Below are 230686 nucleotides of genomic sequence, written 5' to 3'. Positions count from 1 at the left end.
CGGGGCGAGAGGGTGTCCATGGTTCGCCGAAAACGACTGTGGTATAGAGCGGTACGGCGGCTGATCTCGTGCGGTCGCGTGGCCGCGTTGCCCGCAGTGATGGCCGCCGATTTTCGAAGCTGCTGCGCGACAACCTATTTCCGGATGAAGATACCGGCGATATCGGCCCGCTCGATCGGAGTGTCGGCATTGGCCTGGACACTGCACAACGCATTCGCCGCCGCGATGGACAGATCCACGTTCGTACCGGTCGGTTCCGCGCCCTGCTGCTCCTCCAGGAACTTGGTGATGGTGACGCGCTGCGTCTTCTGGTCCTGCTGCACGTATTCGCGGCACGGCGTATCGCCGCCCTTGTTCATCGCCCGCTCGATCTCGGTACAGCCGGCCAGTGCGAGTACGGCGGCCGCGATCATCAGGCTCGCGCGGGCTTTCGTGGCGTTCATCGACAACAATCCTCCTGGTCGGCTCGGGCGGCAGCACGCGAACCCGGGCCCGGTCCACTCTATTCCGGGCATACCCCGTCGCAAGGCCCGGTATCAGGAGGAGGGCGCACCGGCTCAGCGCCCGGTGAGTAGTAGACGTGATTCAACCGACAGCTTTCCGGTCCGGCGACTATATGGTGGTCCGTAGTCGTGGGGGATGGGTCCGGAAGTATCGCCGGCAGCGGATGGGTCACCGGAGCGGGAGGGTGCGCGGTGGCCCGGTCCCGGTATCGAGGAAGCCGGGAATGCCGTCGATAACCGAATCGACCAGGGCCGTCGCTGTGGTGCCGAACAAGCTGCCGCGCTTGTCGAGTTGACCGTCGAGCCACAGTGATGCCAGGCCGTGCCCGAGCGCCCAGAGGGTGAGGGTGGTCGGCTCGGCGCGTTCCGGTGCCAGGTCGCCGGCGGCGACGCAGGCCGCGACCGCGTCGGCCAGTACGCCGAACGCGGCTTCGCCGGCGGCGCGGGTATCGGGATGCTTCTCCGGCTGCGACAGTTCCGGGCGGAACATCAACCGGAAGTAGCCGGGCTGGTCTCTGGCGAAGCGGACGTAGCACTGTTCCAGCGCGACGAGTGCGGTGGTGGGGGAATCGGCCGTGGAACGGGCGGTGGTGAGCTGATCGGTGAGCAGCCGGAAGCCCTGAGTGGCGAGGTCGGCCAGCAGTGCCGCGCGATCGGCGAAGTGGTGGTAGGGGGCGCCGGAGCTCACCCCGGCTTCCCGGGCGACCCGCCGCAGGCTCACCGCCGCGATGCCCTCGGTTTCGATGAGCCGCAGACAGGCGGCCAGCAGGGCCTCGCGGAGGGCGCCGTGGTGGTAGGAGGTCCGGGTCACCTTCTGAGGGTAAGCGCATCGCGTTCGATGTACGGAGGGGGTCTGGACAGCAGATCTATACGGTGCTTAGATTATCTGAGCAGCGTTCAGATGGACGCCGACCGACTTCAGGGCAGGTGGAAATGAGCACACGGGTACTTGTCACCGGCGCGACGGGTTTCGTCGCCGGACATGTCATCGTCGAACTACTCGATCACGGCTACGCGGTACGCGGCACCGTGCGCGATCTCGCCGATACCGGCAAGCGCGCGCATCTGGCCGAGTACGCCGTTCGCGTGGGTGGCGACCTGGAATTCGCCGCGGCCGACCTGGAACTCGACAGCGGCTGGGCCGCGGCGGTCGCAGGCTGTACGCAGGTGCTGCATGTAGCGTCACCCTTCCCGCCGACGCCGCCCGACGACGACAGCGAATTGATCCGCACCGCGGTGGACGGCACGTTGCGAGTGTTGCGGGCCGCGGCCGCCGCGCCCGCGGTACGGCGAGTCGTGCTGACGTCTTCCATCGCCGCGATCGCCCACGGGCACCGTGACGATGCGGTGCGGACCGAGGCGGATTGGACCGTCGTCGAACGCAGTCCCGCCTATCAGCGCAGCAAGACGTTGGCCGAGCGGGCCGCCTGGGAGTTCACCGAGTCGCTGCCCGCGGGGCGCGGTCTCGAGCTGGTCGTGGTGAATCCGGGAATGGTCCTCGGACCGCTGCTGGCGCCGGAGACGAGCACCTCGCACGAACCGGTGCGCCGGCTGCTGGCCGGTGACGTACCGGGGTTGCCGCGGGTCGGGTGGTCGGTGGTGGATGTCCGGGATCTCGCGGTGGCGCACCGGCTGGCGCTGGAGACGGCGCAGGCGGCCGGGAAGCGCTATATCTGCGCCGGTGACCACGTGTGGATGCGGGATATGGCGCGACTGCTGGCCGCGGAATACCGACCGCGCGGATTCCGTATCGCCACCCGCGGCCTGCCCGACCCGCTGGTGCGCCTGGCGGCGGTGTTCGACCGCGGCTTGCGGCTCACGGTTCCCGCGCTGGGAAAGGTCGAGCGGCTGAGTGCCGCTCGGGCCCGGAGCGAACTGGGCTGGACGATGCGGCCGGTGGACGAGACGGTCCGTGATACGGCGGAGAGTCTGCTCCGGGAACGGATCGTGACCCCGCCCCGGCGGTCCGCCTCCGCTCCGGGTGGCCGCCGCGTCCGTGCGGCCGAGGCGTGAGGGGCTCGAGATGCTGATCGCGACAGTGCTGATCACCCTCGGTGCGCTGGGGCGCCGGTTCCGGACCGGTCGACGGCCGCGCGACGGTGAGCCGGGCCGGATGCGCGACCGGTCGGTGGGTGTGGCCGGATGGCGGGGCGTATCGGTGGCGATATCGGCCGCGGTGGTCTCCTTCAGCGGTGTGGCGACCGCGGCGGTCGTCTGCTGCTGAGCACCGGACGGTGGAGTGCCGGGAACCCGGATGCGGCCGGGCGCCGGGCTCCGGCATTCGGCGTTTCACTTCGCCGGGTCGCCCATCGCGCGGTGATCCCGGCGCCGGGAGAATATGTTTTAGATCACATGAAGGTGGGTGAAGCGCGGATTCGGGCGGAGTGAGTGGGTCGTATCGGTTCGGTGGCGGCCGGCCCGGGCGTACCGAGTTTCTGCCTTCCGGACTCCGGCGGAGTGTCCGGCGGCCGGTTCGTGCCGTGTGGGCGCCCTGGGTCCGGGCCGTCCGTCGGGGGATGCCGTCCGGCCGGGCGGCGGGATCCCGGGTGCCGCGTGCAGGGGTCGCACGGCCGTCGAATTATTCTGTACTCTCAGTTACACCTAAATGGTGTGTCTGTCACGATTGGCGACGACCCCGGCACGAGCAGACTAGGAACGCAATGACGCGGCATGTCGACGTACTGATCATCGGAGCCGGGCTGTCCGGTATCGATGTGGCCTGCCACCTGGAGAAGGAGAACACCGGGCGCAGCTACGCGATCCTCGAGCGCCGCACCGCGGTCGGCGGGACCTGGGATCTGTTTCGCTACCCGGGTATCCGCTCCGATTCCGATATGTACTCCTTCGGCTACGGCTTCCGGCCGTGGCGCGGTACCCGCATGCTCGCCGACGGCGCTGGTATCCGCCGCTATATCGGCGAAACCGCCGACGAATACGGCGTGACACCGAATATTCGTTTCGGCCGCAAGGTCGTCTCGGCCAGCTGGTCCAGCCCGGACAACCGATGGACCGTGCGGGTGCTCGAGGAGGCGACCGGCGCCGCGGAGGTCTGGACCAGCACCTTCCTGGTCGGTGCCACCGGCTACTACGACTACGACAACGGTTACCGGCCCTCGTTCCCCGGTGAGGACTCGTTCGCCGGCCGGATCGTGCATCCGCAGCACTGGCCGGAGGATCTGGACTACCGCGACAAGAAGGTGGTCGTGATCGGCAGTGGTGCCACCGCGATCACCCTGGTGCCTTCGATGGTCGGCGAGGCCGCGCATGTGACCATGCTGCAGCGTTCGCCCACCTATATCGCCTCCATCCCCGGTGAGGACCCGGTCGCGCTGGGGATGACGAAGGTCGGCTCACCGGCCGGACTCACCTATCAGGTCGGGCGTGCCCGCAATATCGCGGTGCAGCAGGCCAGCTACCAGTTATCGCGCCGGCAGCCGAAGCTGGCCCGGCAGATGTTCCTGAAATGGGTGCGGATGGCAGTCGGTCCCGGGGTGGACATGCGCCATTTCACCCCCGAATACGCACCGTGGGACCAGCGCCTGTGCGTCGTCCCCGACGGAGATCTCTTCAAGGCGTTGCGCCGGGGCGATGCCTCGGTGGTCACCGACACCGTGGCGACCTTCACCGAGAAGGGGATCCGGGTGTCCTCCGGCGAGGAGATCGAGGCCGATATCGTCGTCACGGCCACCGGACTGACCGTCCAGATCCTGGGCGGTGCCGCCCTCGAGGTCGATGGTGAACCGGTCGTCACCCGGGACCGGGTCATGTACAAAGGCTCGTTGCTCGACGGGATTCCCAACGCGCTGATGGTCCTCGGGTACACCAATGCTTCCTGGACCCTGAAAGCCGATCTGGCTGCCGAGTACTTCAGCCGGGTCCTCAACCGGATGCGCGACAAGGGGTACACGCGGTTCGTGGTCCGTGCCGAGGAGTCCGATCGGTCCGAAGTCTCGGTGATGGGCGGTGCGCTGAGTTCCGGCTATATCCAGCGCGGGGACGCGGTGATGCCGCGGCAGGGCACCGGCGGCCCTTGGAAGGTGGTCAACAGTTACTTCCGCGACCGCGCCTACCTGCGTAAGAGCCCCATCGAAGACGGCATTCTGACCTTCACCGACCGCGCCGGCGCCGAGATCACCGGTGCCGGGCGACGCGCCCGCGGCGCGGTGGGCCGGCTCCCATCGATCGGCGCCCGATCCGCCTGAGGCGTACGGGCCGATCGCGCGCCCGGGGCCGGACGGGACATCGGGCAACCGTTCCGGGCGCGAGGACACGGTGGCGTACTTCCGCTCCCGGGGCGGTGCCGGCGGCGTGCGAACCCGGGCGCGAGTGGCGATCCGGATATGCTGCGGCCCGGGCTGGGTAGTTTGATCTCATGACCGAGCGGTTGGTGATCGTCGGCGGTGACGCGACCGGAATGTCCGCGGCCGCGCAGGCGCGGCGTTTCCGGGAGGCGCCGGATCTGGAGATCGTAGTGTTCGAACGCGGGCACTTCACCTCCTACTCCGCCTGCGGAATCCCGTATTGGGTGGGCGGGCACGTGCGGGAGCGCGATCAGCTGATCGCTCGTACACCCGAGGAGCACCGGGCCCGCGGTATCGATGTCCGCTTGCGCAGCGAGGTGGTCGAACTCGATGTGTCCGGGGGCCGGTTGCGCAGCCGGGACCTGGCCACCGGCGTGGAGACCTGGTCCGGATACGACCATCTCGTCCTCGCGACCGGTGCCCGGCCCATCCGCCCCGGGCTGGCCGGTATCGACGCACCCGGAGTTCACGGCGTGCAGACCCTGGGCGACGGCGAGGCGCTCATCGCCGCGCTCGCCGCCGGTACCGGGCGGCGGGCGGTGGTCGTCGGGGCGGGTTATATCGGCGTCGAGATGGCCGAGGCGCTGATCCGGCGCGGATACGAGGTCACCATCGTGCACAGCGGCGCCCAGCCGATGTCGACGCTGGACCCGGATATGGGTGCGCTGGTGCGCGATGCCCTGCGCGGTATGGGCGTGACGGTGGTCGGCGACAGCGCGGTCACCGAGATCCGCACCGGGGACGACGGCCGTGCCCGTGCGGTGGTCGCCGCGGGACGCGAGTACCCGGCGGATGTGGTGGTCCTCGGGATGGGCGTGGTTCCGGAGACGACGCTCGCCGCCGCGGCCGGACTGCCGCTCGGTGCGCACGGCGGATTGCTCACCGATTCGGCCATGCGCGTGATCGGGCACGAGAACATCTGGGCGGGCGGGGATTGTGTGGAGGTGCTGGACCTGGTGTCGGGGATGCACAGGCATATCGCCCTCGGTACCCACGCGAACAAGCACGGTCAGATCATCGGCGCCAATATCGGCGGCGGATACGCGACTTTCCCCGGCGTGGTCGGTACCGCGGTGAGTAAGGTGTGCGATCTGGAGGTGGCGCGAACCGGGTTGCGGGAGAAGGATGCCCGTGCCGCGGGCCTGCAGTACGTTACCGCCACGATCGAATCCACCAGTCGTGCCGGATATCTTCCGGACGCACCCCTGATGACGGTGAAGATGCTGGCCGAACGGCTCACCGGCCGGCTGCTCGGCGTGCAGATCGTGGGTCGCGAGGGTGCGGGTAAACGTGTCGATATCGCGGCGGTGGCCCTGACCGCGCGAATGACGGTGGTGCAGATGACAACACTCGATCTGGGGTACGCGCCACCCTTCTCGCCGGTATGGGATCCGGTGCTGGTGGCGGCGCGCAAAGCGGTGCGCGCGGTCGGGGAGCGCGGGTGAACTCGCTCGTCGGCGTACCGCGTACTATCTTCCATCGTCAGTACGGAACGGGTCGAACGAAGGGGGACGGTGTGCGGACCCGGGGTATCCGGATCCGCGAACACCGGAAACTACTCATGAATATGGCGGCCGGATGAACCCTGACGCGAACGCCGGAGGCGCCGACCCGGCGGAACTCCTCGACGCGGTGACCGAACCGGTGCCGCGCGTACGGGAAACGATCGATACCCGCCGCCGTGCCGCGGCCGCGGAGGCCACCGTGCCACGGCAATCGCTGGCGTCCGGTATCCATCGCGTCGCGTTGCCCGACGACGAGTTCGCCGAAGTGGTCTGTGTGAACTGCGGGACGCAGAGCCGGGGCCCCCGATGCCCCACCTGCGAACACCCGCATCGTGTCCAGGATCGGTTCGAGGCCGATCTGGGTGTCGCGGGTCTGGTCACCGATCGCGGAATCCTGCACGCGCGTAACGAGGACGCCGTGGCGGCCGCGGTCGTGCCCGACGACAACGGGCAGCCGGAGACCATCGTGCTGGTGGTCTGCGACGGAGTCTCGTCCTCGCCGGACCCGCAGGCCGCCTCGGGCACCGCTGTGCGTTCCGGAGTGGATGCCTGCCTGTCGGCACTGGCCGGCGATCGCACTGCCGAGGAGGCCACTGCCGCGGGGATGGCGGCGGCGTCGGAGGCGGTCCGCAATCTCGTCGGACCCGACGGGGACGCACCGTCGTGCACCTACGTCTCGGCGATCGTGCGGACCGAACCCGGGGGCCGGATCTCGGTCACCGTGTCGAATATCGGCGACAGTCGCGCCTACTGGTTGGCGACCGGCGAATCGGCCGACGAACAGCCGGCCCGGCCCGGTCATCCGGGATTGCTCGCCGGGTCGCAGAAGCTCACCGTGGACGACTCCTGGGCGCAGACGCTGGTCGAGGCCGGCGCCATGGACGAGAAGGCCGCCATGGCCGATCCCCGGGCACATACTCTGATGCGCTGGCTGGGTGCCGACGCCGGTCAGCAACCCTGGTCCGGCGACAGTATCCGGACCTACTACGCGGACACCCCCGGCGTGCTGCTGCTGTGCACCGACGGCCTGTGGAACTATCTTCCCGGTGCGACCGATCTGGCTCGGCGCGCGCTCGGTGTACCGATCACCGAGGGCGCGCGGGCGCTCGTCGATTACGCCGTCGTCTGTGGTGGCAGCGATAACATCACGGTCGCGCTGACGCCGGTTTCCGGCGCCCGATGACTCACTGAACGGTCTCGGCAAATTTCGGGCAACGATCCGGATCCGCCGACCGCCGCCGATGCGATACGGCGTCTCCGCCGGCGGGCACAGCGGACATCGCTGTGTTTGCAAAAGTGCGAAGGCGGGTACAAGACGGGAAAGCCGGTGCGGATACCGAAGGTCGCGCCGGGGAGAGCACGTACGCACCTACCGCAAGGAGGTTCGTCATGAAGGGTGGCCTGTCCGCCGCTCCCGGAACAAGTATGGTCACCGCGAATCACGAGCTCATCCGCCAGTGGGCGCAGCGGCGCGGTGCGAATCCGGCGACGACACCCGGCAGTCAGTACGACGGAGAGGTGGGGGTCCTGCGTCTGGATTTTCCGCACTACGGCGGTGCCGTCCTGCAGCCGGTCAGCTGGGCGGACTGGTTCGCCACCTTCGACGCGCGGAAGCTGGTCTTCCGGTACCAGGAATTGCGCGCCGACGGTACGCCCAGCAATTTCTTCCGCCTGGAGCCTGTCGGCGATATCTGAACGTGAGGCATTTCACTTAGGGGGTTTACCGAGCAAGGCTTCCGGCTATCCGTATAACCGAAAGGTTGCTCGAGTAAGGTGAGTAGCGGGCTGTCGCGTCGGTACGGGGATGCGAAAACCCGCACCGCGGCACGCCACGTGCGTCTGCAAGGGATTGAATATTGAGCGCGAACCTGATGATCGTGGAAGACGACGACCGGGTCCGGGGCGCCCTGCGCCTGGCCATGGAGGACGAGGGCTACGACGTCGCTGAGGCCGAGGAGGCCGAAGCCGCGCTCACTCATCTGCGCACGATCGGGGTGCCCGATGTGATGATCGTCGATCTGATGCTCGGCGGTATGGACGGGTTCACCTGTATCCGCGAGATCCGTCGTGACCACGACGTTCCGATCATCGTGGTGAGCGCCCGCGACGATACCCACGATGTGGTGGCCGCCCTGGAGGCCGGCGCGGACGATTTCGTCACCAAGCCCTTCGAGATCAAAGAGATCACCGCTCGGATGCGAGCGCTGCGTCGGCGAGCTCGGCTGTCGGTGGAGCGGGAGGTGCCCATCGAAGTGGTGCTCGACGCCGATCCCGGCAGTCCACTGATCCTGTCCCCCGACGGGGGCGCGGTGCGCCGCGGCGACGCGGAGATCAATCTCACCATTACCGAGTTCCGGCTGCTGTGCGAACTCGCCGAGGTTCCGGGCCGGGTCCTCAGCCGTGATGTCCTGCTCGAGCGGGTCTGGGACCGCGGATTCTTCGGTGACGAACGAATCGTCGACGTCCATATGCGCCGGTTGCGCACCAAAATCGAGCGGGATCCGTCCGATCCGCAGATCGTGGTCACCGTCCGTGGCCTCGGTTATCGGCTGGACGTGCAGCGCTAAGTCATGGGCAGCGCGATGAGCGCGACTCGCATCGGCCTCGATGCGGGTGGCTGGAGCCTGCGCAGCCGGGTGACGACCGCGTTCGCGGTGTCCTCCGGTCTGATGGCGCTGGCTCTGGTTCTCGGGGTGTTCGCCGTCGCCGGTGACGAGAGCCGTACCTTCAGCGATCGGATCCAGCACCGGCCCGTGCTACTGCTGGGGTGCGGCATGGTCGCGGCACTGGTGGGCGCCGCCGTCGGTGTGTGGGTGAGCCGCCGGATGCTCAAACCGCTGCGCGATGTCGCCGCCGCCGCGGCGCTGATCGCCTCCGGGGAGCTGGACACCCGCCTGCCGCACAGCAACGACCAGGATCTCGCCAGCACGGTGGACTCGTTCAACCGGATGGTCGAATCCTTGCAGCGGCGGATCGACCGGGAACACCGGCTCTTCGGTGATGTCAGTCACGAACTGCGCACCCCGCTGACCACGCTGACCACCGCGGTGGATGTACTGAAGCGGTACCGCGAGGACATGCCGCCGCGTTCGCGTCGCGCACTGGATCTCGTGAGTGCGGAGGTCGACCACCTGCGGCGGCTGCTCGACGATCTGCTGGCGTTGGCCAGGGTGGAGGCCGGTATGCACCATGGTGACGCCGACCCGGTGTCGGTAGGTGACCTGGTCGCGCATACCTTGCACGACAGCCACCGCCCGGTGGAACTGCTCGATATCCGAGAGGACGTGACGGTCCGCGGGCGCAAGCTCGAACTCGAACGTGCCGTGGTGAACCTGCTGAAGAACGCCGATCGGCACGGCGGGGGCGCTGTGGCGGTGACGGTGTGCCGAGACGGTGGTGACGCCGTGGTGCAGGTGGACGATGCGGGCCCCGGGGTCGCGCAGGCGGACCGCGCACGTATCTTCGAACGTTTCGCGACTTCGCGCACGGGTCGCCGATCCGCCACCGGTGGGACCGGTATCGGCTTGGCGCTGGTCGCCGAAACCGTAGCCACGCATCATGGCCGGGTGGAATGCACGGAGCGTCCCGGTGGGGGCGCGCGTTTCATTCTCCGAATTCCGGTTATTCAACGAGAGGGGCCCACTTAACAAGCTCGTAACACGATCGTAAAGAACTCGACCAGGTCAGCTCAAAGTTGATTCGTAAGCCTGGGAAAGTACTGCAAGCAGACATCGGAGTTGTATGTCTTTACAAACTGAGTCCACGCAGAACGCCGGCGCCGCCGGCACCGGTTCGACCACATCGTCCACCGCGACCGATGCGGAGCCCGCCAGTACTGGCGTGGTCCTGCGCGCACCGCGGATCACCGACGCCGCGCGACTGTGGCAGATCGCCGACGAGTCGCAGGTTCTGGATGTCAATTCGAGCTATGCCTACCTGCTGTGGTGTCGCGATTTCGCCGCCACGTCGGTGGTCGTCGAGAGCGAAGGCCGCGTCGTCGGCTTCGTGACCGGCTATTCGAGACCCGAAGCGCCCGGCACCCTGTTCGTATGGCAGGTCGCCGTGGACGCCGACCAGCGTGGTCGCGGCCTGGGGGTCGCCATGCTGGACTGGCTGGTATCCACCGTCACCGCGCCCGGTCATCCGGCCGGCGGCGCCGTCGAGGCGCTGGAGACCACCGTTTCCCCCGACAATCCTGCCTCGATCGCCATGTTCGCCTCGCTGGCTCGCCGCCGCGGTGCCGAGATGGTGCGTAGCGAGCTGTTCGGACCGGATGTTTTCCCGGACAGCCACGCCGCCGAGGACCTATACCATATTTCCCCGATCGCCCGAAAAACCGAAAGGGATCACTCATGATTGCCGCTGAAACGACGATCTTCGACGAAATCGAATCGAATGTCCGCGGCTACTGCCGTTCCTGGCCGACGATCTTCACGACCGCGCAGGGCGCATGGCTGCGCGACGAGGCCGGTAGGGATTTTCTCGATTTCTTCGCCGGTGCGGGCGCGCTGAACTACGGCCACAACAATCCGATCCTGAAATCCGCGCTGATCGACTACATCGCGGGCGACGGAATCACGCACGGCCTGGATATGTCGACGGTTGCCAAACGCAAATTGCTGGAAACCGTCCGCGATACCCTGCTGGCTCCCCGCGGCTTGGACTACAAGGTGCAGTTCCCCGGGCCGACCGGTGCCAACGCGGTCGAGGCGGCGCTCAAGCTGGCTCGTAAGGTGACCGGCCGCCAGACCATCCTCAGCTTCACCAACGCATTCCACGGGATGACGCTGGGCGCACTGTCGGTGACCGGTAACGCCATGAAGCGCGCAGGCGCCGGTGTCCCGCTGAACCACGCCACCCCGATGCCCTACGACGGCTACTTCGACGGCACCACCACCGACTTCCTGTGGATGGAACGGGTGCTCGACGATTCGTCTTCCGGTCTGGACCGGCCGGCCGCCGTCATCGTGGAAACCGTGCAGGGCGAGGGCGGGGTGAACCTGGCCCGCGACGAATGGCTGCGGCATCTGGCCTCGCTGTGCGCGGCCCGCGGCATCCTGCTCATCGTCGACGATGTCCAGATGGGTTGCGGCCGTACCGGCCCGTTCTTCTCCTTCGAATCGGCCGGTATCACCCCCGATATCGTGACCCTGTCCAAGTCGATCGGCGGCTACGGTCTGCCGATGGCTCTGGTGCTGCTCAAGCCCGAACACGACGTGTGGTCACCCGGTGAGCACAACGGCACCTTCCGCGGTAACAATCCGTCTTTTGTGACCGCGCAGGTGGCGCTCGAGCACTATTGGTCCGATGATGTACTGGAGAAGTCCACCCTCGCCAAGGGCAAGCGGGTGGCCACGGCACTCGAGGAGATCGCCGTGGCCGTTCCGGGGGTGTCCACTCGGGGCCGTGGCCTGGTGCACGGGTTGGTCTTCGACGACGCCTCGCAGGCCGGGAAGGTGTGCCAGGTCGCGTTCGAACGTGGACTGCTGACCGAGACTTCGGGCGCGTCCGACGAAGTCGTCAAACTGCTGCCGCCGCTGACCATCGCCGATGACGAACTCGATCAGGGTCTGCACATCCTGAGCGACTCCGTCGAAACCGTCTGCAGCTGAAAGGGAACATCCGAATGATCGTGCGCACCACCGAGGAAATCACCGGCACCTCCCGCGATGTGGGTGCCGAGAGCTGGCGGAGCAAACGGATCGTGCTGGGCGGTGATGGAGTCGGGTTCTCGTTCCACGAGACCACCATCGAGCCCGGCACCACCCACGTCTTCCACTATCAGAACCATGTGGAAGCGGTCTGGCTGGTCGAGGGTGAAGGCACCCTCACCGACCTGACCAACGACCGCACCTACGAACTGGCCCCCGGCACCATGTATCTGCTGAACGGCCACGAGAAGCACGAGGTGCGGACACGGACACGGATGCGGATGCTGTGCGTGTTCAATCCTCCTGTCACGGGGCAGGAGGTGCACGACGAGAACGGCGTTTATCCGTTGATCGCCGTTCCGGCCGACTGAGAGGAAGGACGAACGACGTTGGTAGACAATCGGATCGATCGCTATCCGACCAGAACCGCCGAGCGCCTGCCGCTACAGGAGCGGCACGACGCGACTGTGTGGGGCCGGATCGGCAACGCGGAGCTGGCTGCGTTCGATACCGACGGTTTCGCAATAATGGATCGCTTGCTGGCGCCGGAGGAAGTGGCCGAGTACGCCGCCGAGATCGACCGGCTGGCAAGCGATCCGGACTTGCGGGGTGACGACCGGCTCATCGTGGAGAAATCGTCGCAGCAGGTGCGCTCGGTTTTCGAGGTGCACAAACTGAGTCCGGCGGTGGCGGAGCTGGTGCGGGAGTCCCGGGTCGTGGACCTGGCCCGGCAGGTACTGGGTTCGGATGTGTACATCCACCAGAGCCGGGTCAACTATCTGCCCGGATTCGGCACCGGTTTCTATTGGCACTCCGATTTCGAGACCTGGCACGCCGAAGACGGTATGCCATCGCCTCGGGCGGTGAGCCTGTCCATCGCGTTGACCGACAACTACCCGTACAACGGCAGCCTGATGGTGATGCCGGGGTCGCACTGGACGTACGTGCCCTGTCAGGGCGCGACGCCGGCGGACAATTTCCGGGAGTCGTTGCGTGAGCAGGAGATCGGAGTGCCGAGCAAGGCCGATATCACCGACCTGGCCCATAAGTACGGGATAACCCAGTTCACCGGTGCGGCCGGTTCGGCACTGCTGTTCGACTCGAACATCATGCACGCGTCGGGCAACAACATCACGCCGTTCCCGCGGTCGAATATTTTCTTGGTCTTCAACAGTGTGGAGAACACCCTGGAGAGACCTTTCGCCGCGCCGGGCCGGCGACCGGCCTACATCGCCGATCGCGAATTCACGCCGGTGTAGACGGGACATGTGCCCAGGGCGACGGGGACGAATCCAGTGCGGGTTCGTCCCCGTCGTCGTGTCCGGGTCAGCTTTGCGCTGGTGCGGAACCGGTGCCGGCCTGTTCCGTGTCGTGCAGCCGTCGATAGAGGGTGAGCCAAGCGTCGGGAGACACCAGACCCACGGGAACATCGTTCGCGATTCCGGCTGCCGCGCAGGCCGAGTTCACGTGGCGTGCGGAGTGAGCACGGCGCAGCGAGGCGGCGAGTGAACCGCCGAGTCCGGAGAACCCCAGTTCGACCATTCGCCGGTACCCTGCGCGCGCGGCGACGGGGAGCAGGGGTTCGGGGCGACGCGCGATATGCAGCACCGCGCCGTCCACCCGGGGGACCGGAAAGAACTCCCGGCGGTCGATCCGCGCACCCAACACGAGTGTCGATTCCGGCCAGTGCGTGACGGTGAGTTTGGTCCACCGGCCGTAGTCGCCGCTGTGTTTGCGCGCGAATTCGTACTGGGTGAGCAGAGTGGCCGAGGTCAGCCGCGGCGCGGCCAGGCACCAGCGCAAGATATCGGTACTGACCGCGAACGGGATGTTCGCGACGACGGCGAACGATTCGCGCGGTGCGGTGACGGTGCGGAAATCCTGATTCCGCACCTGGATACGCCGGTCGCCGGAGTAGCGGACGGCGAGCCGTCGGGCGTAGTGCGGATCCTTCTCGTAGGCGACCACGCGTTCGGCCGCGGGCATGAGGTGGCGGGTGAGCATACCGTCGCCGGGACCTATCTCGAGGACGAGATCGTCGCGGCCGATACCGGAGGCCCGCACGATACGGCGGGCGGTCCGGGGGTCGGTGAGAAAATTCTGGGACAGCCGCTTGCGGGTCGCGGATACGCGGGCACGCGGACCCGGGGCAGTGCGGGACATGGGAATCCTCCGAGGAGTGGGCCGAATCGAAAGAGCTGATTCGCCCGGACCCATGCCGGGGCAGAGTGCGGCGCGCGAGGGCGCCGAGTGCCGCAACAGTGCCGGCTCGATCGAACCGGCACCGATTCACGGCCGAACGGTCCCGCGGTGGGGACGGTGCGGCCGGATCAGCGGAGTGTGGGGTGCGCCGGCAGAGTCCGAGCTGCCGTGCGCGGGCGGATGTAATATGCGCCGACCGCGCACACCCCGTTGCACAAAGTTCCCATGCCGGCCCACTCTAGGAGGGCCGCCCGGGCCGGTCCATTGATTTTCCGCGTCGTTCCCCGGCCGGTGATACCGCTTCGTCGCGGCGCGCACCGGCGGCGGTGCCGGGAGCCTATCCCGCGGACTGCGGGCACAACACGGGGCGCGGATCTCCGGTCGCGGCGCCCGGCGCTAGGAGTTCCGAATCCTTCTCGGGCACAGTCTGTTCGATAATCGGCTCACTTCCGGGCTGTGGTCCGGCAGCCGCGCCGCCCTGGCGGAAACTCCGGCTCAAGCGCCGGTAGTAGCTGCTTCCCAGAGCGAAGCCGGTGAACAGCAGACCCAGAATGCCGAGCAGTACGAACACCAGCGCCATACCCCGGGCCTCACCGGTGCCGAACCAGCTGCCGATTCGGCGCGCACCCGCCCCGTCGGTCATGAACGGGATGAAGAAGAACTGGGTCAGCGGGCTGAGCAGGAAGGCGGTGAGCGGCGACGCCGCCTGTTCGACGCTCTGGGCGAATCCGAAGACCCGGCCCTGTCGCTGATAGGGCACGACCTTCTGCAGCACCGTCTGCTCGGCCGCCTCGGCGAACGGCATGAGCACCATGAAGACGGCCATTCCGCCGATCAGCAGCAGTACGGAATCCTGTATCGGGAACACCAGCATCACCGCCCACAGCGCGAGATTGACCAGCAGGATCAACCGCACCGGGTTCGACGAGGTTCCGGTGCGGGCCACCAGCAGGCCGCCGATGATCATCACACCGCTGAGCACGCCCCAGACGACACCCCATGCCTGTACCGACATCATCGACAACGCGTACGGGTCCATCAGCGCCATGAGCCCGCCGAACAACAGATTGTTCAGCGCGGAGAAGACGATGAGCGGGATCATCCCGGGAATCGCGCGGATGACGCGGACGGTTCCGCGCAGGTCGACGCGCTGGGGTTCGCCCGCGGCCGCGGCGTGGGCCAGCGACTCCGGCAGTGTCAGCCCGCGCAGGTGCACCACCGCGACGGCCGGCACGACAACGGCCAGGACCAGCACGCCCAGCATGCCGTTCCACCCCACCAGCAGGGCGCTGGCCACCGAGGTGATCAGATGGGAGACACCGGTCGTCGTCCCGACCAGTCCGTTGGCCCGGTCCCGGACCCGTTCGTCGAACATGGCGGTCACCATGGTGGGTAGCGCGATCGTGCGCAGGCTCCCGGCGATCACGCCGGTCATCGCGAGGACGACGAACATCCACAGGCGCACACTCGCCGGATCGCGCCATACCTCGGCAGGGGTGATCACATAGCAGACCAGCGCGACCGCGTAGATGCCCAGCGAGACCAGCGCGGATACCTGCATAACGCTCTTCTTGCGGTGGTGGTCGACGATACTGCCGAACCACACTCCGGTGCCGGCCATGGCGACCAGGAAGATCCCGGCGATCATCCCGGTGGCGAATACCGAACGGGTCTGCAGGTATACGAAGAACGTGATGCCGAACCAGACGGTGTAGTTGATGAACGACACCAGCAGAACGTTCACCAGTAGGTGCGCGAAGGTCCGGACCGTGCGGTCCGTGAAGTCGAGACGGTCCGCGGGTTCGGCAACTGTTCGCCGGGGGGTTTCCATAGTCATGAACTCAACAACCTCGACATTGGTTCAGGTCAAGGGGTGACCTGCCGGAAGATTCACAACTTGGACCGCCGGGGTCGTCGAAAATGATCGCTGTACCGGAAATCGCCGTATCGATGCTGTTCACAGCCCTGCGGTCGGCACCGGGTACGAATCCGTGGTCTGGGCGGCATTGGCGATCACCTCTTCGGCGACGGCCTGGGTGCGCCACATCCGCGCCTCGGGGACCGCGCCACGCTGCTCCAGCAGATCGGCGAGGCGCGCCATGGCCCGGATCTGCCGACGTCCGGCCGCCACCCGCCACCACCGTTCCGCGGCGTCGAGCTCGTCGTGCCGATAGTAGAGTTCGCCCAGGTCGTAGGTGGCGCCGAGATGGCCGGCGTGGGCGGCTTCGGCCCACAGCCGGGCAGCCTGCTCGTCGTCTCCGCTCGCGCGCCACGCCGCACCGAGACTGTGCAGCCGATCCGGGGTTTCCGGGGCGGGCTCGCTCCCGAGGGCCGGAAACGGGGCGAGCGAACCGTCGGCGACAGTATCGATCACCGAATGGCCACCGGTGGAGGTGGATTCGTCCGCCGGCTCGTATCGTGCGGTGCGCGGCGCGGCGAAATAGACGGCGGGCAATGGAAATACGGACGGACCGCCGCTGGTGAGCGGCGTCCGGGGAGGTTCCGGGCCGTAGTCCGGCAGGTCCTCGTCGCTGATCACCGGGACGAGGCCGGTCTGGTCCGGGGACGAGGCCCAGCCGTGGACCGCGGCGAGCTCCCGGTCCGCGATCTCCCCGAGGGTCCGGGTGTACCACTGGTCGGGGCCGGTGAGCAGGGTCGCCGGGTCGGTGTACTCGAGGTCCGGCAGGTGATCGGGCACCGGGTCGTCGAAGAGGGACGAGTAATCGAGGAATTCGTCGGGGTCGTCCAGGGGCTCGACGAGGAGATCGGCGCCCTCGGTGTGCCGGGTGTGCAGGACCAGGTCCGCGAGACTGCACGGGTAGCCCTCCGGCTCGGCCACATCCGTCCTCGGCTCTCCCGTGACTTCGCCGCGCCGCGCCGCATACTGTTCCGCGTCGGCGACCGGGGCTGTGCGCGTATCCGGAACAGTTGCGCGCGGGATCGTCGCGCGGCCGGTTTCCGGCGGGGTGGCGGGTATCGAAACCGACGGTACGACGCCGGTTCCCGGAGTGAACAGCCGCGGATGCGGATCCACCGGGGTGCTGCGGACCTCCACCACCAGATCGGCGAAATCGGGTGGCCCTTCGCCCATGCTGCACCACAGTACGGTCCGGTCGTTATCGGTGTGTTCGACCACGATTCCGTAGTTCCCCGACCACGATCGCGGTTCACCCGCGGCGTCCGCCCAGACCGGAGTCAGTGCGAAGAGCGCGCCGGGTGCGGTCGCGGACAGGTCGAAGGTGATCCCGCGCTCCAGGGCGTCGTGCCAGATATCGACCCCGGCCAGCCGTCGCCGATCGATACCGATGTACCCGTCGACCATGGACAGGCCGATGCCGACACCGGTCAGTCCGGCCGGCGGTGTGGCCGACAGCAGCGTGACCGTGAGTGCCGCTGCCGCGGTGGGCAACTGTTCGCTGTAGAGCGGGTAGACCGCAGTACCCTCCCAGTCGATCGGTTCGGCGCTGCGGTAGCGGGCCGCCAGGGGTGGATCGTCGGCGTACGGCTCCACCGGAATCTCGGTGGAGGTCGGCTCGCCGAGTGGATCGCTCGTCAGCAACGGCGTGGCATCGAGGCGCAGTCGATGGAGGTACCTCGGTAGTTGTCCGGCACGCGGTGCCGAAGCGGGCATATCAGCCTGCGATGGAACAACTCCGGTCGACGACGATACCGGATCGAACATATCCTGCCCCGCCTTTCCCACCGCTCCCGTTGACCCCGCAGCAATGCGGTGGCTATACCGTACTAGCCGGATCCGTCGCGCGTGGGCCTATTCCGTGGGTGACAACACGTTCGAGTGTCGCGATACCGCGCTGCGGGCTCCGGATGAACCGGCAGACCCCGCCGAAAGCCGATGCGCTGCGTGGTAACCGTCCGCGTGCAGGGACCGGAACCTCCGCCGATTCGCCGGAGGACTGGACCGGATTCGCCGATACGGTTCCTCTTGTCGCGTTCGGTCACCTGCCACGTCCTGGCGCCGACGGCTCGGAAAACCGGTGCGGCACGATCGGGTCCCCGCCCGGCGTGTCAGGAAGTTTCGCACGCACGTTCGATTACGCTTCGGGCTGTGATCGAAGTCGGCGATACGGTGCGAATCGGTGAGTCCGGTGTGTCGCGCTTCGTCGTGCGCGAGGTCGATCCGGGTGAGGGGCGGGCGGTCATCGAAGCCGTCGAGCCTTCGGCGGGCGGGTACTCGTTCTCGATGCCATTGGAAGCCCTGGTCCGGGTCGAGTCCGGGGGCTGAGACCTACCGCGGAGAGCGGGCACGCATGTCCGGCGGGACGGGGCCGCGCGTCGAGACGGACGGTCGGTATGTGACGCGCTGCGGTATTCCGGGCCTGGCCGACCGTGCCGGCGAGGTGTTCGATCGAGGCGCTGGGCCGCTCGATTTATATGTAACCATGGGTTACATATAAATCGGTAACTATCTCGTTCTGTACGGAGAGGTGCCGAGAACCGGCGAATACGGTCACTTTACACCGCCCGGCGTTCGTTTCGCCGCGGCGGTCGCCGTATCCCGGCCGAGCGGATCCGGTCCGGCAACGCTCGTCCGATGGTCATCGGGGCGTCATCCTGGGGCTACGAGGTGGTCAGCCGGGTGCGGGATCCATGGAACATGGACACCACGCGCAGGCGTTTTCTGGCCGGCGGCGCCGCGGCGGCCGTTCTGTTCGCCGGGACCACCGCGGCGGGCAGCGCGCGCTTCCGGGCGCCGCGGCTACTCGGCGATCCGTTCACCTTGGGCGTGGCCTCGGGCGACCCCACGCCGGACGGGGTGGTCCTGTGGACGAGGCTGGTGCCCGACCCCGGCGCACCGGACGGCTCGGGTGGGATGAATCACGAAGCGGTGACCGTCGACTACGAGGTCGCGCACGACGAGCAGTTCCGCCGGGTGGTGCGCCGCGGCTCGGTGGTCGCCGATCGCGCCCTGGGGCATTCGGTGCACCCCGAGGTCGGTGGTCTGGAACCCGCGCGCTGGTATTTCTACCGATTCCGGGCCGGGTCGGCGATCTCGCCGGTCGGCCGGACTCGCACGGCGCCGGCACCCTGGCATCCGTCCCGTCGATTGCGCTTCGCTTTCGCCTCCTGCCAAGCTTGGAACGACGGCCATTACACAGCCTACGACCATATGGCCCGAGAGGACCTCGACCTCGTCGTGCACCTGGGTGACTACCTCTACGAATATCCGATCGCGCGCGGCCGGCGCGGTACCGCGGTCGAGCCGGGATTACGGCACGAACCACGCGACCTGGGCGGATATCGAATGCACTACGCGTGGTACAAATCCGATCCCGCGTTGCGGCGGGCGCACGCCGCTTTCCCGTGGTTGGTCACCATGGACGATCACGAACTCGCCGACGACTGGGCGGGCGACGCCGCGGGGCAATCGGTGGATCGCGATATCGTGGCGCCGGTTTTCCGGGCCCGCCGGGCTGCGGCGTTCCAGGCGATGTACGAGCATCAGCCGTTGCGCCTGGCGCAGTTGCCGTCCGGGCCGCGGATCCGGCTGCATCGCCGCTACCGATTCGGCGAGCTGGCCGAGATCACCATGCTGGACACCCGCCAGTTCCGTCGCGGCGACTCGATCCTCGGTGCGCCCCAGCGGGAGTGGCTGGTCGACGGTTTCGCGAACTCGTCCGCCCGCTGGCAGATCCTCGGTAATCAGGTGGTGCTCGGCCGTACCGATCACGATGCGGGGCCGGGGGCCGTGCTCTCCGGAGACGCCTGGGACGGCTACCCCGCCGAGCGTGCCGCCGTCCTGGCCGCGGCCGCGCGGTCGGCGCGCAACCTGGTGGTGATCACCGGCGACCGGCACGAGAACTATGCCGCCGACCTGCGAGCCGATCCGGCCGATCCGCGTACACCGGTGGTGGCGGCGGAATTCACCGGAACCTCGATCACCAGCGGTGGCGACGGGATCGATATCGGCGGGCGCGGAATCGACCTGCTCGCCGCCAACCCCGACCTGAAATTCTTCAACGCCCAACGCGGCTACGCCCGGGTCGAAGTGGACGAACAGTTGTGGCGCACCGACTTCCGGGTGCTGCCCTATGTGAGCCGCCCGGGCGCGCCGATATCGACCCGTGCGTCGTACGTGGTCGAGGACGCGGTACCGGGAGTGCGACCGGCCCGGGACCATCGGCCGGTAGCCGCCGGCGCCGCGCGGCGGGTCGCGCCCGGTGCGCCGGGTGGTGAGAACCAAGGTGATGTGCGGTGACCGAGGGCTACCCGGCTCAGAGGACGGCCATACTCGGGGTCGGTGGGAAGGTGACCCGGAGTGCGGTGAGGGCACGCCGGAACGGGCCCGGCCGCCAGGCCGGCTCGCCGGGGCCGAATTCCGGGCGCAGGTCCGGTAGGGCGTCCAGAAGCTGGTCGACGGCCTCTTCGGCGAGCAGGTAGGTGATCGATCGGGCCTGTGCCGGGCAGGCGTGCTGTCCCACGCCCCAGGCCAGGTTCGTTCCGTGGTGCGGATCATGTCCGGCGGTCCGCTCGGGATCGTCGTGACAGGCCGCGGGGCTGACGAGTACCGGTTGATCGGCGGGCAGCCACACATCCTCGATCAGCACCGGCAGCGGGGGATAGACGATGCTGTGGTGTGCCAGCGGTGGATCGGTCGCCAGTACTTCCTCCAGCGCCGCCCGGGTCGGCGGTGCGAACCCCACTTGATTGGTCGTGAACCGCGGGTCGGTGAGTATCAGCAATAGGGTATTGGCGATGAGATCGCGGGCCGGTTCGATTCCGGCCTGGTAGACGGCGAGTAGTTGATCGACGAGTTCGTCGTCGGACAATTGCGCCGGGTTCTCGATGAGCCGGGAGGTGATGTTGTCGCCGGATTCGGCGCGTTCGGCCGCGACGAGTTCGGCCAGCGCGGTTTCGGCGGAGGTGACGGCGTCCTCGTCGTTGCGCATATCGAATATGGCGGTGAGGGCCGGGATCAGCCGGTCGGCGAGGGTGCGTGGGCAGCCTGTCAGTTCGCCGAGCACCCGGAACACCAGCGGTGTGATGTACCGCTCGATCAGGTCGGCTTCGCCGTCGGCGCAGAATTCGTTGATCAAGTCGACCGCGGCCCGTGAGATCGCCGAGCGCAACGAGTTCAGATCGACTCCGGCCAGCGCTGCGACCGTTACCGACCGGTAGCGCTCGTGTTCGGAATCGTTGGTACGTAACGTGTTCGGGCGATAGCGCATCATCGCGACGATGGGCAGGCCGACCGGCGCCTTCTGTTGCCAGGCGCGAGGGTCGGCCGGGAAATGCATGGGATCGGAGAGGATGCGGACGGCGGTGCGGTAGCCGAGAACCAGGGTGGCCGGTACGCCCGGCGCGAGATCCACGGGTGCCAACGCGCCGTACCGCGCGCGCATCCGCTGGTAGAAGCCGTGTGGATCGGCGGCGAATTCCGTGGTGTAGATCGGTATCCGGGACCCACTGGAATCGGCGGCGGCATGCCGGCCGCGTCTGTTTGCCTGCTGCAGCCGGATCGGCCCTGTCACTCGGAGTACCCCCTGAGGTCGTGTGCCCGCTGCACGGGCACGTGTGTTCGCCGGCCGTAGCGAATGCCCTGCTCGAAAATGCTCGGCCAGCACGCCTTTCGTGTCTGGCCAGAGATGATACCCAGGCCGACGTGCGCTGTGCGTACGAACCGCCGGGCATTTCGCGACCGGTTGCCGGCCCTGGTGCGAGTGTCCGCGATCAGCTCTCGATCACCGTCACCGGTTCCACCACCCGGCCGAAATCCAGCTTCACGATCCGGTCGGCGCAATCGCTGTAGAGCCGGTCGACGATTTCGGAGGCGCGGCGCTCGCACCGGAATTGTGCCGCCGATTCCGTTGCGGGGCGGCAGTTTCCGGTCCGGCCGCGGCGAGCCTCAGAGTTCGCGGCCGACCGGCCGGGGGGTGGCCCGGAGTTCGATGGCGACCAGCAGTTCCACCAGATCGGTGACGGTGCGGATATTGCGGCCGGTGAGCTGCTGGATCCGCCGGAGCCGGTATTTGGCGGTGTTGTGATGGATACGCAGGGCGTCGGCCGCCTCCCGCAGGTTCATATCGGCGGCGACGAAGGCGCGGATCGTATCCGCGAGAACGGCACCTTTGGCCTGGTCGTCGGTGAGGGTACGGGCGATTCGCGGATCGACGAGGTTGCGTGCGGTCTCGTCGGAACTCAGTAGGAGATACCGGAAGGGGCTCAGCTCCGGCAACGCCATCACACCGCCGCCGTCGGGTAAGAGCCCGAGCGCGGCCCGGGCTTCCTGCCATGCGCGGGGCAGGTATTCGATTCCGGCGCTGACGGTGCTGATACCGAGGGCGGTCGTGATTCCCTCGCCGGTAAGGGAATCACAGGTGTGCCGGAGCCGGGCGCACAGTTCCTCGACGGTCCCGGTGCGGCCGAGCCCGGCGACGGCGACGATCTCGGGGGCGCCCGGGTCGCGCACGACCGCCAGTGTGCGATATCCGTTGACCGCGGTGCGGGCCAGCGCGGCCGAGACCAGATGTGGGGCTTCGGTTTCGGAGGGCTCGCCGGAGCGGTGGTTCCGGCTGCCGCGCACTGTCGCGGTGACGACGACGAGGCGTTCGGGGTTGGTCACCCCGATACCGTGCGCGGACGCCGTCGCCAGGAGGGGCCCGCGGTCGGGCATCGTCCCGCCGAGCAGGCATTCCAGCAGGTCGCGGCCGTCACGTCCGGCCTCGGCCGACTGGTGCTGCTGGTACTCCAGGTAGGCGTGGGTGGCCTGGGTGCTCACCAGGTCGCAGTACCGGGTCAGCGGCAGCACCATCGACAGTGTCGCCTCCCGGGCGGCCGGGGAATCACCGGCATGGGCGACCAACGATTTCCAGAAGGCCTGCTGGCCGAGCCGGAACGCGGTGATGTAGTCGGTCAGCGGTAGCCCCGACTGGGCCCGGCGGACCGCCGCACGTCGCGTGGCGGCGAGATCCGCCGCGGTGACCCGGCGCTTGTCCAGGAGTGCGCCCAGTCCGGTCCGGCACAGTCGCGTGACCTGCTCGTGGACATCGGCGCGGAATTCGCCGTCGCGGCCGGCGTATCCGGGGATCTGCGCGAGTATGGCGGAGCTGCCCAGTTCGGCGACCTCCTCCGTGTGGTCGTAGATGCTGCCGACGATCCGCGTGCGTTCGGCCCGTACCCGTTCGGGAAGTGAATTTCCGACCGTCTGTGATCCGGCTGACATAGTCGGATGGTCCATGGCGATGCGGCGAAAGTCAACACACGCGGCCATTTGTATCAAATTACCCGCTGTTCGCTTGTCCTCGGAGGACAATTGCGATGCCGATAATTGGGACGCAAAGGCTGATGTGTTTCATTCGAGCCGCTCTTACGCTGGCCTGACCCATAGCCGGTCCGGCGGACTGTGCTCTGCCACACAGGAATTCGCCCACGCCCAACCCATGCGGAGGAACCGTGCTCGACATATCCGGTCTGACCATCCGATTCGGTGGCATCACAGCCCTCGACGATGTCGGATTCACTGTGGACACCGGAGAGATGGTGGGCCTGATCGGACCCAACGGAGCCGGCAAGACCACCCTCTTCAATTGCCTCACCAGGAGATGCGTCCCTACATCGGGAACCCTCGACTATCTGGGAACCGATCTGCTGACCGTACGTCCCGACCGCATGGCCCGGCTCGGTATCGCCCGTACCTTCCAGAACCTCGGGCTCTTCACCCGTATGTCCGTGCGGGACAACGTGCTCGTGGGGGCTCACCACCGAGCCCGTGCCGGATTCCTCGGTGCCGGGCTGTTCCTACCGGCGGTCCGATCCGAGGAGCGCCGACTGCGGGCGCAGGTCGACGGCCTGCTCGAGCGCTTGGAGCTGCGGGAGGTCGCCGAACATCCCGCGGCCGGCCTGCCGTTCGGCACGCTCAAGCGCATCGAGCTGGCGCGGGCGCTGGCCGCCGGACCGCGCCTGCTGCTGCTGGACGAACCGGTCAACGGACTCAGCCACGGTGAAGTCGGGGCCTTCGCCGACCTGCTCGCGGGTCTGCGCGTCGACTTCGACCTCACCGTACTGGTGGTCGAACACCATATGGGGTTCGTGATGGGAATCTGTGATCGCGTCGTCTGCCTGGAATTCGGGCGGGTCATCGCCGACGGAGCCCCCGAGGCCGTCCAGCGCGACCCCGCGGTGATCGAGGCGTACCTGGGAACCGCCGCATGAGCGCCGATCCTTTCCTCACCGTCACCGATCTCACCGCCGGATACGGCGCGGCGCAGGTGCTGCACGGTATCGGCCTGTCGGTCGCCGAAGGCGAGGTATGCGCAGTCCTCGGACCGAACGGCGCCGGTAAGACGACCCTGCTCCGCGCGCTGAGCGCGACGATCCCGGTCCGCGGATCGGTGGTCCTCGCGGGTACCGAGGTGGCGGGCCGGGCGCCGGAGAAACTGGCCCGGATGGGGGTGGCGCATGTCCCCGAGGGACGCGGCACCTTCGCACCGCTCACCGTCGAGGAGAACCTGCGCCTGGGCGCCTACTCCCGGCGCGACCGGAGCGGTATCGAGGCCGATCTGCGCCGGGTCTTCGACTACTTCCCGATCCTGCGCGAGAAACTGCGCGAGCCGGCGGGCCGGTTGTCCGGCGGGCAACAGCAGATGCTCGCCCTCGGCCGCGCCCTCATGTCCCGGCCCCGCCTCCTGCTCCTGGACGAACCGTCGCTGGGACTCGCGCCCTTGGTGACCCGGGAACTCTTCCGCATCGTCGGAACCATCAACGAAGAGGAACGCACCACCGTGATCGTCGTCGAGCAGAACGCTCATCTGGCCCTGCGCGCCGCGCATCGGGCCTACGTACTGGAAAGCGGGCGAATCGTCCTGTCCGGCACCGCCGCCGAGATCACCGCGAACGATCGGGTCGCGCAGTCCTACCTCGGATACCGGGTATGACCGTGACCGGATTCGCGCAGCAGATCATCGAAGGCCTCAGCGCCGGCGCCCTCTACGCGGGTATGGCACTCGCCCTCGTCCTCATCTACCGGTTCACCGGAATCGTCAACTTCGCCCAGGGCGAACTGGCCATGTTCTCGGCGTTCCTGGCCTGGCAGCTGGTGGCGAGCGGGATGCCGTTCTGGGCGGCACTACCGGTCACCATCGCCATCTCCTTCGCGGGCGGCATGCTCATCGAGCGGATCGTCATCCGGCCGGTCGAAGGAGCTCCGGAACTCACCCTCGTGATCGTCACCGTCGGCCTCTTCTTCTTCGTGAACGCTGCCGCGGGATGGATCTGGTCGTATCAACTGAAGTCCTTCCCCAACCCGTTCCCGGACGGATCGCTGCGAATGGGCGGTGTCACCGCTGGGTACGGCAGCCTCGGCATCCTCGCCGTCGTCGCGGTCGTGATGACACTGCTGTACCTGCTGTTCCGCTACACCAGGATCGGTCTGGCGATGCGGGCGGTGGCCGCGAACCCGCACTCTGCGCGGCTGGTGGGGATCAGCGTGGGCGCGGTCCTGGCGCTCGGCTGGGGTCTGGCCGCCGCGGTCGGCGCGGTCTCGGGTGTGCTGTCGGCGCCGCTGCTGTTCCTGGAACCCAACATGATGGGCGGGGTTCTCATCTACGCCTTCGCGGCGGCCACGCTCGGCGGGTTCGACAGCCCCGGCGGCGCCGTGGCCGGGGGCTTGATCGTCGGCGTCGCGGAAACCCTGGCCGGCGCCTACCTCGACGTGATCGGTACCGAACTCAAGATCGGCGTACCGCTGGTGATCATCCTCGGCGTGCTGCTGCTGCGACCCCAGGGCCTGTTCGGCGCCGCGGCGGTGGAAAGGGTATGAGCGATATGGGAATCCGGAACTCCGGCATGGCGTCGAACCCCGCGTCCCCCACATCGGATCGGGTCGCCGCGGGCGCCTCCGGGACCCGGCCGAGGAGGATCGGCGCATCGTGGATCGCCGCGGCGGTCCTGCTGGTGGCCGCCTGCTGGGCCCCGTTCGAACTCGCTCCGTTCCACACCTTCCAGCTCTCGCTGGCCATGGTCTACGCGGTCGCGCTGCTCGGTTTGAACCTGCTGGTGGGGCATACCGGGCAGATATCGCTGGGCCACGGCGCGTTCTTCGCGGTCGGCGCCTACACCGCCGCGGTCATGATGGACCGCTGGGACACCCCTTATCCGCTGACCCTGCCGGTCGCGGCGGTGGTGGCGTTCGTTCTCGGTATCGGGCTCGGTATCCCGGCGCTGCGGTTGCGGGGTCTGTACCTGGCCCTGGTCACGCTGGCGATCGCGATTTTCCTGGTGCCGCTGCTCAAACGGTTCGAATCGGTGACCGGGGGATCCATGGGCCTGACCCTGGACAAACCGCGGCCCCCGGCCTGGAGCGGGCTGGCCGAGGACCAGTGGCTGTACTTCCTGGCGCTGGCGGTCACCGTGGTGAGCTATCTGCTGGTCGCCGGTCTGCTGCGGTCCCGGGTCGGGCGGGCGCTGCACGCCGTGCGGGACAACGAGATCGCGGCCGAGGTGACGGGTGTGCGGCCCGCGTTCTACAAAACCCTGGCCTTCGCGTGGGGCGCCATGTTCGCCGGGGCCGCGGGTTGCGTCTACATCTGGGTGATCGGGTACGTCTCACCGGATTCGTTCACCCTCACCCTGTCCATCACCCTGCTCGCGGGCCTGGTCGTCGGCGGTCTCGGCGGACAGTGGGGACCGCTGCTGGGCGGTCTGTTCGTCATGTATGTCCCGAGTTTCGCTCAGGACGTCAACCAGGCCGCGCCCGGAGTGATCTTCGGACTCCTGATCATCGCGGTCATGTACCTCGCGCCGAATGGATTGGCCGGACTCGTCGGCCGGGCGGCGCACTGGCTCGGATTCCGAGTGAGGAAAGGAAGAACCCATGCGCACTAGAGCGATACAGGCGGTGGCCGCCGCGGCCGCGGTACTGTTCGCGGTCGCCGGCTGCGGAAACCGTGAGGAGGCCGGCAGTGCCGTCGCCTCCGGTGACTGCCAGGGCCAGCAGACCACGGGACTCACCGATACCGGTATGAAGCTGGGCGGGGTGTTCCCGCTGTCCGGTCCGGCCTCGGCCTACGCCGAGCTCCCGAAGGGGATACAGGCGTACTTCGATTACGTCAACGCCGAACAGGGTGGGATCGACGGCCGCGAGGTCGAGTACCTGCTGCGCGACGACGGCTATCAACCGCCGAAGACCGTGGAGGAGACCCGGCGCCTGGTCGAACAGGATCAGGTGTTCGCGGTGCTGTCCACCCTCGGGACCCCGACCTCGGCCGCGGTGTGGGATTACCTGAACCAGCGTGCGGTCCCGCAGATCTTCGTCGCGGGCGGCGCGACCCAGTGGGGTGTGGGTGACGCGCATCCGTGGACCATCGGCTGGCAGCCCAGCTACCGCTCCGAGGGGCAGGTGTTCGCCAGGTACGTGAAGGAGCAGAAACCGGACGCGACCGTCGCCGTGCTCTATCAGAACGACGATTTCGGCAAGGATCTGCTCGCCAGCTTCACCGAGGCCACGGCCGGTAGCGGGGTGCGGGTGGTCGCCGAACAGAGCTACGAGGTCACCGATCCCACCGTGGATCCGCAACTGCGCAATCTGGCCGGTTCGAAAGCCGATGTGCTGCTGAACTTCGCGACTCCGAAGTTCGCCGCCCAGACCTTGGCGGCCGATGCGCGCAACCCCGAATGGAATCCGCTGCACATCCTCACCCAGGTCTCCAGCACCATGAGCGTGCTCGCTCCGGTCGGCTTCCCCAATGTGCAGAACGTCGTCAGCTCGGTGTTCGTGAAGGATCCGGCCGATCCACAGTGGGCCGGCGATCCCGGGATGAAGCTGTACCGGGACAAGCTGGCCCAGTACGAGCCGGGCGCCGACCCCGCCGACGGGTACACCCTCGTGGGCTGGGCGATGGCGCAGAGCTTCCACAAGACCTTCGACGCGGCGTCCTGCAAAACCCGTGAGGGGCTACGCGAGGCCATGCATTCGCTCGACGACGTCTCGATCGATCTGCTGCTGCCCGGTATCACCCTGCGCACCGGCGCGGACGACGGATTCCCCATGGAGGCCATGCGGATCCAGCGGTTCGAAGGCGACCGCTGGGTGCTCGCCGGCGATCTCGTCGACACCGCCGGCCGGTGACCGGCACCTCCCCAGACGTCCGCGGCGCGATCCGGCGCCGGCGGCCCGCCTCTATTCAAGTGATGAGGACACACACCATGAAAATCCGAACCAGCGTAGCGACGGCCGCGATAGCGGTGGCGTCCCTCGGCGCGGCGGCCGCTCCGGCCCATGCTCAACCCGCGCCCGCGCCGCGAGAACTCACCTACGAGATCACCCAGGAGGGTGCCTCCGCGGTGGTGGAGACGAACGGCGAATGGCAGGTGGCGGGCGACCAGCTCATCCTGAAGGCTGTCGACGACACCCCGCTGACCACGGTACCGCTGATCTACCGCCGCGATGATGTCGCTTTCCCGATCGCGGCGCATATCGAGGGCGGTACCGCCGTGCTGACCCCGCAGCGCGACGGCGGCGTCCCGGTGGCGCCGGTGCACGCACCGGTGATCACCCCGGAACAGGCGGGTGAGGAGATCGCCGAGCAGTTCACCCCGCGGGATATGCAGGCGCTGGGCGTGTTCACTCAGCGCGCGACCATGAGCGCCGCGATCGCCGGTGCGATCGGCGCCGTACTGGGCGGCAGTCTCGGCTGTGTGCTGGGCGCCGCGACCGGTGCGCTGGTGTCCAGTCCGATCGCGCTGCTGCTGGTGCCGTTCGTCGGGGCGACGATCGGCGGCTGTGTGGCGGGCGCGGCGACGCTGGGTGCCGCGGGCGGCATAATCGGAGCCTTCCTGATCGGTGGTCCCGTGGCCGTTTTCGCGGCCTTCCAGTACTTTTCGACGATTCTGTCGCCGTGCCCGCCGGAGCACCCCGCCTGTCGACCCACCACTCCGTAGGTTCGCCGGTACTGCTTCGATCGGCCGGCCCGTTCCGAAACCAGGACGGGCCGGCCGTTTTCGCGGTGCAGACGTTGGTGCCGGCCGGAGGTCGCCGACCCGGCCCCGGACCTCCTCCGATGCCCGGTAGCTCTCTCCAGCGCCCAGCGCCCAGCACGCGGCTGAGTGCGCATCCGTGGCGCTGCTTCGAGGACGCGCTCGAGCTGCGTGACGAGGAGAACCTCTGGGCCATACCGCAATTCCACATCGTGTGCACCGCCACGCCGGCGACCCGCGACCCGGACCTGATCGCCCGGGCACGCGCGCAGGGCCGACTGTGGGATATCGACACCGGTCACGATCTGATGATCACCGAACCGGAGGCGACGGCCGACGCGCTCGGCCGGGTCGCGGCCACCTGAATTCCGCGGCGTGCCTCAACGCCAACCCGTGGCGTACTGCAGGACCAGAGCCGCCACCCCGAGCGCCACCGCGAGAATGCCGCCGAACAGCAGTGGCCGCAACCCGGCCGAACGCAACCGTCGCCAGGTCAGCGAGGTGCCGATCGCGGCGAGGACCGCGGCGACCAGCCAGGAACTGAGATCGGCGAGCCGGCCGGTCCAGTCCGCCGGGACGATTCCGGCACCGGCGAGCGCCGACGCCACGACGAACAAGACCACGAACAGCGGAACTGTGCGCCACAGCGAGGTGTTCGGCGTCCACGGTGCGCCGCGGCGGCCCGACAGATGCAGGCCGACGCACAGCGGGACGATCATCAGGCTGCGGACGAGTTTCACGATCACCGCGAAGCTCGCCGCGGCCGGGCCGAAGGCGATACCCGCCGCCAGCACCGAGGAGGTGTCGTTGACGGCGGTACCCGCCCACAGGCCGAAGGCCCGGTCCGACATTCCCAGCAGCCGTCCCAGCGGCGGGTAGACCAGGACGGCCGCGATATTGAACACGAAGATAGTGCCGAGCGCGTAGGCGACGCGTTCGCGGTCCGGTTTCAGAACCGCGGTGGCCGCGGCGATCGCGGAGGCGCCGCAGATGGTGGTACCCGCCGCGATGAGCACGGCCGATTCGCGGTGCAGCGCGAGCATCCGGCCCACCACGACGGCGGTCACCGCCCCGGCACACAGCGTGCCCAGCAGTACGACGGCGGTTTCGCGGCCGACGGTGAGTACCGCGTCCAGCGGCAGGCCGAGACCGAGCAGCACGATCGCGATACTCAACAGATGCTGTCGTGCCCAATCCAGCCCGGGGCCGAACCGTTGCGAGCGCTCGGCCCGCCCGCCGAGCGCCGCGCCGCAGACCAGCGCCAGCACGGGAGCCCCCGCCAGTGGCGCGACGGCCGACAGGGCGGTCGCCGTGGTTGCGAGCGTGGCGGCCAAGGCCAGCCCGGGAAGTCTGCGATACACCTCGTTCACCCCTGTGACCTTGGCGAATATCGGCCCGACCCGGTAGCCGGTGATTCCGGAGGACCTCATAAGAAATCCTGATGAGCTCGGCGCCATAATCGAACCTGTGACCCTGCCGCCCGCCACTCCCGATCTCGCGGTGCTCGACCTGCTGGTTTCCGTCGCGGATACGGGCAGCCTCGGCGCCGCGGCCCGGCGGCACGGGATGACCCAGCCCGCCGCGAGTATGCGGATCAGTGCCCTGGAGCGACGGTTGCGATTGCGTTTGCTCGATCGCGGGCCCACCGGTTCCACGCTCACCGCACCCGGCCGGGCTGTCGTGGACCAGGCGCGCACAGTGCTCGCCGCGGCCGCGACATTCAACGAGACCGTCACCGCGCTGCACGCCGCCGAAATCCCCAGGCTCCGGATCGCTGCGTCGAAAACCATTGCCGACCATCGGGTTCCCCAGTGGCTCGCGGATCTGCGCGCGATCCGGCCGGATGTGGTGGTTTCGCTGGAGGTCGGCAACACCGCCCAGGTCGAGGTGCTGGTGCGGGCGGGCGAGGCCGATATCGGATTCGTCGAGGGACCACATCCGCCACCCGGCCTCGGTGGCCGGGTGCTCGGTGCCGACGAACTGGTCGTGGTGGTGGGGCCCACGCACCCGTGGGCCGCGCGGACCCATCCGGTGAGCTTGCGTGAACTGGCCGCGACGCCATTGCTGTGGCGCGAATCCGGGTCGGGCACCCGGGAAACGGTCGAGCAGATCCTGGGCGCGTACGGCCCACCGGCGCCACCCGCCGCCGAACTCGGTTCGGCGGTCGCCATCGTCGCCGCCGCCCGAGGCGGATCGGCGCCCGCGGTTCTGAGTACTCTCGTCGCCGCGCCGGAGCTGTCCACCGGCACGCTGCATCAGGTGGCGTTGGCGGATGGTGCGGTGTTGACCAGGCAATTCCGGGCGATCTGGCATCGTGGTAACCCGCCGGCCGGTGCCGCGGAACTACTCGTGCGATGCGCCGCCGGACCCTGAACCCATTTCTGTCCGGGACACAGATGGCATGCTGTCCCGTATGGCCGATATACGCCTCGATGTCTCCGACTCCGTCGCCACCATCACGCTGGACCGCCCGGATAAACTCAACGCGTTCACCACAGCGATGGGTGATGAGCTGATCGAGGCGTTCGATACCTGCGACCGTGACGACGCGGTCCGCGCCGTGGTGATCACCGGCGCGGGGCGCGCCTTCTGCGCCGGCGCCGACCTGTCCGCCGGCGCGGAAACATTCGTCGCGCCCGAGGACGCGGCGACCGGGGAGTTCCGCGACGGCGGCGGGGAAGTCGTCCTGCGGATGTTCGAATCCCGCAAACCCATCCTCGCCGCCATCAACGGGCCCGCCGTCGGCGTGGGTATCACCATGACGCTGGCCGCCGATTTCCGGCTGGCGGTCGACAGTGCCCGGATCGGCTTCGTGTTCAACCGGCGCGGTATCGTCCCCGAATCCTGCTCGAGCTGGTTCCTGCCGCGCCTGGTCTCCATGCAGAAGGCATTGGACTGGGTGTATTCGGGACGGCTCGTCGACGCGGCCGAAGCATACGAGGCCGGACTGTTCTACGGCCTGTACCCGGCGGAAAGCCTGCTGGACGAAACGTATGCGCTGGCGCGCCGGATCACCGAGCATTCCGCGCCGGTATCGGTGGCGTTGTCGCGGCAGATGCTGTGGCGTGGATTGGGCGCCGATCACCCCATGGTCGCGCACCGGGTCGAATCGCGCGGTATCCACAGCCGCGGTGCCAGCGCCGATGCCGAGGAAGGCGTGTCGTCGTTCCTGGAGAAGCGAACCGCGCGCTACCCCGACAGTGTGGCGCGCGACCTACCGGAGATCTTCGGCGCGGATCTACCGGTGCCGCGGTTCCGGCGTTGACCCGGAATCCCTGCTGAGAGTGTACTTTCGGTGACAGATACCTGCACAAAGGTGAGTTCGCAAAAGTGCGCGAGCGGCATGATCCGGGTCTAGGATCTGTGGCACAACGAGTTTCGGAGGTGCTGCATGCCAGACGAAGTCCTGGCGCCCAATGTCGAGCTTTTCTCCCGCAACGGTTTCGCCGGCCCCAATACGACGATCGTGCGCGCACAGTACCGGCCCCGTTTCCTGCGCGCCCGTGGTGAATACGTCCCCCGTCGATTCCACACCTGGGACCTACCGGCCGGTGTGTTCGCCGAGCCGAAAGCTCTACCGGTCTCGATCCTCGAGGGCGAAGGCATCAGTTTCGAGCTGAGTCGTCGCCCGGCCGCCATGTCCTTCGGCTATGTCAACGTCTGGGCCGACGAACTGCACTACATCGTCTCCGGGCGTGGTGAACTCGATACCGAGGTGGGCACCCTCGAGGTGCGGGCCGGGGATATCGTCCTGATTCCACGTGCGGTCACCTACCGGTGGGGTGAGATCACCGAGGAGATCAACGAGTACATCGTGGTCACCGCCAGTGAACTCCAGCTCGACCCCGAGGGCGCGCCCGGTACCTTCAACCCCGACCTGCATCTGGACCGGCCCGTTCCGCACGGCCGCCCGGGGTTGCCGGTGGAAGGCGAATACGAGGTGGTCGTCCGCACCGGCGATACCTTCACCTCGTATTTCTACGATGTCGATCCGATCCCGTGCCTGGATGTAGTCGGCGCCCCGCTCGTACTCCGGTTCAACCTCGAGCATGTGCAGGGTCTCGGCGTCGCGGAGGGCGGACTCGCTCCGGCGCGGCTGATGAGCAGCACGTCGGGCCACGATTTCGTCTTCGGCACCGGCAGCCGGCGCAGCGGCCGCCCGCCGGTACATCACAATGCCGATTTCGACGAGGTCATCTGCTACGCCATGGGTCCGTCGCCCTGGGGCTCGGTCGATACCCCCGGCACCGTCACCTGGACACCCAAGGGTCTCCTGCATCAGGGACCGGAAGAGGATGTGCAGCCCGGGTACCGGGCATTCCTGGTGGAGACCCGCTCGACTCTCACCATGACCCCGGCCGGGCGCGATATCGCGCACCTGATGGAAACCGATCAGTACGGCGTCCATCCGGCCGAGGGGCAGACGGCCGCGGCGGCTCGCTGAGCACACGGTGTTGCGGCCGGTCCGATGAAGGGGCCGCCCCCAACACTAGGTCAGCTGATCGAGCCAGCGCACCAGGGCGGTTGTTCCGTCCCGGAAACCGGCCGACCGGGGCCGGTTCAGGAACCCGTGCCGGGTGTCGGGGACGACCAGGTGTTCGGTTTCGATCCCGGCCTCGGCGAGTTCTCCGGCGAATGTGGTGCTCGACGCGCTCAACGAGTCGTAGGCCGCGTCGAGCAGTAGCACGGGCGGCAGGCCGGTCAGTTTGCCCCCGCCGGGGAATACGTCCGGGTCGCGCAGCAGTTCCTCCGAACCCGCGTAGTTCAGGTTCATCCGCCGGATGACCTGCGGGGTGAAGGTGCCGATCCGGCGTCGTCCCCGCAGCCGGTCGCGCACCGGGTGCGGCAGGCGGGGGAGCTCGGCGTGGAGGGTGGCATAGGCCAGTATCAACCCGGCCGGTGCCGGGCCGCTCGAATCACGCAGACGCAGCGCCGCCGACGCGGCGAGACAGGCACCCGCGCTCGCGCCCCCGAGCACGATCCGGGATTCCTCGGACATCAGATCCGAGACGGCGGTGAGCACATCGTCCAGCGGCGCCGGATAGCGGTTGTCCGACGGCTGGTACTTCGGTGGACCCCAGGCCCGGAACCGGGGGATCAGCGCGTAGTCGACGGTGTGCACCCGGCGCCCGGTCTCGGCGACCCGCAAGGCCACCGCATGTGATTCGAGTTGATCGAGCCCGCCCGAGACGAACGCCCCACCGTGCAGCCACAGCAGCGGCGGGGCCACCGGATCCGGTGTGGCGGGAAGGTATTCGCGGATCGGTACCCGGCCTCGGGCTCCGGGAAGATACCTGTTACGGATTTGCGGGTCGCCCATCCACCGTCCTCGATCCGAGTTCGTGCCCCATCGGCCGGGTCCGCGCCGGGGCCTGCGTACTGCGTCCACCCGTCGCGCACCATGTGCCGGGGGTTCCGGCGATGGTATCGCCGGAACCGCGCGGCGCCGCGGCGGCCCGGGGTTCGCCGACCCTGCCGCCGGCGATCAGCTCTTCCCGAATGCCTCCGCCCGGATGAGGTCGAGCATGCCGGGGTTGTCGGTGGTGGTGACGATGCCGATCACGGTCCGGACGTACCGATCGCTCTCGGCGAGCCGCAGCAGGCAGGCGGCGAGGTCCGCCCGGGAGGTGAACCGGCCGTCGGCCCGTTGCGTGGCGACCGTGTAGTCGGTGATGTGTGGCAGATCGAAGAGCCCGCTCGGTCGCACAATCGTCCAGTCGAGGTCGGAGGCGGTGAGCAGGGCTTCCATCGCACGCATATCGCCGTAGAGGGTTTTGCCGAGGATGCCGGTGATGAACGGTTGCAGCATCCGGTTGAACACGAATCCGGCGTCCGGGTAGGGATGGGGATCGACCGCGCTCGAGGAGACCACCGCGATCCGGCGCACCGCGTGCCGATGCATCGCGGCGACGATATTGCCGATTCCGGCCGAGTAGGTCGTGATCGGTTTCCTGCTGAACGGGACTCCCAGTGCCGAGAGAATCGTGTCGGCCCCGGCTACCACCTGTTCCACTGCGGCCGGGTCGTACACGTCGCCGCCCACTGTGGTGAGGCGATCGTGTGCCATGGGGAACTCGTCGGGGCGGCGGGTGAAGGCGACGATATCGTGCCCGGCCTCCAGCGCCTGTGTGGTGAGCAGCCGTCCGGTGGGTCCGTTTGCGCCGAAGATGACGATTCGCATTGATTTCTTCCTCTCTGGGGGTGCCGGAGTGACCGGCCGGTTCAGTGGGTGCGTGTGTGCGGGCGCGGTGGGAGCAGCAGGATGCCGAACGCGATCACCGCCGCCGCGGTGCGGACCGTATGGGCGGCCTGCCAGCGATCGCGGACAGCGGACCAGTCGGCCGGTATTCCGTGGCCGGCCCAGTCGCGCTGCTGGGCGTTGATGGGCAGATTGAACTCGACGCTGATCAACGCGACGACTGCCAGCAGCGCCACGGCGAACGCGATCGGCACCCAGCTTCGGCCGAAGCGGTACATCGTCACCGCCAGGGCGGCACCGAGGCACAGCGCCGGGATGAGGGTGAGGCTCGCCAGCAGGTCCAGACGGTCCAGTTCCACCGATCTGACCTCGGTGTAGGTAACGGCGTCGGCCGATCGCAGCGAGGACTCCAGTACCAGCACCCCGAGCAGGAATCCGGCGAACGAACCGGCGAGAAGACAGGTGGCGAAGCGTAGGGCGACCACGAGTTCGGTGCTGCCGATCGGGGCGGTCGGGTCTGGTGGTGCTTCCAGGTGTCGGGTCATGGATTCCTCCTGAAACCATATTGTATGAAAATCATATAATATGAAACAAGAGGTAAATGCAAGGCCGTCGCCTGGCACTCGGCTGTGTACCGGCCCCGTACTATCGGAGTTCCAGATCATGTGAGGGGTATATGACCGAGGCGGATCCGGGAATGACCCGGCAACGCAGACAATTGATCACCGGTGTCAAGGGTTCGTTGCGCGAGCTGAGGGTCGCGCTCGCCCTGCTGAACCACCGGGTGGGAACGCGAGTGGAACTCAAGGACGTCGATCTCGATTGCCTGGACATCCTCGGGAGGCAGGGGCCGCTCAGTCCGAGCGGGCTGGCGCGTCTGGCCGGCCTGCACCCTGCGACCATCACCGGAATACTCGATCGGCTGGAACGCGGCGGCTGGGTCGTCCGGGAACGTGCCCCGGGCGATCGGCGCGCGGTGAACGTCCGGATCGTTCCCGGCCGCAATGCCGAGATCTTCCGGCAGTTCGCCGGCATGAACGCGCTCATGGACGAGCTCTGTGACGGCTACACCGACGCCGAACTCGAATTGATCGCCGATTTCCTGCGCCGCACCAGCACGGCCGGGCAATCGGCCACCGACCAGCTCGCCTCGGAATAAGCTTCTCTCACCGGACATATCGGTCGCCACGACGCATCGTGGGTGCCTCAACTCACAGCTGTGTGTGGAAACCTCCCCGGCAGCCGCCCGTTACACCAGAGCGTGACTTCCACCGCTACCACCACGGCGAGCACGGCTCCCGCCCCCGCCCGCACCGGCTGGCACGTACCGGCGATGCTCGCTCTCGCACTCGGCGGTTTCGGAATCGGCACCACCGAATTCGTCACCATGGGGTTGCTGCCCGATATCGCGGGCGCGTTCTCGGTATCCGAACCGGCCGCCGGGCACGCGGTGTCCGCCTACGCGCTCGGGGTGGTGGTCGGTGCGCCGGTGATCGCCGCGGCGTGTGCGTCGGTGGCTCGTAAGCGGCTGCTGGTCGCGCTGATGGTGGCGTTCGCGATCGGCAATCTCGCTTCGGCGTTCGCCCCGAACTTCGCCACGATGATCGCCGCGCGTTTCATCTCCGGACTCCCGCACGGCGCCTACTTCGGCGTCGCCTCGCTGGCCGCCGCGTCCCTGGCTCCGGCCGGGCAGCGCGCCAAAGCGGTGGCCGCGGTGATGCTCGGGTTGAGTACCGCCAATGTCATCGGGGTACCTGCCGCGACCTGGCTGGGGCAGCATCTCGGCTGGCGCAGTGCCTTCGTGGTGGTCGCCGTCCTCGGTACGGCCACGGTGGTCGCGCTGCTGCGATTCGTACCGCCGCTCACCGCGATCGTGGCCACCAACCCGCTCACCGAACTCGGCGCGCTGCGCCGGCCCCAGGTACTGCTCACCCTGGCGGTGGGTGCCATCGGTTTCGGCGGTATGTTCGCCGTCTACACCTATGTGAGCACCACCCTCACCGATGTCGCGGGGCTGGGCGCCGGTCTGGTGCCGCTGGTGCTGATGCTCTTCGGTGTCGGCATGGTGCTGGGCAATATCGGCGGCGGGATACTCGCCGACCGCGGCGTGGACCGGTCGATCTTCGTGGCCATGGGCGCCATGGTGGTCGTGCTGCTCGGCTTCGTGGCCGCGGCCCACAACCCGATCACCGCCGGTATCGGCGCGTTGCTGGTCGGTGCCACAGGTGCCGCGCTGGCCCCCGGTCTGCAGACTCGGCTGATGGATGTGGCGGCCGAGGCCCAGACTCTGGCCGCCGCGCTCAATCACGCCGCCCTGAACATCGCCAACGCCGCGGGCGCCTGGCTCGGTGGTCTGGTCATCGCGGCGGGCTACGGCTATACGGCACCGGCGCTGGTCGGTGCCGGGCTGGCGGCCGCAGGTGTGCTGCTGTTCACCGTGACCGTGTGGACCGCCCGCCGCTCCTGACTCCGGTCGCGCGAGCCCCCGGACCCGGCCGGTCCGAGGCTCGCGCCGTTCCGACACCGCCTCGGTGAATACTCCGGTTGATCCTGTGGCCGGTCGCGATGATGCATCATCAGTGACGAGCGTCGACGAATGATCTGCGGTGGTACTCGGGTAGCGGGCGAGCAGAGAGGTCGTAGTGATGACCCAGCAGGTGCCGGAGCGCACGGCGAAGGTCACCGTACTCACGCTCACCGCCATGGTTGTCGGGTCGATGGTCGGTGCGGGAGTTTTCTCGCTGCCGCGGCGGTTCGCGCAGGAGACAGGTGTCGGCGGCGCGCTGATCGCCTGGGGGATCGCCGGGGCGGGGATGCTGATGCTCGCGCTGGTCTTCCAGCGGCTGGCGGTGCGCAAACCCGATCTGGACGCCGGCGTCTATGCCTACGCCAAAGCCGGATTCGGCGAATTCGTCGGTTTCTTCTCGGCGGCCGGCTACTGGGCCAGCGCCTGCGTCGGGAACGTGACCTACTGGGTGCTGATCATGTCCACGCTCGGTCAGTGGATTCCCGCGCTCGGCTCCGGGGACACCCTGGTCGCGGTCGCGTTGTCGTCGGTGGGTCTGTGGTCGTTCTTCCTGTTGATCCGGCGCGGCACCGAGGAAGCCGCGGCGATCAACCGGATCGTCACCGTGGCGAAACTGGTGCCCATCATCGTGTTCGTACTGCTGGCCGTATTCCTCCTGGATCCGGGGATCTTCGCGGACAATTTCCGCGGCGCCGACTACTCGGGCTCACTGTTCGAGCAGGTCAGCGACACGATGCTGGTCACCGTGTTCGTGTTCCTCGGTGTCGAGGGCGCGAGTGTGTACTCTCGCCACGCCCGGCGGCGCGAGGACGTCGGCCGGGCGACGCTCCTCGGTTTCCTCAGCGTGCTGGCCATTTTCGCCTCGGTGACGGTGGTGTCCTACGGCATCATGCCGATGAGCGAGATCGCCCAGCTGCGGCAGCCGTCCATGGCCGGGGTGCTGGAGGTGGCCGTCGGTTCCTGGGGGACCGCATTCGTCAGCGCCGGGCTGATCATCTCGGTGCTGGGGGCCTATCTGGCCTGGGCCCTCATGGCGGCCGAGGTGCTCTTCGTCGCGGCGAAGGACGCCGATATGCCGCGCTTCCTGGCGCGCTCGACCGGGCGCGACGTACCCGTCAACGCTTTGCTGCTCAGCACCGCGCTTTCCCAGATCGTGCTGGTGATCACCATGTTCTCCGAGGACGCCTTCGATTTCGCCCTCGATCTCACCGCCTCGCTCACCCTGATCCCGTTTCTGCTGGCCGCCGGGTACGCGCTGAAACTCTGCCTCACCCGCGAGACCTATACCGGCGACCGTGCCGCCACCCGGCGCGCAGACCTGCTCATCGCCGTACTCGCCACGCTCTACACCGTTTTCCTGCTGTACGCGGCGGGACCGCGGTTCGTCCTGGTATCCCTCATCTTCTACGCGCCGGTGACATTCCTGTTCGTGCGCGCGCGCCGGGAACAGGAGCGCCGGGTTTTCGCGCCCGCCGAGGCCGCGTTGTTCGCGCTGGTCGCGATCGGCGGTGTGCTCGGGGTCATCGCCCTGGCGGCGGGCTGGATCAGTCTGTGACCGGTGCCCGATCCGGCACCTCGAACCGAGCCGACGGAAGGTAGCGCAATGACCGCGAACACCGAACCATCCCGGTACGGAGTCCATTCCGAGGTCGGCCGATTGCGCCGGGTACTCGTCTGCTCGCCCGGGCTGGCCCATGAGCGGCTGACCCCGACCAACTCCGACGAACTGCTCTTCGACGATGTCATGTGGGTGGAGGCCGCGCAGCGCGACCACCTGGACTTCGTGAACAAACTGACCAATCGCGGGGTCGAGGTGGTCGAGCTACACGATCTGCTGGCCGAGACCATGGCCGATCCGGCGGCCCGCACCTGGTTGCTCGATCGCTTGGTCATCGCGAACCGGGTCGGTCTCGGCATGCTCGAGAGCACCCGGGCATATCTCGATCCGCTGCCCGACCGTGACCTCGCGCGCTTCCTCATCGGCGGATTGTCCACCGCGGATCTGCCCGCCGACTTCCGCACCGGCTATATCGCGCTGGCCCGTGAGTCACTCGGTAATCCGGAGTACCTGCTGCCACCCCTGCCGAACACCCTTTACACCCGTGACACCACCTGCTGGATCTATGGCGGGCTCACGCTCAATCCCCTGTACTGGCCGGCCCGGCACGACGAAACACTGCTGATGAAGGCGATATACCGGTTCCATCCCGACTACGCCGATTCGACCGTGTGGTGGGGCGATCCCGAATCGGATTGGGGCCGGGCATCTCTCGAAGGCGGTGATGTGATGCCGGTCGGGAACGGCACGGTTCTGGTGGGGATGAGTGAGCGCACCTCCCGGCAGGCGATCACCCAGTTGGCGAAGGCACTGTTCGAGGCCCGGGTCGCCGAACAGGTGGTTGTGGCCGGTATGCCGAAACTCCGGGCCGCAATGCATCTGGACACGGTCTTCACCTTCGCCGACCGCGATCTGGTCACCGTCCACCCCGGCATCGTCGACGGTATCCATCCGTTCACACTGCGGCCCGCGGACCAGGCGCCAGGTGTCGAGATCACCGACGAAGAGGGCACCACCTTCGTCGATGTGGTCGCCCGCGCACTCGGCTTCCCGGCACTGCGTGTGGTCGAGACGGCCGGTGACTTCTACGCCTCCGAACGGCAGCAATGGGATTCCGGGAACAATGCCGTCGCGCTGGAACCGGGTGTGGTGTTCACCTACGACCGCAATACCCAGACCAACGCGGCGCTGCGCCGGGCCGGGGTGGAGGTCATCACCATCGTCGGCGCCGAACTCGGGCGCGGGCGCGGTGGCGGTCACTGTATGACCTGCCCCATCGTTCGCGATCCGATCGACTGAATCCGCCGGACTCCGGGCTTACGGCCCGACCCGCAGCATCCGGCCGACGGTGGCCTGCCAGTACGAACGATCCGGGCCGATCGTCCCGGTGAGCTGCAGCGGTTCGTCCAGCGGTGCGCCGCCGACCTCCCGATGTGCCCGCAGCTCACCGGTGCCGAAATCCACCGCTGTGTAGTAGACCGGGCCCACCTGCTGGATCCCGCCTCCGGGCGGGAGCGGCCCGTAGGAGAGGCCGTAGATCAAACCGTCCGCCCGCGACAGGCGGGGCAGCGACGCCATCCGGTCGCCGGTCTCCCAGACGCGCCGGCAGCCGGATTCCGAGACATCGATGCGGGTCATCCCACCGGTGAAGGCCGCGTTCGGTGGATCACTGGTGCCCGAGGTCGCGGCCGGGGGATAACCGAACCCATAGGTGCTGGGGATCACCAGCGAATTCCCCCAGGCCATCGGGGAGTTCTCGGTGCCCTGACCGGAGGTCTCGAAGGCCGGTGTCCGGCATACCTGCGACCCGTCGACGGTGCGGTAGACGATCAGCTGGGGTCGCGGCGCATCGTCCACGATCGCCACCCATTCCGCACCACCGGGGCCGAAATAAGTGGGTGTGGTTCCCGACCCGGGCCCGAGCTGACCGGGCTTGCGCACGGTCCCCGCTTCGTAGGTCTGCCGCCAGATCACTTCCGGTGCACCGGAATCCGGCGCGCGCATTTCGTAGAGGGCGCGGGTGGTCAGGACCGAAGTGCCGTTGCGGCGCACGCTCAGCCCGTTCGTGAGCTTCTCTCCGTCGGGCAGCCGGGTCGACGCGATACTCCCTGCGGAATCGACGGTGCCGATCACGCCACCGGTGGTGGCGAACCAGATACGGCCCTGGAAATCCGGTGCCACTCCGGTGATCGCATCGCCGTCGGGGATACTGCCGCCGATATCGATCCGCTCGTCGACGAACAACTCCCAGCGGCCGTTCGCGTCCCGGCGGTGCGCGACCTTGTCGATCGCCCCCGCCCCTCCGGCGACGACGACTCGGTCGCTGCCGTCGAGGTATCCGTACACACCGCCCAGCAGACCGCCCTTGCTCAGCTGCACCGAGGCGACCGGGGCGGCGGATACCGGGTCGAAGAGTTTCACCGTCGGCACGGTGACTTCCGGCGGGGTGAGGCCGGCGTACCCGGTGCACAGTGCCAGCGGCATGCCGTTGGAGGCGACGAAGGTGGCGCTGCACGCCCCACCCGGAACCGAGGACCCGATGAGCCGGCCGTCCACGCCGGGACCGGGGAGGCCCGTACTGTCGGTGGAGGCGAGGTCGCCGTGGATCAGCGAGGTACCGGCGGGTCCGAGATCGGGTACCGGCGGGTCCGCGGCAGCGCCTCCGGCTGCTCCCACCACCATCAGCACGGATGCCACCGCCGGGAACACCCGGCGCGGGATCGCCCTGTACGAAGACCGCATCGACCACTTCCCTCGATCCTCCGGACCGTCCGGATCTGCTCGGCGAGGCTGGATCCGGGCGGTGTACCGGACCGCGGCCCTCACCTCGGGCAGCATACGGGGGACCGCGGTTGCGCGGCCGTGCGTGGGACATCGGCGGCCGCGTCGGGAACTGCCCCCGTGCGGTCCGTGGGATCCAGAACCGGCGGCGGTGTGGATACGGGGCCGGGCGGGGATATCCACGATGGGCAGGCCGGGCGGGGCCGCTCAGCGTGGAGCGATAGTCGATTCGGCGGCGGTCGCCGCACCGAGGGCGAAGGAGGGGCGAATTTTCGGGTATACGGCCGGGGTAGCGGCATTTTTGTGTTCGCACCGGCACAGAAGGAGAGCAGTGGACCCTGCGATATTGCTCGCGGCAGGTTGGGCGGCAGCGGTATTCGCCGGTGCCCGGATGAGCCGGGAACCGCGCCGGTTGTCCACCGGGTTCTTTCTGCTGGCGGCCGTCTCGCTGATGGCCGCCGGCGCGGTGACGGCGGCCGCGCGGCTCGCCGACCCGTCCGCACTGGACTCGGTCTCGGTGCTGTTCGGGGCGTTGTTCGTGCCGGGAGCGATTATCGCCGGTCTCGGGTTGCTCACCAACGGGATCACTGTCCTCCGCCGCGAAGGGGTGCGACCGATCACCCTGACTCCAGTGCTGGTGGGGCTCGGTCTACTGGTGTTGCCCGTCGCCGCGGCGCTCGTGCTACGCCGCGGTCCCGCGGTGCCGCACTGGCTGATGTTGGTCGCCGCCACGGCAACCGCGGTCGGTGTGTATCTGCTGGCGCATCTGCTCGCTTTCGCCGGGCACGCCGTCATCTACGGCAAACTCGCCGACGAGACCGGCGCGGACGCCGTAGTGGTGCTCGGCTGCGGCCTGCACCGCAACCGGGTCACCCCGCTGCTCGCGGCTCGCTTGAACCGGGCGTTGCGGGTGTACCGGGCCGAAACCGCTCTCGGCCGGGCACCGATCGTGGTCACCTCCGGTGGGAAAGGTAGCGACGAAACGCTGAGCGAGGCCGACGCGATGGCGAACTACCTGGTCGCGTCGGGTATCGCCGAAATCTCGATCGTGCGCGAACGCTGTTCACGCAATACCGAGGAGAATCTGCGTAACACCGTGGAGCTGCTCGGCCGCCGCGGGCTGGACCCTGCCGAATCCCGGATCACCGTCGTCACCAGCAACTTCCATGTATTGCGCGCCGCGGCACTGACCCGCCGCCTCGGCATCGACGCCCATGTCGTCGGCGCCCGCACCGCGCGCTACTTCATCCCCGCCGCCTTCCTCCGCGAGTTCGCCGCCGTCCTCACCACCCACTACCGCCGCTCCCACCTCGCGGTCGCCGGCGCCACGGTCGTCGCGCTCACGGCCGCAGCGGTCGACGCCTACCTGTCCACCTGAGCCGGCCCGACCAGCCATCCGTCCCCGCCTCGTATCGACGGGTGCACCCGGCACTGCGCGGGATGCCGCGACCGCGGTGCGTGGAAGCGGGAAACTGCCTCAGTGAGGTCTTCGATTCTCCTGGTGCGGCACACCCGATCGGTCCCGCCTGCGCTGGGCGGCCCCGGCGACCACCGGCGGCCCTCGATCCCGGAAAAGCGCGGGCGGGTCAGCCGCGGGAGCGTTCGATTTCGGCCGGCGTGACCGCGGTCTCGTGTACGGTCAGCCAGCGGTAGCGGTTCTGCTCCGGGTCGGCGCGCAGGACCGCGGTCGTGCGCCGGTAGTCCGTATCGTCGCCGGTGCGGTGCTGTTCCACGAACCGCACCACAGTGGTATCCACAGTGGCGCAGAGTATTTCGATATCCGACACCTCGATCGCCAGGCCGGGGCGGCTGTTGCGGGCCCGGTGCAGAGCCGCGAGCAGTTCGGTTTTGCGCAGCACCGCGCCCGCGATCGTCACCATCGAGAAATCGTCGTGGTGGGCGGCGGCGAACCCGTCCAGCACCTGGGGGGACGCAGGCGTACCGAGCCAGGTGGCCAGCAGCGAGTGGACCCGTTCGACTTCCGGGAGCGCGTCGATCGGTTCGTCGTTACCGGGTAGTCCACTCGATTCGGTCATTCTGCGGACAGTACCGGTCGGCCTGATCTCGACCGGGACCCCGCATCCGGTCTCACCGAGCACGGGTGGGACGGTCCGCGAAACCGTCGTGTCCGGTGAGTTCGGCCGAGAGCGTCCAGAGCCGGGCCGCGGCGGTGGTCTCCCGCCCGAGGCCCGAACAGCCGCCGGTGACGAGCGCGGTGCGGCCGGTGAGATCGAGACCTGCCAGCACTTCGTCCGCGCTGCGGTCCATCGGGGACGTGGCGAAAGCGGCCGGACTCTGGTCGCCCCGGACACCGGCGTAGCGCTGGGACGGTCAGACCAGCAGTTTGCCCAGTAGTGCGGTCAGTTGCTCGCGTTCGGTGGCCGTGAGCGGGGCGAAGGTGCGGTCGAGGAAATCCGGGATGTACTTTTCGGCCTTCGTGAGTGCCCGGCGGCCGGCTGTGGTCAGTGTGACCGCGTAGGCACGCCGATCCGCGGGATCCCGTTCACGTCGGATATACCCGGACTGTTCCAGTTCATCGGCGATGCCGACCATGACACTGCGGTCTATCCGCAGTTCCTCACTCAGCGCCTGCTGTGAGCGTGGTCCGACGGCCGCGAGCATCTTCAGCACCAGATGATGCCCGACACCGAGGCCGTGTTCGTGTGCCGCCGCTTCCGCCGCGCGAGCGACCGCCGCCGAGGCGCGGCACAGCGCTATATCCGGCCGTTCCGTGGCCAGCTGCGGAAAATATGTGGCCCGGCCGGGGGCCGGTGTCCTGGCGGGCATGACTGTCAGGCTAGCACAATCGTCTGTGTGGAGATCATTTGACAGCAGATCATCGGGAGTCGTACGGTCGAAAATAATCTTGGTAAAGATGATTTGTGTGCAGATGGAATGGATACGCTTCCCGGTCCGTCCGCACGCACCGGAGTAGGAGACCGCCCGATGTCGCTGAACCTGTCCGCCGAGCATGTTCTGTCCACCACCCGCGCGGTGCGCAAACGGCTCGATCTCACCCGGCCCGTACCGCGCCACCTCATCGAGGAATGTGTCGATCTCGCGACCCAGGCGCCCACCGGCCGGAATCGTCAGCGCTGGCATTTCCTCGTCGTCACCGACAAGGCACAGCGGGCCGAGGTCGCCGCCATCTTCCGTGCCGCTGCCCGGACCGGCGCCGGTAGTCCGGTCACCCCGCAGGACCTGCGCAGGATGAACACCCACCCGGGATCGCTCCAACGCATCGGCGAAGGATTCCAGTACCTCTACGACAACATCCATCGGGTACCCGCCTTCGTGATCCCTGCGGTCGAGGGCCGCACTGATCACTCGACCGTGCTGGAACAATCCATGACCTGGGGATCCATCCTGCCGGCGGTCTGGAGCTTCATGCTCGCGGCCCGCGACCGCGGGCTCGGGACCGTCTGGACCACGGCGCAGGGCCCGCTGGAACGCGAATTGGCCGCGGTGCTGGGCGTTCCCTACGACGAGGTGATGCTGGCGGCGCTCATCCCGCTGGCCTTCACCCTCGGCACCGAATTCCGCCCCGCCCCGCGTATCGGCCGTGACCAGGTCCTGCACTGGAACCACTGGTGAGTGCGTATCGGCGCACTCAGACCACGACCGGCCTTTCGGCCGCGCTATCGGCCGCGGCCAGGCCGAAGACGAGTGCAGGTGCGATTCCACCCGCGTAGGCGTAGTGGTAGAGACCACCGGTATCGGATCCGGCCGCGAACAGTCCCTCGATCGGGCTGCTCGCGGGGGAGAGCACGCGGGCGGCGGCGTCGATGCGGATACCGTGGAACGGGAAGGTCAGCGCCGGGCGGGTTTCGATGATGTAGTAGGGGCCCTGGTCCAGCGGCTGCGCATCGTGGGTGCGGGCGGGAAGTGCCGCGTCTGCGGCAGCATTGACGACCCGGATCTGTTCGGCGATCGCCGCCCCGTCATATCCCCACTCCGCCGGCAGATAGGCGAAATCGTCCAGGGTGTCGGCGATTCCGCAGCGGCCGGATCGACGCTGGGTGAGATCGAATTTATCCACCGCGACAGCGCCTTCGACATAGCTGCCGAGCACCCACTCGCGGTACACCCGCTCGTCGGCGACGAGCAGCCCGCGTGCCTGCGGCTGCTCGAGCAGCCGCATGGAGGTGAGGTGGTCGCCCAGGGTTTCGTCGGTGAAACGCCGATTGTCCAGGTTGAACAGCAGGGCGTGCTCGCTGTAGTAGAGCGACAGTGCCACGAAATCGGCGGGGTCGCGGAACGGAACCCCGGTGGGAACCAGGTGGCCGTAGAAACCGGAGTTCGGGGTGCCGGTGGCAGCGCCGACGCTTTCGGCGAGGCGCAGCCCGTCGCCGGCGCTCGCCGGATTGGATCGTAATTGCATATCCGGCGCCCGCGGATGGATGTACTCGGCGACGAGTTCGCTGTCGGCCTGAAAGCCGCCGGTGGCGAGAACGACCGCCGTACTGTGGATTTCGATCTCCGTGCCGTCCGGTCGCCGGACCCGCGCACCGGCGACAGCGTTGTCGCGGGTCAGGAGTTCGACGGTTTCGGTGCCGGTGAACAACTGCGCGGCGGCGGTGATCCGGCGACGGCATTGGTCGATGTACTGGTTGGTGTCGAACTGGTGGCCGATCCCGTAGCGCAGCACGGGTACCGGATCGCCGCAGTGCACACCGAGCGCGCGAATCCACGCGACCGCATCGGGAAAGCCGTCGACGAGTGCATGGCGCAGTGCCGGGTCGCCGTCCGGGTTCACCTCGTCCATCATCGCGCGGGTGGGCGCGGTCCACGCGTATCCGGCGTAACGGGCGGATCCGCCGACGGACTCGGCCTTCTCCACCACCACGACCGAGCGGCCGTGGTCGAGCGAACGGGTCGCGGCGGTGAGGCCGGCCATCCCCGCGCCGATCACCAGGACGTCTGTTTCGATGGTGCGCATCGGTGTTTCCTCATTGTTCGATTCGCGGGCGCGCGCCCGCGGTGGATCCGAAATCGGCCGGCTCACACCGTGAACCTGCCGCCGTTGCTCAGCAGGACCGCGCCGATCACCCTGTCCGCACGGGGGCGCGGCCGGTGCTGCCGACAACGGCCGCCGCGGCCGCGTAGCCCTCGGCCACGGCGTGCGAAACCCGCCGAGGCACCACGGCGTCGCCGATGATCTGCACCCGGGCGTGCGGCAGCTCCCGCTGGAACGGCCGCCAGTCGGAGGCCCGCCGTTCGCCCGCGACGACGACGCGATCGCAGGTCGACCGGGTGGTGCGGCCGGACAGCAGATTCCGATAGATCACCACGGTCTCCGGCCCTTCCCGCACCACCTCCGATACCGCGGCTTCGACGACGAAGTCCACCGGCCGGCCGGCCAGCCGTTTGCGCAACTGGACCCGGCTCTCCGCGGGGATACTCGCCGCGACGGCCGGTCCCGGCACCAGGACGGTGACCTGGCTCGCGCCGCCCGCCAGCGCCGCCTCCACGACGCTCAGGGCCGGCCAGTAACCGAAACCGTCGTCCACGACCATCACCCGTTCACCCGGCCAGATCTGCCAAGGGTCGATCAGGGCCGCGGTGGTCGTGGCGGTGCCGGGTGTCGCGATCTCGGTCGCGCCGGTCGCCACGATCACCTCGTCGAAATCGGTGAGATCCGCCGGGCGGGCCCGATATCCCGATTCCAGCGATACACCGGCGAGATTGTCCTGGTAATACCGCAGCAGCGCGGACCAGCCGGGCCGGTTCGGGGCCTGCGCGGCGGTGCGCACCTGTCCGCCGATCCGACGGTTCGCTTCGAACAGGGTGACGTCGTGGGTCGGGGCCAACCGGAATGCGGCCTCCAGTCCGGCCGGTCCGGCGCCGACGATCGCCACCCGCGCTGCCCTATCGGGTGCCGCGCCGAACAGCAGCGGTCGCGCCGGTCGGCCGGATCGGCCGGGTGGGGCCAGGACCGGATTCACCGAGCAGAGCAGTACGGGGGTGAACGAGCGGCAATCCTCGTTACAAGAGACACACGGCCGGATTCGGGCGTCCTCGCCGCGCAGCAGTTTCACCGCGATATCGGGATCGGCGATGAAGGGGCGGGCCATACCGACCAGGTCGGCGCCCGCGGCGAGCGCCGCCTCGATATCGGCCCGCGTCCGGAACGCCTGCGAGACCAGCAGTGGCCGGTCGGTGGCGGCGCGTAATCGGGGCAGTGCGGGCAACAGCGGGGGTTCGGCGGTCGCCATATCCCGGACATAGGTGGTGCGCACGCCCACCGTCACATTGATGTAGTCGAACATGTCCAGAAGTGGCAGCAGTTCACACAGACCGTCGGTATCCATACCCGCTTCCTCGGCGCCGTCGATCGAAAGACGCACACCGAGCACGAGTTCCGGACAGGACGCGGTGATCGCGGCGTGCAGCCGGTGCAGTATCGCGACCCGTCCGGCCACGGTGCTCGCGTCCGGGCGGGTGTTCGAGGCGGGGGACAGGAACTGGGCCAGCAGGTATCCGTGGGCCGCGTGCAGTTCCACCGCGGCGAATCCCGCGTCGGCGGCATGCCGGGAACTGAGCACGAAGGCGGCGACGATCTCCTCGATATCGGCGTCGGAGAGGACGCGAGCCCGGACCGGCTCGCGGGGTGAGCGGATATCCGAGGGCGCCACCGGATGCTCCCAGATCTCGGCGCCCAGCGTTTCGCGTCCGAGGTGGACCAGCTGGCAGACCGGGACCGCGCCTTCCGCGGCGATCGCGCGCGCCCGGCGGCGTAGGCCCGGCAGGCCCGCCGGGTCCGACGCGTCGGTGATATTGCCGGTCCGGTTCCCCGAGTCCGCGCTCACCACGGTGCCGCCGGCGATCACCATCGCGGCGCCGCCGGCCGCGCAGCGTCGCCAGTAGTCGTCGTCCCCGGGTTGGGCCGCACCCGCGCTGACCACGCCGGATCCATGCGCCGTGGCGGCGAGGCGGTTGCGCAGGGTCAGGGAGCCGATCCGCAGTGGGGACGACATATGAGGCGAGATCACCATTCCTCCTTGAACTGGATTCACTTCATATTATGGTCACACAGTGATTGACACCACAATGGGTATGGCATAGTTTCAAACTGACATCAGTTCAGTTCTGCGCGGGATGTGGGTATTCGCACCATGAAGTTGTTGTTCAAGGCCACGGCGGCCGCGGCAGCCCTCGCTGTCACCTCGGTTCTGACGGCGTGCGGGGCGAGCCCGGGCGCCACGGGGCCCGTAACGGGCGCCTGGTCCGACGTCGAGGCGGCCGCCGGAGAAGAGGGCAGCGTTCTGCTCTATTCGAGTCAGAAGCCCGCCAATCTGGAACGGCTCGAGACCGCGTTCGAAAAGAAGTATCCGCGGATAGATCTGGAGTTCGTCCGGGGTACCGACGCCGATATCAATCCGCGGGTGGAAACCGAGAATCGTACCGGGCGCGGTACGGCGGATGTCCATATGCTCACCGACGCGACGTGGATCACCAATGCGGCCCAATCGGGTAGCTATTCCACCGAATTGGTCGGCCCGAACCTGCGGGCGCCGGAATATCAGCCGGAGACCAGTGTGCTCGAGAACCGGTTCGCACTCAGCAGCGCGGCCGTTTTCGCACTCGGCTGGAATACCGGCGCCGTGCCCGGCGGCCTGCGCTCTCCGGGCGATATTCTCGATCCGAAATATCGCGGCAAGATCGGTATCGTCAATCCCACCGGTATCGCCTCCTATGTCGATCTCTATCGCTTCTACGCCCGGACCTACGGTGACGATTATTGGGACCGGATCGCCGAGTTGAAGCCGCGCATCTATCCGAGCGCGCTCGGCATCGCCCAGGCACTCACCTCCGGCGAGATCGCGGTCACCCCGTCGGTGCAACCGCTGGTCACCGAAGTGGCGGCCGGCGCTCCGGTCGGCTGGGCGCTACCGTCGCAGCCCTGGGGCACCCCCTGGTACAGCCACGTCGTGAGTGTCGCGCCGCATCCGAACGCGGCGCAGGTCCTGGTCGATTTCATGACCACCCGGGAGGGACAGACCGCCCTGAACGACGGATATGCGGCAGCACTGCCGGATATCCCGGGGGCGGTCGTGCAGGCGCAGGAGATCGCCGTTCCGGATACCGCCGACCTCACTCCGGACAAGGTCACCCAGTACTCCCAGGAATGGGCGCGGCGTTTCCAGAACTGATCCGGTTCCGATTCACACCGACCGACAAAGGACAGGCATGCACAACAGCGCCGAGCCCCTGCACGGTACCCACGTGCTGGTCACCGGGGCCTCCGGAGGGATCGGCGGGGCGACCGCCGAACTGTTCGCCGCCGCGGGCGCGACGGTCTACCTCACCGATGTGGACGATATCGCCGGGCGGAAGCGAGCACTGACACTCGGACCCCACGCGCACTATCACCATCTGGACGTGACCGACGAAGCCGACTGGCAGGCCGTGGTCACCGCGATGGAACAGGCGGGTCACCGCTTGAACGTGCTGGTGAACAGTGCCGGGACTGCGTTGAAGGCCACACTGGCGCAGACGTCGCTCCCCGAGTTCCGCCGGATGATCGACCAGCACCTCGTCGGTACCTTCCTCGGATTGCGGGCCGCCGCGGCGACGATGACCGACGGCGGCGCCATAGTGACGATCTCGTCGCTGCGGGGTGTCCTCGCGACCGCCGAACTCGGCGCCTACGGTGCGGCGAAATCCGGTGTTCGGGCATTGACCCGAGTCGCGGCGCTGGAATTGGCCGAACAGGGGATCCGGGTCAATTCGGTCTGCCCGGGCAGTATCACCACCGAGATCACCTCGGCGCCCGGTTTCGCCGCCGACGATATGGAGTCCTACGTCCGCAGTATTCCCATGCAGCGCCGCGGCGCGCCCGAGGAGGTGGCGGCGGTGATCGCGTTCCTGGCGAGCGCGGACAGCAGCTATGTCACCGGAATCGACCTCCTGGTCGACGGCGGGACCGCCGCCGGTGTCCGTACCCCGAAAATATCGACCGAGAAGGCATGAGATGACGTCGAAATTCACCGTTTCCGGCCTTACCAAGACCTACGGCGCCAATATTGTCGTCGATCAGCTCGACCTCACCATCGAAGAAGGTGAGTTCCTGGTTCTGCTCGGGCCGAGCGGTTGCGGTAAAACGACGACGCTGCGCTGTCTGGCCGGGCTGGAGACTCCGCAGGGCGGCTCTATCGCATTCAAGGACCGGCCCGTTTTCGATGCCGCCACCCGAGCGAACGTGCCCGCGCACAAACGCAATATCGGCATGGTGTTCCAGTCCTACGCGCTGTGGCCGCATATGACCGTGCGCGACAACATTCGTTATCCGTTGAAAGTCCGCAAGATGAAAGAGGCCGTCGGGGAGGGCGCGGTGGAGGCCGCGGCCGATATGGTCGACTGCGGCGCACTGCTCGATCGCTACCCCGCGCAATTGAGCGGCGGGCAGCAGCAGCGGGTGGCCGTCGCCCGCGGGCTGGTGGCGCGGCCCGACCTGGTGCTCTTCGACGAACCGCTCAGCAATCTGGACGCGCGCCTGCGCGATCAGGTGCGGTCCCAGATCCATCAGCTGCACCAGCGGCTCGGATTCACCGCGGTGTTCGTCACCCACGACCAGGCCGAGGCGTTCGCCCTCGGCGACCGGCTGGCCATCATGAAATCCGGGAAGATCGAACAATACGACGAACCGGAGCGGGTATTCGAGAATCCGGTCTCGGACTATGTGGCCGCCTTCATCGGTATGAGCAACCGGTTGTCGCTGCGCCGGGACCACGACGGATGGGCCACGGCGGCCGGGGATTCCATCGATCTGACGCATGCGGTGATCCGCGATTCGGCCGACGAGCACACCACCGCGGTGGCGCGGTTGCGTCCCGATGATGTGCTGTTGCACGCTACGGCCGACGAGGTGCCGCTGGGCAATGTCGTCCTGCACGCCGGACTCGTGACCTACGAATACGGCGGCCGGTATTTCGACGTCACTGTCGAAACCGGTGGTGAACAGCTGATTCTACGGGCGCCCGCGGCCCAGCACAGTGCGGCGCTGCGGGGGAGTGCTCCGGGTGCGCCGCTGGTGGTGAGCTTCTCCCCGGCCGCGCTCCGCGTGTTCGCGGCACCGGACGGGGCCCCGGTCACGGCGCCGGAGCCAGTGGCCGTGGGCGCGGGAGGACACGCCTGATGGCCACCGTGACCACGACCGCCTCCCGGTCGTTCGCCGTCCCCGCGCAGTGGCGCTCACGCCTGGGCTATATCGCTCTGCTGACAGTGCTCGGCTACCTGGTCGTGCTGCCGATGATCCGGCTGCAGTCGCTGGCCTTCGCCGACGGGGCACGCGGCTACCGCGCGCAGTACACGCGGTTCGATATCGGCGAGACCATCCGGACCACCATCTCGCTCGCGTTCGGATCGCTGGTGATCGCGATGGTGCTCGGCACCCTGCTCGCCTTCGCCGCGAGCCGGCTGCCGGATCGGCTCGGGTTCCTGCGGATCATTCCGATCCTGCCGATCGTGATGCCCGCGGTCGCCAATATCGTCGGCTGGGCGTTCCTGCTGTCACCCGGCCCGGGATATCTCAATGTGCTGCTGCGGAAACTGCCGTGGTGGAGTGGTTCGGATACCGGGCCGATCGATGTCTATACCGTGCCGTGGATCATCATCCTCACCGGTTTCGGCCTGACCTCGTTCGTGTACCTGTTCGTCAGTGCGGGTATGCAGAACATCAGCGCCGAACATCTCGAAGCCGCGCAGATCAGCGGATCCTCGACCGTGGGTGTGTTCTTCCGGGTGGTGCTGCCGCTGCTGCGCCCGTCCCTCATCTACGGCGGCGGTATCGCGCTGCTGCTGGGTCTGGGCCAGTTCACCGGACCGCTGCTGCTCGGCCAGAACTACGGTGTGCAGGTCTTGACCACGGAGATGTATCGCCGGGTGTCGGAATCGCCGTCGGATTTCGCCGCGGCCGCGGCCGCCGGTTCCCCGTTGGTGATCTTCGGTCTGGTCCTCGTGCTGATCCAGAAAGGACTGCTGGGCAACCAATCCCGTTTCGTCACCCACGGCGGTAAGGCGTTCTCCCAGCCGGCCGGTCGCTCCCTGTGGGCCACCGCGACCATCGTCGGGTACGCGCTGTTCGCCCTGGTCATCCCGCTGCTCGGTCTGGTCGTCGTCTCTCTGACACCGTACTGGTCGGGTGCGCTGTCATGGGATCTGCTGACCCTGGACAACTTCCGTACCCTGGCCGCGGACAACGCGATCGTGGAATCGGTGCTGACCAGTGTGTCGACCTCACTGGCCGCGGTGCTGATCTGTGTACCGCTCGGATACCTGATGGCCACCCTGCTGGTGCGCGGCCGCCAGTTCAAGGTCCTGGCGCTGCTCGCCGATCTGATGACCGCGCTGCCGCTCGGAATCCCGGCCGTCATCTTCGGTGTCGGATTCCTGCTCACCTACACCGAGCCGCCTTTGATCCTGTACGGGACCAGAACGGTGATCATTCTGGTCTACATCGTGCTGATGCTGCCCTACGCGACCAGGATGCAGATGACGGCGATGCTCTCGCTGGGCAACACCTACAGTGAGGCCTCGGCGACCAGCGGCGCGTCCCCGCTGGTGACGAATCTGCGGGTGATGCTGCCGCTGATGCGGCCGACAATTCTCAGCGCCGTCGCCCTGATGTTCATCCTGCTGACCCACGAATTCGCGGCGTCGCTGCTGGTGCGTGCCTCGACCACCCAGGTGATGGGCACCCTGCTGTTCGACCTGTGGCAGAACGGGTCCTACCCGCTGGTGGCCGCCATGGCACTGCTGATGACGGCGGTGACCACCGCCGGTGTCGCGGTCGCGATGCTGGTCGGCGGGCGGAACGTGTTGAACAAACTATGAGGCGCGACGGTACCCCCGCCGGCGCCGGAACAGAAAGGGCCGCAATGGCAACGGGAGCGTCCAGACTCCGGGACAAGGTCGTACTGGTGACCGGGGCGACCGGTGGGATAGGTGTCGATATCGTGCGCCGCCTCGCCGCCGAGGACGCCACGGTGGTGGTGACCGATCTCGGCGAAGCCGCCTGCGCCGACCTCGTCGCCGGGCTGGACCGCCCGGACCGGCACCTCACCCGCTCCCTCGATATCGCCCGCGCGGACGAATGGCGCGAAACCGTGGCCGCGGTAGGCCACCGGTACGGACGGCTGGACGCACTGGTCAACAACGGGGCGCTCGGCAGTCTTGCCTCGGTGGTCGACGAAGATCTCGACCGCTACAACCGGGTGATCGAGGTGAGCCAGACCGGGACCTGGCTGGGTATGAAACACGCGGGTGCCCTGATCGAGGACAGCGGGGGCGGGTCGATCGTCAACCTCTGCTCGATCCTGGGCACCGTCGGCGGACTCGGCAACAGCCTCGCCTACGCGGCGGCCAAGGGCGCGGTCCGCACGATGACCAAGAACGCCGCGCTGCACTGGGCCACCAAGGGAGTCCGGGTGAATTCGATCCACCCGGGTTTCATCGAGACCGAACAACTGCTCGAGCGGTACGAGGGTACCGAGCGGCACCGCGCGATGCTGGCCGGTACTCCAATGGGCCGGCTCGGGCGGGCTCCGGAAGTCGCGGCCGCGGTCGCATTCCTGGCCGGGGACGATTCCACCTTCGTCACCGGCACGGAACTCTATGTGGACGGTGGCTGGACCTGCGCCTGACCGCGCCGACCGGACATCTTCGTCGGATGAGGGCGAAGATGTCCGGGTCGCGCGGTATTCGCCGAAGGCGCACTGGAATACAGCGGTGGGGTATGGAACCGCGCCGCCGATGCGCCGCCGGGGCCGATCACACCGCCGGGTGAGACCGATTCCGTGCCGGTCGAGACCTTCGCGCTTCCCGGCGTGGTGACGATCCCCCGGCACGTACGGGCGCGTCGGGTGCGCAGTGCTATCCGAGCCGAGGTCGCGGCGATGTTCGGTGAGCTCACCCCGGAGATCGTCGAGTCGGTCCCGGCCACCGTGGACGAGGACGCTCGCCAGGTCGGACGCTGGTTGATGTCGGCCGAGGCCACCGCACCCGACGGCACCCGGTCACGCGGACGGGTGGCCGGAACCGACGGTTATCGGCTCACCGCGGTGATCGCTGTCGAAGGAGCCCGCCGGCTCGCCGCCGGAGACCGCCCTCGGGGCGCACTCGTGCCCGCCCAGGCATTCGACTCGGCAGCGGTGCTGTCACGGCTGTGCGGAGTAGATGTTCACGCCGTCGCGCTCCTCGGCGCCGATGGTGTTCCGGGCGGCGAGTACATCCAGATGGGCCATGGTCTCGCAGGTCGCGACCATCTGGTTGAACGTATCCAGCGTCGAGAACGGGCGTTCCCGGCGGGTCCAGCTCAATGCCCGGGCCACCTCCAGCCCGGTGCACGGTGCGAGTTCGGTGACCGCGGCACGGATCTGGCCGAACCGCCGGTCGTGATGGTCCAGTAGTTCCCGGGCGCGTCGGCCGACGCTACCGCCGTCCGGGCCGTGGGCCGGGAGCATGGTCTGATCGTCGTTGTCGCGCAGCATTTCCAGTGAGTGCAGGAAATTGGCCAGCGGCAGTTCCCAGACACCCAGTTCGAAGCCGATCGACGGGGTGATCGTGGGGAGCAGGTGGTCGCCGGTGAAGAGCAGTCGGCGGGCCGGATCGTGGAACACCACGTGTCCCTTGGTGTGGCCGGGAGTGGCGAGGACCTCCAGGTCGTGGCCGCCGAGTCGCAGCGGGCCCGGGCGCAGCCAATGATCCGGTGCTTCCCAGTCCGCGGGATCGAAGGGTTCGCCGACGCTCTCGGCGTGGGCGCGCGCCGCGATACCGGCCGCGCCCGCGCGGCGAAGTTCCCGCAGCGAGCTCTCCGGCACGTTGTTACCGAGCTCTCGAATCTCTTGCAGGCCGCCGGATTCCGCCGCGCCCAGCTGCACCCGGCAACCGGTCCGGCGGCGTAGTTCGACCGCGAAGGTGTAGTGGTCGCGATGGATGTGGGTGACGAGCACATCGTGGATCTCGCCTGGGGAGCGGCCGATACGCGCGAGCCCGTCGGACAGTTCGCGATAGGTGTGCGGGCGGTGCCAGCCGCCGTCGATCAGTACGAGGCCGTCGTCGGTGTCGAGGGTGTAGACATTGACCGCGCGCAAGCCGTCCTGGGGTAACTCCAGTGGAATGCGATGGATACCCTCGGCGACCGGATAGCAGCCGGGTTCGGCCCAGTGGGCGGTCATTCGCCGCTGCCGGCCGCGGGCACCATCGTCTGCTCCGCGCCGTACCAGATCATGCGGCGGCCGCGCATCGCGCCGACATTGCGCACGGCCTCTTTCCATTCCGGGCTCGCCAGCGCGGCGTCCAGTGCCTCCCGCGATGCGAAGCTCAGGATGGACAGGCCGTCCCATCCGGCGGACCGCTCGTCGAAGGTGTCGAGCAGTTCGGTGTGCTGCCAGCGCAGCAGGCCGGGGAGCGGATAGGTCACCTCGGCGTGTTCGCCGCGCCACCAGTCGATGAACTGCTCATGGGTCCAATCGCTGGGGCGCGCCGCCAGAACGATGAGGTTGTACATCCCGGTATCCTAACTGAATTCTGTTTGGTTTCACAGGGCGTGCGACGGCGCGCTCCCTCCGCTCGGCGGAGTTACGCGCGCACCATCCGCACCACGGTGTCGGTGACTGTTTCGGTGATCTCGGCCAGCGTGAGCGTGCCGTCGGGGCGGTACCAGCGCCATACGCTGATCACAACCGCCAGGACCAGCCGGCCCTGTATGCGTGGATCGGCATCTGCGAAATCACCGGACTCGATACCGCGGGCGATGAGGTCGGTCCAGTTCTGTTCGATTTGCTGGACCAGTTCGCGCGAACGCAGCCGTTCGGCTTCCTCTTTCTCGGATTGGCGCGGCGCGGCGAGCAGATCCATATGGTTCTGCAGAATCCGCCGCTGTAACGCGTCGATGGGTTCGGCACGCAATGCTCCGGCCACGGCCGCGCGGAGCGCTTTCTCCGGATCTTCCGCACCCGCGGTGGCCGCCACGAAACGGTCGACGGAATCGGCCAATTCCAGGCGCATGATCGTCAGCAGGCAGTGTGCTTTCGATTCGAAATAGTGGTAGAGCGCGGTCTGGCCGATTCCGACCTCGTCGGCGATCGACGCCCATTTCGTATGCTCGTAACCGATTCGTCCGAATTGCTCGATTGCCGCGGTCAGGATGCTGCCCCGCTTGGATCGCGGGCTTTCCCGCCGAGCTCCGGTATCAACGGTCATGAGTGAAGTGCCCCCAGGATTCGACTGTATGGATGCTTCAACTCTACCCCACCTGATATGAACTCGAGTCGGCTGCGGCCATCCGCGCGGCGAGCCGGACCGCGTCCGGCCGGGACAATTTTCCCACCCGATTCTGCGGAAGGTCGGCCACGGAGAACAGATATTCGGGCCATTTGAATTTGGGAAAATCCGCGGCCGCGAGTCGCGCGGTCACCGTCTGCAGTGTCAGCTCCCCGGTATCGGCGACGACCAGCGCCGCGGCGCGTTCGCCGAGCAGATCGTCCGGTACCGGGACGACGCATACCTGCACCACACCCGGTATCGCCGCGATCGCGGCCTCGATCTCGTTGATATCGATATTTCGCCCACCCCGGATGATGATCTGCTTCTGGCGGCCCATCACCCGGATGGAACCGTCCACCGCCACCTCGACCAGATCACCGGTCGGCAGGAAACCGTCGTCGGTGAGCGCCGGCGCTACCGGGACGCCGTGGCGGGCGTAGCCGACGAACAAGGACGGGCCCCGCACCTGCGCGTCGCCGATCTCCCCGGCGGGGAGGGCGGCGCCGCTCTCGTCGACAGCGCGCACAACTGTTCCGGGGAACGGGCGCCCGTCGCGTCCCAGCCGGATCTCCGGTGGATCATCGAGCCGCGGTGTGGTGTGGCCCAGGCATTCCGACATACCGAAGACCCGCAGGAAGGTGGTGCCGAGCTTCTCCTCGGCCTCGGCGAGGGCCCGCTGGTTCATCGGCCCCCCGCCCACGGTCATCGCCCGCAGTGCCGCCAGGCGCCCGCTGCTGTTCTCCACCACCGAGAGCTGTAGCGCCATGGTCGGTACCAGCATGGTCCAGGCCACCCGGTGCCCGGCCATGGTGTCGAGAGCCGCGGCCGGGGACCATCGGCCGACGGCGACCATGGTGGCGCCCAGGAAAGCCGGTAGGTACATGCCGAAACAGAACGCGGCCACGGAGGACAGCGGTACGAATGCGCCCACCGTCTCACCCGGTCGCAACCCGACGGCGTCGATGGTGCTGCGGCAGGCGTAGCGGATGGCGTCCTCGGATTGGACCACGCATTTGGGACGGCCGGTGGAACCGGAGGTCATCGCGATGGCGCTACCACCGTGCCAGCGCCGGACCGGCCCGAACCGTGCCTCGCGTGCCAGCAACAGATGATCGGCGAAGGCGGTGACGCGGCGGGAGTAGATGTCCTCCGGCGCTTCCCAGCGGCGCAATGCCTCCGGTTCGCCGATCACCAGATCCGGATCGATATCCTCGAGCGCCAGCCGGAACTCCGATTCGGTCGCGTGCGGACTGAACACGGCGACCACGCCGCCGCGCAATCCGACCGCGAGCGCCGCGGCGAGGGTCCGCCAGGTGTTGTCGGCCTGGATCAGGACCGTGGGCGCGCGGTCGTCGATAGCCGCTATCCGCTCCGCCAGGGCGTTCGCCGTGGCCACGATCTCACCCAGGGTGTGCTGTCCGAGCTCGTCGATCACCGCTATCTCCGCCGGTGTCCGCCGCGCCCGCTCGAGCATCTCCGCTGCCAGTACTCTCATCGCCCGTTCCTCGTGCCGCTGTGCTCTCTGTTTACTCGTCGCCGCGCTGTCGCGGGGCGGAATGCCCTCGTCACGCCGGTGGCACCAGGACGGCGCGGCCGGTGATCCCGCCCGCGCGCAGCCTGCGGTACACCTCGACCGCTTCGGTGAGGGGGAAGGTCTGCGCGGTGACGTGCAGTACGCCCCGGCGGGCCAGCTCGACCACCGCCACCAGATCCGACCGCGGACCCCAGAAGGGCGCCGTGACACCCCAGCCCATGGCCAGGCCCACGTCCTTGCCGACCTCGAGCCGTCCGCCCGCACTACCGACCACCACCAGCCGCCCACCCGGGGCGAGCGCTGATCCGGCCGGGCCGACGGTGTCGGGCGCGCCCGCGAAATCCACGATCAGATCCGCGCCTTCGCCCAGGTCGCCGGTCGCGGAACCGATATCGGGGAACACCGCGTCCGCGCCGAGCCGGCGCGCCTGCGTGCGCGCATCCGGCCGGTTGTCGACGGCGATGATGCGGCCGGCGCCGAATTCACGGAGTATCTGGACGGCGAGATGGCCGAGCCCGCCTACCCCCACCACGAGGCATACGCCGCCGGAATCGATCAGATCGCGATGTTCGCGTACGGCGTGATAGGCGGTCAGGCCCGCGTCCGCGAGAGGCGCGCAGACCACCGGGTCCACCCCCCGGGTCCGGACCAGGAACCGGCCCGCCGGCACGATCATCGCCTGGGCCAGCCCGCCCGGATGGCCGAGTCCGTTGCCGATGGGGACCCCGCGGCCGTCGGATCGCAGGCGCAGACAGTAGTTCTCCCGCCCCCGCGCGCAGTTGCGGCACGCACCGCAACTCCAGATACCGTGGACCACCACGCTCTCCCCGATCCAGCCACGGTCGGCAAACGGTCCCGCGTCGATCACGGTGCCCGCCACCTCGTGTCCGAGGGTGAGGGGCAGTGGATAGTCGAAACCGCCGGCGGCGGAATCCATCACGTGCAGATCCGAGCGGCACAATCCGGCCGCCTCGACCCGCACCAGCAGCTCCTCGCCGCACGGGCGCGGGGTGGGGATCTCACGGAGTTCGGGTTCGGACCCCCACGCGGTGAGCTGGACGGCGAGCATCAGCGGGCCGTCCAGCCGCCGTCGACCACGACGGTCTGCCCGGTCATATACGACGAGGCGTCCGAGGCGAGGAACAGCACCGCGCCGTCGACCTCTCCCGCGCGGCCGCCCCGGCCGAGCATGGTGTTGCGCCGGACCCAGCCCGCCGATTTCTCGTTGCTGAACAGTCCGTCGGTCATCTCCGTATCGAACCAGCCCGGGACCACGGCGTTCACCCGGATACCGCGCCGGCCCCACTGACCGGCGAGTTCGCGGGTGAGTCCCAGGGTCCCGGCCTTGGACGCGGCGTAGCTCGCGCCGCCGATCGGCGCCGTCGAGACCAGGCCGATCACCGAGGAGATATTGATGTAAGAGGCGCGTTCGCCGTCGGGCAACCGGGCCGCCGCGCAGGTGGCGAGGTGGAAACCGGCGAGCAGGTTCAACTCCAGGATCGCGCGGAATTCCGCATCGGTTTCCTGCTCCGCCTGCGGCGGCCCGGCCCGGCCCGCGTTGTTGACCAGGATGTCCAGGCGTCCGGACTCCGTATAGCAGCGGTCCACCAGGGCGGTGCGGTCCTCGTGCAGGGTCACATCGCAGGGCACCGGCACGATCCGGGGATCGGCCCGGGCCAGTTCCCGTAACCGGTCCACTCGGCGGGCGGCCGCGTAGACGGTGGCGCCCGCACCGGCCAGCGTACGGGCGAAGCCCAGGCCCAGCCCCGACGAGGCGCCGGTGACCACCGCGACCCGTCCGCTCAGCCCGAACAGGCTCTCCAGTGTTCCGGTCTCCGGTCCGGCCGTCTGTGTATCCATCAGTACACCGCGGTCCGGCCGCCGTCGACCGGGATGAGGGCCCCGGTCGTGTACCCGGCGGCATCGCTCGCCAGATGAACGACCAGCCCGGCGATCTCCTCCGGCCGCCCCAGCCTGCCCGCGGGCAGCCGGTCGACGATCTTGCCGACGAACTCCTCGTCCCAGTGTTCGGCCATCTCCGTCGCGAAACCCCCCGGCAGCACACAGTTCACCCGTACCGACGGCGCGTATTCCTGCGCGAATGCCATGGTCAGCGCGTTGAGGCCGTTCTTGGCGGCGGCATACATCGCCTCCGGCGGGCTCGGCCGGATCGCGCCGATACTGGAGATATTGACGATCGATCCGCCGCCCGCGGCGGCCATCCGGGCACCGGCGACCGCCATCAGCCGGAACGGTCCCTTCAGGTTCACCTCGAGGGTTTTGTCCCACAGCCCCTCGGTCACCGACACGAGGTTCTCGGCGAGCGGCGCGATCCCGGCATTGTTGACCACGATGTCGAGACCACCGAATTCGGCGACGATCCGGTCGACGGCGGGTTCTATGCTGTCCCACCTGCCCACATGCAGTTCCAGTGGATACGCGTCGCCGGGACCGTCGCCGAGCGCGGCGATCGCCGCTTCGCAGGCCGCGAGCTTGCGGCTGGAGACGATCACCGTGGCGCCGGCGTCGCGCAGCCCGCGGGCGATCGCCAGACCGAGTCCACGGCTCGCGCCGGTCACCAGTGCGATCTTTCCGGTCAGATCCGTTGTGCTCATCGGTATTTCTTCACTTCCAGACGCGCGATGGTGCGCAGATGTACTTCGTTGGGGCCGTCGGCGATCTGTAGGGCCCGGGTGATCGCGTGCATCCGGGCCAGCACCGTGTCGTTGCTGACACCCGCCGCGCCGAAGGTCTGCACCGCGCGGTCGACCACGGCGTGCGCGACCTCCATGGCGGCCACTTTGATCGCGGCGACCTCCGAGCGCGCCGCCGCATTGCCCGCGGTATCCATCAGCCAGGACGATTTCAGGACCAGCAACCGGATCTGGTCGATCTCGATCCGGCTGCGGGCGATCCACTCCCGCACTACTCCGCGGTCGGCGAGTGGGCCGCCGAACGCGATGCGTTCCAGCGATCGGCGGCACATCAGTTCCAGTGCGCGTTCGGCCATCCCGATGGCCCGCATCGCATAGTGCATCCGGCCCGGGCCCAACCGGCCCTGCGCGATCGCGAATCCGTCGCCCTCGGCGCCGAGCATATTCGCCGCCGGCACCCGGACATCGGTGAACTGCACCTCGCCGTGACCGAGCCGGTCGTGGAAACCGAACATCGGCAGATCACGCAGAACTTCGATTCCCGGTGCGTCCGCCGGGACCAGGATCATGCTCTGCCGACGGTAGGGCGCCGCTTCCGGACCGGATTTACCCATGAAGATGACGAGTTGGCAATCCGGGTCGAGAATGCCGGAGATGTACCATTTGCGGCCGTTGAGAACGTAGTCGTCTCCGTCGCGGCGGATGGTCGAGGTGATATTGGTGGCGTCGGAACTGGCGACGGCGGGTTCGGTCATCGCGAAAGCCGACCGGATCTCACAATCCAGGAGCGGGCGCAACCATTGCGTTTTCTGTTCCTCGGTGCCGAACATGGCCAGGATTTCCATATTGCCGGTATCGGGTGCCGAACAATTGATCGCCTCGTTGCCGATGATCGACCGGCCGACCATTTCGGCGAGCGGGGCATATTCGAGGTTGGTGAGCCCGGCGCCCAATCCGTCGTGGGTCATGAATAGATTCCACAGACCCGCCTCCCGGGCTCGGGCCTGTAATTCCCGCATGATCCGCGGCTGTTCGTGCGGATTATCCGCGGCCGCGATCTGCGCGTCGTAGATCGGCTCGGCCGGATAGATGTGGTCGTTCATGAAATGTTCGAGCTTGTCGAGCAGGTCCTGGGTGCGAGCGGAGTAGGAGAAATCCACAGTGCGGCTCCTGAACTGGGGGACCTCAACCGGCGAGCAGCGCGGTTCCGGTCTCGATGAGGCGGTCGATGGTGGCGGGCAGTTTTTCCTGGTCCGGGTCGTGGTGCCGGCCCTCGCGATGCCGACGCAGGTTATGACCCATGATGGCGGCCATTTTGAGGCGGCCGAGGGCGTCGAACCAGGTGAGCTCGGGCAGCGCGGGTCCGCCGGTGCGGTAGTGGTCCACCAGTTCGGCGGCGCTCGGCAGGCCGGGCACTGTGCGGCCCACCTCGGGAAAATTTGTGCCGTCGGCGAAGACGAGGAACCAGCCGAGCTCGACCCGCGGATCCCCGGCACTCCAGATCTCCCAATCGATCAGCGCGACCGGTTCGGTGCCGGCGGCGATGATATTGCCGAGCCGATAATCGCCGTGCACCAGGGTGGGGGCCAGCGGCTCCGGGATCCGATTGCCGAGCAACTCGAGTAGACGGTCACCTCCGGTAACCAGTTCCGGCGGTACCGCGCCGAGAGTGCGGGCCCAGCGGGCGAGCTCGTCGGCCGGGGTCAGGGCTGCTTCGATGCCGGGAACGGTGCCGAGGGCGACCGCGTGCAACCGGGGCAGCACCTCCGCGGCGCGGCGCATCCGGGCCGCGGCGATCTCCGGCGCTACCGCCGGGTCGTCCAGTACCGGTTCCAGCGATTCCCCGGAGACGAATTCCATGGCGAACCAGGCGGGCTCGCTGTCGTCCTCCACGACGATGCGCGGCACCGGGACCTCGGTCGGCGCCAGCGCGCGCATGATCCGGGCCTGGCGCAACATATCGTGGCGGCCGATCGCTTCGCGCCCTTCGGGTACCGCCTTCACCACGTAGGTTCCGTCGGTGGTCACCGCGCGATAGGTGAGTCCCGAGTGGCCACCGGGCAGCCGCTCGAATCCGGTGAGCTCGGCTCCCGACTCGGCGGACAACCGTTCGCGGACACGGTGTTCCAGTGTCATTGGCGCGGCTCCTTGGGCAGGCCGAGCACCCGCTCGGCGATGATGTTGTGCTGGATCTCGTCGGTACCACCGGCTATCCGGTAACCGGGCGCCCCGAGGATGTGCTCGGTCCAGGAGAAGGTTCCCCAGCGTCCCGAATCGGCGACCAGGTCCCGGCCGAGCAGTAACCGCACGACCTCGGAGGTGCGGGCCATGGTGTCGGTGGCCAGCAGTTTCCCCGCCGAGGCCTCCGGCCCGGGATCCCGCCCCGCGACCACCGCCGCGGCGACTCGCATACCCGCCACCCGCTGTACATAGCTGCGGGTGACCAGATCGGCGACCCGGTCCCGTTCCAGATCCGACAGCTCACGCCCCAGGTTGCGGGCCAGCGCCACGGCCCGGTCGGCATTGGCCAAGCCGAGAGTCGCGCCGTCGAGGCGTTCGGCGGCGAGCACGGTCAGCGCGACAGGCCAACCTTTGCCGACCGGCCCGAGGCGCAGTCCGTCGTCGAGCACCACACCGTCGAGGTAGACCTCGTTGAACGAGCTACCGCCGGTCATCTGGCGGATCGGCCGGATGGTGACGCCGGGCGAATCCATCGGGACCAGGAAAACGGTGAGGCCCGCGTGTTTGGCCGCCGTCGGATCGGTCCGGCAGACGGCCACACCCAGGTCGGCGACTCTGGCACCCGAGGTCCACACCTTGTGGCCGTCGAGGGTCCAGGTGCCCTCTTCAGCACGGGTGGCCCGGGTCCGTACCGCCGCCAGATCGGAGCCCGCCTCGGTCTCGGAGAAGAGCTGGCAGGCGATCAGATCGGTACGCAGCATGGCCCGGACATAGCGATCCCGCTGTTCCGAGGTGCCCCACTGCTCGATGGTGGGAGCGACCAATTGCTGTGTCACCGAGAACATTTCGGTGCGCCGCGGTACCTCGAACTCCGCTTCGGCTCGGCGGAACGCGAGCACATACGACATCGGCAATCCCCGCCCGCCGTATTCGGCGGGCCAGTCGAGCGGGCCCCATCCCGCATCGAATTTGGTGCGTTCGTAATCGCGGATCGCGTCGGTGTGCCGGCGTTCCTCCGCGGCGGTCCAGTTCTCGAATACGGCGACCGAATCGTCACCGTGACCCCACGCGGCTTCGGTGCGGGGCGCGGCGACCTCGCGCAGCCAGGTCCGGGCCGATTCGGTGAACTCCGCGAGATCCGGAAGTGTCCGTGTACTCATGTGCTACCTCGACCTCAAACCGAAAGGACTGTGCAGGCGCTGATCCCGGGGGCGCCGTAGACGTGGGTGAAACCGGTGCGCGGACCGGTGGGAACTTGCCGCTCGCCCGCCGCACCGCGCAGTTGGGTGACGATCTCGTGGACCTGCCGCAGCCCCGAGGCGCCGATGGGTTCGCCGTTGGCGATACAACCGCCGTCGGTGTTGATCGGCAGCCGGCCGTCGATTTCGGTGGCCCCCGCGGCGATCATCTCCTCCTGCTCGCCGTGCACGCAGAACCCACATTCGGCCATATGCATGATCTCCGCGCCGCTCTCGGTGTCCTGGAGTTGGGCGACGTCGATCTCGCTCGGCCCGATCCCGGCCTGTTCGAAAGCCGCCGCGGCGGCATCGGCGCTGACGCTGGTCGGTTCCCCGGTGCCCTGGACCGCGGGGCTGAACACCTCGAACGATCCGAAGCGGCGGGTGCGATGGCTGATCGCCCGTAACCGCACCGGGCGGCCCCCGAGCCGGCGCACGGCGGCCGCGCTCGCGACGACCACGGCCGCGCCGCCCTCGCCCGGCGAGCAGAACATGAACTTGGTGAGCGGATCGTTCACCATCTCCGCCGCCGCGATCTGCTCCGCCGATACCGGTTCGCGCCGCCAGGCATTGGGATTGCGGCTGCCGTTGCGGTAGGCCTTCGCGGCGACTTCGGCCAGCGTCGCGGCGGAAATATTGTGTTCGCGCATGTAGCGGCCGATCTTGGCGCCGAAGAACTGGGTGGTCACCATGAGACCGGCCGATCCGTACCCCTCGGGCAGTCCCCAGTCGGCGGGGACCGGATCGAATGCGCCGCGCGGATGTTTGTCGAAGCCGACCGCCAGCGCGATCTCGGCGGCACCGGAACGTACCGCGTTGACCGCGGCGAACAGAGCGCTACCGCCGGTGGCGCAGCCGTTCTTGACGTTGGTGAACGGGATACCGGTGAATCCGAGTTCCGCTACCAGGGTGTCGGCGAGTCCGGAACCGTCGCTGCCGCCGACGGCGACCTGGATATCGGGCCAGGTCAACCCGGCGTCGGCCACCGCCGCCGTGATCGCCTCCACCGCCATCTGCCGGCCGCTGACCCCCGGCTGCCGACCGAAGCGCGACAGCCCGCTGCCGATGATCGAAACCTGTTCTGTCACCGGTCCTCGCTCTGCTGGATGGAAGTGATGGCGAAACGGGGGACCGGTGTGACCGCGACCAGTCGCACCGGCGCCCGGTCCAGGGTGGCGAAATCGTCGCAGTCGAGAATCGCCTCGACCTTGATGCCCTCGGGCAGTTCGACATAGCCGACCGCGTACGGGGTGAAACCCTCGGCGGGAACGACATACGGTGGCGATTTCGGTGGGAACCGCTGGACGGTGTAGGCCCAGACCACCCCTTCATCGCTCAGCGACAGCGGATCGGCCGTCGGCCGGGCGCAGCGCGCGCAGGTCGCGCTCACCGGGTAGCCGACCGTCCCGCACTCCCGGCACCTGCTGCCTTCCAGGGTAGGTCTCACCTGCTCACCCATCTCGTTCCTTCCGATGTCTCTATGCCGGTGGATGGTTCAGCGGCCGACCCACTTGGGTTCGCGCTTCTCCAAGAAGGCATTGACGCCCTCGCGCGCGTCCTCGGACTGCAGGGCGTTGCCGACCGCCAGGTGTTCCATCACCATCAGCGACTGGATATCGGCGTCCAGACCGCGGTCGATGGTCATCTTGGTGAGCTTCATGGCGAACGGGCTCTTATCGATGATGGGCGCGATGAAATCGGCCACCAGGGTGTCCAGTTCGGCGGCCGGGGCGGAGGCGTTGATGAGGTCGAAGTCCTCGGCTTCCTTGCCCGAGAGCAGTTTGCCGGTGAGCATCAGTTCCTTGGTCTTGCGGATACCGATCATGCGGGGCAGGCGGTAGATCGGGCCCGCACCACCGAACAGCGCGCGGCGGATATGGAAGTCGCCGATCTTGGCATCGTCGGCGGCCACCGCGAAATCGCAGGAGATCATCAGTTCGAAGCCGCCCGCGGTGACGTATCCCTCCAGCACCGCGACCGAGGGGGTGTTCATGGAGTAGAGGCGATCGCAGACCTTCGCCGAGAGCACCGCGACATCCATCGCGTTGGTCTTGCCGACGTAGTTCTCCCGCAGCTCGTCGAGGTCGAAGCCCGAGCAGAAGGTGTTGGCCCGGCCCCGCAGCACCAGGACCTTGAGGTTCGGGTCGTTGTCGACCTCGACGATGATCTCGTCGAGCCGGTGCAGCAGCTCCACGGTGACCGCGTTCTTCTTGTGCGGGCGGTTGAGCCAGACACGCGCGATATCGCCGTCTTTCTCCAGGACGATGTGGTCGGTGTCAACCATCTCGGGGCCTCTTTCGTTGTCCGTTATTGAACTGGATTCACTTCAGTTGTACTCGACGGCGCGGGGCGCGTCAATACGGATGCCCGCACCTGTTTCCGGTCGTCAGATGCCGATCAGATCGGCGATGCGCGCACGATGGGTTCGCGAATCACCCTGCGCTGCTTCATTTCCGAGCGCTCGTCGAAGATATGAGTGCACGGGATGCTCCCAGGTGAAGCCGACGCCGCCGTGTAGTTGCACTGCTTCCGACGCGGCCAGGACGGCCGCCTCGGTGCACACAGCGCCCGCCACCGCGACAGCCAAGCGCGCGGAGCCGGGGTCCTCGGCGTAGACCGCGGCGGCATATCGGGACGCCGATCTCGCACGTTCCACTGCGACGAGCAGGTCGGCCAGGCGGTGCTTGACCGCTTGAAAGGAGCCGATCGGCCGCCCGAACTGATGTCGTGTGCCGACGTAGTCGACTGTGAGTTCGAGGAGCCGGTCGACGATGCCGGTGTTCTCGCAGGCCGTGGCCAGGGTGGCCAGATCGTGCAGTCGTGCGGTCGCTGCCGCGGTCGATCCGGGCGTGGTCAGTGCGACGGCCGGGCAATCCCGCACGATCAGATCCGCCTGGCGGCGGGTGGGGTCGAGGACTTCGCGTGGTCTGCGGAGGGTCCGCGGCCCGAGTCGCAGGGCGAAGAGCCGGCGGCCATCGGGTGTATCCGCCGAGGCCACCGCGATATCGGCGGTCGCTCCGCCCGGTAGGTGCGTGATCGTTCCGTTTACCAGCCAGCCCTCCGCGCCCGGGTGGGCGTACAGCTCGTCGGTGCCGGTCTCCAGCGTGCTCATTGTCGCGAGCGATCGGCCGGCGAGTACCTCGGGGAAGGAGCCGGCGGTATCGGTCGCGGCCGTCAACAGCGCCTGAGTGCCGAGTACCGCCGAATTCAGGACGGGCTCGCAGACCAGTGCCCGCCCGCATTCCTCGAGGATGATCGCCAGCTCGGCGGTGCCGTAGCCCAGCCCGCCGAATTCTTCCGGCACGGCGAGCGTGGTCACCGACATCTCGTCGACGAGTTGCCGCCACAGCGGTTCGGAGTATCCGGTGCCGGAATCCGCCGCCGCGCGCACCTGCTCGATACCGCTGTGCTTCGCGAGCAGTGCCCGCAGTGTTTCGCGCAATTGTTCCTGTTCCGGCCCAGGGGTGAGGGCCGCCGGTTCCGCCCGCGGCCACGGGGCTTCGGCGACGGATGCTGAGGTCGGGGACATGATTCTCCCGTTGATTTGAGTTGAATTCGGTTGAGCTGAGCGTAGCGGTTCATGGTCTCGACAAGAAGTGGTTTGCTGAACTAAGTTCATTTCATGAGTTACGTGATCGAGGACTACTACGCGATCGTCGACAGCGGCAGGTTGCGGGACGCGGTGGCGTTACTGGCCGAGGAGGTGGATTTCGCGATGGTCCTGCCCACGGGAGTCAAGCGCGATCGAGGCCGCTCGGCCATGTTCGCCTATCTCGACGGGCGGCCGCCGGTGAACCGCAAACACGTCCTGTCGCGGGTGGCCGCCGCCGGTGATCTCCAGTTCGCCCACGGCGCGGTCACCGAGAACGACACCGTGACCACCGGTTATTTCGTGGCCGCGATGCATCTGGACGCGGCCGGTCTCGTCGACCGGTACCAGGTCACGTTCAACGCGGATTTCGCGCTCGTACCCCGGTCCGCCAATGAAGGAGAGCAGCGATGACGACGAATGTGGCGGTACTCGCCCGCTGGTTCGCCTATATGGATTCCGACGATCCGGACCGGGTGCTCGGCATGATCTCCGACGATTTCACCATGTCGGTGCAGTTCTCCCAGGGCGCGGGCAAGAGCGCCGAATTCGTGGGGGACCGCGAAGGCCTGGTGTCCTATCTGGCGCAACGTGAGAAGAGCACGCTGGTCCATCACATCGATGTGGGCTCGGTGGTCGGTGAATACGAACTCGTACTCGGCCGCACGACCCGTGACGGTGCCTTCGAGGCCTCGTTCAACGCGACCGCGCAACTCGACGCCGCCGGTGCGGTACGCCGCCTGCTCATCGCGCGGACACCGGAGGTCTCGTTCACCCGCTGACCGGCGCGGCGGCCCGGGATCGCGCGACCCCGGCCAGATCATCCGACGGCCAGATCATCCGAGGAGGACCACCGATGAATCGCCGGCTCTGTCTGGCCCGCCGACCGGCCGGGAAACTGACTACCACCGATCTCGTCCTGATCGACGAACCCGTGCCGGTGCCCGGCCCCGGTGAGGTGCTGGTGCGCAATACCTGGCTCTCGATCGATCCCTCGATCCGCATCCGGCTGGCCGAAACCACCCCGGACGGATACCTCCCCCCGCTGCGGCCGGGTGATGCGCTCAGCGGCCTCGCCCTCGGGGTCGTCGCCGAGACCCGCAATCCGGACTACGCCGTCGGCGATCTGGTCTCGCACACCCTCGGCTATCGCGAATTCGCGGTGGTGGGAACCGGTGCACAGACCCTCGGCGGCTACGGTGCCCCGACCCGGGTCGATCCCGGAGATCTGCCGCCGCAATGGTTCCTCGGCCCGCTGGGTAGTGCCGGGCTCACCGCCTATGTGGGTCTGGTCGAGATCCTCGAGCTGAGCGCGGCGGACACACTGTGGGTGTCGTCGGCCGCTGGTGCGGTGGGCGCGGTGGCGGCGCAACTCGCGGCGCTGCGCGGCGTCACGGTCCTCGGCTCGGCGGGCAGCCCGGACAAGGTCGCCTATCTGCGCGACGAACTGGGTATCGCGGCCTTCGACTATCACGAACCAACCCTCGCCGAATCGCTGGCCGCTCTGGCGCCCACCGGTATCGACGCCTATTTCGACAATGTCGGCGGCGACCATCTCACCGCGGCGCTCGACGCGCTGCGCCCGCAGGGCCGGGTGGCGCTGTGCGGCGCGGTATCGGGCTACGACGGCGCCGCCCCGGCCGGGCCGCCGAATCTGTTCACCATGGTGGCCAAGGGATTACGGATGCGAGGATTCCGGGCCGGTTCCTTCAATTATCTCGAACAGCCGATGCGCGTGGAAGTCGGTGGTCACCTCGCGGCGGGACGCCTGGTTCACCGGGAGTCGATCTTCGACGGTATCGAGCAGGCCGCCGCGGCGCTGGTGGCGATGCTGGCGGGAGCGACGACCGGAAAGACGTTGTGCCGCTTGGCCTGAGAAGAACCGTGTCGGGCTCGGCCCGCGGTGGTCAGCGATCCCGCTGGATGCCGCCCATCCGTTGTTCGCGCTCCCTTTCGGCGGCGGTGGCGAGGTAGTCGCCGAGTTCGCGGCGCAGGGTCGCGTCGAGCGAACGGGCGAGACTGGTGTGCACCGCGGCGACGCCGAGTTCGCGCATGGTGTTCAGCATGCGCGTGGTCGCGGCGATCTCGTCGTTGGAGCCGGGGAGCCAACCCGGTCCGTGCTCGTCGACGATATGTTTCTTCGCCGCGTTGATGAGCAGGCCGCTGATCGCGTCGATCCGCGTCGCCACCTCGGCGTACACCGAGATCAGCGTGCCCAGCTCCACCCCGTACTCGTGGAGTTCGGTGAACGAGGTGAGCAATTGGGTATCGGTGATCACCACGGTGTCACCGTCCACCCGGACCAGGCCCATCCGGCTCAGCTGCTCGACCAGTTCCTCGGTCTGTTCACCGAGGATGGTGGCCAGCAGTTCCCGGGGGACCTCGAAGGTCTCCTCCTCCGACCAGTTGGCGGTGACGGCGTGCTGTAGTCCCAGCACCTCGGTGAGATCCTTGCCGGTTTCCCAGCTGGTGATGAAATCCGCGATATGCGCGGTGGTGAAACCGCGTTGCAGCAATGCGTCGATCAGCCGGAGCCGCTCCAGATGGGAGTCGTCGTAGATACTGGCCCGGCCGTCCCGGTCGGCCGGCGGCGGGAGCAGGCCGCGTTCCTGGTAGGCGCGGACATTGCGGGAGGTGGTGCCCGCGGCGCGGGCGAGATCGTCGATCCGGTATCGCGCCATGAGTCCGCACCTCCCTCGCCCGCCTACGCCGGGTGATTCCGGCTCGAGAATCCGAGTCTAGCCGCCGGCTAGGAGACCGATACGACCGTCGGCGCGATCCGCGGCTCGGCCGCCACCACCGTGTAGTCGTCGAGATCCACCTCGCGTAACTGGTTGCGGTACTGGGTGGCGAATCCGGGATACATGGTCGCGTTGAACCCGTCCTCGGTGAGGTACCAGCTGCGGCAACCGGAGTTCCAGGTGGTGGCGCCGAGCCTGCGCTGGATGGCCGCGTTGTAGCGATCCTGGCGCTCCCGGCGTACATCGAGGATCCGCAGATCCCGGTCCAGGATGAGGCCGATGGCCCGGACCAGGTAAGCGATCTGCGATTCCATGTACACCAGTGCCGAGTTGTGCCCGGGCCCGGAATTGGGGCCGAAGGTAAGGAACAGATTCGGGAATCCCGAGACCGTGACACTGCGGTAGGCGAACGCGCCGCGCCGCCACTCGTCGGCGAGTACCCGCCCGTCGCGGCCGGTGATCGGGATCGGTGTCCCCGTTTTGGACACCTCGAATCCGGTGGCGAACACGATGCAGTCAGCGCGGTGCTCGATGCCCTCGGCGGTGCGGATCCCGGCGGGCGCGATCCGGGCGATCGGCCAGGTGATCAGCTTGCAGTTGTCGCGCTGTAGTGCCGGGTAGTAGTCGTCGGTCATCAGCAGCCGTTTGCAGCCCGCCCGAAAATCGGGGGTGAGCTGGCGGCGCAGCCACGGATCGGCGACTTGGCGGCGTAACTGCGCCCGGCCGGCCAGTTCGACCACCCGGGTCAGCGGTGTGTTCCAGACGACGCCGAGTGCCACCGATTCGTGCCCGTAGAACCACGCCTGCCGTGCGAGTGTCTCCGCGCCGGGCACATGCCGGTAGAGCTCCTTGGCCAGCGCGCCGGTCCGCCGGTTCACCCGGGGCAGCACCCACCCGGGAGTGCGCTGGAAGACCTTCACCGATCCGGCTCGTTCCACGAGTTCGGGAATGATCTGTACCGCGCTGGCTCCGGTACCGATCACCGCGACCCGTTTACCGGCGAAATCGTATTCGTGGTCCCACCGGGCACTGTGGATCTTGTGACCGGTGAAGATGTCGATTCCCGGGATATCCGGATAGCCGGGTTCGGTGAGCGGCCCGGAGGCCAGCACCACCGCGCGAGCACGCACCGGCTCCGCACCCTCGACGGAGAGCTCCCAGGTGCCGGTGTCCTCGTCGAACACCATCGCGGTGATGTTGTGCCGGAACCGGATATGTGGGCCGATACCGGATCGCGCGACCATCGATTCGATGTATCCGAGGATCTCGCCGCTGCCCGAATAGGTATGCGACCACTCCGGGTTCGGCGCGAAACTGTACGAGTAGAGCCGGGAGGGGATATCGCAGGCGGCGCCGGGATAGGTGTTGTCGCGCCAGGTTCCGCCGACCGCGGCACCGCGTTCGAATACCGCGAAATTCGTGATGCCCCGGTCTCGCAGCCGGATGGCCGCGCCGATACCGGCGAATCCCGCACCGATCACGGCGACATCGAGCGGGGCTGTGCTGGTCGTGGTCATGGGATTCCTCGTCACGCGGCAGGGGTATAGGTGATTTCCTTCGACCACGACGGGTCCTTGCGCAACAGCCGCCGCGGAATACGCCCGGTGATCTTCACCAGTGTGTCCGCGAGCAGATGGTAGGGGTGACCGCGATCGACGACCCAGTTACCGTGCAACTTGACTATCTGGTACATCGGCAGCCGCCGGGCGAATTCACTACGCTCACCGACCTTGCGGTAGCGCTCGAGCGCCGAGTACAGCTTCTTCTCGTCCACACCCATCGCGACGATACTGTCGCGCATCTTGTTCAGCAGCGGCATATAGCTGAGCACGCCGATGAGGAACGTCGGTTTCATCCAGCCGCCGACCAATTCGATGAGCAGTTTGCGCATCTCCGCGTGGCCGAGTACGTCCATCACCGCGAAATCGACGGCGAGATGGCGGGATTCATCGGCATTGATACGCCGGAACGCCTCCTGGCATACCGGGTCCTCGATCTCGTCCATGATGAACTTGACCAGCGCCCCGTCCAGCGCGACCTCCAACATCGGAATGACGGTCCCGAGGAACGACAGCGACATATCGTCGGCGTACTTGTCCAGGAAGTCGATCACCAGTTTGACGTTGATATTCGGCTGCGGGATCTCGTCGCCGTCGAGCATGCCCCAGCGTCGCATCAGCGCGAGCTCGGCATTGGCGTGCTTCTGCTCCTCGGCGTGGAAATAACGGTAGATCTCGCGCAATGTCTCGTCGGGAGCCTTTTTCGCCATTGCGGCAAATCCACGCGCGCCCACGTTCTCGATCCACATCAGATCCGACATGAACGGCTCGAGCCGCGTGAGCTGTGCGGGGGTGAGGGTCTCCGCGCCCGGCGCGTCCCAGTCGATATCGGCCAGGGCCCACTGACGGTCCTTGATCTTGTCGAGCATGTCCTCGAAGTCCATGGTCGTCATATCAGACTCCTGTTCTGTGTGTGGTGGTCGGAGTGACGGGTTCGTCCTGCGGCAGCAGTCGTTCGAGCAGGCCCGCCGCGGTGGTGTACGGCCCGGGGAAGGCGCGTTTGAGGAGCCAGATCAGGTGGGCGTCGGGCTGCGGCAGGACATGCAGCCGGCCGCGGTCGTGCGCGTCGAGGGTGCTCCGGGCGACGCGCTCCGGGGAGAATCCGGTCCAGCGCATGAGGGTGGTGGCGAGATCGCGCGAGCCCGCGGTGATCCGCCCGTCCCGGGCGACATTGGTTCGTACGAAAGTCGGGCAGAGCACGGTGATCGCGATATCGGTACCGCTGAACTCCGCGGCCATCGTCTCCGACAGCGCCAGTACTCCGGCCTTGGAGGTGTTGTAGACAGCCATCGAGGGTGCGGCCGCGAAACCGGCGGCCGAGGCGACGTTGATTATTCCGCCGCGTCCGGCGGCCCGCAGTCGCGGCGCGAAGATCTCGCATCCGTGCACTACGCCCCACAGATTGATACCGAGTGCCCATTCCCAGTCGGCGAATCCGATAGCGCCCACCGGCTTTCCACCGATCCCGACCCCGGCATTGTTGATCACCAGGCTCACCGGGCCGTCCAGTACCGAATCGGCGAAACGGGCGAGGATCTCCATATCCTCGCGGCGTGCCACATCGCAGCGGAACGCGTACGCGACGCCGGGGTGGTCCTGTTCGATCGATGCGACCGTCTCCGCCGCGCGGGCTTCGTCGATATCGGCGCAGACGACCCGGCCGCCGCGGGCCGCGATCTCGTGGGCGAAGGCGCGGCCGATACCGCTGCCCGCGCCGGTGACCACCGCCCGGGCGCCGCGGCTGCGCCGGGTCGGGCCGAACGGCAGCAACGAGTCGAGTCCGAACATATCAGCTCACTTTCCGTGGGGCGCGCGAGAACAGTGCCGTGCGCAGGAACTGCGCGCTACGGTCCAGTGCGATATCGGCTTCGGGGGTCAGCCGCGGCAGCGCCTGGAACACGTGCACCTGCCCCGGCCATATCTCGAGCGTGCAGTCACCGCCCGCGGCGCGAACCATGCCGTGCAGGTGGCGGGCGTCGGCGCTGAGCATTTCCGCGCCGCCGGCCTGTACGAGGATCGGTGGTAACGCGGTGCCCGCGGTGACGCCGAGCCGCAGCCGGGGCGCGTCGTCGGGGTGGCCGTGGGTGTAGGCGCGGGGGAGCCGGCGGGCCGCGCGTGCGGAGATCACCGGATCGCGGCGCCGGCGTTCCTGCTCGGCGGCGAGGGAGAAGGTCAGATCGATCAGCGGGGAGAACAAGGCGACCGCGGCGGGTTGCGTGAGGCCGCGCCGCGCATTCTCCAGCAGCAGGTCCAGCGTCAGGTGTCCACCTGCGGAATCCGCCGCGATCACCGTGTCGTGCGCGGCGAAACCCTGGTCGAGCAGCCAGCGGTAGCCGGCGGCGATATCGTCGGCGGCGGCCGGGAACCGGTGTTCGGGCGCGAGCCGGTAGTCCACCACGAAGACCGGCAGCCCGGTCCGCCGCGACAATCGTGAGGCCAGCCCGCGATGGGTACGCGCGGAACACAGCACGTACCCACTGCCGTGGACGTAGTAGATCGCCTGTTCGCCGAACCGCACCCCGGGAGCCCGGACCCATTCCCCGCGGACACCCGCGGCGCGGACCTGTTCGACCGCGGTGCCCGCGATCGGCGGCCCGGCGGCGGCCATGATCGTGGCGATCAGGGTACGGGCGAACAGGATGCCCGGCGGGTTGAGCGGAACGGCGCAGTTGAGCGGCCGCAGGGCGTATTCGGCCGCGGTGGCCGTCAGGCGTGCGCGTAGTGAGGGCTCGCCCGGCACGCCCGGGAGTGAGGTCCTCGTCGACCCAGTCATGCGCTCAGAATCATTCACCAATGTGCCATTTGTCAATGGCTAATTGGTAGCGAGCGGGATCCGCGCGGCGGTATCAGTCGTGCCAGCCGCTCGCGGCGACCATATCGTCCCAGGTGGGAACCAGATCCGGGTGACGCAGACGGGTGATTTCACCGGGCAGCGATCCCGGCAGTGCCTTGTGCGGTTTCGCGACGGCCTGCTCCTCGACCAACCGGGTCAGCGCGCGGATACCGCCCAGGCGCGGATAGGCCGCATGCACCAGATCGGCGTAGCCGGCCGGCAGCAGATCGGCGCCGCCGCCGATATCGATACCGATTCCGTCCACCGCGATCCAGATGGCGGCTGGACGCCGGCGGCGGTGGACGGGGGAACTGCTCAGACCGCTGCTGTGTGCCGCGATGGCATCCCAGATCACATCGACCCGCTCGTCGGTGACGCCGTGGGATTCGAGGAACTGCGCGGCGAAATCGGCGCCGTCGACCTCGAACCTTTGGTCACCGTTGGCGATCTCGGCGAGCCCGATATCGTGCAGCACGCAGATCAAGTACATGACTTCCTCGTCGTAATCGGCCCCCGGATGCAGCCCTCGCGCCGCAGCCGTTGCCCGGGCGAACAGGAACGAGCGGATGCTGTGATTGCGCAGCGATACGTCGAGTTCGGCGTTGATCACGGCGTGCGCGGCGAGCGACAGCGGGGTGGCGGGAAGGTCGAGCGACATAGCGGAACTCCTTGCGAGAGAAGGGTTGAGAGAAAGATCTGGGAACTTTCCGATCAGTACGGGGTGCCGACCGACCGGAAACGATCCCGATAATCCGACGGTGCGACCCCGAGCCTGCGGTGGAAGGCGCGGCGCAGCGATTCGGCGGTGCCGAAACCGCATCGGCGCGCGATCTGCTCGACGGAGTCGCCGTCGAGCAGATCGCGCTGGGCCGCCTCGACCCGGACCTGCTCGACATAGGCGGCAGGTGCGGTGCCGAGTTCGGCGGTGAAGCGCCGTTGCAGATGCCGCGGGCTCAGTCCGGCCCGCGCGGCGAGGTCGTCGATACTGTGGCGGGCACCCGGATCTGCGTGGATCGCCGATACCACGGCGCGGATGGGGTCGGTGGCCGGCTGCGCCCGCCACAGGGCGGTACTGAACTGGGTCTGACCGCCGGGCCGGCGCAGGAACATCACGAGGTAGCGCGCGATCGTCAGCGCGACCTGCCTGCCCCGGTCCTCCTCCACCAGCGCCAGCGCCATATCGATACCCGAGGTGACCCCGGCGGAGGACCACACCTGCCCGTCTCGGACGAAGATGGGCTCGCTGTCCACGATCACCGCCGGATATTCCTGGGACAGCTGCTCTGCGAAGGCCCAGTGCGTCGTGACGCGCCGGCCGTTCAGTACACCCGCGGCGGCCAACAGGAACGCTCCTGTGCAGACCGAGGTGACCCGGCGCGCGTGCGAGGCGGTACTCCTGATCCACTCCACGAGTACCGGGTCGCGCGCGGCGGCGTCGACGCCGGGCCCACCGACGACCACCAGCGTGTCGACGGTCGCGGGATCCACCTCGTCCAGCCTGTGTTCAGCGGCGATCAGCAGGCCACTGTCGGTACGGACGGGTCGCGCCCGGGTGGCCACGACACGACAGTCGTAATGGCCGGTGCCCCGGAAGACCTCGTGCGGTCCGACGAAGTCGAGCGCCTGGAAGTCATCGAAGAGTACGAATACGACGCGGGGCTGCTGCACGATTCAAGCCTCCGTCGCCGATGACCGCGGCGTCAACGACACGTACCCCACGATTCACGCCATTCCGCGTCCGTGGTAGAGCTCCGGGATCAGCGTGGCATAGCCGGACCCGGGCCGCCGGTGCGGCACGATGGGCCCATGCATATCGACCTTTCCGGATGCACCGCGTTGGTATCGGGTTCGAGTCAGGGCATCGGGCTGGCCATCGCCGCCGCGCTGGCCCGGGCCGGCGCCATGGTGGTGGTGAACGGCCGGAGCGCCGAACGCACCGAACAGGCCCGCGAGTCGATCGTCGCCGAGGTGCCGGGGGCTTCGGTGCGCGCGGTGGCCGCGGATCTGGCGTCGGCGCCCGGGGCGGCGTTGCTGGGGGAGAAGGTCCCGGAGCTGGACATCCTGGTCAACAACCTGGGCATCTTCGAAGCGAGACCGGTCTTCGAGATCGACGACGACGAATGGCGCCGGTACTTCGAGGTGAATGTCCTTTCCGCGGTACGGCTCATCCGGATGTATCTCCCGGGAATGATGGAGCGCGGATTCGGCCGGGTCATGAACATCGCCAGCGATTCGGCGGTCGTCACCCCGCTCGAGATGGTGCACTACGGCATGTCGAAGACAGCGCTGCTCGCCGTGACCCGGGGATACGCGAAAGCCGCCGCCGGGACCGGTGTCACCGTCAATTCCGTGATGGCCGGTCCGACCCATACGCCCGGTGTCGAGGAATTCGTCCACGACCTGGTCGGCGCGGAACTGCCGTGGGAGCAGGCCCAGCACCGGTTCATGGTGGAGCACCGGCCGCATTCGCTGCTGCAACGCCTGATCGAACCCGCCGAGATCGGGAACATGGTCGTCTACCTGAGTTCGGAGCACGCCTCGGCGACGACCGGCGGTGCCGTTCGCGTCGACGGCGGATACATCGACTCGATCCTGCCGTGAACCGCGCCCGCCGGCTCAGGTGATATCGAATTCGTCGCTGATGCCGATGACCGGGTGCAGTGTCCCGTCCGGCGCCAGCCGGTCGGCGTAGTGGACGAAGCGATGGCGACCGGTGGCCGCGTCACCGGGGATATCCCAGGTGAAACCGGCCACCGAGGTGGCCGGTGGACGTTTGCTCCAGTGGAAGCGGATATTCCATTCGCCTTCGTTGGCGACCCTGATCCAGCGGTTGTCGACGAGTCGCTGAACCTCCAGAAAGGTGCCGTTGCGGCGCGGATTGTGTTTGGGATGGGCCGAGACGAATTCGACCGTGGCGCGGGTGCCGCGGCCGTACGCGGCACCCGGCTGGGTGAGGGTCGTGCCGAAATCCTGACCGGGCGGCGCGGTATCGGGACCCGGCGGAGGTACGAAGTTCGGCTGTAGCTGCGACAGGTCGCGCGGCGCCGGGCCGCGGCCGACGGCTGTGCCCGCCGCGAGAGCGATGGCCAGCCGGGTGAATTCCTGCTGATACGCGGGCAGAGTGTTGCGGCCGAACAGAGTCGACGCGCCTTCGTACTGTTGGGCGTCGTATTCCTCCGGGGTGGTGACATATTCGTGGTAGGCGTTGGCATAGCCCTGCATCAGCACCTGATCCAGCTCGACGCCCAGTGCGTCGGCCACCGTCCGGCGGATCCGCAGACCGGCGACGATGGTGAATTCGCCACCGGCCGCGGCCAGATACAGCTCGCCTATCCGCACGATCTGGATCGGAACGACACTGGGCACCCAGGGCGCCGGGGGCAGCAGCGTGAACGGTACCGCGACGGCTTTGGGGGCCTGGGTGTCGGCGAGCCAGGCGGGAACCGGCGGGTGCGGATCGCCGAGGGATTCGAGGAACGGGTTACGCACACCCTCCTGGATCGGCCCGCCCGGTAGCCCCGGCCCGTCCTCGACACTGCCGGCGAACAACGACACCCCCGCGGCGGGCGGCGCGGTATGACGCGGTACTCCGCCCGGCGCGAAACGGGCGTCCACGGCGATATCGGAGAGATCGACATAGCAGAACACCGAGCCGATGGGACCGCTCAGCTGCCGGGCATCCGCCAGGGCCGCGCGGGACGCGTCGTACTGCCGCTCGCCGATGATCCGGGTGTTGTCGAACTCGTTACCGGTAGGTCCCGACCCCGGCGCCAGATTCAGGTTCGGCGACATATCACCGGCATTGGTCTGGGCGAAGGCCGCGACGAATTCGGGTGCGCCGTCCAGGTAGCGGACACCGTGGTCGGTGTGTTCGTGGGTGAACGACGCGTACCCCTTGTTGTCCGCGCTGATCAACCTGTTCTTGTTCGTCATCGAAGTGTTGTGGGTGGCGAACCAGGTGATCGCGCCGACCTGCCTGCCGCCCTTGACGATCCCCAGCACGGTGACCGCCGGATCGACGGCCTCGGGGAAGTGCGCCCGGTCCGCGGCGGGATTGCGGTCGAAGGCCACCCGGGACCGGTTGACGCTCGCGTCGTGCAGTTCGGAGCGACCCAGTGCGAGGGTGCCCGGCGCGAGGTCGGCGTGCGCGGCGCTGATCGCCTCGACCAGGCCGTTCACCTCGGCGTCGTAGACCTGTTGCTGGAAGCCCAGGATCGACAGGTTGTAGGCGTAATCGTGGGCGGCGCCGCCACATACCGCGTGCGAGTGAGTGGAGGTGAGCAGCACGTTGTTCTCGGTGTAGAGGTCCCCGAACCGGCGGACCAGTTCGGTGAGCACCCCACGGTGAACCGATTGGAAGATCATGGCGTTCTCCGCGACGGCGAAGACGATCCGGTGGTCGCCGGTGGCGAAGACGAAGGCCCGCGCCCGGGGTCGCAGATGGATACCGGCGGTGGTCTGGTCCTGCTGGGAGTAGCCCATCATCCCGCATTCGGCGGCCGGCCCGGTGATATCGGAGATGCCGAGGCCTATCCGGTACTCGCCGGAATCCGGTGCCGCCTGAGCCGGGGCGCCGAGCGGTTCGGTGAGTCCGGGCACCGTCGCGGCCGCGGTGCCGAGAGACAAGGTCCCCGCCGCCGCACCCACCAGCACTGTTCGGCGTGGCAGCGCGGCCCGCGTGACGGTGCTCCCGTCTGTCGCGGATATCCGGGGATCAGGGGTTGCTGCCATCAGGGTTCCTTCCTGTTCGAGTGGCAGCGAACCACAGAGTTGAACAAACGTCCAGATCTCCTGCGGTCGTGTCCGATTCGCCGGGACCGCCCCGGTCCTCCGGGCGGGCGGCGATCAGTCGGGAAGTAGAGGTACCGACAGGCCCTCGCCTCGGCCGAGGAGCGCGGCCCGGGTCACGGCGGCTGAACCGAACCGGCTGCGCAGATCGTCGAGTGCCGTGTCCAGGGCGGGTGGGGATTCGTGCTCGAAGGGCAGGGCGAGCTGCTGGGTTGCGGCATTGTCGAGATTGGTGAGCGATAAGCCGATCAGCGTCAACCCCCGTTCGCCGATCAGCGGCATCGCCTCGGCGAGCAGGCCGCGTGCCGCGCGCAGGATCGTCTCGGTGTGATCGGTGGCCTCCGGTATCGTGCGGGACCGCGTGGCCCGGGCGAAATCGCCGAATCGCAGGCGCAGCACCACCGTGCGGCAGCTCCTGTCCGCGGCGCGGAGCCGCCGGGCCAGACGATCGGTCAGGCCGTGCAGGTAGGCCTCGATCTCCGCCGGCGGGTGCGGACGCCGCGCGAGCGCGCGCTGTGCGCCGATCGACCGGCGTCGCCGCCCCGTCTCGACCCGGCGTGGATCCCGCGCCCATGCCAGCGCGTGCAGATGCCGGGCGGCGGCCGGGCCGACGATCGAGCGCAACCCGGACTCGCTGTGGGCGGCGAGCTGACCGATCCGTTCGATACCGTGCGCGTGGAGTGCGTTCGCGGTCACCGGGCCCACGCCCCACAGCCGGTGCACGGGGAGCGGATGCAGGAATTCCAGTTCGTGCTCGGGTGCCACGAGCAGCAATCCGTCCGGCTTGGATACCGCGCTCGCCACCTTCGCGAGGAATTTGGTGGCCGCGATACCGACCGAGATGGGCAACCCGACGTCGCGGCGCACCCGTGCTCGCAACTCGGTCGCGATGATGTGCGGTTCGCCGGCGATCCGGCGCAATCCGGCGACATCGAGGAACGCCTCGTCGATCGAGATCCCTTCCACGACCGGTGTGGTATCGGCGAAGATCTCGAACACCGACCGGCTGGCTTCGGCGTAGGCGGACATCCGAGGTGATACGACGATCGCATCCGGGCACAGGCGCAGCGCCTGCCCGATGTTCATCGGTGTCCGGACGCCGCGTGCCTTGGCCTCGTAGCTCGCGGCCAGCACTACGCCCCCGCCCACCAGGACGGGTTTGCCGCGCAGTCGCGGCTGGTCGCGCTGTTCGACCGAGGCGTAGAACGAATCCAGATCCGCGTGCAGGATCGAGGCATATGCGCGAGCGGTGATCCGCCGCCGTTCGCCCGCGGAGTATCGCGCCGGGTCGCTGGAGCGCCCGTGACCTGCGTCGTCGCGAACCGATTCGAACATATGTTCACACTAGCAGTGGAGAAAGGTCAGCAAATCGGTGGTTTCGGCGCGGCCGGGTCACCGAGCGGACTTGCGGTCGTGAACGACTACCCCCGGTGTGTCGACCAGTTCGACCGGCCGACACACCGGGGTCTGCCCTCTACGCCGGTGCCGCAGCCGTGACCAGCTGTCAGCGGGCGTGAATGGCAGTGGCTCTGTGGATCTAGGAGCACTCGTTCGGTGCGGGTTCGCCTCGTAGACGCGCGTCCAGCCAGTCGAAGGCTCTGGGGAATCCTGTGGTCAGGCCGGTCACGTGTTCACCCGGCTCGCTTCGGAAGACCGCGGGGACGCCTCGGGCGCACTGGGTGCGATACAGCTGCTGTGCCCCTTCGAGCGGAATCCAGAGATCGTGGGCGGCGTGGTAGATGTACAGCGGCACCGCCGACGTTCGGTCACTGAGATCCGTGCGCGCGAAGATCTCGTCGGCGATGGTGCTGTCGAGCGGGTGGGGAATGTTCGCGGCGATTTCGAGCGGTATCCCGACCACACCCAGCGGGCCGAGCGCTTCGCCGCACACGTTGTTGATCGGCGATGTCGCCACCCACTGGGCCAAATGGTTCATGTTGTCGAGGATTTCGGGGTGTTCGCGAGCGTAGGCGAGCACCACCGCCAGCAGCACTCCGGAGGCGAACTTGCCGTCGAAACTGTTCGCGACGACCCTGTTGTCGGTGACGAGTCCGCCCATCGACGCGCCCACCACCACATCGGCCAATTCCGGCGCGTAGTCGTCGAGCAGCATGGCCGCCGCGTACGAGGCGATCGCGCCCCCGGAATATCCGGTCAGCACGAAACGGCTGGCGCCGAACTCGGATCCGGGCGTCGAGCGTACGGCGCGAATGCCGTCGAGGATGACGTGTGCGGCGACGTTCGGTTCCGCATAGGCCATGAACGGGCCTTCGTGATCGGGAATCAGGACCGCGTACCCACGGTTCACCGCCGACGCGGTCGTCGGTGTCAACGCGTCGATGGCGCTGCTGCTGGTGCCGTCCTGCCCATGTGCCATCGCGTAGCCGGGTGTACACCGCAGTCCGAGGGAGTTGATCGGCTTGTTGTCCACCAACACCGGCCGGCTGCCGGGACCTGTCCACGCCGCCGCCGGAACTATCAGGGTGGCCGTGCCGAAGGAGGGCGCCTCCGCGGCGGCCGTCGACCGATACTTCATCAACACGGCCCGGCCGACCGGCGCGGCGATCCGCGGCGCGGCGATCGCGGTGATGTCACGCTGTTCGATCACCTCACCGGCGGCCATCCGGTCCAATGCGGCCGGCCACGCGTCGAAGATCGGGTCACCCGTTGGCGGGGACTGCACCGCATGCCACAGTGCTGCCTGTTGCGGCGACAGCTCGCCCCCGATGGGCGGTGCCGATGCGGCAGGCAGTAGCGGCGGGGGTAGGGCCTCGTCGATACCGCGCTGTAGGCCGGAGGGGGCCGGCGTATCCGGCATCTCCTCGGCGACCACCGACGACTGTCCCGCAAGGATCAGGCAGCATGCCGTGGTCACACCCGTCAGCGCCCGTACGAGACCTGTCCGCGCACGGACCCAATTCATAGAGCTACCTCTCGAAATCGACGAATATGTCTTCGAGTCATCGCCATCGAAGACACGCAGAACCCGCCGCGCGCACGCTGGTCGTTCTCGGCGAAATACGTTGGTACGCACGCTGGTCGGGTGGTTGAACAGTATATGTTTCAACCCGTCGGCCGGTCACCGTGGTGCCAGGTTCGGACTTTTCACCACGGTCTGGCGATGCAGTGTGAATCCGCCACAAGCGCACCGGCACTCGTCGGTCCCTGCGCCACACACTCGGCCACCGCGCGATGATGCGCCGGCGACGGCCTCACATTCGGCATCGATCGCTCGTGACGCCTCTCCGTGGCAGTGCCGCGGCGAGGCGGGATCCGCGCTCGGTGGTTGATCCGATCGACGGGTCCGCTTGCCTCGCTTGGTCCACGCCGTTTCGTGAAGCGCTCAACCATGAACGTTCATAAGGCGATTCGGTGACAACCGGCATCCGCATTCGGTGCCGAGTATCGCCGCCGGGATCACCCGCACCGGCGGCGTCACCTCTCGCCGGCCCGCGATCGACCCGCCGCTCCGGATACCGCACCAGCCTTCCCGGATTCGGTACTAGACGCCGAGGAGGACAGTTCGATCGCCCTCGAGCCAGATATTGTCGGCCGTCAGTCGGTGAATGAGCCAGACTCCGTCTCCCCTGACAAGTTCGATGTCGTACCGGTTCGTCATGAGGATGTGGCGCGAGTGATCGTCCCGGGGCAAATGTTGCGCTGCGACGATTGCCTCGAGATGAGCCTTGTCACCCTCGACACTCACCCGTGGGTTGCTCACGGAGTGAGTGGTGTCGATGAGGCTGAGCGAGTCCGACAGTGCCGATACGATGGCTTCGCTGCCTTCCAGCACGGGATATTCGAAGCCGGCTCTTGCCGTGGCCGGGCCGAGATCGAGAACGGCATCTTCGGCGAGGGCAGATGTGAGAAGGGCTCTGTCGCGCAGATCGATGCCCGCGGCGTATCGGTAGAGTGCCTCGGTCACCGCGAGTTTGTCTGCGACTTCCCTGGATGAATTATCGCCGTCCGTGTTGGACATGATGATTTCCTTATTGTGTTCGATGGATGATGGAGGTAAAGAAGCGCACTACGATCGCGGCACGGCAGCGCTGTATCCGAGTGCGCACTACTCCTTCGGGAGCCGTGCCCGGAGACGGCAATGATGGGTGCGGTGTACCGGTCCTTATAGGGACACGAGCTGAGTGCAGTCAACGGGTTGACGCTGTAGAAGTCCGCGATGTTCACGGCGGGAAGAGTGTCCGGGTACCAGTAGTAGAGGTGCTCCGCGGGAACTCCTGCGGGTGCGCGGCCGGTAGTGGCGAGTTGGCGGGCGATATCTGTAACCAGCGACTTCTTACGGTGCCGATCGCTCGTTGCGGGAGCTCCTGTGCCGGAAAAGCGACGAAAACGGCCCGTGATGACAGCACGAGCTCAGGGGTATCCGAGGCCTGGTGGTGCTCTGTTGTCCGGATATCGGCCGGGAAGGGCGTTGTGATCCTTTCATCGGCCGGTGCCGGATGACCGCACCGCGGTTTCCAGCCCGGCGTGAATTCGGTCCATGGTTTCGGTGAAAGCTTCGGTGATATCGATATCGAGGCGATCGGACAACACCAAGATCCACCAGAGGGATTCGGCGAGTTTGTGCTGCAGTTGTCCGGCTACGTCACCATCTATATCCCAGGTGCCGTCGTGCGCCAGAATCAACCGTCCGATGGTGCCGACATCGTGGGAGAATCCGAGCATGAGTTCGTGAAGCGACCACACTTTCCCGTTCAGTCGTTGCTCGAGGACTTCGTAGAGGGCTCTGATTTCCAATGCCCGATCGCGCGCGGGGGCAAGTGTGATCGGCTGATTGATGCTCTGTGTCATCGAAATCCATTCATGGTTTCTCGTTTTGGCGATGTCGATGTCGAAGGTGCTGCTCTCGGATACGGTGCATAGGCTCTCGGTGACACTGTCGGGGCGGTTGTCATGACCGGTTCGCCGAGCGGGCGTCGCGTAAGTCGAGCGGCTTCGGTGCGACGTCTCATTCGCCGAGGGTCATCGGACCCGTGGATCGACAGTGATCCGACACTCACCGGGATCGGCACAGACCACTGCGGATCGACCTTCTCGACGGTTGTTCTGTGCCACGTCATCGAGGCTATCTCCGGTGATCGGGTCGTGGGAGGGTGCGGCACGCCCTGGTTCGCACACCCTTCCGGCGCAGCGATGAACGGCGGCGGACCGGCCATTCGGACCGATCCCGGCTGCTCCGGCCCGCGCATTCCGACTATCGGGTGTTCCGGATTCGGCACGCCGGTCTTCCCTGTCGCGTACCGGGGGCGGCGGGGGTCCTCAGGTTGCTCGACATGATTGCCTGGTTCATTCTCGGCGTCGCTCTGGTCGCACAGCTGTGCCCTCTCGTCGAGCGCCGGGCCGGCCGGGCCGCCTGCCGCATCACAATCCGGAGTACGCCACGGTGGCGCTGACCGGACTCGACCTCACCGCGCTCACCGCCGCGGGACAGGCATATGCATGTCGGCACGATGCCTGGTCGGCGCCCTCGCCGCGCCCGGGATCGCGCTGACCAACTCGATCGGCAACCTCGGCGGATTCGTCGCGCCGACGCTGCTGGGCCAAGTTCAGGAACGAACCGGCAGCGTCTCGGGTGGCCTGCTCGTCGTAGCGGCTACCTGTTGCGTGGCCCTCCTGGGGTGCGCGCTCTCGAAATACACCTCCCGTGCCACTCCCGGCACGCCGGTGCCGCCGAGCCCGAAGCGGGATCGGCGCGGGTCACCACTACCTCGTAGCCCCCGCATGCCGACGGTCGACGGGCAGAATCGCCACGCGGTCTCGCCCCTCGGCCGCAGGCATATGGTCCGGCAGGGGCCAGGATCGGCGGGCGAACCGACCGTTCATCGGATGCCTTTCCGCTCACCACCGGAGACGCCGACCGCATCACCGAGGCATTCGAATCCTTCATGACCACCCTGGGCCGATGCGACAACGCTACGGCGAACCCATAAGCGGCCGGGCCGGTCGGTGTCCCGAGTTCTGGATGTGTCGATGACGATCAACACGCGGGTCGCAGGATGGCGAGAACCAATGCGACGCCGATCGTGATACAGGCGGCGGCGACAGCGGCCAGAGCCGCGGAATGTGATATCGCCGTGACACATATGACGAAAAGGATGCAGGTGGCGACCGCGAGTAAGGCGGAACCGCGCTCCACCCCCGCGATCCGGGTACCTGCGTCTGCGTCTGCGTCGGGCATGTCGGACGAGGCTGGACGCGGGCCTATCGCCGGATCCGCGGCTTCCTTTCCGGCCGCCGAGACGGGTGGTGCCGATCGATTCTTGTCCGGGTGTGCGGTGGGGTGAGTCATGGCCAACTCCTCCGCGTCGTTTCGCGCCGGCCGAGCGGCCTGCTGACGACGGCTCGACCGGGTGCGCAGCGGCACGCAGCGATAGTGGAACAGTGGTCACTCTCTTCTAGATATTAGGCCCCGACGCGGGTCCGCACGCCCCTTTCGAGCGCATTTTTCCAGCTCGGGACGAGATCGGTCACCGTGACAACCCGGTCCGGCCGCCGGATGACGGCCGGTGGACCGATCCGAGGGCATGATCGATAGGAGGTCACCTGCGAGCAAGGAGGATCTATGCGCAACCCATCGGTCCACGTCGCATCGCTGTGGCAGGGCGATGAGATCTATCGCAGCGAACTCGGCTCGCTGACCAGGCTCACAGTCGACAGTTTCCCGATTCTCTCCGGGCTGTCGATCACACGTCTCACCCTGGCACCCGGCGCCTTCCGCGAACCGCACTGGCATGCCAATGCCACCGAACTCACCTACTGCACCGCCGGGCGGGCGCTGGTATCGGTACTGGACGACGGCAGCAGGTTCTCCTCGTTTCTCGTCGGTGCCGGGGAGATGTTCCATATCGATTCCGGCGCGTTGCATCATGTCGAGAACATCGGCGATACCGACGCCGAGTTCATCTCGGCCTTCCGCCACGAACGGCCCGAGGATTTCGGTCTCAGCGCCGCTGTGGGCGCGATGACCGACTCCGTTCTCGGCAACACCTATGACCTGCCCGCCGCCGCGTTCGCCGATATCCGCCGCGACACCACCGCGCGTATGGTCGCCCGGCGCGACGGGGATCCGGATATCCCCGCCGGTGCCCATTTCGGCGACCCGCACCACTTCGCCGTGGAAGCCATGCCCGCGCCGGTGGACTCACCGGTCGGTTCGGCGCGCACCGCCCGCAAGCAATTCTGGCCCGCGCTGCGCGATATATCGATGTATTCGCTGCGGATACGCGAGGACGGGATGCGCGAACCGCATTGGCACCCGGTCACCGCCGAGATGGGTTACGTCCACGCGGGTTCGGCACGGATGACCATCATGGATCCCGACGGGAACCTGGACACCTACACAGTGAACGAGGGCGAGGTGTATTTCGTCCCGCGCGCCTACCCGCACCATATCGAGGTGGTCGATGCACCGAGGATCCAGCTGCTGATCTTCTTCGACCAGCCGACCCCGGCCGATATCGGGTACCGCGCGTCGATGAGCGCGTATTCGCGCAAGGTTCTGGCGGCCACTTTCGGCGTCGCGCTCGACGAATTGCCGGACCTGCCGTTCACTTCTGCCGACCCGCTGATCGTGACGCGGAACAACCCCCTCGATCCCTAGCGGATCGCCCGGCCGAGAGGTTGCCCGGGAAGGGCTCCTCGTCCCGGCCCGCCTACCCCGGCAGCGGTCGGCGGGGCCCCGATGAGCACTCCGCGGAGGAAACCGATGGATACCGACCGTCAGGCGCTGATCCACGGCCCGCTGTTCTCCCGCCGCACCCCGCTGGATCCATACAACGCCGCCAGCCGTATCAGTGCTTACATCTACGGCAACATTCTGGTCCTCACCGCCCTGATCCCGGTAGTGACCTCGAATGAGCACGTAGGCATCCTGGTGGTCCTCGGCACCGCGGCCTCCACCTTCGTCGCCCACAGTTTCGCCGAAACCGTCGGCGGCAGCGTGCGGCAGCGTCGCAGCGCGACGATGAACGACCGGGTCCGCGAACTGCGCAATTCGGTGCCGATCCTCAGCTCGGCGGTACTACCCTGCGCGATTCTGGCGACCGGCCGGCTGGACTGGATCGAACCCCGCTCCGCGCAGATCCTCGCCGAACTCGTCGTCCTGATCCGTATCGGCGGAATCGTGTTCGTGATCGGCCGGTTGCGCGGTGAACATCCCGGGCGGGCGTCGATCATCACCGCGGTGCTGCTGACCCTGGTCGCCACCACCGTGGTCGTGGTCAAGATCGCCCTATCGCACTGAGCCGACGCCGGGCCGGCTTTCAGGCTTCCGGCCCCGGACGGTGCGGAACCGGCGCAGCCCGGCCCCGTACCTGCGCGACCCGAGGACGAGCCTGCGCGTCCCCCGATAATCTCTGTTTCGGGAAGGGGGTGCGATGCGGCTCACGGTCCTGGCTGTCGCCCTGGGGATCGCCACGGCCGGTGGGTCGCTGGCACGGACGGCGGTGTTGTTGCTGCTGGTGGATCACTCGGCGGTATTCGTCTCGGTGTTCCTGTTCGCCGGTTTCGTCCCGTCGGTCGTGCTGGCTCCGATGCCGGCCCCCGCGGTGGATCGTGTCGAATCCCGTCGGCTGCTGATCGGCACACTGCTCGCTCAGGCTGTGGTGTCCTACAGAGGTGTTCACCCTTGCCCGGCCGCGTATCAGGTTCGGTCGAAGCGCTTCCGTGAGGCTTCGGCGTGCGCCATGCGCCGGAGTGCGGCCAGTAGGCTGTCGCCGAGTACGGTGCCGACCACCGCGCCCTCCACGATGTTCTCCGCGGAGCGGAGCTGTGCGAGTGCCTCGATATCGGCGGCGGCCACCCGGTCGGCGGATTCCGCATAGGTGGACAGGCTGTCGAGCGCCCATTCGTGCCCGACCGCCCGGTAGGCGCAGAGCACTCCGGCCAGGGTCTCGACCAGTACGGATCTCGGCGGCGGCCGCCAACCGCGGGCCGCCACCACCTCGTCGATACGCCGTGCGGCCCATTCGCGATCGGCTTCGGTGACGTCCTGCGCGGATGCGGACGGTAGGCCCGGTTGAGCGGAGCCGAGCACGTCGTGGAGCGAGGTTCGCGGTTCGTCGATCGCGGCGAGTACGTCACGAACGGCGGCTACGGATAGCCCGGCCACCTCGGTGAGTGCGCGAACGAGTTTCAGCCGCCGCACATGTGCCGGACCGTAATCGGCCTGGTTCGGGCTGGTGAGCTCGCCGGGCGGGAGAAGTCCTTCACGCTGGTAGTACTTGATCGTCGCGATCGCGACGCCGGACTCCCGGCTCAACTCCGCCATCCGCATCCGCTGCCGTCTCTTTCCTCGTATCGTCCCGGTCCGGCGATCATGTCAGCAGCCGTGCCGGCCGCGCGGCGCGGCCGCTCCTCACCCGGTCGCCGGGCGGGTCCGCAGCCAGGCGAGCAGGAATGCGGCGGCGAAAGTCAGGTGGACAACACCGAATACGGCCGCTACATCGCGGGCTTCCCCGCTCACCACACCCCATACGTCGTTGAGGGCGACCACACCGAAACCGGTCAGATCGGCCAGGACGACGGTATTGCGGATCGTGGCAGGGTCGGTATCGCGTGACATCCAGTTCAGCAGCGCGATCCCGAGAAAGGGACCACCCAGCAGCCGCAGCAGTGCGATCAGTTCGGGGGAGGCGTTCTCGGGTACCGCGCCGATGCCGAACTGCGCCGGGACGACCAGTAGGGCGAGGCCGATCGCAGCGAGGTACAGCGCGGCGACGGTGAGAAGTGGTTTCTGCATCAGACGAAGTCCTGTCCGGTCGCGGATCCGGTGGGGGATCGGCAGTTCTGCGGGCCGGAAAAGAGCCCAAATATGGATAGTTGAGCTATCCATAATGGAAATCTACGCTATCCATATGGGTCTGTCCAGACTCTGCTGGTCGGGCTTCGGCGCAGTCGGATCGTAAGCATTTCCCGCATTACGCCCGCTGCGGACAATGGCTCTCGTCGTCTGCGAAACGAGGATTCCATGTACGATATCCGCCGCCTGATCCTGCTCCGTGACCTTTCCGAACGGTCCACCATGACCGCCGTCTCGGAACTGCACGGCATCACCACCTCGGCCGTCTCGCAGCAACTGCGCATCCTCGAGGAGGAGGTCGGTACCGTTCTCACCCGCCGCGAGGGCCGGGTACTGCGCCTGACCTATGCCGGACGGGTGCTGGTGGACCACACGTCGCGGATCGTGGCGGCGCTGGAAGAGGCGGAGAGCGCAGTGGCCGCCACGGCGGAGCGGGTGACCGGGGTGCTCACCCTGGCGACATTCCGTACGGCACAGAGCCGATTCGCACTACCGGCCGCCGCCGAACTGATGCGGGAATACCCGGGCCTGCGGGTGCGCGTGGTGGAACTGATGCCGGTGGAATCGGTGCCCGCGTTACGCCGCCAGGAGGTGGATCTGGCGATCACCTACGCGTATTCCTTCGGTACCCGTGATCTGCCGGTCGGTCTCGCCTCGGAGTTCCTGGGCAACGATCCGCTGGTACTCATCGCCCCGGCCGGCCTACGGGAGGAGGTGCGGCGGCGCGGTCTGGTGGCCGCCCGCGACGCCGACTGGATCGCGGCCCGCGACGGCGCGCCCTCGATCGCCTCGGTCATGTTCGCCTGCCGGGAAGCCGGTTTCGCACCGCGGATCCAGCACCGCAGCGGCAGTTTCGACGGAATGGCGGAGATGGTGGCGCATGGTCTGGGGGTGTCCATCGTGCCGGAGATGTCGCTGTCCGGCGAGCACCGGGCGCTGGTGGCCGGTCCGGTAGCCGATAGTGTCCGCCGGGTCGGCGTGACCTATCGCCAGGCCTCGTCGGCGCGACCGGCGGTGGCCGCGGCCATCAGGATCCTGCGCACCGTCGACGTGCCCCACGAACTGGTGTCCTGAGGATCGCGGGTCCGGCCCGGTCCGGGCCCACGGAATTCAGGCGGCCGCATGTGTTGTCACGGGACTGATCCCGAATCGCTCGCGCAGGGTCCGTTCGGTGTACTCGTAGCGGAAGAGCCCGCGGCGGCGCAGGATCGGCACCACCTCGTCGACGAAGATCTCCAACCCCTGTGGGAAAGCGTCGGGCATGAGGTTGAAACCGTCGGCTGCTCCCGCCCGGAACCATTCCTCGATCGTATCGGCCACGTCCTGCGGGGTGCCGATGATCCGGCGGTGTCCGCCCGCGCCGAATTCGAACAGGGCGTCGCGCAGGGTGTAACCGCGACCGCGGGCGGCGATCCGGTCGCGGATCCCGCGCACCAGCGATTCGCGGAACCCCAGCGACCCGGTGAAGGCGTCCGGATCGTCGAGATCGGCCAGCAGGTGCGGCGGGAACGGATCGTCGAGCGGGAACTCGGTGAGATCATGGCCCAGAGGTGCGCCCAGACGGGTGAATTCGGCGCCGGGGTCCTGGATTTCGCGGGCCGTCTCGTAGCGGCGCCGGGCTTCGGCGTGGGTACTGCCGATGATCGTGATCAACCCGGGCAGGACGGCGATATCGCGACGGGGCCTGCCGTGCCGGACCGCCCCCTGTTTGACCTGCTCGTAGTGCTCGAGTCCGGCGGCGAGCGTCATCTCCGCCGTGAATACGGCATTGGCGGTGCGACCGGCGAGGTCGCGTCCCTGTGGCGAACCGCCCGCCTGCACGATCAGCGGATACCCCTGGGGCGAGGCACCCAGCGGCAGGCGCCCGGCGATATCGAAGAACTCGCCCCGGTGGGTGAATTCACGGTCCGCGCTCGCCGCGCCCCACAGTCCGCGGACGACATCGACGAACTCACCGGCCCTTCGGTAGCGGGTGGCGCGGTCCGGTGTCGTGGTGAGCCCGAAATTCCCTGCCGCCGCCGGGTTGTAGGTGGTGACCGCGTTCCATGCCGCGCGCCCCGCGCTGAGGTGATCCAGGGACAGGATCCGTTCGGCCAGTTCGACCGGATCGTTGAACGTGGTGGACAGGGTGCCGATGAGGCCGAGATGGTGGGTGGCCGCGGCGACGGTGGCCAGGATGGTGGTCGGTTCCAGTGCCCGATCGCCCGGTTTGCGCAGTGGATCCTCGCGTAGCGCGGGGTTGTCGGCGAGAAAGAGGGCGTCGAGGGTACCGCGTTCGGCCAGCCGCCCGATCGCCGCGAAGTATTCGCCGGTCGTGGTCGCGTTCCGTGGCAGGCCGGACAGTTGCCAGGCGGCCGGACTGATTCCCAGATCCAGCACATTGATATTGAGGACGATGTGTTCGCGTGCCACGACGGACTCCTTCACGTTGAGGTGTAGACCGGTCGCCATCGGAGCGGATCCGGTTCGGGTCGCCGCGGGATGCCGAGATGATCGCGCAGCGTCGGCGCGGTATCGGCCGCGGGATCACGCAGCCGGACCAGTCCGGCATCGGACAGTGCGGGCAGGGCCCGGTCCAGGAAACCGGGCAGTTCGGCCAGGCCGATCCGGATCACCACCCCGGTGACATCCCACGCCTGGTCGGCCAGTTCCTCTATCCGGGAACGCAATCGAGCTCCCTCCCCGGGCAGCCGGACATGCGTTGTCACCGCGGGGTCGGCCGATACTGCCACAGTGAGGTCACGGGGCGTCACGAACGCGATATCGGTGACTCCGATATGGTCGCGATCGCCCAGCTCGTAGACCCATCCGACTATCGGCTCACCCTGCGGTGTCGTGGGCACGTTCAGCGGGCCGGTCGTCGGGAAAGCGCCGGTGTGGTCGGCGTAGCGGACCTCGACGTCGGGCGTGCGTTCGGCGGCGGCGGACTCGCGGGTGAGTGTTTCCAGCGGCCAGGTGCGCCACAGCGCCCGGGCGGCGGTCACCGCGTCGGCGAGCAGCTCGGCACCCACCGGGCTGCCGGGGGCCGCCCAGGTACCGCGGCGCGGGGCGCCGAGCGTGAGGTGATGGTCGGTGCGCAGGGCCAGCCATCCGGCGCGGCCGCGGGAGATGTGATCGAGTGCGGCGACGCGGCGGGCGATATTGAACGGATGGTCGCGTTGCGGCGCGGCGGCGACCACGATCCCCAGACCCGTTGTACGACGGGCGAAGAATGTGCCGAGCAGAGCGGGGTTCAGCGAGGTGCCGGTGGCAGTGCCGCGGTCGGCGCCGAGCACGAGGTATCCGATCCCCGCGGCGTCGAGGCGTTCGGGTAGGTCGCCGAAGCCGTTGCGGGCTTCCCGGGCGAGCTGGTCGTCGGGGATCTGCAGGCCGAGGACGAGTGGCATCTCAGTCTCGCTTTCCGGATCCGTCGTCGATCCAGGCGTTGTAGAACCAGGGCACCGAATTCGCGGCGTGGGTGAGGCCCTGGGCCAGAATCTGGGCGATCGGCGCCGCCACCGGGAGCGCCAACGGCAGCGCCGCGAACACCACCGACCGCAGGCCCTGATCGCGCACCGCCGACATCCAGCCCAGCTGGAACGCTTCGGCGTCCTCGTCGGTGATCGGGTTCTCGGGATTGGATATCTGCTGCTCGATCGGGTCGCCCGGCAGGACGTTGAGGATGAAGAACACGGCCGAATACGACAGGGCCACCACGAGGAGGGCCTGACCGATACGGCGCCACAAATAGCCGGACACGAAATGAAACCTATCTCTGGGACAGGAGGGTGACCACGATTACTATCGGAAGGAGAATTAATGTACCTGTGAATCTCAACTCAACGTCCGGAGGCATTTCTAGAATCCTGCTGATTCCAAGGCTTTTGCTCGGTACGACGACGGGTGCACTGTCACAGTGAATCGGCGGAAGGTCGAGAAATTCTGAACGGAATTCGTAGCGGGGCTGTCTTGTTCACCGGCCCTCGGCTTCTCGATACTGGGACCACCGTCGCGCTCTCGATCCGGACGGAATTCGATCCCGCGGTGTACCCGCCGTCCGCCCGGGAACGAAATACACTCCGGCGTCCGTCGATCCCGCGCGGCGCCGGACCGTGAGCCGACCGGCCCCGAGACCTCAGCCACCGGCCGTGGTCACCTGCGCCGGCCTTGATTCGGAGGAGAACCCCATGTCCAGCACCGAGACCGTGCTCGCACCCATCCCGCGCCCCGGGTCCGGCGAACTCACCGAGCTCGTCGCCGAGATCGCCGCCGACGCCGCCCGCCGCCGTGCCGCGGGCGGCACCGAGCCGCCCGACGCGGCGATCGCGGCGATCAAACGGCTGCGGCTGGGCGCGGTGCGGGTGCCGGTCGCCGACGGCGGCCCGGGCTGGACAGTGACCGAACTGTTCGCCTTCCTCATCGACCTCGCCGAGGCCGATCCCGACGTTCCGCACATCCTGCGTGTGCACTTCGGTTTCGTGGAGGACCTCTACCGGCTGCCGCGCACCGAACGCAAGGACGCGTGGCTGCCGGAGGTGCTGGCGGGCAGACTGTTCGGCGGTGCTCTCACCGAGCTGGGCACGAACCCGGTCGGTGCCTACACCTACGACAGCACGCTCACCCCGGCGCCCGAGGGGTACCGGCTCGACGGACGCAAGTTCTACAGCACCGGCGCCCGCTACGGCGACTACGTCCGGGTCACCGCGAACGCCCCGGATCGCGGCGTGCTGAGTGCGATCATCCCGGTGGATCGGGCCGGAGTGGAACACGTGGACGACTGGGACGGTATCGGCCAACGCCACACCAGCAGCGGGACGACCGTTTTCACCGATGTCGCCGTGGCGGTGGACGAAACACTGCCCTTCCGGGATCCGCGCGCCGAGGACCGGCCACGTCAGTCCTTCCCGCAGCTCTACCTGCACGCCATCGCCGCCGGGATCCTGCGTTCGGTGGCGACCGACGCCGCCGAGCTGGTGCGCTCGCGGGTGCGGAATTTCATTTTCGCCAATACCGAGGAACCCCGCCACGATCCGCAACTGCTCGCGGTGGTCGGCGAACTGGACGCCGCCGCCTTCGCCGCGGAATCCATTGTGCTGGCCGCCGCGTCGGCGCAGGATCTCTCGTTCGCCGCGGCCCGTTCCACCGGGATCGATCCGGCTCTGGAGAGCGACGCCTCCCTGCGGGCCGCGCAGGCCAAGATCGTGATCGAGGAGTTCGCCCTGCGGGCGGCCGGACGGATCTTCGATGTCGGTGGCGCCTCCGCGACCCGCGGGGCGGCCGCGCTGGACCGACACTGGCGGAACCTGCGCACCCTCTTCTCGCACAACCCGGCGGCGTACAAGGCGCGAGCGCTGGGGAACCTGCGGGTCAACGGTGAACCGTTGCCGCTGGCGGGCCACTTCTGATGCGCACTCGGCGGTGCCCGATCGCACAGGAGTATGTCACCGGTTCGGATCGCGATGATTCCCCGAATCGCGATGAGTTCTGGTCTGTCCGCGGCCCGGCTTCTCCGGCATCTTTTCCTCGTACTGCAATGAAAGATGAGGGATGCAGTCGATGGAAACCGAGATACGCGCGGTGACCACGGTGCGCGTGACAGTTCCGGCGGAGCCTTCCGGAACCGGCAGCACACCACCACAGGTCCTGTGAGATGGGTGCCCCGGACGTCGGTGCTCCGGTCCCGGCCCGGTGCCGGCTGCGGAGCCGGGGCCGGGGCACCGGCTGTCGTGCGCGCCCAAGGTTTGGATTCAGAGTGATCGAGACCGGCGACGTCGTGCCGGTCGCTCTTTAACGTCTTTCCCAGCATCCGGGAGACCGCCGCCTGGGCGGCCCCCGGCCCGACGATGCCGCGGCCGGTCGCCGGGGCGGTGCGATCCGGAGAACTCGATGAAACGACCCGTGGCCCTGTTCGGGGTATTCGCCGCGACGTTCGCCCTCGCGGCGTGCGGAGGTGGGGTGACCCAGACCGGTGTCAGCGGTCCGCCGCAGCCCGGCGGAACCCTGCGGTACGGACTCTCTCAGGCGCCGACCTGCTCCGATCCGGCGCAGGGCGGTACCAACCAGACGATCTACGTCACCCGCCAGATCGCCGATTCACTGACCGATCAGGATCCGGCGACCGGTGAACTCCGGCCGTGGCTGGCCGAGCGCTGGGAAGTGAGCCCGGACGCGCGGACCTTCACTTTCCATCTGCGCGACGGGGTGACCTTCAGCGACGGCACTCCGCTGACCGCGGAATCGGTACGCGGCACCCTGGATTCGATCGTGCATGTGCTGGGCGGCGCCAAGGCGCCGCTGGCCGCCACCTATCTCGCCGGCTACACCGGCACCGATGTGGTGGACGCGCGGACCGCGCGGGTGCGGTTCAGTGCCCCCACTGTGCAGTTCCTGCAAGCGACGTCGACTCCGCAGCTCGGCATCCTGGCCGCGGCGACCACCGCGAAGGAAGCCGAACAGCGCTGCCTCGGCGATACGATCGGCAGCGGGCCGTTCACCTACGCCGGGTATCGCCAAGGTGATTCGGTGACGCTGGCCAAACGCGCCGGATACCACTGGGGTTCGGCGGTGTTCGCGCATCAGGGCGAGGCATACCTGGACCGTATCGAGTTCACGGTCGTTCCCGAGTCCGGGGTGCGGACGGGCAGTCTGGTGTCCGGCCAGCTCGACGCGACCAGCGACGCCCTCCCCCAGGACGTGCCGCAGATCGAAGCGGCGGGCGGGCAAGTGGCCACCGCCTCCAATCCGGGTATCACCTTCGGTCTGCAACCGAACGTGAAACGGGGTCCGCTGCGCGACCGCGCCGTACGCACGGCCCTGCTGCCCGCGGTCGACCGTCAGGAACTCGTCGATACCGTGCTGGGACCGCAGTTCCGGGCCGCGACCAGCGCGCTGGCCCATACGACACCCGGCTATGTCGATCTCGGTGGTGACCTCGGGTTCGATATCGAGAAGGCGAAGCGAACCCTCGACGCGGCGGGCTGGGTCCCGGGCGGGGACGGTATCCGCGCGAAGAACGGTGAACGGCTGTCCTTCGGGGTGCTGTTCAGCGCGGCCTTCGCCGGGAACCAGGCGATCCTCGAACTCCTGCAGCAGCAACTGCGCGCCGCGGGAGTGGAACTGCGGCTGGAGCCGGCCGCCAACGCCGACTACACAGTGCGGCAGAACACCAAGGACTTCGACACCATCTACTACAACGTCACTCGTGCCGACGGCGATATCCTGCGCACCAATTTCGGGCTCGACGCGCGTAATCTGAACGATCGCGGCGCGATCCCCGCACTCGACGAGGTGTTGTCCGGCCAGCTGGCGACGGTCGACGGCGCGAAACGAGCCCAGCAGATCGGGGAGGCCCAGCGCCTGCTGCTCGATGAGGGATTGTGGATCCCGACCATCGAGCTCTCCCAGGCCATCGGAGTCGCGAACACGGTCCAGGGCCTGACCTTCGAGGCATCGGCGCGACTGCAATTCTTCGACACCTGGCTGAGCGGCCGATGACCGCGCCGGTCCGGTACGTACTGCTGCGGGTGCTCCAGGCGGCCGGCGTGCTGTGGGCCGCGTTCACCCTCTCGTTCGCGGTGCTGTACCTGCTGCCCGCCGATCCGGTGCAGCTCGCAGTGGACGCCAACCCGGGCACCCCGGTCGACGCGGCCGCGGTGGCCGAACTACAGGCCCGGTACGGCCTGGACAAACCGGTGTGGGAGCAGTACGGCACGGCGGTGATCCATGCCGTGCGCGGTGATCTGGGACATTCGCTGAGCACCGGTCAGACCGTCGCCGCGGCCATCGGGGAGGCGTTGCCCTCCACACTGGCGCTGGCCGCCACGACGCTGGTGCTGGCTGTGGTGTTCGGTGCGGCCCTGGCGCTGGCCGCCTCCTACACCGAGAGCGATCGGCTGCGTGGTCTGCTGACCGCGCTGCCTCCGGTCGGGGCGGCCATGCCCACATTCTGGGTCGGGCTGATCCTGCTGCATCTGTTCTCGTTCCAGCTGCGCCTGGTGCCGGCATTCGGCGGCACCGGTTTCAGCGGGACGATCCTGCCGGCGGTCACCCTGGCCGTTCCGGTCGGCGCGGTGATCGCGCAGGTGCTCTACAGCAATCTGATCACCACCTGGCACCAGCCGTTCGTCGCGGTCGCGTTCGCGAAGGGCGCGTCCCGGGCCTGGGTGCAGCGGCGACATGTGCTGCGAGCGGCGATCGGTCCGGCACTCACCATCGCGGGGGTCTGGGTCGGCACGGTGCTCGCCGGATCGGTGATCGTGGAGACGGTATTCGCACGCGCCGGTGTCGGCCGTCTCACCCAGACCGCGGTGCTGAACCAGGACATTCCGGTGGTGCAGGGCATCGTCGTTTTCAGCGCGGCGGTGTACGTACTGGTGAACCTGCTCGTGGACCTGGCGTATCCGTTGCTCGACGCACGGGTGGTGGACGGATTCCGGGGGAAGGAGAAAGCCCTTGCCTGAGGTTCGCGAACTCGTCGCGCCGCGACGAGAGAAGTCACAGTCGCCCCGCCGGGGGCGCACGGGTGCCGGTGTCGTGATCTCCGGTGCCGTACTGGTTCTCGTACTCGGCTGGGCGGTGCTGCCCGCGCTGTTCTCCGGCGGTGATCCGTTGACCGGTGTACCCAGCGAGAAGTTCCAGGGACCCGGCCCACAGCATTGGTTCGGCACCGACAACCTGGGCCGCGACCTCTACACCCGGGTCGTGCACGCGGCGGCGCTGTCGCTGACCGCGACCGTGCTCGCCGTGGCGATCGGGCTGGTGGCCGGCTCGCTGCTCGGAGTGGTGTCGGGAGTACTGGGCGGCACCGTGGACAGCATCGTCATGCGCTGCGTGGATGTACTGCTGTCGATCCCGGAACTGCTGGTCTCGCTCGCACTGGTGACGGTGCTGGGTTTCGGTACCGGCAATGTCGCGCTCGCGGTCGGTGTCGCGCTCATCGCGCGGTTCGCCCGGTTGATGCGCGCCGAGGTACTGCGGGTGCGGCAGGCACCGTACGTGGAGGCGGCCCGTGCCTGCGGAGTGCGCTGGTACGGAGTGCTGTTCCGGCACGTGCTGCGCAATGCCTACGGACCGGTCGCCGCGCTGGCCGCCGTCGAATTCGGTCTCGCGGTGCTCGCGGTGTCCTCGCTGAGTTTCCTCGGCTACGGCGCCGCCCCGCCGACTCCGGAATGGGGATCGCTGATCTCGGAGGGACGCAATTATCTCGCCACCGCCTGGTGGCTGACCACGCTGCCCGGTCTGGTCATCGTCGCGGTGGTGCTCGCCGCCCAGCGCCTCGGCCGGGCCTTCGCCCAGGAGGGACTGCGGTGACACACTCCGATACCGCCCGCGCGCGGGCCGGTCGAGCCGCCCGCGTGCGGGCCGATCATCCACCGGCGACTGTCGCCGGAGCGGGTTCCGAAGGCGACCCGCTGGTGGCGGCAGTGCGCCGGATCCGGAGTTTCCTGTGGGAGGGCTGGCGTTTCCAGGCCGGGCTGGCCGCACGGGCGCCGCACCTCTTCCTCTCCGGGTGGTCGTGGTGAGCGGGACGGGCGCCGGGGATCCGCTGCTGGAGGTCGACGGACTGACCGTCGAATACCGGACCGGAGCCACCACGACCACGGCGGTCGACGGAATATCGCTGACGATCCGGGCCGGTGAGACGGTCGCCGTGGTCGGCGAGTCCGGATCGGGTAAATCCAGCCTGGCCCACGCCGTGATCGGCCTGCTGAGCGGCGGGGGAGAGATCACCGCGGGCACGGTGACCTTCGCCGGCCGGCAGCTCGAGCGCCTACCGGCGCGGGCGTGGCGACAGATCCGCGGCGCCCAGATCGGTTTCGTCCCCCAGGATCCCGCGGTCTCGCTGAATCCGGTGTTGCGCATCGGTGATCAGGTCGCCGAGACGCTGCGAATCCACGGTCGCGCGGATAGGCGGAGCGCGCGGGTGGAGGCGGAGCGAATCCTGGCGGAGGCCGGGATCGATCGTCCGGCGCTGCGGGCCCGGCAGTTCCCGCAGGACCTGTCGGGCGGTCAGCGCCAGCGGGTGCTCATCGGGATCGCACTGGCCTGTGGGCCGCGGCTGGTGATCGCCGACGAGCCGACCAGTGCCCTGGACGTCACCGTGCAGCGGCGGATCCTCGACCATCTGGCCGGTCGCACCGCCGAATCGGGAACAGCGGTCCTGCTGATCACTCACGACCTCGGTGTCGCCGCCGACCGGGCCGATCGGATCGTGGTGATGCGGCACGGCCGGATCGTGGAAGCCGGTACCGCCGAGGAGGTGTTCACCGAGCCGCGGCACGAGTACACCCGCCGCCTGCTGGCCGCCGCGTCGGGGACGAGCCGGTCGCGACGCCCCGCGCGCCCGCGTGCCGCGACTCCGCTGCTGTCGGCCCACGGTCTGCACAAGGCCTTCCGGATAGGGCGGGGGACCACCCTCGCGGCCGTCACCGATGTCTCGCTCACGATCGATCGCGGCGAAACCCTGGCTGTCGTCGGTGAATCCGGCTCCGGAAAATCCACCACGGCCCGGATCATCGCCCGGCTCGAGACGCCCGACCGCGGCACCGTGGAATTCGACGGTATCGATATCGGCGATCTGCGCGGTGCCCGGCTGCGGGAGTGGCGGCGGCGGGTGCAGATCGTGTACCAGAATCCGTACGGTTCGCTGAACCCGAAACTGACGATCGGCGATATCGTGGCCGAGCCGTTGCGGGCCTTCGATATCGGGGATCGATCCACCCGCCGCGATCGGGTCGCCGAATTGCTCGACCAGGTCGCGCTGCCCGTCTCCGCCGCGGTCCGGCGGCCCGGTGAACTGTCCGGCGGGCAGCGTCAGCGTGTCGCCATTGCCCGAGCCCTGGCCCTGCGTCCGGATCTGGTGATCCTGGACGAACCGGTATCCGCGCTGGACGTCTCGGTGCAGGCGCAGATCCTGAGCCTGCTCGACGATCTGCAGGCGGAACTGTCACTGAGCTATCTGTTCGTCTCCCACGATCTCGCGGTGGTGCGTGGGATGAGTGATCGCGTAGCGGTCATGCGGGAAGGGCGCATCGTGGAAACGGGTCCGACCGCGGAGATCTTCGAAGCACCCCGGCACGAGTTCACCCGGGAACTGCTACTGGCCGTACCGGGTGCCGCGCGCCGGCACCGGCCGAGAGAAAGGACCGCGTGATGACACCGGTGCCGCCACTGTTGCTCGCCGTCGAATTGGCCGGTACGGGAGTGCATCCCGCGTCCTGGCGCCGCGCCGATTCGCGGGCCGAGGACCTGTTCACCGGCAGCTACTGGGTGGACGCGGCCGCCGCGGCGGATCGCGCCGGACTGGATCTGGTCTTCCTGCCGGATTCCTTCGCCCTGCAATCCGGGGGAGTGCGGGGGCGGCTCGAGGCGGTCGGTATCGCCGCCCGCGTCGCGGCGAGCACCACCCGGCTCGGTGTGATCCCGCAGGCCCCGGTCACCCATACCGAACCGTTCCATCTGTCGAAGGCGATCGCGAGCCTCGACTACGCGACCTTCGGCCGGGCGGGCTGGGAGGTGACGGTTTCGCCGGGTACGGAGCAGGCGCGGCTGTTCGGCCGCAAACCCGAACAGCCGGAGGATTCGCTGTGGCGCGAGGCCGGTGAGGCGGTCGAGGTGGTCACCCGGCTCTGGGACAGCTGGGAGGACGACGCGGAGATCCGGGATAGTTCGTCGGGCCGCTTCGTCGACCGCGAGAAACTGCACTACATCGATTTCGCCGGTGACAATTTCTCGGTCAAAGGCCCGTCGATCACGCCCCGCCCGCCGCAGGGACAGCCGTTGGTGGCGGTACGGGCCGCGGGGCCTCATGCGACCCGGACCGCGGTGCGGTACGCCGACCTCATCCGTATCGCCGCCCCGGACCTCGCCACCGCCGCGGAAACCCGGTCGGTCCTGCGCTCGGCGGTGGCGGCGGCGGGCCGCGACCCCCGGCAGGTGCGGGTGCTGCTCGACCTGGAGACCCATATCGCCGGCACAGCCGACCTGGCGGTACAGGAGGTGGACCAGCTGGAGGAGTGGACCGCCACCGCCGGGCCGGACAGTGTTCGCCATGTGGGTACCGCGGCGACGCTGCGGGATCTGGCCGAGCAGGTGCGACGAGAATGCGCCGCGGACGGGCTCGTCCTGCGGCCGCTCGCCCTGCCCGCATTCCTGGACCGGATACCGGTCCCGCTCACCACACTGCGCGGCAGGCTCGGCCTGCCGCGTCCCCTCAACCGCTACGCGACCGAACGGGGCTGATATGCCGAAGACCCAGTCGGGTAAGCAGATCCATCTGGCTGCCCATTTCCCGGGCGTCAACAACACCACCGTCTGGACCGATCCCGAATCCGGTAGCCAGATCGACTTCGACTCCTTCACGCATCTGGCCCGGACGGCCGAGCGCGGACTGTTCGATCTCTTCTTCCTCGCCGAAGGACTGCGGCTGCGCGAGCACCGCGGCCGGATCCACGATCTGGACGTGGTCGGGCGGCCCGATACGTTCGCGGTGCTCAACGCGCTCGCCGGGGTCACGACCCGGCTGGGCCTGGCGGGCACCATCAATACCACCTTCAACGAACCGTTCGAACTGGCGAAACAGTTCGCGACCCTGGATCACCTCTCCGGCGGCCGCGCCGCCTGGAACGCGGTCACCTCGTCGGACGCCTTCACCGGCGAGAACTTCCGCCGGGGCGGATATCTCGAGCACGCCGAGCGATACACGCGGGCCGAGCAGGTGGTGGCCGCGACCCGCACGCTGTGGGACAGCTGGCCCGTCGATGCGCTCGTGGTCGACCGGGCGCGGGGCGTGTTCACCCGGCCGCTGCCCGAGTTCCGTTATCGGAGTGAACAGTTCGATATCGAGGGAACTTTTGTACTCCCGCGCAGTCCGCAGGGCTACCCGGTGCAGTTGCAGGCCGGCGATTCCGAGGAGGGGCGCGAATTCGGTGCCGCCACCGCGGACGCCATCTTCAGCCGGCACGGCGAACTCGCCGCGGGACAGGAGTTCTACACCGATATGAAGGGCCGACTCGCCAAGTACGGCCGTAGTCGCGACGATCTGCTGATCCTGCCGGCGGCCACCTTCGTCCTCGGCGACAACCGCGCGGATGCCGAGGAGCGCGCCCAGCACATCCGGCGGCAACAGGTCGGCCCGCAGACCGCGATCGCCTTCCTGGAACAGGTCTGGGGTCGCGACCTCTCCGCCTACGACCCCGAGGGGCCGCTGCCCGATATCGAACCGCTCGACGATGTGAACATCACCCGGGGCCGGGTGCGGCACGCCCGGGATCCGCGGGCGGTGGCGCAGCAGTGGCGGGAACGGGCCGAGGCGGAGAACCTGTCCATCCGGGAGCTGATCATCGAGGTCACCGCGCGCCAGCAGTTCGTCGGCTCACCGGCGGAGGTCGCCGCCGAAATCGACCGCTATGTGCAGGAGGACGCCGCCGACGGATTCATCCTGGTACCCCACCTCACCCCGGCCGGACTGGACGAATTCGTCGACAAGGTGGTTCCGGAACTCCAGGACCGGGGCAATTTCCGTACCGAGTACACCGGCGCGACTCTGCGCGAACACCTGGGTCTGCGCCATCCCCATCGAGCCGACGAGAAAGTGCGTGCCTCATGACAGTTCCCTTGTCCGTGCTGGACCTCTCGCCGATAAGCACCGGATCGACTGCGCGGCAGGCGATCCGCAATACAGTCGACCTCGCCAGGCGCGCCGAGGCGTGGGGGTACCGGCGGTTCTGGGTGGCCGAACATCATTTCGTCGCGGTCGCCTCCTCGGCGCCGACCGAACTGATCGCTCTTATCGCCGGTGCCACCGAGACCATCCGGGTCGGTTCGGCCGCGGTGCAGGCCGGGTACCGGACCTCGGCCTCGGTGGTCGAATCGTTCGGCACCATCGATGCTCTCTACCCCGGCCGGCTCGATCTGGGATTGGGTCGTTCGGCGCACCGGATCGAGCAGCTCCGCTCGCCGGGGGCGCCGCCGGCACCAGCTCCACCCCGCCCGACCGTGGTACACGACGGGGTGGTCGTGCCGCCGCCGTTCGCGCCGACGCAGATCCGCGATACGACCCGGCTGGTGGCTTCGCTGGAGGCGCTGCGACTGCCGGGCGCCGAACCGCTCGAATACGCCCGGCAGGTCGCCGAGATCCGCGCCCTGCTCGCCGGTACGTTCACCACCCCCGGCGGTATCGCCCTGCATGCTGTTCCGGGGGAGGGCGCCGGCGTCGAACTGTGGTTGTTCGGTAGTAGCGGTGGTGAGAGCGCTCAGCTCGCCGGGTCGCTGGGGCTGCCGTTCGTGGCGAATTACCACGTCTCACCGGGGACCGTGGTGGAAACCGTCGAGGCCTACCGGAAGGCGTTCCGGCCCTCGGGGCGCTATCCGGAGCCGTATCTGGTGGTCTCGGCCGATGTGGTAGTGGCCGCGGACGATTCGCGGGCCCGGCACCTGGCCTCCACCTACGGGCATTGGGTTTCCAGTATCCGCAGTGGCGCGGGGGCCGCGGAATACCTCGATCCGGATACCGCGCCGCCGCTGACCGATTATCAGCAGCGGCTCGTCGACGACCGGGTGAACACCCAGTTCGTCGGAACCCCCGCCTCGGTCGCCGCGCGCCTGTCCGCACTGCGTGATCTGACCGGTGCCGACGAATTGGTCGTCACCAGCGTCACTTATCGGCACGAGGACCGTCTCACCTCACATCGTCTTCTCGCCGAGGAGTGGGGCCTGTCTCGGGTTCGCGCCGCATAGCCCGGACGGTATCCGCGCACGCCGGCGACCGGAAGGCGCCCCGCGAGGCAGGTAGCGTCGTGCCGGTGATCCAGCGCGCCGCGGCCTCGGACACGAGAGCGCACCTCCAGAAGTAGATGATATGGTAGTTAGTCGATAGCGTCGACTAACTACCATGCCCCATCAACTGTCGATCAACTAAACTGCTCGTTGTGGCAGTGAACGATCACGACCTGGTTGCCGCTCTCGGCGGGCTCTACCGTGAGGTGAACGCGTTCTACGGTGCGATAGCCCGGGAATTCGGTCTCACCGCCCAGCAGATCGCCCTGCTCTGCCTGGTACAGAACCAGCGCCCGACCTTCGGCGAACTCGCCGCGGCGCTCGGCTGCGACAAGACCAACATCACCGGCATGGTGGACCGGCTGGAGCGCCGCGGTTACCTAGCGCGGCAGCCGGATCCGGCCGATCGCCGGGTCAGCCGGGTGGCGCCGACCGCCGCGGGCGTGGCGATCGGCGAGGAGATCCACGCGGCCATCGCCGGAAGACTGGCCGCGACCCTGCCACACGTCGCCCGCATCGAACTCGCCGCTGCCGCAGCCGATCTGGTGACCGCCCTGTCCGATCGCGGCGGTTCGCGGTAGCAGCCGCTACCCGGCCACCGGCTGTGGTGCGAAACGGCTCGCGGGTTTGGGTAGCCCGAAATGGTCGCGCAGTGTGGTGCCGGTGTACTCGGTGCGGAACAGGCCGCGCTGCCGCAGGATGGGCACCACGGTCTCGGCGAAGACTTCCAGGCCACCGGGATAGTAGGGCGGCATCACATTGAAACCGTCGGCCGCACCGGACCGGAACCATTCCTCGAAGGTGTCTGCCACCTGCTCCGGCGTACCCGCGAACACCCGGTGCCCGCGCGCCCCGGCCAGCCGGTGCAGCAGACCGCGCAGGGTCGGCCGCTCCCGCTCGACGATCCCGGCCACGACCTGACGTCGGCTGGCCGAGTTGTCGGTGACATCACCGGCGTCGGCGAACAGTTCGACCGGCACCGGTTCGTCGAGCTCGAGATGCCGCAGCGATTCGTGCGCGAGGGATTCCAGCTGTTTGATGCCGTACTCGGGCACAGTGAGCTCGTTGAACTCGCGTTCCAGCTGTTTCGCTTCGCTCTCGGTGCCCGCGATGAACGGACTGATCCCGGGCAGGATCTTCACATGCTCGGGCTCGCGTCCGAACTCCACCGCCCGCCGCTTGATATCGCTGTAGAAAGCCTGGGCGTCGCCGAGCCGCTGATGCGCGGTGAAGATCGCCTCTGCGTACCGGCCGGCGAAGGCGCGACCGTCGTTGGACGCCCCCGCCTGCACCAGCACCGGATACCCCTGTGGGGTGCGCGCCGAATTGAAAGGTCCGCGCACCCGCAGGTACTCGCCCGCGAAATCGATGGGATGGATCTTGTCCGGATCCGCGTACCGGCCCCCGGCACGGTCCAGCAGGATGGCGTCGTCCTCCCAGCTGTCCCACAGTGCCGTGACCGCGTCCACGAATTCGCGGGCCCGGGCGTAGCGCTCGGTGTGGTCGGGGTGCCGGTCGAGTCCGAAGTTGGCGGCGGCCAGATCGGTGCCGGTGGTGACGATGTTCCAACCGGCCCGGCCGCCGGAGATATGGTCCAGGGAGGAGAACAGCCGGGCCAAATTGTAGGGCTCGTAGTAGGTTGTCGACGCGGTGGCGATCAGACCCAGATGCGTGGTCGCCGCGGCGATCGCGGTGAGCAGCGTGATCGGTTCGAGGCCGGGCGCCGCGTTGTAGGCGACATTGGTCCGCAGCGCCGGTCCGTCGGCGAAGAACACCGCGTCGAAGGTGGCGGCCTCGGCGGTCCGGGCGATCTCCTGGTAGTAGCCGACATCGTAGATCCGGTCCGGGCGGCTGGCCGGATGACGCCAGGCCGCCTCGTGATGCCCGGCCGGGTAGATGAACGCGTTGAGACTCAGCCGGCGTGGTTCGGTCATCGTGAATCGTCCTCGTACGGAATGGGGTCGGTGGAGACACCGAGCGCGGTCAGGAGTTGTTCGCGGTAGTGGGCGACGGCGGGATCGCCGTGCCGGCGCGGCCGGGCCTGCTCGATGGACAGATCGACCGCGATACGGCCCTCGTCCAGGACCAGCACCCGATCGGCGAGCAGGACCGCCTCGTCGACATCGTGGGTGACCAGCAGCACCGCCGGGCGGTGCCGCGCGCACAGGTCCTGCAGCAATCCGTGCATGCGGATCCGGGTCAGCGCGTCCAGCGCGCCGAACGGTTCGTCGGCGAGCAGCAGCGCCGGCTCGCGTACCAGTGACCGGGCCAGCGCCACCCGCTGCTGTTCGCCGCCGGACAGCTCCCGGGGCCAGGCCTTCTCCCGGCCGGCCAGACCGACCTCGGCCAGCGCGTCGCGGCCGCGTTGCGCGGCCCCCGGACCGGTCAGGCCGAGCGTGACATTCTCGAGCACCTTGATCCACGGCAGCAGCCGGGAATCCTGGAACACCACCGAGCGCTCCTGCGGGACGGTCAGCTCACCGTCACCGGCGACACCGTGATCCAGTTCGCCGAGGGCGCGCAGCAGGGTGCTCTTACCCGAGCCGCTGCGGCCCAGCAGTGCCACGAACTCGCCCCGCGCGATATCGAGATCTACACCGTGCAGCACGATCCGGTCGCCGAAACCGCGCCGCAGGTCGCGAACCTTCACGGTCAGTCCGACAGTGTCTGTCGCCATGCCAGGGCCCTCCTCTCCAGCGCACGGACGGCGAGATCACCGAATAGGCCCAGCAGTCCATAGATCACCAGCCCGACCACGATCACGTCGATCTGTCCGTAGGTGCGTGCCTGGGTCATCAGATAACCGATACCGCTGGTGGCGTTCACCTGTTCCACCACCACCAGGGCCAGCCAGGAGATGGTGACCGCCAGCCGCAGTCCGGTGAAGAAACCCGGCAGCGAACCGGGCAGCGCCACCCGGCGGATGAAACCCCAGCGGGACAACCCGACCGTTTGCGCCAACTCCACATACCGGGCATCGACGCCGCGCAGCGAGGCATGCGTATTGATGTACACCGGCACCAGCACACTGGCGGTGATGACGATGAGTTTCATCTCCTCGCCGATCCCGAACCACACGATGAACAACGGGATCAACGCGAGGGTCGGAATGGAACGCTTGATCTGCACCGGGCCGTCGACGAGTGCCTCACCGACCCGGCTCAGACCGGAAACCAGGGCGAGTACCACGCCGATCGAGACACCGAGCACGAGACCGATCGCGGCCCGCTGCAGCGAGGTCAGCAGATTGGATTGAAGGGTGCCCTCAGCGATCAGATCGCCCGCGGTCCGGGCCACATCCCACGGCGCCGGGAGGGTTTCGGCGTCGAGCACGCCCGACAGCGAACCGATCACCCAGGCGGCCAGCAGTAATACGGGCCCCAGCGCGAAGCCGAAGGGGATCGGCCGGCCGGGCCCGAGCCGGACCCGGCGGCGGGCCCGGGCAGCCCGGGCCGGTGCCGCGAGCGGGGCGGAACCGGCCCGCGCGCCCGCGGAGATACCCAAGGTAGCCACTACCGTGCCTCCTGTTCGAATCGTGCGCCCACCGCGGGGACGGTCTCGGTGATCGCCTGGTCGAACCGCGTATCGAAACCGTCCGCGGCCTCGACCTTGCGCGGCAACTGACCGGCCGCGGCGATGACATCGATGGTCGCCTGCTGCGCGTCGATCAATTTCTGATCCAGATGGGGAAACGTGAACTCCCCGAGAGAGTCGACGATCCGTCCCGCGTCCTCGGCGCTGAGCTTCTGATTCTCGATGTAGTAGATCCGGGCCCACTCGTCACGATGAGTGTTGGTCCAGTGGAACGATCGGACGAACGCCCCCACCAGTGCGCGCAGCGCCGCGGATTTCGCCGGATCCTGGGTGGCCTCCCGCCGGGCATACAGATAGCCCAGGCCGAAGTAGATGCCCGTGGTTTCCGAATCGGCGATCACCGTGGCACCCGGAGTACGCAGGAACCGGGTCAGCCGGGGCTCGTTCAACGGTGCGATATCGACCTGCCCGGTCCGGACCGCGTCGTTGAAATCGGCCAGCTTCAAGTTCACGAGCTCGACATCGGAAGTGCTCAGACCGGCCTTGTCCAATGCGCGCAGAATCGCGGCCTGCTGGGCGGTGCCCTCGGCGTAGGCGATCTTCTTACCCTTCAGATCCGTCAACCGGGTCGCCGTCACACCCGGAGCGACAGCGAGTTTGATACCCGCCGGATCTGTCTGATACGCGGCGATGATAGGCACATCCTGACCGGCGGCCAGCGCATGGATCGGCGGCACATCACCCACCGGAGCCACATCGGCCGCCCCGGCCCGGAACGCCTCCAGAATCTCCGGACCGCCGATGAAATTCGCGAACTCCACTTTGAACGGCAATTTCTCGAGCTCGCCGGAGGCACGCAGCGCCGTCTGGAACCGCTCCTGCTGATCGGCGACCACCAGGGTGGTGCCGGGCGGAACCTCGGTGGGTAGCGGCGTATCCAGAGCCGCGACACCGGGTTGGTCGCTGCTGTTGCACCCGGTCAGCGCCATTCCGGCAGCGGCGACAGCGAGCAGCATCGCGACCGACCTGAAACGGAAACGCGCGGCAAGGGAACGAGACTGGTGCATAGCGGCATTGAAACAATGTCACAGCCGCAGGGGAATGATTAATTCGACCGTGATCCGAACTGTGTTTATTTGCGGCGCCTTCGGCGCCGCGGGGGCGGGGCCCTATTAACCCCGGTTCTTCACTCCTTCGCTCAGTCGCTGCGCTCCTTCGCTACGTCGCTCCAGAACCGGGGCGGGCCCCGCCCACGGATGCTGACCATCCGGAGTAGACGAAAGGTGCATGCGAGCGTGCGCCTTGATCAGCGTGGGGATGGCGGCTTTGTGGTGGTCGGTGGTCTCGGGTGTCTCGGGCGCGGGCCGTTCGGTCGTTGCGCGTCGGCGCTCCGGAACCGGGGTGGGCCCGACCACGGAGGCCGGTTCGGCCGGAGGGACTGTGGGCGGCGATATGCCTCGATCGACCTGTGGGGCTCATGGCACTATCGGTGACCGCGCCTATCGACCGCACAAGGCGAGCGCGTCACCCCGCGTGTAGCGCGTCACCCCGCGGGACGGATACGGCCGCCGTGCGGCAGCTCCCATGCGGCGGCGAGCCGGACCGCGGTGCCGGCATCGGTGATATCGGCGACGTAGTACCAGTCCATTCGCACCAGGTCGGGCACGATCTCGACCACGCCGTAACCGTGCGAATCGATTTCGGTGTAGCGGATATGCGGGTTGAGTGCGCGGACCGAATCCTCCAGTGCGACCGAACCCGTACGCGGTGGGGTGGGCAGCAGATCCCCGATTCCGGCCGAGGTCACCGACGGGACCACGAACTCGGCTCCCGCGGTGGGGCCGGTCGGATAACGGGCGGCCTCCAGCGGGACGTCGGCGGCCCAGGAGCTGTGGATATCTCCGGTGAGGAAGACGATATCGCTGACCCCGCGGTCGGTGAGCGCCTGGAGTAGCCGCCGCCGGTCGGCGGGGTAGCCGTCCCACTGGTCGGTGTTGGGTGCGAAACCCTCCCGCGGGATTCCGAAGACGGCGGTGACCGCGGCGGCGGTGTCCGGGTCCAGCGGTGGGAACGCCAGTGGCGCGATCATGACCGAGTTGCCGACCACCTGCCAACGCGCGGAACCCGATACCAAGCCCGCGGTGAGCCACTCCATCTGGCGCGTACCGGTCATCGTGCGCGCGGGGTCGTCCCCGTCCCGGGTGCCGAGTTCGGGCTGCCGGTCCCGGTAACTGCGTAGATCCAGCATGGACAGTTCGGCCAGGGTGCCGAATCGCAGCCGCCGGTAGATCCGCGTCTCCCCGGCGGCGAACTGGATCCGCACCGGCATCCATTCCGAATACGCGCGCATCGACGCGGCCCGCCGGTCCGCCCAGCTGCCCTCGGTCGCGGGGTCGTGATTCTCCGCACCGCCGGACCAGGCGTTGTTCGCGGATTCGTGATCGTCCCAGGTACAGACGAACGGCACCCGAGCGTGCAAGGCCATGAGGTCGGGGTCGGTTTTGTACTGTCCGTGCCGGATCCGGTAGTCGGCGAGCACGACGATCTCGTGCGCCGGTTCGTGCCGCCGGACCGCGCCGCCGCGGCCGCCGGCGGATTCTGCCCCGTACTCGTAGAGGTAATCGCCCAGATGGACTACCGCATCGAGGTCGTCGCGGGCGGCGAGATGACGGTAGGCGGCGAAATAGCCCGCCTCCCAGTTCGAACAGGAGACCACACCGAAACGCAGCCGGGCAGGGGAGGACGAATCCGCCGGGGCGGTCCGGGTCCGGCCGATAGCGGAGGTCGCACCGAGCGCCCGGAACCGGTAGTAGTAGTCGTGCGCCGGATCCAGGCCGCGCACGTCCACCTTCACCGTATGGTCCGATTCCGCGTCGGCTGTCAGGGACCCGGCGGCGACCACGCCGGTGAACCCGGAGTCCTCGGCGATCTCCCAATGCACGGCGGCCGGATCGCCGGCTCCCGAACCGGGGACGGCCTCCGGTCCCACCGTGACCCGGGTCCAGAGGATCACACCGTCGGGCAGCGGATCGCCGGAGGCGACGCCGTGCGCGAACACCGGGCCCGCTGCGGCCGCGGCGGTCACCGGTAGGGCAGCCGCGGCCGCGGTCACCGCCCCGGCCCGCAATACGGTCCGGCGGTCCAGTGCGCCCGGGAATCCGATTTTCGAAACGATGCCGTTTCCGCTCACATTTTCAGATAACAGCCGATGGAACCGGAATCGGCAACTCGGGGCGTGTCGCGAGGACCGCTGAACCGCTGTTCCGCCATGTCATCGACCGGCCCCGGCGCGTCCAGCAGACCCCTACGAGCGGCAGCCGCGCCGCGAGGAACTCCCGCGCGGCGGCCCGGCGCACTGCTGTTCGGCGCACGTCCGATACTTGCCGCCCGTCCGACCCCGCCTCGTACCTGTGCCGGGCAGTCCCGTTACCCGAGCAATTCCAGTGCGCCGGTATCGAGGACATGGGCGCAGTGCCGGGCCGGCAGGGTGGCGAACAGTTCGTCGCCCCGGGCGGTGCGTTCCACGACCACCGAAGCCGCGATCGATATCACCACCCCCATGAAACTCTGCCGGCGCTCCGATTCCCGCGCCTGCGCCGGTGTGACCGCCGAATCCGCCTCCAGAGCATGGTGATAGACCCGTAGCAGCTCGTCGTAGCCGTCCCGGCGGTCCTCGAGCGGCAAGTGCGCCCCGAGGAAATACGCGAGAACGGTCGATGCCGGCCCACGCATGACACCCTGCCAATCCATCACGGTCAGTGGCCGTTCCGCGGCCGCGGCGCCGAACAGCATGTTGTCCAGCCGGTAGTCACCGCGCACCAGTCCGCGCGCATCGGTGTCCACCAGTGCGAGATAGCGATCGAACCCGCCCACCAGCGCGTCGCATACCGAACGCTGTGCCGCCGTCGTCGGCTCGCCGGTGGGGTCGGGTGCGCTGTGCGCCGGTCACGATGCGCGGCCATCGACGCGATCGGCGCGGAGGACCAGCGCGGCGGCCGCGGACCAGCAGGCAAGATAGTCGGGCGTGCGCAGCGGATATCAGTTGTCGATGCGGAGCGCGATATAGAGAACGGCTGCGACTGTGCGAGTATTTACGCTTCCGGTGTCGCTCCTCAGGCCGCCTCGATCTCCTGGAGCCGAAGAGCGCGGTTCACCCGGCAGGCGAGGTAGCCGACCGCCCAGGGTGCGAATTCGCAGGCGATCCAGGCGCCGTGCCGGTCGTCGAGGCCGAGCAGGCGGCAGGCATGTCGCAGGTCGTCGCGCATCCACATGACGTCGGTGTCGCGCTCGCTGGTATCGCTCATGGCCGCTCCGGGGCTGGGGAATGAGAAAGGCCCGTCGGTCGGGTATCGCGGCTGCCGGGCCGGATGTTTCGCGGATCAGCCGATCGGTGGTCCGGGCACCTCGTCTCGTCAGTGGTGAGCGCCCGGATCCTGGTGCTTCGGTCTCCGCCGATACTGCTTACCCGACGGGATCGGCCGGGCGGCGTTCGACGAGCGCTGGGCGTGCCGGCGGCGCCAGCCGATCAGATCCGGGCGTTCCTCCGGTGGTAGGGAATCGGGCATTGTCTGTTCTGGGGTTCGTGGTCGCATCAGGTAACCATCCGGAACGTCTCGGTGCTGCGCAACCGGAATTCTGGGGTCGCCCGGCGAAATCGCCTGATTCGCGCGAATCGTCCGGTGTTCCTCCGGCCGTGTGGCGTATTCGGGTTCACGCCACGCCGGAGCCGGATGAACACGGAGTCCGGCCGTCGTCGTCGTGCCCTTCCGGCCGGGCCGGTCGGATCGTCAGCCGGTGCCGGGATCTGCCTCGGTAGTGGTGACGGCATCGACGACAGACAGCACCCGCTCGCTCCAGTCGTCTCGGACGCTGCCGCTGCGGGCGGTTTCCGCGAGGTAGGCGCCGACGATCATGTCGAGGAAAGTTTCGATATCGAGGTCCGATCGCGGTGTCTTCGCCGCGAGTGCCCCGCTCAGCGCTTCGGCCAGCCGGCGGCGATGCTGGACGAGCAGCGAGCGGATCAGTGTGGTGAATTCCGGATCGTCGTCGGTGAGCAGCGCGGCCACTCCGCCCGCTCCGATACTCGCGTCGACGACATGCAGGGATTGTTCGACAACCCATCGCAGCACTGTCGGCAAGCCGGCGGTATCCGGGAGTGGCTCCGGCTCGGCGATCGAACGCAACGAGGAAGTGAGCATGTCACCGCGATTGCTGTATCGGCGGTAGATCGTAGTCTTCGCCACCCCGGACAGGGCGGCGACGGCCTCGACGGTCACCGCCTTCGGCCCTTTGGCGCGAAGCAACTCCAATGTCGCGGCGGTGATCCGTTCGTCCCGGGGTGCCGGTGCCTCGGTCATCGGGTCTCCTGCCTCTGTGTCCGGTGCCTCACAACCCGGTCCATCATGCCAACCATCTGCGCTACGATACGTGTAGCGTAGCGATAAGGAGGTATGCCATGAGGACCATGGACAAGAACTGGCTCGTCGGATGGGGGGCAATGACCCTGGGGCTGGTGACCGCGGCGACCCCGGCGTGGGCCGACACGTCTTCGGCCGGCGCCAGTCTCACGCTCGGATTGGGCGCGCTGACCGCCATATATGCGATGTGGTCGCTACTCGCACGAAATCCCACGAAGGATCACTGGGCCCTGTCGGTAATCGGGCTCATGCTCTTCATCTCGCCCTGGGTGGGTGGGTTTGCCGCGGATGGCGCGGGGTGGGTGGCCTGGACCACCGGTCTGCTTCTCGCGCTACTGGCGGGCACGGCCTATGTGAGCGACGAAGCCGCCAATGTTGCCGAGACCGAGCGGGTCGACGAGCTGGTGACCTACCGGCTGCGCCAGCTCGCGCAACGTGAGGTCGCCGGCACCGGTCGCATCCGTGGGTCGGGTAGTGCGGCATGAGTGCCGGCGGCCGGAGCCGCCCCGGCAGCGCCCTCGGAGTCCGGGGCCATTCGCTCGGTCAGGTCATCGACCAGGTCGCGACGCGGTACGTCGATGCTCGGTGGGCCGTTCGCTACTCCATGGATCTGCGCCTTCGTCGCACGGCGTAATTCCATCTCGGCCAGGCGTGCGAAGGCTATGCCCACCTGGTCGCCGATATATGGGCCGGTCGCGTCGAACTGCCCTTGGGCTGGAGGGGTTTCCGGACGACGGCATCGACGCGGTCTTCGTAACACGGTGACACGACGACAGGCCCGGTTCACCGCTGGTGAGTTTCGTAGTAGGAGCGAGCACAGAATTACATCCTCTGCTGGGGCCGCGGTGCCTGCGGCACCTTCGGGGCCGATTCGGTTCAGGCGACCGTGGTGTCGACGGTGACGGGGATGTTGCCGCGAGTGGCATTGGAGTAGGGGCACACCGCGTGTGCGGCCGCGACGAGCGAGTCGGCGCTGTCCTGATCGATGCCGCGGAATTCCACATGTAGTGCGGCGCCGAGGCTGAAACCGCCCTGCTCGGTCGGGTGCACGCTGACCTCGGCGACGACGGCCGAATCGGTGAAGGTGATCTTCTGCCCGGCGGCGACGGCCTTCAGGGCCGAGTGGAAGCAGGCGGCCCAGCCGGCGGCGAAGAGCTGCTCGGGATTCGTCGCCCCGCCCGGCCCGCCCATTTCACCCGGGATGGCGAGGGTGAGGTCGATCAGGCCGTCATCGCTGGTTGTGCGTCCTCCGGCGCGGCCGTCCCCGGTCGAGGTGGCGATGGCGGTGTAGAGGGAATCGGACATGATGGTGGTCTCCTTCGGTGGTGGATTCTCCGGTGCGAAACTGCTGGTCATCTCACCGCGTTTCGGCCGTACGGAGATGCAGGCGGATCGCCGAGATCAGGAAGAAGATGCCGCCCAGCGTCGCGTATCCGGCGAGGGGGACGAGCGCCGGGTTCGGTGCACCGGCGCCCGCGATGAAGCTTGCGCCGGCGAGGGTGGAGATCGCGCCGCTGAGAATCATCGCCCATTGGCCACCGAGCCGGTAGCGCAAGATCGCGACGATCAACTGCACGATGCCCGCGGTAATCGCCCAGACGCCCCACACCCGCAGGACGTCGGGAATGCCGGAGGTGACGGCCACGGCCAGTCCGAGGGCGGTGAGCAGGCTCGCCGCCATATTGATGTACAGCGGCGCCTTCGGGCGTGCGGTGCCCGAGGTGCGGAAGTCGATCACGGCCGCGGTGACATCGAACAGGGGATAGATCACCAACAGCGCAATGCTGACCGGGGTGAGTGTCGCGGCGGTGAGGATCAGCAGAGCTGCCCAGACGATGGCGAATCCGAAGCGGGCGTAGTACAGGTTCCGCAGCCCCTCGGTGCTGCTGGTGGTATCGGCGACAGTGCCGGCCACGCTGGTCTCGATTGAACTGGACATCAGACTCTCTTTCGATGGTCGAGGAGGTCGGTTGCGACTATTCAGGGAGAAAGAACGATCGGTATACCAGAGTGTGATGCGCTGACGCCCGCCTTGTCAAGACCGATCGTTCTTTCTGCTAATCTCGAAGCAGGAGCCCGGGAGATTGGAAGAAGTCGGATGTCGGAAGCGCGCGCGCGACTGCTCGACACGGCGAGTGGACTGTTCTACTCCGAAGGGCTCCATGCAGTCGGTGTCGAGCGCATCATTGCCACCGCCCAAGTGACACGGGCGACCCTGTACCGGCATTTTCCCGGCAAGGACGACCTTGTTGTCGCCTACCTGACGCAGGCGGACGAGATGGTTCGCGCGCAGGTCGACGCCGCGCGCCGCGAGAACTCGTCTGCCCTCGACGCTGTTCGAGCCGTCGGGCGGGCCATCGCCGACAGTATCCGGGCGCCCGGGTTTCGCGGATGCGCGTTCCTCAACGCGGCAGCCGAATACCCCGATCCCGACCATCCGGTCCACAAAACCGTTCTCGCGCACCGGCAGTGGTTCCTGGCCACGATCACCGAAATCCTCGCCGCTGTCGGCGGAATCGATCCGGGACCTGCCGCCCGGCACTTCGTGATGCTGCGCGACGGCGCGATGGCGGCGGGCTGCCTGACCGACCCGGCCCCCGTCTGCGAGACGTTCCTGCTCGGAATCGAGGGACTGCTGAATTCTCGCAGACGCACTCGCCGGGAGTCGGGCGAACAGCCTCGCGATGAGCGGATCTGATTGCCGAGGGCCATACGATCCCGGTGCCCCGAGTCAGGGTCGTGCGCGAGGAACGCCGCGCCCGCCGGGCCGCCTGCTACCGGCTGGAAGGCATAGCCGAGTAGGTGAGTTCGCAGAAGTCCACTCGAGAACTGTTGTGCGCCTGGGCGCGCGACGATCGATGTCTCCGCGGGTACGGGTGGTGGAGGTCGCGGGGCCTTCCTGTGCCGCGGGTACCCGGGTAGCATTTCCGATCACCTGAGAGTCGTCCCGTCCATGTGGGAGTTGTCATGGTTCACGACCCGTCGGATCTCGCGCAATCGGCCGCTCGCGCCGTTCTGATCATGGCCGACGGTTCGCTACCGGACTTCGAGGCCGTGTTCCATCCCGAGGCGTACAACCGGGAGTGCGCCGCGGAACCTCCCGCCTGTCGCGAACCCGGTCCGGCGGGGTTCTACGCCACCGCGCTGTGGTTGCGGACTACCTATTCCGACCTGCGCTGGGAGATCCACGAGACGGTCACGTCACAGGATTCCGCTGCCGTGCATACCACCATGTCCGGCCGCCAGACCGGTACTTTCGTGGTGTACGACGCGAACGGCATACCGGAACAGGCGTTTCCGGCCACGGGCGGATCGTTCGCCGTCACGCAGACGCACTGGTTCCGGATCGCCGAGGGCGCGGTGATCGAGCACTGGGCGAACCGGGACGATCTCGGCCTGGCCCAGCAGCTCGGCTGGGTGCCGCCGACGCCGGTCTACCTCTTCCGGATGTGGCGCGCGACGAGGGCGGCGCGCCGGGGGCCGGCGTCGGCGTCCACTACGGCAGAGTGAGCCGCCGCGTCGCAGCCGGGGATTCCGGTGTAGGCCCGAGCGGCCTGCCGTAGCGGCGTTCGTAGGTCAGGCGATCGTCGGCGCGCCGCTGCCGCTGTGCCGTATCCGCGAGGTCGGGATCGAGACCGTGCTGGACGAGGCGATGGCGGCGGTAGACGTACACCAGAGCGATCGCGAAGTAGACGATCGGTATGTAGAGCAGTCCCATCATGGCCGCGTGCATCCACAACGGTCCGGGGAGTAGCAGGAACAGGCACAGCGGCGGGGCGACAGGTAGCAGGAAGCGCAATAGGTAGCGCCGGGTGGCCCCGGGGCCGGTGAGGTCGTCGACCACCCAACCTGTCAGCGCGTCCGGCAGGGTCGCGCCACAGATGTAGCGGATCCGCTGCAAGGGGGTCGGTTTCGTTCGTGCGGGCATCTGCCTGCTCCCTCGACTCCGGGTGGGCGGTGGGACGGCTCACCCATTTCCGATTGCACTATATTAGATCGTACACTAACTAATAGCGAACGATATAAAAGGGTGGTAGGCCGGTCCCGGAACGTTTCCGTATCATCCGAACGAAAATCTGCGTGGAGGTGCACATGAGCAGCGCGATCGAGGACCCCCTGCGGCTGGAGCGGCAGGTGTGCTTCGCGCTGGCGCTGGCGAACCGCGCCGTGCTGGCGGTATATCGGCCCCTACTGGAGCCGATGAAGCTCACTCATCCGCAATATCTGGTGATGCTGGCGCTGTGGGGAGACGCACCGCTATCGGTGAAGGAGATCGGCGAGCTGCTCCAGCTCGATTCGCCGACGCTGTCTCCGCTGCTCAAACGGCTCGAGGGGCTGGACTACATCACCCGCGCCCGCGATCCGCGTGACGAGCGCAACCTGGTCGTCGACCTCACGAGCACCGGGCGGGCGCTGCGCGCCGAGGCGGAGAAGATCCCACCCGCGGTGGTCGAACGGCTCGGCCTCGGGCTGGACGACCTCGAGGAACTGCACGGGGTCCTGACCCGCGTGAACAGCGCGGCCCGCCGGTAGGCGCGGGCACGGGGGAGCGCGTCAGGCCGGTGGACCGAAGGGGGAGCCGTCGGTGGCACAGCCGGTGTTCTCGGGGGGCAGCAGGGCGGTGAACAGATACTCGCGTTTGACCTGCTCGGTGCAGGTGCTCGGTACATACATGCTGCTGTGGCCGACCCCCTCGGTCACCACTACTCGTGCGTCGGCCAGCTGTGCGGCGCCGGCGTAGGCGCCGGGCAATGGGGTGGCCGGATCGAATCTGGTGTTGAGCACCAGGATCGGCGCGGCGGTGCTCCGGTTCCACGGGCCGATGTACCGGCCGGCGTCGTGACCGTGCCAGAACGCGCAGGTGATACTGCTGAAAACCGCGATCCGCCCGAAATACGGCACCCGCTGATCTTCCGATACCGCCGCCCGGCTGTAGATGCCGGTATCGGTCGGGACAGTGCTGTCGCTGCATTGGATCGCGTGATAGGCCTCGGTGCGGTTGCCCACATAGGACGCGCTGACCGGCTGCAATCCGGGGAGGGCGGTACCGGCGTCGAACAACTTCTGCAGTAGCACAGCGAGGTCCGGGAAGGCGGACGGCTGCGAAAGACCGGCTGCCGCGTTGACGATATCGGAATACGTCCAGACCCGGCCGTCCACGCCGATCGGGGCCAGCCGGGCACGCTCCACGAGCGCTGTCCACTTCAGCTCGGGATCACCCGAGGAGAAAGCGCATTTCGGACCGGCTTCCGAACACTGCCGTAGGAAAGCGTGGAAGGCGGCCGCGATGCCGTCGGCCACATTCTGCCGGGTGTCCAGCGGAAGCGTGGTGCCCTGTGCCCCATGGCCGTTGACGTTGCCCTCGAAGTCCAGCGATCCGTCGAACACCATGGCCCGCACCCGGCCGGGAAACATATTGGCGTAAACTGCGCCGACCTGGGTGCCGTAGGAAATGCCGTGATATGTGAGTTCCGGGTCGCCGACGGCGCGGCGCAACAGGTCGAGATCGCGCGCGGTGTCGGCGGTCGACGCGTGGTTCAGGATCGGCCCGGCCTGCTGCGCGCAGCGGTCGGCGAATTGCGCGGACCAGTCGTAGAACGGCGCCTCGTCGCCCGGGGTGGCGGGCATCGGGGGCATGGAGGCGAGGAATGCCGATTGTTCCTCCTCGGTGGAAAAACATCGCACCGCGGCGCTGCGCGCCACCGCCCGGGTATCCCATGAGACCACATCGAATCGCGACCGCAGTTCCTCGGAGAACAGCCACGGCCACCGCGCTCGCTCCCGGAGCCTGTCGACGCCGGAAGCGCCGGGGCCACCGAAGTTCACGAACAAGGTGCCGATGCGCCGACCCGGGTCGGTCGCGGGCAATTTGATCACCGCCAGGTCGATCCGGTCGCCCTGCGGCTGGTTGTAGTCGAGCGGCACCTTCGCCGATGCGCACTGGAACCCGTCGCTACAGTCGGACCATTGCAGCGACGGGGTGTCCGCGGATTCGGCCGAGCGATCGATATAGGGGTCAGGGCTTTCCGCTGTTGCCGCCGGCGCCGGGGCCGCGACGATACCGATACCCACCGTGAGCGCCAGGACGGCCCGCCGGATCCGGTGGAATCTGTCGGCTGCGAAACGTAGATCCACTCCGAGCCCTTCGTGTGCATACCGTCGACGAACCGAATGATCCTGTCACACTCGTGGATCCGATGTCCGGGGGTGCGGGTCGCAGCGTGTCGGAGCGGGACCGCACGGCCGATCCGAGTACGCCGGCGCCGAATTCGTCCGGCTCCGACAGCGATCTGCCGGAGTTCGCCATTCGATTCGCCGGGCGAACCGGCAGCAGCGCCGGTCCGGCCGCGACGACCAACGCAGTCACCCGCCCGGTTGGGCGAGGTGTACCCGGATCCGGCCGCGATCATCATCCGCCGAGCCGGGCCGGGATCGCGTGGCCCGAGGTCGCAGGCGCCGATATCGACGGCCGAGGCCGGCACGGGCGCCCGGCGAAGCCGCGGAGCGCATGTTTCGGTGGCAGCGGTACGGTCGTAGAGCCCGGTACGCGATCGGTACGACGGATCCGGCGGCGATCTTGTTGTGCGCGGGGAGAGTGCACCGAGCGCGCGGCGTGATCCGGGTCCGAAGAAGTCGGTTCCGGATCGGCGGCAGCCTGTCCCAGCGTGCCCGGCGAAGCGGCGCCGTCGGGTGGTACGCGGCGATCCGTCCCTGTCGGCGGCTCGATCTCCGTTTTTGGGGGGTTCACGCAAACGAACCGGTCGGCATAGAATGCCGTCATGGATTTTTGACATAACACTTGGTCCGGGTCTGGAGGCAAGGCTTATGACCGTGCCGCGACCGCAGTCCGATCCCGCTTCGGGATCCAGTGCCGTACGGAACGTGTCAGCAACACAGCCGGTGCCGTTGTCCGCCGGACAGCGGGGGCTGTGGCTAGCGCAACAACTCAACCCCGACGTGCCGATATGCGAAGCGCAGTACATCGAGATCCACGGGTATCTGGATGTCGATCTGCTGCGTAAGGTGTTGATTCGTGCGGCCCTCGAGGTCCAGTCGGGGTACCTGCGGCTGGTAGAGGTCGGCGGTGAGCCGCACCAGCTGTTCGATCCCTCGCTGGAGGCGACGGGGCCGGTGCTCGATCTGCGGAACGAACCGGACCCCATGGGCGCGGCCCTGCGATGGATGCGCCGAGAGTGCACGGCACCGCTGGATATGACCCGGGATCGGTTGGCCGCATCGGGGCTGCTGCAGGTCGGGGATCGGCATTATTTGATGTACAGCAGAATTCACCATGTCGCGCTGGACGGTTACGCGGCGATGACGATGGCCAATCGCGTCGCGGCCCTGTACACGGCGGCGGTGCAGGACCGGACGCCGGAGCCGAGCCGGGCGGCGGACCTGCGCACTCTCTACGACGCCGACCGCAGCTATCGGGAATCGAAACGGTTCGCCGACGACCAGGCATATTGGATGAGCAGGCTCGCCGATATCGACGACGACGAGACCAGCCTGGCTGCCGGGTACGCGCCGCCGTGCGCGGACAGTGTGGTCGCGGTCGCCGAACTACCGGCGGAGACCGTCGAGCGGATCGCTGATTCCGCGCGGGCGCTGGACGCGAGCCCGGCCGCGGTGGTGATCGCCGCGTTCGGATGTTATCTGGCCCGAATGACCGGCCGGGAAGAGGTTCTCGTCGATATCCCCGTATCGGGCCGCACAACGGCGGTGCTGCGCAGGTCCGGCGGAGTGTTCGTCAATGTCGTGCCCCTTCCGATCGCTTTCGGCACCGGGGATACGGTCCGGGCGCTGGTGCGGCGGGTGCAGTCCGATCTGGTGGGCGCATTGCGACATCAGCGGTGCGGTCTCGCCGATATTCGCGCCGCCACCGGAGACGGACGGCAGCGGCGGTTCGCGGGACCGTTGGTGAATGTCATGTTCTTCCCTCAGGCGATCCGGTTCGGGTCGCTGACCGGGGAATTCCATATTCTCAGCTCGGGGCCGGTCGAGGATCTGCTCGTCAACCTGTACCAGACCGGAGTTCCGCCCAGGACGATACTGCACTTCATGGCCAACCCCGATCTCTACACCGGCCCCGAACTATCCGCGCACCGAGACGAATTCACCGAGTTCCTGGGCGCTTTCGCCGCCGCCGCGCCGAGCGCGGGTATCGGGCAGGTACACCCCGACGGTATCCGCGAGGCGGCCCGGAGCCGGAGACGTCGTGCGGATCTCGCGTTCTGGCGGGCCACGCTCGCGGACCTTCCGGTCGAGCCATCTCTGCCCATGGACCGGCCGCGGTCGGCGGCTTCGTCGCATCGGAGCGATACGCATACTTCCGAGCTGGACGCGGAATTGGTCGCGGCGCTGGAGGAAGTCGCCCGCCGGCACGGATCATCGCTGTTCACGGTGGTCCACGCCGCACTGGCGGTCCTGCTGGCCCGGACGGGCGGTAGCAGTGATATCCCGGTCGGCACACCGAGCGGCGGGTCCGGCGCGGCCGGATTCGACGATATCGTCGGCACCCCCGTCGACACTCTGGTGCTGCGCACCGAGATCGACTTCGACGAGCGGTTCACCGACCTGCTGAGCCGTATCGGGTCGATCGGCCGACAGGCATTCGCACATGCCGATGTTCCGATCGATCAGTTGATGGAGCAATTCGCGCCACAGCGGTCTCCGCCCGAGTACGCCCCGTTCCAGGTGATGCTGGCATTCCTGCACCGCGCACGGGCGAACCTCGCACTACCCGGCCTCGATGTGCCGGCGGTCGGCCCGTCCAGTGACGTGTCCCGCTGCGACCTGCGACTCGCACTGTCCGACGGCCACGACAACGGCGGTATGACAGCGACATTCACCTATGTCACCGACCTTTTCGACGCCGCGACCATCGGCGCTCTCGCCCGGCGGTGGATCCGGATTCTCGAATCGGTGGCCGCCGACCCCATGATCGTCGTCGCAACGATCGACTTGCTCGATCCTGCCGAAAAAGCCGATCTGCTCGCCCGCTCCGACCCACCCCCGGCCCCGCCTGCCACCCTCGCCGACCTGCTGGCCGCGGCGGTCGCCCATGATCCCGATGCCACAGCGACAGTGTTCGACGGTCAGCACACCAGCTACCGGGAACTGGACGAGTGCTCCAACCGATTGGCCCGCGCCCTCGTCCGCCGCGGCGTCGGCCCCGAAGACATCGTCGCGATCGGGCTCCCCCGGTCACCCGAATCGATTCTCGCCACCTGGGCCGTGGCCAAGTCGGGAGCCGCTTTCCTGCCAGTGGACCCCACCTATCCCACCCAACGCATCACGCATATCACCAGCGATGCGCAAGCGACCCTCGGTCTCACCACCAGCTCCGTGCGCACGCAGTTACCCGACGCCATCGACTGGCTGACCCTCGACGAACTCCGGGACGCCGATAGTCGTCCCGTCGCCGACGACGAGCGGGTGCGTCCCTCGCGGGTCGACGATATCGCCTACGTGATCTATACGTCCGGATCGACGGGTACGCCGAAGGGAGTCGCGGTACCGCACCGGGGGCTGGCGAATCTCGTGGCCGACCAGAGGTCGCGATTCCGCGTCGGCCCGGGCGCCCGGGTGCTGCATGCCGCATCGCCGAGTTTCGACGCCGCGATCCTGGAGTATCTCTGGGCGTTCGCGACGGGAGCACAGCTGGTCATCGCGCCCCCGACCGTCTACGGCGGCGCCGAATTGGCGCGGATCCTGTTGCGGGAGAATGTGACCCATGCGGCGCTGACACCCACCGCCCTGGCCACGGTCGACCCGGACGGGCTGGCGGACCTCGGGACCGTGGTGGTCGGCGGCGAGGCGCCCGCGCCGGCATTGGTGTCGCGGTGGGCGCCCGGCCGGAGGTTCTGCAACACCTACGGTCCGGCCGAAGCCACGATCCAGACCAATGCCAGTGTCCGGGCGGTGCCGGGTGCGCTCGTGACCATCGGCGGCCCGATCCGCGGGGTCGGAGAGGTCGTCCTCGACCCGCGATTACGGCCGGTTCCGGTCGGGGTCGTGGGCGAATTGTATGTGACGGGACCGGGTTTGGCTCGTGGCTACCGCAACCGGATGGGTGCGACGGCGTCCCGGTTCGTCGCCGATCCGTTCGCGGGTCCGGGGCAACGGATGTACCGGACCGGGGATCTGGTGCGCTGGCTGCGGTCACCGGAGGGAGATCTGACGCTCGACTTCGTCGGGCGGACCGATTCCCAGGTCAAGGTTCGTGGGTTCCGGATCGAGCTCGGCGAGGTCGAATCGGTGCTGCTGGCCTGCCCCGGCGTGGCACACGCGGCGGCGGCCGTGCACCGGAGTCCGGCGACCGGCGACCGGTTGATCGGGTATGTGGTGCTGGGGTCCGGGGCCGCACTCGACACCTCCGCGATCCTGGCCTTCGCCGGACAGCGGCTGGCTCCGCATATGGTGCCCGCGACGGTGGTGGTGCTCGACGCGTTACCGGTGACGGCGAACGGCAAACTCGACCGCGCCGCCCTACCCGAACCGGACTTCACGCCCCGCGCCGGATCCCGGCCACCGGCCACCGAGATCGAGACGGTGCTGGCGCGGCTGTTCGCGGAGGTGCTCGGGCTCGACGAGGTGGGGGCACATGATTCGTTCTTCGCCCTGGGTGGCGACAGCATCATGGCGATCGATCTGGTCGGCCGGGCCGCAGCGGTGGGTGTGGTGTTCTCCGTGCGCGATATGTTCGACCACACAACTGTCGCCGGGCTGGCGGAGATCGCCGGCCAGGACAGTACGGCGATCCCCCTTCCGCCGGAACTACCCGGCGGGGGCGTGGGGCAGGTACCGCCGACCCCGATCATGTGCTGGATGTTCGAGCGCGGCGAGTTCGACAGTTTCTGCCAGTGGGTGATGCTCACGCTGCCCGCCGGCATCGACAGCACCGGAATCGGTGCCACCGTCGCAGCGGTGCTCGATCACCACGACATGCTGCGCTCCCGGCTGCGCCCGGATCCCGCGCACGCGTCCGGCTGGGCGCTGGAGGTGGAACCGGAAGCGGCACCGGTCGCCGAACTGATCCGGCGTGTGCCGGTGGACGCGGCACCGGACAGCGATACCTTCACCACGATCGCCCGCGCCGAGGCAGCCGCGGCGGCCGAACGTCTGGACCCCGCCGCGGGGATCGTGCTGCAGCTGGTCTGGTTGGACCGGCCCGGACAGCCGGGACGGTTGCTGGTCGTCGCGCATCATCTGACGGTCGACGGCGTATCGTGGCGGATCCTCGTGCCCGATCTCGCGACCGCGTGGGCACAGCTGCGTACCGGGCAAGAGCCGCGGCTCGCGCCGGTCGGGACGTCGATGCGCCGCTGGGCACACGCACTGCACACCGCTACCGCGGAGTTCGGCCGACTCGACCGGTGGCGGTCCACGCTCGCTGCGGCCGAGCCGCCGCTGGGAGCGCGCCGGCTCGACCCGGCCGTGGACGTACAGGCCACCGTCGCGACCACCGAAGCGGCGCTACCCACCACGGTGACCCGCGAGGTACTCACCACCGTGCCCGCGGCGTTCCACGGCACGGTGGACGACATCCTGATCACGGGGCTCGCCATGGCGCTGCTCCGGTGGCGCCGCCGGCGCGGCGATACCGTGCTCGAAACGCTGCTCACCCTGGAAGGCCACGGCCGCCACGACACAGTGTTACCCGGCGCCGACCTGACCCGCACCGTCGGGTGGTTCACCATCAGCTACCCGGTGCGGCTCGACCTGTCCGATATCGATATCGACGACGCCTACGCCGCCGGACCCGCCGCGGGCGCGGTGATCAAATCGGTCAAGGAGCAGCTCCGGCAGATCCCCGACCACGGAATCGGCTACGGGCTGTCGCGCTACCTCGACGCCGACACCGCACGCGTCCTGGGGGCGCTGCCCGGCCCCCAGGTGAGCTTCAACTATCTGGGGCGGTTCGATACAGCTCCCACGGCGTCGCGCGACGAAGGGTGGATGCCCGTCGGCGCCGGCGGCATCCAGAACCCCGGCACGGCCGCGGAATCCGCCCTCGGCGTGGACGCGTTCGTCACCGACACTCCGGACGGGCCGGTTCTCGGCACTACCTGGGGCCATCCGACCGGTCTGCTCGCCCCGGCCGAGGTCGGCGACCTCGCGCAATTGTGGTGCGACGCGGTGACCGCACTGGCCACCCATACATCCCGCCCCGGTGCGGGCGGGTCGACGCCCTCCGACCTCGATCTCGTCGACCTCGACCAGGACACGATCGACCGGCTCGAGCGCCGGTACCCGGCACTGGAGGACATCTGGTCGCTCACGCCGCTGCAGGCGGGGCTACTGTTCCACGCCCAGCTCGCCGACGGCGCACTCGATGCCTACACAGTGCAACTGTGTCTGGAACTCGGCGGATACGTCGACGCGGATCGGCTGCGCCGCGCTGTGCGGGCGCTCCTCGGGCGGCACCCGAACCTGCGGAGCGCGTTCGTTCGCGACGGCGCCGGCGACGCGGTCCAGGTGGTGCCCGAGCTCGTCGATGTGCCGCTCACCCGGATCGATCTCGCCGAACGCGAGGACCCCGAATCCGCACTCGACGAATTCATGGACGCCGACCGGCACACCCGCTTCGATATGACCGCGCCGCCGCTGCTCCGGACGGCCTTGATCGGCACCGGCGACCGGCAGTACCGGCTGCTGCTGAGCATGCACCACATCCTGATCGACGGCTGGTCCACGCCACTGCTGATCCGGGAACTGCTGACCCTCTACGCCTGCGACAGCGATCCGGCGCTGCCGATCGCGGGACGTCCCTACCGTGACTACCTGACCTGGCTGAAGGCCCAGGACCGGGACGCGGCGGAAACCGCATGGGCCCGAGCATTCGACGGCGTATCCGAGCCGTCTCTCCTGGCACCCGCGGATCGCGGCCGCCGCAACGCCACCGCCGCCCGCGAAGTCCGGGTGCGGCTGAGCGAAGACCACACCGCGGCGCTGGTCGCGGTGGCCCACGAGCAGGAGGTCACGCTCAACACCCTCGTTCAGGCAGCCTGGGGGATCGTGCTCGCCAACGCGACCGGCCGCGAGGATGTGGTGTTCGGCGCCACCGTCTCCGGGCGTCCCGCGCATATCGCCGGTATCGAATCGATGATCGGGCTGTTCATCAACACGGTGCCGGTCCGGGTCCGGCTGGACCACCGCGAAAGCCTCGCCCGGCTGGTACAGCGAATCCAGACCGAACAAGCCGCACTGCTCGACCATCACCACCTGGGGCTCGCCCGAATTCAGCAGGTTGCCGGCCCGGGCGCGATGTTCGATACGGTGGCGGCCTTCGAGTCGTACCCGGTCGACTGGGGCGGGCTGTCCGATCTCACCGATATCGACGGAATGCGTATCCTCGGCGTACAGGGCCGCGACGCCGCGCACTATCCGCTCGGACTGATCGTTCACCGCGACTTCCGATTGCATCTGACCTTCAAATACCTGCCCGAACTGTTCACATCTCCTGAGATCGACGCGATAGCCGACCGGGTACTCCGCGTACTCGGCACCCTCGCGGAACATATCGACCTGCCCCTTTCACACGTGCAGTTGCTCTCGCCGGCCGAGCGAGCCGCGCTGGTCCCCGCCCGCGGTCGCCGCGGCGCCGTGATGTCGGTATTGCCGAAGATGTTGACATCCGCGCTGCGGCCCGACGCGGAAGCGGTGGTCGGCGACGGTGTCCGGCTGTCCTACCGCGAACTCGACGAAACCTCCAACCGGTGGGCCCGAGTTCTGATCGCCGCGGGAACCGGGCCCGAATCCCCGGTAGCCGTGGTACTGCCGCGCTCCGTCGATGCGGTGACTGCCGTATGGGCGGTCGCCAAGGCGGGCGGCGCGTTCGTGCAGATCGATCCCGCTCATCCGCCCCTCCGCAATGCGACCGTACTGGCGGATTCCGGGGCCGCGGTCGGACTGACACTGGAGTCGTATCGCGATCAGTTGCCCGACACCGTCCGCTGGTTCGCCCTCGACAGCCCGTCCTTCGCCGCGGCAGCCGCGGCGGCGGCCGCGTCCGCGGTCACCGATACCGAACGAACAGCCGCGCTGAGACCGCGGCACCCGGCGTATCTGATCTACACCTCCGGCTCCACCGGGACCCCCAAAGGTGTGCTGGTGACCCACGCCGGGATGGCGAACCTGGCCGCCGTGGCGCTGGAACGATTCGGAGTCACCCCGGCCTCCCGGGTATTGGCCGCCGCCGCACCGACCTTCGATGTCTCGATTTTCGAATGGCTCAGCGCCGCCGTCGCCGGAGCCACGCTGATCTTGGCCCCCGCACGGTTCGGTACCGGCGACGGACTGGCCGGTTTGGTCCGTACCGAGCGCATCACCCATGCCGCTCTCACTCCCGCGCTACTCGCCGCGACGAACCCCGACGGACTGGAGACGGTGATCCTCGGCGGTGAGCCGTTCCCACCGGATCTGGCGGCCCGATGGGCGCCGGGCCGCACCGTGATCAACTGTTACGGCGCCACCGAGACCACGGTCATCAGCTGCGGCGACGCCCCGCTGAGCACGGTCACCGGCGATCCGATCTCCATGGGTGGCCCCGTCCGCGGATTCACCGCCGTCGTACTCGATCAGCAGCTGCGGCCCGTTCCACCCGGGGTGGTCGGCGAGCTGTACCTGTCCGGGCCGGGCCTCGCGCGTGGCTACCACAGACAACCCGCGATGACGGCGACCCGGTTCGTCTCCGCACCGTACGGGCGGCCCGGAACGCGGATGTACCGCACCGGTGATCTGGTCGCCTGGACCGCCGACCGGACGCTGCAGTTCAAAGGGCGTAGCGACCGCCAGCTCGAAATCCAGGGCAACCGTGTCGAACCCGGGGAGATCGAGGCCGCGCTCGGTGACCATCCCGATATCACCCACGCCGCGGTCACTGTGCACCCAGGTCCGGACGGCGCCGGCCGACTCGTCGGCTATGTGGTTCCCGCACCGCACACCACTCCCGATACCGCCGCGATCATCACCTACCTCGCGTCCCGGCTGCCCACCCATATGATCCCCACCGCCATACTCGTCCTGGACCGGATTCCGCTCACGTCCACCGGCAAACTCGACTACAGCGCACTACCCCCGCCGGACCGTCGGCCGGCCCGATTCCGGCCGCCGACCACGCCGCTGGAAACGACGGTCTGCGATGCCTTCACCGATATTCTCGATATCGACCGGACCGGCCTCGACGACATCTTCTTCGCGGTGGGCGGTAACTCCTTGACTGCCCTCCGACTGGTGGCGCGGCTGGCGGAGTCGACCGGAGTGGATGTGCCGATTCAATGGGTTTTCACCGACCCGACACCGCAATCGCTGGTCCGCCGCATCGAGGCCCGGCGGCGCGGCCTCGACGAAGGGGATCCGGGCGGTGCGCTCGCTGTCCTGCTCCCGCTACGCGTCGCGGGAACGGAGCCGCCGCTGTTCTGCATCCACCCGACCATCGGAACAGCCTGGGGTTTCAGCGGTCTGGTGCAGTACCTCGATCCCGAACGTCCCGTCCACGGATTGCAGTCTCCGGCATTGACCGAGCCGAACGCGCGGTTCGATACGCTCGGCCGGCTCGCCGACCGTTACATTGCGGAGATCCGGTCCGTTCAGCCGCGCGGCCCCTACCACTTGCTCGGCTACTCCCTGGGCGGCACCATCGCCCACGAGATCGCCGTACAACTCCGCCGCGCGGGCGATACCGTCGCTACCTTGGCCATGATGGACACCCGCCTCGTCGACGCCCACAGCGCCCGCGTTCCCATCCCCACTCTCGGGGACGTACTCACCGAGTTCGGCGTCCCCACCTCCAGAATTCCCGCCGACCTCACCGTCGAGGCCGCGACCGACCTGCTGCATCGCCGAGACAAGCTCTTCACCACCCTGAGCCCCGGTGATCTGGAGATCCTGTATCGCGGCTGCACTCAACTCGTCGAACTCACCCGCGACCACCGGCCCACTCTCTTCGACGGTGATCTGCTCTATTTCCGTGCCGCCCCGGGCGACCCGGACTATGGACCGTCGCCCTGCCTCGCATGGAAGGAATATGTCACCGGCACCCTCACCGAACATCGCATATCCGCCCGGCACGAACAGATGACCGACCCCGAGGCGCTCCGCGCGATCGCGCTTGTGTTGAACGCGTATTCCCGCTGAGGTCGCGTCGTATCGGTTCAGGCCGGGTTCGTTCCAGCGTTGCGGGCCTCGACGGCCTCGACCGTCTTCCGGAACGCATTGCGCAGGACACCCTTGCCGGCCGTCCCGACCACCGCTGCGAGCGCGCGGCCCTTGAGATTCTTGCCCTCGCGCACCACGACGGCATCCACGTCGGTCCTGCCGTCGGGCCGGGCCGTGAAACTGTAGGTGTGGCCCGAGTGGCCACCCCACAGGTTGGAATCGGTGGTCGTCATGACGACGCGGCCGGGGTCCGACCAGTCGTAGTGCAGGCGTTCCCAGATACCGCGTGACCCCTCCGTGACGTCGGCTTCGGTGGGGCCGTGGTGGTGCACCTCGAGGTATTCGTCGGTGCTGTTTCCGAACAGCTGCTCGCGGCCGGGTCCGAAGTCGGTGAGGGCCGCGACGAACTGCTCAGGTGTCGCGATCGTTGTCTCGGTGAAGTGGAGGGTTGCCATGGTGCTCCTTTGTCCGGCGGTGGCTACCTAGTCTGTGAACAGGTATTACCCGGTTTCCCTCCACTCACGCCATGGTCTCGCGCCGCGTCGATCGGGCAACCGGGGACGGCGGCACGAACACCACCTCCGGTGTGAACGGCTTCGCCACCTCGCCGAGCGCACCGCTGTCGATCAGATGTGAATAGGCGACGATCAGGTCTCTGATCGCCTCGGTCGCAGCCAGTCGTGCGATTCGTGACCGATACCGCGGGCATGGCGAAGATCGGTGATCTCGACCTCGGGCTGAGCGAGGATCGTTTCGTTGTCGTCGACGCACCGTCCTACCTCGACCAGGTGAACGCGCACCGGGTCCACGCGCCCGTTGCCGGCCCGGCGGTGGACGAATCGGCGCTGTTCTCGCTGTTGTTCACTTCCGGAACCACCGGTGCGTCGAGTGCGCTGTCTCTGGAGCGCGAGGCCCGCTGGCGCTGTCCGTTTACTGCGGATAGCTTCATTTCATGCAGGACCACCTCGACGACCTCCGCTTCGCCCATGTCCTCGCCGATACCGCCGACGCAACGAATATCGACCGCTTCAAGGCCCTCGACCTCGAGGTCGAGACGAAGCCGGACTCGGCCCTGGCGAACGAAGCCGAGGCCGCGGTGGAAAAGCTCATCCGGGTGCAGCTCCAGCGTTCCCGCCCGCGCGATGCGGTCCTGGGCGAGGGGGACGGCCTGCAGGGCAACGGTCCCCGCTGCTGGGTGGTCGACGCCATCGACGGCCTGGAGAACTATGCGCGCGGAGTGCCGGTGTGGGCCACGCAGATCTCACTGCTGGACGCGTCCGAGGGCAGCTATCAGCCCGTCGTCGGCGTCGTCTCCGCTCCCGCGCTCGGCCGCCGCTGGTGGGCCGTGAAGGGCCACGGGGCCTTCACCGGCCGTAGTCTTTCCTCGGCCACCCGCATGCGTGTTTCGCGCGTCTCCCGGCTGCCGGACGCCTCTCTCGCGTACTCCACGCTCACCGGCTGGGAGGAGCTGGGCCGGTTGAACGGCTTCCTGAACCTTTCTCGCGAGGTGTGGCGCACACGGGCATACGGCGACTTCTGGCCCTACATGATGGTCGCCGAGGGGGTGGTCGACATCTGCGCCGACCCGGAACTCTCCCCGGGCGATATGGCCGCCAACGCTGTCATCGTCACCGAAGCCGGCGGCGACTTCACCGGTCTCGACGGAACCCCGGGCCCGCGCAGCGGCAGCGCGGCCGCGTCGAACGGCCTGCTACACGACGAATTGCTGGTGTATCTGAACGAGCGCCACTGACGCCGCCGCGTCGGCCCGCATAGGCCGCTGATCAGCACCGGCGGCCATCGGACCGAAGTTGTCACCCGCCCCGCTCGTACAGCGCGCGAACGGTGTCGACCGTATCGGCCTCAACAGGGGATTTGTCGTCGCGGTAGCGCACCACGCGGGCGAACCGGAGCGCCAGGCCACCGGGATAGCGGGTCGAACCCTGCACTCCGTCGAAAGCGATTTCGACGACCTGTTCGGGCCGCAGTCTCACCACGTACCCCTCGGTCGAGCCATCGGCGAGGTCGGTGAAGCGCCGGGTCTGCCATTCCAGCATGGCGTCGGTCATCCCTTTGAACGTCTTTCCCAGCATTACGAATCCGCCGGTGGCCGGATCGCGAGCGCCCAGGTGGATGTTGGACAGGGTGCCGGTGCGCCGGCCGGAACCCCATTCGACGGCGAGAACGACCAGGTCCAAGGTGTGCACGGGTTTGACCTTGAGCCAGCCGGCGCCGCGGCGGCCCGCCTCGTACGGTGCCGACAGTGACTTCGCCATCACGCCTTCGTGTCCGGCGGCCAGCGTGCGGTCCAGGAACTGTTGTGCCGCGGCGGTGTCGGCGGTCACCAGACGGTCGACCCGCTGGGCGCCGGGGACGAGCGTGTCGAGTGCGGTGAGCCGGTCCCGGGTGGGCAGATCGAGGAGATCTTCGCCGTCGAGATGAAGGAGGTCGAAGAAGAACACCGACAGCGGTTCGAGATCGCCCGGATGCTTGCGGCCGAACCGGGCAGCAGTGACCTGGAATCGGTGCGGCCGTCCATCGGGTCGCAGCGCGATGGCCTCGGCATCGGCGATCAGATCGGTAGCAGGAAGGGCGAGTGTGGCGGCGACGACCTCGGGGAGCCGGGCGGTGACATCGTCGAGACTGCGGGTATAGACCGAGACCGCCGATCCGGCGCGGTGGATCTGTACCCGCGCGCCGTCCAGCTTGGCTTCGAACACGGCTGTGCCGCCGAGTCGTTGGAGCGCATCGGTTATCCCGGTCGCGGTCTGCGCGAGCATCGGCCCGACCGGCCGTCCCGCGCGTAGCCGGAACTCCGCCAGGGCCGGCCGGCCCGCGGTGAGAGCTGCGGCCGCGACGGTGGGCAGGGCACCGGCCAGCATGGCCGCGCGCCGAACCTCGGCGGCGGGTATACCGGTAGCTTCGGCGACCGCGTCGGACATCACTCCCGCCAGCGCGCCCTGGCGCAACTCACCGCTGAGCAGCCGGCGCAGAAATGTCTGCTCGGTGTCGGACGCTGTCTCGAACAGATCGCGCACCAGTTCGGCGCGCACAGTTCGGGAACCCTTCCCGGAGACCTCCCCGATCCGAGTGAACCGCGCGTCGACGTCGGCGATCGTGAGCGTCGGCGTCGTAGCAGGCGGCGGCAGCGACCGCAGCGCCGCCCAGCCCACGCCGATCTGGCGTTGCGGCAATTCGCCGGACAGCCAGGACGCGGTCACCGCGACCAGTCGTGCGTCGCCGTGTGCTGCGACGCGGCTCAGCAGCGCGGCGATACGGCCGGTCTTGGCCAGCCGTGCCGACGCCGACGCGATATCGGCGGATGCGGCGGCGACCTCGGCGAACAGCACGTCGACAGCCTGGCATGCCCATCGGCTCCGGGCAATCAGCCGCCCCGCTATGTCTTCGCCGGCAACGCCGGAGGCCGAGTGGACAGCCCTCACGGCATACGGTGCCATCGCGCTCGCCGCTCGCCGCTCGCCGCTCGCCGCTCGCCGCTCGCCGCTCGCCGCTCGCCGCCCGGCGCCCCGCGCGCGTCACCAGCCTCGTGCTCGGCGACCCCGAGGTAGAGCCGGACGCTCCCGGGTACGGCGAACTCCTGGCGCAGGTGGCCGCCCCGAGTCTGGTGATCGCTGTAGCGCTGAGTCCACCGCGCGGTCCGCGAGGCCGCGATACCCGACGCCAGGCCCTTACCCGGCGGCACCCGCAGGTTCTGGAACTGCGGGGTGACCGCCCCCACGGTCTTGCGTACGTTCAGCTCCCGGGTGCTCGAATCGAACTCCGACAGATAGGCGATATCGGTGCCCATCATCTCGTGCGCGCGCGTCACCAGCCTTGCCGGCAAGGTATCCAGGTCGCGCGATTGCGCGCGCTCGAGAACAACTGGTCCGAGAGTGTGGCGGGCTTCGACGCGGCGGCTGACGGCGCCGTTGCCGATGAGACAGGTGAGACCGTGCGGCACCGCTAGAGTAGCCAGGCGTGCAGCCATCGACGGCGAGGGAATTCTCCGCATACGGATTGTCGCACTGGATCGTGCTCGCCGTGTTCGCCGCGGGTGCGCTGGCGGTCGTACTGCTCGGACGGAGGCAGCGAAGCATCGCCGACGCGCGCCGCTTCAGCCGGGCGTTCGGTGCGGTGACCCTGGTTCTGTATGTGGTGATCTACCTGTCCATGATGTTTCCTCCGACGATCGAACGCTCGGTTCCGCTGCGCCTGACCGATCTCGCGACCCTCGTCGCCGGCTACGCGTTGTGGTCGCATCGACGCTGGGCGTGCGCGCTGACCTACTACTGGTGCTTGACGTTGAGCACGCAGGCACTCCTGTCGCCGGTGCTGGAAAGCCCTGATTTCCCGCACTACGAGTTCCTGGCCTTCTGGGCGATCCACCTGCTCGTCGTCTGGGCGGCGATCTACCTGACCTGGGGTGTCGGTATCCACCCGGACTGGCGCAGCTATCGGTTCGCGGTGGCAGCGACAGTGACCTGGGTCGTGGTCACCTTCGCGTTCAATTCCCTCGCCGGCACCAACTACGGTTTCGTCAACCGGAAACCCTCGACCCCGTCCCTGCTCGATGTCCTCGGACCATGGCCCTGGTACCTGGGCACCGTGACTGTTCTGCTGCTCACCGTATGGGCGTTGATGACCTGGCCCTGGGTTCGAGCCGATGCCTCCTCGCCCGAGCCCGCGGGCCTGGATCGATGACTGCGCCCACTGCCGTTTCACGGGTATGCCCCGCCACTGCCGGGGCCGCCGACCGAACTCCCGGCTAGTCGAGAGTTATGACGGATCCATCTCCGAGCGCGACAGATTCGACGGCAGGCGCTGAATCGCATTCCCCGGCAGCGCTGGACAGCAAAGTCACTTCGATGCGCACCGTCGTATCGTCGAGCCTCGTCGGTACCACTATCGAATGGTTCGACTTCTTCGCCTACTCGACAGCCGCCGCCCTGGTGCTCATTTCACCTTCGGCATCAACTACGGCACAACACATCTCGGAATGTCGCGCACGTCGATGCTGATCGTCTCGGTTCTGTGTTCATTACTGGCCATCGCCGGGCTCCGGCCGGCCGGCCGACTGTCCGACAAGTAGAGAGTTGGGTGCGGCGCGCCTGCGGTGGATCGTCTCGCGCGGACCGCAGAATCGCTGACCATGGCGATTACTGTGGGACGCAGGTCCGCACTGATATTGCTGGCCGGGCTGCCGTTGCTGGCAACGGGGACGGCACGAGCACAGGCGGTGCTACCAGGGGTCGGTGTCGATCCGCACCGGGTGCCCTCGCGATACACGATGACGGCGTTCCGTGCCGATAGTGACACCACTTTGGTGGTGTACGAGTCGGTGGACGGGACGCGGTTCACGCCGGTGGCCGAGCATGCATATACGCCGCCGACAGGATTGGTTCGTGACCCCAGCGTGCTGTTGCACACCGACGGTTGGTACTACCTCACCTACACCATGGCCGCTGACGCGACCTCGATCGGTATGGCACGCAGCCGGGATCGGATCAGCTGGACGGCGATGGCTCCGGTGCCGATGCAGGTGCCCGGCCGCCTGGAGGGGGCGTGGGCGCCGGAGTGGTATGCCGACGCGGCGGGGCGGGTCGGGATCATTGTTTCACTGACCTGGGGTCATGGCTTCACCCCGCATCTGCTGGTACCACGCGGGACGGGGCTTTCCGCATGGACGCCGCCGATGCCGCTGCTCGGGTTGAGCCCCGGCGGTCCGGGTTCGCTGGGCTATATCGATACGGAGCTGGTGCGGCTGGGCGGGCGGGTGTGGGCGTTCGTCAAGAACGAGGACACGAAGCTGGTCGAGCTGGCGGTGGCCGATGACCCGCTGGGCCCGTATGAATTTGTGGCCGAAGGGGATTGGGCGGGCTGGGGTGGCCCACAGGAAGGGCAGTCGGTGGTGGTGCTGCCCGACGGCGGGCATCGCATCTATCTCGACGCCTATACCCAGGGCCGCTATCTCTACAGCGACAGTTACGACGGGTTCCGGACCTGGTCGGCGCCGGCCGAGCTGTCCGGGCTTTCCGGCGTTGTTCGGCACGGCACGGTGCTCACTGAATTCGGTTCCCCGACCACATCTTGATGGCCGGGGCCTCACCCGGCCGGCGCGCGGCCTGTATCGATCGACCAGAGCCGCGAAGGCGCGGCCGGCCGGTCGTGCCTTCGCGTTCGCACCGGGCCGCGGGTATCAGCGCGTCGCGCGTTCGCGGAGGGGTATTTCCAGATGGACGGTCTGGAATCCCGGACCGCTGTCGCGTGCGTCGTGGATGATGTGGCCCTGTGTCAGCCAGAACTCCAGCGCACCCTGTGTTCTGGCGTCTGTGTGCAGGTAGAGCCGGTCGAAATCCGGGGATTCGGTGACGTAATCGATGGCGGCGGTCACCAGGCGTCCGGCGAGCCCGCGCCGCTGGTGCTCGGGCCGGACATAGACGCGGAACAGTTGGGCTGTGCGCGGGTCCGGGTATTCCTCGGCGAGCCACCGCGGATGGGGCGGGTGCCGCGGGCCCTGCGCTCGGATCGCGGTGGTGGCTACGATCCGGCCCTCGTGTTCGGCGACCCACAGCCGATTGTGGGGGTGGCGCAGATAAGCGGTTCGCGGGTCGATGACATCCGCGTGGTGCTCGGGCCGGTAGCCGATGTCGAACACCTGGTAGAAGGTGTCGAGCATGACGCTGCGAGCCCCGGGAACATCGTCTTCGCCGGCGAGCCGGAACAGGTAGCCGGTGGTGCGGGATACGGTCATCGCAGTGCCCCCAATTCGCGGTCGAGTACTTCGATTCCTTCCACGGCGACCGGGCCGGGGCCGGTGTAGCCGAAGGGTACGACGATCATCCGGTTGTCCCGGATCGCTCGAAGGCGCGCCAGTTCGGGCCGTTCGCGCAACGCCTGCCGGACGGATTCGGGGGTCTGCTCGCCCTGGGTGAGCAGCACGATGATGTCCGGGTCCCGGTCGATCAGGGTTTCGGTGTTGATTTCGGAGTAGCGGATGTCGCTGTCGCCGAACGCGTTGTCCAGGCCGAGTATTCGCATTTGGCTGGATACGGTGCTGGTGCGGCCGTAGGCGCTGATCTTGGCGCCGTCCCGGGAGATGATCAGCGCGGCGGCGCGGAGCGGGGTGTGCGCCTTGTTCCGCCCGGCCACTTCATCGACGCGTTGGCGCAGTGAGGTGATCTCCGTATTCGCTGCCGCGCTGGTTCCGAAGAGCCGGCCGTAGAGTTCGATATCGGCGAAGATATCGTCGAAGCTGCCCGCCGCGTCGCGGCAGTAGCCCCGGGAGACGAGCAGTGGGATGTTCACTTGGGCGAGGTCGTCCGCGGTGACCGCGGCGCCTTCGAAGCTGACCACCACATCGGGGCCGCGGTCGATGATCTCCTCGCGCGCGATCTCACCGGTGCGGGAGGTGGTCTCGATACCGGCCAGTTCGTCGGCGTATTCGCCGGGGAAGGGTGCGGATTCGAAGGTGCGGGTGACGATGCGGTCGGCGGCGCCGGCGGCGGCGATGAGTGGTGCGGCGACGGAGCCGACGGTGACGACGCGTTGCGGAGCGTGGTCGAAGGTGACATCACGACCGCAGCTGGAGACGGTCATCGGGAAGCCCGCCGCGGCGGAGGTGGCGGCTTGTGGCGGGCCGGAGCAGGCCGTGAGAAGCGCGGCGGTGAGCAGCGCGACGCCTGGCAGGACGCGGTGCGTGCCGCGGGGGAGAGGGTTGGACACTGTCGTGGGTTTCCTTTCGGGGGAGAACTCAGTGCGGGGACTGCTGGAACCGGCGAACCAGTACGAGAAGTAGTGGTGCGCCGACCACCGCGGTGACGATGCCCAGCGGTAGTTCACGCGGTGCGAAGGCGAGCCGGGCCACCACATCGGCGACCACCAGGAACAGTGCGCCGAGCAGGGCCGATAGCGGCAGCAAGCGCCGGTGTCCGGCGCCGACGCACAACCGGGCGACGTGCGGGACGATGAGACCCACGAATCCGATCGCCCCCGCGACGGCGACGACACCGCCGATCGCCAGGGCGACGATCGCGAGGACGATCATTCGTAGTCGTCCGGGTGACAGGCCGAGTGCGCGAGCTGTGTCGTCACCGGCCGCGAGCATGTCCAACCGTGTGGCCAGTAGTACGAGAGCCGCGATCGCCGCCACGGTGACCGCGGTGGTCGTCGCGACCGACGACCAGGCCGCCGAGCCGAGCGAGCCGAGCAACCAGAACAGAACGGTGCGCGCGCCCTCCTGATCATCGGAGGCGAAGATGAGGAAGCTGGTCGCCGCGGAGAAGAGGTAGCCGATGGTGACACCGCCCAGCAGCAGTCGCAGCGAGGTCATCTGTCCGTTGAGGTGGGCGATCGCGAACAGGAGCGCGGTCGCGACCGCCGCCCCGGTGAACGCGCTGGCCGCGAGTGCTCCGGCGGCGACGGATCCACCGAAGAGCAGCGAGACCGCTGCTCCGGTGGAGGCGCCGGAGGTGACGCCGAGGATATGCGGGTCGGCGAGCACGTTACGGACCAGGGTCTGCAAGACAGCCCCCGCGACCGCGAGGGCCGCACCGACCAGGGCGCCGAGGAGTACCCGTGGGACGCGCACCAGCCACACGATCGAGTCCTGGGCGGTGCTCCAGTCCGCGGTCGCGGGTATACCGGCGGTGTGGTGGCCGATGATGCGCGCCACCGTGAGCGGTGGCACCGATACGGGGCCGAGACCGGTGGCCAGCAGGAGCACCAGCACCAGCGCGACGCCGAAGCCGCTGAGCCACCACAGCATTCGGGCGCGATCGCGTGCGTGGTCGAGGTCGTCGACGGGCTCGTCGGCCGGTCGGGTGGTGGTCATCGGGTTGCCGCCTCTTCTCGGACCCCGTTCCGGTCGGCCGGTTTCGTGGCGGGTAGCCGATCTCGTGGTCCGAACAGCAGTTGTGTCTCGCCGAACGCGGTGGTGCGGTGTACTCGGACCCCGTAGACCGGTTCGATGACCTCCGGTGTCAGCACTCGATCGACCGGGCCTGCGGCGGCGATCCGGCCGCGGTGCAGCAGGACGAGTGCGTCGCAGTAGCGTGCGGCGAGATTGAGGTCGTGCAGCACGATCAGAGTGGTGGCCGCCAATGCACGGACCAAGCCGAGTAGTTCGTGCTGATATCCGATGTCCAGATGGTTGGTGGGTTCATCCAGTAGTAAATGGTCGGCTCGCTGGGCGAGCGCGCGCGCGATCAGTACCCGTTGGCGCTCGCCGCCGGACAGTTGCGTGACGGGCCGGTCGGCCAGATGCCGGGCGCCGACGTGCTCGAGTGCCGCCGCCGCGGCGATTCGGTCACCGCGGGAATAGCCCCGTAGAGAATGGGTCCACGGAGCCCGGCCCAGCAGAACCGTGTCGGTCACAGTGGCCGGTGTCTCCGCGGGCGCTTCCTGCCCGACCACCGCGAGGCGGGCGGCCAGAGATCTGCCGCGCAGTGTCCGGACCGGGATATCGTCGATGGCGACGACACCGGAATGCGGGCGCAGCGAGCGGTATATCGTCCGGAGCAGGGTCGATTTGCCCGAGCCGTTCGGACCGATGAGTCCGACGGTGGTGCCCTGTTCGACGACCAGGTCGATATCGTCGAGGACGGGCGCGCCGGCGTAGGAGAAGGCGATACCCGAGGCGTTGATCATTGTGGGACCGCCACGGTGGTCGTGCTTGTCATCGGTGAGTTCCGCCTTTCGTCGTGGGCGTTTGCCGAGGCAGTGGTGTCCCGGCGGCGGGCAGGATTCCGCGCCCGCGCAGGACGAGAATTCCGAGGGCCGACAGGACGCCGACGGCTGTGCAGCAGAGGGCCGGCGGCCACGCGAAGGGGCTGCCGGATCGGTCGACCAATGCGCCGAGTCCAGCGGTGGTGCTCACGGTGAAAACCCCAGAGGCCAGGTAGAAAGCGCCGAAGTAGCTGCCGGTGAGCGCGTCTCCGGCGAAGCGGGGGATGGCCTCGTTGACGAAGGGCTGGACCATTGCGACACCGATCGCGAGTACGACCGCGCCCGCCAGGACCGGTAGCAGGCGGATCGTGAGCGCGAGCGGTCCCGCGCCGCTGGGTGCCGGGTAGAGCGCGGCCGACGGAGGCAGCAGGAACGCGGCGCCCAGCAGCGCCATCCCGGCCGCCATCGCCGGGCCGCGGTCCGGCCGAATGCTCAGGGCACGGGTGATCGGCACCTGGCACGCGACCACGGCGACCGTCTCCACGAGGAACAGCGCAGCCACCGCCGCCGGCCCGGCCAGTTGCTGTACCTGCAGGGTGAACAGGAAGTAGATCTGGCTCTGCAACGCGAACATTCCCATGAGGGCTACGGCGAAACCCCAGAAGCGGAGATCGGTGAACACCCGCACGAGATCCGCGCCGAGCGTGGTGTGCCGGGCCGCAACGGTAGACGCGGGTAGCAATATCAACTGGGCGACGGTCAGTGCCGCGAACACTGCGGCCGCGGCGACCGCGGTGAGCCGGAAACCCGCACCCAGCAAAAGCGTTCCGATCAGCGGCCCGATCGCCGAGCCGGTATTTCCCATCACGTTGAACAGGGCGAAAGCATGTGCCGATCGATCGCCGCCGGCGCGGGCGATGTATGCGCGAACGGCCGGATTGAACAGCGCTCCGGCGAACCCGGTGAGTACGGAGCCGAGCAGCACCACCGGCAGCGAACCACCGACCGCAAACATCGCGAACCCGGCCGCCCGGATCGCGGCCCCGGCGATGATGACACCACGTGCGCCGAGCCTGTCCGAGGCCGTTCCGCCCACCAGGAAAAGGCCCTGCTGGCTGAGATTGCGGACGCCGAGTACTACCCCGATCACGGCCGCCGAGAGCGCGAGATCGCTGAGCAGATAGTCGGCCAGGAAGGGAATCAGCATGTAGAAGCCGATATTTCCGAGCAGATGATTGATCAGCAGCAGTCGCACGGACAGTGGAAAGGTTCCGAATGAACCGGGACTGCTCACCGATCGCTCCCGGACGGGGGCGAAATACCGAGCCGGAGACCGAGACCCGGCGCTCGGTGGGGCGCCCGTGCCTCGGATGAGGTGTGTCCATCTGCGGGCCGCGCCCCGAAGTCACCTGTTACGGCGCTCGATACCGGTCCGGCCGAATGGATTCTCACAGCACACCCTCTCACTGAGAGGAGAATGATAACCGTTTGCATTTAATTCGGCCAACGCGCGGCTCTCCGGTCGCCGGTGGAGAACGAGGATGCTCGGTCGAGTCGAAACGGATCGAGACGGATCGAGTCTGGCGTGCTCAGCTCGCGACGGCGTCGTGCGGGGGGTTCTCTCGGCAACGGGAGAGGCCGGCACGGTCCGGTGTGCCCACGTGACTGTTGGAACGCACTACTCGCTTCGTTCCGCGCCGGTCGGCGGCGGCCTGGCCAGCTGGTGTAGATCGCTCCGGTTCTGGACCCACTCCGATGTCGACAACGGGACCGGGGTGGTCGGCCACGCAACTACCGTCGTGAGCGACTGGCCGAACTACACAACCGAGTTCGGCGGTGGTTCCGGCGTGATCTACGGGATCGACCACCGGATGAATCCGCACTCGGCGCGGTCCCGATCGGTCCGCCGGCGGCGGACCGGCGCCGGCAGTGCTCCACACTGCAGGTGACATATCCCACCGAAAGGTTGGCTGCGCCCCCACCGCAGGGCATCCCTCCACTACGTGTTCGCCTACGGCTGGAAGGACCGCCATGACCACGACCGGCCGAGATCAGCACGCCGATCCGAGCGAGAACGCCATCCCGACAGACCCGGTCGCCCCGCCGGAGACCGGCGGGAACCGGCCGAACCTGCTCGACCAGATGGGCGGACCCCTGGGTTTCGTCTACTCCACTATCCCGGTCGTCGTCTTCGTGACCGCCAACGCCTTTCTGCCGCTTGCGCTCACCCTCGCGATCTCGATCGCACTCGGACTCGGACTCACCGTCTTCCGGCGACTTCGCGGTGAACGCCTCAGCGCCGCGGTCGGCAGTCTTCTCGGCGTCGCCGTCACCGCCGCCATCGTCGCCTGGACCGGGTCGGCGAAAGACTTCTTCCTGATCGGAATCTGGGCTTCGCTCGCCGGATTCGTCGTCACCTTCGGATCCGTGCTGGCTCGCCGGCCCCTTACCGGAGTCGTCTGGAACGCTCTGCACGGTGGCGCCCACCTCTGGCGGGCCGATCCCGCGGTACTACGCGCACATGACATCGCGACATTCGCCGCGGCGGTGGTGTTCGGATCCCGCTTCGCGATCCAGCAGTGGCTCTATCTCGCCGACAGCACCGGCGGGCTGGGTGCCGCGCGTATCGCCATGGGTACTCCGCTGACCGTATTGGCCGCGCTGGTCGTTTTCTGGGCATTCCGGCGCAGCACCCAGCGCCTGGTGAAGCAGGAGTGACGTATTCCTCGGTCAACTCGTGCCTACGCGCGACAACCAGAAATCAGGGCAAGCCGGTGGACCGACCGGACCGGCTTCGAGGGGCTGCCAGGGCGATTGCGCACTACTCACAAAGGTATGCCGAAATCATGGCCACACGAACCGTTTCCGGCCCTGGGAGCTTCGTTACGGGTTTTTCCCTTGCCGGCGCCGGTGGAGTACTCCACTGGCGGTACCCATAAGTGGGCATCGAGAATATTGGTCAAAATGGCGTAGGTGGCGAGCCGAGACCGCATCGTTCGACGCGAGCCGGCAGGACCGCACCGGCTTCGAGGGCACCGCCCAGGACACAAGACTGTTCGCAATCGCAGGGCGCGTCTTCAGCATTCGCTTTCCGCGGGAATGCCGCGCAGGCGTTCGTCCAGCCAGATCACAGCCTCGGGGTAGCCGAGTCCCGCCGCGATGACGTGTTCGCCGAGCACACTGCGGTAGACCGCGGTGACGCCGAGTGAGCACTGCTCGCTATAGAGGTTGCGCGCGCCGGCGGCCGGGATCCAGAACTCTTGTTCACCGTTGTAGATGTAGAGCGGCGTCGCGGACGCGAGTCCCGCCATCCGGGTCACCTCGTAGATATCGCGTGCCAGTGTCGATTGCAGTGGGTCGGCGATATTCGCGGCGATATCGATCGGTAGCAGCAGCACGCCGGGCAGCGCGAAAACGCGCACGCACTGGTCTTTCATCGGCGAGGTGGCCACCCACTGTGCGAGGTTGTTCATCCGGGCCAGGATCTCGGGCCGTTCGCGCGCGATACCGAAGACGGCCGCCATGAACACGGCCGAGGCCAGATTGCCGTTCATGCTGCGGGCCAAGATCTCGTAGTCGGCGGGCACCCCGCCGAGCGCCGCACCGACCAGCGCCGGTGCGAGATCGGGCGCATAACTCTCGATCAGTTTCACCGCGCCGTGCGTGGCGATCGCGCCGCCGGAATAGCCGGTCATCGCGAACTTGCTCGCGCCGAACTCGTCCGCCCGCCAGCCGCGTACCGCGCGTACCGCATCGAGTACCGCGTGGCCCGCGACGTAGGGCTCGGCGTAGGCCATCAGCGGGCCCTCGTGATCCGGAATGAGCACTGCGTAGCCACGCAGCACCGCCAGGTGGGTGGTGGGCGGCACGAAGTCGGTGAACGCGCTGTCGGACGAGAAGCCGTGCGCCAATGTGTAACCCGGCGTGCAGTGTCGGCCGAGAGCGTCGATCGGGAGGTTGTTGACCACCACCGGCCGCGCTCCGGGCACCGGCGAGGCGGTCGCCGGAATCACCAGCGTGGCCGTGGCGAAGGAAGGGCGATCGTGCGCGTCGGTGGTCCGGAATTTGAACAGCAGCGCCTGCCGGATCGGCAGCACGACCAGCGGCGCGGCCGAGGCTGTGATGTCGCGGACCTCGATCACCGCACCCGGGGCGAAGTCGGCGAGATCGGCCGGCCACACATCGAACATCGGGTCGCCGACCGGCGCCGGCAGCACCGCCTGGCGCAGCGCCGCGAGCCCCGGCGTCATACCGTCCGTCTCCTCCATCGGCACCGGTTGGGGCACCGGCGCGATCGGCGGCGGCGGAATCACCCGGTCGATCCACTGCTGAATATCGGGCAGGACAGCGCCGTTCGCGGCTGCGGGCGGTGGAAATACCGGCAGTCCGGGGAACGGGAGGCCGGGCGGCTGGGCGGCAGCCTGACCGGTGAGCAACGGCACGATGACGAGCAACGCGAGAGCGCCGGCACGCAGACATCTCATGGCACACACCCCTGGGTGCGACGTCGATATATCTGGCACCCGAGGAAATGCGGGTCTTTATCCCCGAAACGTCCCCTGTGATATCGGGGCCAGGGGCTCAGAGTACGTGACCGGGAGTCGGTTGCCGCGTTACGTCACGAGATCGAGCCGACTTGCTGCCGATTCGAGATAACCCAGCGCTCAGGTTGTTGCCCTCGATGATCACCGTCGTCGCTTCGGCAGCACCGGCGCCGACTCGTCGGAGCCGCCGCCGATGTTGCGGTCATCCCTCGGTCCCGTCCGGTCGCCGCGTCTACAGATACGAGACCCTTCTCGGCCGCGGTTCAGGTGGCCGTATGGGGATGTGTCACAGTCCGAACCGTCATCTTCTCCGGCTGATGACAAATGCCGACCGCCAGAGTGGGTCGGCTCGATGCCGGTGGCTACTCTTTGCTCGTGTGAAAGCTCTTCCAGCACTTGTAGCTACCGTGCTCGTCGCTTCTATGACGCTGCTCGGTGGACAATCCGCCAGGGCGGAACCGCCCCCGCCCCCCGCGCCGGGACCCCCGGGCTCTTCTCCCTTGCAGGAATGGATCGACAACACCATACCGGCGCCGCAGTTGGCTCCTTCGTCGCCGACACCTCCCGCACCGCAGCGACCCGCCGATGACCGGCAAGCGGCATTGTGGCAAGCGATATTGCCGTCTCCGACCGGGGATCCGATATTCGATACCTGGCCCGACGACCTCGCCGGGGCGAGTCCCGGCCAGTTGCTCGAAACACGGGACGTGACAGCAACAGCAGCGACACTGGCGGCGGTGCCGATTCAGCGTGCGCTGCTGCTGAAATTCCGGTCTACCTCGGCATCGGGTGCGCCGTCGTTCGGAACCGCGACCTTGATCACCCCGGCGGCCCCGTGGACCGGACCGGGGCCTCGGCCGGTGGAGGTGAACGCGCTCCCGATCAACTCCCTCGGGGCACACTGCACCCCAGGGTTTCAGATGTCGCACGGCATACTCGAAAAGCCCAATACCGATCTCACGGTGTTTCTGCCATCCGTATGGTGGGCCCTCGGTCAGGGGCACGCTGTCCTTCTTCCCGACCATGAGGGCCCGCTGATGGCGTATGCCGAGCCGAATGTCGCCGGGCAGGTGATGCTCGATTCGATTCGCGCTACGCGGGCCGTGGAGACGAACACCTTCCACGACAGTCGTTTCGTGGTCAGCGGTTACTCGGGTGGCGGGATCGCCGCCTACGCGACGGCGATGCTGCTGCACGAGTACGCGCCGGAGTTGGCCGATGTCGTTGTAGGGGTGGCCTCGGGCGGAGTGGTCACCGATAACAGGAACGTCGCCCACCGGTTCAACGGCAACATCTCCTCCGGAATCCTTCTGACGGTGGCACTGGCGGTGGCACGCGAGCATCCCGAGTTGCTGCAGTACATGAACAATCTGGCGCAGTGGGTGGCATCATCGCCGGTGAAGGAGATCTGCGGCGATGCCAGCGGGCCGCTCGGCGTGGTCGGATTCCCGATGGACGTCGTGGCGAATATCGGTAACCCGCTCGACAGCCCGATCGCCGAGAAGACGTTCGAGACATTGGGCTTGGCCGACCGGAGATCAGCTGTGCCGCTGTATATCTACCACGGAGCACACGATCCCTGGATTCCACTCGAGGACGCCGAGCGTACGTACCGGCAGCAATGTAGCCGCGGTGTTCCGGCCGTCTTCCGCGTCGTGCCCGGCGAACATTTGATCGGCTACGCCACCGGCGCTCCTGAGCTCGACAACTGGATCCTGGCGAGGTTGCGGGGCGAACCGGCACCGAGCGAATGCTGAGGCCACACCAGTGCGTGCACGAATAGGTTGACACCGTAACGCGCCCACCTCGCCGGCTCGTCCGCTGGGACGGTCCGGCGGGGTGGTCGCTGGAAACCCTGCCGCCCACCCCGGCAAGGCAGGCGAAACACGGCCGCACGGGAGGTGATCGCCTCCGCGCGCCGCGGCACCTCCCGAGGCTCAGTCCTGGTTCCCGGTGTCCTTGATCGCCGAGACCTCGAATTCCAGGACGACCTTGTCGGCGACCAATACGCCACCGGTCTCCAGCGCGGCGTTCCAGGTGATCCCGAAATCTTTGCGGTTGATCGTGGCCGACCCTTCGAAGCCGACCCGGGTGTTACCGAACGGGTCGTCGGCCTGGCCCTCGAACGTGAACGGGACCGTCACGGACCGGGTGATTCCCTTGATGGTGAGGTCACCGGTGACATCGAAGGTGTCCGGGCCGGTCGGGGTGATCGCGGTCGAGCGGAAGGTGATCTCCGGATGCTCCTCCAGTCCCAGGAAATCGAGACTGCGCAGATGCTTGTCGCGATCGGCATTGCGGGTGTCGATACTGCCCGCCTGGATCGTCACCTCGCCCGATGAGTTGGCCGGGTTCTCGCTGTCGAAGTAGGCACTGCCGGTGAACTCGTTGAACGCCCCGCGCACCTTCGTCACCATCGCATGCCTGGTGACGAAACCAACTCGGGTGTGTGCCGGGTCGAGTACGTAGGTCCCGGTCAATTCCTGCACATTCGTCGCGGTCGTCATCGCGGTCCTCCCAAGTCGGTAGTTGATGTATCACCCAGATGGTGCGCCGAGGTTGATGATATGTCAACTAATGCGCTAGCCTGGTCATATGACCGAGACGCGATGGCTGGATGAGCGGGAGCACGGCGCTTGGCGGGGGTATCTGAGGATGCACACCCAGTTGGTCGCCCGCCTGCACCGGCAACTGCAGAACGACTCGGGACTCTCGCTGTCCGATTTCGACGTCCTGGTCCAACTCACCGATCAGCCGGAGCCTCGGATGCGCGTGGGCGAGCTGGGGCAGGCCCTGCAATGGGAGAAGAGCCGGCTGTCCCATCATCTCGGCCGGATGCAGCGACGCGGGCTGGTGTGCCGCGAGGACTGCCCGGACGATGCGCGTGGCGCCTTCATCGTGCTCACCGCGCAGGGCCGCGCGGCCATCGAACAGGCGGCGCCCAGGCATGTCGAAACCGTCCGTGAGCTGGTATTCGACGCGCTCACCGACGATCAGGTGGAGGCGCTGGCATCGATCGCCGACAGCATTCTCGAGCGACTGGACGATTCGGCCTAGACGGAATCCGGTATTCCCGGGGTGTGGCGCAGCGCTTCGGGTGAGTTCCGGGTAGCAGCTTCAGCGGAGGACGGAGGTTGTCACCGGCCGATTGCTTGTGCGCGGCCGCTGGTCTCGGGGATGCGTTCGAAAACGGCGGCAAGTCCCTGTCCACCGCCGATACACATGGTTTCCAGGCCGAAACGGCCCTCGCGGCGGTCCAGCTCGCGGAGCAGGGTGGCCAGGATACGGGCCCCGGTGGCGCCGACCGGATGTCCCAGTGAGATTCCCGAACCGTTGGGGTTGAGGCGCTCGTCGTCGGGCTCGAGCTTCCACTCGCGCAGCACGGCCAGGGTTTGTGCGGCGAAGGCCTCGTTGAGCTCGATAACCGACATATCGTCGAGTGTCAGACCCATTCGTGCCAGCGCTTTTTCGCTCGCCGGGACGGGGCCGATGCCCATGGTGCGCGGGGGCACCCCGGCGACTGCCCAGGACGCGAGGCGGGCCAGGGGCCGGAGTCCGAGAGCGCGGGCTCTATCGGCAGTGGTGACGACGCAGAGTGCGGCCCCGTCGTTCTGGCCGCTGGCATTACCGGCGGTGACGGTGGCGTCCGGGTCGATACTCCCGCGGATCGGGCGCAGGCGCCCGAGGGCTTCCACCGTGGTGTCGGCACGGGGGTGTTCGTCGGTGTCGACCACGATCGGATCGGCTCTGCGCTGGGGTACGGCGACTCCGACGATCTCTTCGGCGAACCGGCCGGACTGCTGCGCGGCGACCGCGCGCCGATGCGACTGCACCGCGAGGGCGTCCTGGTCGGCTCGGCTGATGGTGTACTCGGCGCGTAGGTTCTCGGCGGTTTCGATCATTCCGCCCGGTACCGGGAAGTTTTTTCCGCCGGCGCTGACCCGCGCCCGGGCGAGCCGGTCGCTCAGGGCGACGCCGTCGCCTTTGATCCCCCAACGCATCCCGGTGGCGTAGAACTCGGCCTGGCTCATGGATTCCGCACCGCCCGCGAGTACCAGATCACTGCCGCCGGTGGCGACCTGCATACAGGCCTGGATCACGGCTTGCAGTCCTGATCCGCAGCGCCGGTCCACCTGCATACCGGAGACTTCCACACCGAGCCCGGCGTCGAGCGCCGCGACGCGGCCGATCGCCGGGGCCTCCCCGTTGGGGGAGGCCTGGCCGAGGATGACGTCGTCGATCTGCCCGGCGGACAGGCCGGTGCGATCGAGCAGTTCGGTGATCAGGGTCGCGGCCAGGGTTTCCGGCGCGATAGCTGCGAGTACTCCGCCGAACCGGCCCACCGGTGTGCGCAGGGGTTCGCAGATGACGGCGTCGAGCATGGCAATTCCTTCGTGCGGTGTCAGGCGCGGTTGTGGATCCGCGCGAGATCGGCGCCGATGGCGGCGGCGGTGGTCAGCAACGGGGGCAGCAGGTCGGTGCGGACGCTGTCCGCCGTGTATCGGGCGGCGTGGGTGGAGATGTTCACCGCGGCACATACTGTCCCGGTGTGGTCGCGGATCGGCGCGGCGATCGACCGCAGACCCTCCTCGAGTTCCTGGTCCACGAGGCAGTACCCGGTGTCATGAGTCCTGCGTACCTGTTCGCGGAGCTCATCGGTGGTGAGGACGGTGCGGTCGGTGAGCGGGGACAGGGTGACCTCGGCCAGGTACTTCTCGAACGCTGATTCGGAAAGCCCGGCCAGCAGGACGCGGCCCATCGACGTGCCGAATGCCGGGAAGCGGGTGCCGATAGTGATCGATACGGTCATGATCCGGCTGACCGGGACACGGGCGACGTAGACGATGTCCTCGCCGTCGAGGATCGACACCGAAGTCGATTCGCGCACCTGGGTGGCCAATGTTTCCAGGTGGGGTCCCGCGACTTCGGGCAGGCTCAGGCTGGACAGATAGCTGTAGCCGAGTTCCAGGACCCGGGGCGTGAGCCAGAACAGCGAACCGTCGGTGCGGACGTAACCGAGTTCCACCAGGGTCAACAGGAATCGGCGCGCGGTCGCGCGGGTCAGCTCGGTGGCTTTGGCGACATCACTGAGCGTCCGCCGGGGATGGCCGGCGTCGAAGGCGCGGATTACGGCCAGGCCGCGGCCCAATGATTGGACGTAATCCGGTGAGGGTTCGGTCATGGTCGATATGGTTCCTCGTCGGTAGGGTCGGCCGCGGTGTCGTCGGCCGGGCGGGGCCCGACGCCTTCGGCGAGTGCCGCCTTGCCGAGCCCGAAAGCGAGGTTACTGTTCGGTACACCGGCGTAGACCGCCGTATGCAGGAAGACCTCCGCGATCTCGTCCGGGGCGACGCCGGCCCGCAGTGCCGCGCGGATATGCATATCGAGTTCGTGCGTATTGCCGAGGGCGGTGAGCACGGCCAGGGTGAGCAGACGCCGAGTGTGCCGGTCCAGGCCGGGGCGGCTCCAGATATCGCCCCAGGCGGTGCGGGTGATGAAATCCTGGAACGGCTCGGTGAACGCTGTGGTGCCGGCTACTGCCCGGTCGACGTGCGCGGTGCCGAGGACCGCCCGCCGGACGTGCATTCCCTGGTCGAAGGCCGCGCTCCGTTCGCGCCGGCTCGCGATGTGCGCGGCGATCAGCGACGAGACCGGTCCGGCTTGTTCGATACTGGCCAGATGAGCGGCCGGGTCGAGCACGTGCAGAACGGAATTCGCGATTCCGTCGGCGAGGCTGCGCATATCGCCGGGGGTGATGGCCGGGTCCTGGGCGCCGGCGATCACCAGCGTGGGCGCGGTGATGCGGGCGAGATCGGGCCGGCCGTCCCAGTGCGCGAGGGCGGTGCAGCAGGCGGCGTAGCCGTCGTCCGGTGTGGCCGCGACCATAGCGCGGCTGCGGGCGATGAGGCCGGGGTCGCGTTCGGCCAGCCCGGCGGTGAACCAGCGGTCTACCACGGCATCGGCGATGGCGGCGGTACCGTCGGCGCGGACTGTGGCGGCCCGGTCCAGCCAACCTTGCGGGGTGCCGAACTTCGCGGCGGTGCACAACAGAGTCAGGGTGTGCACCCGGGACGGCGTGTAGGCCGCGATGTGCTGGGCGACCGCGCCGCCGAGCGACAACCCGACCAGGTGCACCGTATCCCGGTCGAGGCGGTCCAGCAGGGCCAGTACATCGGCGGCGAGTTCGGCGACCGTGTAATCACCGGTGGGAGCGGAGGATTCGCCGTGACCGCGCAGATCGACGGTGACGACCTCGTGGCCGGTGGTCAGTGCGGCCACCTGCGGTTCCCACATCGATCTGTGGGAACCGAGTGACCCGAGCAGCACGACGGTGGGTGCGCCGGTTGCGGGCCCGGTGGCCTGATAGGAGAGTTCGACGCTCGTAGTCGAATCCACCGTGTCTGCGTCCATATCACCTGCTCCGTTCGATCCCGGGAAATGCTGGGTGGAAGTACCTGTCACAGTGGGCCGTCGGCCGGTGGAGTGTCCGGTTTCCGCTCATCGCCGCGCTGCGCCAGGGCTCGGGTCACGAATTCGGCCGCGTGTCCCAGATAGCCGGCCGGATCGAGTAGCTCGCGCACCCGGTCCGTGCCCAGGTATCCGATGATGGTGGGGTCGGTGGCCAGGGCCGGGGGCTCCGCGGTGGCGGCGGCGGTGACGATCTCGCGTGCGCGGTCGGTGTGTTCGGACAATGCCGCGGTGACCCGTTCGGCCAGTAGCAGACCCCCGGTGACGGCGAGATTGCGCGACATCGCCTCGGGATGGACCTGTAATCCGGTCAGGCTCTGGGCCAGCCGATGGGCGGCTCCGCCGGTGAGCCGCAGCAGATCGGTCACGGTCTCCCATTCGGCATGCCAGGCGCCGGCGGCGCGCTGGAGTTCGTGATCCATCGCGCCGAGCGCGTCCGCGACCAGGCCGGGTACCCGGCGGGCGGCCGCGCGGGCGGTGATCGCGGCGATCGGATTTCGTTTGTGCGGCATCGCCGAGGAACCACCGGGAGTACCCTCGCTGACCTCACCGATCTCGGTGGCCGACAGCACGACGATATCGGCGGCGATCTTGGCGACCGCTCCGGCGGCGGTGCCCAGGGCGGTGGCGAGTTCGGCGATCGGCGTGCGGTCGGTGTGCCAGGGTATGCGCTGGAGTGCCAGTCCGAGTTCCGCGGCCAGTGCGTCGGCCACCGCGGGTCCGTGTGGATAGAGTGCCGCGAGAGTTCCTGCGGCGCCGCCGAATTGCACGGGCAGGTCTGCCAGCGCCGCTGTTACTCCGCCGGCCGCTCGGTCGAGGCCGACGCACCAGCCTGCCGCCAGCGTGCCGAAAGTGGTGGGCAGGGCTTGCTGGCCCAGAGTGCGGGCGGCCATGGGAGTGTCGCGATGAGTCCGGGCCAGGTCCGCGGCGGCATTCGCGCCGGTACGTAGCTCCTCGATGGCCACGGCCCCGGCTCGCTGCGCGAGCAGCAGCAGCGCGTTGTCGAGGATATCTTGACTGGTGGCGCCCTTGTGGACAGCGGCCGCCGGGACTCCGGCCGCGGCGCACGCTTCCCGAAGTTCGCCGACCAGCGGGATCACCGGGTTACCACCGGCGACCGCCGCGGCGCCGAGTCGCCGAGGGTCGAGCCGGGTGGCCAGGTCCCGTCCCGTCGCGTCGATGGCGTCCGCGGATGGCCTGTCGAGTACGCCTACCGTCGCCTGGGCTCGGGCCAGCGCGCATTCCACCTCGATCAGAGCGGCGATCCAGGCGCGGTCGGACAGGACAGCGCCGAGTTCGGCGGCCCCGAACAGCGGGTCGAACAGCTCTCCACGCGGCACGCGGGCTCCTAGAAGTAGAAGAACGGCGTCTCGGCACCGTCCGGGTCGGCGTCCTGGACCACGATGTCGAGGTGGTAGCCCTCATCGGTGGTGGTGGCGATCAGCTTGTGCCGCTGGGATTCCGGTAGTGCGCACAGCACCGGATCGGCGGCATTGGCGGATCGCTCGTCGGGGAAGTAGAGCCGGGTGATGAGCCGGTTGAGCATGCCCCGCGCGAAGATCGACACATTCAGATGCGGTGCCTCGGTCGCACCGTCACCCGCCGGGTTGGCGCCGGGCTTGACCGTGGTGAACCGGGCGGTCCCCGAGGCGTCGGCCGGGCAGCGGCCGAACCCGCGGAAAGCCCGGTCGGTCTGTGCGCGTGGGTCGTCGGGATGTTCGAAGACGCCGTCCGTGTTGGCTTGCCAGACCTCTACCAGAGCGTCCGCGACGGGAGTGCGAGCACCGTCGCTCACCGTCACAGTGACGGTGAGCGATCCCTCGGTTCCCGGAGTGACCACTTCGGGTCCGTCCGGCCAAGGCAGTCCGATGTGGAGGAAGGGCCCGACGGTCTGCGACGGGGTCGGCCCGAAGTCGGCGGTGGTGAAGTCGCCGGGGGTGCCGGGGTACCGGGGTGCGAATTCGGTGTCATTCATCGTGGTCGTCGTCCTCCTCGAAGGGGGTTGCGTCGCGACCGCGCAGCACGATGTCGAATCGGAAGCCCAGCGCCCAGTTGTCTTTGGTGGCGGTGTAGTCGAACGCGCTGACCATGCGCTGGCGGGCGCCGTCGGGGACTGCGTTGTAGATCGGGTCCTGGAAGAACATCGGGTCGTCCGGAAAGTACATCTGGGTGACCAGACGCTGGGTGAAGGCGCGCCCGAACAGCGAGAAATGGATATGGGCGGGCCGCCACGCGTTGTGGTGGTTACGCCACGGATAGACGCCCGGCTTGACGGTCGTGAACGAATAATGACCGTCGCTGTCGGTGAGGGCACGGCCCACGCCGTCGAAATGCGGGTCGAGGGGAGCGGGCCACTGGTCGCCCTGGTGTCGGTAGCGCCCAGCGGCGTTGGCCTGCCAGATCTCGACCAGCGTGTTCGGTACCGGTTTGTGTTCGCTGTCGAGGACCCGCCCGTGTACGACGATCCGCTGTCCGATCGCTTCGCCGTCCCGGGCCAGAGTGAGGTCGGCGTCCGCCGCGGTAACCCTGTCTTCGCCCAGGACCGGTCCGGTGAGCTCACCGAGGCGCTGCGGTAGCAGTACCAGCGGCTGCTTGGGGTGGCGGAGTGCGGTGGTGCGGTAGTCGGCGAAGTCGAGTGGAGCTTCCTCGTTCTTGTCGATACCGCGGTACCGCGGTGGCAGTTGGAGCATGCGCACGACCTCGTGTTCGGAATGTGGACATTGTATCGGTATGCGAACAGCATAGGACGCCGGAGGGTACGGGACAAGGGTGTCCACTACGCCGTTCGCGATGCGTACGTAGGTTCACAATACGCACATGTGCGGTTACAGTGGATCGCGTGATGGACAAAGTCATTGCCACAGCCGCTGAAGCGGTCGCCGATATCCCCGACGGCTCGTCGCTCGCCGTCGGCGGGTTCGGGCTGGTCGGCATCCCGGAAGTGCTGATCAACGCGTTGCTCGAACAGGGTGCCGGCGATCTGGAAGTCGTCAGCAACAATTGCGGCACCAACGGGTTCGGCCTCGGTGTCCTCCTGGCGGCGCACCGCATCCGCCGCACGGTCAGCTCCTATGTCGGCGCGAACGAGGAATTCGCCCGTCAGTACCTGTCCGGTGAACTCGAGGTGGAACTGACCCCGCAGGGCACTCTCGCCGAACGGATGCGCGCCGGCGGTGCCGGTATCCCGGCTTTTTTCACTCCCGCCGGCGTCGGTACGCAGGTGGCCGAGGGCGGGCTACCGCTTCGATACGACGGCGCCGGGGGGATCGCGGTGGCGAGCCCCCCGAAGGAGACCCGGGAGTTCGACGGCATCACCTATGTCCTCGAGCGCGGCATCGTCACCGATTACGCCCTGGTCCACGCCTGGAAGGGTGATCGGCACGGCAATCTCGTCTATCGCGCCAGCGCCCGCAACTTCAACCCGCCCGCCGCGGCGGCGGGACGGATCACGATCGCTCAGGTCGAACATCTGGTGGATCCGGGCGAGCTGGATCCCGACGAAGTGCATACCCCCGGAATCCAGGTCCAGCGGGTGCTGCACGTCGGCAAGGTCGAGGTAGGTATCGAGAACAGGACGGTCCGCGCATGACACTGACCCGCGAACAGATGGCGGCCCGGGTCGCCGCCGAACTCGCCGACGGCCAATATGTCAACCTCGGGATCGGTATGCCCACCCTGGTACCGAACTATCTGCCCGACGACATCACCGTTGTCCTGCATTCGGAGAACGGGGTCCTCGGTGTCGGCCCGTATCCCACCGAGGACGAACTCGATCCCGAGTTGATCAACGCGGGCAAGGAAACCATCACTGTGCTGCCCGGCGCCTCGTTCTTCGATTCCGCGCAGTCGTTCGGCATGATCCGCGGCGGTCAGGTCGATATCGCTGTCCTGGGGGCGATGCAGGTGAGCGCCCGGGGCGATCTGGCCAATTGGATGATTCCCGGAAAGATGGTCAAGGGTATGGGCGGGGCCATGGATCTGGTGCACGGGGCGCGCCGGGTGATCGTGATGATGGACCACGTCTCCCGTGCGGGGGAGCCGAAGATCCTCACGGAGTGCACCCTGCCCCTGACCGGTACGGGCTGCGTGAATCGGATCATCACCGATATGGCGGTACTGGATATCACCGACACGGGGCTGGTCCTCGTGGAGACCGCGCCCGGAGTGAGTGTCGCGGAAGTCCGGGCCGCGACCGGCGCCGATATCGAGGTCGTGCCCGAATTGCTGGAACGTGCCGGCTGAGAACGCGCGTGCGGTCACTGCCGGGCTACAGGGCGGGGAGGTTGCCCATCGCCGTCCGGATCACTTCCAGGAACCAGCGCTGTGGGGCGCCGCGCTCGGGTGCGTGCCTCGTGTAGGCGGCCACTTCGACCGGTTCGATCGGCCAGGGCAGCCGGAAGATCCGCACGGAGTGGGTCCGGGCCAGGGCGCGGGCGACCCGCTCGGGCACGATGGCGACCAGCTCGCTGTCCTGCACTACATAGGGCAGCGTCGCGAACCGGGTGACGCGCACCGCGATGCGGCTCTCCAGATGGTGTTCTACCAGGGCCTTGCGTGGCCCGAGATGGCCGGTGCCGCCGTCGACCACTACGTGTCGTTCCTGTTCGAGATCGGCCTGGACCGGTGCGGCGGTGTGCAGGCGGGGGTGGTCGGCGGCGACCATTCCGGCATACCCCTCGGTGAACAGGGGAGTCCGGCGCAGCCGCGGCGAGTCGAGTACCGGGCTGGCCACGATGGCGTCCATTTCGCCGCGGGCCAGCTGATCAGCCGCGCTCTCGAGGTCGAATGCCCGTACCCGCAGCCCGGCTCGCGGGGCCTGCGCCGCCAATTCCGCCAGAACCAGCGGCAGTACCGTCACCTCGCCCAGATCGGAGAGCCCGAGGGTGAACCGGGTGGGCCGGCTGGGGTCGAATTCGGCGGTGGCGCCGAGTGTTTCGGTGACCTTCGCGAGCGCCGCGCGCAGCGGTGGGTACAGTCGCTCGGCTTCGGAGGTCGGCAGCAGGCCACCGGGGCCGCGCACGAACAGTTCGTCGTCGAGCCTCCTACGCAATTTGCCGAGCCCGTAGCTGACGGTCGGCTGGGTGACGCCGAGGAGATCGGCCGCGGCCGTAACGCTGCGCGTCTCGTAGAGCAGGACGAATGTGCGTACCAGGTTCAGATCGAAATCGGACGCCATAGATCTCCTCTATTCAACTTCGAAAAAACATCTATTGGATTTCTGATGGACGCCACTTTAGCGTGAGTGCCATCACAGTCCTGTGTCGGCGTATACGACCGGAAATCAGAAATGAACGTGTCACCATGAACAAACTGTTGTCGTGGCCGGCTCTCTTGTGCTGGCTCACCGTGCTGCTGGACGGGTACGACCTCGTCGTCCTCGGCGCGGTCATCCCCACTCTCATCGATGAGAACCACGTGGGATTCACCGCCGCGAGCGCTACCTTCGCCGCGACCGTTTCGCTGATCGGTGTGGCCATCGGCGCCGCGGGCGTCGGACCGCTGGCCGACCGATACGGCCGCCGCTCGGTGCTGCTGGCCTCGATCGGGTTGTTCTCCGTGTTCACGATCGCGGTGCCCTGGGCCGGATCGGTTGCCGTATTCGGCGCCTTCCGATTGCTGGCCGGACTCGGGCTCGGTGCGTGTATGCCGACAGCGCTCACCTTCATGGCCGAACATATGCCCGCCTCACGCCGGGCGTTCGCCAGCACCTTCACCATGACCGGCTACCACGCCGGTGCGGTGCTCGCGTCACTGCTCGCGCTCTGGCTGATCCCGAGCTGGGAGATCCTGTTCTACGCCGGCGGTGTGGCCGGATTGCTGCTCCTGCCGTTCGTCTGGTTCAAACTGCCGGAAACCGACGCCTACCTGCAGGCCCGTGCGAAATCGGAACGAATCGGCCCGACGGTCGTGTTGCAACGCAGATATCTGCGCACCACGCTCGGTGTGTGGGTCGGGTCGTTCATGGGTCTGCTGCTGGTCTACGGCCTGAACACCTGGCTGCCGAAGCTGATGCGCGATGCCGGGTACAACATGTCCACCTCGCTTACCCTGCTGCTGGTACTGAACGTCGGGGCGATCATCGGCCTGGTGGTCGCGGGGACGCTCGCCGACCGTCGCGGTACCAAACCGACGATCCTGGTATGGTTCGCCGCCGCCGCGGTATTGCTGGCGCTGCTGAGTGTCGAGGTCTCCAGCACGGTCGTGCTCAACGCGCTGGTCCTGGTCACCGGAATCTTCGTCTTCTCGGCCCAGGTGCTCGTCTACGCCTACGTTACCCAGGCCTATCCCGCCGAGGTCCGGGCCACCGCTCTCGGTCTCGCCTCCGCCGTCGGCCGGCTGGGCGCCATCTTCGGACCGACTATCACCGGCGCGCTCATCGTCGCCGGCTCGGCCCATCCGTGGGGCTTCTACTTCTTCGCGGTAGTCGCCGGGATCGGGCTGCTCGCGCTGGCGACGGTGCCCCGGCTGATCGACCGGACGGCGAGCCCGCCGGCCGAAATATCTGTGACCGGATCCGACGATGTGAAGGAGTACGCCTCGTGACAACCACCCGGACCCAGATAGCCATTGTCGGGGCGGGCCCGGCGGGCCTGTTGCTCTCGCATCTGCTGCACCGCTCCGGAATCGACTCGGTCGTCGTCGATATCCGCAGCCGGCACGATATCGCCACCACGATCCGCGCCGGCATCCTCGAAGCGGGCTCGGTCCGCACCCTGGTGGACACCGGTGTCTCCGACCGTGTGGTCAGCGACGGCGACCGGCACGACGGCGTCGTGTTCCGGTTCGGCGGGGACAACCACCGCATCGATTTCCAAGAGCTGGTCGGCGAATCCGTATGGCTCTACCCGCAAAACGATGTCTTCGTCGACCTGGCCGCACGCCGGGAGGCCGATCAGGGCGATGTGCGCTACGAAGTGGCCGATACCGCGGTCGATATCTCGTCGCAGCGTCCCGTCGTATCGTTCACCGGCGCGGACGGCCGCCCGGCCCGGATCGAAGCGGATCTGGTGGTCGGCGCCGACGGTTCGCGGTCGATCTGCCGCAAGGCCTACCCGGCGGGTACCCGCGGCGAATGGTTCCGTGAGTACCCATTCGCCTGGTTCGGTTTTCTCGCCGAGGCCCCGCCGTCGCATCCGGAACTGATCTACGCGCATTCCGAACACGGATTCGCACTGGTCAGTCAGCGCACGCCCACCATGCAGCGGATGTATTTCCAGTGCTCGCCCGGGGAGCGCCCCGAGAACTGGGACGACGACCGGATCTGGGCCGAGATGCGCCGCCGGGTCAACGGCAACGGTTTCGAAATCGTGGAGGGGCCGATCAGCGCGAAGATGGTGCTGCCGTTCCGGTCCTTCGTCACCGCGCCCATGCGCCACGACCGCCTACTGCTCGCGGGTGACGCCGCCCATACGGTTCCGCCGACCGGCGCGAAAGGGTTGAACCTCGCTTTCGCCGATGTGCGAGTACTGCACGAAGCGATCACCGATTTCCTCGCCGGCGCCGGGGAAGGAGCGCTCGACAATTACACCGAGCGTGCCCTCGACCGGGTGTGGAAGGCGCAGCACTTCTCGTACTGGATGACCACGATGCTGCATGCGATCGAGGGGGCCTCCCCGTTCGATATCGAGCGTCAGCGTGGTGAACTGGCACTGGTCACCGGGTCCCGGCACGGCGCCGCCTATCTGGCGGAGGCCTATACGGGTTGGCAACAGGCGGCGTAGGGCCGACCGGATCGACGCGAGGAGTCCGTGACGAGATTCGCTCGCTCGGACTGCCGTCGCGCCGGCGGCGGGATACTTACCCTGGTGCGACCTCATCCCGGCACGACCTCTGCACTCAGGAGTTCTCCATGACCACGACCACGGGCCCGGCCCTCACTTCCTGGCACGGTGCGCTGTTCGACGGCGCCTTCCGCACGGTTTCGCGGACGCTTCCGGTGATCTCTCCGGCCACCGGAGCGACCATCGACACCGTCGGCGCGGCCGGTCCCGAGGACCTGGACCGGGCGGTGCGTTCCGCGCTCGTCGCGCAACGGGAATGGGCCGCGCGGACCTATGACCAGCGGGTAGCGGTATTGCTACGGGCCGCGCACCTGCTGGGTGCGGACCCGGACCGGCTCGGATCCTGGCTGGTTGCCGAGGCCGGTTCGGGCCGGGGCAAGGCGGCATTCGAAGTCGGACTGGTGACCAGCGAGCTCCAGGAGTCGGCGGCCCTCGCATCGCATCCGTACGGGGAGATCCTGCGTTCGGGCAAACCGCGATTCTCCGTCGCCCGCCGGGTACCGGTGGGCGTGGTGGGCGTGATCTCACCCTTCAACTTCCCGGGCATTCTCTCGATGCGATCGGTGGCCCCGGCTCTGGCCGTAGGGAACGCGGTAATTCTCAAACCGGATCCCCGCACCCCGATTTCGGGCGGGCTGGCGTTGGCCGAACTCCTGCGGGAAGCGGGCCTGCCCGCCGGGTTGCTGCACGTCCTGCCCGGCGGTGGCGAACTCGGGGCGGCGATGGTGGCTCATCCGCGAATTCCGTGCCTCTCGTTCACCGGGTCGACGGCCGCCGGTCGGGAGATCGCCGCCGCGGCCGGCCCGCTGCTGAAGAAGGTGCACCTCGAGCTCGGCGGCAACAACGCGTTGCTGGTGTTACCGGACGCGGATGTCCAGGCGGCCGCCTCGGCCGGTGCGTGGGGGTCGTTCCTGCACCAGGGCCAGATCTGCATGACCACCGGCCGGCATCTGGTGCACACCTCGATCGCCGACGACTACATCGCCGCTCTGGTCCGCAAGGCCGACAACCTCTCGGTCGGGGACCCCACCGACCCCGCCAACGCACTGGGCCCGATCATCGACGTCCGCCAGCGTGATCGCATCCACGGCTTGGTGACCGCCGCCGTCGAGGCGGGCGCGACGGTGTCCGCGGGCGGGCAGTACACGGATCTGTACTACCGTCCGACCGTACTCACCGACCTCACGATCGACAGCCCGGCATGGACCGAGGAGATCTTCGGACCGGTCGCGCCGGTGCTGACCTACGAGACGGTCGACGAAGCCGTCGAGATCATCAACGCCTCCGAATACGGTCTCTCGGTGGGCATCCTCACCGCCGACGCGTTCAGGGCCTTCGAACTCGCCGACCGGATCGACGCCGGGGCCGTGCACGTCAACGATCAGACCGTGGACGACGAGGCGCCGATCCCGTTCGGCGGCCTGAAGGCGTCCGGTGTCGGGGGCCGCTTCGGCGGACCCGGCGCCAACCTCGACACCTTCACCGAAACCCAATGGGTCACCGTCCAGTCGGAGATCCAGCGGTATCCGTTCTGAGGTGCGCGCGGAGTTGGACAAGATCGGAGTCCCGACGTTGCTTTTCCTCACCGACTGGTTCGACTACACCCTCCACGACAACGACGCGGCCGGAGCGCAATTCGCCGGCGCGGCCTGCGGTCTGTGCACCCGGCCCGCCTGGACGGTCCGAACCCGGAATCTCTGAGCATCCGCTCGGCCCGAGTGGAGGTGGCCCGTGGCCTACGGATCCGCCCGGACCCGAGCCGACTACGGACCGGAGCCGGGTCCAGGTCGGGGCGCCCGTGCCACGGTCCGGCGCGCGGAGCGCGCGACGGCCTCGTCGATGAGGTGCCCCCGGGCATCGACGCCCACACCCGAAGGGGCAGCGGCCAGGCGGTGCAGGATGTCCTCGGCGTGGCCGACCTCTGCGGGTGTCGGGGTGAACACATCGCGGACCGGCGCGAGTTGCCTGGGGTGGATACACGCACGCCCCGCGAAGCCCAGCCGGCGCAGGCGACGGGTTTCGGCCTCGAAGGTGGTCGGGTCCGTGAAGTTCACCGAGACCGCCGCGACGGGTGGTTCGATTCCGGCCGCCGCGCTGACCGTCACCACCTGACTACGCGCGAACAGCAACTGTTCGGCGGAGTCGTCGATTTCTATTCCCAGGTCGGCGGCGAGATCCACCTCACCGAGTTGCAGGAAACGGATCCCGGCCGCGCGGGCGATCTCGGGCAGGGCCAGTAGTCCGGCGGCGGTTTCCACGAGTGCCGATATCCGGGCGTGGCCGGCTCCGCAGTCGGCGAGGACGCGACCCGCCTCCTCGACCTCCAGGGCGGATTCCACCTTCGGAAGCCAGATACCGGTGAGTTCCGGGGCGGCCACCGCGCGGATATCGCGCTCGCCCAGTTCCCCGGGGTTCACTCTGACCCACAGTTCGACTCCGGCCGGGTCGCATGCGGCGACCCAACGGGCGACCAGCTCCCGGGCCTCGTCCTTCCGGGCGGCGACCACGGCGTCCTCGAGATCGAGAACGACCGCGTCGGTACCCGATCGGAGTGCTTTGCCGAAACGTGCGGGGGTGTCACCAGGCACGTACAGATAGGTGGTCGCGGTCATCCGATGACTCCGTGGCCCGCCACGAGCGCTTTCGCGATCACGGTGCGCATGATGTCGTTGGTGCCCTCACCGATCGCCATCAGCGGTGCGTCGCGGTAGAGCCGCTCCACGACGAATTCGGTGGAGTATCCGTACCCGCCGTGGATACGCATGGATTCCAGGCTCGCCATGATCGCCGTTTCGGAGGCGAATGTCTTGGCCATACCTGCCTCCATATCGACACGGTTGCCTCCGTCGGCGCGCGATGCCGCCCAGTAGGTCATCAGACGCGCGGCCTGCAGTTGGGTCGCGATATCGGCGATCTTGAGCTGGATGGCCTGGAAACCGGCGATGGGCTGACCGAATGCCTCGCGTTCGCGTGCGTATCCGAGGGCCGCGTCGTAAGCGGCCTGCGCGATCCCGACACTGCGACCGGCGATGTTGAGCCGGCCGATCTCCAACCCGGACAGGGCCTGTTGCAGGCCGCGGCCCTCGACGCCGCCGAGCAGCGCGCTGTCCGGCACCCGTACATCGGTCATGACGATCTCGCACGACTCGGTGCCCTTGTACCCGAGCTTGCCCAGATCACGCTGTACTTCGAAGCCCGCGGTGGTGGTATCGATCAGCAGGATGCTCATGCCCTTGTGCGGAGGAGTCGCGGTGGTATCCGTTTTCACCAGGACCGGAAGGATATTCGCGTGCCGGGCGTTCGTGATCCAGGTCTTCGTCCCGTTCACCACGTAGTGGTCGCCGTCTCGCCGGGCTGTCGTGCGGATGCCCTGGAGGTCGGTACCCGCGCCGGGTTCGGTCAGGCCGACTCCGGTCCGGTAGGTGCCGGCGGCCAGTTTCGGCAGGAGTTCCTGTTTCTGGGCGTCGGTGCCGTGGCGCGCGACCATCCAGCAGGACAGGTTGTGGCTGCCGAGGATTCCGGCGATGCCCATCCATCCGCGCGCGAGTTCCTCGTAGACGAGGGTGAACGACACCTTGTCGAGGTCCGAGCCACCGTATTCCTCGGGAGTGGTGATCCCGAAGAGGCCCATCTTCTTCATGTGCTCGACTATCTCGGTCGGATAGCGGCCCGATCGTTCGTATTCGCTCGCGACGGGCACGATCTCTTTGTCGACGAAGGCCCGCAGGGTCGACCGGAAATCGCGCTGTTGTTCGGTGAAGGTGAAATCCATACTGTTTCCTCAGTTTTCGGCGCCGTGCCGATCACTCGCGATCAGCGACGCGAGATCGTGCACGACGGTCAGATCGGCCTCGGCGGACAGATCCAGGATTCGGTCGGCGAGCTCGTCGGCCCGCATGTGCCCGGCGCAGTTGCCGGTGAACTTCGCCCGGACTTCGGCGTCGGACATGGGCACGGCCGGTGTTCCCTTGCTGCCCGCCACTTCGCCGGTCAGGATGCGCCCGTCACGGAGCGTGAGGGCCGCCCGGCCGGGGGCCGCGGCGGCGGGCAGCGGGTTCGGGGCCGGGATCACCCGGACCGATTTCGCCGTTGCGGCGACAGGGTCGCGCGCTATCGATCCGGCGCTGTAGGTGTCCACGGTGACCGCGCCGTCGTGGAGGAGGGCGGCCACGCTCCACGGCAGATCGAATTTGGCGTCGTAGGTGCTGCGCGGCGGTGCTGTGCCGGTGTGGTCGCCGCAGACGAAGGGGCTGGAGTCGGGGTGGACGTGCACCTCGATATCCACGATCTCGACCGGGTCGACGGCGATGCCCGCGACAGCGGCCGAGACGGCGTCGAGGGTTACGTGCATGAGCTGACAGCTCGGGTACGGCTTGATCCCGATTTGTGTGGCCTCCCAGCGGCCCCCGAGGTCGTCGGTGAGAACGCCGAGGTCGGCGGCCCGCTCCGATAGCGTGGCGTACACGCCGCGGTTGCCCTCGAGTACCGACGGCGGCCCGGCGGCGCCGGCCGCGGCCAGTCGCGCGGCCAGCACGCCGGCGAAGGCCGCGGACCCGGGATGCAGCGATTTGGTGTCCGCGGCGGAGTCCAGGAACTCGAGCAACCCGCCGGCCGACGAACCGGCTATCCCCAGGGCGTCCACGAGGCGGGCGGCGGGCAGGCCCATCAGCCGCCCCGCCGTCACCGCCGCGGCGAGCGGGCCGACGACCCCGGTGGCGTGCAGCCCGCGGGCGTGGAACCCGTGCGGACTGACGGCGCCGAGGCGGCATACCGTCTCCAACCCGAGGGCAGCCGCCACCAGGGTCTGTTCACCCGATGCCGACAGCTCCTGGCCGACCGCGAACGCGGTGGGGAGCACCGTCACCGTCGGGTGGACGAGGCCGCCCGCATGGGTGTCGTCGAAGTCCAACGCGTGCTCCAGCATCGCGGTGCCCATTGCCGCGGCCGGTGCCGACAGTGCCTCGCGGCCGGTCAGCGCGCGTGCCTGCGGGGGCCCGCCGAGACCGTGGGCCACCGTCCATCCCGGGGCGCCGGCCCCGAGTCGCGCGGCCGCGATCGTGACGCCGACGCCGTCGAGTAGATGCCGGCCGACCGCGTGTTTCACCTCGTCGGTGAGGTCGCGCGCTCCGGTTCGGTGTACCCAGTCGGCCAGTACCGCTGCCGCGCTCACGGCGCGACCTGTGCACTGTCCTTGCCGAACGCGCCGCCCGCCGTCAATTCCGCGATTCGTTCGTCGTCGTAACCGAGTGCGCGCAGTACTGCCACGGAATGCTCGCCGCGGGCCGGCGCCCGGCGGTATTCGGGTCGCTGGTCACCGAATCGCACAGGTGAGGCGACCTGGCGCACCGTCCCGAAGCGCGGGTGCTCGGTCTCGACGACCAGACCCCGTGCCAGCGTGTGCTCCTCGGTGAGGGCCTGGCCGATATCGTTGATCGGACCGCTCGGCACACCGGCGGGCCGCAACAGGGACAGCCAGTGCTCGACGGTGGCCCCGGCGAAGATCGCTTCGAGGATGGGCAGTAGTTCGGCGGCGTTGCGGCCGCGGCTTCCGAAATCGGTGAACCGCGGATCCGTCGCGAGTTCGGGCCGATCGATGGCCTCGACGAGTCGTTGCCAGAACTTCTCCTTGGCGCAGCCGACCACGAGCCAGCCGTCGGATGCTTCGAACGCCTGGAAGGGCACCAGCGACGGGTGCGCGGAATTGCGGGTGCGGACAGGTTCGAAGCCGCCGTTGAGATGCCAGGTCGCGGGGTAGGTGAGCAGCCCCATCGCGGTGTCGTACAGGGACAGATCGCAATCACCGCCCACCCCGTCGCGCCGGGCGGCGTGCAGCCCGGCCAGGATGCTGATGGCCGCGACGAATCCGCCGGAATAATCCACCAGGGACAGGCCTGATTTGGTGGGTGGGCCGTCGGGATCGCCGGTGACGCTCATCCATCCGGCCAGGCCCTGCAAGATGTAGTCGTAACCGGGTTCTTTCGCTCGCGGTCCGGTCATTCCGAATCCGGTCAGGCTGCAGCAGACGATCGCCGGGTTGAGGTGCTTCAGCTGTTCGTAGGTGATGCCGATCTTCCGCGGTACGTCGCCACGCAGGTTGGAGTACACGACATCGGATTCACGGACCAGATCCTCGAATACCCGGCGGCCGGCGTCGGTCGTCAGATCCAGCGAGATACTGCGTTTGTTGCGGTTGAACGTTTCGAAGAACAGCGAGTCTTCGCCGGCCGCGAAGGGCGGGACGTACCGGCCGACATCGCCGCCGACTCCGGGGTCCTCCACCTTGAGCACATCGGCTCCGAGGTCCGCGAGATGCAGACTCCCGAACGGTCCCGCGCCGTATTGTTCGAGCGACAGGATGCGGACATCTTCCAGCGGCCTCATGCCGATGCTCCGTTCGTGGCGCCGGCGGGCGCGGTGCCGGGTAGCTCGAGCGGTCCGCTCTTGGCGGCGGGGAAATAGTTCTGCCCGATCCCGCTCTCCCGGGTCGCGACCATGACCGACCGCTTCCAGGAGATCACCTCGTCACCGTCCTGGTTCAGGCCGCGGGTGATCATCGAGACGATGCCGGCATAGGGCCGCGATTCCGAGCGGCGCAGGCCCGTGCAGATGCTTTCCGCGTAGATGGTGTCGCCGACGTAGACCGGGTGACGCATCTTGATATCGGTGAACGCGAGGTTCGAGATCGCGTTCTGGCTCATGTCCAGGACCGAGATACCCAGTACCACCGCCACGGTGAGGCCCGAGTTGACGATGACCTGTCCGCTGGTGATCGGATTCTGTTGTGCCAGATGGACATTGAAATGGTTCTGGTTCGTGTTCATCGACAGCAGGGTCACCCAGGTGTTGTCGGCTTCGGAGAGGGTCCGTCCGAGCGGATGCTGGTACACATCGCCTACGGCGTAGTCCTCGAAGAATCTTCCCAGGATCGCGGGGTGGGTTGCCACGGTTTGCCTCCTCGGGCCTCGGTCGGGCAGTCACGACGACTGTAAACATCAGATGTTTAGGTAGTCAATACCCTGAAATTTGCAAGTGGAGGCTTTCATGCCCAAGGAGATGCCGTGCAGTGGGTCTAAAACATCTGATGTATAGCGTCAGCTGGACCGGAGGCGGTCCATCGTCCGGTACGAGTCCCGCAGGTGGTCGAGATGCCGGCGCATGAGATCCATCGCGGCCATCGAGTCGCCCTGGGCGACCACGGACAGGATCGCCCGGTGGTCGTCGTCCACGCATTCCCAGAATCCGGTCGGAGTGTGGTCGCGGCCGAACCTTCCGGACAGCACCCGGAAAACCGGGGCTGTGATCAACTCCAGCAGGGGATTGCTCGCCGCGCGGAGCAGGATGAGGTGGAACTCCTGATTCGCCGCGTACGTCGCCGGGCCCTGGGTGCCGTCGGGTTCGAACATGACCGCCTCGAGCTGTTCGAGATGTTCGGCCGTCCGCCGGAAAGCCGCCATCCCGGCCGCCGGCACTTCCATCAGGTTGCGCACCTCCATCAGCTGGTCGACGCTCACCGTCTCCGCCGCCGCCATGAGCGCGACACCGGTCTCCAGGTGCGCGCTGATATGGCCGATGCTCGGCGCAGTGACGAAACTTCCCCCGGTCACGCCCCGGGTGGTGTGGATCAGATTCTGTGACGCGAGCGAACGGAGCGCCTCGCGGATGGTGCTGCGCCCGACGCCGAACTCGTCGCTGAGTTCCGGCTCGGTGGGCAGGCGCGTGCCGGGCGGGAGCTCACCGGACAGAATCCGTGACCGGATGGTCTCCACCAGCACTTCGTAGGCCAGTTGTGGCCGTGCAGCCGGTTCTCGATGAATCGTGCGGTCGACCACCAACTGGCCCCTCCTCTGCCGGCCCGCGCGTCACGCCTGTGCGCGGGTCTGATCGCTAAAACATCTGCTGTATTGGGGCAATATACCGCTCATATCACCCCGGTTACTCGAAAAAGGGGGGCCTTGACGACCAAAGCATCATATGTTTACAGTCACCAACTGTAATCCAAGTCTCATCCACCGGATCCTGCGAGCGGCCACATCCAGATGCCGCCCCTCCCACCGCGACGGTGGCCTCGTTTCCACCGATCCGCACGATATGTCGAGGGATCATGCTCACATCATTGTCGTCCGCGCCTCGGCGGACCCACCCCGGCGGCCGGTTCGCCGGTCTGGCCGCGTTGCTCGTCGTACTGTCGGGATGCTCCGGCGGTCCGGGACCCGACGCCGACCCCGCCGCGCCGGTCACCATCGACGTCACCGTTTCGGCGGCGGCGGAGATCTACAGCATCCCCTGGTTGGTCGCCCAGAAGCAGGGGCATTTCGAGAAGTACGGCGTCATCGTCGAGAACATCGTGCCGGGCAAGGGCGGTAGCGCCACCATGCGGACGCTGCTCGACGGCGATATCCCCATCGGGGAGGTCAGCTACCCGTCGATCGTGCAGGCCGATCCCACCGGGGCCGAACTGCGCGTGGTCGGCGGGGGCACCCAGGGCCCGTACCCGATGAACTTCTACGCACTCGCCTCGAATACGCGAATCAACGCGATCCAGGATGTGCGCCGGTGGGCCTACACGCGTCCCAATTCGGCGACGGACGCGCTTTCACGGCTGATCCCGAAGCTGGCCGGAATACCGGCGGGCCGGATCGAGCGGATCTCGTCCGGCGGTATCGGCGAGGGGCTGGCCCTGCTGGAGGCCGGTTCGGTCGACGTGGCGATGCTGCCGTCCATCGTGGCCGAACAGCGCCCGCAGGATTTCAAGCTCATCGCCAGCAGTCCCGAGTATCTCGACCGCTTCCTGCAATCCACCATCACCACGACCAAGGACTACGCCGCCACCAACCCCGGCGTGGTGCGCGCCATCACCGCGGGCTACACCGACGCGGTGGCATCGATCGACGCCGATCCGCTCGCGGCGGCCCGGCTGTACGCCGAATACTCGGGATTCGATGTCGACGCCGCGCTGAAAGTGGTCGAGCGGGCAGCGGCGGCGCGCACCTGGGGTGGTGGTTTCGATCCCGTGTCCGTGGCCTCGGCCCAGGAGGGTGTCGAACTGTCGGGCAGCGACCGCGACCCCGATCTGTGCACCCTGTTCGATCCACAGTTTCTGCCGGCCGAGGTGGATCATTCGCTCCCCGGCGGATGCTCCGATACGTCCTCGTCGTGATGTACCGACTTCGACCGCGAAGGGTCTGTTCATGAATGCTCCCACCACGCCCGGACCGATCGTCGACGCGCGCGGAGTCAGCCGCCGGTTCGGCGCGGTCACCGCCCTGGACGGCGTCGATCTGCGCATCGACCGAGGCGAGTTCGTCTCCATCGTCGGCCCGAGTGGCTGCGGCAAATCCACCATGCTCGAGATCGTCGCCGGCCTACAGGATCACGACGCCGGTACCGTCTCGGTGGATGGCCGGCCGTTGAGCGGCCCGCGCGAACGTACCGCGGTGATCTTCCAGGAATCCGCCACGCTGCCGTGGCGGACGGTCCGGGACAATGTCGCTTTCGCGCTGGAGGTCCGGGGTGTCGCCAAGCGTGAGCGCCGGGCCCGCGCCGACGAACTGCTCGCCACGGTCGGACTGGCCGGCTTCGGCGATCATTTCCCCGGGCAGCTGTCCGGCGGGATGCGCCAGCGCGTCGCGATCGCGCGGTGCCTGTCGATGCGACCCGATCTGATCCTGGCCGACGAGCCTTTCGGCGCCCTCGACGAACAGACCCGCCTGGTCATGTCCTACGAACTGCTCGAGATCGTGGAGAAACTGACCTGCGGCGTCCTGTTCATCACCCACAGCATCCAGGAGTCGATCCTGCTCTCCGACCGGGTTCTGGTGATGAGCGCCCGGCCGGGCAGGTTCATCGACGAGATCGATATCGAGCTCGACCGGCCGCGTTCGGAAGACGTGCTCACCTCGCCGGCGGCGATATCGCTGCACGAGCGGATCTGGGGCTCGCTGCGCGACGAGGCGAAGAAGACGATGAGTGTGACCCGATGAGCGATCGTTCCATCGTTCCCGGCTATCTACGGCCGGCGCCCGCCCGGGTGCTGGGACTGCCGAACGCCGGTTGGACCGTCGTCGTCCTCATCGCGCTGCTGGCGCTGGTCGAGCTCTATGCGCGCTCGTCGTTCGCGTCGCCGCTGGATATCGTGCCGGTTTCGGATATGGCCGTCGAGACCGCCCGCCTGCTCGGCGACCGGGAGTTCCTGATCGATTCGCTGGCGCGCACACTCGGGATCATCGTCATCAGCTTCGCGGTGAGTTCCGTGCTCGGCATCGCCGCCGCCTATCTGCTGTGGCGGTTCGACCTGTGTAAACGTGCCTTCCGCCCGTATCTCAATGTGTACTACGCGGTGCCGACCTTCGCGCTGTACCCCATCATGGTGGTGCTGTTCGGCAGCGGAATCACTCCGATCGCGCTGCTGTCCACCGTCTTCGCCTTCGGAATCGTCACCGTGAACGCGCAGACCGGGTTCGAGGCCACCACGCCGATCATCGGAAAACTGGGCCGAGTCCTGCGTATGACGCGGTGGCAGTTCTTCCGGTCGATACTGCTGCCCTACGCCCTGCCCAACATCATCACGGGATTGAAGCTCGGGCTCTCCTACGCCGTCATCTCGGTGCTCGCGAGCGAATTCATTCTCTCGACCGACGGCCTGGGCCATTACATTTCGATCGCCTACGACAGCTTCGATATCGCGGAGATGTATGCCGGCATTCTCGTGGTGACCGCGCTCGCGCTGCTGGCCACACTGCTCATCTCCGCAGTGCTCAACCGATTCGATTGGAGGCGCCGGCGATGACGTCCCCAGCGTCGCAACAGCTGTCGACCCGCCCGATATCACTGCGCGAAGCAGCACCCCGGATCAGCACTTCCCGGCGGTTCGCGCCGGCTCTGCTCGTCGCCGCCGGTGCGGTCGTGGTCTGGTGGGCAGCCGCTGCCGTGCTCGACAGCCAGATCTTTCCCACGCCCTCCGAATCCATGCGGTCGCTGTTCGCCGATCTGGCCACGGAATCGTTTCGAGCCAATGTGCTCGATTCGCTGCGTCTGCTGATAGCGGCATTCGTCGCCAGCGTGCTGACCGGCGCGATCCTCGGACTCGCGCTCGGTATGAGCGCCTTCTGGTCGCGCGCGGTACTGCCTATCATCTACGCGATCAACAGTATTCCGAAGATCGTGCTGTACCCGTTGTTCCTGTCGTTCCTCGGAATCGGGCAGCTCAGCCGAGGTGGCTTCGCCTTCTACGCGGCCTTCGTGCCGATGTTCATCATGGCCGTCGAGAGCGCCGCGTCGGTCGACCCGCTGCATCTGAAGATGGCGGCGTCACTGCGGATGAGCCGGATGGCGCTCATCCAGCGGATCATCGTGCCGTCAACCCTTCCGGCGCTCGCGACCGGTATGCGTACGACCTTCGGTCTCGCGTTCCTGGGGCTGCTCCTCGCGGAGATGTTCTCCTCGGCGAGCGGCATCGGCTACGAGATGGTGCGCAATGTGAGTCTCATCCGTATGGAGAACATCATGGGGACGGTGGTGCTGATCGTGGTGATCGCCCTGCCACCGACGATCGCCCTGCAGGCCCTCGAGAACCGCATCGCCGCGCGCTTCAAGGGACCGGCCCGCTGACAGGTGGTCAAGGCTGGTTTCCACACGCACGGTCAAGAGCCACCTCGCTTTCGGCCACGGCGCCCACTACTGCCTGGGCACACCACTGGCGCGGCTGGAAGCGACGGTAGCGCTGCCGGCCGTTTTCCAGGGGTTCCCGATATGGAACTCGCTGCCGCGCCGGATGAGCTCGGTGCGGTGGCCCGTTTCATCTCCAACGCCCACCGTCATCTGCCGGTGTACGTCAACGGGGACAGCCGGCTGGACTCATCAGAGAATCCGGGCGTCGTCCGGGCGAAGGAGTAGAACCCGGCCGGCCCGGATTTCGAGCCCAGCTGTGTCAGGTAGTCCCTCGATTCTTCGTGTCCGGATCGATCTTGTCGGCGCGCTCGAACTCCTGGTCGAGCTCGTCGCGGGAGGCGGCCGCATCACTGCGATGTGTGGCTGCCCGCTGTTGCAGACCGGCCGCCTGGGCTTTTTTGGCTTCGGCTTCGGCCGCCGCCGCGCGAGCCCTGGCCGCAGTCTCGTCGGCGAGCGCTTCGCGCTGTCCGACCCGGTGCGCTTCGTCGGCCGCTTCGCCGCGGATCGTTTCCGCTTCGATACGGCGTTGTTCCTTCCGTTTGGTCGTAGCCATCCAGATCAGCGCAGCGATGATCAGGACTGCGACAACCGCGACAACAACGATTATGACGATCGTGCTGGTCGCCATTTCGGCTCCTCACCTCGAGTGTGATTGCTCGACGACATCGTTCGACGGCCCCAAACATCAGCCGGCGGCGGGGCACGGTCGCTCCGCACGACTGCCCTACCCGCGTCAGTAGTAGTGGCGTCGCCCGCCGACCGCGCGGCCCATCGACCCCAAGAGGAGCAGCACCAGCCCGATTACGAGGAGGATGATCCCGATGGTCCACAGAATCTGGAGATTGAACAGCAGTCCGACGACGAGCAGGATGATCCCGAGAATGATCATGAGGGAACCTGATTTCGGTATGGGAGTTCGCGGCCCGAGCGGTCTCGACCACCTCTGCGGACCGTATCGTCTGCGCGGTTCTGCGGGTGAGCCCACAGCGTCGCGGTCTCGACGGGCCGAGAGGCCGGATCGGATGGCCACAAGGCGAGTCGATCGGTAGCCCAGCACTCGAAGAGTTCTGTGCCGAGGTCGTGACGCTGCGGGCTCAGCAGTGCTGATTCGTGCGGGGAGCGGTCGAGCTCACGACGTGCGATTCTGGCGGACTCGGTGATAGGGGCGCCGAGCACCATGACATTGCCGGTATAGGTATCAGGGCTGTTCTCATTACTCACTGGACCCACCGCCATCTGCAATGACTCGACATTGCAGATTTCCAGTACACGCCTGGCTACCGGCAAAGTCAACGGCGCTCGGCCGGGCCCCTCCGGTACTGACTCATCAGGACCGATGCCGGCCCGAACGAGCTTCGGCACGCTCGGCGAACTGCTCGCGAATAGAGCCGTCGACGTCCTCGGTTGGGTGCCGTCGGCGTGCGTTCGCGACGCCTCATCGCGGGCGATAGTCGGCGACCAGCCATTCATCGCCGGCACGCTGTACGTCCACGGTAACCAGGGTGGCTGCGCCGACCGGTTCCGCGTGCCGAGCGTTACGGGTCTGCTGGGTCGCGAAGACGGTGACGATGTAGTTGTCACCGTCGACCGCGTCGACCGCGGTGCCCACGATATCGCCTTGTGCGATGACCTCGGCTTCGGTCATGACCTCCGTGAGCGTGGCGCGGACGGTGTCGTAGCGATGGGACAATCCGGCGGTGGTTCCGTGCTGAACACCGGCAAAGTAGGTGTCGAGGCTGCGGAAGTCGTAGGTCAGCGAACGTTTCGCGTAGTCGGCCGCGACAGCGGCCACCCGGTCGCGATCGGTGATGCGGCTACGCAGGGCATCGAGCTCACTCTCAGCGGAATACCAGCGCCAGCCGAGAAGTGCCGACAACGTGACGAGCGCAAGCGCGGCGAGCCCCCACGCTCCCACTGTGGTCCACGAAGCGGACGCGCGCTGCTCGTCGAGCTCGCGTTGTCCACCCGGTCCGGAGCGCCCATCGCGCTTCGGTTCACCGGATTCCCACTGTTCGCCGGCTACCGCTGTGGAGTCGGCGGTGTGATGACCGGGGACGGTTTCCGATGCGTCGCGCACTGCGGGTTCTCGCTTACTACGGGAGAGTGACGGTGATGCGGGCGGATCCGCCGGCAAGGCGGATCGTGGCGGGGGATTCGATCCGCCATAGGGAACTTCATCGGCACAGCGCCCGATATCGCGTCCCGGCGAGTTCCGAGGCGGCCAACGGCCAGGTCGAACAGGTGGAAGCGGATACGGAGGTTCCGGCGGGGTAGTTCGCCTTCGATCCATTGATCAGTTCCGGCATCAGCGCCAGGACTTCCACGAGCTGGTCGGGATGGGCCGTGAGCGTGCGCAACAGCTCGTGCGGCGATGGGTAGGTGCCGTCGAAGAGAGATTCCGGGTCGGCGTGAGTCCCGCCCTCGGGTTCGGGCCCCGATTCCTCCGCGAACAGCGAGTTCACCAGTTCGACGGCGCGGTCGAACATCCCGATGAGTCCGGCGATCCGCTCGATCAGCTCTCCGACGTGTTCGGCCAGGCCGACGATTTCGGCGGCGACCGTCCACAGATTGTGGATCAGCACCACGATCGCCGCGTGCTCATTCGTCGCATACTCCAGCAGATCGTCCAGATCCTCCAGCACCGCTCCGATAGCCGCGCTGTCGCCCTGTAGGGCACAGACCAGGTTCTCCGCCAATCGGCCCAGCTGCTCGATGTCGAGCGCGGTGAACAGCGGTTCGAATCCGCTGAACAGTCGCGACACGTCGAAACTCGGCACAGTCCGATCGCGCGGGATCGTTGCTCCCGCGGCGAGCGGGACCCCTCCCGGCCCGGACTCGAACAGTTCCAGGTAACGCTGCCCGAGCAAGCTCTGATAGCGGACCGCGGCGTGGGTGGTGTCCAGGATCGGCCGGTCGTCACCGAGGGTGAAACCCACCCGGGCCGTGGTGTCATCGGTGACGGCGATCGCGGTGACGGTTCCGATCCTGGCACCCGCTATTCGAACATCGCTTCCGGCAGTGAGGCCGGAGGCATCGGTGAAGACCGCCGTGTACTCGGCATCGATATCGGCGTCGGTGGCCGGTCCGCGCACAGTGGTCACGACAAGGCTCAGACAGACGACAACGAGGACACCGAAGACCGACAAGCCGATCGCAGGGCCACGCACCGATGACATCGGACTCCTTTCATTCCGGGTGCGCCGGCCCACCATGCGAGGTGCGGCATGATACGGCGACGCTTCGAGCTGCGACAGCACCGTCGGTCGAAGACCGGGAACGTCGAGACGAGACGGTTCATCGGTTCCGGCAGCCGGTGACAGGCAAGGGCGACCGAACCGTACGGCAGGCCCGGTGGGAGACACAGGTCCAGAATCATGGCGAGTATTTCTCGGCGAAGCGAGCCCGGTTGCCGCCTGGGAGTGCGTATTTCGAGGTTCGCGGCTCGGACGGAGCCCGATAGGCGCGTCGTCGATTCCGCCGGTGGATTTCTGTGGTCGAGGTGTGTGCCCCTCCCGATGTGGACCCGGACCGCGCTGACCGCGGATCGGTTACTCGGTGACTCGAGCGTCCGGGGCTTCCAGTGTGCGCAGCAGCGTTCGTAAGAGGTCTTCCAGGGCGGCCTGTCCGGATTCGGGGAGTGCGGAGAGTAGTCGCGTGACGTTGGCGGTGTGCGCGGTCATCGCCTCGTCCACCGTGGTGTAGCCCTTTTCGGTCAACCGGACGTGGAAACTGCGCCGGTCGTCGGGGTCGAGTGTGCGTTCGACCAGGCCGGAGGACACCAGTCGATCGATCCGGTTGGTCATCCCCGCTCTCGTGAGCAACAGCGCCGCCGAGAGCTGTGAGGGGATGAGGGTGTAGGGCTCGCCGGTCCGGCGCAAGGTCGCCAGAACATCGAATTCGCCTGGCTGAAGCCCGAATTCGGCGAATACTCGCTCCTGTGCCGGGCGGAGGAGGAGAGCCGCACGGCCGAGGCGGCCGACGATACCGATCGCGGTCAGCTCGAGGTCCGGGCGTTCACGCGCCCAAGCGGCAACGACAGCGTCGGTGGAGTCGGGTTCGGGGGTGTTCTCACTCATGACGCCATCCTATTCGACCCTTGATAGTTTGACATCTAACTATCAAGTGTGTGATTATCTTCGCAGTGGGCCGGACGGCCCCGCCTCCGAGGAGGACACCGCAATGCGCAGAATCATCGCTTCGACCCATCCCACGCTCATCGAGTTCTGAGGAGGACGCCATGAACGACGAAGTCACCCGATACATCGACAAGTTGCCACCGTGGCAGATCGAGGTGTGCCGCAAGTTGCGCGCCATGATCCACCAGACGATCCCCACCGCCGATGAGCAGATCCAGTACGGCAAACCGCACTTCTCGAAGAACGGTCGGCATGCCGCGGTGATCCACGTGGCGAAGAACAAGGTGTCGTTCATGGTGTTCAATGCCGCCGAGGTCGACGCGGTCGAAGGAGTGCTCAGGCCGATGGGCAACGGTGAACGCAAGACCGCCGATATCGTCGAGGGTCGAGATGTCGACTACGACCTGCTCGCCGAGTTCCTGGCAAAGGCGAGCAGCGGCCTCTGAACGGGCCGCCGCCACGTCGAGCAGGAGGGTTCCTTCGGCGCGAGAAGAAAAGCGACTGTGCACAATTCACAACTGCCGTCCCGAAGTGTAGCCTCGCGGACCATTTTCACGGGGGGACCGGATCGGTAGCGTAGCGCCCCAGAGTTGAGTGCTCCGGTGACGCCGAAACCGATCACTCTCCGGAGTGTTTCGTAATCCGATCGTCTCTGCCGAGGAGGGCGCCGTGGGCCTCACCACCGGGGATGCTCCGCCGAGCGGCCCGGTCGGACTCGCGCGGAAACCACTGCGGGATCGGATCCGGTGCTCGCCCGAGATCGCGCACGAACCGCTCGGCTTCCGGGCAGAGTATTCGTGGGGGAATACGCTGCCGTCGCCGACGATGAGGCACCTCGGGCCCGGCCGGTACATACTGGGCGAGGCCGAGTTCACACGGCGGACCGGCCGCGGTTTCGGCGCTGAGGTATCTGTGGCCCATGCCTCGACCGCCGACCAGGAAGATCGTTCACGAATGACGTCTTCGGACACACCGGTATCACCGCGCCGACCGGCACGGGCGCCGGGTAGGACCGACGGCGAGGTCGCGGCTGTCATATCCGAGATCGCGCGTGTGTTGAAGTCTCGCGAATACGAGATCAGCGTGGGAATGAGCGCCCTGATGGCGCGTGAAATAGACCATCTCGACGATGATCCGCGACTGGTGGACATGCTCAATGCCAGCGTGGCCGGCAATGTGGCCGCGGTGATCGACATATTGATCAACGATATTCCGGTCGAGCGCCTGCAACCCGCCGCGGCGGCTGTCGAGTACGCACTCCGGTTGGCCCAGCGCGACGTGCCCTCCCATTCATTGGTCCGTGCGTACCATATGGGACAGAACGAAATGCTCCGGATCTGCTACATCGAACTCGACCGCGGCGCATTGCCCGCATCGCTTGCCCTGGCGGTCGTCGAACGGCTGACGGAGATCATTTACAGCTATATCGACTGGATCACGGGCTACGTCTTCGAAGCCTACGAGGCCGAGCACAGGCGGTGGCTGGATACGCCCGGTAGCGTGCGGTCGTCCACCGTGCACTATGTGCTCTCGGCCGGCGATCCCGACACCTCCGCCTTCGAACAAGAGGCGGGGTACTCGTTGGACCGGGAACATCTGGCGCTCATCCTGTGGCGCGAGGGCCATGACCAGACGAGCGCCCTGGACCTGCTGGAAACCCGGGTACGCGCGGTCGGTCCATTGTTGCGCACCGGCGGTCCGGCAATTGTGACGGCCATCGACCGCCGGACAGTGTGGGCGTGGTTGCCGTTCGGCCGGCGGGTTTCGGTGGCCGACGCCACCGAACTGCGTTCGAATATCGATCTCTCCGACGGGGTCCGGCTGACCGTCGGATTGCCGGGATACGGCCTGCCGGGGTTCCGGCGGTCGCATCTGCAGGCCAGGGCCGCCTATTTCGTCGCGACCGTGCCCGGAGCGCCGGATCTGTCGTCCACCGTGGGTTTCGCTGATCCAGGGGTGGCGGTCACCTCCCTGCTGGCGACCGACCTGGACGCCACCCGAGCCTGGGTCCAGGAGGTCCTCGGCGATCTCGCCGAGGACACCGCGCAGGCAGCGACGCTCCGTCGAACGCTGGGTACTTTCTACGCCACCGGCGAGAACCATGTGCAAACCGCTCAGACGCTCACCCTGCATCGCAACACAGTCAAGTACCGCATCGACAAGGCCATCGAGGTGGCCCGTACCAGCGCGGTACCGCACGACAGACTCGATGTGGGGCTGGCTCTGCAGGCATGTCTCCTCCTGGGTGGCAGTGTGCTGCGCCGGGCCTCGGAAACTTCTGCCCGACCTTCGGGGTGATGCCGGATCCACTGGGACGCTGCTCGTGGTTCGGGTCTCTCCGCCCACTGGTCGAGTCCAGTCAGGGGCATCCGCACCCGTAGGCCGGCCGGCGCGAATGGCTGCCGTCGATAATGTTGGTGCACAGCGATCCCGCGCGAGTATTTCGTGCTGTTTCGCGGGCGAACCGAATTCGGCCGCGATCGTGCCGAATGGTCGCGGCAAAGCCGATCCAAAGCCGCAGGACCGAACTACGGATTATCTCACCATGGGGCATGTGGTCGCGGATATGGCCGATCGGGCCATTCGCTCTCCGAATTGATCGGGTGACAGCCGGATGCACGGATCGAGAGTCTGCGATATACGCGACATCGTCCGATCATTCCCATCAATGGGAGAGAGCTACCTGGACGTGCCGGTACCGTTCGAATTGCATCGAGGGGACCGAAAACGACTGTGGGAGAAGGTATCTCAGCGTGGCAAACCATTCGGAAGAACAGTTGGACAAGTACCGTAAATTCCGGGTCGAGCACTTCCCGCAGACCGGTTTGGCCGAATACATCCCCACCGACGGTGTCGAAGTCAAGTTTCTCGACGGATGTAATAGGTCATGCATCTTCTGCGTCAACGAGGACTACATCGGAAAGCGGTTGAATCCGCTGGATGCCGGCCTGTTCGCGCAGTCGTTGTTCGACTGGATCGACTCGCCCACCGAGTTGGAGAAGCCCGAGGCGGTCTACGGGACCGGCGGGGAACCGCTCATGGCATTGGATCTGGTCGAGGAGCTCTTCCGACCGCTGGGCGAACGCGGAGTCACCACCAGGCTGGTGACCAATGGCACGCTGTTGAACCAGAAGCGGATCGCCCGGCTGGTGGATATGAAACTCGCCGGGGTGAAGGTCACCTACAACACCGCTGACGCCGCGCGGCTGGCGGCATTGATGAAGGGCTCGAAATCAGATGACGCGGAGTTGATTCTGCGGAACATTCGGTTGGCCAAGGAGGCCGGACTGTGGGTCTTCATCCGAATCGGACTGGGAAAGCACAACTTCGACGAGGCGCCGAAGATCTATCGCATCATGCGCGAGATCGGGGTCGACGTCGTGCAGATCAAGCCGTGGATTCCGTCCGGGCTGGCGGCGACCAATCAGACCGAGTTGAGTCTGAGCCCGGCTCCACTGTTCGACCGCTTCACCGGAATCATGGAGGAGCTGTACGAGGAGATCCAGGAACCCGGGGGGCCCGAGGTGACGGTCTCCTGTTATCCGCCCGCACGGAATCTGGGCTTCACGGTCAAGGACTGCGCCAATGTAGCCAAGATCTACTGCGAGCCCTGTGGTCATGCGCTGGTGTGCAATTTCTCCGATGAATACCTCGGCAGCTGGTTTCCCGCGGACGGCGGTCTGCTCGCCTGTGTCGAACGCCGTCGGGAGCTGTACCCGGAGATCATGGACGAGCACGGTGTCGCGTCGTGCCCGGCGCGGCTGAACTGGTCGTCCCCGACCGGTGTCGTGAATCCCGCGCCCGAATGGAAACCGGCGAACTTGTTGCCGCTCGATATCGTCGGCACCGACTGATCACAGTGCCGGAGAAGATCCTGCTGCTCTCACGGAAGCCGCTCACCGAGCGTCCCCTGCACGAGTGGCTCGAAGAGGTCGTGGCCGATACGGTTCTGGTCACCGTGCCCGCAGCGTCGGTGAAGGTCCGCGCGGATGTGCGGGCTCGGTTCCTCGACTACCGGACGGTGTCGAATTACCAGTCGTGGTCCACCGAATGGGCGGCCGAGTGCGCGGCGCGTGAACATCGAGTCGGTCTCGTCGCCAGTTCGAGCGAGGACGATGTGCTCCGCTGCGCCCGATTGCGCGATAGGCTCCGAGTGCCCGGTCAGTCGCTGGAATCCGCGCGCGCCTACCGCGACAAGCTGATCATGAAGTCCGCGGTGCGCACCGCTGGGCTCGGCGTGCCCCGGCTGCGGGCCGTCGATCGGCCCACCGATCTCATCGAGTTCATCCAGGCAGTGGACCTGCCGGTCGTCGTCAAGCCGAGGCGCGGTTCCGCGTCCATCGGGGTCCGTATCCTGCGTACCGGCGCGGATGTCACAGCGTTCTTTGCCTCGGGAGAACTGCCTGCGACGCCACAACGGTCGGGCCGGTGGATCGCCGAGGAATATATCGATGCCCCGTTCTTTCACGTGGACGGGCTGATCGTCGACGGAGAGGTCGCGCACTGCTGGCCCAGCCAGTACAACAGCGGAAATGCGGAGGCGGCACAGGCGGAGATGGAGCTGTCCAGCGTGTTGCTCTCACCGGAGGACCCGCGGACAGCTCTGCTGCAACGTTTTTCTGCCGACGTCCACCGCGCCTTGCCCGCGCCGCCGTTTCCCACGAGCTTTCACCTGGAGGCGTGGATCCCGGCGGCCGGCAGGCCCGTGCTCTGCGAAGTCGCTACGCGGACCGGCGGCGCCCTCGTCGCCGGGACCTATCAGGATGCTTTCGGCGTGCATCTGTCCCGCGAGAACCTGCGTGGACAATGTGGACTGGACCTTGCGCTGGTGGGGCAACCCGCCGCACCCCGCCGCGCCGGCGGCTGGATAGTATTCCCGCCCGGGCGTGGCCGATTCGATCCGCCGCCGGGAACCTGCCCTGTCGAGGGGACAGAGGTCGAATTGCGGATGGCGCCGGGCACTCTCGCGGACGGACCCGAATACGCCGCACATCCGGCTGCGACCGTGTCGGTCCATGCGGACACGGCCGAGCAGGTACAGGACCGGATCACCGAGACCACCCGATGGTGGGCCGAGGAATGCCGATGGACGAGTTGACGCGCGACCTCCCACGGCATGGCCGGACACGGGTGGCCGTCCTTTCGAAGAAACCATTGGCCACCTACCGCTACGACCGTTGGCTGGCCGACTACGGCACGGAGGCGGTGCTGTTCGCGGAGGACACCCCCGCCGCTCGTGCCTTTGTGACAGGGACACCGCACGGCTACTCGACCCCACCCCGGCTCTTTCCGGATTGGAAGCGAAACCGTGCCATCGATGAAGCGCTCTCCAGCGAGCATGCGCGGCGGCCGTTCGATCGGATAGTGGCGTTGAGCGAGTGTGATGTGGTCCGGGCCGCCGAACTGCGCGCGCACCTGAACATTCCCGGCCAGGGTCCGGCGTCGGCCACGGCGTTCCGGAACAAATCGGTGATGAAGGCGCTGGCCGGCCGGGCCGGACTGCGGGTTCCGGACCACCGGCTCGTCGAGTCGATTTCCGACCTGATGGACTTTGCCGACAGCCACCCCGGCGGTGTGGTGGTGAAGCCGGTGGATGGATCGGGCGCGGTGGATATCACCGTGCTGCACAACCGGTCCGAGATCGAATCCTGGATGCGTACCCGAGCGCTGCCGTGTGACGACTCCGCTGATTACCTCGTGGAGGAATGGGTGGAGGCGCCGATGCTCTCGGTCGACGGGTTGATGCGGGCCGGGAGTATTCAGGCCGTGATGGTCGGCACCTATACCAGAACCTGCCTGCGTTCACTGGTGGACCTGCAGCCGCACGGCATTCTGCTGCTCGACCCCGATGACCCGCGCGTCGCGGCGGCCCGCGGATATCTCACCCGGCTGCTACGCGCGCTGCCGGCCGCTGCGGAGACGATGAGTTTCCACTGCGAACTCTTCGACCACCCTCGATACGGCCCGATGCTCTGCGAAATCGCCTGCCGTACCGGCGGTGGCAACCTGAACTCGATCGCCCGGGCGTCCCTCGGCATCGACCTGGAGCAGGCTTCTTGTCTCGGTCAGGCCGGTTACGCCGTGCCGGTGACGCGCGCGGTCCCGGATCCCGGTCGGTGCTACGGCGACATAGTGGTTCCCCGATCTCCCCGACTGCTCCCCGCCGGACTGGAATGCGATCTCCCGGGCGTCGTTCACTTCACCGCACGCGACGACGGCCGGCGGCGTGATCAGCCGCAGCGGGCCGCGAAAGTGTCAGACTATGTGGCCGACGCACTGCTCGTAGGGGATGACCATGCCGGAGTACGGCGGGTCCACGACTCTGTTATCGAGTGGCTGGACGAGCACCTGTCACCTGAGCCCTGGAAGGAATGCTGACTCACGTGGACCTTCGCCTGGCCGGACGGGCCTATTACGTGACCGGCGGTAGCCGCGGTATCGGCCGTGCGATCGCGGAGCTGCTGCTCGCCGAGGGCGCTTCGGTCGCCACCTGCGCCAGGGGCGCCGCCGGGCTGGGTGAACTGCGTGCCGCACTGTCATCGGAGCACCGCGATCGGTTGCTGACGCAAACCGTCGACGTCGCGGATGCGGCGGCGCTCGGCCGGGCCGTCGGCACGGCTGCCGATCGTTTCGGGCGCCTCGACGGCGTTGTGGCCAATGCGGGCGCCGGCGTCTCCGGCGGCGTGCTGACGACCCCGGATACAGAGTGGCAGGACCAGTTCCGAGTGAAGGTGATGTCGGTGCTCAACCTGGTCACCCCCGCGGTACTCGCCCTACAACGTTCGGATGCCGGGCGGGTGGTGGTCGTCAACGGTGTCACGGCACATGCGCCCGAGGCGAGTATGGCCGCTGTCAGCGCGGCGCGCGCGGCCGTGGCCAATCTGACCCGGTCACTTGCCGTGGAGCTGGCACCGTCCGGGGTACTCGTCAACGCGATCAGCCTCGGTGCGATCGTGACCGATCGGCAGAGAGCCCGCTACGATGCCTCCGGAGCCGCTGAACCGTTCGCGGACTGGTGTGTATCCGAGGCAACCCGGCGCGGCGTGCTGATCGGTCGGCTCGGCACACCGCGAGAGGTGGCACCCGTTGCCGCACTGTTGCTTTCGCCGCTCTGTTCGTATGTGACCGGGAGTTCCGTGGATGTATCGGGTGGCTCCGGTGGCCGTACCTGACTGGGAGATCGTCATCGCACGGCACGGTGCCACCGACTGGTCGCGCGCGGGACGTTTCAGCGGTCACCGGGACATCCCGCTGTCGGCAGCGGGGCGGGCCCAAGCAGCCGAACTCGGCCGGGCGCTGCGGCATCCGCAGCCGGAGATCATCCTCAGCAGCGACCTGGGCCGGGCACGACAGACCGCTGAGGCCATCGCCACGGCCGCGGAGATCGATCGCCGGCAGATCATGACCAGTACCGCTCTGCGGGAAGAGTTCCTCGGGTCGTGGGAAGGGCTTACGCGGGCTCAGGTAGCCGCCGCCAGTCCTGATGGATTCGCCCGCTGGGCATCCGGCGATATCGGCTCGTTCGACGGCAGGGAGGGACTGGTCGCGGTAGCGCGACGGGCTGTGCCTGTCCTGGTAGCGCACACCACAGGATTACCCCGGTCCAGCGGGCGGCTGGTGATCGTCACCCACGCCAACACGATATTGGCGCTGGCCGGGTCGTTTGCGGGTATGCGGCACGAGCGGTGGGCGGACCTGCCGTGTCCGGCCCCGGGCCAGGCCATGGTGCTGGGTTGAGCCGGGCGCCGGGATGAGTGCCGCAGTGCACCTGCCGGAAGGCCCCGCCCGAACGCTGACGTGGGCGATTCTGATCACCGCGGTCGGCAACGGGCTCTACCTCGCCGGAGTCGTGCTCTTCCTGACGCGGGCGGTGGGACTGACCGGCACCAGCGTGGGAATCGGGCTGTCCATCGCCGGTCTGCTCGGACTCGGTGCGGGCCCCGCGGTCGGGCACCTCGCGGACCGTATCGGCCCGCGGACGATCTACCTGGTCACGCTCACCGCAGAAGCGCTGGCCACCGCCGCCCTCGCTCTGGTTCACGATTTCGGCGCATTCGTCGTCGTGGCGACCGTGGTCAGCATCGCAGAGCAGGGCAGCAGGGCAGTGCGCGGCGCCCTTATCGCCCAGGTCGGCGGTCGCGGCCGGGCTCATTTGCGGGGCTACCTGCGGGCGGTCACCAATATCGGGGTGGCGGTGGGCGCCGCCGGCGCCGGACTGGCCATCCAACACGACACGTACACAGCCTATTTGGCGCTGATCCTCGCCGACGCGGTCAGTTTCCTGCTCGCCGCGCTGGTGATCGCCCGTATTCCGCCATGCCCGCCGGTGCGGGGAGTCGATGACGGTCGCGGTATCCGCCGCGGCCGATTGGATATTCCCTACCTGGGTGTCACCGGGGTGTACGGCCTGCTGTCGCTGCAATATCCGGTGCTCGCGGTGGTGCTGCCGCTATGGATCGTCACGCACACCACGGCCCCCGCCTGGCTGGTCTCGCCGTTGCTGCTGACGAACACGCTGCTGGTTGTCTGTCTCCAGATACGAGCAGGCCACCGCGTCGAATCTATCGCCGACGGAGTCACGATCACCCGCCATGCCGCCGTCCTGCTGGCAGGTGGCTGCGTCCTGTTCTGCGCGAGCGCCGCAGGGCCGCCGATCGTCGCATGCCTACTGCTCGTTGTGGCGGTGATCGTGCACACGCTGGGTGAAATCGGTCAGGCCGCAGGTGAATTCGAATTGAGCTTCAACCTGGCACCGGACCATGCGCAGGGTCGCTACCAGGGGATATTCGGAATGGGAACTGGTATCTGCGTTGCGGCGGCCCCAGCGTTGCTCAGCGTGCTCTGCATCGACTGGGGACAGCCGGGGTGGATCCTGCTCGGCGGTGTTCTCCTGGGCGCGGGGTTGGCCGTCGGGCCGGCGGCGCGCTGGGCGCAGCGCACTTCCGCGCATTTGGTGGATGCGTGAGAACTCGCGCTCCGGGGCGGCTTGCGCGGCCCGATATTTTCCGTCGGACCGTTTCGATTGTGCACTCCTCACAAAGCTCTGCCCGAATTATGGCCCCACAGGCCGTTCCTCGCCCTGGGTCCAGAGGCTAGCATTGTCCACCAGATTCAATTGAAGTGATCATCCAACCAATACCGGTAAGGTTGTCTCCCGCGGACTCGTCGCCATCGGCCGAGATATAGAGTTCATCGATAATTCACCCCCGCTGTCGTCAGCTATATATCCGCCGCCGCAATACTCCCATGAGATGCCGATCCGTCGGATCGTCGACGCAGTTTCCCGGCTTCCGATTCGGGGTGTGCCGTGGTTCCGCCGCGCTCCTGCCGAGCTGTTGTCGGTTTCATCCAGGAGTCCAGCTGCGCCATTTCGACCAGAATCAGGTGCCCGGCATCTCCGGCGGCGGGAGAGAGTTGATCGCGCATCTCGGGGGCCGTCTGAGTGCAATTGCTCATGTGATCACCGATGTATTCGCGAACAGGCATATGCGTGGTATCTCCGACACGCTGACGAACGGTCCGTGGCGCACCACCGATCGCGATCTCGCCTCCCGTATCGCTGTCGTCAGCCGGGAACCGGAAATAGGAACGGGAAGCGACCTCACTCTCACCCGACGACTCGACCCCGCTGAACACCGGGACAGATACGGGCGTCCAGTACGTCAGCGTATCTTCACGAAGCACGAGTACGTCGACATGTGGGAGAGTCGGATCGGGCGGCGAATGACCGCGGACGAATTGCATACGCTCGACCGCGGCTGTGTCGGTCTCACCTTGTTGAGGCTGGGCCGGAACAGCGAGAAATTACCACCCTCGAATCTGATGTTCGGTCATCCGCGAACCCCGCAGTCGGCCACCGTGCTGGCGCTCGGCGAAGCCGCGAATGCCGAGATCCGTCGTTGCCGCGCACTGCGAGTGGCAGCATACGACGAACTCGCGGCCGCCCGGCGCGGGCCGGGCGCCACCGACGGTAGCCCTGATGTTCTCCGACGACTCGATGAGGTAATGGCGACGGAGTACGACCTGCGGCAGGCGCGGGCGGCGGCCCGGCAAGTATGGTCGGATATTCCGGCCGAGCAGATAAAACAGGCGCGGACTGCCCGGACGGAGGCCCGAATCCACGACGGCGAGCAAGCGTTGGCCGTCGCACGGGGTTACGCCGCGAAGTTCGACGAGATTCTTTCCGGCGAGCCCGCGAACGTCGCTGAATTCCAGCGCCGGGTGCACAACGATCCGGCTCTGTCACAACTGTCCGACGTCACCGCGAACCTGCCCACGACCGGCAGTCCGGCCGATTGGGAGCCCGTCATCTTCGCCAAACATCTTTGGTCCGGCCAGGACTATGTGCGTGATCCGGCCGGCCGGGAGGTCATCAGCGATGGCCGCCGCCAGTACGAGGCGACCGACAGCCCGAAGTACGGCCGCTTTCTTCCCGGACCGGCCACCGGCCAAGTGAACATGTGGGGTGATTTCCACAGAAACCGCCTGGGCTTCCTCAACTACGACTACGCCTGGTACGACGCACCGACGGATACATGGTGGCGCGCCAACCACTCCGAAACCGGAGATCCGCACCGGCCGATGCTCGTCTATCAGAGCACCTCCGAGGCATTCTTCACCGGCAGCGCCGATTTCGATACCACGGTCGTCGGAATCGGATTCGCCGACAGGAGTGGGTGAAACCGATATCGGGATCCGGGGCGGCGTCGATATCCATGGTGTCACCGAGGCGGTGACGGCGGCCCCGGCCGAGCCGTCCCCGACCATCCGGAGACCGGGATCTCGGCAGAATCTTCGCCTTCGGCGTGGGGAGCGTCTGTCAGGGGATGGCATCCGCGATAGCCGCCATCAGTTCCTCGGGCGGGAGATTCATCAAGTCGGTGGACAGCCACAGAGTGTGCAGCCCGTCTTTGTTCACGCTGTCCCAGTCCATATACGTTTCACCTTTGATCGTCCCGGGCTCGGTGAACCTGACCTGCCAACCATTGTTGCGGAATTCGCGGATCTTCTGTTCCGCGGCGGAATCACCTCCGCCGACCCGATCCAGTTGCTTGTCGAAATTGCCGGGCAGACCGGTATCCAACGGGCCCTCGTGGTAATTCGTCCCTTTTTCCGGAGTGGGTCGCCGGTCCCGGTCTGTCGCGGCACCACCGCTGTCGCCGTGATCGTCGTCATTGCCGCCGGATCCGCCGGATGTCTCCGACCCTCCACCGCCTCCCGCCGCTACCGCACCGGCTACGGCGATACCACCGCCGATGAGCAGTGCCCCGCCGTACCCGGCCTTCTGGTTCGGGGGCTCCATCGCTTTTTTGACGTGATCGCTGCGCAGGTTGACGTTCCCGTTACCCAGCAAGGCCGCGGCGCCGCGGCTTTCCGCGCCGTCCATGCTCGGCACCATGCCGTTCGGTCCGGCGAGGTGGCGGCTGGTCGAGGACAGCCGGCCGTCGAGGAACCGGCAGAGATCGGTTGCCGCCGTCGAGAACCGTTTCACTCCGCCTACCAAGGTCGCGGTGAGACCACGCGAGGACGAAACGGAGGCATTCCCGATGCCACTGAGTGCCGCTATCGGCTGTTTCGTCATACGATTTCATCCCGGCTGGTGTGGAAACTCTTATAGGGAAATGCGTCCATTGGGCTTCGACCGCGCGGGCGCCCCGAGGCCCCGCTGCCGGCGCTCCTCGCTATGCGCGGACCACCTCGCCGGAGCTGAAGGGGGAGATCAGCGGTGCCGGACACGTCACGCCGCCCCAATGCCCGAGTCGCCCGTCCGGCCTTGGGAAGTCAGGGGCACTTGCCATTGTGGCGCCGGCTTTGCCATCGAGGCTTCACCTTTTCGAAAGGGTCTCGACCAGTGGAACGGACCAGAGGGGTTTCGAATCGGGTATATGCCGAATCCGTCGATCGTGGTAGCGGATGCTGCGTCGAGCAGTGGTGCGATCATTTCCATTCGCTCTGGTGGACAATTCTAGCCAGCTGGTGCCGGGCGGAAAACGGTCTGTGCGGCCGTAGTTCCGGGAGATCTTTGTAAGGAGTGCACAATCGGCGTGGGCTGATCGGGTCTCCGGCGAATCGAGAGACTTCGCGATCAGTGGCGGCGCAGGTGACCCGGCAGTTCTTCACATCCGCAGGACTCGCCGACGCCGAGGGCGATGTCTCGCGGATGCGGGAACGGATCTGAAGCAGCTCTCCGACCCCGCAGTCGCGGCGGTGGCCGCGGCGACGCAGTTGGATCCGGATCTGCTTCGCGACGTGCTGCCGCAGTTCGATTTCGCACTACGACTGGATCCCGAGCTCGCCGCCGAGCTCACCGAGCTCGGTAGGTGGGCGAAGACCCAGGGGGTCTGTCTCCCCTCCTCGTGCGGCGGTTGCTGGAAAGTCGTGTCACGGTCGGATCATCGGTGGTGGTTCTCGCCGATCCGTCCCCGAGTTTCAAGCACTTTGGCGGGTGACGATCCGGTATCCCACATCCACGGTGGCCGATTCGATCGAGGTCCCGGCCAGCCGGGCCAGCAGCAGATCCGCCGCCGTGGTGCCGATGGCGTCGATATCCACGCTCACCGTGGTGAGCGCCGGGTTGATGTGCCGGGCCATCTCGAAATCACCGAAACCGGTGATGGCCAGCTGTTCCGGGACGGCGATACCGCGGCGTACGGCGGCGAGCACAGCGGCGACGGCCAGTACATCGGTGGCGAACACGATGGCGGTCGCGTCGGGGAAACGTTCCAGCGCGGTGTCGAGCAGGGCGACACCGGTGTCCATGGAGATATCACGGCCGGGCAGATCGACGATGCGGACCGGTTCGTCGGGCACCAGTTCAGTGACGGCGCGGGTGAATCCGTCGCGGCGCCGGATCGCGCGGGCGTCACCGGAACCGATGGTGCCGGCGAAGACCAGTTTGTGATGGCCGCGGGATACGAGATGGCGGACCAGATCACCCGTGGCCGATTCGTTGGAGAAACCGACGAGGGTGTCCAGCGGGTCGTCGATCCAGTCCCAGGTTTCGACTACGGGCGCACCGTAGGTGCGCAGCAGTCGCAGCGTATCCGGGGTGTGCAGAGTACCGACGATGAAGAATCCGTCGGGGCGGCGCTGGATGAATCCACGCACCAGGTCTTCTTCGCGTTCCGGGTGGTAGTCGGTGTAGCCGACGATCAGCTGGTATCCGGCGGGTGTGAGGCGGGAGGCGGCGGCGCGCAGGGTGTCGGAGAAGATCGACGTGGAGATGACCGGGAGGATCGCGGCGATGGTGCGGCTGCGATTGGAGGCCAGGCTGCTCGCGGCGAGGTTCGGCAGGTAACCGGTATCGGCGATGGCGCGTTCGACCCGTCGCCGAGTCTCCTCCGACACCTGATCCGGGAAGCTCAGCGCACGTGAGACGGTCTGGGCGGATACGCCTGCCGCGCGGCCGACGTCCTGCATGGTGACCGATTTCGTGGACGACTTGGCGCGTACGCGCCGCCGCCGCTCCACTCCGGCCACGCTACCTCCCGAAACCCTGCTTCTGCTGTGTGCGGAGCATACCCGGCAGGCCGCACCCGGCCCGGCGCAGTGCGTTCGCCACGCCATAGCCGGTGAGTTCCCGGTGCCGAGCAACCTCTTGCGTTACCGCTAACGTTACCGCTAACATTCGTGGCGCAGAACACTATGTGACTACTCGTACAGTGGTCCGAGACAGGGAGTAGCAGGATGAATGTGCTGGACGGTATTCGGGTGCTGGATCTGTCGATCGCCATGGCCGGACCGTTCGCCGCGCAGAAACTGGCTGATCTCGGCGCCGATGTGATCAAGGTCGAGCCGGTGGGCGGGGAATGGCAGCGGCACGTATCGGCGGGCGGCGCCCGCGGCAACGAGGTGAACGCGTCGTTCCTCTCGCTCAACCGCAATAAGCGTTCGCTATCGATGAACCTCAAGGACCAGAAGGGGCGCGAACTGCTGTACGAGCTCGTGCGCACTGCGGATGTGTTCCTGCAGAACTACCGGCCGGGTGTGGCGGGGCGGCTCGGTGTGGACTACGAGACGCTGCGCGCGATCAAACCGGACCTGGTCTACGTCTCGATGTCGGGTTACGGCACGACCGGCCCCTATGCCGACCGGCCGGGCCAGGACGTCCTGCTGCAGGCGATGAGCGGTGGCCTGGCCAGTGCGCAGCGCCGGGGCGAACCACTGCGTCCGGCGCCGTTCTTCCTGGCGGACGCCATCACCGCCTATTCGGCGTTCGAAGGGGCCATGGCGGCACTGTTCCACCGGGAACGCACCGGCGAGGGCCAGCTGGTGGAGGTCAATATGCTCGACTCGATCATCGCCGCGCAGATGCAAGAGATCAGCGTCGCGACAGTCGGCGGAATCCGGCAGGAACCGACCGATCAGATCCACGCGCACTCCTACATCCGCGCGCCCTACGGGGTGTTCCCGACCTCCGACGGTCAGCTCGCGCTCTCCTTCGCCGAGATGGACGCGCTGGCGACGGTGTTCGGCGACGACCGTTTTCTGCGGTACGACGCCGAACGCGACGGCTTCACCCATCGCGACGAGATCTCCGCGCTCGTCACCGAGAACCTCGCGAAGAACACCACCGCGCACTGGCTGGACGCCCTCGGCGCCGCGGGTGTGTGGGTCGGCCCGGTCTACGACTACACCCAGCTGCGCGCGGACCCGCAGGTCCGGCACAACCAGTCCTTCGTCGAATACGACCATCCCACCGAGGGCACCGTGGTGACCCCCGGATTCGCGTTCCGGCTGAGCAACCAGACCCAGAAGGTCTATCGGCCGGCACCGCGCAACGGCGAGCACACCGAGGAAGTCCTGGCGGAACTCGGCGTCAGCACCGACCGGATCGAGGAACTCGAATCCGGCGGCACCGTCCACCGTTACCGGTCTCCGGCCGTCTCCCGGATCTCCTGACCACGCATCCCCGAAAGATCTCTTCATGACTACAACCGCCCCACCGGTTCAGCAGGCGCGCCGCGCGGCAGCGGCCTCCGCGGTCGGCAGCCTCGTCGAGTGGTACGACTTCGCGCTCTACGGCGCGGCCGCGGCCCTCGTCTTCAACTCCTACTTCTTCGTCGATGCCAGCCCCACCACCGGACTGCTGGCCTCGTTCGCCACCTTCGCGGTGGGGTACTTCGCCCGTCCCTTCGGCGGCGTGGTGTTCGGGCATCTGGGCGACAAGATCGGGCGCAAACCGGTCATGATCGTCACGCTCGGCATCATGGGTGTCTCGACCGCGCTCATCGGCCTGCTACCCAGCTATCACACGATCGGGATGGCCGCTCCGATCCTGCTGGTCCTGCTCCGGATCATCCAGGGCCTCGGGGCCGGTGCGGAGTACGCCGGGGCCGTCGTGCTGTCGTCGGAGGCGGCGCCGCGAGGTCATCGCGGCTTCTACGCCTCGTGGTCGGGTGCGGGTGTCTGGCTGGGATCGGCGCTGGGTCTGGGCACTTTCCAGATCGTGCTCTGGCTTACCGGAGATAATTTCGACCAGTGGGGCTGGCGCCTTCCGTTCCTGCTCAGCTTGGTCATGCTGGTGATCAGCCTGTACATCCGGCGGCGCGTGACCGAGACCGAGAGTTTCGAACAGGCGAAGTCCGAGGAGACGAAGATCCCGCTGCTGGAATTGTTCCGCACGGCCAAGGGCCGGTTGGCGCTGAGCCTCGGATCGAATTTCATGCTTTCGGGATTCTCCTACATCCCGCAGGTCTGGGCGCTGAGCTACCTGACCAACGATATCGGTCTGGCGGCCATGGCCGGGCTCGGTATCAATGCCGTGGTCCTCGTGGCGGGCGCGGCGTTCATGCCGGTCTTCGGCAGACTCGGTGACCGCTTCGGCCGCCGCAGGCTATTCCTTTTCGGCTCCGGTTTCGGGATCCTCTGGGCCTTCCCGATGTTCGCCCTCATCGACACCCGCGTACCCGCCCTGATCATCCTCGCGCTGGTGGTGTGCTTCGTCGGCGCGGTGGCCACCTGCTACGCGGCCCAGGCCGCGTTCCTGGCCGAGATGTTCCCACCCGCGATGCGGTACTCCGGTGTCGCCTTCGCCCGCGAGGTCAGCGGCGCCCTGCTCGGTGGCACCACCCCGTTGATCGCCACCGCGATATTCGCCGGATTCGGGCACTGGTGGCCGATCGCGGTGTGGATGGTGGTCATGGCGACCGTCGCGTTCATCTCGGTCTATCTGTCCGCGCGCTACCGCAGCGACGCCGATCAGAGCAGCGACGACCATTTCAACCATGTGATCGACCGCCCGACCGGCGCGCTCGTGGCAGGAGCGATCCGATGACGGACGCGCCCGAATTCCACGACCGCTGGTTCGAGGACTACACGCTCGGTGAAACCGGGACCGGCGGCACCAGGATCATCGAGGCCGCCGATATCGCCTGGTTCGCCCATCTCACCGGCGATCACCACCCCGCCCATACCGATCCCGGATTCGCCGAGCCCAGGTTCGGCAGTGTGATAGCCCACGGCGTACTCACCTTCGGGGTGGTCGTCGGCCTCACTGTCGAATACAACGGCCGCGCCGTCGCCTACGGCTACGACCGGATCCGATTCCCCCGCCCGGTCCGGCCCGGCGACACCCTCCGCGCGACCTCCGAGGTCGTCGACCTCGCCGACCACCGCAATCCGCGTATCGGTCTGGTCACCAAGCAGTACACCGGGACCAACCAGCACGGTGACACCGTGCTCGTCTGCAAACACGTGCTCGCCGTCGACCGCACCCCGCAACCCGAGGAGCCGAACCAGTGACCGACACCGCCGAGGTCGAAACCGTACTCGCCGCAGCTCATCTCGCCCGCCGACCGGCGCGGCGCGCCGCGGCGACCACCCGCGCGGGGTGGCTGCGCGCGCTCGCCGCGGGCCTCGATACCGCCGCCGGTGAACTGGTCGAGACAGCGCACCGGGAGACCGCACTTCCGCTGCCTCGCCTGCGGAACGAGCTGGTGCGCACCATTTTCCAGGCCACCCTGTTCGCAGACCGGCTGGAGCAGGGCACGCTGTTCGATACCCGGATCGACCCCGCCGACCCGGACTGGCCGATGGGCCCGCGCCCGGATATCCGGCGCACCCATCTGGCGATCGGGCCGGTCCTGGTCTTCGCGGCCAGTAATTTCCCGTTCGCCTTCTCCGTCGCCGGCGGTGACAGCGTGAGCGCCCTGGCGGCAGGCTGCCCGGTGGTGGTGAAGGCACACGAGGGGCATCCGGAATTGTCCCGCGTCACCGCGCGGATAGTCACCGAAAGTCTGCGCGAGGCGGGTGCGCCGGACGGCCTCTTCGGCCTGCTCGAAGGCCGGGACGCGGGCGTGACCGCCGTGCGCGACCGGCGTATCCGCGCGGTCGGGTTCACCGGTTCGGAGGCGGGTGGGCGCGCGCTGTTCGACCTGGCGGTATCCCGGCCGGACCCGATCCCGTTCTACGGCGAACTCGGCAGCACCAACCCGGTCCTGGTGACCGAGGCCGGATGGAAGCACCGCGCGGACGAGATCGTCACCGGGTTCACCGAGTCCAGCACGCTGGGATCGGGACAGTTCTGCACCCAGCCGGGCGTGGTGCTGGTTCCGGATCTGGCCGGCTTCCTGGACCGGCTCACCCTGCCGGCGGTCGGCCCCATGCTGAACCAGCGCATCGCGGACGGCTACGGACGCGCGCTGGAGTCGGTGGCTGAACATCCGGACGTCGAGGTCGCCACGACCGGCCCGGCGTCCCCGGATACGCCGAGTGCGTGCATCCTGACCAGCACCGCTCGTGCGGTACTGGCCGACCCGGCCATCGTGAAGACCGAGATCTTCGGCCCCGCTTCTGTTCTGGTGGAATACGACGATCCACAACAGGCACTGGACGTGCTGGAACAGATCGAGGGCACCCTCACCGCGACCGTGCAGGGCGCCGCGGAATCCGACGACCAGGCCGCCGAGGCCGTCGATGTATTGGCCGAGCGCGCCGGTCGGATCATTTGGAACCAGTGGCCCACCGGCGTCACAGTGAGCGATGCCCAGCAGCACGGCGGCCCGTGGCCCGCCACCACCGCCCCCGTCTCGACCTCGGTCGGTACCGGGGCAGCGCTGCGGTTCGCCCGTCCGGTCGCCTACCAGAACATGCCCGCCGCAACGCTTCCCGAAGAGTTGCGCCGATGACGGGGTGGGCGGGCCTCACCTGGGATCATCCGCGCGGCTATCGGGCCCTGCGCGCCGCTACGTCTCACCCGGACGCCCCGGTCTGCGATATCCGCTGGGACATCCAGCCGCTCGAGGGGTTCGAATCGGCGCCCATCGCGGAGACCGCGCGGCGTTACGATCTGGTGGTCCTGGATCACCCGCATATCGGTGAGGCGATCGAGGCCGGCGCATTGCAGCCGCTCGACGACCTCTTCACCCCCACGGAACTGGCACATTGGCGAGCTGAGAGCGTCGGGCCGTCACTGCGCTCCTACGAGATGGCGGGCCGGCTCTGGGCGGTGCCGCTGGACGCCGCGACACAGGTTTCCGTGCGCGGTGACAGCGCCATACCGGTCCCGGATACGTGGGCGCAGGCCGTCGAACTGTCCGGCGAGGTCGCGGCGGCCGTGCCGACCTCTGGACCGCACCTGTTCCTCACCCTGTGCGGTATCGCGGTGGCCGACGGCGCGTCTCCCGGCGACGACGGCATCTTCCTCGGGGAAGCGGAATTCGGCGAGGCCGTCGAAACACTCCGGCATTTCGTCCCGGACCGGCCGGGTGACGGCAACGACAACCCGATCGCCCTGCTGGAACGTATGACCGCGGCGGAGGGGCCGCAGTACTGCCCGCACGTCTACGGCTACGTGAACTACACCCGCCGAGCACGCCCGCTGCTGTTCGGCGACGCTCCGCGCGGCCGGGCCGGCCGGCGCGGTTCCGTACTGGGCGGCACCGGCATCGCATTCAGCAGCCGCTGCCTCCCCGACGCCGCACTGCTCGATCACGTGCGCTGGCTGATGTCCACCGACGCCCAGCGCCGGTTCGTCACGGCCGAAGAAGGACAGCCGGGGCTGCGCACCGCCTGGGAAGACGACACCGTCAACGCGGGCAGCCGCGATTTCTACCGAGCTACCCGGGCCACCATCGAGGATGCCTGGATCCGGCCCCGGCGCGCGGGTGCCATCGCCTTCCAGAACGCGGGCGCCGCGGCGGTGCGGGCCTGCCTTTTCGACCACCACGACATCCGCCGGCTCACCCGCGAGGTGAACGAGAGCTTCGAGATCAGCTTCCGGCCGGCCACGACCGCGAGGACCGTATCGTGACCATCCCCTGGCCACCGACCGCCGAGACCCTGCTCCCGGCCGACCACGACCGGGCCGTTCTGATCGGGCGGGTGATGTGCGCCCACGGACCCAGCGTGGTCACGGTGCGCGGCAACCGCCTGATCGATATCACCGCGCGGGTCGCGACCGTGCGGGATCTGGCGGAGTACGACGACCCGGCCGCTTTCGTCCGCGGCTGCGAGGGCCCGGACCTAGGATCGGTCGCGGAGGTGATCGCGCACACTCCACCGGAATTACGGCGGCCCGAGATCCCCCGGCTGCTCAGCCCGATCGACCTGCAGCCGGTCAAGGCGGCGGGCGTCACTTTCGTGGTCTCCCTGATGGAACGTGTTATCGAGGAACGCTGCCGCGGCGACGCCTCGCTGGCCGACCGGGTGCGCGAGCAGATCACCGAACACGTGGGCACCGATCTGTCCGCGCTGGAACCGGGTTCGGCCGAGACCGCCCGGCTCAAGGAGCTACTGGTCGCCGAGGGCTGGTGGAGCCAGTACCTCGAGGTCGGGCTGGGTCCCGATGCCGAGATCTTCACCAAATGCGCGCCGATGGCCAGTGTCGGAACCGGCAGCGATATCGGCGTGCACCCCCGCTCCACCTGGAACAATCCGGAACCCGAAGTGGTGCTGCTGATCTCGTCGGCGGGCCGGGTCGTCGGTGCCTGCCTCGGTAACGATGTCAATCTGCGCGATTTCGAGGGCCGCTCGGCGCTGCTGCTCACTGCCGCCAAGGACAACAACGCCTCCGCGGCTGTCGGTCCGTTCATCCGGCTCTTCGACGGCGCTTTCGATCTCGACACCGTACGCAAACTGACCGTGACACTGCGGATCCATGGTGTCGACGATTTCGCGCTGCACGCCGAATCGTCTATGGCCGAGATCAGCCGCGACCCCGAGGACCTCGTCCACCAGCTCATGGGACAGCACCACCAATACCCCGACGGTGTGGTGCTCTTCCTCGGCACCATGTTCGCCCCGGTCCAGGACCGAGCCGAACCGGGACTCGGATTCACCCACCGCCCGGACGATCTGGTCGCCATCGAGACGCCGACCCTGGGCGGCCTGGTCAACCGGGTGCGGACCAGCGACAAGTGCGAACCGTGGCGGTTCGGCACCGCAGACCTGTTCCGGAGCCTTTCCGCTCGGGGGGCGCTGTAGGACGGTGTTCGTCCCCGGTCCCGGGGCCCTCCTCGACGCACGAAAATCCGACCGCACGGTATTCGGTACCGATACTGTGTCGATGAACCTGCCTCGTCACGGAATCGACACTCCGCCGGATTCGCGGCTCCCGGAATCACGGGTTCCGCACAACTCCTTCCCGGTATCTCCGACGCGCCCGGTTGTGGCGTACCCGAGCGGATCTCATAGCGGCGGACCCGGATCATCGGGGTGTGGTGACCGAAATCGCCTCCGATATTTCTGGTTGTGAATCAGGCCCTCTGTTCGGCAATGGCCTGGGCAAGATGATGTGATCATGCAGCCGCCGCGGACCAGTCGTGAATTCGGAGTACGGCGATAACCCGGTGCGGTGATCCGGCAGTGAATTCGGTAATTCCGTCGGAATTCTCCGGACACCGAGCCCCGGAGTTCGGCCTGGTGGAGCACGGCTACGCCGGTACGACGACGCAACGGATCCAGGACGAGGCGGGGGTCTCGCGGGGTGCGCTGTTGCACCATTTCGGCTCGAAATCCGAGTTGCTCGTCGCCGCGATCCACCACATCGCCGATCTGCGCCTGCACAATGTCGGCGAACTCGTCGCCGACCTCGGCGACCGGCCCGATGCCCTGGAACAGCTGGTGCACGCGATCCGATCGGCCATGGCCGGGCCACCCTTCCAAGCGGCCCTCGAACTGTGGGCCGCGTCCCGCACCGACCCAGAGCTGCGCGCCACGCTGCTGCCCGCGGAGAGGCGGCTCGGTGCCGCGCTGCGCGCGCTCTTCCACCGGTATGCGGGCATCTCCGACGCCGAGGCGGCACGGACGGCTTTCGAATCGCTGATGGCGCTTGTTCGCGGGCTCGAGCTGACCCGCATCATGCGGACCGACCGAACCCTGGCCGACCGGGTCGTCGACGATTGGCTCGCCAACGTCGCCCTGTTGCGGAACGAGTGACGAGCTATACCGGCGAAAGCGGCGGTGACGGCGGGAAGACGACGGGCAGGGCGGTCAACGCGCGGTGGAACGCGCCTGTCCGCCAGGTCAAGTCGGCGGCCGGCACTCCGAGGCGTATCTCGGGTAGTCCGTCGAGCAACTGGTCGATGGCGTCCTGAGCGATCAGATAGGCCAGGGAACTGGCCGGACACACATGCGCCCCGCCGCCGAAAGCGAGGTGAGCACGATTGCCCGTGTGCTGGCTCGTGCCGACCACCGGGTCGGTATTGCAGGCGGCCATGCTGATGACGACGGGTTGGTTGGCCGGTAGCCAGACATCCTCGATGAGGATCGGCTGTTTCGGGAAGGTGAAACAGAAATTGGCCATCGGCGGATCGTTGAACAGCACCTCGTCGATGGCGTCGCGGGTCGACAGGCTTCCGTCCAGGGCGCTGGCCCCGAACTGCTCGTCGGTGAGCATCAGGCGCAACGCGTTGACGATCAGATTCTGCAGCGGTTCGATACCCGCCCCGTAGAGCGTGGCCACCTGGTTCACGATCTCGGTCTCGTTCAGATCGGTCGGGTGCTGCATTATCCGTGTCGTCACATCATCGCCGGGCTCCGTACGTTTGAGGGTGATGAGCTCCACGAGCGACGCCATGAGTTGCTCGGCTCCGCGTTCCGCCCCGACTCCTTCGAATATCGCGGCCATCCCGGCCGCGGCGCGCTGCGCGATCTCGGTAGGGCAGCCCAGTACCGCGTTCAGCACCGCGAAGGTGAGCGGAAACGCGTAATCGCGGATCAGGTCCGCGGATCCGTTTCCGCAGAACGAATTGATGAGCGGGACAGCGACCTGCGCCACCGTGTCGTGGATGCTGTACGGATCGACCTTGGTGAGACCCGCGACGATGGCCTGCCGGTATCGGATGTGCGTGCTGCCGTCGTTACGACGTGCGTTCGGTCGCCACTGCATGAGCGGTAGGACCGGGCAACCTCTGGGAATGTTCTGCTGCCAGACGCGCGGGTCGGCCGGGAAATGGTCCGGGTCGTTGAAGATACGCACCGCGGTGTAGTAGCCGATCACCAATGTGGCGGGCACGCCCGGCGCCACCTCCACCGGAACCAGGGATCCGTACCGGCGGCGCATCTCCCGATAGGTGCTGTGCGGATCTACCGCGAATTCCGGTACATACAACGGGATCCGCGGCCCGGCGGTATCGATCGGTGAACCGTGCGGGGCCGGGCTCGGGAGGTGGTCGGAAAGCGTCATCGGATGGATCTTAGGTGCGGTACCGGTCCTGTCGTCGCGATCCGGCGGATCCCGGATAGTACCGACCCACCGGTAGCGTCACCTTGAGTGTGCCCCAGCGGCATGGTGTTCGCTCAGGGGCGGAATCGTGCCGGAGCCGAGCGGAGTGGAGAGTGACCATGAACGACCGACCGACCGACAAGCGACCACCATTGATCGATATCGAGTCGTTCTTCGCCGACCCGCAGTTCGCGAACCCGTCGATCTCCCCGGACGGCACCCGCATCGCCTACCTCGCCCCGCACCGGGGCCGGCGTAACGTCTGGATCCGCGGCATCGACCAGACCCATGACGACGCCGTCCCCGTTACCCACGACAGGCGCCGCGGGATCACCACCTATTACTGGACCGACGGCCCCCGATGGCTGCTCTACCTCCAGGACACCGACGGTAACGAGGACTGGCACCTGCACCGCGTCGACCTCGACGACCCCGAATCACCCGCTGTCGACCTCACCCCGATGGACCCGGGGTCGCGGGTGGTGGGTGCGGAGCCGCTTCCGTCGGTCCCGGGCAGCGTGCTGGTCACGATGAATCGGCGCCCGACGTTCTTCGACATGTTCCGGATCGACGTCGCCACCGGCGAGACGACCCTGCACCGCGAGCAGGACGACCCGACCGCTGTCGTCCTGCTCGACCGCCGTGGCGAGCCTACTTTCCGGACCGCGCTCGCCCCGGACGGCACCGTCGAGATCTCCGCGATCGACCCCGGCACCGGGCGGACACGGCTGCTGCGCCGCCTCGGCGGAGCCGAACATCCGATGGGTGTCCAGCCCCAGGAGGTCACCGCCGACGGGAAAGGCCTGCTCGTCGGGTTATTCCAGGATGGTGACGACCTGCGGCTGGTTCGCATCGACCACGAGACCGGCGAGGAGACCGTCGTCGCCGCCGTCGCAGGTCACGACCTCGACATCAGCGGCACGATTCTGCCCGGTGTGCTCCCGCCCCCGGTCTACCGCCACCGGCACACCGGCGAGATCCTCGCCGCCCGCTTCGTCGCCGATCGCCCGTATATCGAGGTCCTCGACCCGCATTTCGCCGAAATCCACACGCAGCTCCGGAAACTCTCCGACGGCGTACTCGGCACCCTGTCCTGCGACGACTCCGGGCAGCGCTGGATCGCCACTTTCGTCCACGACCGTGACCCCGGCGTCACCTGGCTCTACGACCACACCACCGGCGAGGCCCGGTTGCTGTTCCGCGCTCACCCGGACCGGGATCCGAACACTATGGCCCCTATGGAACCTGTCGGTTTCCCCGCCCGTGACGGACTGCCCTTGCACGGCTTCCTCACCCTGCCGGTCGGCGTCGAACCGCGAAATCTCCCCCTTGTGCTGGTGGTGCACGGCGGGCCGTGGTGGTACGACTCCTGGGGGTACAGCAGCGACGCACAGTTCCTCGCCAACCGGGGCTACGCGGTGCTGCAAGTGAACTTCCGCGGCTCGCTGGGCTATGGAAGGCGCCACGTCACCGCCGCGATCGGCGAGTTCGCCCGGGCGATGCACGACGACCTGATCGACGCTGTCGACTGGGCCGTCGCCGGCGGCTGTGCCGATCCCGGCCGCATCGGCATCTACGGCGGGTCCTACGGCGGGTACGCCGCCCTCGTCGGGATCACCGTCACCCCGGACCGTTTCGCCGCCGCCGTCGACTACGTCGGCGTCTCCGACCTCGCGAACTTCCTGCGCACCCTGCCGCCGTTCACCCGGGCTTTCAATGTCAACAACTGGTACCGCTACGTCGGCGACCCCGATATCCCCGAGCAGGAGGCCGATATGCTGGCCCGCTCTCCGATCACCATGGTCGACCGGATCCGCACCCCGCTACTCGTCGCCCAGGGCGCCAACGACGTCCGCGTCGTCCAGGCCGAGTCCGATAACATCGTCGCGCGGCTGCGCGAGCGTGGCGTCCCGGTCGAGTATCTGGTCGCCGAGGACGAGGGGCACGGCTTCGAGAACCCGGAGAACCAGGTCATGCTGCACCGCGCGATCGAGCGGCACTTCGCCCGACATCTCGGCGGCCGCAGCACGGGCTGATCCCGGACGTCGGACTCGCCGCACGGCCATCACCTCCTGGCTGTGCGCGAAGAACTCTCGGATCGCGGCTCACCCGGTGTAGTTCTCCATCCCCATCGGACCGGCGTCGAACACCAGGTGTCGGCACAAGGCTCCATCTGGGTCGCCTCCACAGCTGTTGCCGCGGCTCTCGGATATCTGCCCGGAAACTTCTGGACGAACCGCTGCCGTGGGTGTCGGACCCTGGTGCCAGACTCGGGGACGTGAGGTGGGCGGTAGCGGGATCGGGCGATGGGGGTGCGTATCTGTGTCCACTCGATCCGGACGGCCGGCCCGCCGAGGTGGTTTACGAGCCTTCGCTCGTCGAGGCGGTGCGGTCGCGCCCCGAGGTCGAGCGGTGGGTGTGGCGGTCCACCGCCGAGATCTATCGATCCCTGCTGGCGGCAGGCGTACGGGTCGAGCGCTGCTACGACGTGGAGGCCGCGGAGGCTTTGCTGATCGGGTACGAGGAGGGGCAGTCGGGTCAGCCCCGTTCGCTCGCGGCAGCTTGGGCTCGCCTGCACCACCTGCCCGTTCCCGCGGACGCCCCCGCGCGGGCGGCGGAGGTCCAGCCGTCGTTGTTCGAGTCGGGCGCGGTGCCGCTGCCGGCCGGGACGGACGAATTCACCGCCTTGCTGGAGGTCTACGCGGGTCAGATCGCCCGGACGGCGGCCACCGAGCATCCGGAGCGGATGCGGCTGCTGCTCGCCGCGGAATCGGCGGGCATGCTCGTCGCCGCGGAGATGTCGCGGTCGGGGATCCCGTGGCGCGCCGACGTTCACCGCGAGTTGCTGGACACGCTGTTGGGGGAGCGTTTTCCGGGTGGGTCACCACCGCGCCGCATGGCGGAATTGGCCGATGAGGTGTCGCGGGCTTTCGGGGACGGGGTGCGGGTCCGCCCGGACTTGCCCAACGACATCATCAAGGCCTTCGCCCGCGCCGGAATCGAGTTGTCCTCCACGCGAAAGTGGGAGCTCCAACAGATCGATCATCCCGCGGTAGCACCACTACTGGCCTACAAAACGCTGTACCGCCTGTATACCGCCCACGGTTGGTCCTGGCTCGAACAGTGGGTATACGGCGGCCGCTTTCGTCCCGAATATCTGCCCGGTGGTACGGTTTCGGGCCGCTGGACCACCAATGGTGGTGGCGCCTTGCAGATCCCGAAGGTGATCCGCCGGGCCATCTGTGCCGACCCGGGGTGGTCCCTGGTGGTCGCTGACGCCGACCAGATGGAGCCGCGGATACTCGCCGCCGTTTCGCGCGACCCGGGATTAATGAAGGTGGCCGGCCGGGGTGAGGATCTGTACGCGGATCTGGCTGCCCGTGGCTTCGGCGGCGAACGCGCGCAAGCCAAACTCGCCCTGCTGGGTGCCATTTACGGCCAGACCTCCGGCGATGCCCTGACCCACTTGGCCGGTCTGCGCCGGCGTTATCCGGCCGCGGTGGGCTATGTCGACGACGCGGCGCGTGCTGGTGAGGAGGGTCGTCTGGTACGCACGTGGCTGGGGCGGACGTGCCCGCCGGGGCCGGATGCGTCACCGGACCGAGAGGACCGGGCTCGGGAGAATCGCAGTGAGTACGGCAGCACCTCCGCGGCGGCACGTGCCCGCGGCCGCTTCACTCGTAACTTCGTGGTGCAGGGTAGCGCCGCCGACTGGGCCCTGCTGGTCCTGGCCGGCCTGCGTCATGCGATGTTCCGTGCCGGGCTCCGTGCCGAGCTGGTCTTCTTCCAGCATGACGAGGTGATCGTGCACTGTCCGTCAGCGGAAGCGGCGGCGGTGGCCGAAATGATCGCCACCGCGGCCGATACCGCAGGCCGACTGGCTTTCGGGCCGACACCGGTGCGTTTCCCCTTCACAACGGCGGTGGTGGAGTGCTACTGGGACGCCAAGTAAGGACCCGGACCTGCCGTTGCGAGAGGACGCGGCACGCGTTCGAACGACCGGCCACTACCTGATCGCGACCACCATCGCGTCGTTGATCGAACGCCACGCCACACCTGCCTCCAGGAATCCGGCTTCTCGCAACCGGAGGCAGTGCCATTCGGCGGGATGTTCCTCACCCCCGCTGTGCTGGTCGAAAATCGCCCGGCTGCCCGCATGCTCCTCGGTGAGGCCGGGGTCGAGAGCTACCTCTTCCCACCACTGCTCCCAATCCAGGGCCCCCATGGCACATACTCGTTCCCTGTGATTGTCCTGGACGGCCTCATCTATGGCGTTGAGCACGGGGGTATCCGGATCGGGCATATGGTCGGCATTGACGAACACGCCGCCCGGTCGAACAACCTTCGCGAGATCGGCGTACAACCGGGTCAACGGTTCGGCCTTCAGCCAATGCGTCGATGTCGCCGTCAGAACGGCGTCGAAAGGCTGGTCGGGCAGACCTTCCATCCAGCCCGGTGCGGCCAGGTCGGCCGTGACGAATGTGATCCGCGCGTCCCCTTCGAATGATCCCCGGGCGATCGCCATCATCGTCGGATCGATATCGACCGCGACCGACCTCGCTCGGGGTAGGCGTGTGAACAAGCGCCGGGTGATGGTCCCCGTTCCAGCGGCCAGATCGAGAACATGCGGAGTCGGCCCCACCGCGGCCTCCACCACGTCGATCATCACTCGGAACCGTTCTTCGCGTTCGGGAAGATAGAAACTCTGCTGCTGATCCCAACTACGCTGCCACAACTCCCAATCCACAACGCCTCCGTATCCAGAATCGACGTAAAGTTCTGCCGAACAGCGATATGTACAGATAGGCCAGGCGCGGTGCCACGGAACCGTGACAACCGAATTGGTGGCCGCGCGCGGTGTAACGCCTGGTAAGACATCGAACCGGGTCTCGGCACGGCAGATTACACACGTTTCGGGCCGCACAGTTGCGGGTGGCGTTTCGATTCCGGCATCGGGTCGATAAAGATCTGGCCCGTATCGATTCACGGCCTCGTCTGCCATCGAGAAGGGAAGGGCTTTCCGCGGGTGGGCCTCGGGTGAGGCGGTGTCGGGAAGAGGCCTCGCGTCGGCTCATGGGCGCGTCCGCCCCCTCGGTCGGCATGAAGTAAGTCTAGAACATCGACTATTGACTGTCTCCTCCAATTGGTTGGGCATGATTACTGTCGATGAAGTGGACTAGTGGGAGGTGTCATGCCGGTTGCAATCGTCACCGGGGGATCGCGCGGTATCGGGCGGGCCATCGCGGAGCGGCTGGGCGCCGACGGTGCCACTGTCGTTGTCAACTACCAGTCGAACCGATCTGCGGCAGAGCAGGTGGTCGCCACGATCGAAAGGTCGGGCGGGCAAGGCGTTGCCGCGCAGGCCGATGTCGCCGATCCGGCACAGCTGCGGGGCTTGTTCGATAGTGCCGAGGAACGCTTCGGAGGTGTGGACATACTGGTGAACAACGTCGGGACGGCGAGATTCTCCGCGATCGCCGAGGCTACCGACGAGGACTACGAGCTGATGTTCTCGATCAACGCCAGAGCCACCTTCGTCGCGTTGCGGGAGGCCGCGAACCGGTTGCGAGACCACGGTCGGATCGTTGTCGTCTCATCCGGGGTGACGGCGACGCATCGCCCGGGGGCTGGTCTGTACGGCGCCAGCAAAGCGGCCGCTGAGGAACTGGTCCGCGTGCTGGCCAGGGAACTCGGGCCACGCGGGATCACCGTCAACAATGTGCTGCCGGGTGCGATACGGACCGAGGCGCTGGCCGCGGCGCGTAGCCCGGAGCTGACCGAGCAGATCGTCGTATCCACGCCGCTCGGCCGCATCGGCGAGCCCGACGATATCGCCCGGATCGTCGCCTTCCTGGCTTCCGACGCGGCCCGCTGGATCACCGGCGAAACCGTCCATGCGGGTGGCGGGTTGTTTTGAGCCGAATCCACCTCGACCGCGAGAAGTCTCTGTTCCGGACTCGCCGAATGCGGTCGGTGCGGCGTCACGGCCTCGGATGCGGTGCCACGGTGGGTGCGCCCGGCTCGAGGAACAGCTTCCGGCCGGCCCCGCGCGGCGTGCCGGGTTGATCCACACGATGCTCGACGGAATCCGCCCGCGCCGACACCGAGCTCGGGCGCCGACTCTGTCGCCGGGCGACGACCGCCGACAGCGGTGGGGGAGAGCTGTGGCCGGGTCCCCCCGAGCTCCGGAGAGTGCCCGGACAGAGCGTTGAACAGGGTCAGGGCAGAACCTGCGGGATCACCTCGGGGTGAAAATAGCCGACGAGGGCGCCGATCACGGAGCCGAGGAGCGAGCCGCCGGATCCGGTTGCCGACCCGACGGCGGAACCGACCGAACCGCCCGCGGACGAGCCGTTCAGCACCGGATCGGGTATCAGGGCGTGCGGATTGGTGGCGATGTCCTCGCTCTTCTGCAGTGGAATGCCGGCTACCGGTGTGGCTTGCCGGGGAGCGGCTTCGGCGGCGGACGGACCCGCGATAACAACGGTCGCGGCCAAGGGCAGCGCACTGAACGCCACCACACTCATCGCCTTGACCAGGCCATTTCCTGTCATTTTCTGCCAGCCTCTCCGACCCCCGGAACAAGCGAGGGGGTAATTCGTGGGCCGGAATTCTCCGGCCGATCGAATCATAGGCAGCCCGGGGAGGACTCGGTCGAAATATGTGATCAATGACAGTGCGCGGCAGTGTGATTCGTGGTAGTTCAGCCGCACCCATGCCGGTCGGGCACCGGGATGTGCCGGGTCGGGGTGCCACATCCTCACCTTGCAGAGTTTCCCGTTATCGGTGGGATTCCGAAGTCGTATGCCGGAGCCCGGTGGATACACCCGTCGGGTCGCTCATGAGTCAATTGCATTCACACTGATCATGATTCGCCCAGCGCGGCCGACGGGTGCCTAGCATCGTCTCTGCGGCGGAGGGGAATTCGACGCGGACATTCTTGCCGACCCGGCAGTATTTCCGTCCGTCTTTCGACGGGGAGGGGCGTCGCTGCCCCCTGTTCCGAAAACGCGGTTGATTCGAGCTGTGTAATCCCCTCCGCGGTCCTTGTCGTGTCGTACGAGCGTCGAGCACTCCAGATCATGCTGGCGAAAGGATCTTCTTGAGCAAATTGCCACCCGGCCTGAAGCTGGTTTTCGACCGGTTGAAGAACGCTGTGAGTACTACCGCCGGCGCTGCCGAAAATTCTCTCAGACAGACCAGTGCGAAGCTGGAGAGCGCAAGTGGGACTCACACTGGGAACGACCACGAAGCAAGAAAGGGGATCCGATATGACAGATCCGATACCGGAGTTGACCCGAAGCGAACGGGAAGAGTTCTGGAAGACGCTGGGGTGGAGCCCCGAGCTGCCGGAGCAGGACCGGCGTCTGATCGAGCAGAGGTGGACGGACGAGGCGATTCATATGGCGCAGACCTTCGGGTTCTGAAATTCGGGGACCGCGAGGTCCACCCGGTCGCGAAGCACACTCTCTCGGAGGAGTATGCCGCGTTCCTGCGACAACATGGGCGCAGCACCCCTGATGTGTACGAGATGAGTCCTGCCGACGCCGATTACTTCCAGGCGCAGATGCAGGCGCTGAAGGACAGCAGCCGATACTCGGCATCGGTGAACGTGCACAGCCTGGAGGAATATCGGAACATGCGGCTGTTCGTCACCGACGACGGCAAGGCCGGTGGAGCGCTTCGCGGTGACGAACTCCTGTCGCTCTGGGCGCACAAGGACGGAAACTATCCGCATGTCTCCAGTGCGCTCCTGGGCGTACGAGTGTCGCTGGGCGGCCGGATTCTCAACTGCTTCGATACTGTCCTTCCCGACCTCTACTCCTTCTGCGGGTTCAAACCCACCGCCCGCCTGCCCTGGGACGATCAATACGCCCCCGAGGGATGGGACTACGGCACCTACGCCAAGTACAACGGTGGGCGGCCCGACGTCGTCTTCATGACCTACGAACCCGGAGCTCTCGGGTCGCGGTATGAACCGGGTACCGGGCGCGTGGTCGACAGTTATGACGCCGGAGTCGCGGCGGCTCGTGACGCAGCCGGATAGTGCCTGCGAGGGTTGTGGTCACCGCGAGGTTAACTGTCGTCGCAGGTGCACGACGATGGATATAACAAACCCTGTGTCTCAGTTCTGGTTTCGTGCGCCGAGTATCCGGGCGGCGATGGCGCGGGTGTCTGCCCGTCCCATCGCGGGCCGATATTCCGGTCGTCCGGTTGTCGATCCGTCGCTCGGCGCCGTGACGGCCGCCGCCGTCACGGCGCTGTGGTCCACGGTGCCGGGCACGGGTCCGGCGTCTACGCCGGGCGAACGGGAGAAACTGGTCGTCGACCGGGATACCTTCGCCGCATCGCCCGTGGTCACGGGGTACGAGACACGGGCCTGGGCCGATCTGGTATTGCGCGCATTCGCGCGGGAGACGAACCTGCTGTTACCCGGCACGCGATTCTTGCTGCTGGGTACCGGCCCGGTCGCCGACGCGCTGGCGGGTGCGCTGACACGGATCGGCGGCCGGCTCGAGATCGCTGGTCGGAACTCGATCGAATTGGTGGACCTCGCCCGGCGTCACGGGGTGCCGGTGCGGCCCCTCGGTGAGCCGCAGAGTATTCCGGTCGGCATCGATGTCGTCGTCGTCACCGGTAGCGACCACCCGCCGTTCGACCCCGGCGCGGCGGTCGCCGCGCAACGTCCGCTGATCGTGGTCGACGCCGCCCGCCCGGAACATTCAGGTGTTGTGCTGCCCGCGGAGCGGGGCGCGACAGTGCGCGATCTTACCGAATTAGCCGGTCCACGTGCGTGTTTCGTGGTCCAGGCGCCGACCCCGGATGCGCTGGACACCGCCACCGCCGAGCTGCGGGCGCTCTACACCGTGCTACTCGCCACTGTCGGGTACGTCCGTGCCGAAGCGGAACTCGCCGAAGTGCTGACGACGTGACCACCTGGGTACGCGATTCCGGGTTGTGGCCGAGGGGACAGGAGAAGATCGACTGGGCCCGGCGTTTCATGCCGGTGACGACCGCTCTCGGTGACGAGTTGCACCGCGCTCGTACTGTCGCCGGCCTGCGGATCGGGCTTTCGCTGGTTCTGGAACCCAAAACCGCCAACCTGGCACTGAGCCTCGCCCGGGCCGGAGCCGATGTCTCGGTGGTCTGTCGCGCGGTGAACACGCGCGACGATATCGCGGCCGCGCTGGTCCGGGCCGGTATCTGCGTATTCGCTCGATCCGACGCCGATTCGGCAACCGAACGCCGGCAGGCGCTGGAATTCGTGAACCGCCGCCATCACATCATCGTCGACGACGGCGCACGCATGATCCGGTTGGCGCATGCGGAGCACAGCGACGTCCTGGACTCGACGATCGGGGCGTCGGAGGAGACGACCAGCGGGCTGCGGCCGCTTCGGGAAATGGAGCGCGAAGGCCGATTGCGGCTTCCGGTGATCGCGGCCAACGACGCCCGCAGCAAAACCTTGTTCGACAACGAGTACGGCACCGGCCAGTCGACCGTGTGCACCATCGCCGACCTGCTGGGAGTCGCGCTGACCGGCAAACTGGTCGCTGTCGCCGGATACGGGTATGTCGGCCGCGGTGTGGCGCGCTCGGCGAGCGCCCTCGGCGCGACGGTCACTGTCGCCGAGATCGATCCGGTGAAAGCGCTGGAGGCGGTGCACGCCGGCTATCGAGTCGCGCCCCTGGCCGAGGCTGCGGCGGATGCCGATCTGCTGATCTCCGCGACCGGATTCGCGCACACCGTGGATATCGAGCATCTGCTGGCACTGCCCGACGGAGCCGCGGTGGCGGTGGCGGGCGGTGTCGATCAGGAGATCGCGATCGCGGCGGTGCTGGACGCGGGTGCGGCCAGGCGCACCGTCGCCGACCGCGTCGAGCAATTTCTGCTGCCCAACGGGCGCACGATCCTCGTCCTCGACAACGGGGGATGCATCAACTGCACAGCGGGAGAGGGTAATCCGATCGAGATCATGGATCTGTCCTTCGGCGTCCAGTTACTGGCCGTCGAACATCTGGCTACACGGGGCGAGGAGCTGGCCGTCGGCGTGCATCCGCTACCGGATACAGCCGACGCACGGGTGGCGCGGGCGAAACTCGACAGCGCCGGAATCCGTATCGATATCGGCGGGCAGGCCCGTTGAGCGCGCTGATCACCCTCGACAACGTCTCGGTCACCTACGCCGCGGGTAGCCGGCCGGCGCTCAGCGGTGCGAGCCTGCGGCTCGAACCGGGGCAGCTGACGCTGGTGACGGGGCCGTCGGGATGCGGGAAAAGCACGCTGATGCGGGTGGTGAACGGTCTGGTCCCGCATGCCTATAGTGCGGAAGTCACCGGTAGTGTCACGGTGGCCGGCCTCGCCGCCGAAGATCTGAGCATTCGCCAGATCTCGGAAACCGTGGGTACCCTGCTCCAGGATCCGGCCAAACAGGTCGTCGGGCATTCGGTGCTCGCCGATCTGGCGTTCGGTCTGGAGAATCGCGGGCTCGCTCCGGATCAGATCCGAGCCCGCGTGCGACAGGTCGCCGAAACACTCGATATTCCGGACGAACTGCTGCATGCGGCCACCCACGAATTATCGGGCGGCCAACTACAACTCGTGGCGCTGGCCGGAATCCTGGTGCTCCGGCCCCGGGTGATCATCGTCGACGAACCACTGGCCAATCTGGACCCCGACGCCGCTGTCGGGGTGCTGCGTGCGCTGCGTGACTACGTGGACGGCGGCGGCGCCGGCATCGTGATCGAGCACCGGGTCGACGAGGTCGTACCCATCGATCCGGACCAAGTGATCCACCTGGAGCACGGGCAGATCACCTACTCCGGCGATTCGGCGGGATTCCTGCGCGTCGCGGACCCGGATGCGGTGCGGTTACCGTTCGACACTCTGGTCGCACGCGCCGAGGTCCTGACGTCGCAGCGGCACCCGCCCGGCCGCCGCCCGGGTGGGGCCCGGCTGCGATATTCGGGTGCACAGTTGGGATATCGGACGGTCCCGGTTCTCCAGAATGTGAGCACGGAACTACTGACCGGACAACGCATCGCGGTACTGGGCCTTAACGGAGCGGGGAAGTCGACGCTGTTGCGCGCCGCGGTGGGGCTGGTGGACGTGCTGGCCGGCGATGTCGAGCTCGAGGACCGGCCGGTCGACGAGTACCCGGCCGCGGAGATGGCCGCACTGATCGGTTACCTCTTCCAGAATCCGGCCCAGGCGTTCTTCGCCGCCACGGTCGCCGACGAACTCGCCTTCGGCCCGCGCAATCTCGGTGCGGAGGCCGGTGATATCGACGAGATCTCGGCGCGGGCACTGGCCGCGGTGGGGCTATCGGATGAACCGGGCATCCTGGACAGGCCGCCTCGGACACTGTCGTTCGGTCAGCAGCGCAGGCTGGCCCTGGCACTGGCGTTGACATTGCGTCCGCGCACGCTGATCCTCGACGAGCCCACCGCGGGCCAGGACCAGCGTTCGTCGGGCCACTTCCTCGATGAGATCTCGGCTCTGTCCGATATCGACAGCGTCTATCTCATCACGCATGACATCGATCTGGCCCTGTGGCGCTCGGACCGGGTGCTGGTCGTCGCGGACGGTGCGTTGCGCGCCGACGGCACCCCGTACGACATCGTCCACGACGAATCGTTGTGGCACACCGGGTCAACCGACTCGAACGGATACGCAGTGCTGCGCGAAACCGACTATGTGCGCGCGGCCCGGGCGGCCGCGACGCTGCCGGGTCCGATCCCCTCGCCGCACGAACTCGCCCGGCGCCTCGGCCGCCCGCTCGCGAGCGACGACACCCCATCCGTCCGGAACTCACCCGAATCCCCAGTGGAGCAGAACATATGACAGTCAGCAGAACCGCAGCCACCCGGCTGTGGAGCGTCGACTCACGCACCGTGGTGTTCGGCGCCGTCGGCGCCGCGCTCTACGGTGCGCTGGGGACGTTCAGCTTCATCATCCCGGGTACCGCCAATGTCGCGATCCGGCCGGCGCTTGCCATCGTCGCGTTCGTCGGCATCAGGTTCGGACCGATCGCGGGGCTGTTCACCGGATTGGTGGGTACCGCGGTGGTGGACCAGATCCAGGGTTTCGGCTTCCTCACTTTCTGGAACTGGAGCCTGGCCAATGGGCTCGTGGGCCTGTTCGCCGCGCTGCTCGCGCACTATCTGCCCGAGCCGGCCGGTCGGACCGGCAAGGTTGTCCGGTTGGCCGGGTTGACCGTCGTCGCGGTCGTCGCCGGTCTGGCGTTCACCATCACCGAGGTTCTGCTCGGCCACACATTCGTGTATTGGTTCACCGGAGCGTATCTCCCCGCAGTCGCCACCACCGGCCTGGTGTCACTGCTCTTGGTTCCGGTGCTGGACAGAGCCTGGCAGCCGCTGGCCCGCCGTGCCGGACGCTGATGGAGGCGCCACGCTACCTGGCGGGTGACTCGTTCCTCGGCCGGCGCGACCCCCGTGTCCTGATCCTGGTCCCCGCCCTGACGGTGCTCGCCGTGACACAGATCCGGGATCTGCGGCTGATGGCCGTCGCCGCGGTGCTCGCCCTCGGGTTCTACGCGTCCGCCCGGATTCCGTTCCACGCTGTCCGAGCCAACTGGATCACGGTCGGGATCTTCGTATTCCTGCTGGCGGGCATCAACGGTCTCATCGTCGGTGCCCGGCAATACGGCAGTACGGCGACAGAACTGTTCAGATTGCCGCTGCTCGATATCTCCGTGTCGACGGCGTCGGTTTCGTACACCGTGGTGATGGTGCTGCGCTTCCTGGCCATCGCGCTGACCGGTTTTCCCTTGGCGTTCGCGGTGCGGCCCGGTGACCTCTCGGTTGCTTTCGCACGTCTGGGCGTACCCGCGCGGTTCGCGTACGCCATCGATCTGACCTTCCGGTTCCTGCCGACCATCGCCGCCAACCTGCGCGAGACCATCGCGGCTCAGCGATTGCGCGGGTACGAAGTGTCCGCGACTCGCAATCCGGTACGCCGGGTCCGGGAGCTCCAGCCGCTGATCGTGCCGGTTACCGTCGGTGCGTTCGTCGAAGCGGAGGATATCGCCGATGCGCTCGATCTGCGCGGGTTCGGCACCGGCCGCCGGACCTGGCTGCGTGTATTGCGTTTCGACAACGCCGATCGGGCCGTGCTGGCGCTGTTCATCGGCGTGGCGGGCGCCGTCACCGTGGCGAAGGTGACCGGTCGTATGCCCGGGTTGTGGCTCTGGTGACCGGCTGCGCGGCAGCCGTTACCGGGGTGCGCGGTGCCCCGATCACGGTACACACCGCCCCGTGGGTACTGGCCGGAGATGGTCTCGCCATCAGGCGCGGGGCGGTCGCTGTACTGGGTGAACTCGTCGTCGCCGTCGGCCCGTTGCGGGAGGTCTTACGCGGGCTGGGCACCCGGGCAGAGGTGGTGGAGTGGCGGGGTGCGCTGATTCCGGGGCTGGTGAACGCCCACGCGCATCTGCAGTACACCGATATGGCTGCCCTGGGCAGGCGGATCTACGGCAGTTTCGAGGAGTGGTCGACGGCGTTCGCCGCGGACTTCCGGCGGCGCGGCGACTGGCGGGCTTCCGCGGAGCGCGGCTTGGATGCGGTGATCCGCAGTGGTACCACAGCGCTCAGCGACGTCGTCACCCACGTGGAGAATCTCGACGTACTGTGGGCCGGCCGGGTGCACGGAATCGCCTATTGGGAGGTGATGAGCCTGCGTGCCGCCGACTGGCAGAGCCACGGGCGGAAACGGACTGTCGAGATCCTGGACAACGCGAGCGGCGCCGCCGCACGGGCCGTGGGGCTTTCGCCGCACGCCCCGTACTCTCTCGACACCCAGGTGCTCGCCGACCTGAGCGCGCTGGCACGAGAGCGTGGGCTGCGCAGCCATATCCACGTCGCCGAATCCGCGGCCGAACACGAATATGTGGTGGCGGGCGCGGGCCCGCTCGCCGATCGGTGGCGGAGCTGGGGGTACGACGAATTCGCGTTGCTGCGCCAGGGCGGTGCGGGAGTAGGGCCGGTGGCATATGCCGCATCGGTGGGTGTGCTGGGCCCGCATACACATATCGCGCACGGCATCTACGTGAATGCCGACGACCGTGCCGCGCTGCGCGATACGGGGACGGTCGTGGCACTGTGTCCTCGATCGAACGCGGTACTCGGCCTGGACGAAGCGCCGGTCGCCGACTATCTGCGGGAAGGAAATATCATTGCCGTGGGCACCGATTCGCTGTCCTCGAGTCCCTCCCTCGATGTGCTGGCCGATGTGGGGGAGTTGTACCGGATCGCGCGGAGACAGGGTTACCGCGAGCGCGATCTCCATCGGCGACTGTTCGACGCGGTGACCACCGGTGGGGCCGCGGCCATGGGAATGGCGGACCGGATCGGTACCCTGGCGCCGGGAAAGCTGGCCGATATCGCTGTCGTCGAAGCCGATATGCCCACCGCATCCGATACCTTGGCCGCCGTCGTCGAGGCGGGTGAAGGCAGCGCCCTGGGCACGGTCATCGCCGGCGAGCTCCGGTACGTTCGCGAACAGGCGCCGCTCTGAGCGCGCCCGGACACTACCGACGAGATCCAGCGATCAATGATCAGGGTCGGAGGATTGCAGTAACTGCAGTGTTCTCTTGGCCGCAACACTGAACCGGCCCATACTGACCGAAATTCGGCTGGTCACGATGAGCAGCAGTGTGGTGCTGACCGGGAAAACGCCGACGCAGCCGTGTTCGGCCTCGAATATGGAGCCTTGTAGCCGGCCATGGGATACCAGCTGGGTGAAGTGGTCGCCGATCCCGGCGCCGGCGGCGGCCATCGCCGAGGCACGGACCGCGATGGTATCGGCGGATCGATGGCCGCTCGATTCCCTGTTCGCGGCAATGAGGAGGCCGTCGCGGCTGGTCATGATGGCATGCTCGACTCCGTCGATCTCGTCGCATGCTCGCTGCAGTAGGCGGCCCACGACCTCGGGGTCGCTGAGCAGTACTTCATGGCGTGCGGTGCCGTCACTCATAGTCTGATCGCTTGTTCGACGCGACGGAGCTGATGGCGGGCGAGAGCCAGGTTGGCGCGTGAGCGGTCCAGCGCCAGGTAGAGAAAGAGTTGCTCGTCGGCATTCCGGGCCAGCGGCATGATGATGTGGTACTGGGCGTCGAGAGTGACGAGGATGTCCTGGACGGAGTCGTTCAGCTGCAAGGCTTCGATAGCACGTAGTTTCGCGCGCAGAACCTCGGTGTTCACGGCGCCGGCGACCTCGAGGTCGAAAACGGAATTGCCGCCCTGTTTCGCCAGCAACATTCCGCTGCCCGCGTCGACGAGCGCGATGCCGATCGCCCCGTCCACGCTCATTCCCTCGCGTAGTGCGTCGTCCATATTCATGTGGAAGCTCCTGCGTCCGTGCGGCGTTCTGTATCGACGCTCCGCGGACTTTTCTATCGAGAGGTCGGCTCTCGGCACACTACTGAACGACGAGTTGAGGGTCGATGAACAGCAGGGCATGACGAAAGGCTCCTGTTACCAACTGGGTTCGTGCCGGAGGTCGGTGAACCCGACTCCGTCAGCAGCAACAGCCTAGCAACGAAACCGGACTCGATCTAGATCAACTTCGTGGAATCTTCCGCACTGCGCGGCCGAGAAAGGTTGTGCGGCAAGATTTTGCCGCCTGGACCCTGCACCCGACCACAACCGCTGGTCACCGGAAGTAGGACGCGTAATCGCCGAAACGAACCCGGGTCGAAGCCGTCACCGGAGCTGTGTCGAGGAGGCGCCGGGGCGCGGCCCGCTCCCCGGTCGGGGCGAGCCGGCCGCGGCTCCGGACTCGTCGATATCAGCGCGAGGACTCAGCCGGCCGCGGTCTTCGCGGCTTCTCGTTGCAGCAGCCGGGCCCGCCGCTCCTCGAATCGCTCGACGTCGTGGCTCAGTTTGTCGAGATATCGGCACAGTTCCTCGCGGCTGCGCTCGCCGCGGGCGGTGAAATCGGTGCGATCGAAGATGTCCCAGATCCGCAGCACCGGAAGAAGTACCTCGTCGAGATGCTGGCGCAGATCGTAGATGCCGTGCTTGACCATCAACACGCCGTTGCGGCGCCAGTCGGGCATACCGCGCCCCGGCATGGCGAAATCCTGCACGATCTTGGTGACCGATTCCATGGCCTGATCCGGTGCGAGGTCGAACGCGGCGCTGCCGATATTGCGGTAGAAGAGCATGTGCAGGTTCTCGTCGGCGGCGATCCGCTTGAGCATCGCGTCGGCGAGTGGATCCTCACAGACCCGGCCGGTGCACCGGTGACTGATTCGGGTGGCCAGTTCCTGGAAGGTCACATAGGCGACCTGATCCAGCATCCCGAGAAAGTACTCCGGCGCCTGCACACCGCGGGACAGATGCACCATCCGGTCGTTCTCCAGCGCGACCGGATCGACCCCACGGGTGACGATCAGGTAGTCGCGCATGACGATGGCGTGCCGGTTCTCCTCCGCGGTCCAGCGGTCCACCCACGTACCCCAGGCGCCGTCCCGGCAGAAGTGCTCGCTGATCGTCCGGTGGTAGGAGGGCAGATTGTCCTCGGTGAGCAGGTTCGTGATCATCGCGACCCGGGCGACCTCCGACAGCCGTGACTGGCCGGGCTCCCAGTCGATTCCGCCGAGCGCGGAGAAATTGCGGCCCTCGTCCCAGGGCACATAGTCGTGCGGGTTCCAGTTCTTGGCCGTCGCCAGGTGCCGATCGAGATTTTCGGCGACCACCGGCTCCAGTTCGGCGAGCAACTCGTACTGCGTCAGATCCCGGCCCATGCGAATCCTTCCTCGATGTAGGTAGGACGTGATCGGAAAGTGCTGCGGTGCGGTTCCGGCCGGCGTAGCGCCGTCCCGTCCCGCGGTCGTCAATTGCCGCTCGTGCGTGCAAGGCGAACCTACCTGCGTGTATCCGGTGACACGGCGACCGGGACCCGGTTCGCCGCGCAGTGGCCGGGAGGTCCGCGCAGCGTTCACATACCTTCGGGCGTCGGCGATATCCGCCTGATCGTCGCCTCGATCTCTGTGTCCATCGCGGGCACTCGGCTCCGATCAGTGGCGCGGGTAACGCTCCATTCTGGACCCTATTCGATCAATGCCGGTCGGTGTCCGAGGCCAGCCATCGGACGGCTGCGGCTATCTCGGCGAAGACCGGCCCCTCGGGGAGCGGGGCGTGCTCGGCGAACTCTCTGCTGAGCTGATTTCCACCCGCTGCGAATTCGATGGCCCACCACACCGTGCCGGTCGCGGCGACCGACGCGTACACCTCGTGTAGTGGTTCCCGGTCCCCCCATCCGCCCGTCGAGCGCATCAGGTGGGTCAGCTCGGCAGCACCGGTACCGGTGAATGCGCGAGGTCTCGTATTGTCCCGCTGCCGGACCGCGCAAGGGCCGCATGCGATGGTTTCTCACGCGTCGGTGAAGTGCGCGAGCGTGGTGATGACTCGTTCGGCGATATCGGACGGCCACGGGAACGAGGGGGCAGCCGCTCGCTGGTGGGCGAGCCCGTGCAGGCCGAGCCAGAGCGCGACCGCGTCGGCGGCCGGGTCGGTGCTGGTGGCGCAGCCGTCGGCGACGCAGTTCTCGAGCGCCGTTCCCAGCAGCCGCATGCTCGCCCCGCCGAGGGTGGCGACATCGTTCTCGGTGACCGAGCTTTCGTTCAGATCCGGTGACCAGAGCCCGCCGAACATGGTGCGGTACCGCCCCGGACGGAGGCGAGCGAACTCCAGATAGCCGTGGCACACGGCCAGCAGTTTCTCCCGGGGCTCGGGGCCCGCGGCGTCCACTGCGGCGCGCAATTGTTCGTCGAGCTCGGCGAAGGCTTTCCGCACCACTGCCAGCATGATGGCCGGCTGATCGGGGAAGTGGCGGTAGATCGAGGGAGCGGCGATTCCGGCTCGGCGAGCCACGGAGCGCAGGGTGACGGCGCTTTCCTCGCCGGTTTCGTCGAGCAGCGTTACGGCTGCCGCGACGATCTCGTCGCGCAGTCGGGCCCCTTCCCCGCGCGGGTTGCGAATGCGGGTACGCGTCGCGGTGTGGTCATCGCTCATGAAATCACCTTACAGCACAAAACTTACATGTGTTAGCTCTTGCGGTTATCCGACTTACATGCGTAGCCTTACGGGCGTTAGCTGTTAAGGATCGGAGCGCAACGCATCATGGAAAACAACACCGCCACAACGACGGTCACCGAGATCGTCCTGCCGGGCGAAGTCGAGCCGGGCGGCCTGCGGGTCACCACCCGCGAACTTCCGTCGCCCGCCGCGGGGCAGGTTGTACTGCGGATGGAGGCGACCGGCGTATGTTTCGCCGAGCAGCAGATGCGGCTCGGCAAGTACTTCGACCAGCCGCCGTTTCCTTTCGTGCCGGGTTACGACGTGGTCGGCACCGTGACGGCGACCGGCCCAGGGGTGGATGCCACGCTGATCGGGCGCCGGTTCGCGGCGGTCACCAAGGTCGGCGCCTGGGCCGGCGCGCTGCTGCTGGACGCCGGAGATCTGGTCGCGGTACCCGATGGCCTGTCGCCGGCCGCCGCGGAGACCGTGGTGGTCAACGGTGTCACGGCCTGGCAGATGCTGCACGGAACAGCCGCGGTGCGCTCCGGCGGGACGATAGTGGTGCTGGGCGCCAACGGCGGCGTCGGCTCCACGCTCGTGCAGCTGGCCCGCCACGCCGGGATCGCGGTGATCGGCACGGCCGCCCCGCGTCACCACGCCGCCCTGCGTGAGCAGGGCGTGACCCCGGTCGATTACCGCGAACCGGATATGTACCAGCGGATCCGGCAGCTCGCGCCGGACGGCGTGGACGCGGTATTCGATCACGTGGGTGGTGCCGCGGTGGTGGAGTCGTGGCGCCTGCTGCGCCGGGGCGGAACGCTGGTGTCCTATGGCACCGCGGCGTCGAAAGACGCGGACGACAATCCGCAACTACCGGTGCTGAAACTGTTCGCGCGACTGGCGATGTGGAACTACCTGCCCAACGGCAAGAGCGCCCACTTCTACAACCTCTGGGCCGGCCGACGCCACCTCGATGCCTTCCGCCGACGGTTGCGCGAAGACCTCACTCAGGTGCTGCAACTGTTGGCCGACGGCGTGCTGACCCCACAGATCGCCGCGCAGTTCCCACTATCGGAAGCCGGTTCGGCACTGGCGCTGGCGGAATCGCACACCGTCGCGGGCAAGGTCGTCATCGTGCCGGACCGAAGCCTGTCGTGACGACGACCGTGCTGTGACGCCGCGTGCCATCGCTCGCTGAGCGGCGGTTGTCTTTCCCCCGTTCCACCTCGTGTATATCCACACCCACACCTCGGAGGCTCCAGCCATGACCACTGCCGATCTCGCCACCCCGATTCCCACCGTCGCCGCCGTCACCCGCGGCGGTGATGTCGACAACCGCGCCACCTACATCAGCTTCGGACTCGCCTACATCCTCGGACACGGCGCCGCGGCGATCTCCCAGGGCGAGAGCCCGCTGGTCACGCTGCCCGCCTGGTTGCCGCTGACCCTGCTCGGTATCGGTCTCGCGATCGGGACCGTATGCGCCACCGTCGCGGCTCTGCGCGCTCAGCGCGGTGCCAGTAAACCCGATGTTCTCAGTGGCCAGCTCCTCGGACTCTCCTGGGCCGTCGCCTTTGTGGCCTTGTTCCTGGCCATCACCGGCCTCTCGTCGAGCCTGGCCGCGCCCGATCTGCAAGCCGTACTCTGGCCGGCCGGATCCGGTCTCATCGTCGGCCTGATGTACCTCAGCGAAGGTGCCGCACGCCGCAACATCCTGCACTACAGTTTCGGCGTCTGGCTCGCACTGGTCTCCACCACCGCACTCTTCTTCAGCACACCCGGCCTGTTCTGGATCCTCGCCGTGGCCGGTGGTGGCGGCTACGCGGTCGCCACCGTCCTCGAATTCCGCCGCCACCGTATCCGCTGACCGGGTCCCGCGCCGGGTGGAAACGCGGCGCGGTCCGCACCGGCCGCAGGCCCGTAATCCCAGAAGCGCGGAACTCCGGTGCAGGGCAGAATCCGACGGCGACGCGAAGACGCCCCATCTCGGCGGCCGGAGACCTCGGTGCCGAATTCGAGCGCATCGACCGGGACATGCTCGCTCGTGGATGGGGCGTCACGGATTGTGAAGGGCCTCAACGGTAATCGGTGAACGGGCAGCCCCGGGAGCATCACGTCGACGGCGGCCCGGGATCGTGCTCCGCCGGAACCGGTGCCGCGATCCCGGCCGAGACCGGCGGTGCCACCATGCCCGCGGCCCCGCGAACAGGCACAGTCGGATTCGGCAGCAGCCCGCGCTGGGTGTGTGACGGTGCGGTCTCAGCTCTGGCCGGCTGCCGCTTTGGTGGCCACGCCCATGGTCAGCGGTCGAACGATCGGGGGCATACCCCGCCACGACGTTTCCTGCACGTCTTCGACGTCCAGCCCGCGCCCCCGGATCAGCTCGAGGGTGGCACGGTTGCAATGGCAACCCTCCGCGAACCGGCGCCACGGGCCGGCGAGGCGGTCCTGCCAGTAGGCAAGTCGCGGTGACCGGGAACGCACATGCTCGAGAAACAACAGGCGGCCGCGAGGGTGCAATACGCGCTCGATCTCCCGCAACACTGGATCGGGGTCGTCGACAGTGCACAACACCAGCGTCGAGACGACCGTATCCACGGTTTCATCCGCGAACGGCAGTCTTTCCGCCGGTGCGTCGAGTACACGCGCCCGGCGGCGGCTGTTATGCAGCCGTCGCGTCAACCGTGCACGCATCGCGGCCTCCGGTTCGGTCAGGATCAGCTCGTCGAGGCCGTCGGGGTAGTAGTCGAGATTGAGGCCGGTGCCGCTGCCGAGTTCGACAGTTCGGCCCCTCGCGCGGCCGAGCAGATCCCGGCGGCGAGCGCCCATCCCCGCTCTCTCACCCACCCACAGCAGCGGGTCGTACAGCCTCGCGAACGCCCGGGCCCACAGACCCGAGCCTTCTACCGTCGCCGCCGGCGCGTCGCCGCTGCTCACAGACTCGACGGTACGCCGATAGACATCCTCTCGCATGCCCGGCTCGTCGCGCAGAGCGTGCCGGCCCCGCCGGTTCGGCAGAGCCGTGTGCCGGTCATCGGGTGCCTTACTTCGCGGCTCGGGCCACGGCCCGGCGCGGCGACGGGGGACACCGCCGGGCCGCCGCATTCTCGCGTCGGGTTCCCGGCGGGCCCGGCGGCAGTCGCGGTCGTCACCCGGCCGCGCGTGACAGACCCCCGGCCTGCTCGTGTCGGTCGGCCGCGGGACCTTTTTCCGGCAACCCCAGAACGTGCGCGTCGACGACGTTCAGCAGTTGCTCTTCGGTGCGGGTCCGAATCCAGGTCGCGGCGATGTCGTAGCCGGTGTCGAACAGTTCATCGGACGTTCGTGCGGGTGCATTGAGCGCCGCACCGTAAGGCTGGTGGGCGAAGATGGTCGAATCACGCAGGGCCTGGTCCTGGAACGGCCGCGGGCGATGCGCGATCGCGGGCAGCGATGGATGGAGCAGCGGGAATATCAGTCCGCCTCGGCTGTCGTACGGTTGCGGCCCGTACAGGTCGAGGATCAGGGCGGGGTGTGGGGAGAAGATATCGTGCGGGACCCGGTATTGGCAGCCACCGTCGAAGACCCCGTCGAGCCCGGCGGCCGCGGGTAAAGCCCCCGGTATCCGGGTAGCGGCGACGATCGCGTCCGCGACCGGCAGGTCGGCCAAGCCCAGCTTCGGCAGATCACGCGGCAGCAGCAATGTGCCGTGTCCGGCCGCATAGACGGGGATGAGCAGTGACGATGTCGCCTGGGGGAGTTCTCGGCCCGGCGGCCCGAGGGCGAAATCGGCAAATGTGCGATCACCAGCGAAGGCATGGGCGAGTTCGCGAATTCGTGCCTGTGGGTAGAGGGCACGGCGTGTCATCAGACTGCGGAGGCTCCTGGCGCCCAGCACTTCGTGCTCGGGATGATCGATGGCGATCCCGCGCGCCCGCTCGCGTGTCATGTTCAGCGCGATCGCGGTAGCCGCGAGCGCGCCACCGCTGACGCCCACGACCACCGGTTGCAGGGCGGGGGCCGGTCGCCGGTTGTGCTGGGCTCGCCGGGCAGTCAGGGCATCGACCGTCCCGATGGCCATTCCCACCATCATGGCGAGGCTGCGGCCGGCCACACCCGCGATGATCCGGACTACCGGGCGTTCCTCCGTCGACGACTGCTCTTTCACCGCTGTTCCCGCCTGCCGGCGAACGCCGCGATCCAGCGCCGGAATCCGCGGCCGGTTCCTGGATCCTTGCCTCGTGCCGCGGCTCCCGCGGCCAACGCGGTGCGGAGTCCACGCCGGGCGCCGGTGACCGGATCGATCGTTTGCCGGGTGGATCTGTTGCCGGGCGAAACCTCCGGGAACTTCCGTTCGGACCTGGTTTCGGTGGCGTCGTCGGTGGTACCGCGCAGAAGCCCGTCCGGCAGCGCGAGTTTCCAGATAGTGCGGTAGGCCAGCCAGAACTGCGCGGGTAGCGAGCCGGTGGTGTAGGGCAGATCGTATTTGTCGCACAGGGCGCGGACACGCTGGGCGATCTCGGGGTAGCGGTTGCTCGGCAGGTCGGGAAACAGGTGGTGTTCGATCTGGTAGCAGAGGTTGCCGGTCATGAGCGCCAGCCCGGGGCCGGCGTGAAAGTTGGCGCTGCCCAGCAGCTGCCGAAGATACCACTCGCCTCGAGTTTCGGTGTCCAGTTGTTCGATGGTGAACTTCTCGGCTCCGTCGGGAAAATGACCGCACATGATCACCACGAAGGACCACACGTTCCGCAGCAGCAGCGCGGAGGCGTTCGCAACGAGTGTGTGCTCGAAACGCCGTCCGCTCAGCGCCGGATAGAACAGCAGATCCTTGCCGGCCTGACTGGCGAGCTTGCGCGCGAAGACGGTGTTCGGCTTCGACCGCCAGTGGCTCCGGGGGATGCCACGGTGCCGGCGCTCGACCGCCAGGTCGTGCACGGCAATGGCGATCTCGAAACCCGCCGCGATGGCCAGGCTGGTGACGGGCTGGATCAGATGAATCGGACGCCAGGGCTCATCGCGCGTCATCCGGAGCACGGCGAAACCGAGATCCGTGTCCATGCCGTACACGTTGGTATAGGTGTGGTGAACATGGTTGTGCGCGCGTTTCCAATGGGCGGAAGGCCCGGCGAAATCCCACTCCCAGCCGGCGGAGTGGATCTCCGGGTCGTTCATCCAATCCCATTGCCCATGGCTGATGTTGTGACCGGCCTCCATCATCTCGATGATCTTGGAGCCCGCCAGCATCAGGGTGCCGGCGATCCGCGCGCCCCGGTACCGCCCGCCGCACAGCAGCATCAGGCGCGACGCTGTTTCGAGTCCGCGCTGAAATGCGACGACACGCCGAATATAGTCGGCGTCTCGCTGTCCGAGTGATCCCTGGATGTCTGAGCGAATCCGATCCAGTTCGTGGCCGAGCGCCTCGATATCGGCCTCGGTGAGATGAGCGAATGCCTTTATGTCTGTGATAGCCATCGACGTTGTTACCGAGCTCCTGGATAAAAACTTCAGGTGAATATTGTGAAAACTCTGATGAATGCACAGACGTGGACTGCCTCGCGGCCCTTCCATCCCGGAAGGCCGTTGCGATGGCAAAGAGTTGCGCGTAATGCGGTGACTTCATCCGCGGTGTCAATGGGGAGAGATCGACTCCGATCGGCGCATTCGGCAGGAATGAAAATTTTTCTGCCTGTTCTCGACTGCTACCTCGGCAGGCCGTGCACGCAACGAATACGACAACCGTTGCGACCGCTTCGCCGAATACCGAAACACTTTGTTTTCGCACTTCCTTTTCAGTCTGTATCGGCACCGGGCAGCGTGTTGAGATCGGCCCGGACAACCCTACTGAAGCGCTCTGTTGTGGACAATGAAACCGCCTGAACTTTCCGAAAGTTTGTCCGCATTGCACATTCAGCGGAGTGGCTTTGTTCTCGTCGCACAACACTCTCGACCGATGATCCGACCGGCCGCGGTCCGCGATATCGTATTGCCGCCGCGAGAAGCCGGCGATCGATGTGCTGGTCTCCGCGGCCGGCCCGGCAGGACGGAAGGCCTTACTGTCGGGCTCGGTTATTTCTCGAACGGGGCGCGTTTGCAATGCGGCTCCGAAAAGCCTTTCGACGCTCGCTGACCATCGGCCGGTAGCGGGTCGGCGAGCACCGGCCGAAGCGGCGGCGTATTCATCTCCGGGTCGCCTCGAAACAGGCCGAACGGAGACCGGCGTCGGCGGTGCGTCGGCCGGCCTGAACCTGGGCGGAACTGTTCGCATCGTCCGCCGACTGTGGCGGGGCGCGGGTCGTACCCGGCGAGCTCGCCGGATGTCGGTCAGGACGGCGGCCGGAGCACGCTCGGTCCGAGAAAGCGGCAGATCCGAAGAGCCAGTGCGATATCCAGTTTCTCCTGCCCCGCCCCTGTACGGCGGGTGGCGTCGACGGCCTTGGTGATGCGGTATTTGACCGTATTGCGATGCAGTGTCATCCGTTGTGCGGTGTGCACATGGCTTTCACCGGTCTCGTAGAACGTGCTCAGGGTGTCGCGCAGGGTTGCAGCTTGCTCGGTGTCGTCGGCAAGTGCGCCGAGCACCTCGTGCACCCATTGCCGGGTCGAGTCCAGATCCTTGGCCAGCAGCGATACCACCGCCACACCGGGGTCGCCGAATCCGATCGCCGGGCGTGCCGACGACGGCGTACCCGGCAGTGTGGCGACGAAGTAGGCGGCGGCGGCCTGCTGATGTGACCGGCGGAAGCCGTCGAGGCCCCGCCCGGGGAGCCCGACGGCCAGTCGTACCCCCTCGGTCAGCCCGGCGTCCGCCCGCAGCGCGTCGGCATCGACCGCCGGTCGTCTGCCGAACGGGAACCACACCCACATCGTCCGCGGGTCGATCGCCGTCACCAGGGGCGGGCCGTCGGCCTGCAGGATGTGCGCCATCGTCCGGGCGCCGGAATCCAGCAGGGCCAGGGTGCCGACCTCGTCGGTTCCCGTGGACCACAGGATCACCGCCAGATGAGCCTGGTCGAGACGGTATCCGGTCTCGGCCTCGAAACCCGCCGGATCTCCCGTTCTCGGGGAGAGCAGTGTGTGCACCGTGGAAGAGTGGACATTGCCGCGGGCATTCATCCACCGCATACGTTCGGTTTCATATGTCTCGAGGACGTACTCGATGATCCAGTCGGTATAGGCGTAGACGTTCTCGGTGAGCCGTTGGAGTACGGCCAGTCCCAGCGCTGTTGGCAGATTCCGTTGCGCGACCTCGTCGTAGCAGATCCGCATCATGGTGTTCTGGCCCATGTGGTAGGCGCGCACGAGGTAGTTGGACGGAATCTCGCGTTGCGCCATCCGCCGCGCGGATTCGACCGCCGCCAGCGGCGGTTGCAGGTGGGCTACGGGGATATCGTTGGCCAATATCTCGACCATGGTCGAGATATTGGCGTGGATGCTGGCGGTACGCAGGTCCGAGAGCTGCGGCTCGGCGCGGCTGTAGTCGATCGCGTGGAGTATGCGTCGAGTCATTCCCTCGGAGATCTCCGCTTCCCGCGCGCGTAACCCCGCCCCGATCTCCACAACCATGGTGGATACCAGGGTCGGCGTCGTCTCCGGCGGCGGTCCGGGCCGGTGTCGCGGTGGAAGTGCGGAAGCGGTCATCGCGCATGGCCTTTCACGGGACGTGAGGGTGGGTGGGTCGGTGACGGCCGAACCCCCGGGGCGGGCGCCCCGGAGCCGCTACGGCCCAGCACGAGATGTTCAACGGTTCCGGACAAACCTCTTCAGCTTCCGTAGTCGGTGTGATAAGAGGTTAGCCAGCCGTTCGAGGACGGGAAATATGTCGAAGCGCCACAATCGGTGGACTGCTTTGGGCAGAGTGCACAATATCGGGTCGAACCTGGGGGTGGCGCGGGCGGGGCGCGGGTACCTGGGCGGTCGGCGATATCGCCCAGCCGAGGATTCGAGCGATTCGATCGGCTCCCGGGATCATGTCGGCCACCGGCTGTGCGCAACGCACTATCGGCGGCCCATGGTCCGGCCTCTCGGGATATTCCATCGTCGGCGCACTTGCCATTAGCCTCGGAATAGCTCCGTACGTGCAAGTAGTCGAGGTGTTCGCTGCCCGAAGGATGACGCGGTCACGGGAATGTCCGCAACTACGTGGTCGTCGGGACCCGCTGCCACCGGAGGAGTACCGGGGCGCGCCGATGGCTCGCGCTGTCGTTCCGCACCGGCAGGGCGCTGGACGAGACGCAGCCGTGGTCGACTCCGTCCAATCGAGGTTTCGAGACGGGTCGAAGCGCACCATGGCGAGCGCGCGGTCCTCGACGATGCGCGATCACGGCTCGCGACGATGCGCGCCTGACCCGGGTGCTCACTATCCGTGCCGAGCCGAACACCGTCGGCGCGGAGGGAGCGAACCTGCTGCACCGGGCGGTGCTGAATCGAGCCGAAGCGTATGCGCGATCCTGCTCGCGGCCGGCGCCGACCCACTGCGACCTGATGGTCAGGGCCTCGTCGGCGGGAGACGCATCCGCTGCCGGACGAGCGTCGCTGTGACGCAGGTCTGGCTATGCTGCGTATCTCCTATGCGCTGTCGCGCCCAGTACTTCGACGAACGGATATCGGTGAAATACATACGCCCGGAAATCGGCACGGCGAGCTGGACGCTCCTGCCCGGGGAGTCGGCGAAGATATGAGCGGTCTGGGGAAGTGGAGCCTCGGGATCGGGATCGGGCTCGTCGTCCTGGTCGTACTGTGCAGAATGCTGGGCCTGATCCCGGCCACCGTGATAACCGGCCTGCTGGGTGTGATCGCACTCGGCGTCGCCGGGTACGACGCGGTCTACAACTGGCTGGACCGGGCCGAACTACGCCGTAGGGGAGCCGCTGCCCGCCGGGACCGTGAGGGTCGCCGGTAGTCTCGGGAATCCCACCTCGTCCCCGCCGCCGCGCCGACCGGGGTCGGCGCGGCGGCGGAGCGGGTGATTCAGGAGGCGGGTTGCAGCGGGCCGATGTAGGTGCCCGGGTGAGTGGCGCCGTCCTGGCGTTGCACGCTCACGCCCACCGGCCACGGCGCCTGCAGTTGGGTGGTGGTATCCGGCGGCGTGACGACGATCGTCGCCGGGACCCAGCCGCCGGGGCCTCCCGGCAGGTAGGTGAGCAGGCTGCTCACCGCGGCGCCCGGCTCCACTGTCGCCGGAGCGAAGCCCACCTCCTGGCGGGGCAGCCGGTAGGTCGGGCCGAAGGTCGGATCTTCTGGTCCCACCAGGTCGGCGCCGGGGAATCCCTGTACCGCGCAGCTTTGCGTGGAGGTGTTGGTCAGGACGATCTCCAGCCGGCTCTGGCCGGGTGAGTCGGACGGCCGTTCGCGGGTGCTCAGGTCCACTGTCTCCGCGGAGCACGCGGCCGGCGCGGCCGCGCTGGTCGCCGCCGGGATCATCATCACCGCCAGGGATGCCATCGCGGCCCCGGCCGTTCCCGCGACCCGCCACTTCATCGACGTCTTGGTTCCTTTCGAAATGCGATACATCATCGGGCCATTCGAACAGATATCTCGCCCCGATGGGCGCAGTGACGGATGACCGCCGGTCGAGCCGGGCCGGTGTCGGTCAGTCGCCCAGCGAGGTTCCCACGCATGGGAGCTGTGAGTCCGGCAGGGCTAGGTTGGCTGTGCGGGAGGACTCGACGCGGGCGACCGGCGAAAGCGGATAGTGAGCGATCAGAACAAAGAAATGCCGGACGGTGCCGGAAAGGGTGAAGAAGCGCCGGCCGCCGATTTCGATCTCCGGCCGGGCGGCGATTCCGGGAATCCTCCTGCTGAGTACGCGGACCCCGCCGATGGGTCCGCAGATCTCGTCGAGGGGAGCCCGGATCGGGCACTGGCGCGTCGGATCGCCGATTCGCTGGGGCAGGCGGGACCGTCCGGGTGGCAGCGGCTGGAGGCCGTATTCGCGCTGACCGCTACCACCGGGGTCGCCCAGGTGGTGTACTTCGACGGGGAGCGGTCGACCCGGGGGGAGCCATCGGTGCCGGTATTGAATCGGGTGCGGGAACATCGCGCCTTGGTGGCCGAGTTGGACGGTGAGCCGTGGTGGCGGCTGTTGGTGGGGTTCAATTCCGAGGGGGAGCTGGAGGTCGATTACGACTTCGGTGACGAGCCGTTCCCGGAGGGACAGTTGTTCGAGCCGGACGCCTATCGTGCGGATCTGGCGGAATATCCGCGCGAGACGCTCCCGGTATGGTTGGCGGCCTACGTCCGGCACGAGAATCGGCTGTCGCGCACTCCGCAGGAGGCGGCGCGGCAGGCCCGCGCCGACCGCGCGGCCGAGGTATGGCCCGTGCTGGCGGAGAACCAATTCCCGGATTTTCCACAGATGTGGGCCCGCTGGGCATGTATCTCGGCCGCGTTCGTAGCGGTCCGATCCGATCTGGGCCCCCGATTGCTGCCCTCGATGGGATGGTTCGAAAGCTCGCGTCGCAGCGGCTCCACAATGTATTCGCTGCCCGGCGGCCGGGCGGTGTTGTCGGGTGGGGTATGGGAATCGCCCAACCTGGACGCTGTCTACAACGACGGCGCCGATATGCCGAAAGTCTATGCGGGAGCGCCGGATTGGGTTGCCGACCCGGTTCTGAATCCGCGCGCGTCGACCGGGCTGCTGTCGTTCGTGTATTGGTGGGAATCCGGTCGCTGGTATCGGGGTGAGTCGCCGGACGCGGCCGATTGTGCCACCGCGGTGCCCGGGGTGTGGACGGCGAGCACGGTGATCGACATGCTCGCGGGATTGGCCGCGCGCCCGCCGGGCGCGGAGCAGCGAGCGGCCGCGGCGGCGCTGGTATCGGCCGCCGAAGTCGGTGTGGTGACGCGAGAGACAGTAACGAGTCTGTTCGGCGACGAGATCGGTTTCGATATCGATGGGGCCATGTACCAGCTCTCCATCGCCGGGGTTGTGGCGGTGCTGCCGCAGCGGATGCCGGAACAAGAGGCTGTTTTCCGGGTGTGCAGCTATATCGAAGGCCGTGGTCTGGATACCACCGGGTACCCGCTGGACCAGTTGACGGCCGATCGGTTCGCCTGCGGCTGGATGGTGTACGTGCCGGTGCCGCAGGGTGAAATCGCCATCGGCCGGGCCATTTTCTATATCGCCGACGACGGGGTGCTGGAGCATTCGTCGTCATCGGTGGCACCGGCCACTTTCGTGAAGAGCTTCGAACAGCGTTATCGGGAACGCCAGGACGCTCGGGCGTGAGCACGGCGGTGCCCACTCGGGAATGAACGACTCCGGCGCGGGCACCGTGTCTCTGCGCAGGTGACAGCATTGCCAGTGCCAGGAAGAGTACGTGATGCGGTGTGGCCCGATCTCGCGCACACTGTAGGAATTCTGGGCCTGACCCGTGGCGATTCCTCGGTGAGAGGGGGTCGATGTGAGCGAATCACTGTGGCTCGATCCCGATGAGATGCACGCATCGGCGGCGGAGTTGGAAGAGATCGCCGATGAAGTGGCGCAGCTGGTGGCCGAGTTGAAGATGGCTCAGGCCCGCGAGGGCGATTGCTGGGGCGGTGACAAGCCCGGCAACGCCTTCGCCGAAAGCTTCGTGCCGAGCGCGGAACAGGGCATGGCCGGTTTCGAGAACCTGGTGGACAGCGTCCGTGCGATCAGTGCCGGTATCCGCGCCACCACCGACGCATTCGCGAACGCGGACGGAGCGGGCCGAACGCAGGTGGGTAGCTCCGATCCCGCCAGCACGATGAGCGCGGATCCGATCATGCAGACATATCCGTCCCTGGATCCCACCTCGCGCTATGTGGACCAGGCTGCCCAGGCCACCCGGCAAGCCACCGGGCCGACCAGTCCACCCGGCAATGCGGCAGCAGCTGCCGCGGGGCCGTCGTCGACCGATGACACGGCGCCGGCCACCACCGACACGGACCGGTCACGGCCGCCCGAACAGCAGCAATCCGCGCCGGAACCGGACCAGCAGCAGCCATCTGCGCCGGAACAGTCGGACTCCGCCGATTCGAGCTCTCCGGACCTCGGCGCGAGTTCCGAGCCGGATCGTGATCCGCAGCAACCCATGATCACCGCTCCGGGCGCCGCGGCCCCCGTAATGCCCGCATCCCAGGGCCCCGGAACGGGTACCACCACAGCGCCGGCGGATCCGAAAATACCCGCCGCCCGCGCCGATTCCGCCCGTCCGGCTGCCGACTCTCCGTGGGGCCGGACTCCGGCGGGCGTGCCCCGGCCGGGTGTGGCAGGGGCCGCCGCACCTCAGGAGAACCCGGTACCACCGCGGGCGTCTCCGCCGCCCAACACCGGTCGCCCACCGGTCCCCGCCAAGCCGGGTGAAGAGCGAGGACGAACCCCGGCCCGGGAGCCCGCGCCCGCGCGGGCGCGCCGGAAAACCGGCGACGAGGCCATGGCGATCCTGCATGAGATGGCATCCCGGCACGATCTCGAGATCGCCGGATTCGAAACGGCGGGTATCGCCGAACAGACCGCACAGGAGATCGCCGACGCCGTCGACGTGGTACTCACGAAGTACCCGATCATCCTGTGCGGGATCCAGGTCGCCGACGGCGGGCCGCCATCTCTGGTCGAGAACCGAAACGAGGCCGCTGTGGTGCCCGAGGCGGCCGTATCGGAACCTCCGGAACCATGGATCGTCTTGAGTGGCGCCGCCGCCGCGGATCCCGGCATACTCATCGGGCGCGAACGGGCCGGACCCGATTTCGCGGATACTGTACTGCGGCAACGGCCGATGTATGTGACGATGCTGCGGGAACTCGGCCATGTACTCGATCTGAGCGGCGGGGCGCGCGCCCGGGCCGTGGTACAGCGCACACTGATCACCGAATATCTACGTATCAGCGGTGCTCAGAACGACAATCTGGGCCGCATCGTCAGTGGTTACAAGTCCTGGCGCGCTGAACTGGGTGACTACTGCTTCGACAATGGCGTGTTTTCGGCCGGTCGGGCATTGGCCGCGGGTTTCGCTGCCGTCGAAGTGCACCGCGACGACGCTCCTGTCTCGGCGAAGGCCTTGCATCGGCTGCTGGTGGAGATGGCGCGGACAGCTCTGCCTCATACGCTTTGAGCCGGGGATCCGGGAGGGTGTCGCTGTGGACCGCTGTCAGTGACGTTTCCAATGCTGGGAAGTTGCCTACGATTGTCCAGGAGTTGGACCAGATCAGTCGTCGAGCGAATACAGGGTTTCCTTGCCGGGTGTGGGTTGACGGGCAGAGTTGACATTGTCTCTGCTATTGCCGCCATGGCTACCCGTTCCCGTCATAGAGGTCGTCGCCGGGCATTTTCCCGAGGCGAGGGAAGACTCCATGCGTCGCCGGGCCGACCACTGCTCGGAAACCGCCGAGCGGTGCCGCGCACAGGCAGAGTACTTCGATATCAAGGCCGACAGCCGACTCCATGCCATCAGAGGCCGAGCAGGCGACCGGCTCGAACAAGAATATCGGGGCCTGGCCGAGAAATTTCGTAGTCAGGCCGACCACTTCGACAGCGAAGCCGAGCAGCTGTACGAGGGCGCCAATGCCTTCGAGGTGCAGAAGTGGACGGTGATCGGATTCGCGGTGATCCTGGCGTGGACATTGGCGCATGCCGCGATCATGTTCGGCGCCGGTGGCGCGATCGAGGCCTACCTCGCCACGATGCGAACCAGAACGGCGCTGGGGATCGCCTCGCGCAAACTCCTGGAATACCTCGCCGGAGTGAGCGCGCGGGCCGCCGCTCAACGCGGCACCCTGGTACTGGCCGGGAAGGCGGCACTCGTCGGTGTGCTGCAGGGTGGCGGCATCAATCTGGCGGTGCAATTGAAGCAGGTCGCCTACGATCAGCGCGACGAGGTGAACCGGAAGGAAGTCTGGGTCGCGACGGTCGCGGGTGGTGTCGGTGGCGCCGCCGGCGCGGCCGCGGGCAAATGGGTCGGCGACCGATGGGTCATCCCGAGTACCCTTGCCCACGCGGAACGCGCCACCGGCACCGGCGGGCGTGTGGTCTTCCAAGTCGGGGGCGCGATGCTCATCGGCGGTGTCGGTGGCCTGGTCGGCGGGCTTTTCGGCACCGGGGCGGCGGTCGCGCTGTCGGGCGAGAAATTCACCCTCGATGCTTTCACCGAAAGTCTCCTCCCCGCCGTGACAGGCGGTTTCCTCGGCGCCGCAGGATACAGCCTGGCAAGTCTGCGCGCCCCCACCCCGGCTCCCGAATCCGCTGCCACCGGTCCGGAGCTCGGCGCCCATGGCTCCCAGGTCGCAGGGCACAGCAGCCGTCCACTCACGGATGCTCTCGACGCACGCGGTCCGCTGCCGGCCGCCGTCCCCACCGCACAACCCAAGACTCACCAGCAGAAACTCAACGAACTGCTGTCCGGGCTGCTCCGGGAACCCGGCGCCCAGCAGTACAACTCGGTCGACTGGCAACCCCAGGGGCTGGTGCTGCCCGACAACGTCACTATCGTGAAGACGGATACGTTCGGGCCCGGTGCCGAGTCCGCGCCGGCGGTATCGGCCGGTCGTGATGCCCACACCGGCGACGGGGCCGGACAAGGCGCGTATCCGGGTGGCAACAGCTCTCAACCTCTCCGAACGGTCGATGACGCCGGTCGGCTCACGGATGGCCGAAACGCTCAACCGGCCGGGGAGCTGCATGCCCGTCTGCTCCAGCGGATCGCCGCCGATGAATCACCTGCGCGACCGGATGCCCTCAAACCGGACAAACCCACAAGTCCGGTCGTCGCGGAGCGCAATACCTCGCATGGCGCTGTCCCCGGCGCGGAACGCGGACTCCTCGATACGACCGCACACGGATCCGTCGACAAGCCGGGCAAACCCTCCGGCGCGACGGAATCAGAGCTGAACACCTCGTCCGGCAAAGATTTCGACGCCGCACTGCGGCAAGCCGATACCGGTTCCACGCGCGCGGTGAGCGGCGCCGACGAGACGGCAGCCGCAGGCAAGGCCGGGGAGCGGCCCGCACCGCGGCAAGCGGACGGTGTCGTGGTCCGGGAACCTGTCGATGCGCCCGCCAAGGCGTCCGGCACGAAGGCGACTGCCGAAGCGGCGGTCGTGAACAGAACCTCTCCGGAAACGGCACCGGTCAAGGCATCCGAGGGCGGGAAGCCGCCGAAGACCCCGGAGCCGGCCGGTAAACCACAGGCGTATCCGGAGAGGCCGGTTTCGGCCGAGGAGTCCGGCGCACCACCGAAATCGTCGGCTGTGAAACCCGAGCCGGAAAGCGACGGTGCCACAGTGGCCGATGCCGCCGCGAAGGCGGCCGAGGAGTCTGCGGCGAAACCACCGGAGGCGTCTCCCGAGGAGCCCGGGGGGATCGGACAGGAGGGTGATACACCGAAGGCAGATCCCGATACCGCTGATGATCCTGCCGCTGGTTCACGGGTGCTGCCGGAGTCCGAATCGGCCGGTGCGCGGTATGAGTCGGAGGGCGCGGCCGGTGCGCCCGGGCAGGATCCGGGGCCGGACGCGGCTGAGTTGGCGGCGCGGTATCGGGCGGAGGCCGCGGTGATC

General features: G+C 67.5%; 212 protein-coding genes and 1 pseudogene. 109 read left to right on the top strand and 104 right to left on the bottom strand.

The window, feature by feature from the left end:
- Positions 1 to 134: 134 nt before the first annotated feature.
- Together IEY68_RS01065 and IEY68_RS01060 are read right to left on the bottom strand one after the other, a co-directional pair.
- Entirely contained in the window at positions 135 to 443 is a 309-nt protein-coding gene (locus IEY68_RS01065; protein WP_058855704.1) for a hypothetical protein, read from the bottom strand.
- Positions 444 to 672: 229 nt separating this feature from the next.
- On the bottom strand, positions 673 to 1314 hold the full coding sequence (locus IEY68_RS01060) for a TetR/AcrR family transcriptional regulator (protein WP_063916171.1): 642 nt from the start codon (positions 1312 to 1314) through the stop codon (positions 673 to 675).
- A gap of 122 nt (positions 1315 to 1436) precedes the next feature.
- On the opposite strand from IEY68_RS01060, the gene IEY68_RS01055 reads away from it, so the two are divergent.
- From IEY68_RS01055 to thpD, 12 genes are all read left to right on the top strand, one after another.
- On the top strand, positions 1437 to 2516 hold the full coding sequence (locus IEY68_RS01055; protein WP_058855705.1) for an NAD-dependent epimerase/dehydratase family protein: 1080 nt from the start codon (positions 1437 to 1439) through the stop codon (positions 2514 to 2516).
- Between the two features lie 10 nt (positions 2517 to 2526).
- A complete protein-coding gene (locus IEY68_RS01050) occupies positions 2527 to 2727 on the top strand; it encodes a hypothetical protein (protein ID WP_156426267.1) in 201 nt (66 codons plus the stop codon).
- 436 nt (positions 2728 to 3163) lie between these two features.
- Entirely contained in the window at positions 3164 to 4705 is a 1542-nt protein-coding gene (locus IEY68_RS01045) for a flavin-containing monooxygenase (RefSeq protein WP_058855707.1), read from the top strand.
- A 170-nt stretch (positions 4706 to 4875) separates the two neighbouring features.
- Positions 4876 to 6249, top strand: coding sequence for an FAD-dependent oxidoreductase (locus IEY68_RS01040; protein ID WP_058855708.1), 1374 nt, complete (start codon positions 4876 to 4878; stop codon positions 6247 to 6249).
- Between the two features lie 133 nt (positions 6250 to 6382).
- The gene (locus IEY68_RS01035; RefSeq protein WP_058855709.1) at positions 6383 to 7492 is read left to right on the top strand and encodes a PP2C family protein-serine/threonine phosphatase; all 1110 of its coding nucleotides are present in this window, start codon (positions 6383 to 6385) and stop codon (positions 7490 to 7492) included.
- 206 nt (positions 7493 to 7698) lie between these two features.
- Entirely contained in the window at positions 7699 to 8004 is a 306-nt protein-coding gene (locus IEY68_RS01030) for a hypothetical protein (RefSeq protein ID WP_058855710.1), read from the top strand.
- A gap of 161 nt (positions 8005 to 8165) precedes the next feature.
- Entirely contained in the window at positions 8166 to 8876 is a 711-nt protein-coding gene (locus IEY68_RS01025; protein WP_058855711.1) for a response regulator transcription factor, read from the top strand.
- A gap of 15 nt (positions 8877 to 8891) precedes the next feature.
- Positions 8892 to 9956: a HAMP domain-containing sensor histidine kinase gene (locus IEY68_RS01020; RefSeq protein ID WP_229718551.1), complete on the top strand. Its 1065-nt coding sequence runs from the start codon at positions 8892 to 8894 to the stop codon at positions 9954 to 9956.
- Between the two features lie 94 nt (positions 9957 to 10050).
- On the top strand, positions 10051 to 10665 hold the full coding sequence (gene ectA / locus IEY68_RS01015; protein ID WP_082681474.1) for a diaminobutyrate acetyltransferase: 615 nt from the start codon (positions 10051 to 10053) through the stop codon (positions 10663 to 10665).
- Positions 10662 to 11921, top strand: coding sequence for a diaminobutyrate--2-oxoglutarate transaminase (gene ectB / locus IEY68_RS01010; RefSeq protein ID WP_058855713.1), 1260 nt, complete (start codon positions 10662 to 10664; stop codon positions 11919 to 11921). The genes ectA and ectB overlap by 4 nt, the downstream gene beginning before the upstream one ends.
- 14 nt (positions 11922 to 11935) lie before the next feature.
- Positions 11936 to 12331 carry an ectoine synthase gene (locus IEY68_RS01005; RefSeq protein WP_058855714.1) on the top strand — a complete coding sequence of 132 codons (396 nt, stop codon included), beginning with the start codon at positions 11936 to 11938 and terminating at the stop codon, positions 12329 to 12331.
- Between the two features lie 18 nt (positions 12332 to 12349).
- The gene (thpD, locus tag IEY68_RS01000; protein ID WP_058855715.1) at positions 12350 to 13219 is read left to right on the top strand and encodes an ectoine hydroxylase; all 870 of its coding nucleotides are present in this window, start codon (positions 12350 to 12352) and stop codon (positions 13217 to 13219) included.
- Positions 13220 to 13286: 67 nt separating this feature from the next.
- Here thpD and erm read toward each other — a convergent pair whose 3' ends face one another.
- The 3 genes from erm to IEY68_RS00985 all read right to left on the bottom strand — a co-directional run bounded on the left by erm (position 13287) and on the right by IEY68_RS00985 (position 17793).
- Positions 13287 to 14123: a 23S ribosomal RNA methyltransferase Erm gene (erm, locus tag IEY68_RS00995; protein WP_058855716.1), complete on the bottom strand. Its 837-nt coding sequence runs from the start codon at positions 14121 to 14123 to the stop codon at positions 13287 to 13289.
- A gap of 376 nt (positions 14124 to 14499) precedes the next feature.
- Positions 14500 to 15999, bottom strand: a complete 1500-nt coding sequence (locus tag IEY68_RS00990; RefSeq protein WP_082681475.1) for an MFS transporter — start codon at positions 15997 to 15999, stop codon at positions 14500 to 14502.
- Between the two features lie 120 nt (positions 16000 to 16119).
- Entirely contained in the window at positions 16120 to 17793 is a 1674-nt protein-coding gene (locus IEY68_RS00985) for an SEL1-like repeat protein (RefSeq protein WP_156426268.1), read from the bottom strand.
- A gap of 435 nt (positions 17794 to 18228) precedes the next feature.
- Between IEY68_RS00985 and IEY68_RS00980 the strand changes: the two genes are divergently transcribed.
- Positions 18229 to 18405: a hypothetical protein gene (locus IEY68_RS00980; RefSeq protein ID WP_156426269.1), complete on the top strand. Its 177-nt coding sequence runs from the start codon at positions 18229 to 18231 to the stop codon at positions 18403 to 18405.
- Positions 18406 to 18777: 372 nt separating this feature from the next.
- On the top strand, positions 18778 to 20379 hold the full coding sequence (locus tag IEY68_RS00975) for an alkaline phosphatase D family protein (RefSeq protein ID WP_189094036.1): 1602 nt from the start codon (positions 18778 to 18780) through the stop codon (positions 20377 to 20379).
- Positions 20380 to 20395: 16 nt separating this feature from the next.
- On the opposite strand, the gene IEY68_RS00970 is transcribed toward IEY68_RS00975, so the two are convergent.
- The gene (locus IEY68_RS00970; protein ID WP_229718550.1) at positions 20396 to 21652 is read right to left on the bottom strand and encodes a cytochrome P450 family protein; all 1257 of its coding nucleotides are present in this window, start codon (positions 21650 to 21652) and stop codon (positions 20396 to 20398) included.
- A gap of 374 nt (positions 21653 to 22026) precedes the next feature.
- On the bottom strand, positions 22027 to 23343 hold the full coding sequence (locus IEY68_RS00965) for a PucR family transcriptional regulator (RefSeq protein ID WP_058855718.1): 1317 nt from the start codon (positions 23341 to 23343) through the stop codon (positions 22027 to 22029).
- A 230-nt stretch (positions 23344 to 23573) separates the two neighbouring features.
- Here IEY68_RS00965 and IEY68_RS00960 point away from each other — a divergent pair, with 230 nt between their 5' ends.
- The 7 genes from IEY68_RS00960 to IEY68_RS00930 all read left to right on the top strand — a co-directional run bounded on the left by IEY68_RS00960 (position 23574) and on the right by IEY68_RS00930 (position 29458).
- Positions 23574 to 24332, top strand: a complete 759-nt coding sequence (locus IEY68_RS00960; protein ID WP_058855719.1) for an ABC transporter ATP-binding protein — start codon at positions 23574 to 23576, stop codon at positions 24330 to 24332.
- Complete coding sequence (locus IEY68_RS00955) at positions 24329 to 25054, top strand: ABC transporter ATP-binding protein (protein WP_058855720.1); 726 nt, start codon at positions 24329 to 24331, stop codon at positions 25052 to 25054. Before IEY68_RS00960 ends, IEY68_RS00955 begins: the two co-directional genes overlap by 4 nt.
- Positions 25051 to 25938, top strand: a complete 888-nt coding sequence (locus IEY68_RS00950) for a branched-chain amino acid ABC transporter permease (RefSeq protein WP_058855721.1) — start codon at positions 25051 to 25053, stop codon at positions 25936 to 25938. Before IEY68_RS00955 ends, IEY68_RS00950 begins: the two co-directional genes overlap by 4 nt.
- Positions 25935 to 27002, top strand: coding sequence for a branched-chain amino acid ABC transporter permease (locus IEY68_RS00945; RefSeq protein ID WP_229718549.1), 1068 nt, complete (start codon positions 25935 to 25937; stop codon positions 27000 to 27002). Before IEY68_RS00950 ends, IEY68_RS00945 begins: the two co-directional genes overlap by 4 nt.
- Positions 26992 to 28245, top strand: coding sequence for an ABC transporter substrate-binding protein (locus tag IEY68_RS00940; protein ID WP_058855722.1), 1254 nt, complete (start codon positions 26992 to 26994; stop codon positions 28243 to 28245). The genes IEY68_RS00945 and IEY68_RS00940 overlap by 11 nt, the downstream gene beginning before the upstream one ends.
- Before the next feature lie 77 nt (positions 28246 to 28322).
- On the top strand, positions 28323 to 29057 hold the full coding sequence (locus IEY68_RS00935; RefSeq protein WP_156426270.1) for a DUF8020 domain-containing protein: 735 nt from the start codon (positions 28323 to 28325) through the stop codon (positions 29055 to 29057).
- A gap of 119 nt (positions 29058 to 29176) precedes the next feature.
- On the top strand, positions 29177 to 29458 hold the full coding sequence (locus IEY68_RS00930) for a hypothetical protein (RefSeq protein ID WP_199804957.1): 282 nt from the start codon (positions 29177 to 29179) through the stop codon (positions 29456 to 29458).
- A gap of 15 nt (positions 29459 to 29473) precedes the next feature.
- On the opposite strand, the gene IEY68_RS00925 is transcribed toward IEY68_RS00930, so the two are convergent.
- A complete protein-coding gene (locus tag IEY68_RS00925; RefSeq protein ID WP_082681476.1) occupies positions 29474 to 30523 on the bottom strand; it encodes a YeiH family protein in 1050 nt (349 codons plus the stop codon).
- Between the two features lie 37 nt (positions 30524 to 30560).
- Between IEY68_RS00925 and IEY68_RS00920 the strand changes: the two genes are divergently transcribed.
- The 3 genes from IEY68_RS00920 to IEY68_RS00910 all read left to right on the top strand — a co-directional run bounded on the left by IEY68_RS00920 (position 30561) and on the right by IEY68_RS00910 (position 33537).
- The gene (locus IEY68_RS00920; RefSeq protein ID WP_058855725.1) at positions 30561 to 31466 is read left to right on the top strand and encodes a LysR family transcriptional regulator; all 906 of its coding nucleotides are present in this window, start codon (positions 30561 to 30563) and stop codon (positions 31464 to 31466) included.
- A gap of 40 nt (positions 31467 to 31506) precedes the next feature.
- Positions 31507 to 32358, top strand: a complete 852-nt coding sequence (locus IEY68_RS00915; RefSeq protein ID WP_058855819.1) for a crotonase/enoyl-CoA hydratase family protein — start codon at positions 31507 to 31509, stop codon at positions 32356 to 32358.
- Between the two features lie 126 nt (positions 32359 to 32484).
- Positions 32485 to 33537 (top strand): homogentisate 1,2-dioxygenase, encoded by a 1053-nt coding sequence (locus tag IEY68_RS00910; RefSeq protein WP_058855726.1) that lies wholly within the window; start codon positions 32485 to 32487, stop codon positions 33535 to 33537.
- A 45-nt stretch (positions 33538 to 33582) separates the two neighbouring features.
- Here IEY68_RS00910 and IEY68_RS00905 read toward each other — a convergent pair whose 3' ends face one another.
- The 3 genes from IEY68_RS00905 to IEY68_RS00895 all read right to left on the bottom strand — a co-directional run bounded on the left by IEY68_RS00905 (position 33583) and on the right by IEY68_RS00895 (position 35837).
- Positions 33583 to 34413 carry an alpha/beta hydrolase gene (locus IEY68_RS00905; RefSeq protein WP_058855727.1) on the bottom strand — a complete coding sequence of 277 codons (831 nt, stop codon included), beginning with the start codon at positions 34411 to 34413 and terminating at the stop codon, positions 33583 to 33585.
- A gap of 165 nt (positions 34414 to 34578) precedes the next feature.
- On the bottom strand, positions 34579 to 35274 hold the full coding sequence (locus IEY68_RS00900; RefSeq protein WP_058855728.1) for an NAD(P)-dependent oxidoreductase: 696 nt from the start codon (positions 35272 to 35274) through the stop codon (positions 34579 to 34581).
- A gap of 41 nt (positions 35275 to 35315) precedes the next feature.
- The gene (locus tag IEY68_RS00895) at positions 35316 to 35837 is read right to left on the bottom strand and encodes an anthrone oxygenase family protein (RefSeq protein WP_082681477.1); all 522 of its coding nucleotides are present in this window, start codon (positions 35835 to 35837) and stop codon (positions 35316 to 35318) included.
- 131 nt (positions 35838 to 35968) lie between these two features.
- Here IEY68_RS00895 and IEY68_RS00890 point away from each other — a divergent pair, with 131 nt between their 5' ends.
- The 4 genes from IEY68_RS00890 to IEY68_RS00875 all read left to right on the top strand — a co-directional run bounded on the left by IEY68_RS00890 (position 35969) and on the right by IEY68_RS00875 (position 40676).
- Positions 35969 to 36451, top strand: coding sequence for a MarR family transcriptional regulator (locus tag IEY68_RS00890; RefSeq protein WP_199804958.1), 483 nt, complete (start codon positions 35969 to 35971; stop codon positions 36449 to 36451).
- A gap of 102 nt (positions 36452 to 36553) precedes the next feature.
- Complete coding sequence (locus IEY68_RS00885) at positions 36554 to 37759, top strand: MFS transporter (RefSeq protein WP_373292928.1); 1206 nt, start codon at positions 36554 to 36556, stop codon at positions 37757 to 37759.
- A gap of 178 nt (positions 37760 to 37937) precedes the next feature.
- Positions 37938 to 39374: a basic amino acid/polyamine antiporter gene (locus tag IEY68_RS00880; RefSeq protein WP_058855730.1), complete on the top strand. Its 1437-nt coding sequence runs from the start codon at positions 37938 to 37940 to the stop codon at positions 39372 to 39374.
- A gap of 48 nt (positions 39375 to 39422) precedes the next feature.
- Positions 39423 to 40676: an arginine deiminase gene (locus IEY68_RS00875; RefSeq protein ID WP_058855731.1), complete on the top strand. Its 1254-nt coding sequence runs from the start codon at positions 39423 to 39425 to the stop codon at positions 40674 to 40676.
- An 18-nt stretch (positions 40677 to 40694) separates the two neighbouring features.
- Here IEY68_RS00875 and IEY68_RS00870 read toward each other — a convergent pair whose 3' ends face one another.
- Positions 40695 to 42119: a hypothetical protein gene (locus tag IEY68_RS00870; RefSeq protein ID WP_058855732.1), complete on the bottom strand. Its 1425-nt coding sequence runs from the start codon at positions 42117 to 42119 to the stop codon at positions 40695 to 40697.
- A 370-nt stretch (positions 42120 to 42489) separates the two neighbouring features.
- Here IEY68_RS00870 and IEY68_RS00865 point away from each other — a divergent pair, with 370 nt between their 5' ends.
- Positions 42490 to 43536, top strand: coding sequence for a YdcF family protein (locus IEY68_RS00865; RefSeq protein WP_058855733.1), 1047 nt, complete (start codon positions 42490 to 42492; stop codon positions 43534 to 43536).
- 208 nt (positions 43537 to 43744) lie between these two features.
- On the opposite strand, the gene IEY68_RS00860 is transcribed toward IEY68_RS00865, so the two are convergent.
- From IEY68_RS00860 to IEY68_RS00850, 3 genes are all read right to left on the bottom strand, one after another.
- Positions 43745 to 44194 (bottom strand): DUF4440 domain-containing protein, encoded by a 450-nt coding sequence (locus tag IEY68_RS00860; protein WP_058855822.1) that lies wholly within the window; start codon positions 44192 to 44194, stop codon positions 43745 to 43747.
- Positions 44195 to 44246: 52 nt separating this feature from the next.
- A complete protein-coding gene (locus IEY68_RS36705; RefSeq protein ID WP_058855734.1) occupies positions 44247 to 44426 on the bottom strand; it encodes a hypothetical protein in 180 nt (59 codons plus the stop codon).
- 63 nt (positions 44427 to 44489) lie between these two features.
- Positions 44490 to 44945, bottom strand: coding sequence for a MarR family winged helix-turn-helix transcriptional regulator (locus IEY68_RS00850; protein ID WP_058855735.1), 456 nt, complete (start codon positions 44943 to 44945; stop codon positions 44490 to 44492).
- 159 nt (positions 44946 to 45104) lie between these two features.
- Between IEY68_RS00850 and IEY68_RS00845 the strand changes: the two genes are divergently transcribed.
- Positions 45105 to 45752: a nitroreductase family protein gene (locus IEY68_RS00845; protein ID WP_058855736.1), complete on the top strand. Its 648-nt coding sequence runs from the start codon at positions 45105 to 45107 to the stop codon at positions 45750 to 45752.
- Between the two features lie 16 nt (positions 45753 to 45768).
- Here IEY68_RS00845 and IEY68_RS00840 read toward each other — a convergent pair whose 3' ends face one another.
- Positions 45769 to 47097 (bottom strand): FAD-dependent oxidoreductase, encoded by a 1329-nt coding sequence (locus tag IEY68_RS00840; protein ID WP_058855737.1) that lies wholly within the window; start codon positions 47095 to 47097, stop codon positions 45769 to 45771.
- A 106-nt stretch (positions 47098 to 47203) separates the two neighbouring features.
- Positions 47204 to 49150 (bottom strand): oxidoreductase, encoded by a 1947-nt coding sequence (locus tag IEY68_RS00835; RefSeq protein ID WP_058855823.1) that lies wholly within the window; start codon positions 49148 to 49150, stop codon positions 47204 to 47206.
- A gap of 123 nt (positions 49151 to 49273) precedes the next feature.
- On the opposite strand from IEY68_RS00835, the gene IEY68_RS00830 reads away from it, so the two are divergent.
- The 5 genes from IEY68_RS00830 to IEY68_RS00810 are packed head-to-tail and all read left to right on the top strand — an operon-like array spanning position 49274 to position 54802.
- Positions 49274 to 50311, top strand: coding sequence for an ABC transporter substrate-binding protein (locus tag IEY68_RS00830; RefSeq protein ID WP_082681479.1), 1038 nt, complete (start codon positions 49274 to 49276; stop codon positions 50309 to 50311).
- A gap of 37 nt (positions 50312 to 50348) precedes the next feature.
- Complete coding sequence (locus tag IEY68_RS00825) at positions 50349 to 51131, top strand: SDR family NAD(P)-dependent oxidoreductase (protein ID WP_058855738.1); 783 nt, start codon at positions 50349 to 50351, stop codon at positions 51129 to 51131.
- A gap of 1 nt (position 51132) precedes the next feature.
- Complete coding sequence (locus IEY68_RS00820; protein ID WP_058855739.1) at positions 51133 to 52296, top strand: ABC transporter ATP-binding protein; 1164 nt, start codon at positions 51133 to 51135, stop codon at positions 52294 to 52296.
- The gene (locus tag IEY68_RS00815; RefSeq protein ID WP_058855740.1) at positions 52296 to 53993 is read left to right on the top strand and encodes an ABC transporter permease; all 1698 of its coding nucleotides are present in this window, start codon (positions 52296 to 52298) and stop codon (positions 53991 to 53993) included. The genes IEY68_RS00820 and IEY68_RS00815 overlap by 1 nt, the downstream gene beginning before the upstream one ends.
- A gap of 44 nt (positions 53994 to 54037) precedes the next feature.
- Positions 54038 to 54802, top strand: a complete 765-nt coding sequence (locus tag IEY68_RS00810; RefSeq protein ID WP_058855741.1) for an SDR family NAD(P)-dependent oxidoreductase — start codon at positions 54038 to 54040, stop codon at positions 54800 to 54802.
- Between the two features lie 513 nt (positions 54803 to 55315).
- On the opposite strand, the gene IEY68_RS00805 is transcribed toward IEY68_RS00810, so the two are convergent.
- The 14 genes from IEY68_RS00805 to IEY68_RS00740 form a co-directional block, all read right to left on the bottom strand.
- The gene (locus IEY68_RS00805) at positions 55316 to 56335 is read right to left on the bottom strand and encodes an MBL fold metallo-hydrolase (RefSeq protein ID WP_058855743.1); all 1020 of its coding nucleotides are present in this window, start codon (positions 56333 to 56335) and stop codon (positions 55316 to 55318) included.
- A complete protein-coding gene (locus tag IEY68_RS00800; protein WP_058855744.1) occupies positions 56332 to 56667 on the bottom strand; it encodes an EthD domain-containing protein in 336 nt (111 codons plus the stop codon). The genes IEY68_RS00805 and IEY68_RS00800 overlap by 4 nt, the downstream gene beginning before the upstream one ends.
- Positions 56668 to 56738: 71 nt before the next feature.
- Complete coding sequence (locus IEY68_RS00795; RefSeq protein ID WP_058855745.1) at positions 56739 to 57362, bottom strand: TetR/AcrR family transcriptional regulator; 624 nt, start codon at positions 57360 to 57362, stop codon at positions 56739 to 56741.
- A gap of 43 nt (positions 57363 to 57405) precedes the next feature.
- Entirely contained in the window at positions 57406 to 58920 is a 1515-nt protein-coding gene (locus IEY68_RS00790) for a class I adenylate-forming enzyme family protein (protein WP_058855746.1), read from the bottom strand.
- Positions 58921 to 58990: 70 nt separating this feature from the next.
- Positions 58991 to 60028 (bottom strand): NAD(P)-dependent alcohol dehydrogenase, encoded by a 1038-nt coding sequence (locus IEY68_RS00785; RefSeq protein WP_058855747.1) that lies wholly within the window; start codon positions 60026 to 60028, stop codon positions 58991 to 58993.
- Positions 60028 to 60819, bottom strand: coding sequence for an SDR family NAD(P)-dependent oxidoreductase (locus IEY68_RS00780; protein WP_058855748.1), 792 nt, complete (start codon positions 60817 to 60819; stop codon positions 60028 to 60030). Before IEY68_RS00780 ends, IEY68_RS00785 begins: the two co-directional genes overlap by 1 nt.
- Positions 60819 to 61574, bottom strand: a complete 756-nt coding sequence (locus tag IEY68_RS00775) for an SDR family NAD(P)-dependent oxidoreductase (protein WP_058855749.1) — start codon at positions 61572 to 61574, stop codon at positions 60819 to 60821. Before IEY68_RS00775 ends, IEY68_RS00780 begins: the two co-directional genes overlap by 1 nt.
- The gene (locus tag IEY68_RS00770) at positions 61571 to 62773 is read right to left on the bottom strand and encodes an acyl-CoA dehydrogenase family protein (RefSeq protein ID WP_058855750.1); all 1203 of its coding nucleotides are present in this window, start codon (positions 62771 to 62773) and stop codon (positions 61571 to 61573) included. Before IEY68_RS00770 ends, IEY68_RS00775 begins: the two co-directional genes overlap by 4 nt.
- Before the next feature lie 25 nt (positions 62774 to 62798).
- Entirely contained in the window at positions 62799 to 63749 is a 951-nt protein-coding gene (locus IEY68_RS00765) for a phosphotransferase family protein (RefSeq protein WP_058855751.1), read from the bottom strand.
- Positions 63746 to 64954, bottom strand: a complete 1209-nt coding sequence (locus tag IEY68_RS00760; protein WP_058855752.1) for an acyl-CoA dehydrogenase family protein — start codon at positions 64952 to 64954, stop codon at positions 63746 to 63748. The genes IEY68_RS00765 and IEY68_RS00760 overlap by 4 nt, the downstream gene beginning before the upstream one ends.
- A 14-nt stretch (positions 64955 to 64968) precedes the next feature.
- Positions 64969 to 66120, bottom strand: a complete 1152-nt coding sequence (locus tag IEY68_RS00755; RefSeq protein ID WP_058855753.1) for a thiolase family protein — start codon at positions 66118 to 66120, stop codon at positions 64969 to 64971.
- A complete protein-coding gene (locus IEY68_RS00750) occupies positions 66117 to 66491 on the bottom strand; it encodes a Zn-ribbon domain-containing OB-fold protein (protein WP_058855754.1) in 375 nt (124 codons plus the stop codon). The genes IEY68_RS00755 and IEY68_RS00750 overlap by 4 nt, the downstream gene beginning before the upstream one ends.
- A gap of 36 nt (positions 66492 to 66527) precedes the next feature.
- Positions 66528 to 67316, bottom strand: a complete 789-nt coding sequence (locus IEY68_RS00745) for an enoyl-CoA hydratase/isomerase family protein (protein WP_058855755.1) — start codon at positions 67314 to 67316, stop codon at positions 66528 to 66530.
- Between the two features lie 102 nt (positions 67317 to 67418).
- The gene (locus tag IEY68_RS00740) at positions 67419 to 68561 is read right to left on the bottom strand and encodes an acyl-CoA dehydrogenase family protein (RefSeq protein ID WP_058855756.1); all 1143 of its coding nucleotides are present in this window, start codon (positions 68559 to 68561) and stop codon (positions 67419 to 67421) included.
- A 93-nt stretch (positions 68562 to 68654) separates the two neighbouring features.
- Between IEY68_RS00740 and IEY68_RS00735 the strand changes: the two genes are divergently transcribed.
- From IEY68_RS00735 to IEY68_RS00725, 3 genes are all read left to right on the top strand, one after another.
- Positions 68655 to 69035, top strand: a complete 381-nt coding sequence (locus tag IEY68_RS00735; protein ID WP_058855757.1) for a hypothetical protein — start codon at positions 68655 to 68657, stop codon at positions 69033 to 69035.
- Positions 69032 to 69403 carry a hypothetical protein gene (locus IEY68_RS00730; protein ID WP_058855758.1) on the top strand — a complete coding sequence of 124 codons (372 nt, stop codon included), beginning with the start codon at positions 69032 to 69034 and terminating at the stop codon, positions 69401 to 69403. Before IEY68_RS00735 ends, IEY68_RS00730 begins: the two co-directional genes overlap by 4 nt.
- Before the next feature lie 74 nt (positions 69404 to 69477).
- Complete coding sequence (locus IEY68_RS00725; RefSeq protein WP_058855759.1) at positions 69478 to 70497, top strand: MDR family NADP-dependent oxidoreductase; 1020 nt, start codon at positions 69478 to 69480, stop codon at positions 70495 to 70497.
- A gap of 31 nt (positions 70498 to 70528) precedes the next feature.
- Here IEY68_RS00725 and IEY68_RS00720 read toward each other — a convergent pair whose 3' ends face one another.
- From IEY68_RS00720 to IEY68_RS00690, 7 genes are all read right to left on the bottom strand, one after another.
- Positions 70529 to 71302: a MerR family transcriptional regulator gene (locus IEY68_RS00720; RefSeq protein WP_058855760.1), complete on the bottom strand. Its 774-nt coding sequence runs from the start codon at positions 71300 to 71302 to the stop codon at positions 70529 to 70531.
- Between the two features lie 68 nt (positions 71303 to 71370).
- Complete coding sequence (locus IEY68_RS00715; protein WP_058855825.1) at positions 71371 to 72879, bottom strand: flavin-containing monooxygenase; 1509 nt, start codon at positions 72877 to 72879, stop codon at positions 71371 to 71373.
- Positions 72880 to 72890: 11 nt separating this feature from the next.
- Positions 72891 to 73814 (bottom strand): ferritin-like domain-containing protein, encoded by a 924-nt coding sequence (locus IEY68_RS00710; protein ID WP_189093964.1) that lies wholly within the window; start codon positions 73812 to 73814, stop codon positions 72891 to 72893.
- A 1-nt stretch (position 73815) separates the two neighbouring features.
- Positions 73816 to 74709, bottom strand: a complete 894-nt coding sequence (locus IEY68_RS00705; RefSeq protein ID WP_058855761.1) for an SDR family NAD(P)-dependent oxidoreductase — start codon at positions 74707 to 74709, stop codon at positions 73816 to 73818.
- Position 74710: 1 nt separating this feature from the next.
- Positions 74711 to 75694, bottom strand: coding sequence for an alpha/beta hydrolase (locus tag IEY68_RS00700; RefSeq protein ID WP_058855762.1), 984 nt, complete (start codon positions 75692 to 75694; stop codon positions 74711 to 74713).
- Between the two features lie 73 nt (positions 75695 to 75767).
- Positions 75768 to 76412, bottom strand: coding sequence for an HD domain-containing protein (locus IEY68_RS00695; RefSeq protein ID WP_063916170.1), 645 nt, complete (start codon positions 76410 to 76412; stop codon positions 75768 to 75770).
- A gap of 53 nt (positions 76413 to 76465) precedes the next feature.
- The gene (locus tag IEY68_RS00690; RefSeq protein WP_058855763.1) at positions 76466 to 77422 is read right to left on the bottom strand and encodes a GlxA family transcriptional regulator; all 957 of its coding nucleotides are present in this window, start codon (positions 77420 to 77422) and stop codon (positions 76466 to 76468) included.
- A 138-nt stretch (positions 77423 to 77560) separates the two neighbouring features.
- Here IEY68_RS00690 and IEY68_RS00685 point away from each other — a divergent pair, with 138 nt between their 5' ends.
- Positions 77561 to 78355: an SDR family NAD(P)-dependent oxidoreductase gene (locus IEY68_RS00685; RefSeq protein WP_058855764.1), complete on the top strand. Its 795-nt coding sequence runs from the start codon at positions 77561 to 77563 to the stop codon at positions 78353 to 78355.
- A gap of 15 nt (positions 78356 to 78370) precedes the next feature.
- Here the strand turns inward: IEY68_RS00685 and IEY68_RS00680 are convergent, their stop codons facing one another.
- The 5 genes from IEY68_RS00680 to IEY68_RS00660 all read right to left on the bottom strand — a co-directional run bounded on the left by IEY68_RS00680 (position 78371) and on the right by IEY68_RS00660 (position 85351).
- Positions 78371 to 80485 carry a neutral/alkaline non-lysosomal ceramidase N-terminal domain-containing protein gene (locus IEY68_RS00680; RefSeq protein ID WP_082681480.1) on the bottom strand — a complete coding sequence of 705 codons (2115 nt, stop codon included), beginning with the start codon at positions 80483 to 80485 and terminating at the stop codon, positions 78371 to 78373.
- Positions 80486 to 80599: 114 nt separating this feature from the next.
- On the bottom strand, positions 80600 to 81877 hold the full coding sequence (dinB, locus tag IEY68_RS00675) for a DNA polymerase IV (RefSeq protein ID WP_082681481.1): 1278 nt from the start codon (positions 81875 to 81877) through the stop codon (positions 80600 to 80602).
- A 202-nt stretch (positions 81878 to 82079) separates the two neighbouring features.
- Entirely contained in the window at positions 82080 to 83465 is a 1386-nt protein-coding gene (locus IEY68_RS00670; RefSeq protein ID WP_082681482.1) for a lipase family protein, read from the bottom strand.
- A gap of 579 nt (positions 83466 to 84044) precedes the next feature.
- The gene (locus IEY68_RS00665) at positions 84045 to 84521 is read right to left on the bottom strand and encodes a nuclear transport factor 2 family protein (protein ID WP_058855765.1); all 477 of its coding nucleotides are present in this window, start codon (positions 84519 to 84521) and stop codon (positions 84045 to 84047) included.
- Positions 84522 to 84982: 461 nt separating this feature from the next.
- Positions 84983 to 85351, bottom strand: a complete 369-nt coding sequence (locus IEY68_RS00660) for a nucleoside triphosphate pyrophosphohydrolase family protein (protein ID WP_058855766.1) — start codon at positions 85349 to 85351, stop codon at positions 84983 to 84985.
- A 1771-nt stretch (positions 85352 to 87122) separates the two neighbouring features.
- Between IEY68_RS00660 and IEY68_RS00655 the strand changes: the two genes are divergently transcribed.
- Complete coding sequence (locus IEY68_RS00655; RefSeq protein ID WP_058855769.1) at positions 87123 to 88160, top strand: cupin domain-containing protein; 1038 nt, start codon at positions 87123 to 87125, stop codon at positions 88158 to 88160.
- Positions 88161 to 88265: 105 nt separating this feature from the next.
- Positions 88266 to 88802 carry a hypothetical protein gene (locus IEY68_RS00650; protein ID WP_058855770.1) on the top strand — a complete coding sequence of 179 codons (537 nt, stop codon included), beginning with the start codon at positions 88266 to 88268 and terminating at the stop codon, positions 88800 to 88802.
- A 399-nt stretch (positions 88803 to 89201) separates the two neighbouring features.
- On the opposite strand, the gene IEY68_RS00645 is transcribed toward IEY68_RS00650, so the two are convergent.
- Positions 89202 to 89828: a MerR family transcriptional regulator gene (locus tag IEY68_RS00645; RefSeq protein ID WP_229718547.1), complete on the bottom strand. Its 627-nt coding sequence runs from the start codon at positions 89826 to 89828 to the stop codon at positions 89202 to 89204.
- Between the two features lie 87 nt (positions 89829 to 89915).
- On the bottom strand, positions 89916 to 90299 hold the full coding sequence (locus IEY68_RS00640) for a hypothetical protein (RefSeq protein ID WP_062995703.1): 384 nt from the start codon (positions 90297 to 90299) through the stop codon (positions 89916 to 89918).
- A 228-nt stretch (positions 90300 to 90527) separates the two neighbouring features.
- Here IEY68_RS00640 and IEY68_RS00635 point away from each other — a divergent pair, with 228 nt between their 5' ends.
- Positions 90528 to 91433: a LysR substrate-binding domain-containing protein gene (locus IEY68_RS00635; RefSeq protein ID WP_058855772.1), complete on the top strand. Its 906-nt coding sequence runs from the start codon at positions 90528 to 90530 to the stop codon at positions 91431 to 91433.
- A 36-nt stretch (positions 91434 to 91469) separates the two neighbouring features.
- Here IEY68_RS00635 and IEY68_RS00630 read toward each other — a convergent pair whose 3' ends face one another.
- The 3 genes from IEY68_RS00630 to IEY68_RS00620 are packed head-to-tail and all read right to left on the bottom strand — an operon-like array spanning position 91470 to position 94097.
- On the bottom strand, positions 91470 to 92738 hold the full coding sequence (locus IEY68_RS00630; RefSeq protein ID WP_229718594.1) for an NtaA/DmoA family FMN-dependent monooxygenase: 1269 nt from the start codon (positions 92736 to 92738) through the stop codon (positions 91470 to 91472).
- A gap of 44 nt (positions 92739 to 92782) precedes the next feature.
- Positions 92783 to 93745 carry an LLM class oxidoreductase gene (locus tag IEY68_RS00625; RefSeq protein ID WP_058855773.1) on the bottom strand — a complete coding sequence of 321 codons (963 nt, stop codon included), beginning with the start codon at positions 93743 to 93745 and terminating at the stop codon, positions 92783 to 92785.
- Position 93746: 1 nt separating this feature from the next.
- Positions 93747 to 94097, bottom strand: coding sequence for a hypothetical protein (locus IEY68_RS00620; protein ID WP_058855774.1), 351 nt, complete (start codon positions 94095 to 94097; stop codon positions 93747 to 93749).
- A 428-nt stretch (positions 94098 to 94525) separates the two neighbouring features.
- Here IEY68_RS00620 and IEY68_RS00615 point away from each other — a divergent pair, with 428 nt between their 5' ends.
- From IEY68_RS00615 to IEY68_RS00570, 10 genes are all read left to right on the top strand, one after another.
- Positions 94526 to 95743 carry an acyl-CoA dehydrogenase family protein gene (locus IEY68_RS00615; RefSeq protein WP_062995699.1) on the top strand — a complete coding sequence of 406 codons (1218 nt, stop codon included), beginning with the start codon at positions 94526 to 94528 and terminating at the stop codon, positions 95741 to 95743.
- Between the two features lie 481 nt (positions 95744 to 96224).
- Positions 96225 to 97832 (top strand): ABC transporter substrate-binding protein, encoded by a 1608-nt coding sequence (locus IEY68_RS00610; RefSeq protein ID WP_058853016.1) that lies wholly within the window; start codon positions 96225 to 96227, stop codon positions 97830 to 97832.
- Positions 97829 to 98797, top strand: coding sequence for an ABC transporter permease (locus tag IEY68_RS00605; protein WP_058853015.1), 969 nt, complete (start codon positions 97829 to 97831; stop codon positions 98795 to 98797). Before IEY68_RS00610 ends, IEY68_RS00605 begins: the two co-directional genes overlap by 4 nt.
- Positions 98790 to 99647, top strand: a complete 858-nt coding sequence (locus IEY68_RS00600) for an ABC transporter permease (RefSeq protein ID WP_082681077.1) — start codon at positions 98790 to 98792, stop codon at positions 99645 to 99647. The genes IEY68_RS00605 and IEY68_RS00600 overlap by 8 nt, the downstream gene beginning before the upstream one ends.
- Positions 99644 to 99859 carry a hypothetical protein gene (locus tag IEY68_RS00595; protein WP_058853013.1) on the top strand — a complete coding sequence of 72 codons (216 nt, stop codon included), beginning with the start codon at positions 99644 to 99646 and terminating at the stop codon, positions 99857 to 99859. The genes IEY68_RS00600 and IEY68_RS00595 overlap by 4 nt, the downstream gene beginning before the upstream one ends.
- On the top strand, positions 99856 to 101490 hold the full coding sequence (locus tag IEY68_RS00590) for a dipeptide ABC transporter ATP-binding protein (RefSeq protein ID WP_058853021.1): 1635 nt from the start codon (positions 99856 to 99858) through the stop codon (positions 101488 to 101490). The genes IEY68_RS00595 and IEY68_RS00590 overlap by 4 nt, the downstream gene beginning before the upstream one ends.
- On the top strand, positions 101490 to 102578 hold the full coding sequence (locus tag IEY68_RS00585) for an LLM class flavin-dependent oxidoreductase (RefSeq protein ID WP_156426000.1): 1089 nt from the start codon (positions 101490 to 101492) through the stop codon (positions 102576 to 102578). The genes IEY68_RS00590 and IEY68_RS00585 overlap by 1 nt, the downstream gene beginning before the upstream one ends.
- Position 102579: 1 nt before the next feature.
- Positions 102580 to 103944 (top strand): NtaA/DmoA family FMN-dependent monooxygenase, encoded by a 1365-nt coding sequence (locus IEY68_RS00580; protein ID WP_058853012.1) that lies wholly within the window; start codon positions 102580 to 102582, stop codon positions 103942 to 103944.
- Entirely contained in the window at positions 103941 to 105074 is a 1134-nt protein-coding gene (locus IEY68_RS00575; RefSeq protein ID WP_058853011.1) for an LLM class flavin-dependent oxidoreductase, read from the top strand. Before IEY68_RS00580 ends, IEY68_RS00575 begins: the two co-directional genes overlap by 4 nt.
- Positions 105075 to 105265: 191 nt before the next feature.
- The gene (locus IEY68_RS00570) at positions 105266 to 105694 is read left to right on the top strand and encodes a MarR family winged helix-turn-helix transcriptional regulator (protein ID WP_058853010.1); all 429 of its coding nucleotides are present in this window, start codon (positions 105266 to 105268) and stop codon (positions 105692 to 105694) included.
- Positions 105695 to 105700: 6 nt separating this feature from the next.
- Here the strand turns inward: IEY68_RS00570 and IEY68_RS00565 are convergent, their stop codons facing one another.
- The 8 genes from IEY68_RS00565 to IEY68_RS00530 form a co-directional block, all read right to left on the bottom strand.
- Positions 105701 to 107047 carry an LLM class flavin-dependent oxidoreductase gene (locus IEY68_RS00565; protein WP_058853009.1) on the bottom strand — a complete coding sequence of 449 codons (1347 nt, stop codon included), beginning with the start codon at positions 107045 to 107047 and terminating at the stop codon, positions 105701 to 105703.
- Positions 107044 to 107790, bottom strand: a complete 747-nt coding sequence (locus IEY68_RS00560; RefSeq protein WP_062995697.1) for an ABC transporter ATP-binding protein — start codon at positions 107788 to 107790, stop codon at positions 107044 to 107046. Before IEY68_RS00560 ends, IEY68_RS00565 begins: the two co-directional genes overlap by 4 nt.
- On the bottom strand, positions 107766 to 108626 hold the full coding sequence (locus tag IEY68_RS00555) for an ABC transporter permease (protein ID WP_189093962.1): 861 nt from the start codon (positions 108624 to 108626) through the stop codon (positions 107766 to 107768). The genes IEY68_RS00560 and IEY68_RS00555 overlap by 25 nt, the downstream gene beginning before the upstream one ends.
- Complete coding sequence (locus tag IEY68_RS00550; RefSeq protein WP_058856482.1) at positions 108626 to 109714, bottom strand: ABC transporter substrate-binding protein; 1089 nt, start codon at positions 109712 to 109714, stop codon at positions 108626 to 108628. Before IEY68_RS00550 ends, IEY68_RS00555 begins: the two co-directional genes overlap by 1 nt.
- Positions 109715 to 110190: 476 nt before the next feature.
- Complete coding sequence (locus IEY68_RS00545; protein WP_229718546.1) at positions 110191 to 111837, bottom strand: alkaline phosphatase D family protein; 1647 nt, start codon at positions 111835 to 111837, stop codon at positions 110191 to 110193.
- A 236-nt stretch (positions 111838 to 112073) separates the two neighbouring features.
- Positions 112074 to 112520 (bottom strand): protein kinase family protein, encoded by a 447-nt coding sequence (locus IEY68_RS00540; RefSeq protein WP_058856483.1) that lies wholly within the window; start codon positions 112518 to 112520, stop codon positions 112074 to 112076.
- A 239-nt stretch (positions 112521 to 112759) separates the two neighbouring features.
- A complete protein-coding gene (locus tag IEY68_RS00535) occupies positions 112760 to 112951 on the bottom strand; it encodes a hypothetical protein (RefSeq protein WP_058856484.1) in 192 nt (63 codons plus the stop codon).
- Positions 112952 to 113434: 483 nt separating this feature from the next.
- The gene (locus tag IEY68_RS00530) at positions 113435 to 114004 is read right to left on the bottom strand and encodes a TetR/AcrR family transcriptional regulator (RefSeq protein WP_058856485.1); all 570 of its coding nucleotides are present in this window, start codon (positions 114002 to 114004) and stop codon (positions 113435 to 113437) included.
- Between the two features lie 98 nt (positions 114005 to 114102).
- On the opposite strand from IEY68_RS00530, the gene IEY68_RS00525 reads away from it, so the two are divergent.
- Complete coding sequence (locus IEY68_RS00525) at positions 114103 to 114549, top strand: SPW repeat domain-containing protein (protein ID WP_229718545.1); 447 nt, start codon at positions 114103 to 114105, stop codon at positions 114547 to 114549.
- A 391-nt stretch (positions 114550 to 114940) separates the two neighbouring features.
- Here IEY68_RS00525 and IEY68_RS00520 read toward each other — a convergent pair whose 3' ends face one another.
- Complete coding sequence (locus tag IEY68_RS00520) at positions 114941 to 115420, bottom strand: organic hydroperoxide resistance protein (protein WP_308434927.1); 480 nt, start codon at positions 115418 to 115420, stop codon at positions 114941 to 114943.
- 1 nt (position 115421) lies between these two features.
- Entirely contained in the window at positions 115422 to 116003 is a 582-nt protein-coding gene (locus IEY68_RS00515; RefSeq protein WP_058856486.1) for a hypothetical protein, read from the bottom strand.
- A 159-nt stretch (positions 116004 to 116162) separates the two neighbouring features.
- Here IEY68_RS00515 and IEY68_RS00510 point away from each other — a divergent pair, with 159 nt between their 5' ends.
- The gene (locus IEY68_RS00510) at positions 116163 to 116762 is read left to right on the top strand and encodes a TetR/AcrR family transcriptional regulator (protein ID WP_058856487.1); all 600 of its coding nucleotides are present in this window, start codon (positions 116163 to 116165) and stop codon (positions 116760 to 116762) included.
- A gap of 269 nt (positions 116763 to 117031) precedes the next feature.
- On the top strand, positions 117032 to 117574 hold the full coding sequence (locus tag IEY68_RS00505; RefSeq protein WP_058856498.1) for an ester cyclase: 543 nt from the start codon (positions 117032 to 117034) through the stop codon (positions 117572 to 117574).
- Here IEY68_RS00505 and IEY68_RS00500 read toward each other — a convergent pair.
- Positions 117561 to 117992, bottom strand: a complete 432-nt coding sequence (locus tag IEY68_RS00500; RefSeq protein ID WP_058856488.1) for a DUF5313 family protein — start codon at positions 117990 to 117992, stop codon at positions 117561 to 117563. The genes IEY68_RS00505 and IEY68_RS00500 overlap by 14 nt on opposite strands.
- Before the next feature lie 164 nt (positions 117993 to 118156).
- On the opposite strand from IEY68_RS00500, the gene IEY68_RS00495 reads away from it, so the two are divergent.
- Positions 118157 to 118597 (top strand): MarR family winged helix-turn-helix transcriptional regulator, encoded by a 441-nt coding sequence (locus tag IEY68_RS00495; protein ID WP_058856489.1) that lies wholly within the window; start codon positions 118157 to 118159, stop codon positions 118595 to 118597.
- Positions 118598 to 118618: 21 nt separating this feature from the next.
- Here the strand turns inward: IEY68_RS00495 and IEY68_RS00490 are convergent, their stop codons facing one another.
- The gene (locus tag IEY68_RS00490) at positions 118619 to 120199 is read right to left on the bottom strand and encodes an alpha/beta fold hydrolase (protein WP_199804993.1); all 1581 of its coding nucleotides are present in this window, start codon (positions 120197 to 120199) and stop codon (positions 118619 to 118621) included.
- A 747-nt stretch (positions 120200 to 120946) separates the two neighbouring features.
- Here IEY68_RS00490 and IEY68_RS00485 point away from each other — a divergent pair.
- Complete coding sequence (locus tag IEY68_RS00485; RefSeq protein WP_189093961.1) at positions 120947 to 130204, top strand: non-ribosomal peptide synthetase; 9258 nt, start codon at positions 120947 to 120949, stop codon at positions 130202 to 130204.
- Between the two features lie 17 nt (positions 130205 to 130221).
- Here the strand turns inward: IEY68_RS00485 and IEY68_RS00480 are convergent, their stop codons facing one another.
- Together IEY68_RS00480 and IEY68_RS37000 are read right to left on the bottom strand one after the other, a co-directional pair.
- Entirely contained in the window at positions 130222 to 130680 is a 459-nt protein-coding gene (locus IEY68_RS00480) for a hypothetical protein (protein ID WP_058856492.1), read from the bottom strand.
- 64 nt (positions 130681 to 130744) lie between these two features.
- The gene (locus IEY68_RS37000) at positions 130745 to 130996 is read right to left on the bottom strand and encodes a nuclear transport factor 2 family protein (protein WP_229718544.1); all 252 of its coding nucleotides are present in this window, start codon (positions 130994 to 130996) and stop codon (positions 130745 to 130747) included.
- A gap of 181 nt (positions 130997 to 131177) precedes the next feature.
- Between IEY68_RS37000 and IEY68_RS00470 the strand changes: the two genes are divergently transcribed.
- The gene (locus tag IEY68_RS00470; protein WP_058856493.1) at positions 131178 to 131978 is read left to right on the top strand and encodes an inositol monophosphatase family protein; all 801 of its coding nucleotides are present in this window, start codon (positions 131178 to 131180) and stop codon (positions 131976 to 131978) included.
- Between the two features lie 61 nt (positions 131979 to 132039).
- On the opposite strand, the gene IEY68_RS00465 is transcribed toward IEY68_RS00470, so the two are convergent.
- Together IEY68_RS00465 and IEY68_RS00460 are read right to left on the bottom strand one after the other, a co-directional pair.
- Positions 132040 to 133575, bottom strand: a complete 1536-nt coding sequence (locus IEY68_RS00465) for an ATP-dependent DNA ligase (RefSeq protein WP_058856494.1) — start codon at positions 133573 to 133575, stop codon at positions 132040 to 132042.
- Positions 133576 to 133664: 89 nt separating this feature from the next.
- Complete coding sequence (locus IEY68_RS00460) at positions 133665 to 134213, bottom strand: hypothetical protein (RefSeq protein ID WP_189093960.1); 549 nt, start codon at positions 134211 to 134213, stop codon at positions 133665 to 133667.
- Here IEY68_RS00460 and IEY68_RS00455 point away from each other — a divergent pair.
- From IEY68_RS00455 to IEY68_RS00445, 3 genes are all read left to right on the top strand, one after another.
- Positions 134204 to 134926 carry a YwaF family protein gene (locus tag IEY68_RS00455; RefSeq protein ID WP_058857102.1) on the top strand — a complete coding sequence of 241 codons (723 nt, stop codon included), beginning with the start codon at positions 134204 to 134206 and terminating at the stop codon, positions 134924 to 134926. The two genes, IEY68_RS00460 and IEY68_RS00455, sit on opposite strands and share 10 nt — an antisense overlap.
- A gap of 208 nt (positions 134927 to 135134) precedes the next feature.
- Positions 135135 to 135314, top strand: coding sequence for a hypothetical protein (locus tag IEY68_RS00450; protein ID WP_156426432.1), 180 nt, complete (start codon positions 135135 to 135137; stop codon positions 135312 to 135314).
- Between the two features lie 60 nt (positions 135315 to 135374).
- Positions 135375 to 136316, top strand: a complete 942-nt coding sequence (locus IEY68_RS00445) for a glycoside hydrolase family protein (RefSeq protein WP_058857107.1) — start codon at positions 135375 to 135377, stop codon at positions 136314 to 136316.
- Positions 136317 to 136421: 105 nt separating this feature from the next.
- Here IEY68_RS00445 and IEY68_RS00440 read toward each other — a convergent pair whose 3' ends face one another.
- From IEY68_RS00440 to IEY68_RS00420, 5 genes are read right to left on the bottom strand one after another with little or no spacing between them, the layout of a single operon-like run.
- Complete coding sequence (locus IEY68_RS00440; RefSeq protein ID WP_058857101.1) at positions 136422 to 136976, bottom strand: GNAT family N-acetyltransferase; 555 nt, start codon at positions 136974 to 136976, stop codon at positions 136422 to 136424.
- Positions 136973 to 137947, bottom strand: coding sequence for an ABC transporter substrate-binding protein (locus tag IEY68_RS00435; protein WP_058857100.1), 975 nt, complete (start codon positions 137945 to 137947; stop codon positions 136973 to 136975). Before IEY68_RS00435 ends, IEY68_RS00440 begins: the two co-directional genes overlap by 4 nt.
- Positions 137948 to 137975: 28 nt before the next feature.
- Positions 137976 to 139055 (bottom strand): FecCD family ABC transporter permease, encoded by a 1080-nt coding sequence (locus tag IEY68_RS00430; protein ID WP_058857099.1) that lies wholly within the window; start codon positions 139053 to 139055, stop codon positions 137976 to 137978.
- Complete coding sequence (locus IEY68_RS00425) at positions 139052 to 139870, bottom strand: ABC transporter ATP-binding protein (RefSeq protein WP_082681683.1); 819 nt, start codon at positions 139868 to 139870, stop codon at positions 139052 to 139054. The genes IEY68_RS00430 and IEY68_RS00425 overlap by 4 nt, the downstream gene beginning before the upstream one ends.
- Positions 139871 to 139898: 28 nt before the next feature.
- A complete protein-coding gene (locus IEY68_RS00420; RefSeq protein WP_058857098.1) occupies positions 139899 to 141182 on the bottom strand; it encodes an MFS transporter in 1284 nt (427 codons plus the stop codon).
- A 737-nt stretch (positions 141183 to 141919) separates the two neighbouring features.
- Between IEY68_RS00420 and IEY68_RS00415 the strand changes: the two genes are divergently transcribed.
- Positions 141920 to 142606: a DUF3159 domain-containing protein gene (locus IEY68_RS00415; protein ID WP_058857096.1), complete on the top strand. Its 687-nt coding sequence runs from the start codon at positions 141920 to 141922 to the stop codon at positions 142604 to 142606.
- Between the two features lie 359 nt (positions 142607 to 142965).
- Here the strand turns inward: IEY68_RS00415 and IEY68_RS00410 are convergent, their stop codons facing one another.
- Positions 142966 to 144372 (bottom strand): lipase family protein, encoded by a 1407-nt coding sequence (locus tag IEY68_RS00410; RefSeq protein ID WP_058857095.1) that lies wholly within the window; start codon positions 144370 to 144372, stop codon positions 142966 to 142968.
- A 797-nt stretch (positions 144373 to 145169) separates the two neighbouring features.
- Between IEY68_RS00410 and IEY68_RS00405 the strand changes: the two genes are divergently transcribed.
- On the top strand, positions 145170 to 146189 hold the full coding sequence (locus IEY68_RS00405) for a lipase family protein (protein ID WP_229718543.1): 1020 nt from the start codon (positions 145170 to 145172) through the stop codon (positions 146187 to 146189).
- 180 nt (positions 146190 to 146369) lie between these two features.
- Here the strand turns inward: IEY68_RS00405 and IEY68_RS00400 are convergent, their stop codons facing one another.
- Entirely contained in the window at positions 146370 to 146939 is a 570-nt protein-coding gene (locus IEY68_RS00400; protein ID WP_058857093.1) for a YceI family protein, read from the bottom strand.
- Positions 146940 to 147027: 88 nt separating this feature from the next.
- On the opposite strand from IEY68_RS00400, the gene IEY68_RS00395 reads away from it, so the two are divergent.
- A complete protein-coding gene (locus tag IEY68_RS00395) occupies positions 147028 to 147489 on the top strand; it encodes a MarR family winged helix-turn-helix transcriptional regulator (protein WP_058857092.1) in 462 nt (153 codons plus the stop codon).
- An 80-nt stretch (positions 147490 to 147569) separates the two neighbouring features.
- On the opposite strand, the gene IEY68_RS00390 is transcribed toward IEY68_RS00395, so the two are convergent.
- The 6 genes from IEY68_RS00390 to pcaH are packed head-to-tail and all read right to left on the bottom strand — an operon-like array spanning position 147570 to position 153590.
- Positions 147570 to 148814 (bottom strand): acetyl-CoA C-acetyltransferase, encoded by a 1245-nt coding sequence (locus IEY68_RS00390; protein WP_058857091.1) that lies wholly within the window; start codon positions 148812 to 148814, stop codon positions 147570 to 147572.
- Between the two features lie 20 nt (positions 148815 to 148834).
- Positions 148835 to 149614, bottom strand: coding sequence for an IclR family transcriptional regulator domain-containing protein (locus IEY68_RS00385; RefSeq protein WP_058857090.1), 780 nt, complete (start codon positions 149612 to 149614; stop codon positions 148835 to 148837).
- Positions 149611 to 150843, bottom strand: a complete 1233-nt coding sequence (pcaDC, locus tag IEY68_RS00380) for a bifunctional 3-oxoadipate enol-lactonase/4-carboxymuconolactone decarboxylase PcaDC (protein WP_058857089.1) — start codon at positions 150841 to 150843, stop codon at positions 149611 to 149613. The genes IEY68_RS00385 and pcaDC overlap by 4 nt, the downstream gene beginning before the upstream one ends.
- A 47-nt stretch (positions 150844 to 150890) precedes the next feature.
- On the bottom strand, positions 150891 to 152240 hold the full coding sequence (locus IEY68_RS00375) for a lyase family protein (protein ID WP_058857088.1): 1350 nt from the start codon (positions 152238 to 152240) through the stop codon (positions 150891 to 150893).
- Positions 152241 to 152248: 8 nt separating this feature from the next.
- Positions 152249 to 152875, bottom strand: a complete 627-nt coding sequence (pcaG, locus tag IEY68_RS00370) for a protocatechuate 3,4-dioxygenase subunit alpha (protein WP_058857087.1) — start codon at positions 152873 to 152875, stop codon at positions 152249 to 152251.
- Positions 152868 to 153590, bottom strand: coding sequence for a protocatechuate 3,4-dioxygenase subunit beta (gene pcaH, locus IEY68_RS00365; protein ID WP_058857086.1), 723 nt, complete (start codon positions 153588 to 153590; stop codon positions 152868 to 152870). The genes pcaG and pcaH overlap by 8 nt, the downstream gene beginning before the upstream one ends.
- 152 nt (positions 153591 to 153742) lie before the next feature.
- On the opposite strand from pcaH, the gene IEY68_RS00360 reads away from it, so the two are divergent.
- Positions 153743 to 154489, top strand: a complete 747-nt coding sequence (locus IEY68_RS00360; RefSeq protein WP_058857106.1) for a CoA transferase subunit A — start codon at positions 153743 to 153745, stop codon at positions 154487 to 154489.
- Complete coding sequence (locus tag IEY68_RS00355) at positions 154486 to 155142, top strand: CoA transferase subunit B (RefSeq protein WP_058857085.1); 657 nt, start codon at positions 154486 to 154488, stop codon at positions 155140 to 155142. The genes IEY68_RS00360 and IEY68_RS00355 overlap by 4 nt, the downstream gene beginning before the upstream one ends.
- A gap of 25 nt (positions 155143 to 155167) precedes the next feature.
- On the opposite strand, the gene IEY68_RS00350 is transcribed toward IEY68_RS00355, so the two are convergent.
- Positions 155168 to 156076: a LysR family transcriptional regulator gene (locus IEY68_RS00350; RefSeq protein ID WP_058857084.1), complete on the bottom strand. Its 909-nt coding sequence runs from the start codon at positions 156074 to 156076 to the stop codon at positions 155168 to 155170.
- Between the two features lie 125 nt (positions 156077 to 156201).
- Between IEY68_RS00350 and IEY68_RS00345 the strand changes: the two genes are divergently transcribed.
- The 4 genes from IEY68_RS00345 (at position 156202) to IEY68_RS00330 (ending at position 160382) form a co-directional block, all read left to right on the top strand.
- Positions 156202 to 157443 carry an MFS transporter gene (locus IEY68_RS00345; protein ID WP_058857083.1) on the top strand — a complete coding sequence of 414 codons (1242 nt, stop codon included), beginning with the start codon at positions 156202 to 156204 and terminating at the stop codon, positions 157441 to 157443.
- Positions 157440 to 158621, top strand: a complete 1182-nt coding sequence (locus tag IEY68_RS00340) for a 4-hydroxybenzoate 3-monooxygenase (protein WP_058857082.1) — start codon at positions 157440 to 157442, stop codon at positions 158619 to 158621. The genes IEY68_RS00345 and IEY68_RS00340 overlap by 4 nt, the downstream gene beginning before the upstream one ends.
- A 128-nt stretch (positions 158622 to 158749) precedes the next feature.
- Positions 158750 to 160216, top strand: a complete 1467-nt coding sequence (locus tag IEY68_RS00335) for an aldehyde dehydrogenase family protein (protein ID WP_058857081.1) — start codon at positions 158750 to 158752, stop codon at positions 160214 to 160216.
- Between the two features lies 1 nt (position 160217).
- Complete coding sequence (locus tag IEY68_RS00330) at positions 160218 to 160382, top strand: hypothetical protein (RefSeq protein ID WP_156426430.1); 165 nt, start codon at positions 160218 to 160220, stop codon at positions 160380 to 160382.
- A gap of 62 nt (positions 160383 to 160444) precedes the next feature.
- Here the strand turns inward: IEY68_RS00330 and IEY68_RS00325 are convergent, their stop codons facing one another.
- From IEY68_RS00325 to IEY68_RS00300, 6 genes are all read right to left on the bottom strand, one after another.
- Positions 160445 to 161293, bottom strand: coding sequence for an HpcH/HpaI aldolase/citrate lyase family protein (locus IEY68_RS00325; RefSeq protein ID WP_058857080.1), 849 nt, complete (start codon positions 161291 to 161293; stop codon positions 160445 to 160447).
- Positions 161290 to 162453 (bottom strand): acyl-CoA dehydrogenase family protein, encoded by a 1164-nt coding sequence (locus IEY68_RS00320; RefSeq protein ID WP_058857079.1) that lies wholly within the window; start codon positions 162451 to 162453, stop codon positions 161290 to 161292. The genes IEY68_RS00325 and IEY68_RS00320 overlap by 4 nt, the downstream gene beginning before the upstream one ends.
- Positions 162454 to 162462: 9 nt before the next feature.
- On the bottom strand, positions 162463 to 163851 hold the full coding sequence (locus IEY68_RS00315; RefSeq protein ID WP_058857078.1) for an MmgE/PrpD family protein: 1389 nt from the start codon (positions 163849 to 163851) through the stop codon (positions 162463 to 162465).
- A complete protein-coding gene (locus IEY68_RS00310; protein WP_058857077.1) occupies positions 163848 to 165062 on the bottom strand; it encodes a CaiB/BaiF CoA transferase family protein in 1215 nt (404 codons plus the stop codon). Before IEY68_RS00310 ends, IEY68_RS00315 begins: the two co-directional genes overlap by 4 nt.
- On the bottom strand, positions 165059 to 165625 hold the full coding sequence (locus IEY68_RS00305) for a MaoC family dehydratase (RefSeq protein ID WP_058857076.1): 567 nt from the start codon (positions 165623 to 165625) through the stop codon (positions 165059 to 165061). Before IEY68_RS00305 ends, IEY68_RS00310 begins: the two co-directional genes overlap by 4 nt.
- Before the next feature lie 147 nt (positions 165626 to 165772).
- Positions 165773 to 166510 carry a FadR/GntR family transcriptional regulator gene (locus tag IEY68_RS00300; RefSeq protein WP_373292941.1) on the bottom strand — a complete coding sequence of 246 codons (738 nt, stop codon included), beginning with the start codon at positions 166508 to 166510 and terminating at the stop codon, positions 165773 to 165775.
- Between the two features lie 272 nt (positions 166511 to 166782).
- On the opposite strand from IEY68_RS00300, the gene IEY68_RS00295 reads away from it, so the two are divergent.
- From IEY68_RS00295 to IEY68_RS00270, 6 genes and pseudogenes are all read left to right on the top strand, one after another.
- A complete protein-coding gene (locus tag IEY68_RS00295) occupies positions 166783 to 167838 on the top strand; it encodes an ABC transporter substrate-binding protein (protein WP_082681682.1) in 1056 nt (351 codons plus the stop codon).
- Positions 167839 to 167869: 31 nt separating this feature from the next.
- Positions 167870 to 168661 carry an ABC transporter ATP-binding protein gene (locus tag IEY68_RS00290; protein ID WP_058857074.1) on the top strand — a complete coding sequence of 264 codons (792 nt, stop codon included), beginning with the start codon at positions 167870 to 167872 and terminating at the stop codon, positions 168659 to 168661.
- Positions 168658 to 169467: an ABC transporter permease gene (locus IEY68_RS00285; RefSeq protein WP_058857073.1), complete on the top strand. Its 810-nt coding sequence runs from the start codon at positions 168658 to 168660 to the stop codon at positions 169465 to 169467. Before IEY68_RS00290 ends, IEY68_RS00285 begins: the two co-directional genes overlap by 4 nt.
- On the top strand, positions 169464 to 170288 hold the full coding sequence (locus IEY68_RS00280; protein WP_058857072.1) for an ABC transporter permease: 825 nt from the start codon (positions 169464 to 169466) through the stop codon (positions 170286 to 170288). The genes IEY68_RS00285 and IEY68_RS00280 overlap by 4 nt, the downstream gene beginning before the upstream one ends.
- 13 nt (positions 170289 to 170301) lie before the next feature.
- Positions 170302 to 170364: pseudogene (locus IEY68_RS36890) on the top strand (hypothetical protein); the annotation flags it as partial.
- Positions 170365 to 170429: 65 nt separating this feature from the next.
- A complete protein-coding gene (locus IEY68_RS00270) occupies positions 170430 to 170573 on the top strand; it encodes a hypothetical protein (protein ID WP_156426429.1) in 144 nt (47 codons plus the stop codon).
- A gap of 34 nt (positions 170574 to 170607) precedes the next feature.
- On the opposite strand, the gene IEY68_RS00265 is transcribed toward IEY68_RS00270, so the two are convergent.
- The 5 genes from IEY68_RS00265 to IEY68_RS00245 form a co-directional block, all read right to left on the bottom strand.
- The gene (locus tag IEY68_RS00265; protein WP_058857071.1) at positions 170608 to 170976 is read right to left on the bottom strand and encodes a hypothetical protein; all 369 of its coding nucleotides are present in this window, start codon (positions 170974 to 170976) and stop codon (positions 170608 to 170610) included.
- A gap of 105 nt (positions 170977 to 171081) precedes the next feature.
- The gene (locus tag IEY68_RS00260) at positions 171082 to 171237 is read right to left on the bottom strand and encodes a DUF6131 family protein (RefSeq protein ID WP_189093959.1); all 156 of its coding nucleotides are present in this window, start codon (positions 171235 to 171237) and stop codon (positions 171082 to 171084) included.
- A gap of 546 nt (positions 171238 to 171783) precedes the next feature.
- Positions 171784 to 172425, bottom strand: a complete 642-nt coding sequence (locus IEY68_RS00255) for a hypothetical protein (protein WP_058857070.1) — start codon at positions 172423 to 172425, stop codon at positions 171784 to 171786.
- Positions 172426 to 172522: 97 nt separating this feature from the next.
- On the bottom strand, positions 172523 to 173524 hold the full coding sequence (locus IEY68_RS00250; RefSeq protein ID WP_189093958.1) for an MlaD family protein: 1002 nt from the start codon (positions 173522 to 173524) through the stop codon (positions 172523 to 172525).
- A gap of 372 nt (positions 173525 to 173896) precedes the next feature.
- Entirely contained in the window at positions 173897 to 174424 is a 528-nt protein-coding gene (locus IEY68_RS00245) for a MarR family winged helix-turn-helix transcriptional regulator (RefSeq protein WP_058857068.1), read from the bottom strand.
- A 161-nt stretch (positions 174425 to 174585) separates the two neighbouring features.
- On the opposite strand from IEY68_RS00245, the gene IEY68_RS00240 reads away from it, so the two are divergent.
- The 9 genes from IEY68_RS00240 (at position 174586) to IEY68_RS00200 (ending at position 185164) form a co-directional block, all read left to right on the top strand.
- Positions 174586 to 174930 carry a DUF1801 domain-containing protein gene (locus IEY68_RS00240; RefSeq protein ID WP_058857067.1) on the top strand — a complete coding sequence of 115 codons (345 nt, stop codon included), beginning with the start codon at positions 174586 to 174588 and terminating at the stop codon, positions 174928 to 174930.
- Positions 174931 to 175438: 508 nt separating this feature from the next.
- Complete coding sequence (locus IEY68_RS00235) at positions 175439 to 176782, top strand: PucR family transcriptional regulator (RefSeq protein WP_058857104.1); 1344 nt, start codon at positions 175439 to 175441, stop codon at positions 176780 to 176782.
- A 455-nt stretch (positions 176783 to 177237) separates the two neighbouring features.
- A complete protein-coding gene (locus IEY68_RS00230; RefSeq protein ID WP_058857066.1) occupies positions 177238 to 178338 on the top strand; it encodes a radical SAM protein in 1101 nt (366 codons plus the stop codon).
- Positions 178339 to 178343: 5 nt separating this feature from the next.
- Positions 178344 to 179582, top strand: a complete 1239-nt coding sequence (locus tag IEY68_RS00225; protein ID WP_058857065.1) for an ATP-grasp domain-containing protein — start codon at positions 178344 to 178346, stop codon at positions 179580 to 179582.
- Positions 179570 to 180862 carry an ATP-grasp domain-containing protein gene (locus tag IEY68_RS00220; protein ID WP_156426428.1) on the top strand — a complete coding sequence of 431 codons (1293 nt, stop codon included), beginning with the start codon at positions 179570 to 179572 and terminating at the stop codon, positions 180860 to 180862. Before IEY68_RS00225 ends, IEY68_RS00220 begins: the two co-directional genes overlap by 13 nt.
- 5 nt (positions 180863 to 180867) lie before the next feature.
- Positions 180868 to 181656 (top strand): SDR family oxidoreductase, encoded by a 789-nt coding sequence (locus IEY68_RS00215; RefSeq protein ID WP_063916163.1) that lies wholly within the window; start codon positions 180868 to 180870, stop codon positions 181654 to 181656.
- Positions 181643 to 182221 carry a histidine phosphatase family protein gene (locus IEY68_RS00210; protein WP_189093957.1) on the top strand — a complete coding sequence of 193 codons (579 nt, stop codon included), beginning with the start codon at positions 181643 to 181645 and terminating at the stop codon, positions 182219 to 182221. The genes IEY68_RS00215 and IEY68_RS00210 overlap by 14 nt, the downstream gene beginning before the upstream one ends.
- A 13-nt stretch (positions 182222 to 182234) precedes the next feature.
- Positions 182235 to 183449, top strand: coding sequence for an MFS transporter (locus IEY68_RS00205; protein WP_058857061.1), 1215 nt, complete (start codon positions 182235 to 182237; stop codon positions 183447 to 183449).
- A 491-nt stretch (positions 183450 to 183940) separates the two neighbouring features.
- Complete coding sequence (locus IEY68_RS00200; protein WP_189093956.1) at positions 183941 to 185164, top strand: hypothetical protein; 1224 nt, start codon at positions 183941 to 183943, stop codon at positions 185162 to 185164.
- Positions 185165 to 185303: 139 nt separating this feature from the next.
- Here the strand turns inward: IEY68_RS00200 and IEY68_RS00195 are convergent, their stop codons facing one another.
- Together IEY68_RS00195 and IEY68_RS00190 are read right to left on the bottom strand one after the other, a co-directional pair.
- A complete protein-coding gene (locus tag IEY68_RS00195) occupies positions 185304 to 186065 on the bottom strand; it encodes a hypothetical protein (RefSeq protein ID WP_156426426.1) in 762 nt (253 codons plus the stop codon).
- Between the two features lie 848 nt (positions 186066 to 186913).
- On the bottom strand, positions 186914 to 187963 hold the full coding sequence (locus IEY68_RS00190) for a LacI family DNA-binding transcriptional regulator (RefSeq protein WP_199805015.1): 1050 nt from the start codon (positions 187961 to 187963) through the stop codon (positions 186914 to 186916).
- A 207-nt stretch (positions 187964 to 188170) separates the two neighbouring features.
- On the opposite strand from IEY68_RS00190, the gene IEY68_RS00185 reads away from it, so the two are divergent.
- From IEY68_RS00185 to IEY68_RS00155, 7 genes are all read left to right on the top strand, one after another.
- Positions 188171 to 189385 (top strand): CaiB/BaiF CoA transferase family protein, encoded by a 1215-nt coding sequence (locus tag IEY68_RS00185; RefSeq protein ID WP_058857055.1) that lies wholly within the window; start codon positions 188171 to 188173, stop codon positions 189383 to 189385.
- Positions 189386 to 189410: 25 nt separating this feature from the next.
- Complete coding sequence (locus IEY68_RS00180) at positions 189411 to 190760, top strand: MFS transporter (protein WP_058857054.1); 1350 nt, start codon at positions 189411 to 189413, stop codon at positions 190758 to 190760.
- Positions 190757 to 191227 carry a MaoC family dehydratase gene (locus IEY68_RS00175; protein WP_058857053.1) on the top strand — a complete coding sequence of 157 codons (471 nt, stop codon included), beginning with the start codon at positions 190757 to 190759 and terminating at the stop codon, positions 191225 to 191227. Before IEY68_RS00180 ends, IEY68_RS00175 begins: the two co-directional genes overlap by 4 nt.
- On the top strand, positions 191224 to 192612 hold the full coding sequence (locus tag IEY68_RS00170) for an aldehyde dehydrogenase (NADP(+)) (protein WP_062995534.1): 1389 nt from the start codon (positions 191224 to 191226) through the stop codon (positions 192610 to 192612). The genes IEY68_RS00175 and IEY68_RS00170 overlap by 4 nt, the downstream gene beginning before the upstream one ends.
- Complete coding sequence (locus IEY68_RS00165) at positions 192609 to 193736, top strand: type 2 periplasmic-binding domain-containing protein (protein WP_058853125.1); 1128 nt, start codon at positions 192609 to 192611, stop codon at positions 193734 to 193736. The genes IEY68_RS00170 and IEY68_RS00165 overlap by 4 nt, the downstream gene beginning before the upstream one ends.
- The gene (locus IEY68_RS00160) at positions 193733 to 194908 is read left to right on the top strand and encodes a fumarylacetoacetate hydrolase family protein (protein ID WP_058853126.1); all 1176 of its coding nucleotides are present in this window, start codon (positions 193733 to 193735) and stop codon (positions 194906 to 194908) included. The genes IEY68_RS00165 and IEY68_RS00160 overlap by 4 nt, the downstream gene beginning before the upstream one ends.
- Before the next feature lie 381 nt (positions 194909 to 195289).
- The gene (locus IEY68_RS00155; RefSeq protein ID WP_229718542.1) at positions 195290 to 195862 is read left to right on the top strand and encodes a TetR/AcrR family transcriptional regulator; all 573 of its coding nucleotides are present in this window, start codon (positions 195290 to 195292) and stop codon (positions 195860 to 195862) included.
- Between the two features lie 4 nt (positions 195863 to 195866).
- Here the strand turns inward: IEY68_RS00155 and IEY68_RS00150 are convergent, their stop codons facing one another.
- Positions 195867 to 197111 (bottom strand): cytochrome P450 family protein, encoded by a 1245-nt coding sequence (locus IEY68_RS00150; RefSeq protein ID WP_058853127.1) that lies wholly within the window; start codon positions 197109 to 197111, stop codon positions 195867 to 195869.
- 158 nt (positions 197112 to 197269) lie between these two features.
- Here IEY68_RS00150 and IEY68_RS00145 point away from each other — a divergent pair, with 158 nt between their 5' ends.
- Together IEY68_RS00145 and IEY68_RS00140 are read left to right on the top strand one after the other, a co-directional pair.
- Positions 197270 to 199186 carry a S9 family peptidase gene (locus tag IEY68_RS00145; protein WP_189093955.1) on the top strand — a complete coding sequence of 639 codons (1917 nt, stop codon included), beginning with the start codon at positions 197270 to 197272 and terminating at the stop codon, positions 199184 to 199186.
- Positions 199187 to 199428: 242 nt separating this feature from the next.
- Positions 199429 to 201102 carry a bifunctional 3'-5' exonuclease/DNA polymerase gene (locus IEY68_RS00140; RefSeq protein WP_058853128.1) on the top strand — a complete coding sequence of 558 codons (1674 nt, stop codon included), beginning with the start codon at positions 199429 to 199431 and terminating at the stop codon, positions 201100 to 201102.
- Between the two features lie 54 nt (positions 201103 to 201156).
- Here IEY68_RS00140 and IEY68_RS00135 read toward each other — a convergent pair whose 3' ends face one another.
- Positions 201157 to 201897: a class I SAM-dependent methyltransferase gene (locus IEY68_RS00135; protein WP_058853129.1), complete on the bottom strand. Its 741-nt coding sequence runs from the start codon at positions 201895 to 201897 to the stop codon at positions 201157 to 201159.
- A gap of 444 nt (positions 201898 to 202341) precedes the next feature.
- Here IEY68_RS00135 and IEY68_RS00130 point away from each other — a divergent pair, with 444 nt between their 5' ends.
- Positions 202342 to 203067: a glucose 1-dehydrogenase gene (locus IEY68_RS00130; RefSeq protein ID WP_058853130.1), complete on the top strand. Its 726-nt coding sequence runs from the start codon at positions 202342 to 202344 to the stop codon at positions 203065 to 203067.
- Positions 203068 to 203368: 301 nt separating this feature from the next.
- Here the strand turns inward: IEY68_RS00130 and IEY68_RS00125 are convergent, their stop codons facing one another.
- Positions 203369 to 203704 carry a glycine zipper domain-containing protein gene (locus tag IEY68_RS00125; protein ID WP_058853131.1) on the bottom strand — a complete coding sequence of 112 codons (336 nt, stop codon included), beginning with the start codon at positions 203702 to 203704 and terminating at the stop codon, positions 203369 to 203371.
- 717 nt (positions 203705 to 204421) lie between these two features.
- Between IEY68_RS00125 and IEY68_RS00120 the strand changes: the two genes are divergently transcribed.
- From IEY68_RS00120 to IEY68_RS00085, 8 genes are all read left to right on the top strand, one after another.
- On the top strand, positions 204422 to 204577 hold the full coding sequence (locus IEY68_RS00120; RefSeq protein WP_189093954.1) for a hypothetical protein: 156 nt from the start codon (positions 204422 to 204424) through the stop codon (positions 204575 to 204577).
- A 104-nt stretch (positions 204578 to 204681) separates the two neighbouring features.
- Positions 204682 to 205197, top strand: coding sequence for a hypothetical protein (locus tag IEY68_RS00115; protein ID WP_229718541.1), 516 nt, complete (start codon positions 204682 to 204684; stop codon positions 205195 to 205197).
- A 73-nt stretch (positions 205198 to 205270) separates the two neighbouring features.
- Positions 205271 to 206083: a Rossmann-fold NAD(P)-binding domain-containing protein gene (locus IEY68_RS00110; protein ID WP_189093953.1), complete on the top strand. Its 813-nt coding sequence runs from the start codon at positions 205271 to 205273 to the stop codon at positions 206081 to 206083.
- Positions 206080 to 207297: an adenosylhomocysteinase gene (locus IEY68_RS00105; protein WP_058853133.1), complete on the top strand. Its 1218-nt coding sequence runs from the start codon at positions 206080 to 206082 to the stop codon at positions 207295 to 207297. The genes IEY68_RS00110 and IEY68_RS00105 overlap by 4 nt, the downstream gene beginning before the upstream one ends.
- Positions 207294 to 208994, top strand: coding sequence for an ABC transporter ATP-binding protein (locus tag IEY68_RS00100; protein WP_058853134.1), 1701 nt, complete (start codon positions 207294 to 207296; stop codon positions 208992 to 208994). The genes IEY68_RS00105 and IEY68_RS00100 overlap by 4 nt, the downstream gene beginning before the upstream one ends.
- Complete coding sequence (locus IEY68_RS00095; protein ID WP_058853135.1) at positions 208991 to 209551, top strand: ECF transporter S component; 561 nt, start codon at positions 208991 to 208993, stop codon at positions 209549 to 209551. Before IEY68_RS00100 ends, IEY68_RS00095 begins: the two co-directional genes overlap by 4 nt.
- Entirely contained in the window at positions 209551 to 210366 is an 816-nt protein-coding gene (locus IEY68_RS00090) for an energy-coupling factor transporter transmembrane component T family protein (protein ID WP_058853136.1), read from the top strand. Before IEY68_RS00095 ends, IEY68_RS00090 begins: the two co-directional genes overlap by 1 nt.
- A complete protein-coding gene (locus IEY68_RS00085) occupies positions 210354 to 211685 on the top strand; it encodes an amidohydrolase family protein (protein WP_199804859.1) in 1332 nt (443 codons plus the stop codon). Before IEY68_RS00090 ends, IEY68_RS00085 begins: the two co-directional genes overlap by 13 nt.
- Positions 211686 to 211718: 33 nt before the next feature.
- On the opposite strand, the gene IEY68_RS00080 is transcribed toward IEY68_RS00085, so the two are convergent.
- The 5 genes from IEY68_RS00080 to IEY68_RS00060 form a co-directional block, all read right to left on the bottom strand.
- Entirely contained in the window at positions 211719 to 212144 is a 426-nt protein-coding gene (locus tag IEY68_RS00080) for a roadblock/LC7 domain-containing protein (protein WP_058853137.1), read from the bottom strand.
- Positions 212141 to 212509, bottom strand: coding sequence for a roadblock/LC7 domain-containing protein (locus IEY68_RS00075; RefSeq protein ID WP_058853138.1), 369 nt, complete (start codon positions 212507 to 212509; stop codon positions 212141 to 212143). The genes IEY68_RS00080 and IEY68_RS00075 overlap by 4 nt, the downstream gene beginning before the upstream one ends.
- Positions 212510 to 212970: 461 nt before the next feature.
- Entirely contained in the window at positions 212971 to 213918 is a 948-nt protein-coding gene (locus IEY68_RS00070; RefSeq protein ID WP_058853139.1) for an acyl-ACP desaturase, read from the bottom strand.
- 313 nt (positions 213919 to 214231) lie between these two features.
- Positions 214232 to 214450, bottom strand: coding sequence for a hypothetical protein (locus tag IEY68_RS00065; RefSeq protein WP_058853140.1), 219 nt, complete (start codon positions 214448 to 214450; stop codon positions 214232 to 214234).
- 96 nt (positions 214451 to 214546) lie between these two features.
- Positions 214547 to 215188: a TetR/AcrR family transcriptional regulator gene (locus IEY68_RS00060; RefSeq protein WP_058853141.1), complete on the bottom strand. Its 642-nt coding sequence runs from the start codon at positions 215186 to 215188 to the stop codon at positions 214547 to 214549.
- A 108-nt stretch (positions 215189 to 215296) separates the two neighbouring features.
- On the opposite strand from IEY68_RS00060, the gene IEY68_RS00055 reads away from it, so the two are divergent.
- Complete coding sequence (locus IEY68_RS00055; protein WP_058853142.1) at positions 215297 to 216352, top strand: medium chain dehydrogenase/reductase family protein; 1056 nt, start codon at positions 215297 to 215299, stop codon at positions 216350 to 216352.
- A gap of 106 nt (positions 216353 to 216458) precedes the next feature.
- Positions 216459 to 217061, top strand: a complete 603-nt coding sequence (locus IEY68_RS00050) for a hypothetical protein (protein ID WP_058853143.1) — start codon at positions 216459 to 216461, stop codon at positions 217059 to 217061.
- Between the two features lie 392 nt (positions 217062 to 217453).
- Here the strand turns inward: IEY68_RS00050 and IEY68_RS00045 are convergent, their stop codons facing one another.
- The 4 genes from IEY68_RS00045 to IEY68_RS00030 form a co-directional block, all read right to left on the bottom strand.
- Positions 217454 to 218131 (bottom strand): class I SAM-dependent methyltransferase, encoded by a 678-nt coding sequence (locus tag IEY68_RS00045; RefSeq protein WP_058853153.1) that lies wholly within the window; start codon positions 218129 to 218131, stop codon positions 217454 to 217456.
- Positions 218132 to 218342: 211 nt separating this feature from the next.
- Complete coding sequence (locus IEY68_RS00040; protein WP_058853144.1) at positions 218343 to 219341, bottom strand: patatin-like phospholipase family protein; 999 nt, start codon at positions 219339 to 219341, stop codon at positions 218343 to 218345.
- Positions 219338 to 220645, bottom strand: coding sequence for a fatty acid desaturase family protein (locus tag IEY68_RS00035; RefSeq protein ID WP_058853145.1), 1308 nt, complete (start codon positions 220643 to 220645; stop codon positions 219338 to 219340). The genes IEY68_RS00040 and IEY68_RS00035 overlap by 4 nt, the downstream gene beginning before the upstream one ends.
- A gap of 849 nt (positions 220646 to 221494) precedes the next feature.
- The gene (locus IEY68_RS00030; RefSeq protein WP_082681103.1) at positions 221495 to 222811 is read right to left on the bottom strand and encodes a PucR family transcriptional regulator; all 1317 of its coding nucleotides are present in this window, start codon (positions 222809 to 222811) and stop codon (positions 221495 to 221497) included.
- Positions 222812 to 223847: 1036 nt separating this feature from the next.
- Here IEY68_RS00030 and IEY68_RS00025 point away from each other — a divergent pair.
- The gene (locus IEY68_RS00025; RefSeq protein ID WP_058853154.1) at positions 223848 to 224072 is read left to right on the top strand and encodes a hypothetical protein; all 225 of its coding nucleotides are present in this window, start codon (positions 223848 to 223850) and stop codon (positions 224070 to 224072) included.
- Between the two features lie 68 nt (positions 224073 to 224140).
- Here the strand turns inward: IEY68_RS00025 and IEY68_RS00020 are convergent, their stop codons facing one another.
- The gene (locus tag IEY68_RS00020; protein WP_058853155.1) at positions 224141 to 224650 is read right to left on the bottom strand and encodes a DUF4232 domain-containing protein; all 510 of its coding nucleotides are present in this window, start codon (positions 224648 to 224650) and stop codon (positions 224141 to 224143) included.
- Between the two features lie 214 nt (positions 224651 to 224864).
- Between IEY68_RS00020 and IEY68_RS00015 the strand changes: the two genes are divergently transcribed.
- From IEY68_RS00015 to IEY68_RS00005, 3 genes are all read left to right on the top strand, one after another.
- A complete protein-coding gene (locus IEY68_RS00015; protein ID WP_229718540.1) occupies positions 224865 to 226400 on the top strand; it encodes a hypothetical protein in 1536 nt (511 codons plus the stop codon).
- A 175-nt stretch (positions 226401 to 226575) separates the two neighbouring features.
- A complete protein-coding gene (locus IEY68_RS00010) occupies positions 226576 to 228246 on the top strand; it encodes a hypothetical protein (protein ID WP_058853148.1) in 1671 nt (556 codons plus the stop codon).
- A gap of 238 nt (positions 228247 to 228484) precedes the next feature.
- A partial coding sequence (locus IEY68_RS00005) for a hypothetical protein (protein ID WP_189093952.1) occupies positions 228485 to 230686 on the top strand: 2202 nt, incomplete at its 3' end.

It is taken from the genome of Nocardia jinanensis, from assembly GCF_014645735.1.
GTDB lineage: Bacteria > Actinomycetota > Actinomycetes > Mycobacteriales > Mycobacteriaceae > Nocardia > Nocardia jinanensis.
This window is presented reverse-complemented; position numbering and strand designations above follow the sequence as displayed.

Excerpts from the sequence above, each read along its gene's own strand:
- IEY68_RS00650 (WP_058855770.1), top strand. The coding sequence starts at position 88,266 with ATGGATACCGACCGTCAGGCGCTGATCCACGGCCCGCTGTTCTCCCGC.
- IEY68_RS00175 (WP_058857053.1), top strand. The coding sequence starts at position 190,757 with ATGACGGACGCGCCCGAATTCCACGACCGCTGGTTCGAGGACTACACG.
- IEY68_RS00645 (WP_229718547.1), bottom strand. The coding sequence starts at position 89,828 with ATGGCGGAGTTGAGCCGGGAGTCCGGCGTCGCGATCGCGACGATCAAG.
- IEY68_RS00815 (WP_058855740.1), top strand. The coding sequence starts at position 52,296 with ATGGCCACCGTGACCACGACCGCCTCCCGGTCGTTCGCCGTCCCCGCG.
- IEY68_RS00480 (WP_058856492.1), bottom strand. The coding sequence starts at position 130,680 with ATGGCAACCCTCCACTTCACCGAGACAACGATCGCGACACCTGAGCAG.
- IEY68_RS00905 (WP_058855727.1), bottom strand. The coding sequence starts at position 34,413 with ATGGGCGACCCGCAAATCCGTAACAGGTATCTTCCCGGAGCCCGAGGC.
- IEY68_RS00975 (WP_189094036.1), top strand. The coding sequence starts at position 18,778 with ATGGACACCACGCGCAGGCGTTTTCTGGCCGGCGGCGCCGCGGCGGCC.
- IEY68_RS00310 (WP_058857077.1), bottom strand. The coding sequence starts at position 165,062 with ATGAGGCCGCTGGAAGATGTCCGCATCCTGTCGCTCGAACAATACGGC.
- IEY68_RS00390 (WP_058857091.1), bottom strand. The coding sequence starts at position 148,814 with ATGCTCGACGCCGTCATCTGCGAACCCCTGCGCACACCGGTGGGCCGG.
- IEY68_RS00655 (WP_058855769.1), top strand. The coding sequence starts at position 87,123 with ATGCGCAACCCATCGGTCCACGTCGCATCGCTGTGGCAGGGCGATGAG.
- IEY68_RS01050 (WP_156426267.1), top strand. The coding sequence starts at position 2,527 with ATGCTGATCGCGACAGTGCTGATCACCCTCGGTGCGCTGGGGCGCCGG.
- pcaH (WP_058857086.1), bottom strand. The coding sequence starts at position 153,590 with ATGCTCCAACTGCCACCGCGGTACCGCGGTATCGACAAGAACGAGGAA.
- IEY68_RS00130 (WP_058853130.1), top strand. The coding sequence starts at position 202,342 with ATGCCGGTTGCAATCGTCACCGGGGGATCGCGCGGTATCGGGCGGGCC.
- IEY68_RS00495 (WP_058856489.1), top strand. The coding sequence starts at position 118,157 with ATGAGCAGCGCGATCGAGGACCCCCTGCGGCTGGAGCGGCAGGTGTGC.
- IEY68_RS00890 (WP_199804958.1), top strand. The coding sequence starts at position 35,969 with ATGACCGAGGCGGATCCGGGAATGACCCGGCAACGCAGACAATTGATC.
- IEY68_RS00090 (WP_058853136.1), top strand. The coding sequence starts at position 209,551 with ATGGAGGCGCCACGCTACCTGGCGGGTGACTCGTTCCTCGGCCGGCGC.
- IEY68_RS00195 (WP_156426426.1), bottom strand. The coding sequence starts at position 186,065 with ATGACGAAACAGCCGATAGCGGCACTCAGTGGCATCGGGAATGCCTCC.
- IEY68_RS00295 (WP_082681682.1), top strand. The coding sequence starts at position 166,783 with ATGCTCACATCATTGTCGTCCGCGCCTCGGCGGACCCACCCCGGCGGC.
- IEY68_RS36705 (WP_058855734.1), bottom strand. The coding sequence starts at position 44,426 with ATGGACCGCAGCGCGGACGAAGTGCTGGCAGGTCTCGATCTCACCGGC.
- IEY68_RS00640 (WP_062995703.1), bottom strand. The coding sequence starts at position 90,299 with ATGCAGAAACCACTTCTCACCGTCGCCGCGCTGTACCTCGCTGCGATC.
- IEY68_RS00725 (WP_058855759.1), top strand. The coding sequence starts at position 69,478 with ATGAATCGCCGGCTCTGTCTGGCCCGCCGACCGGCCGGGAAACTGACT.
- IEY68_RS00115 (WP_229718541.1), top strand. The coding sequence starts at position 204,682 with ATGAGTCCTGCCGACGCCGATTACTTCCAGGCGCAGATGCAGGCGCTG.
- IEY68_RS00050 (WP_058853143.1), top strand. The coding sequence starts at position 216,459 with ATGACCACTGCCGATCTCGCCACCCCGATTCCCACCGTCGCCGCCGTC.
- IEY68_RS00775 (WP_058855749.1), bottom strand. The coding sequence starts at position 61,574 with ATGAGCACAACGGATCTGACCGGAAAGATCGCACTGGTGACCGGCGCG.
- IEY68_RS00245 (WP_058857068.1), bottom strand. The coding sequence starts at position 174,424 with ATGAGTGAGAACACCCCCGAACCCGACTCCACCGACGCTGTCGTTGCC.
- IEY68_RS01055 (WP_058855705.1), top strand. The coding sequence starts at position 1,437 with ATGAGCACACGGGTACTTGTCACCGGCGCGACGGGTTTCGTCGCCGGA.
- IEY68_RS00385 (WP_058857090.1), bottom strand. The coding sequence starts at position 149,614 with ATGACCGAACCCTCACCGGATTACGTCCAATCATTGGGCCGCGGCCTG.
- IEY68_RS00990 (WP_082681475.1), bottom strand. The coding sequence starts at position 15,999 with ATGACTATGGAAACCCCCCGGCGAACAGTTGCCGAACCCGCGGACCGT.
- IEY68_RS00145 (WP_189093955.1), top strand. The coding sequence starts at position 197,270 with ATGAACGACCGACCGACCGACAAGCGACCACCATTGATCGATATCGAG.
- IEY68_RS00900 (WP_058855728.1), bottom strand. The coding sequence starts at position 35,274 with ATGCGAATCGTCATCTTCGGCGCAAACGGACCCACCGGACGGCTGCTC.
- IEY68_RS00320 (WP_058857079.1), bottom strand. The coding sequence starts at position 162,453 with ATGGATTTCACCTTCACCGAACAACAGCGCGATTTCCGGTCGACCCTG.
- IEY68_RS00840 (WP_058855737.1), bottom strand. The coding sequence starts at position 47,097 with ATGCGCACCATCGAAACAGACGTCCTGGTGATCGGCGCGGGGATGGCC.
- IEY68_RS00185 (WP_058857055.1), top strand. The coding sequence starts at position 188,171 with ATGAATGTGCTGGACGGTATTCGGGTGCTGGATCTGTCGATCGCCATG.
- IEY68_RS00850 (WP_058855735.1), bottom strand. The coding sequence starts at position 44,945 with ATGCCCGCCAGGACACCGGCCCCCGGCCGGGCCACATATTTTCCGCAG.
- IEY68_RS00945 (WP_229718549.1), top strand. The coding sequence starts at position 25,935 with ATGAGCGATATGGGAATCCGGAACTCCGGCATGGCGTCGAACCCCGCG.
- IEY68_RS00720 (WP_058855760.1), bottom strand. The coding sequence starts at position 71,302 with ATGGCGCGATACCGGATCGACGATCTCGCCCGCGCCGCGGGCACCACC.
- IEY68_RS01020 (WP_229718551.1), top strand. The coding sequence starts at position 8,892 with ATGAGCGCGACTCGCATCGGCCTCGATGCGGGTGGCTGGAGCCTGCGC.
- IEY68_RS00745 (WP_058855755.1), bottom strand. The coding sequence starts at position 67,316 with ATGGTTGACACCGACCACATCGTCCTGGAGAAAGACGGCGATATCGCG.
- IEY68_RS00830 (WP_082681479.1), top strand. The coding sequence starts at position 49,274 with ATGAAGTTGTTGTTCAAGGCCACGGCGGCCGCGGCAGCCCTCGCTGTC.
- IEY68_RS00335 (WP_058857081.1), top strand. The coding sequence starts at position 158,750 with ATGACCACGACCACGGGCCCGGCCCTCACTTCCTGGCACGGTGCGCTG.
- IEY68_RS00845 (WP_058855736.1), top strand. The coding sequence starts at position 45,105 with ATGTCGCTGAACCTGTCCGCCGAGCATGTTCTGTCCACCACCCGCGCG.
- IEY68_RS01065 (WP_058855704.1), bottom strand. The coding sequence starts at position 443 with ATGAACGCCACGAAAGCCCGCGCGAGCCTGATGATCGCGGCCGCCGTA.
- IEY68_RS00585 (WP_156426000.1), top strand. The coding sequence starts at position 101,490 with ATGACACCGGTGCCGCCACTGTTGCTCGCCGTCGAATTGGCCGGTACG.
- IEY68_RS00095 (WP_058853135.1), top strand. The coding sequence starts at position 208,991 with ATGACAGTCAGCAGAACCGCAGCCACCCGGCTGTGGAGCGTCGACTCA.
- dinB (WP_082681481.1), bottom strand. The coding sequence starts at position 81,877 with ATGTTCGAATCGGTTCGCGACGACGCAGGTCACGGGCGCTCCAGCGAC.
- IEY68_RS00470 (WP_058856493.1), top strand. The coding sequence starts at position 131,178 with ATGCAGGACCACCTCGACGACCTCCGCTTCGCCCATGTCCTCGCCGAT.
- IEY68_RS00735 (WP_058855757.1), top strand. The coding sequence starts at position 68,655 with ATGAGTTACGTGATCGAGGACTACTACGCGATCGTCGACAGCGGCAGG.
- IEY68_RS00270 (WP_156426429.1), top strand. The coding sequence starts at position 170,430 with ATGGAACTCGCTGCCGCGCCGGATGAGCTCGGTGCGGTGGCCCGTTTC.
- IEY68_RS01005 (WP_058855714.1), top strand. The coding sequence starts at position 11,936 with ATGATCGTGCGCACCACCGAGGAAATCACCGGCACCTCCCGCGATGTG.
- IEY68_RS00875 (WP_058855731.1), top strand. The coding sequence starts at position 39,423 with ATGACCGCGAACACCGAACCATCCCGGTACGGAGTCCATTCCGAGGTC.
- IEY68_RS00120 (WP_189093954.1), top strand. The coding sequence starts at position 204,422 with ATGACAGATCCGATACCGGAGTTGACCCGAAGCGAACGGGAAGAGTTC.
- IEY68_RS00965 (WP_058855718.1), bottom strand. The coding sequence starts at position 23,343 with ATGTCAGCCGGATCACAGACGGTCGGAAATTCACTTCCCGAACGGGTA.
- IEY68_RS00670 (WP_082681482.1), bottom strand. The coding sequence starts at position 83,465 with ATGAATTGGGTCCGTGCGCGGACAGGTCTCGTACGGGCGCTGACGGGT.
- IEY68_RS00430 (WP_058857099.1), bottom strand. The coding sequence starts at position 139,055 with ATGACCACCACCCGACCGGCCGACGAGCCCGTCGACGACCTCGACCAC.
- IEY68_RS00350 (WP_058857084.1), bottom strand. The coding sequence starts at position 156,076 with ATGGCGTCCGATTTCGATCTGAACCTGGTACGCACATTCGTCCTGCTC.
- IEY68_RS00615 (WP_062995699.1), top strand. The coding sequence starts at position 94,526 with ATGTCCAGCACCGAGACCGTGCTCGCACCCATCCCGCGCCCCGGGTCC.
- IEY68_RS00825 (WP_058855738.1), top strand. The coding sequence starts at position 50,349 with ATGCACAACAGCGCCGAGCCCCTGCACGGTACCCACGTGCTGGTCACC.
- IEY68_RS00055 (WP_058853142.1), top strand. The coding sequence starts at position 215,297 with ATGGAAAACAACACCGCCACAACGACGGTCACCGAGATCGTCCTGCCG.
- IEY68_RS00345 (WP_058857083.1), top strand. The coding sequence starts at position 156,202 with ATGAACAAACTGTTGTCGTGGCCGGCTCTCTTGTGCTGGCTCACCGTG.
- IEY68_RS00550 (WP_058856482.1), bottom strand. The coding sequence starts at position 109,714 with ATGCACCAGTCTCGTTCCCTTGCCGCGCGTTTCCGTTTCAGGTCGGTC.
- IEY68_RS00415 (WP_058857096.1), top strand. The coding sequence starts at position 141,920 with ATGACCACGACCGGCCGAGATCAGCACGCCGATCCGAGCGAGAACGCC.
- IEY68_RS00985 (WP_156426268.1), bottom strand. The coding sequence starts at position 17,793 with ATGCCCGCTTCGGCACCGCGTGCCGGACAACTACCGAGGTACCTCCAT.
- erm (WP_058855716.1), bottom strand. The coding sequence starts at position 14,123 with ATGTCCCGCACTGCCCCGGGTCCGCGTGCCCGCGTATCCGCGACCCGC.
- IEY68_RS00285 (WP_058857073.1), top strand. The coding sequence starts at position 168,658 with ATGAGCGATCGTTCCATCGTTCCCGGCTATCTACGGCCGGCGCCCGCC.
- IEY68_RS00075 (WP_058853138.1), bottom strand. The coding sequence starts at position 212,509 with ATGAATATGGACGACGCACTACGCGAGGGAATGAGCGTGGACGGGGCG.
- IEY68_RS00260 (WP_189093959.1), bottom strand. The coding sequence starts at position 171,237 with ATGATCATTCTCGGGATCATCCTGCTCGTCGTCGGACTGCTGTTCAAT.
- IEY68_RS01030 (WP_058855710.1), top strand. The coding sequence starts at position 7,699 with ATGAAGGGTGGCCTGTCCGCCGCTCCCGGAACAAGTATGGTCACCGCG.
- IEY68_RS00025 (WP_058853154.1), top strand. The coding sequence starts at position 223,848 with ATGAGCGGTCTGGGGAAGTGGAGCCTCGGGATCGGGATCGGGCTCGTC.
- IEY68_RS00950 (WP_058855721.1), top strand. The coding sequence starts at position 25,051 with ATGACCGTGACCGGATTCGCGCAGCAGATCATCGAAGGCCTCAGCGCC.
- IEY68_RS00740 (WP_058855756.1), bottom strand. The coding sequence starts at position 68,561 with ATGTCCCCGACCTCAGCATCCGTCGCCGAAGCCCCGTGGCCGCGGGCG.
- IEY68_RS00065 (WP_058853140.1), bottom strand. The coding sequence starts at position 214,450 with ATGCGCTCGACGGGCGGATGGGGGGACCGGGAACCACTACACGAGGTG.
- IEY68_RS00360 (WP_058857106.1), top strand. The coding sequence starts at position 153,743 with ATGGACAAAGTCATTGCCACAGCCGCTGAAGCGGTCGCCGATATCCCC.
- IEY68_RS00150 (WP_058853127.1), bottom strand. The coding sequence starts at position 197,111 with ATGACGCTTTCCGACCACCTCCCGAGCCCGGCCCCGCACGGTTCACCG.
- IEY68_RS00035 (WP_058853145.1), bottom strand. The coding sequence starts at position 220,645 with ATGGCTATCACAGACATAAAGGCATTCGCTCATCTCACCGAGGCCGAT.
- IEY68_RS00915 (WP_058855819.1), top strand. The coding sequence starts at position 31,507 with ATGGCCGATATACGCCTCGATGTCTCCGACTCCGTCGCCACCATCACG.
- IEY68_RS00810 (WP_058855741.1), top strand. The coding sequence starts at position 54,038 with ATGGCAACGGGAGCGTCCAGACTCCGGGACAAGGTCGTACTGGTGACC.
- IEY68_RS01045 (WP_058855707.1), top strand. The coding sequence starts at position 3,164 with ATGACGCGGCATGTCGACGTACTGATCATCGGAGCCGGGCTGTCCGGT.
- IEY68_RS00895 (WP_082681477.1), bottom strand. The coding sequence starts at position 35,837 with ATGACCCGACACCTGGAAGCACCACCAGACCCGACCGCCCCGATCGGC.
- IEY68_RS00580 (WP_058853012.1), top strand. The coding sequence starts at position 102,580 with ATGCCGAAGACCCAGTCGGGTAAGCAGATCCATCTGGCTGCCCATTTC.
- IEY68_RS00080 (WP_058853137.1), bottom strand. The coding sequence starts at position 212,144 with ATGAGTGACGGCACCGCACGCCATGAAGTACTGCTCAGCGACCCCGAG.
- IEY68_RS00265 (WP_058857071.1), bottom strand. The coding sequence starts at position 170,976 with ATGGCGACCAGCACGATCGTCATAATCGTTGTTGTCGCGGTTGTCGCA.
- IEY68_RS00680 (WP_082681480.1), bottom strand. The coding sequence starts at position 80,485 with ATGGCAGCAACCCCTGATCCCCGGATATCCGCGACAGACGGGAGCACC.
- IEY68_RS00565 (WP_058853009.1), bottom strand. The coding sequence starts at position 107,047 with ATGACCGAACCACGCCGGCTGAGTCTCAACGCGTTCATCTACCCGGCC.
- IEY68_RS00535 (WP_058856484.1), bottom strand. The coding sequence starts at position 112,951 with ATGAGCGATACCAGCGAGCGCGACACCGACGTCATGTGGATGCGCGAC.
- IEY68_RS00870 (WP_058855732.1), bottom strand. The coding sequence starts at position 42,119 with ATGCGGTCTTCGTACAGGGCGATCCCGCGCCGGGTGTTCCCGGCGGTG.
- IEY68_RS00695 (WP_063916170.1), bottom strand. The coding sequence starts at position 76,412 with ATGTCGCTCGACCTTCCCGCCACCCCGCTGTCGCTCGCCGCGCACGCC.
- IEY68_RS00700 (WP_058855762.1), bottom strand. The coding sequence starts at position 75,694 with ATGACTGGGTCGACGAGGACCTCACTCCCGGGCGTGCCGGGCGAGCCC.
- IEY68_RS00760 (WP_058855752.1), bottom strand. The coding sequence starts at position 64,954 with ATGAGTACACGGACACTTCCGGATCTCGCGGAGTTCACCGAATCGGCC.
- IEY68_RS00515 (WP_058856486.1), bottom strand. The coding sequence starts at position 116,003 with ATGTCCAGTTCAATCGAGACCAGCGTGGCCGGCACTGTCGCCGATACC.
- IEY68_RS00800 (WP_058855744.1), bottom strand. The coding sequence starts at position 56,667 with ATGTACAACCTCATCGTTCTGGCGGCGCGCCCCAGCGATTGGACCCAT.
- IEY68_RS00505 (WP_058856498.1), top strand. The coding sequence starts at position 117,032 with ATGGTTCACGACCCGTCGGATCTCGCGCAATCGGCCGCTCGCGCCGTT.
- pcaG (WP_058857087.1), bottom strand. The coding sequence starts at position 152,875 with ATGAATGACACCGAATTCGCACCCCGGTACCCCGGCACCCCCGGCGAC.
- IEY68_RS00705 (WP_058855761.1), bottom strand. The coding sequence starts at position 74,709 with ATGTTCGGACTCGACTCGTTGCTGCCGTTCGGCCCGACCCGGCGCAGC.
- IEY68_RS00790 (WP_058855746.1), bottom strand. The coding sequence starts at position 58,920 with ATGAGAGTACTGGCAGCGGAGATGCTCGAGCGGGCGCGGCGGACACCG.
- ectA (WP_082681474.1), top strand. The coding sequence starts at position 10,051 with ATGTCTTTACAAACTGAGTCCACGCAGAACGCCGGCGCCGCCGGCACC.
- IEY68_RS00610 (WP_058853016.1), top strand. The coding sequence starts at position 96,225 with ATGAAACGACCCGTGGCCCTGTTCGGGGTATTCGCCGCGACGTTCGCC.
- IEY68_RS00060 (WP_058853141.1), bottom strand. The coding sequence starts at position 215,188 with ATGAGCGATGACCACACCGCGACGCGTACCCGCATTCGCAACCCGCGC.
- IEY68_RS00165 (WP_058853125.1), top strand. The coding sequence starts at position 192,609 with ATGACGGGGTGGGCGGGCCTCACCTGGGATCATCCGCGCGGCTATCGG.
- IEY68_RS00520 (WP_308434927.1), bottom strand. The coding sequence starts at position 115,420 with ATGACCAGCAGTTTCGCACCGGAGAATCCACCACCGAAGGAGACCACC.
- IEY68_RS00560 (WP_062995697.1), bottom strand. The coding sequence starts at position 107,790 with ATGGCGACAGACACTGTCGGACTGACCGTGAAGGTTCGCGACCTGCGG.
- IEY68_RS00500 (WP_058856488.1), bottom strand. The coding sequence starts at position 117,992 with ATGCCCGCACGAACGAAACCGACCCCCTTGCAGCGGATCCGCTACATC.
- IEY68_RS00750 (WP_058855754.1), bottom strand. The coding sequence starts at position 66,491 with ATGGGTGAGCAGGTGAGACCTACCCTGGAAGGCAGCAGGTGCCGGGAG.
- IEY68_RS00880 (WP_058855730.1), top strand. The coding sequence starts at position 37,938 with ATGACCCAGCAGGTGCCGGAGCGCACGGCGAAGGTCACCGTACTCACG.
- IEY68_RS00935 (WP_156426270.1), top strand. The coding sequence starts at position 28,323 with ATGAAAATCCGAACCAGCGTAGCGACGGCCGCGATAGCGGTGGCGTCC.
- IEY68_RS00220 (WP_156426428.1), top strand. The coding sequence starts at position 179,570 with ATGGACGAGTTGACGCGCGACCTCCCACGGCATGGCCGGACACGGGTG.
- IEY68_RS01035 (WP_058855709.1), top strand. The coding sequence starts at position 6,383 with ATGAACCCTGACGCGAACGCCGGAGGCGCCGACCCGGCGGAACTCCTC.
- IEY68_RS00860 (WP_058855822.1), bottom strand. The coding sequence starts at position 44,194 with ATGACCGAATCGAGTGGACTACCCGGTAACGACGAACCGATCGACGCG.
- IEY68_RS00425 (WP_082681683.1), bottom strand. The coding sequence starts at position 139,870 with ATGATCAACGCCTCGGGTATCGCCTTCTCCTACGCCGGCGCGCCCGTC.
- IEY68_RS00400 (WP_058857093.1), bottom strand. The coding sequence starts at position 146,939 with ATGACGACCGCGACGAATGTGCAGGAATTGACCGGGACCTACGTACTC.
- IEY68_RS00525 (WP_229718545.1), top strand. The coding sequence starts at position 114,103 with ATGAGGACCATGGACAAGAACTGGCTCGTCGGATGGGGGGCAATGACC.
- IEY68_RS00235 (WP_058857104.1), top strand. The coding sequence starts at position 175,439 with ATGACGTCTTCGGACACACCGGTATCACCGCGCCGACCGGCACGGGCG.
- IEY68_RS00280 (WP_058857072.1), top strand. The coding sequence starts at position 169,464 with ATGACGTCCCCAGCGTCGCAACAGCTGTCGACCCGCCCGATATCACTG.
- IEY68_RS00940 (WP_058855722.1), top strand. The coding sequence starts at position 26,992 with ATGCGCACTAGAGCGATACAGGCGGTGGCCGCCGCGGCCGCGGTACTG.
- IEY68_RS00625 (WP_058855773.1), bottom strand. The coding sequence starts at position 93,745 with ATGCCACTCGTCCTCGGCCTGCAGATCCCCGACGACCAGCTCGCCCGG.
- IEY68_RS00395 (WP_058857092.1), top strand. The coding sequence starts at position 147,028 with ATGACCGAGACGCGATGGCTGGATGAGCGGGAGCACGGCGCTTGGCGG.
- IEY68_RS00710 (WP_189093964.1), bottom strand. The coding sequence starts at position 73,814 with ATGACGACCATGGACTTCGAGGACATGCTCGACAAGATCAAGGACCGT.
- IEY68_RS00410 (WP_058857095.1), bottom strand. The coding sequence starts at position 144,372 with ATGAGATGTCTGCGTGCCGGCGCTCTCGCGTTGCTCGTCATCGTGCCG.
- IEY68_RS00020 (WP_058853155.1), bottom strand. The coding sequence starts at position 224,650 with ATGAAGTGGCGGGTCGCGGGAACGGCCGGGGCCGCGATGGCATCCCTG.
- IEY68_RS01040 (WP_058855708.1), top strand. The coding sequence starts at position 4,876 with ATGACCGAGCGGTTGGTGATCGTCGGCGGTGACGCGACCGGAATGTCC.
- IEY68_RS00805 (WP_058855743.1), bottom strand. The coding sequence starts at position 56,335 with ATGACCGCCCACTGGGCCGAACCCGGCTGCTATCCGGTCGCCGAGGGT.
- IEY68_RS00665 (WP_058855765.1), bottom strand. The coding sequence starts at position 84,521 with ATGTCCAACACGGACGGCGATAATTCATCCAGGGAAGTCGCAGACAAA.
- IEY68_RS00510 (WP_058856487.1), top strand. The coding sequence starts at position 116,163 with ATGTCGGAAGCGCGCGCGCGACTGCTCGACACGGCGAGTGGACTGTTC.
- IEY68_RS00660 (WP_058855766.1), bottom strand. The coding sequence starts at position 85,351 with ATGACACAGAGCATCAATCAGCCGATCACACTTGCCCCCGCGCGCGAT.
- IEY68_RS00930 (WP_199804957.1), top strand. The coding sequence starts at position 29,177 with ATGCCCGGTAGCTCTCTCCAGCGCCCAGCGCCCAGCACGCGGCTGAGT.
- IEY68_RS00205 (WP_058857061.1), top strand. The coding sequence starts at position 182,235 with ATGAGTGCCGCAGTGCACCTGCCGGAAGGCCCCGCCCGAACGCTGACG.
- IEY68_RS00530 (WP_058856485.1), bottom strand. The coding sequence starts at position 114,004 with ATGACCGAGGCACCGGCACCCCGGGACGAACGGATCACCGCCGCGACA.
- pcaDC (WP_058857089.1), bottom strand. The coding sequence starts at position 150,843 with ATGGACGCAGACACGGTGGATTCGACTACGAGCGTCGAACTCTCCTAT.
- IEY68_RS00575 (WP_058853011.1), top strand. The coding sequence starts at position 103,941 with ATGACAGTTCCCTTGTCCGTGCTGGACCTCTCGCCGATAAGCACCGGA.
- IEY68_RS00635 (WP_058855772.1), top strand. The coding sequence starts at position 90,528 with ATGTACGATATCCGCCGCCTGATCCTGCTCCGTGACCTTTCCGAACGG.
- IEY68_RS00785 (WP_058855747.1), bottom strand. The coding sequence starts at position 60,028 with ATGCTCGCCGTCCAGCTCACCGCGTGGGGGTCCGAACCCGAACTCCGT.
- IEY68_RS00910 (WP_058855726.1), top strand. The coding sequence starts at position 32,485 with ATGCCAGACGAAGTCCTGGCGCCCAATGTCGAGCTTTTCTCCCGCAAC.
- IEY68_RS00125 (WP_058853131.1), bottom strand. The coding sequence starts at position 203,704 with ATGACAGGAAATGGCCTGGTCAAGGCGATGAGTGTGGTGGCGTTCAGT.
- IEY68_RS00240 (WP_058857067.1), top strand. The coding sequence starts at position 174,586 with ATGAACGACGAAGTCACCCGATACATCGACAAGTTGCCACCGTGGCAG.
- IEY68_RS00765 (WP_058855751.1), bottom strand. The coding sequence starts at position 63,749 with ATGACACTGGAACACCGTGTCCGCGAACGGTTGTCCGCCGAGTCGGGA.
- IEY68_RS00070 (WP_058853139.1), bottom strand. The coding sequence starts at position 213,918 with ATGGGCCGGGATCTGACGCAGTACGAGTTGCTCGCCGAACTGGAGCCG.
- IEY68_RS00460 (WP_189093960.1), bottom strand. The coding sequence starts at position 134,213 with ATGGCTGCACGCCTGGCTACTCTAGCGGTGCCGCACGGTCTCACCTGT.
- IEY68_RS00445 (WP_058857107.1), top strand. The coding sequence starts at position 135,375 with ATGGCGATTACTGTGGGACGCAGGTCCGCACTGATATTGCTGGCCGGG.
- IEY68_RS00030 (WP_082681103.1), bottom strand. The coding sequence starts at position 222,811 with ATGACCGCTTCCGCACTTCCACCGCGACACCGGCCCGGACCGCCGCCG.
- IEY68_RS00605 (WP_058853015.1), top strand. The coding sequence starts at position 97,829 with ATGACCGCGCCGGTCCGGTACGTACTGCTGCGGGTGCTCCAGGCGGCC.
- IEY68_RS00955 (WP_058855720.1), top strand. The coding sequence starts at position 24,329 with ATGAGCGCCGATCCTTTCCTCACCGTCACCGATCTCACCGCCGGATAC.
- IEY68_RS00290 (WP_058857074.1), top strand. The coding sequence starts at position 167,870 with ATGAATGCTCCCACCACGCCCGGACCGATCGTCGACGCGCGCGGAGTC.
- IEY68_RS00730 (WP_058855758.1), top strand. The coding sequence starts at position 69,032 with ATGACGACGAATGTGGCGGTACTCGCCCGCTGGTTCGCCTATATGGAT.
- IEY68_RS00795 (WP_058855745.1), bottom strand. The coding sequence starts at position 57,362 with ATGACCGTTGATACCGGAGCTCGGCGGGAAAGCCCGCGATCCAAGCGG.
- IEY68_RS00715 (WP_058855825.1), bottom strand. The coding sequence starts at position 72,879 with ATGACCACGACCAGCACAGCCCCGCTCGATGTCGCCGTGATCGGTGCG.
- IEY68_RS00440 (WP_058857101.1), bottom strand. The coding sequence starts at position 136,976 with ATGACCGTATCCCGCACCACCGGCTACCTGTTCCGGCTCGCCGGCGAA.
- IEY68_RS00180 (WP_058857054.1), top strand. The coding sequence starts at position 189,411 with ATGACTACAACCGCCCCACCGGTTCAGCAGGCGCGCCGCGCGGCAGCG.
- IEY68_RS00250 (WP_189093958.1), bottom strand. The coding sequence starts at position 173,524 with ATGTCATCGGTGCGTGGCCCTGCGATCGGCTTGTCGGTCTTCGGTGTC.
- IEY68_RS00925 (WP_082681476.1), bottom strand. The coding sequence starts at position 30,523 with ATGAGGTCCTCCGGAATCACCGGCTACCGGGTCGGGCCGATATTCGCC.
- ectB (WP_058855713.1), top strand. The coding sequence starts at position 10,662 with ATGATTGCCGCTGAAACGACGATCTTCGACGAAATCGAATCGAATGTC.
- IEY68_RS00450 (WP_156426432.1), top strand. The coding sequence starts at position 135,135 with ATGGTTCGACTTCTTCGCCTACTCGACAGCCGCCGCCCTGGTGCTCAT.
- IEY68_RS00685 (WP_058855764.1), top strand. The coding sequence starts at position 77,561 with ATGCATATCGACCTTTCCGGATGCACCGCGTTGGTATCGGGTTCGAGT.
- IEY68_RS00780 (WP_058855748.1), bottom strand. The coding sequence starts at position 60,819 with ATGGATACACAGACGGCCGGACCGGAGACCGGAACACTGGAGAGCCTG.
- IEY68_RS00820 (WP_058855739.1), top strand. The coding sequence starts at position 51,133 with ATGACGTCGAAATTCACCGTTTCCGGCCTTACCAAGACCTACGGCGCC.
- IEY68_RS00355 (WP_058857085.1), top strand. The coding sequence starts at position 154,486 with ATGACACTGACCCGCGAACAGATGGCGGCCCGGGTCGCCGCCGAACTC.
- IEY68_RS00325 (WP_058857080.1), bottom strand. The coding sequence starts at position 161,293 with ATGACCGCGACCACCTATCTGTACGTGCCTGGTGACACCCCCGCACGT.